At 56.4% G+C, this 230,686-nt stretch carries 199 protein-coding genes, 5 tRNA genes, 3 rRNA genes, 1 other RNA gene and 1 riboswitch (2 of these 209 only partly in view); of the genes, 119 read left to right on the top strand and 89 right to left on the bottom strand.

What is annotated here, in order from left to right:
* From grxC to cysE, 4 genes are all read left to right on the top strand, one after another.
* Positions 1 to 47 carry the final stretch of a glutaredoxin 3 gene (gene grxC, locus C2U54_RS05530; protein WP_103177738.1) on the top strand. Its footprint begins 205 nt before the window's first position, so the window shows 47 of its 252 coding nt (coding positions 206-252); its start codon lies off the left edge, out of view; its stop codon occupies positions 45 to 47.
* A gap of 32 nt (positions 48 to 79) precedes the next feature.
* On the top strand, positions 80 to 547 hold the full coding sequence (gene secB, locus C2U54_RS05535; RefSeq protein WP_032615746.1) for a protein-export chaperone SecB: 468 nt from the start codon (positions 80 to 82) through the stop codon (positions 545 to 547).
* Positions 547 to 1,566 carry an NAD(P)H-dependent glycerol-3-phosphate dehydrogenase gene (gene gpsA, locus C2U54_RS05540; RefSeq protein ID WP_103177739.1) on the top strand — a complete coding sequence of 340 codons (1,020 nt, stop codon included), beginning with the start codon at positions 547 to 549 and terminating at the stop codon, positions 1,564 to 1,566. Before secB ends, gpsA begins: the two co-directional genes overlap by 1 nt.
* Before the next feature lie 79 nt (positions 1,567 to 1,645).
* Positions 1,646 to 2,467 (top strand): serine O-acetyltransferase, encoded by an 822-nt coding sequence (gene cysE, locus C2U54_RS05545; RefSeq protein WP_103177740.1) that lies wholly within the window; start codon positions 1,646 to 1,648, stop codon positions 2,465 to 2,467.
* 39 nt (positions 2,468 to 2,506) lie between these two features.
* Here cysE and trmL read toward each other — a convergent pair whose 3' ends face one another.
* The 8 genes from trmL to C2U54_RS05585 all read right to left on the bottom strand — a co-directional run bounded on the left by trmL (position 2,507) and on the right by C2U54_RS05585 (position 11,124).
* Positions 2,507 to 2,980 (bottom strand): tRNA (uridine(34)/cytosine(34)/5-carboxymethylaminomethyluridine(34)-2'-O)-methyltransferase TrmL, encoded by a 474-nt coding sequence (trmL, locus tag C2U54_RS05550; protein WP_103177741.1) that lies wholly within the window; start codon positions 2,978 to 2,980, stop codon positions 2,507 to 2,509.
* 87 nt (positions 2,981 to 3,067) lie between these two features.
* Positions 3,068 to 4,255 carry an FMN-dependent L-lactate dehydrogenase LldD gene (lldD, locus tag C2U54_RS05555; RefSeq protein WP_103177742.1) on the bottom strand — a complete coding sequence of 396 codons (1,188 nt, stop codon included), beginning with the start codon at positions 4,253 to 4,255 and terminating at the stop codon, positions 3,068 to 3,070.
* Positions 4,255 to 5,025: a transcriptional regulator LldR gene (lldR, locus tag C2U54_RS05560; protein WP_103177743.1), complete on the bottom strand. Its 771-nt coding sequence runs from the start codon at positions 5,023 to 5,025 to the stop codon at positions 4,255 to 4,257. Before lldR ends, lldD begins: the two co-directional genes overlap by 1 nt.
* Positions 5,022 to 6,677 (bottom strand): L-lactate permease, encoded by a 1,656-nt coding sequence (gene lldP, locus C2U54_RS05565; RefSeq protein ID WP_103177744.1) that lies wholly within the window; start codon positions 6,675 to 6,677, stop codon positions 5,022 to 5,024. The genes lldR and lldP overlap by 4 nt, the downstream gene beginning before the upstream one ends.
* A gap of 271 nt (positions 6,678 to 6,948) precedes the next feature.
* Entirely contained in the window at positions 6,949 to 7,311 is a 363-nt protein-coding gene (locus tag C2U54_RS05570; protein WP_103177745.1) for a YibL family ribosome-associated protein, read from the bottom strand.
* 59 nt (positions 7,312 to 7,370) lie between these two features.
* The gene (mtlR, locus tag C2U54_RS05575; protein ID WP_103177746.1) at positions 7,371 to 7,961 is read right to left on the bottom strand and encodes a mannitol operon repressor MtlR; all 591 of its coding nucleotides are present in this window, start codon (positions 7,959 to 7,961) and stop codon (positions 7,371 to 7,373) included.
* Positions 7,958 to 9,106, bottom strand: a complete 1,149-nt coding sequence (gene mtlD, locus C2U54_RS05580) for a mannitol-1-phosphate 5-dehydrogenase (protein WP_103177747.1) — start codon at positions 9,104 to 9,106, stop codon at positions 7,958 to 7,960. The genes mtlR and mtlD overlap by 4 nt, the downstream gene beginning before the upstream one ends.
* A 110-nt stretch (positions 9,107 to 9,216) precedes the next feature.
* On the bottom strand, positions 9,217 to 11,124 hold the full coding sequence (locus C2U54_RS05585; protein ID WP_103177748.1) for a PTS mannitol transporter subunit IICBA: 1,908 nt from the start codon (positions 11,122 to 11,124) through the stop codon (positions 9,217 to 9,219).
* Between the two features lie 657 nt (positions 11,125 to 11,781).
* Here C2U54_RS05585 and C2U54_RS05590 point away from each other — a divergent pair.
* From C2U54_RS05590 to selB, 5 genes are all read left to right on the top strand, one after another.
* Positions 11,782 to 12,138, top strand: coding sequence for a DUF3302 domain-containing protein (locus tag C2U54_RS05590; protein ID WP_103177749.1), 357 nt, complete (start codon positions 11,782 to 11,784; stop codon positions 12,136 to 12,138).
* Positions 12,139 to 12,140: 2 nt separating this feature from the next.
* Positions 12,141 to 13,277, top strand: coding sequence for an HlyD family secretion protein (locus C2U54_RS05595; protein ID WP_103177750.1), 1,137 nt, complete (start codon positions 12,141 to 12,143; stop codon positions 13,275 to 13,277).
* Between the two features lie 93 nt (positions 13,278 to 13,370).
* A complete protein-coding gene (locus C2U54_RS05600) occupies positions 13,371 to 13,979 on the top strand; it encodes a glutathione S-transferase (RefSeq protein WP_103177751.1) in 609 nt (202 codons plus the stop codon).
* A 103-nt stretch (positions 13,980 to 14,082) separates the two neighbouring features.
* On the top strand, positions 14,083 to 15,468 hold the full coding sequence (gene selA, locus C2U54_RS05605; RefSeq protein ID WP_103177752.1) for an L-seryl-tRNA(Sec) selenium transferase: 1,386 nt from the start codon (positions 14,083 to 14,085) through the stop codon (positions 15,466 to 15,468).
* Positions 15,465 to 17,321: a selenocysteine-specific translation elongation factor gene (selB, locus tag C2U54_RS05610; protein WP_103177753.1), complete on the top strand. Its 1,857-nt coding sequence runs from the start codon at positions 15,465 to 15,467 to the stop codon at positions 17,319 to 17,321. Before selA ends, selB begins: the two co-directional genes overlap by 4 nt.
* Here the strand turns inward: selB and C2U54_RS05615 are convergent.
* Complete coding sequence (locus C2U54_RS05615; protein WP_103177754.1) at positions 17,318 to 18,205, bottom strand: ROK family protein; 888 nt, start codon at positions 18,203 to 18,205, stop codon at positions 17,318 to 17,320. The genes selB and C2U54_RS05615 overlap by 4 nt on opposite strands.
* A 166-nt stretch (positions 18,206 to 18,371) precedes the next feature.
* Between C2U54_RS05615 and aldB the strand changes: the two genes are divergently transcribed.
* Positions 18,372 to 19,910, top strand: coding sequence for an aldehyde dehydrogenase AldB (aldB, locus tag C2U54_RS05620; RefSeq protein ID WP_103177755.1), 1,539 nt, complete (start codon positions 18,372 to 18,374; stop codon positions 19,908 to 19,910).
* Here aldB and C2U54_RS05625 read toward each other — a convergent pair.
* Positions 19,880 to 20,869 carry a LysR family transcriptional regulator gene (locus C2U54_RS05625; protein WP_103177756.1) on the bottom strand — a complete coding sequence of 330 codons (990 nt, stop codon included), beginning with the start codon at positions 20,867 to 20,869 and terminating at the stop codon, positions 19,880 to 19,882. The genes aldB and C2U54_RS05625 overlap by 31 nt on opposite strands.
* Positions 20,870 to 20,988: 119 nt before the next feature.
* On the opposite strand from C2U54_RS05625, the gene C2U54_RS05630 reads away from it, so the two are divergent.
* Positions 20,989 to 21,729, top strand: coding sequence for a MipA/OmpV family protein (locus C2U54_RS05630; RefSeq protein ID WP_103177757.1), 741 nt, complete (start codon positions 20,989 to 20,991; stop codon positions 21,727 to 21,729).
* A 50-nt stretch (positions 21,730 to 21,779) separates the two neighbouring features.
* Here the strand turns inward: C2U54_RS05630 and C2U54_RS05635 are convergent, their stop codons facing one another.
* Entirely contained in the window at positions 21,780 to 23,747 is a 1,968-nt protein-coding gene (locus C2U54_RS05635; RefSeq protein WP_103177758.1) for a glycoside hydrolase family 127 protein, read from the bottom strand.
* Positions 23,748 to 23,757: 10 nt separating this feature from the next.
* The gene (locus tag C2U54_RS05640) at positions 23,758 to 25,158 is read right to left on the bottom strand and encodes an MFS transporter (protein WP_103177759.1); all 1,401 of its coding nucleotides are present in this window, start codon (positions 25,156 to 25,158) and stop codon (positions 23,758 to 23,760) included.
* A gap of 226 nt (positions 25,159 to 25,384) precedes the next feature.
* Here C2U54_RS05640 and C2U54_RS05645 point away from each other — a divergent pair, with 226 nt between their 5' ends.
* Together C2U54_RS05645 and C2U54_RS05650 are read left to right on the top strand one after the other, a co-directional pair.
* Entirely contained in the window at positions 25,385 to 26,203 is an 819-nt protein-coding gene (locus tag C2U54_RS05645; RefSeq protein WP_103177760.1) for an AraC family transcriptional regulator, read from the top strand.
* A 125-nt stretch (positions 26,204 to 26,328) separates the two neighbouring features.
* Positions 26,329 to 26,799, top strand: coding sequence for a 4Fe-4S dicluster domain-containing protein (locus tag C2U54_RS05650; protein WP_103177761.1), 471 nt, complete (start codon positions 26,329 to 26,331; stop codon positions 26,797 to 26,799).
* Between the two features lie 4 nt (positions 26,800 to 26,803).
* Here C2U54_RS05650 and avtA read toward each other — a convergent pair whose 3' ends face one another.
* Positions 26,804 to 28,060, bottom strand: coding sequence for a valine--pyruvate transaminase (gene avtA, locus C2U54_RS05655; RefSeq protein ID WP_103177762.1), 1,257 nt, complete (start codon positions 28,058 to 28,060; stop codon positions 26,804 to 26,806).
* 172 nt (positions 28,061 to 28,232) lie between these two features.
* Positions 28,233 to 30,263: an alpha-amylase gene (locus C2U54_RS05660; RefSeq protein ID WP_103177763.1), complete on the bottom strand. Its 2,031-nt coding sequence runs from the start codon at positions 30,261 to 30,263 to the stop codon at positions 28,233 to 28,235.
* Positions 30,264 to 30,576: 313 nt separating this feature from the next.
* Here C2U54_RS05660 and C2U54_RS05670 point away from each other — a divergent pair, with 313 nt between their 5' ends.
* The gene (locus tag C2U54_RS05670) at positions 30,577 to 31,404 is read left to right on the top strand and encodes a protein bax (RefSeq protein WP_103177764.1); all 828 of its coding nucleotides are present in this window, start codon (positions 30,577 to 30,579) and stop codon (positions 31,402 to 31,404) included.
* 39 nt (positions 31,405 to 31,443) lie between these two features.
* Here C2U54_RS05670 and xylR read toward each other — a convergent pair whose 3' ends face one another.
* The 4 genes from xylR to xylF form a co-directional block, all read right to left on the bottom strand.
* Positions 31,444 to 32,622, bottom strand: coding sequence for a D-xylose utilization transcriptional activator XylR (gene xylR / locus C2U54_RS05675; protein WP_103177765.1), 1,179 nt, complete (start codon positions 32,620 to 32,622; stop codon positions 31,444 to 31,446).
* A 42-nt stretch (positions 32,623 to 32,664) separates the two neighbouring features.
* Positions 32,665 to 33,846: a xylose ABC transporter permease XylH gene (xylH, locus tag C2U54_RS05680; protein ID WP_103177766.1), complete on the bottom strand. Its 1,182-nt coding sequence runs from the start codon at positions 33,844 to 33,846 to the stop codon at positions 32,665 to 32,667.
* Positions 33,824 to 35,365, bottom strand: coding sequence for a xylose ABC transporter ATP-binding protein (locus C2U54_RS05685; protein ID WP_103177767.1), 1,542 nt, complete (start codon positions 35,363 to 35,365; stop codon positions 33,824 to 33,826). The genes xylH and C2U54_RS05685 overlap by 23 nt, the downstream gene beginning before the upstream one ends.
* Positions 35,366 to 35,436: 71 nt before the next feature.
* Positions 35,437 to 36,429, bottom strand: a complete 993-nt coding sequence (gene xylF, locus C2U54_RS05690) for a D-xylose ABC transporter substrate-binding protein (RefSeq protein ID WP_103177768.1) — start codon at positions 36,427 to 36,429, stop codon at positions 35,437 to 35,439.
* 370 nt (positions 36,430 to 36,799) lie between these two features.
* Between xylF and xylA the strand changes: the two genes are divergently transcribed.
* The 3 genes from xylA (at position 36,800) to yiaA (ending at position 40,303) form a co-directional block, all read left to right on the top strand.
* Positions 36,800 to 38,122 carry a xylose isomerase gene (gene xylA / locus C2U54_RS05700; RefSeq protein ID WP_103177769.1) on the top strand — a complete coding sequence of 441 codons (1,323 nt, stop codon included), beginning with the start codon at positions 36,800 to 36,802 and terminating at the stop codon, positions 38,120 to 38,122.
* A 101-nt stretch (positions 38,123 to 38,223) separates the two neighbouring features.
* Positions 38,224 to 39,678 carry a xylulokinase gene (gene xylB / locus C2U54_RS05705; RefSeq protein ID WP_103177770.1) on the top strand — a complete coding sequence of 485 codons (1,455 nt, stop codon included), beginning with the start codon at positions 38,224 to 38,226 and terminating at the stop codon, positions 39,676 to 39,678.
* Positions 39,679 to 39,880: 202 nt separating this feature from the next.
* Positions 39,881 to 40,303 carry an inner membrane protein YiaA gene (gene yiaA, locus C2U54_RS05710; protein ID WP_371816480.1) on the top strand — a complete coding sequence of 141 codons (423 nt, stop codon included), beginning with the start codon at positions 39,881 to 39,883 and terminating at the stop codon, positions 40,301 to 40,303.
* Between the two features lie 80 nt (positions 40,304 to 40,383).
* Here yiaA and C2U54_RS05715 read toward each other — a convergent pair whose 3' ends face one another.
* Positions 40,384 to 41,379: an acyltransferase gene (locus C2U54_RS05715; protein ID WP_103177772.1), complete on the bottom strand. Its 996-nt coding sequence runs from the start codon at positions 41,377 to 41,379 to the stop codon at positions 40,384 to 40,386.
* A gap of 183 nt (positions 41,380 to 41,562) precedes the next feature.
* Between C2U54_RS05715 and C2U54_RS05720 the strand changes: the two genes are divergently transcribed.
* From C2U54_RS05720 to C2U54_RS05735, 4 genes are all read left to right on the top strand, one after another.
* Positions 41,563 to 41,865 (top strand): YsaB family lipoprotein, encoded by a 303-nt coding sequence (locus C2U54_RS05720; protein WP_103177773.1) that lies wholly within the window; start codon positions 41,563 to 41,565, stop codon positions 41,863 to 41,865.
* A 159-nt stretch (positions 41,866 to 42,024) separates the two neighbouring features.
* Positions 42,025 to 42,936, top strand: coding sequence for a glycine--tRNA ligase subunit alpha (gene glyQ, locus C2U54_RS05725; protein ID WP_103177774.1), 912 nt, complete (start codon positions 42,025 to 42,027; stop codon positions 42,934 to 42,936).
* A gap of 9 nt (positions 42,937 to 42,945) precedes the next feature.
* Complete coding sequence (glyS, locus tag C2U54_RS05730; protein ID WP_103177775.1) at positions 42,946 to 45,015, top strand: glycine--tRNA ligase subunit beta; 2,070 nt, start codon at positions 42,946 to 42,948, stop codon at positions 45,013 to 45,015.
* 239 nt (positions 45,016 to 45,254) lie between these two features.
* A complete protein-coding gene (locus tag C2U54_RS05735) occupies positions 45,255 to 46,874 on the top strand; it encodes an ABC-F family ATP-binding cassette domain-containing protein (protein WP_103177776.1) in 1,620 nt (539 codons plus the stop codon).
* A 41-nt stretch (positions 46,875 to 46,915) separates the two neighbouring features.
* Here the strand turns inward: C2U54_RS05735 and C2U54_RS05740 are convergent, their stop codons facing one another.
* The gene (locus tag C2U54_RS05740; protein ID WP_103177777.1) at positions 46,916 to 47,206 is read right to left on the bottom strand and encodes an HTH-type transcriptional regulator; all 291 of its coding nucleotides are present in this window, start codon (positions 47,204 to 47,206) and stop codon (positions 46,916 to 46,918) included.
* 332 nt (positions 47,207 to 47,538) lie between these two features.
* Between C2U54_RS05740 and C2U54_RS05745 the strand changes: the two genes are divergently transcribed.
* Positions 47,539 to 48,249, top strand: coding sequence for a DUF3053 domain-containing protein (locus tag C2U54_RS05745; RefSeq protein WP_103177778.1), 711 nt, complete (start codon positions 47,539 to 47,541; stop codon positions 48,247 to 48,249).
* Between the two features lie 348 nt (positions 48,250 to 48,597).
* A complete protein-coding gene (gene cspE / locus C2U54_RS05750; RefSeq protein WP_032615822.1) occupies positions 48,598 to 48,810 on the top strand; it encodes a transcription antiterminator/RNA stability regulator CspE in 213 nt (70 codons plus the stop codon).
* A 54-nt stretch (positions 48,811 to 48,864) separates the two neighbouring features.
* Here cspE and ghrB read toward each other — a convergent pair whose 3' ends face one another.
* The 6 genes from ghrB to C2U54_RS05780 form a co-directional block, all read right to left on the bottom strand.
* On the bottom strand, positions 48,865 to 49,839 hold the full coding sequence (ghrB, locus tag C2U54_RS05755; RefSeq protein ID WP_103177779.1) for a glyoxylate/hydroxypyruvate reductase GhrB: 975 nt from the start codon (positions 49,837 to 49,839) through the stop codon (positions 48,865 to 48,867).
* Between the two features lie 27 nt (positions 49,840 to 49,866).
* Complete coding sequence (locus C2U54_RS05760) at positions 49,867 to 51,147, bottom strand: MFS transporter (RefSeq protein ID WP_103177780.1); 1,281 nt, start codon at positions 51,145 to 51,147, stop codon at positions 49,867 to 49,869.
* Positions 51,148 to 51,243: 96 nt separating this feature from the next.
* Positions 51,244 to 52,182, bottom strand: coding sequence for a sugar kinase (locus C2U54_RS05765; RefSeq protein WP_103177781.1), 939 nt, complete (start codon positions 52,180 to 52,182; stop codon positions 51,244 to 51,246).
* Positions 52,183 to 52,185: 3 nt separating this feature from the next.
* Positions 52,186 to 52,935 (bottom strand): sugar phosphate isomerase/epimerase family protein, encoded by a 750-nt coding sequence (locus tag C2U54_RS05770; RefSeq protein ID WP_103177782.1) that lies wholly within the window; start codon positions 52,933 to 52,935, stop codon positions 52,186 to 52,188.
* 102 nt (positions 52,936 to 53,037) lie between these two features.
* A complete protein-coding gene (locus C2U54_RS05775) occupies positions 53,038 to 54,054 on the bottom strand; it encodes a LacI family DNA-binding transcriptional regulator (RefSeq protein WP_103177783.1) in 1,017 nt (338 codons plus the stop codon).
* A 110-nt stretch (positions 54,055 to 54,164) separates the two neighbouring features.
* Entirely contained in the window at positions 54,165 to 54,827 is a 663-nt protein-coding gene (locus tag C2U54_RS05780; protein ID WP_103177784.1) for an OmpA family lipoprotein, read from the bottom strand.
* A gap of 216 nt (positions 54,828 to 55,043) precedes the next feature.
* On the opposite strand from C2U54_RS05780, the gene C2U54_RS05785 reads away from it, so the two are divergent.
* Positions 55,044 to 57,323, top strand: coding sequence for a molybdopterin guanine dinucleotide-containing S/N-oxide reductase (locus C2U54_RS05785; RefSeq protein ID WP_233210496.1), 2,280 nt, complete (start codon positions 55,044 to 55,046; stop codon positions 57,321 to 57,323).
* Here C2U54_RS05785 and C2U54_RS05790 read toward each other — a convergent pair.
* Complete coding sequence (locus tag C2U54_RS05790; protein ID WP_103177786.1) at positions 57,286 to 57,732, bottom strand: N-acetyltransferase; 447 nt, start codon at positions 57,730 to 57,732, stop codon at positions 57,286 to 57,288. The genes C2U54_RS05785 and C2U54_RS05790 overlap by 38 nt on opposite strands.
* Complete coding sequence (gene tag, locus C2U54_RS05795; RefSeq protein WP_103177787.1) at positions 57,710 to 58,291, bottom strand: DNA-3-methyladenine glycosylase I; 582 nt, start codon at positions 58,289 to 58,291, stop codon at positions 57,710 to 57,712. The genes C2U54_RS05790 and tag overlap by 23 nt, the downstream gene beginning before the upstream one ends.
* A 179-nt stretch (positions 58,292 to 58,470) precedes the next feature.
* Between tag and C2U54_RS05800 the strand changes: the two genes are divergently transcribed.
* The 10 genes from C2U54_RS05800 to dppF all read left to right on the top strand — a co-directional run bounded on the left by C2U54_RS05800 (position 58,471) and on the right by dppF (position 69,215).
* Complete coding sequence (locus C2U54_RS05800) at positions 58,471 to 59,175, top strand: autotransporter domain-containing protein (RefSeq protein ID WP_103177788.1); 705 nt, start codon at positions 58,471 to 58,473, stop codon at positions 59,173 to 59,175.
* A 205-nt stretch (positions 59,176 to 59,380) separates the two neighbouring features.
* Positions 59,381 to 60,583, top strand: a complete 1,203-nt coding sequence (locus C2U54_RS05805; protein WP_103177789.1) for an L-lactate MFS transporter — start codon at positions 59,381 to 59,383, stop codon at positions 60,581 to 60,583.
* A 266-nt stretch (positions 60,584 to 60,849) separates the two neighbouring features.
* A complete protein-coding gene (gene eptB / locus C2U54_RS05810; RefSeq protein WP_103177790.1) occupies positions 60,850 to 62,541 on the top strand; it encodes a kdo(2)-lipid A phosphoethanolamine 7''-transferase in 1,692 nt (563 codons plus the stop codon).
* 91 nt (positions 62,542 to 62,632) lie between these two features.
* Positions 62,633 to 62,709 (top strand) — tRNA-Pro (locus C2U54_RS05815).
* A gap of 33 nt (positions 62,710 to 62,742) precedes the next feature.
* A non-coding RNA gene (locus tag C2U54_RS05820) (RtT sRNA) lies at positions 62,743 to 62,874 on the top strand.
* Positions 62,875 to 63,516: 642 nt separating this feature from the next.
* On the top strand, positions 63,517 to 65,124 hold the full coding sequence (gene dppA / locus C2U54_RS05830; RefSeq protein ID WP_103177792.1) for a dipeptide ABC transporter periplasmic-binding protein DppA: 1,608 nt from the start codon (positions 63,517 to 63,519) through the stop codon (positions 65,122 to 65,124).
* 162 nt (positions 65,125 to 65,286) lie between these two features.
* Positions 65,287 to 66,306: a dipeptide ABC transporter permease DppB gene (dppB, locus tag C2U54_RS05835; RefSeq protein ID WP_103177793.1), complete on the top strand. Its 1,020-nt coding sequence runs from the start codon at positions 65,287 to 65,289 to the stop codon at positions 66,304 to 66,306.
* Positions 66,307 to 66,315: 9 nt separating this feature from the next.
* A complete protein-coding gene (gene dppC / locus C2U54_RS05840) occupies positions 66,316 to 67,212 on the top strand; it encodes a dipeptide ABC transporter permease DppC (protein WP_103177794.1) in 897 nt (298 codons plus the stop codon).
* 10 nt (positions 67,213 to 67,222) lie between these two features.
* Positions 67,223 to 68,215 carry a dipeptide ABC transporter ATP-binding protein gene (gene dppD, locus C2U54_RS05845; protein WP_103177795.1) on the top strand — a complete coding sequence of 331 codons (993 nt, stop codon included), beginning with the start codon at positions 67,223 to 67,225 and terminating at the stop codon, positions 68,213 to 68,215.
* On the top strand, positions 68,202 to 69,215 hold the full coding sequence (gene dppF, locus C2U54_RS05850; RefSeq protein WP_103177796.1) for a dipeptide ABC transporter ATP-binding subunit DppF: 1,014 nt from the start codon (positions 68,202 to 68,204) through the stop codon (positions 69,213 to 69,215). The genes dppD and dppF overlap by 14 nt, the downstream gene beginning before the upstream one ends.
* 50 nt (positions 69,216 to 69,265) lie before the next feature.
* Here dppF and coaA read toward each other — a convergent pair whose 3' ends face one another.
* Positions 69,266 to 70,216, bottom strand: a complete 951-nt coding sequence (gene coaA, locus C2U54_RS05855) for a type I pantothenate kinase (RefSeq protein WP_103177797.1) — start codon at positions 70,214 to 70,216, stop codon at positions 69,266 to 69,268.
* Between the two features lie 336 nt (positions 70,217 to 70,552).
* Here coaA and C2U54_RS05860 point away from each other — a divergent pair.
* From C2U54_RS05860 to rpoC, 13 genes are all read left to right on the top strand, one after another.
* Positions 70,553 to 70,628, top strand: a tRNA-Thr gene (locus tag C2U54_RS05860).
* Positions 70,629 to 70,636: 8 nt separating this feature from the next.
* Positions 70,637 to 70,721, top strand: a tRNA-Tyr gene (locus C2U54_RS05865).
* A 117-nt stretch (positions 70,722 to 70,838) separates the two neighbouring features.
* A tRNA-Gly gene (locus C2U54_RS05870) sits at positions 70,839 to 70,913 on the top strand.
* Between the two features lie 6 nt (positions 70,914 to 70,919).
* A tRNA-Thr gene (locus C2U54_RS05875) sits at positions 70,920 to 70,995 on the top strand.
* Between the two features lie 118 nt (positions 70,996 to 71,113).
* A complete protein-coding gene (gene tuf / locus C2U54_RS05880; RefSeq protein ID WP_059307073.1) occupies positions 71,114 to 72,298 on the top strand; it encodes an elongation factor Tu in 1,185 nt (394 codons plus the stop codon).
* Between the two features lie 229 nt (positions 72,299 to 72,527).
* Positions 72,528 to 72,911 (top strand): preprotein translocase subunit SecE, encoded by a 384-nt coding sequence (gene secE / locus C2U54_RS05885; RefSeq protein ID WP_003862342.1) that lies wholly within the window; start codon positions 72,528 to 72,530, stop codon positions 72,909 to 72,911.
* 1 nt (position 72,912) lies between these two features.
* Positions 72,913 to 73,458: a transcription termination/antitermination protein NusG gene (nusG, locus tag C2U54_RS05890; RefSeq protein WP_003862341.1), complete on the top strand. Its 546-nt coding sequence runs from the start codon at positions 72,913 to 72,915 to the stop codon at positions 73,456 to 73,458.
* Between the two features lie 154 nt (positions 73,459 to 73,612).
* Entirely contained in the window at positions 73,613 to 74,041 is a 429-nt protein-coding gene (rplK, locus tag C2U54_RS05895) for a 50S ribosomal protein L11 (protein WP_004097640.1), read from the top strand.
* Between the two features lie 3 nt (positions 74,042 to 74,044).
* Positions 74,045 to 74,749 (top strand): 50S ribosomal protein L1, encoded by a 705-nt coding sequence (gene rplA, locus C2U54_RS05900; protein WP_103177798.1) that lies wholly within the window; start codon positions 74,045 to 74,047, stop codon positions 74,747 to 74,749.
* 289 nt (positions 74,750 to 75,038) lie between these two features.
* Entirely contained in the window at positions 75,039 to 75,536 is a 498-nt protein-coding gene (gene rplJ, locus C2U54_RS05910; RefSeq protein WP_004097644.1) for a 50S ribosomal protein L10, read from the top strand.
* 66 nt (positions 75,537 to 75,602) lie between these two features.
* A complete protein-coding gene (gene rplL, locus C2U54_RS05915; RefSeq protein ID WP_103177800.1) occupies positions 75,603 to 75,968 on the top strand; it encodes a 50S ribosomal protein L7/L12 in 366 nt (121 codons plus the stop codon).
* A 318-nt stretch (positions 75,969 to 76,286) separates the two neighbouring features.
* Positions 76,287 to 80,315: a DNA-directed RNA polymerase subunit beta gene (rpoB, locus tag C2U54_RS05920; RefSeq protein ID WP_103177801.1), complete on the top strand. Its 4,029-nt coding sequence runs from the start codon at positions 76,287 to 76,289 to the stop codon at positions 80,313 to 80,315.
* Between the two features lie 76 nt (positions 80,316 to 80,391).
* Positions 80,392 to 84,615 carry a DNA-directed RNA polymerase subunit beta' gene (gene rpoC, locus C2U54_RS05925; RefSeq protein ID WP_103177802.1) on the top strand — a complete coding sequence of 1,408 codons (4,224 nt, stop codon included), beginning with the start codon at positions 80,392 to 80,394 and terminating at the stop codon, positions 84,613 to 84,615.
* Between the two features lie 117 nt (positions 84,616 to 84,732).
* Here the strand turns inward: rpoC and C2U54_RS05930 are convergent, their stop codons facing one another.
* From C2U54_RS05930 to rsd, 9 genes are all read right to left on the bottom strand, one after another.
* A complete protein-coding gene (locus C2U54_RS05930) occupies positions 84,733 to 85,050 on the bottom strand; it encodes a PTS lactose/cellobiose transporter subunit IIA (RefSeq protein ID WP_039028884.1) in 318 nt (105 codons plus the stop codon).
* A gap of 3 nt (positions 85,051 to 85,053) precedes the next feature.
* Entirely contained in the window at positions 85,054 to 85,359 is a 306-nt protein-coding gene (locus C2U54_RS05935; RefSeq protein WP_103177803.1) for a PTS sugar transporter subunit IIB, read from the bottom strand.
* Between the two features lie 290 nt (positions 85,360 to 85,649).
* Positions 85,650 to 86,783, bottom strand: coding sequence for a 2-iminoacetate synthase ThiH (thiH, locus tag C2U54_RS05940; RefSeq protein ID WP_103177804.1), 1,134 nt, complete (start codon positions 86,781 to 86,783; stop codon positions 85,650 to 85,652).
* Entirely contained in the window at positions 86,780 to 87,550 is a 771-nt protein-coding gene (gene thiG / locus C2U54_RS05945) for a thiazole synthase (protein ID WP_103177805.1), read from the bottom strand. The genes thiH and thiG overlap by 4 nt, the downstream gene beginning before the upstream one ends.
* Before the next feature lies 1 nt (position 87,551).
* Positions 87,552 to 87,752, bottom strand: coding sequence for a sulfur carrier protein ThiS (gene thiS, locus C2U54_RS05950; protein WP_103177806.1), 201 nt, complete (start codon positions 87,750 to 87,752; stop codon positions 87,552 to 87,554).
* Complete coding sequence (locus C2U54_RS05955; RefSeq protein ID WP_103177807.1) at positions 87,736 to 88,491, bottom strand: HesA/MoeB/ThiF family protein; 756 nt, start codon at positions 88,489 to 88,491, stop codon at positions 87,736 to 87,738. The genes thiS and C2U54_RS05955 overlap by 17 nt, the downstream gene beginning before the upstream one ends.
* Positions 88,484 to 89,119, bottom strand: coding sequence for a thiamine phosphate synthase (thiE, locus tag C2U54_RS05960; protein ID WP_103177808.1), 636 nt, complete (start codon positions 89,117 to 89,119; stop codon positions 88,484 to 88,486). Before thiE ends, C2U54_RS05955 begins: the two co-directional genes overlap by 8 nt.
* Positions 89,119 to 91,014 carry a phosphomethylpyrimidine synthase ThiC gene (gene thiC / locus C2U54_RS05965; protein WP_103177809.1) on the bottom strand — a complete coding sequence of 632 codons (1,896 nt, stop codon included), beginning with the start codon at positions 91,012 to 91,014 and terminating at the stop codon, positions 89,119 to 89,121. The genes thiE and thiC overlap by 1 nt, the downstream gene beginning before the upstream one ends.
* Positions 91,015 to 91,092: 78 nt before the next feature.
* A riboswitch (TPP riboswitch) is annotated at positions 91,093 to 91,201 on the bottom strand.
* Positions 91,202 to 91,254: 53 nt separating this feature from the next.
* On the bottom strand, positions 91,255 to 91,752 hold the full coding sequence (rsd, locus tag C2U54_RS05970) for a sigma D regulator (RefSeq protein ID WP_103177810.1): 498 nt from the start codon (positions 91,750 to 91,752) through the stop codon (positions 91,255 to 91,257).
* 95 nt (positions 91,753 to 91,847) lie between these two features.
* Between rsd and nudC the strand changes: the two genes are divergently transcribed.
* The 6 genes from nudC (at position 91,848) to C2U54_RS06000 (ending at position 96,202) form a co-directional block, all read left to right on the top strand.
* The gene (gene nudC / locus C2U54_RS05975; protein ID WP_103177811.1) at positions 91,848 to 92,621 is read left to right on the top strand and encodes an NAD(+) diphosphatase; all 774 of its coding nucleotides are present in this window, start codon (positions 91,848 to 91,850) and stop codon (positions 92,619 to 92,621) included.
* A gap of 40 nt (positions 92,622 to 92,661) precedes the next feature.
* Positions 92,662 to 93,726 (top strand): uroporphyrinogen decarboxylase, encoded by a 1,065-nt coding sequence (hemE, locus tag C2U54_RS05980; protein ID WP_103177812.1) that lies wholly within the window; start codon positions 92,662 to 92,664, stop codon positions 93,724 to 93,726.
* 9 nt (positions 93,727 to 93,735) lie between these two features.
* Entirely contained in the window at positions 93,736 to 94,407 is a 672-nt protein-coding gene (gene nfi / locus C2U54_RS05985) for a deoxyribonuclease V (RefSeq protein ID WP_103177813.1), read from the top strand.
* A 41-nt stretch (positions 94,408 to 94,448) separates the two neighbouring features.
* Complete coding sequence (locus C2U54_RS05990; protein ID WP_103177814.1) at positions 94,449 to 95,039, top strand: YjaG family protein; 591 nt, start codon at positions 94,449 to 94,451, stop codon at positions 95,037 to 95,039.
* 186 nt (positions 95,040 to 95,225) lie between these two features.
* The gene (gene hupA / locus C2U54_RS05995) at positions 95,226 to 95,498 is read left to right on the top strand and encodes a nucleoid-associated protein HU-alpha (RefSeq protein WP_032615913.1); all 273 of its coding nucleotides are present in this window, start codon (positions 95,226 to 95,228) and stop codon (positions 95,496 to 95,498) included.
* A gap of 11 nt (positions 95,499 to 95,509) precedes the next feature.
* Entirely contained in the window at positions 95,510 to 96,202 is a 693-nt protein-coding gene (locus C2U54_RS06000) for a DUF1481 domain-containing protein (protein ID WP_103177815.1), read from the top strand.
* Between the two features lie 43 nt (positions 96,203 to 96,245).
* Here the strand turns inward: C2U54_RS06000 and purD are convergent, their stop codons facing one another.
* Both purD and purH read right to left on the bottom strand, forming a co-directional pair.
* Complete coding sequence (gene purD / locus C2U54_RS06005; protein WP_103177816.1) at positions 96,246 to 97,538, bottom strand: phosphoribosylamine--glycine ligase; 1,293 nt, start codon at positions 97,536 to 97,538, stop codon at positions 96,246 to 96,248.
* A gap of 15 nt (positions 97,539 to 97,553) precedes the next feature.
* Entirely contained in the window at positions 97,554 to 99,143 is a 1,590-nt protein-coding gene (purH, locus tag C2U54_RS06010; protein WP_103177817.1) for a bifunctional phosphoribosylaminoimidazolecarboxamide formyltransferase/IMP cyclohydrolase, read from the bottom strand.
* 556 nt (positions 99,144 to 99,699) lie between these two features.
* Between purH and C2U54_RS06015 the strand changes: the two genes are divergently transcribed.
* From C2U54_RS06015 to aceK, 7 genes are all read left to right on the top strand, one after another.
* Positions 99,700 to 101,239 (top strand): 16S ribosomal RNA (locus C2U54_RS06015).
* A gap of 224 nt (positions 101,240 to 101,463) precedes the next feature.
* Positions 101,464 to 104,368: ribosomal RNA gene (locus C2U54_RS06020) — 23S ribosomal RNA — on the top strand.
* Between the two features lie 196 nt (positions 104,369 to 104,564).
* Positions 104,565 to 104,680: ribosomal RNA gene (gene rrf, locus C2U54_RS06025) — 5S ribosomal RNA — on the top strand.
* Together the 16S, 23S and 5S rRNA genes form the textbook arrangement of a ribosomal RNA operon.
* A 216-nt stretch (positions 104,681 to 104,896) precedes the next feature.
* Positions 104,897 to 105,826, top strand: a complete 930-nt coding sequence (gene metA / locus C2U54_RS06030) for a homoserine O-acetyltransferase MetA (RefSeq protein ID WP_103177818.1) — start codon at positions 104,897 to 104,899, stop codon at positions 105,824 to 105,826.
* Positions 105,827 to 106,096: 270 nt separating this feature from the next.
* Positions 106,097 to 107,698 (top strand): malate synthase A, encoded by a 1,602-nt coding sequence (gene aceB, locus C2U54_RS06035; protein WP_103177819.1) that lies wholly within the window; start codon positions 106,097 to 106,099, stop codon positions 107,696 to 107,698.
* Between the two features lie 32 nt (positions 107,699 to 107,730).
* Entirely contained in the window at positions 107,731 to 109,035 is a 1,305-nt protein-coding gene (gene aceA / locus C2U54_RS06040) for an isocitrate lyase (RefSeq protein ID WP_103177820.1), read from the top strand.
* A gap of 69 nt (positions 109,036 to 109,104) precedes the next feature.
* Entirely contained in the window at positions 109,105 to 110,832 is a 1,728-nt protein-coding gene (gene aceK / locus C2U54_RS06045) for a bifunctional isocitrate dehydrogenase kinase/phosphatase (protein WP_103177821.1), read from the top strand.
* Positions 110,833 to 110,913: 81 nt separating this feature from the next.
* On the opposite strand, the gene iclR is transcribed toward aceK, so the two are convergent.
* Positions 110,914 to 111,738 (bottom strand): glyoxylate bypass operon transcriptional repressor IclR, encoded by an 825-nt coding sequence (gene iclR, locus C2U54_RS06050; RefSeq protein ID WP_103177822.1) that lies wholly within the window; start codon positions 111,736 to 111,738, stop codon positions 110,914 to 110,916.
* Positions 111,739 to 111,933: 195 nt separating this feature from the next.
* On the opposite strand from iclR, the gene metH reads away from it, so the two are divergent.
* The 5 genes from metH to rluF all read left to right on the top strand — a co-directional run bounded on the left by metH (position 111,934) and on the right by rluF (position 119,204).
* On the top strand, positions 111,934 to 115,617 hold the full coding sequence (gene metH / locus C2U54_RS06055) for a methionine synthase (protein ID WP_103177823.1): 3,684 nt from the start codon (positions 111,934 to 111,936) through the stop codon (positions 115,615 to 115,617).
* Positions 115,618 to 115,845: 228 nt separating this feature from the next.
* Entirely contained in the window at positions 115,846 to 117,477 is a 1,632-nt protein-coding gene (locus C2U54_RS06060; protein WP_103177824.1) for a Na/Pi cotransporter family protein, read from the top strand.
* A gap of 108 nt (positions 117,478 to 117,585) precedes the next feature.
* Positions 117,586 to 117,942 carry a type II toxin-antitoxin system RelE/ParE family toxin gene (locus C2U54_RS06065; RefSeq protein ID WP_103177825.1) on the top strand — a complete coding sequence of 119 codons (357 nt, stop codon included), beginning with the start codon at positions 117,586 to 117,588 and terminating at the stop codon, positions 117,940 to 117,942.
* Entirely contained in the window at positions 117,939 to 118,277 is a 339-nt protein-coding gene (locus C2U54_RS06070; RefSeq protein WP_103177826.1) for a helix-turn-helix domain-containing protein, read from the top strand. Before C2U54_RS06065 ends, C2U54_RS06070 begins: the two co-directional genes overlap by 4 nt.
* A gap of 51 nt (positions 118,278 to 118,328) precedes the next feature.
* Positions 118,329 to 119,204 (top strand): 23S rRNA pseudouridine(2604) synthase RluF, encoded by an 876-nt coding sequence (gene rluF / locus C2U54_RS06075; protein ID WP_103177827.1) that lies wholly within the window; start codon positions 118,329 to 118,331, stop codon positions 119,202 to 119,204.
* On the opposite strand, the gene C2U54_RS06080 is transcribed toward rluF, so the two are convergent.
* The 3 genes from C2U54_RS06080 to rtcR form a co-directional block, all read right to left on the bottom strand.
* Positions 119,205 to 119,477, bottom strand: coding sequence for a DUF3811 domain-containing protein (locus tag C2U54_RS06080; RefSeq protein ID WP_103177828.1), 273 nt, complete (start codon positions 119,475 to 119,477; stop codon positions 119,205 to 119,207).
* A gap of 62 nt (positions 119,478 to 119,539) precedes the next feature.
* Positions 119,540 to 120,484 carry a ketopantoate/pantoate/pantothenate transporter PanS gene (gene panS / locus C2U54_RS06085; RefSeq protein ID WP_103177829.1) on the bottom strand — a complete coding sequence of 315 codons (945 nt, stop codon included), beginning with the start codon at positions 120,482 to 120,484 and terminating at the stop codon, positions 119,540 to 119,542.
* Positions 120,485 to 120,595: 111 nt separating this feature from the next.
* Complete coding sequence (gene rtcR / locus C2U54_RS06090; protein ID WP_103177830.1) at positions 120,596 to 122,176, bottom strand: RNA repair transcriptional activator RtcR; 1,581 nt, start codon at positions 122,174 to 122,176, stop codon at positions 120,596 to 120,598.
* Positions 122,177 to 122,397: 221 nt separating this feature from the next.
* Here rtcR and C2U54_RS06095 point away from each other — a divergent pair, with 221 nt between their 5' ends.
* Both C2U54_RS06095 and C2U54_RS06100 read left to right on the top strand, forming a co-directional pair.
* The gene (locus tag C2U54_RS06095; protein WP_103177831.1) at positions 122,398 to 123,624 is read left to right on the top strand and encodes an RtcB family protein; all 1,227 of its coding nucleotides are present in this window, start codon (positions 122,398 to 122,400) and stop codon (positions 123,622 to 123,624) included.
* A 5-nt stretch (positions 123,625 to 123,629) separates the two neighbouring features.
* A complete protein-coding gene (locus C2U54_RS06100; protein WP_103177832.1) occupies positions 123,630 to 124,418 on the top strand; it encodes a nucleotidyltransferase domain-containing protein in 789 nt (262 codons plus the stop codon).
* Between the two features lie 32 nt (positions 124,419 to 124,450).
* Here C2U54_RS06100 and lysC read toward each other — a convergent pair whose 3' ends face one another.
* Positions 124,451 to 125,800 carry a lysine-sensitive aspartokinase 3 gene (gene lysC, locus C2U54_RS06105; RefSeq protein ID WP_103177833.1) on the bottom strand — a complete coding sequence of 450 codons (1,350 nt, stop codon included), beginning with the start codon at positions 125,798 to 125,800 and terminating at the stop codon, positions 124,451 to 124,453.
* 304 nt (positions 125,801 to 126,104) lie between these two features.
* On the opposite strand from lysC, the gene pgi reads away from it, so the two are divergent.
* A complete protein-coding gene (pgi, locus tag C2U54_RS06110) occupies positions 126,105 to 127,754 on the top strand; it encodes a glucose-6-phosphate isomerase (RefSeq protein ID WP_103177834.1) in 1,650 nt (549 codons plus the stop codon).
* Between the two features lie 176 nt (positions 127,755 to 127,930).
* Positions 127,931 to 128,341, top strand: coding sequence for a phosphate-starvation-inducible protein PsiE (gene psiE / locus C2U54_RS06115; protein WP_103177835.1), 411 nt, complete (start codon positions 127,931 to 127,933; stop codon positions 128,339 to 128,341).
* Positions 128,342 to 128,435: 94 nt separating this feature from the next.
* Here psiE and malG read toward each other — a convergent pair whose 3' ends face one another.
* From malG to malE, 3 genes are all read right to left on the bottom strand, one after another.
* Positions 128,436 to 129,326: a maltose ABC transporter permease MalG gene (gene malG / locus C2U54_RS06120; RefSeq protein WP_032615951.1), complete on the bottom strand. Its 891-nt coding sequence runs from the start codon at positions 129,324 to 129,326 to the stop codon at positions 128,436 to 128,438.
* Positions 129,327 to 129,340: 14 nt separating this feature from the next.
* Complete coding sequence (gene malF / locus C2U54_RS06125; RefSeq protein ID WP_103177836.1) at positions 129,341 to 130,885, bottom strand: maltose ABC transporter permease MalF; 1,545 nt, start codon at positions 130,883 to 130,885, stop codon at positions 129,341 to 129,343.
* A gap of 117 nt (positions 130,886 to 131,002) precedes the next feature.
* Positions 131,003 to 132,193, bottom strand: coding sequence for a maltose/maltodextrin ABC transporter substrate-binding protein MalE (gene malE / locus C2U54_RS06130; protein ID WP_139156313.1), 1,191 nt, complete (start codon positions 132,191 to 132,193; stop codon positions 131,003 to 131,005).
* A gap of 370 nt (positions 132,194 to 132,563) precedes the next feature.
* On the opposite strand from malE, the gene malK reads away from it, so the two are divergent.
* The 5 genes from malK to ubiA all read left to right on the top strand — a co-directional run bounded on the left by malK (position 132,564) and on the right by ubiA (position 137,690).
* Complete coding sequence (malK, locus tag C2U54_RS06140; protein WP_103177838.1) at positions 132,564 to 133,673, top strand: maltose/maltodextrin ABC transporter ATP-binding protein MalK; 1,110 nt, start codon at positions 132,564 to 132,566, stop codon at positions 133,671 to 133,673.
* A 71-nt stretch (positions 133,674 to 133,744) separates the two neighbouring features.
* Positions 133,745 to 135,052, top strand: a complete 1,308-nt coding sequence (locus tag C2U54_RS06145) for a maltoporin (protein ID WP_103181013.1) — start codon at positions 133,745 to 133,747, stop codon at positions 135,050 to 135,052.
* A gap of 113 nt (positions 135,053 to 135,165) precedes the next feature.
* Entirely contained in the window at positions 135,166 to 136,128 is a 963-nt protein-coding gene (gene malM, locus C2U54_RS06150; protein ID WP_103177839.1) for a maltose operon protein MalM, read from the top strand.
* A 182-nt stretch (positions 136,129 to 136,310) separates the two neighbouring features.
* A complete protein-coding gene (gene ubiC / locus C2U54_RS06155) occupies positions 136,311 to 136,808 on the top strand; it encodes a chorismate lyase (protein ID WP_103177840.1) in 498 nt (165 codons plus the stop codon).
* Between the two features lie 12 nt (positions 136,809 to 136,820).
* On the top strand, positions 136,821 to 137,690 hold the full coding sequence (gene ubiA / locus C2U54_RS06160) for a 4-hydroxybenzoate octaprenyltransferase (protein ID WP_103177841.1): 870 nt from the start codon (positions 136,821 to 136,823) through the stop codon (positions 137,688 to 137,690).
* Between the two features lie 87 nt (positions 137,691 to 137,777).
* Here the strand turns inward: ubiA and plsB are convergent, their stop codons facing one another.
* Positions 137,778 to 140,198, bottom strand: coding sequence for a glycerol-3-phosphate 1-O-acyltransferase PlsB (gene plsB / locus C2U54_RS06165; protein WP_103177842.1), 2,421 nt, complete (start codon positions 140,196 to 140,198; stop codon positions 137,778 to 137,780).
* A gap of 155 nt (positions 140,199 to 140,353) precedes the next feature.
* Here plsB and C2U54_RS06170 point away from each other — a divergent pair, with 155 nt between their 5' ends.
* From C2U54_RS06170 to C2U54_RS06185, 4 genes are all read left to right on the top strand, one after another.
* The gene (locus C2U54_RS06170; protein WP_103177843.1) at positions 140,354 to 140,722 is read left to right on the top strand and encodes a diacylglycerol kinase; all 369 of its coding nucleotides are present in this window, start codon (positions 140,354 to 140,356) and stop codon (positions 140,720 to 140,722) included.
* 109 nt (positions 140,723 to 140,831) lie between these two features.
* On the top strand, positions 140,832 to 141,440 hold the full coding sequence (gene lexA, locus C2U54_RS06175; RefSeq protein ID WP_103177844.1) for a transcriptional repressor LexA: 609 nt from the start codon (positions 140,832 to 140,834) through the stop codon (positions 141,438 to 141,440).
* 63 nt (positions 141,441 to 141,503) lie between these two features.
* Entirely contained in the window at positions 141,504 to 142,823 is a 1,320-nt protein-coding gene (gene dinF, locus C2U54_RS06180; protein ID WP_103177845.1) for an MATE family efflux transporter DinF, read from the top strand.
* A gap of 141 nt (positions 142,824 to 142,964) precedes the next feature.
* On the top strand, positions 142,965 to 143,174 hold the full coding sequence (locus C2U54_RS06185) for a CsbD family protein (RefSeq protein ID WP_103177846.1): 210 nt from the start codon (positions 142,965 to 142,967) through the stop codon (positions 143,172 to 143,174).
* 68 nt (positions 143,175 to 143,242) lie between these two features.
* Here C2U54_RS06185 and zur read toward each other — a convergent pair whose 3' ends face one another.
* Positions 143,243 to 143,758, bottom strand: coding sequence for a zinc uptake transcriptional repressor Zur (gene zur / locus C2U54_RS06190; RefSeq protein ID WP_039031935.1), 516 nt, complete (start codon positions 143,756 to 143,758; stop codon positions 143,243 to 143,245).
* Positions 143,759 to 143,870: 112 nt separating this feature from the next.
* Between zur and C2U54_RS06195 the strand changes: the two genes are divergently transcribed.
* From C2U54_RS06195 to pspG, 4 genes are all read left to right on the top strand, one after another.
* Positions 143,871 to 144,359 carry a cupin domain-containing protein gene (locus tag C2U54_RS06195; protein ID WP_103177847.1) on the top strand — a complete coding sequence of 163 codons (489 nt, stop codon included), beginning with the start codon at positions 143,871 to 143,873 and terminating at the stop codon, positions 144,357 to 144,359.
* A 164-nt stretch (positions 144,360 to 144,523) separates the two neighbouring features.
* Complete coding sequence (locus C2U54_RS06200) at positions 144,524 to 145,834, top strand: conjugal transfer protein TraF (protein ID WP_103177848.1); 1,311 nt, start codon at positions 144,524 to 144,526, stop codon at positions 145,832 to 145,834.
* Between the two features lie 80 nt (positions 145,835 to 145,914).
* Positions 145,915 to 146,910: a tRNA dihydrouridine(20/20a) synthase DusA gene (gene dusA / locus C2U54_RS06205; protein ID WP_103177849.1), complete on the top strand. Its 996-nt coding sequence runs from the start codon at positions 145,915 to 145,917 to the stop codon at positions 146,908 to 146,910.
* Between the two features lie 141 nt (positions 146,911 to 147,051).
* The gene (gene pspG / locus C2U54_RS06210; RefSeq protein WP_039031939.1) at positions 147,052 to 147,294 is read left to right on the top strand and encodes an envelope stress response protein PspG; all 243 of its coding nucleotides are present in this window, start codon (positions 147,052 to 147,054) and stop codon (positions 147,292 to 147,294) included.
* A 187-nt stretch (positions 147,295 to 147,481) separates the two neighbouring features.
* Here pspG and C2U54_RS06215 read toward each other — a convergent pair whose 3' ends face one another.
* Positions 147,482 to 148,465, bottom strand: coding sequence for a quinone oxidoreductase (locus tag C2U54_RS06215; RefSeq protein WP_103177850.1), 984 nt, complete (start codon positions 148,463 to 148,465; stop codon positions 147,482 to 147,484).
* A 71-nt stretch (positions 148,466 to 148,536) separates the two neighbouring features.
* On the opposite strand from C2U54_RS06215, the gene dnaB reads away from it, so the two are divergent.
* The 6 genes from dnaB (at position 148,537) to C2U54_RS06245 (ending at position 154,374) form a co-directional block, all read left to right on the top strand.
* Positions 148,537 to 149,949: a replicative DNA helicase gene (gene dnaB, locus C2U54_RS06220; RefSeq protein ID WP_103177851.1), complete on the top strand. Its 1,413-nt coding sequence runs from the start codon at positions 148,537 to 148,539 to the stop codon at positions 149,947 to 149,949.
* 31 nt (positions 149,950 to 149,980) lie between these two features.
* Complete coding sequence (alr, locus tag C2U54_RS06225; protein ID WP_103177852.1) at positions 149,981 to 151,060, top strand: alanine racemase; 1,080 nt, start codon at positions 149,981 to 149,983, stop codon at positions 151,058 to 151,060.
* 328 nt (positions 151,061 to 151,388) lie between these two features.
* A complete protein-coding gene (gene tyrB / locus C2U54_RS06230) occupies positions 151,389 to 152,582 on the top strand; it encodes an aromatic amino acid transaminase (protein ID WP_103177853.1) in 1,194 nt (397 codons plus the stop codon).
* Between the two features lie 194 nt (positions 152,583 to 152,776).
* The gene (gene aphA, locus C2U54_RS06235; protein WP_103177854.1) at positions 152,777 to 153,487 is read left to right on the top strand and encodes an acid phosphatase AphA; all 711 of its coding nucleotides are present in this window, start codon (positions 152,777 to 152,779) and stop codon (positions 153,485 to 153,487) included.
* Positions 153,488 to 153,601: 114 nt separating this feature from the next.
* On the top strand, positions 153,602 to 154,018 hold the full coding sequence (locus C2U54_RS06240; RefSeq protein WP_103177855.1) for a secondary thiamine-phosphate synthase enzyme YjbQ: 417 nt from the start codon (positions 153,602 to 153,604) through the stop codon (positions 154,016 to 154,018).
* Positions 154,019 to 154,020: 2 nt separating this feature from the next.
* A complete protein-coding gene (locus C2U54_RS06245; protein WP_103177856.1) occupies positions 154,021 to 154,374 on the top strand; it encodes an MmcQ/YjbR family DNA-binding protein in 354 nt (117 codons plus the stop codon).
* Here C2U54_RS06245 and uvrA read toward each other — a convergent pair whose 3' ends face one another.
* The gene (uvrA, locus tag C2U54_RS06250; protein WP_103177857.1) at positions 154,375 to 157,200 is read right to left on the bottom strand and encodes an excinuclease ABC subunit UvrA; all 2,826 of its coding nucleotides are present in this window, start codon (positions 157,198 to 157,200) and stop codon (positions 154,375 to 154,377) included.
* A 251-nt stretch (positions 157,201 to 157,451) separates the two neighbouring features.
* Between uvrA and ssb1 the strand changes: the two genes are divergently transcribed.
* Positions 157,452 to 157,979, top strand: a complete 528-nt coding sequence (gene ssb1 / locus C2U54_RS06260; RefSeq protein ID WP_103177858.1) for a single-stranded DNA-binding protein SSB1 — start codon at positions 157,452 to 157,454, stop codon at positions 157,977 to 157,979.
* A 71-nt stretch (positions 157,980 to 158,050) separates the two neighbouring features.
* Here the strand turns inward: ssb1 and C2U54_RS06265 are convergent, their stop codons facing one another.
* Positions 158,051 to 158,944 carry a LysR family transcriptional regulator gene (locus tag C2U54_RS06265; RefSeq protein WP_103177859.1) on the bottom strand — a complete coding sequence of 298 codons (894 nt, stop codon included), beginning with the start codon at positions 158,942 to 158,944 and terminating at the stop codon, positions 158,051 to 158,053.
* 98 nt (positions 158,945 to 159,042) lie between these two features.
* On the opposite strand from C2U54_RS06265, the gene C2U54_RS06270 reads away from it, so the two are divergent.
* The gene (locus C2U54_RS06270) at positions 159,043 to 159,765 is read left to right on the top strand and encodes an SDR family oxidoreductase (protein ID WP_103177860.1); all 723 of its coding nucleotides are present in this window, start codon (positions 159,043 to 159,045) and stop codon (positions 159,763 to 159,765) included.
* Positions 159,766 to 159,975: 210 nt separating this feature from the next.
* Positions 159,976 to 160,185 carry a YdgH/BhsA/McbA-like domain containing protein gene (locus C2U54_RS06275; protein WP_103177861.1) on the top strand — a complete coding sequence of 70 codons (210 nt, stop codon included), beginning with the start codon at positions 159,976 to 159,978 and terminating at the stop codon, positions 160,183 to 160,185.
* Positions 160,186 to 160,240: 55 nt separating this feature from the next.
* Here the strand turns inward: C2U54_RS06275 and C2U54_RS06280 are convergent, their stop codons facing one another.
* The 3 genes from C2U54_RS06280 to C2U54_RS06290 all read right to left on the bottom strand — a co-directional run bounded on the left by C2U54_RS06280 (position 160,241) and on the right by C2U54_RS06290 (position 162,585).
* Positions 160,241 to 160,987: an SDR family oxidoreductase gene (locus C2U54_RS06280; protein WP_103177862.1), complete on the bottom strand. Its 747-nt coding sequence runs from the start codon at positions 160,985 to 160,987 to the stop codon at positions 160,241 to 160,243.
* A 101-nt stretch (positions 160,988 to 161,088) separates the two neighbouring features.
* Positions 161,089 to 161,970, bottom strand: coding sequence for a helix-turn-helix domain-containing protein (locus C2U54_RS06285; RefSeq protein ID WP_103177863.1), 882 nt, complete (start codon positions 161,968 to 161,970; stop codon positions 161,089 to 161,091).
* A gap of 9 nt (positions 161,971 to 161,979) precedes the next feature.
* The gene (locus C2U54_RS06290; protein ID WP_103177864.1) at positions 161,980 to 162,585 is read right to left on the bottom strand and encodes an NADPH-dependent F420 reductase; all 606 of its coding nucleotides are present in this window, start codon (positions 162,583 to 162,585) and stop codon (positions 161,980 to 161,982) included.
* Between the two features lie 108 nt (positions 162,586 to 162,693).
* Here C2U54_RS06290 and C2U54_RS06295 point away from each other — a divergent pair, with 108 nt between their 5' ends.
* Positions 162,694 to 163,593 carry a LysR family transcriptional regulator gene (locus C2U54_RS06295; RefSeq protein WP_103177865.1) on the top strand — a complete coding sequence of 300 codons (900 nt, stop codon included), beginning with the start codon at positions 162,694 to 162,696 and terminating at the stop codon, positions 163,591 to 163,593.
* Between the two features lie 78 nt (positions 163,594 to 163,671).
* Here C2U54_RS06295 and C2U54_RS06300 read toward each other — a convergent pair whose 3' ends face one another.
* Complete coding sequence (locus tag C2U54_RS06300) at positions 163,672 to 163,953, bottom strand: YjcB family protein (protein ID WP_103177866.1); 282 nt, start codon at positions 163,951 to 163,953, stop codon at positions 163,672 to 163,674.
* A gap of 549 nt (positions 163,954 to 164,502) precedes the next feature.
* Here C2U54_RS06300 and C2U54_RS06305 point away from each other — a divergent pair.
* Together C2U54_RS06305 and C2U54_RS06310 are read left to right on the top strand one after the other, a co-directional pair.
* Positions 164,503 to 165,906 carry a sensor domain-containing diguanylate cyclase gene (locus C2U54_RS06305; protein ID WP_103177867.1) on the top strand — a complete coding sequence of 468 codons (1,404 nt, stop codon included), beginning with the start codon at positions 164,503 to 164,505 and terminating at the stop codon, positions 165,904 to 165,906.
* A gap of 339 nt (positions 165,907 to 166,245) precedes the next feature.
* The gene (locus tag C2U54_RS06310) at positions 166,246 to 167,832 is read left to right on the top strand and encodes an EAL domain-containing protein (protein ID WP_103177868.1); all 1,587 of its coding nucleotides are present in this window, start codon (positions 166,246 to 166,248) and stop codon (positions 167,830 to 167,832) included.
* Here C2U54_RS06310 and soxS read toward each other — a convergent pair.
* Positions 167,829 to 168,155: a superoxide response transcriptional regulator SoxS gene (soxS, locus tag C2U54_RS06315; RefSeq protein WP_103177869.1), complete on the bottom strand. Its 327-nt coding sequence runs from the start codon at positions 168,153 to 168,155 to the stop codon at positions 167,829 to 167,831. The two genes, C2U54_RS06310 and soxS, sit on opposite strands and share 4 nt — an antisense overlap.
* Positions 168,156 to 168,253: 98 nt before the next feature.
* Between soxS and soxR the strand changes: the two genes are divergently transcribed.
* The 4 genes from soxR to C2U54_RS06335 all read left to right on the top strand — a co-directional run bounded on the left by soxR (position 168,254) and on the right by C2U54_RS06335 (position 173,104).
* Positions 168,254 to 168,712, top strand: coding sequence for a redox-sensitive transcriptional activator SoxR (soxR, locus tag C2U54_RS06320; protein ID WP_103177870.1), 459 nt, complete (start codon positions 168,254 to 168,256; stop codon positions 168,710 to 168,712).
* Positions 168,713 to 168,986: 274 nt separating this feature from the next.
* On the top strand, positions 168,987 to 169,658 hold the full coding sequence (locus tag C2U54_RS06325; protein ID WP_103177871.1) for a glutathione S-transferase family protein: 672 nt from the start codon (positions 168,987 to 168,989) through the stop codon (positions 169,656 to 169,658).
* Positions 169,659 to 169,956: 298 nt separating this feature from the next.
* On the top strand, positions 169,957 to 171,306 hold the full coding sequence (ghxP, locus tag C2U54_RS06330; protein WP_103177872.1) for a guanine/hypoxanthine transporter GhxP: 1,350 nt from the start codon (positions 169,957 to 169,959) through the stop codon (positions 171,304 to 171,306).
* 151 nt (positions 171,307 to 171,457) lie between these two features.
* Positions 171,458 to 173,104 carry a Na+/H+ antiporter gene (locus C2U54_RS06335; RefSeq protein WP_103177873.1) on the top strand — a complete coding sequence of 549 codons (1,647 nt, stop codon included), beginning with the start codon at positions 171,458 to 171,460 and terminating at the stop codon, positions 173,102 to 173,104.
* 78 nt (positions 173,105 to 173,182) lie between these two features.
* Here the strand turns inward: C2U54_RS06335 and C2U54_RS06340 are convergent, their stop codons facing one another.
* Positions 173,183 to 174,067 (bottom strand): LysR family transcriptional regulator, encoded by an 885-nt coding sequence (locus tag C2U54_RS06340; protein WP_103177874.1) that lies wholly within the window; start codon positions 174,065 to 174,067, stop codon positions 173,183 to 173,185.
* A gap of 101 nt (positions 174,068 to 174,168) precedes the next feature.
* Between C2U54_RS06340 and C2U54_RS06345 the strand changes: the two genes are divergently transcribed.
* Positions 174,169 to 174,579 (top strand): CidA/LrgA family protein, encoded by a 411-nt coding sequence (locus C2U54_RS06345; RefSeq protein WP_103177875.1) that lies wholly within the window; start codon positions 174,169 to 174,171, stop codon positions 174,577 to 174,579.
* A complete protein-coding gene (locus tag C2U54_RS06350) occupies positions 174,572 to 175,261 on the top strand; it encodes an LrgB family protein (RefSeq protein ID WP_103177876.1) in 690 nt (229 codons plus the stop codon). Before C2U54_RS06345 ends, C2U54_RS06350 begins: the two co-directional genes overlap by 8 nt.
* Positions 175,262 to 175,313: 52 nt before the next feature.
* Here C2U54_RS06350 and C2U54_RS06355 read toward each other — a convergent pair whose 3' ends face one another.
* Both C2U54_RS06355 and C2U54_RS06360 read right to left on the bottom strand, forming a co-directional pair.
* Complete coding sequence (locus C2U54_RS06355; protein WP_103177877.1) at positions 175,314 to 176,591, bottom strand: ABC transporter substrate-binding protein; 1,278 nt, start codon at positions 176,589 to 176,591, stop codon at positions 175,314 to 175,316.
* A gap of 107 nt (positions 176,592 to 176,698) precedes the next feature.
* Entirely contained in the window at positions 176,699 to 177,994 is a 1,296-nt protein-coding gene (locus C2U54_RS06360; protein WP_103177878.1) for a Gfo/Idh/MocA family protein, read from the bottom strand.
* Between the two features lie 45 nt (positions 177,995 to 178,039).
* On the opposite strand from C2U54_RS06360, the gene C2U54_RS06365 reads away from it, so the two are divergent.
* Complete coding sequence (locus C2U54_RS06365; RefSeq protein ID WP_103177879.1) at positions 178,040 to 179,617, top strand: hypothetical protein; 1,578 nt, start codon at positions 178,040 to 178,042, stop codon at positions 179,615 to 179,617.
* A 210-nt stretch (positions 179,618 to 179,827) separates the two neighbouring features.
* Here C2U54_RS06365 and actP read toward each other — a convergent pair whose 3' ends face one another.
* The 3 genes from actP to acs all read right to left on the bottom strand — a co-directional run bounded on the left by actP (position 179,828) and on the right by acs (position 183,879).
* The gene (actP, locus tag C2U54_RS06370) at positions 179,828 to 181,477 is read right to left on the bottom strand and encodes a cation/acetate symporter ActP (protein ID WP_103177880.1); all 1,650 of its coding nucleotides are present in this window, start codon (positions 181,475 to 181,477) and stop codon (positions 179,828 to 179,830) included.
* Entirely contained in the window at positions 181,474 to 181,788 is a 315-nt protein-coding gene (locus C2U54_RS06375) for a DUF485 domain-containing protein (protein ID WP_103177881.1), read from the bottom strand. The genes actP and C2U54_RS06375 overlap by 4 nt, the downstream gene beginning before the upstream one ends.
* 132 nt (positions 181,789 to 181,920) lie before the next feature.
* On the bottom strand, positions 181,921 to 183,879 hold the full coding sequence (gene acs, locus C2U54_RS06380) for an acetate--CoA ligase (protein WP_103177882.1): 1,959 nt from the start codon (positions 183,877 to 183,879) through the stop codon (positions 181,921 to 181,923).
* Positions 183,880 to 184,299: 420 nt separating this feature from the next.
* Here acs and gltP point away from each other — a divergent pair, with 420 nt between their 5' ends.
* Positions 184,300 to 185,613: a glutamate/aspartate:proton symporter GltP gene (gene gltP, locus C2U54_RS06385; protein WP_103177883.1), complete on the top strand. Its 1,314-nt coding sequence runs from the start codon at positions 184,300 to 184,302 to the stop codon at positions 185,611 to 185,613.
* A gap of 76 nt (positions 185,614 to 185,689) precedes the next feature.
* Here gltP and C2U54_RS06390 read toward each other — a convergent pair whose 3' ends face one another.
* The 3 genes from C2U54_RS06390 to fdhF form a co-directional block, all read right to left on the bottom strand.
* Positions 185,690 to 186,364: a tetratricopeptide repeat protein gene (locus C2U54_RS06390; RefSeq protein ID WP_103177884.1), complete on the bottom strand. Its 675-nt coding sequence runs from the start codon at positions 186,362 to 186,364 to the stop codon at positions 185,690 to 185,692.
* 117 nt (positions 186,365 to 186,481) lie between these two features.
* A complete protein-coding gene (locus C2U54_RS06395) occupies positions 186,482 to 186,634 on the bottom strand; it encodes a Hok/Gef family protein (RefSeq protein WP_103177885.1) in 153 nt (50 codons plus the stop codon).
* A 323-nt stretch (positions 186,635 to 186,957) separates the two neighbouring features.
* Positions 186,958 to 189,105, bottom strand: a complete 2,148-nt coding sequence (fdhF, locus tag C2U54_RS06400; RefSeq protein ID WP_103177886.1) for a formate dehydrogenase subunit alpha — start codon at positions 189,103 to 189,105, stop codon at positions 186,958 to 186,960.
* Positions 189,106 to 189,371: 266 nt separating this feature from the next.
* Between fdhF and C2U54_RS06405 the strand changes: the two genes are divergently transcribed.
* Positions 189,372 to 190,106 (top strand): response regulator, encoded by a 735-nt coding sequence (locus C2U54_RS06405; protein ID WP_103177887.1) that lies wholly within the window; start codon positions 189,372 to 189,374, stop codon positions 190,104 to 190,106.
* On the opposite strand, the gene C2U54_RS06410 is transcribed toward C2U54_RS06405, so the two are convergent.
* From C2U54_RS06410 to C2U54_RS06435, 6 genes are read right to left on the bottom strand one after another with little or no spacing between them, the layout of a single operon-like run.
* A complete protein-coding gene (locus tag C2U54_RS06410) occupies positions 190,103 to 191,116 on the bottom strand; it encodes a carbohydrate kinase family protein (protein WP_103177888.1) in 1,014 nt (337 codons plus the stop codon). The two genes, C2U54_RS06405 and C2U54_RS06410, sit on opposite strands and share 4 nt — an antisense overlap.
* On the bottom strand, positions 191,113 to 191,973 hold the full coding sequence (locus C2U54_RS06415) for a ketose 1,6-bisphosphate aldolase (protein WP_103177889.1): 861 nt from the start codon (positions 191,971 to 191,973) through the stop codon (positions 191,113 to 191,115). Before C2U54_RS06415 ends, C2U54_RS06410 begins: the two co-directional genes overlap by 4 nt.
* Positions 191,974 to 191,982: 9 nt before the next feature.
* Entirely contained in the window at positions 191,983 to 192,669 is a 687-nt protein-coding gene (locus tag C2U54_RS06420) for a D-lyxose/D-mannose isomerase (protein WP_103177890.1), read from the bottom strand.
* 54 nt (positions 192,670 to 192,723) lie between these two features.
* A complete protein-coding gene (locus tag C2U54_RS06425; RefSeq protein WP_103177891.1) occupies positions 192,724 to 193,665 on the bottom strand; it encodes an ABC transporter substrate-binding protein in 942 nt (313 codons plus the stop codon).
* 32 nt (positions 193,666 to 193,697) lie between these two features.
* Positions 193,698 to 194,693 (bottom strand): ABC transporter permease subunit, encoded by a 996-nt coding sequence (locus C2U54_RS06430; RefSeq protein ID WP_103177892.1) that lies wholly within the window; start codon positions 194,691 to 194,693, stop codon positions 193,698 to 193,700.
* Positions 194,690 to 196,210: a sugar ABC transporter ATP-binding protein gene (locus tag C2U54_RS06435; RefSeq protein ID WP_103177893.1), complete on the bottom strand. Its 1,521-nt coding sequence runs from the start codon at positions 196,208 to 196,210 to the stop codon at positions 194,690 to 194,692. Before C2U54_RS06435 ends, C2U54_RS06430 begins: the two co-directional genes overlap by 4 nt.
* 130 nt (positions 196,211 to 196,340) lie before the next feature.
* On the opposite strand from C2U54_RS06435, the gene C2U54_RS06440 reads away from it, so the two are divergent.
* The 3 genes from C2U54_RS06440 to yjdP all read left to right on the top strand — a co-directional run bounded on the left by C2U54_RS06440 (position 196,341) and on the right by yjdP (position 199,758).
* Positions 196,341 to 198,632 (top strand): hybrid sensor histidine kinase/response regulator, encoded by a 2,292-nt coding sequence (locus C2U54_RS06440; protein WP_103177894.1) that lies wholly within the window; start codon positions 196,341 to 196,343, stop codon positions 198,630 to 198,632.
* A 100-nt stretch (positions 198,633 to 198,732) separates the two neighbouring features.
* Complete coding sequence (locus tag C2U54_RS06445) at positions 198,733 to 199,365, top strand: N-acetyltransferase (protein WP_103177895.1); 633 nt, start codon at positions 198,733 to 198,735, stop codon at positions 199,363 to 199,365.
* A 69-nt stretch (positions 199,366 to 199,434) separates the two neighbouring features.
* Positions 199,435 to 199,758, top strand: a complete 324-nt coding sequence (gene yjdP, locus C2U54_RS06450; RefSeq protein ID WP_103177896.1) for a DDRRRQL repeat protein YjdP — start codon at positions 199,435 to 199,437, stop codon at positions 199,756 to 199,758.
* 87 nt (positions 199,759 to 199,845) lie between these two features.
* On the opposite strand, the gene phnP is transcribed toward yjdP, so the two are convergent.
* The 15 genes from phnP to C2U54_RS06525 all read right to left on the bottom strand — a co-directional run bounded on the left by phnP (position 199,846) and on the right by C2U54_RS06525 (position 211,200).
* The gene (gene phnP / locus C2U54_RS06455) at positions 199,846 to 200,604 is read right to left on the bottom strand and encodes a phosphonate metabolism protein PhnP (RefSeq protein WP_103177897.1); all 759 of its coding nucleotides are present in this window, start codon (positions 200,602 to 200,604) and stop codon (positions 199,846 to 199,848) included.
* Positions 200,605 to 200,613: 9 nt separating this feature from the next.
* Complete coding sequence (phnO, locus tag C2U54_RS06460) at positions 200,614 to 201,048, bottom strand: aminoalkylphosphonate N-acetyltransferase (RefSeq protein WP_103177898.1); 435 nt, start codon at positions 201,046 to 201,048, stop codon at positions 200,614 to 200,616.
* Positions 201,035 to 201,592, bottom strand: a complete 558-nt coding sequence (gene phnN / locus C2U54_RS06465; RefSeq protein WP_103177899.1) for a ribose 1,5-bisphosphokinase — start codon at positions 201,590 to 201,592, stop codon at positions 201,035 to 201,037. Before phnN ends, phnO begins: the two co-directional genes overlap by 14 nt.
* Positions 201,589 to 202,725, bottom strand: a complete 1,137-nt coding sequence (gene phnM / locus C2U54_RS06470; protein WP_103177900.1) for an alpha-D-ribose 1-methylphosphonate 5-triphosphate diphosphatase — start codon at positions 202,723 to 202,725, stop codon at positions 201,589 to 201,591. Before phnM ends, phnN begins: the two co-directional genes overlap by 4 nt.
* A complete protein-coding gene (gene phnL / locus C2U54_RS06475; RefSeq protein ID WP_103177901.1) occupies positions 202,722 to 203,402 on the bottom strand; it encodes a phosphonate C-P lyase system protein PhnL in 681 nt (226 codons plus the stop codon). Before phnL ends, phnM begins: the two co-directional genes overlap by 4 nt.
* Before the next feature lie 155 nt (positions 203,403 to 203,557).
* A complete protein-coding gene (gene phnK, locus C2U54_RS06480) occupies positions 203,558 to 204,313 on the bottom strand; it encodes a phosphonate C-P lyase system protein PhnK (protein WP_103177902.1) in 756 nt (251 codons plus the stop codon).
* On the bottom strand, positions 204,310 to 205,155 hold the full coding sequence (phnJ, locus tag C2U54_RS06485) for an alpha-D-ribose 1-methylphosphonate 5-phosphate C-P-lyase PhnJ (protein WP_103177903.1): 846 nt from the start codon (positions 205,153 to 205,155) through the stop codon (positions 204,310 to 204,312). The genes phnK and phnJ overlap by 4 nt, the downstream gene beginning before the upstream one ends.
* Entirely contained in the window at positions 205,148 to 206,212 is a 1,065-nt protein-coding gene (locus C2U54_RS06490; protein WP_103177904.1) for a carbon-phosphorus lyase complex subunit PhnI, read from the bottom strand. The genes phnJ and C2U54_RS06490 overlap by 8 nt, the downstream gene beginning before the upstream one ends.
* Positions 206,212 to 206,796, bottom strand: a complete 585-nt coding sequence (gene phnH, locus C2U54_RS06495; RefSeq protein WP_103177905.1) for a phosphonate C-P lyase system protein PhnH — start codon at positions 206,794 to 206,796, stop codon at positions 206,212 to 206,214. Before phnH ends, C2U54_RS06490 begins: the two co-directional genes overlap by 1 nt.
* Positions 206,793 to 207,245, bottom strand: coding sequence for a phosphonate C-P lyase system protein PhnG (gene phnG / locus C2U54_RS06500; RefSeq protein ID WP_103177906.1), 453 nt, complete (start codon positions 207,243 to 207,245; stop codon positions 206,793 to 206,795). Before phnG ends, phnH begins: the two co-directional genes overlap by 4 nt.
* Positions 207,246 to 207,971 (bottom strand): phosphonate metabolism transcriptional regulator PhnF, encoded by a 726-nt coding sequence (gene phnF / locus C2U54_RS06505; RefSeq protein ID WP_103177907.1) that lies wholly within the window; start codon positions 207,969 to 207,971, stop codon positions 207,246 to 207,248.
* A 20-nt stretch (positions 207,972 to 207,991) separates the two neighbouring features.
* Positions 207,992 to 208,771 (bottom strand): phosphonate ABC transporter, permease protein PhnE, encoded by a 780-nt coding sequence (phnE, locus tag C2U54_RS06510; protein ID WP_103177908.1) that lies wholly within the window; start codon positions 208,769 to 208,771, stop codon positions 207,992 to 207,994.
* Positions 208,772 to 208,821: 50 nt separating this feature from the next.
* Positions 208,822 to 209,838, bottom strand: coding sequence for a phosphonate ABC transporter substrate-binding protein (gene phnD / locus C2U54_RS06515; RefSeq protein ID WP_103177909.1), 1,017 nt, complete (start codon positions 209,836 to 209,838; stop codon positions 208,822 to 208,824).
* 23 nt (positions 209,839 to 209,861) lie between these two features.
* Positions 209,862 to 210,650 carry a phosphonate ABC transporter ATP-binding protein gene (gene phnC, locus C2U54_RS06520; protein ID WP_103177910.1) on the bottom strand — a complete coding sequence of 263 codons (789 nt, stop codon included), beginning with the start codon at positions 210,648 to 210,650 and terminating at the stop codon, positions 209,862 to 209,864.
* A 214-nt stretch (positions 210,651 to 210,864) separates the two neighbouring features.
* Positions 210,865 to 211,200 (bottom strand): zinc ribbon domain-containing protein YjdM, encoded by a 336-nt coding sequence (locus C2U54_RS06525; protein WP_103177911.1) that lies wholly within the window; start codon positions 211,198 to 211,200, stop codon positions 210,865 to 210,867.
* 591 nt (positions 211,201 to 211,791) lie between these two features.
* Between C2U54_RS06525 and crfC the strand changes: the two genes are divergently transcribed.
* Both crfC and C2U54_RS06535 read left to right on the top strand, forming a co-directional pair.
* Positions 211,792 to 214,149: a clamp-binding protein CrfC gene (gene crfC / locus C2U54_RS06530; protein ID WP_103177912.1), complete on the top strand. Its 2,358-nt coding sequence runs from the start codon at positions 211,792 to 211,794 to the stop codon at positions 214,147 to 214,149.
* Positions 214,146 to 215,024: a diguanylate cyclase regulator RdcB family protein gene (locus C2U54_RS06535; RefSeq protein WP_103177913.1), complete on the top strand. Its 879-nt coding sequence runs from the start codon at positions 214,146 to 214,148 to the stop codon at positions 215,022 to 215,024. Before crfC ends, C2U54_RS06535 begins: the two co-directional genes overlap by 4 nt.
* A gap of 433 nt (positions 215,025 to 215,457) precedes the next feature.
* Here C2U54_RS06535 and kdgT read toward each other — a convergent pair whose 3' ends face one another.
* Entirely contained in the window at positions 215,458 to 216,453 is a 996-nt protein-coding gene (gene kdgT, locus C2U54_RS06540) for a 2-keto-3-deoxygluconate transporter (protein ID WP_103177914.1), read from the bottom strand.
* 657 nt (positions 216,454 to 217,110) lie between these two features.
* Between kdgT and proP the strand changes: the two genes are divergently transcribed.
* The 11 genes from proP to C2U54_RS06595 form a co-directional block, all read left to right on the top strand.
* Positions 217,111 to 218,613, top strand: a complete 1,503-nt coding sequence (proP, locus tag C2U54_RS06545) for a glycine betaine/L-proline transporter ProP (protein WP_103177915.1) — start codon at positions 217,111 to 217,113, stop codon at positions 218,611 to 218,613.
* A gap of 404 nt (positions 218,614 to 219,017) precedes the next feature.
* Positions 219,018 to 220,433 (top strand): undecaprenyl-phosphate glucose phosphotransferase, encoded by a 1,416-nt coding sequence (locus C2U54_RS06550; protein WP_103177916.1) that lies wholly within the window; start codon positions 219,018 to 219,020, stop codon positions 220,431 to 220,433.
* Entirely contained in the window at positions 220,423 to 221,709 is a 1,287-nt protein-coding gene (locus C2U54_RS06555) for an outer membrane beta-barrel protein (protein ID WP_103177917.1), read from the top strand. The genes C2U54_RS06550 and C2U54_RS06555 overlap by 11 nt, the downstream gene beginning before the upstream one ends.
* A gap of 1 nt (position 221,710) precedes the next feature.
* Positions 221,711 to 222,268: a polysaccharide biosynthesis/export family protein gene (locus C2U54_RS06560; RefSeq protein WP_103177918.1), complete on the top strand. Its 558-nt coding sequence runs from the start codon at positions 221,711 to 221,713 to the stop codon at positions 222,266 to 222,268.
* Between the two features lie 2 nt (positions 222,269 to 222,270).
* Entirely contained in the window at positions 222,271 to 224,397 is a 2,127-nt protein-coding gene (locus tag C2U54_RS06565) for a GumC family protein (protein ID WP_103177919.1), read from the top strand.
* Entirely contained in the window at positions 224,394 to 225,605 is a 1,212-nt protein-coding gene (locus tag C2U54_RS06570) for a lipopolysaccharide biosynthesis protein (RefSeq protein ID WP_103177920.1), read from the top strand. The genes C2U54_RS06565 and C2U54_RS06570 overlap by 4 nt, the downstream gene beginning before the upstream one ends.
* Positions 225,602 to 226,978 carry a capsular biosynthesis protein gene (locus C2U54_RS06575; protein ID WP_103177921.1) on the top strand — a complete coding sequence of 459 codons (1,377 nt, stop codon included), beginning with the start codon at positions 225,602 to 225,604 and terminating at the stop codon, positions 226,976 to 226,978. Before C2U54_RS06570 ends, C2U54_RS06575 begins: the two co-directional genes overlap by 4 nt.
* Complete coding sequence (locus C2U54_RS06580; protein WP_103177922.1) at positions 226,975 to 227,973, top strand: glycosyltransferase; 999 nt, start codon at positions 226,975 to 226,977, stop codon at positions 227,971 to 227,973. The genes C2U54_RS06575 and C2U54_RS06580 overlap by 4 nt, the downstream gene beginning before the upstream one ends.
* Entirely contained in the window at positions 227,973 to 229,184 is a 1,212-nt protein-coding gene (locus tag C2U54_RS06585) for a glycosyltransferase family 4 protein (RefSeq protein WP_103177923.1), read from the top strand. The genes C2U54_RS06580 and C2U54_RS06585 overlap by 1 nt, the downstream gene beginning before the upstream one ends.
* Position 229,185: 1 nt before the next feature.
* Positions 229,186 to 230,298: a glycosyltransferase family 4 protein gene (locus tag C2U54_RS06590; protein ID WP_103177924.1), complete on the top strand. Its 1,113-nt coding sequence runs from the start codon at positions 229,186 to 229,188 to the stop codon at positions 230,296 to 230,298.
* 2 nt (positions 230,299 to 230,300) lie between these two features.
* Positions 230,301 to 230,686 carry the 5' portion of a hypothetical protein gene (locus C2U54_RS06595; protein ID WP_103177925.1) on the top strand. 22 nt of this gene lie beyond the right edge of the window, so only the first 386 of its 408 coding nucleotides appear in the window; its start codon is at positions 230,301 to 230,303; its stop codon lies beyond the right edge, outside the window.

Below are 230,686 nucleotides of genomic sequence, written 5' to 3' on the forward strand. Positions count from 1 at the left end.
TGTATGCGCTTGACGCGCGTGGTGGACTCGATCCGCTGCTGCGCTAAGGCGTTTTAGGACAATTAAAAAGGGCTTTTCCATGTCAGAACAAAATAATACCGAGATGACTTTCCAGATCCAGCGCATCTACACCAAAGATGTCTCCTACGAAGCACCTAATGCGCCGCACGTTTTCCAGAAAGACTGGCAGCCAGAGGTTAAACTTGATCTGGATACCGCTTCCACCCAGCTGGCGGAAGATGTGTATGAAGTCGTGCTGCGTGTTACCGTAACCGCCTCTCTGGGCGAAGAGACTGCATTCCTGTGTGAAGTACAGCAGGGCGGCATCTTCTCTATCGGCGGCATCGAAGGTAATCAGATGGCGCATTGCCTGGGCGCATACTGCCCGAACATTCTGTTCCCGTATGCCCGCGAATGCATCACCAGCCTGGTTTCCCGTGGTACGTTCCCGCAACTGAACCTTGCGCCAGTGAACTTCGATGCGCTGTTCATGAACTATCTGCAGCAGCAAGCTGGCGAAGGTACTGAACAACATCAGGATGCCTGATGAGTACTGTCAATGCGTCAATGACTGTGATCGGTGCCGGCTCTTACGGCACCGCTCTTGCCATCACCCTGGCAAGAAATGGACACGAAGTGGTTCTCTGGGGCCACGATCCCAAACATATCGCGACGTTACAAGCCGATCGCTGCAACGTCGCGTTCCTCCCCGATGTGCCTTTCCCTGACTCACTGCATCTTGAAAGCGATCTTGCGACGGCGCTTGCCGCCAGCCGCAATATTCTGATCGTGGTGCCAAGCCACGTGTTTGGCCAGGTGCTGCGACAGATTAAACCGCTGATGCGTGACGATGCGCGTGTGGTATGGGCGACTAAAGGGCTGGAAGCCGAAACCGGACGCCTGTTACAGGATGTCGCCCGCGAAGCGCTGGGCGATGCCATTCCGCTGGCGGTGATCTCCGGCCCGACCTTTGCGAAAGAGCTGGCGGCAGGGCTGCCGACGGCCATTTCACTTGCCTCGACCGATGAGACCTTCGCTGACGATCTGCAGCAGCTGCTGCACTGCGGTAAGAGCTTTCGCGTTTACAGCAACCCCGATTTTATCGGCGTACAGCTGGGCGGCGCGGTGAAGAACGTTATCGCTATCGGCGCGGGCATGTCCGACGGCATCGGCTTTGGCGCCAACGCACGTACCGCTCTGATCACCCGTGGTTTAACTGAAATGTCCCGTCTTGGCGCGGCGCTCGGTGCCGATCCGGCCACCTTTATGGGGATGGCAGGGTTAGGCGATCTGGTGCTGACCTGTACCGACAACCAGTCCCGTAACCGTCGTTTTGGCATGATGCTCGGCCAGGGCATGGATGTGATCGGCGCGCAGGAGAAGATCGGCCAGGTGGTGGAAGGCTACCGCAATACCAAAGAAGTCCGCGAGCTGGCACACCGCTTTGGTGTCGAAATGCCAATAACCGAGGAAATTTATCAGGTATTGTATTGCGGAAAAAATGCGCGCGAGGCAGCATTGACCTTATTAGGTCGTGCACGCAAGGACGAGCGTAGCAGCCGTTAACCGCAGGAAAGCGTTGTCCCCTGAATGACCCGGCTGGCAAAGAACTGGCCGGTCATTATTATTACGTCTGGAGTAAGCAATGCCGTGTGAAGAACTGGATATCGTCTGGAACAATATTAAAGCCGAAGCCCGGGCTCTGGCTGACTGTGAGCCCATGCTGGCCAGCTTCTACCACGCGACGCTACTCAAGCACGAAAATCTCGGCAGCGCCCTGAGCTATATGCTCGCCAATAAACTGGCTTCACCGATCATGCCGGCAATCGCCATCCGTGAAGTGGTGGAAGAGGCCTATGCGGCTGACCCGGAGATGATCGCCTCCGCCGCCTGCGATATTCAGGCGGTACGCAACCGCGACCCGGCGGTGGACAAATACTCCACGCCATTACTCTATCTGAAAGGTTTCCACGCCCTGCAGTCCTACCGTATCGGCCACTGGCTGTGGAACGAAGGTCGCCGCGCGCTGGCCATCTTCTTGCAGAATCAGGTCTCGGTGAGCTTCCAGGTGGATATTCACCCGGCGGCGAAGATTGGCCGCGGCATCATGCTCGACCACGCAACGGGTATTGTGGTGGGTGAAACGGCGGTGATTGAAAACGACGTCTCAATCCTGCAGTCCGTTACCCTGGGCGGGACCGGGAAAACCAGCGGTGACCGTCACCCGAAAATCCGTGAAGGGGTGATGATTGGCGCAGGCGCGAAGATCCTCGGCAACATCGAAGTCGGGCGCGGCGCGAAGATTGGCGCCGGTTCGGTGGTGCTGCAACCTGTCCCGCCGCATACCACCGCCGCAGGCGTCCCGGCACGTATCGTCGGCAAGCCAGACAGCGACAAGCCAGCGATGGATATGGATCAGTTCTTCAACGGCATCCACCATACCTTTGAGTATGGCGACGGGATTTAACCTGTAGGCCGGGTAAGCGAAGCGCCACCCGGCAAGAAATCAGCTACGTAATATCGCGCCAGGGTATCCCAGCTGGCGCCAGGCCTCATACACCACCACCGACACCGCGTTCGACAGGTTCATACTGCGGCTGTCCGGCATCATCGGAATACGAATTTTTTGTTCAGCAGGCAGGGCATCAAGAATGGTGGCTGGCAGGCCGCGCGTTTCCGGGCCAAACAGCAGATAGTCCCCCGGCTGATAGTTTACCGCGCTGTGAGCAGGTGTGCCTTTCGTCGTCAGGGCAAAGATCCGCTCCGGCTTTTCCGCGTCCATAAAGGCAGCCAGATCCTGATGGCGCACCACGGCGGTGAATTCGTGGTAATCCAGCCCGGCGCGGCGCAGGCGCTTGTCGTCCCACGTAAAGCCCATTGGCTCGATGATATGCAGACGGAACCCGGTATTGGCGCACAGGCGGATGATGTTGCCGGTATTAGGTGGAATTTCTGGTTCGAATAGAACGATGTTAAGCATGCTGCCCCCTTAAATAGCGCGGGCAGAATATCATCCCCTCTCCCCTTTGGGGAGAGGGTCAGGGTGAGGGGATCAGACCGCACTCATCTAAGCCGCGTTCCCCTGCGCCAGCGGCGCCAGCCCGGCAGGGAGTTTACTCAACTCCTGCACCAGCATCTCCTTGCTGATTTCCGGGATGGTTTTCGCGCCGGTCAGCGTCATCGCCACCTTCATCTCCTTCTCGATCAGGTTGAGCAGATTGGCAACGCCTGCCTGGCCGTGGGTCGCCAGCGCGTACAGATAGGCGCGGCCCAGCAGGACGGTGTCGGCGCCGAGGGCAATCATACGCACCACGTCCAGGCCGTTGCGGATGCCTGAGTCCGCCAGAATCGCGATATCGCCCTTAACCGCATCGGCAATGGCGGGCAGGGCGCGGGCCGAGGAGAGCACGCCGTCGAGCTGGCGGCCGCCGTGGTTCGACACCACAATCCCGTCGGCGCCGAAACGGACCGCATCGCGGGCATCTTCCGGATCGAGGATCCCTTTGATCACCATCGGGCCATCCCAGAACTCGCGGATCCACTCCAGGTCTTTCCACGAGATGGACGGATCGAAGTTATTCGCCAGCCAGCCAATGTAATCTTCCAGTCCTGTCGGTTTACCCAGATAGGTGGAGATATTCCCCAGATCGTGCGGGCGGCCGTTGAGCCCCACATCCCATGCCCATTGCGGATGCGTTACCGCCTGCCAGTAGCGGCGCATCGCGGCATTCGCGCCGCTCATCCCGGAATGGGCATCGCGATAGCGTGCGCCGGGGGTCGGCATATCCACGGTAAAGACCAGGGTGGAACAGCCTGCCGCCTTCGCCCGCTCCAGCGCATTGCGCATAAAGCCGCGGTCGCGCAGGACGTACAGCTGGAACCACATCGGGCGCTTAATGGTGGGAGCCACCTCTTCAATCGGGCAGACGGAAACGGTTGAAAGCGTAAACGGAATGCCTTTCGCATCCGCGGCGGCGGCGGCCTGCACTTCACCCCGGCGGGCATACATGCCGCACAGCCCGACCGGGGCGAGGGCGACCGGCATGGAGAGCGTTTCATTGAACAGCTTCGTCTCAAGACTCAGGTCGGACATATTCTTCAGCACGCGCTGGCGCAGGGCCACTTCCGACAGGTCTTCCACGTTGCGACGCAGGGTGTACTCGGAATAGGCCCCTCCATCGATATAGTGAAACAGGAACGGTGGCAGGATGCGCTGGGCGGCGGCGCGATAGTCACTGGCTGCGGAAATGATCATCAGTTCTTCTCCCTGGAAATAACAGTATCGCCCGGTAGGCGGGTAATACGCGCCTGCCGGGCCTGATCTTCATCAAATTGTTTAATGGTGGTGTGGACGAAGCCCAGATGCGCCATCATCGCGGCGCGTGCGGCTTCGGCATCACCTGCCAGAATGGCGTTGAGGACCGCTTCGTGCTGCTCGGTCAGCCGGGCAAAAACCGGCGGCACCAGATACATGCGCTGGCGACTCTGCTTTACGGACGATTGCAGCAGGTCGAAGAAGCCGCGCATGGTCTGGAGCAACACGACATTGTGTGAGGCCTCGGCAATGGCCAGATGAAACCGGACGTCCGCCTGCGAGGCGATATCCGGATCGCTGCTTTGGGTGGCCTCGAAGCAGGCTTTGAGCTTCTCTTTATCCGCTTCGGTTGCCCGCATAGCCGCATGCCAGGCGGTGCTGGTTTCTATGGCGTGACGGGCTTCGAGGATGTCAAAGCTGTAGTCCGGGTCGTTCTCCAACAGAGTTTTCAATGGCTGAACAATGTTCTGCCCGGACCAGTCATCGTCCTGCCAGCGCACAAAGGTGCCGCCACCGCGACGGCTCACCAGCACCCCTTCGCTGACCAGGGTCGCCAGGGCTTCGCGCAACGAGTTACGCGATACGCCAAGCCGGGCGGCAAGCTGGCGTTCGGCGGGCAACTTCATGCCCGCTTCCAGCTGCATCTCTTCAATCAGCGCCCGCACGCGAGTAGCAATCTCGTCGGACAGGCGTCTGGGCATCACTATCATGGGATCATCCAGGTTAAGACATAGGCCTGCAGGGTGGTGATGACCCCGACCATGCAGGTAAATATCAGGCTGTGTTTAACGGTAAAGCGGAACAGGTCGGACTCTTTCCCCACCAGGCCTACCGCCGCACAGGCAATGGCGATGGACTGCGGGGAGATCATCTTGCCGGTGACGCCCCCGGTGGTGTTGGCCGCCACCAGCAGAACATCCGACACGCCAATCTGCTGCGCGGCTGTCGCCTGCAGGGCCGCGAACAGGGCGTTCGATGAAGTATCTGACCCGGTCAGGAAGACCCCCAGCCAGCCGAGGAACGGCGAGAAGAAGGTGAAGGCTGAACCGGTATGGGCCAGCGCCAGGGCCAGCGTTGACGACAGGCCGGAGTAGTTCGAGATAAACGCGAACGCCAGCACCATGCCGATGGAGTAGATCGGCAGCATCAGCTCTTTAAGGGTCGCGGCAAAGGTCTGCACCGCGGCAACAGGCTTCATGCGCAGCCACATCACGGAAAGGAGGGCGGCAAACAGAATGGCGGTACCGGTGGCCGAGAACCAGTCGAACTTGAACACCGCCGCGTACGGCGTGGCGTCATGTACCACCGGCGGCATACGGGCAACCATCTTGTCGAGGAACGGCACGGAGATATTGACCACCATGTCATACAGCGCGCCGTTCGGAGCGAACAGGGCTTTAAACGGCGGGATACTCCACAGCGTCACGGTCGCGGTCAGGAACAGGAACGGCGACCAGGCGCGGACGATTTGTCCTGCGGTATAGCCCGTGCGGGCCAGAGTCTGATCCACGTGCGAGGCGCCCATATCGGCAAAGCGGAAGATACGCACCGGCTGCCAGCGTTTCAGGAACAGCGTCAGGCAGACCAGCGAGACCAGGGAAGAGATAATGTCCGGCAGTTCCGGGCCAAGGAAGTTAGAGCTCAGGTACTGGGCGATGGCGAACGAGCCACCCGCGACCATTACCGCAGGCCAGGTCTCTTTAATGCCGCGCCAGCCGTCCATAATCGCCATGATCCAGAACAGCACGATAATGGTCAGGAACGGCAGCTGGCGGCCCACCATCTGGCCGATCTCGAAACTGTCCAGGCCGGTTACCTGCCCGGCCACCAGAATCGGAATGCCCATCGCACCAAACGCCACCGGCGCGGTGTTGACGATCAGGCACAGACCCGCGGCATAGAGCGGATTGAAGCCAAGACCGACCAGCAGGGCGGCGGTGATCGCCACCGGGGCACCAAATCCGGCAGCTCCTTCCAGGAACGCGCCGAAGGAGAAGCCGACAATCAGCATCTGCAGGCGCTGGTCCGGGGTGATGGAGAGGATCGACGAGCGGATAATGTCGAACTGCCCGGTCTTCACCGAGATTTTATAGACAAAGACCGCCGCAATGATGATCCAGGCGATGGGCCACAGGCCGTAGAAGAAGCCATACACCACCGAGGCCAGGGCGCGATCCACCGGCATTTTGTAGAAGAACAGCGCTACCAGCAGGGCGATGGCAACGGTGTACGTCGCCGCAAGGTAGCCCTTCAGCTTGAGCTTAATCAGCGCGAAGAAGAAGAACAGAATAGGTAGCGAGGCGATCAGGCTCGATAGCCAGATATTTCCTGCCGGATCGTAGTTTTGTTGCCAGAGGCTCATTGCAGGTCTCCCGAGGACCACACCTTCTGCGAGGCGGTGAGTCTGTGCTCATCTCTGCGTCACATTATGTGTAAAAGTGGTCCTGCCAATAGTGTGATGTAGGGTTAATGACAACAAATGGTTAACCAAATGTTATTGGTCGGCAATGTGTTTGTGAGCAAAGATTATAGAAATGTGAACCAGGGAAGGGTTGTTCAGTGAATTGGTAGGGCCAATGTGGAGAGGGAAGAAAGCGGTAGGCCGGGTCAGCATCGTGCCACCCGGAAAAAAATCAGAACTCGGTCTTGCTGAAGCCGGTCATCTCTTTCAGACCCATTTCACGACCCAGTTCGGTCATCGGATGGACAACCACCAGGCCGCGCACGCTTTTCTTCAGCTTGCCCATATCTGCCTGTTCTTTCTTGGTGATCGCACGGCGGAACGGCAGCTTAGTGAGCTTTTGCGCCTCTTTGCTCAGCTTCTGGCTGTGCACGCTGCGCAGACGTTCGATCTCGGTTTCCAGCGTCGCTTTCTCTTTTTCCAGTTCGGCGTACTTCTCTGCGGCATCAACCAGAGAGAGGCTGGCCTGCTGGTGGCGGATCAGATCCAGACGATCGCTCAGACGTTTAATTTCACTCTTTTCGACTTCTTTCATAACAAATGGCTCTAAAAACAGGGGGAATTACCACAAAGGATACACGAATGTGCGCAGGCTTACTTCTGAAACGCTTTTTTTAAGCTGATTCGGGAAATCAGCTCGGTCAGGGAGAGTACCATGGTGGAGCGAACAATCTGCTGATAACGCTGTTTCTGCATGGCGTAAAGCTCAGGATCGCTGGTATCAAAATGCGGCGCCGGGGGCAGGGCGGTAACGCAATGCAGCTCGCCCAGCGGACCGAGGATCTCGTCGTCGGTAAACGAATAGTCGTTGCCGTCGTGATTGAGCTCCTCGCGCAACGCCATCAGCAGTTCCGCATCTTCATACTCGTGACGGCTGATGACGCCCAGGCCATAGATCAGTTTCAGACGTACAGATAAATCGCCCAAGGGGCCGTCACCGTCGAGCAACGGTTCAACTGCGTATTTCACTGCGTAGTCGTCTTTGCGAAACACCTGAAGCACCAGGATATTCACCGCCTCGGTTAATAACTCGACGGCGGATATCAGGAAACTTCGAACGGTTTTGCCAGCATTCAGACGCTCCAGCACACGGTTTTCAAAGGCCTGGGTTTGTTCCATTATTGCCTGCATATCTGACAATCTATCTTCCGGGCGCAGGATGACCTGCGCCAGTTCCTGCATCATTTGGTTGCGTTATAGTCGTTCACCGCCTCCACGACCACGTCGCTGTTGGCATCCAGACCGGATACCTGCGCCAGCGCGGCCTGTGGACCTTTCTCAGCAATTAACTGCGCCAGCTCCTGCGCCTGCGGATCTTCTTCGCTGCGGTAGTGCATCGCGGCGGCAATGCCTTTGACCAGGTTGGCGTGCGGCAGACCATATTCCAGGGTGCCGAGCAGCGGCTTAATCAGGCGATCGCCCGCACTCAGTTTGCGCAGCGGCTGACGGCCAACGCGCTCAACGTCATCTTTCAGATACGGGTTTTCAAAACGACCGAGGATTTTCTGAATGTATGCCGCGTGCTTATCGGCATCAAAACCGTAGCGTTTAATCAATACCGCGCCGCTCTCATCCATTGCACCTTTTACCACGGCGCGGACCTTCTCATCGAGAATGGCGTCACGAATGGTCTGATGACCGGCTAATTTACCGAGGTAGGCGGTTATAGCATGCCCGGTGTTCAGCGTGAAGAGCTTACGTTCGACAAATGCCATCAGGTTATCAGTTAATTCCATGCCAGCAATGTCAGGCAGTGGGCCTTTAAACTGGGTTTTGTCGACAATCCATTCGCTGAAGGTCTCGACGGTCACTTCCAGCGGATCGTGCGTGGCAGAGGCGGACGGTGGCACAATACGGTCTACGGCGGAATCAACAAAGCCAACGTGCTCTTCAACCCAGGCTTTATCTTCATCGGCTACCGCGGCCATCACGTGGCCTTTCAGCTGGCTGGTTCCACGCACCATGTTTTCACAGGCGATGATATTCAGCGGGGCGTCGTTACCCTGGGCCTTACGTTTGGCCAGACCTTTCGCCACCGCTGGCGCGATGCGCTCCAGCACCACCGGACCGACGGCGGTCGTCACCAGGTCAACCCCGGCAATCAGATCGATAACGTCGTCGCCAATGCTGCTGACCGCGTTGACGCCGGTCACGGTTTCAACCTGCTCGTTTTCGCCAACCACATGCACCTGATAGCTATGACGTGCATTCAGGGCATCAAGTACCGTCTGGTTGACATCAGCGAATGTCAGCGTAATGCCCGCGTCTGCCAGCAGTTTACCGATAAAGCCACGACCGATGTTACCTGCGCCAAAATGTAATGCTTTCATAGTATTAACCTTCATCAATGTTTTTACCCGAGAGGGCTGGGGTGAGGAACCACGCGAATTTCCCCTCACCCTAGCCCTCTCCCCAACGAGGAGAGGGAGGTTTGCTTAACTTACTTGTTCAGCAGCGCCAGAACTTCTTCTACGCTGGTGGTGTTAGCCAGACGTTCGATAACACTCTCATCGTCCAGGGCATTGGTCAGGCTGGTAATCACCTGAATGTGCTCGTTGTTACGGGCCGCGATACCAATTACCAGACGGGCGATGTCATCTTCTTCTTCACCGAAGCGCACGCCTGCCGGGTACTGACAGAACACCACGCCGGTTTTCAGAACGCGATCTTTCGCTTCAACCGTACCGTGCGGTACCGCAATGGATTCGCCCAGGTAGGTCGGGGTCAGTTTTTCACGTTCCAGCATCGCTTCAACATATTCTGGCTGAACGTAGCCGCCTTTCACCAGCTGCTCACCGGCAAAGCGAATCGCTTCTTCTTTATTGCTCGCGGTACGGCCAAGGAAGATGTTCTCTGCACCCAGACGGAACAGGTGGCTGTTGCTCTCGTCAAAGCTGTCCTGCAGGCTGGTACGCACTTTCACTTCGTTTTCTTCGTGACGCTGTGCCGCCACCAGGCGTTCGGTCAGGCTGGTATACAGGCCGCTGTCGAGGAAGTTGGTCAGCGAAATGTGCTGCGCCTGCGGTACCTGGCGCATCGCACGCTCGGTGAGGTCGCGGTGGGTGATGACCAGGTCAACATCCGGCGGCAGGCTGTTAATGGCGCTGTTGGTAACGGAGATCTGAGACAGACCGGCATCCGCCACTTTCTTACGCAGTACGCCTGCACCCATGGCGCTGGAGCCCATACCGGCGTCGCAGGCGACGATGATTTTACGAACATGGCTCAGGTCGTTAGAGACATCGCCCGCAGCCAGCGGCGTTGCGCCTTTAGACTGGGCTTTCATGTCCTGCATACGACGGGTTGCCGCTTCGATATCGTCTTCTTCTTTCACTTTGCTGGTTTTCAGCAGGATAGATGCCACGATGAAGGAGACTGCCATAGCTGCAAAGATTGCCGCGAGGTTAGCGAAGTAAGCACCTTTCGGGGTCATCGCCAGTACTGCCAGGATAGAACCCGGAGAAGCCGGAGAAACCAGACCGCCACCCAGCACGCTCAGGGTGAACACACCGGTCATACCGCCGAGGATAACGGCGAGGATCAGACGTGGGTTCATCAGCACGTACGGGAAGTAAATTTCGTGGATACCACCCAGGAAGTGGATGATTGCCGCACCGCCCGCAGACTGTTTCGCACTGCCACGACCGAAGAAGATGTACGCCAGCAGGATACCCATACCTGGACCCGGGTTCGCTTCAATCAGGAAGAAGATAGACTTGCCGAGATCGTGAGACTGCTGAATACCCAGCGGTGAGAAGATACCGTGGTTGATGGCGTTGTTAAGGAACAGGATTTTCGCCGGTTCAACAAAGATGGACGCCAGCGGCAGCATGTCGTGGGCAACCATGAAGTTAACGCCCGCCGCCAGCAGTTTGGAAAGCACTTCAACTGCCGGGCCAATGCCGAGGAACGCCAGAATCGCCAGGATCATACCGATGATGCCGGCAGAGAAGTTGTTCACCAGCATTTCGAAGCCGGATTTGATCTTGCCATCAACCCAGACGTCAAATTTCTTAATTGCCCAGCCGCCCAGTGGACCGGCAATCATTGCGCCGAGGAACATCGGCATATCCGCACCGACAATAACACCCATGGTGGTGATAGCACCGACCACGCCGCCACGGTCACCGCCTACCAGACGACCACCGGTATAACCGATGAGCAGCGGCAGCAGATAGGTGATCATTGGGCCTACAAGTTTTGCCAGCGTTTCGTTAGGCAACCACCCTGTCGGAATAAATAACGCGGTGATGATACCCCACGCGATAAACGCGCCGATATTTGGCATCACCATGTTGCTGAGGAAACGACCAAAGCTTTGAACTTTGATCTTGAAATCGGATGACATAAAACACCCCTTCTTTTTGTTTACGCAGGCCTTCGGCCCGAGGTTTGTTGTGAATGCGGTGGCAGAGGTAGCCTGCACTGTTCTGATGTCGTGAAATCTGGCACTTAATTGTTTCACTGTCCAGATGGGCAAAATTTATGTGATATGAGTCACGTAAATGTGGGGGGTGTGGTGAGGAATGTCGTGATGAATATCACAAAATTGATGTGTAAAAAAATACAATGGACGTGAAAGCGGCAATATAGCCCCTTAAATGTGAAGTAAATCACATTTAGAAGTCGCGAGTTTGTTTCTGGAGTGTGATCAAAACCACAAAAAATTTTTATGCGGATTTCTCTGGATGTGATCGCAGACAACTTCTGCTTTGGCGAACAGCGCCAGGATGTAAGTCAACAACACTTATCGCCAAAATTAAATGTCTGTGATGTGGTGTGGCAAAAAGTTATAAGCTAAAGTAATCCATATTGTAAATTTAAGTCTATTATTATTCAGGATATATTTTGTCACGCTTATAAACTTGCATGGAGATATAACGAAAAACCATACTCCCCGGCTCTGAAATATTAATATCACGATCGTGTACTTACCAGTGAATTAATATGCTTGCTTACCATTTAATTACTTAAATGAGTTGTTGATTTATTTAGCGAGGCAAATATGTTTCTCAACTATTTTGCGCTGGGTGTGTTGATTTTTGTTTTCCTGGTTCTTTTCTATGGAATCATCGCTATCCATGACATTCCTTATAATATGGCCAAAAAGCGCAACCATCCTCATGCCGATGCGATCCATACGGCGGGATGGATAAGCCTGTTTACGCTCCATGCCATCTGGCCATTTTTGTGGATTTGGGCCACGCTCTACCAGCCAGAGCGCGGCTGGGGAATGCAGAACCACATTCAGCCCCCGGACCGTAGCCCCGACGTAGATGCGCTGGCGAAGCGCGTAGCCGAGCTGGAACAAAAACTGGCCGCCGTGCCGCCCGTTGCTGACAAGAATACGCCGGAGCGATAATCATGGATCTGTTGATCATATTGACCTATGTCGCGTTTGCATGGGCCATCTTTAAAATATTCCGTATCCCGGTAAACCAGTGGACGCTGGCGACCGCAACGTTAGGCGGCGTATTTATCGTGGCCGGCCTTATTTTATTAATGAACTATAACCACCCCTATACGTTTACAGCGCAGAAAGCGGTTATCTCAATTCCGATTACGCCGCAGGTTACAGGGGTAGTAACCGAAGTGACCGATAAAAATAACCAGCTCATTAAAAAGGGCGAAGTGTTATTTAAAATCGACCCGGGCAGGTATAAAGCGCGCGTCGATCGGCTCCAGGCCGACCTGGTGACGGCGACACACAATATTGATGTTCTGAAAGCCCAGCTTACGGAAGCACAATCGAATACCACCCGCGTCTCCGCCGAGCGTGACCGTCTGTTCAAAGACTATCAGCGTTATGTGAAAGGCAGCCGGGCGAAGGTGAATCCGTTCTCTGAAAGCGACATCGATAACGCGCGGCAAAACTACCTGGCGCAGGACGCCATGGTGAAGGCGTCGGTGGCGGAACAGGTGCAGATCCAGAGCCAGTTAGAAAGCATGTCTAACGGCGAACAGTCGCAAATCGCCTCTCTGCGCGCCCAGCTGGCCGAAGCCACCTACAACCTGGACCAGACCATCATCCGGGCGCCGAGCAACGGCTACATCACCCAGGTGCTGATTCGTCCGGGGACCTATGCGGCTTCACTGCCGCTGCGTCCGGTGATGGTGTTCATTCCTGAGCAGAAACGGCAGATTGTGGCGCAGTTCCGCCAGAACTCGTTGCTGCGTCTGAAACCGGGCGATGAAGCTGAAGTGGTATTCAACGCCCTGCCGGGCCAGGTGTTCTCTGGCAAGCTCACCAGCATTCTGCCGGTGGTGCCGGGCGGTTCTTACCAGGCGCAGTGCTCGCTGCAGTCCCTGACGGTAGTGCCGGGTACCGACGGCGTGCTGGGCACCATTGAACTGGAGCCGAACGCCGACGTGGACGCTCTGCCTGACGGTATCTATGCCCAGGTGGCGGTTTACTCCGATCACTTCTCGCATGTTTCCGTGATGCGTAAGGTCCTGTTGCGTATGACCAGCTGGATGCACTACCTCTATCTCGACCATTAATCCTCTGAAAGGCAGGCATGCGCGATGCATCGCCTGCCTTTTTTCTTTGCCTGAGCCATACTTATGCTTTTGTTGGCGGATAAGGAGCAGGCAATGAAACTCATCGGCAGTTATACCAGTCCCTTTGTACGTAAAATCTCCATTCTCCTGCTGGAGAAAGGCATCACTTTTGAATTTGTTAATGAACAGCCCTATCAGGCTGAAAGCGGTGTCGCGCAGTACAATCCCCTGGGCAAAGTCCCGGCGCTGGTAACCGATGACGGTGAACACTGGTTCGATTCCCCCATCATTGCCAGCTATATCGAACTGCTGGATATCGCCCCGGCGATGATCCCCCGTGAACCGAAAGCGGCGCTGGCTATCCGGCAAATCGAGGCGCTGGCGGATGGGATCATGGATGCGGCGTTAGCCTCCGTGCGTGAACAGGCCCGCCCGGCGGCGCAGCAATCCGAGACCGAGCTGCTGCGCCAGCGCGAGAAAATCGCTCGCAGTCTCGATCATTGTGAGCAGCTGATCCGCGACGGGAAAATTGCCACCGACAGCGTCAATCTGGCGACCATCGCCATCGCCTGCGCCATCGGCTACCTCAATTTCCGCCGGGTTTCACCGGGCTGGTGCGTCGATCGTCCGCAGCTGGTTAAGCTGGCGGAAACCCTCTTCCAGCGCGAAAGTTTCGCCCGTACCGAACCGCCAAAGGCTTGATGTCGTCGATAACACTTCCTTGCCGGACGCGGTACAATCGCTCCTGACATTGACTCCCTCTCCCGTCGGGAGGGGGGAAAATACCTAACCGTCAGGCATATTCATGACTACTCAGCACGCTCTCTACAGCCAACTCCCCGCGACCGATCGTCTGCTTCGCGATGCCCGTCTTACTGCCATTATTGCCCGGTTTGGTCACAGCCGAACGGTGGAGACCTTGCGTCTGTTACAGGACGAAGCCCGCGCCGGGATCCGCGCCGACAACCGCCTGCCAGCGTGGTGCGACGACTGGCCCCAGGAGACCGAAAAGCGGCTGGCGCAGGATGACGCCACGGGCCTGCGCCCGGTCATCAACCTGACGGGTACCGTGCTGCATACCAATCTGGGGCGCGCGCTGCTGGCAGAGGAGGCGGTTGCCGCGGTCACCCAGGCGATGCAGGTGCCAGTGACCCTGGAGTACGATCTCGACGGTGCCGGACGCGGCCACCGCGACCGCGCGCTGGCGGCGCTGCTGTGCCAGCTCACCGGGGCGGAAGATGCCTGCATTGTGAATAACAATGCTGCGGCGGTGCTGCTGATGCTGGCCGCGACGGCAAGCGGTAAAGAGGTGGTGGTCTCCCGCGGTGAGCTGGTGGAGATTGGCGGCGCGTTTCGCATCCCGGATGTGATGACCCAGGCCGGGTGCCAGCTTCGCGAGGTGGGCACCACCAACCGTACCCACGACCGGGATTACGCCGCAGCTATCAATGAAAACACCGCTCTGCTGATGAAGGTGCATACCAGTAACTACCACATCGAAGGCTTTACTCATGCCGTCGACGAAGCCGAGCTGGTGCGCATCGGACAGGAGAAAGAGGTGCCGGTGGTCGTCGATCTGGGTAGCGGTTCGCTGGTGGATCTCAGCCGCTATGGCCTGCCGAAAGAGCCGATGCCCCAGGCGCTGATTGCCGCCGGTGTCAGCCTGGTGAGCTTCTCGGGGGATAAGCTGTTAGGCGGTCCGCAGGCGGGGATTATTGTCGGTAAGCGCGAGCTGATTGCCAGATTGCAACAGCATCCACTGAAACGCGCCCTGCGGGCGGATAAAATGACCCTCGCCGCGCTGGAGGCGACCTTGCGCCTCTATCTTCATCCGGAGACGCTGGCCGAACGGCTGCCGACGCTGCGCCTGTTGAGCCGCGATGCCGCCTCCATTCACCGTCAGGGGGAGCGGCTGCTGACAGACATTGCTGCACACTACCCTGACTTCGAGGTGCGGGTGGAAGATTGCCTGTCGCAGCCGGGCAGCGGGTCGCTGCCGGTGGATCGTCTGCCCGGCGCGGCACTGACCTTTACCCCGCGCGACGGGCGCGGCGGCCAGCTGGATGCGCTGGCATTGCGCTGGCGCTCGCTGCCCGTGCCGGTGCTCGGACGGATCAAGGACGGGCGCCTGTGGCTGGATTTACGTTGCCTGGAAGATGAAGCACTGTTTCTGGAGATGTTGTTGAAATGATTATTGCCACTGCCGGTCATGTTGACCATGGCAAAACGACGTTGTTGCAGGCGATCACCGGCGTCAACGCCGACCGACTGCCGGAAGAGAAAAAGCGCGGTATGACCATCGATCTGGGTTATGCCTACTGGCCGCAGCCGGATGGCCGGGTGCTGGGGTTTATTGACGTGCCGGGGCACGAAAAGTTTTTATCCAACATGCTGGCGGGGGTGGGCGGTATCGATCACGCCCTGCTGGTGGTGGCCTGTGATGACGGGGTGATGGCGCAGACGCGCGAGCATCTGCAGATCCTCAGTCTGACCGGCAACCCGCAGCTGACGGTGGCGCTGACCAAAGCCGATCGCGTCGATGAGGAGCGGGTGGAGGCGGTGCGCGAGGAGGTGCTGGCGACCCTGCTCGATTATGGCTTCGCGGATGCCACGCTGTTTGTCACCGTCGCCACCGAAGGGCGGGGGATCGATGCCCTGCGCGATCATCTGCAACAGCTCCCTGAGCGCGCCCATGCTGACCATCACCGTTTTCGGCTGGCTATCGACCGTGCCTTTACCGTGAAAGGGGCGGGGCTGGTGGTGACCGGCACGGCGCTGTCTGGCGAGGTGCGGGTGGGTGACAGCCTGTGGCTGACCGGGGTTAACAAGCCGGTACGTATTCGCGGGTTGCACGCGCAGAATCAGCCTGTCGAACAGGCGCACGCCGGACAGCGTATTGCCCTGAACCTGGTGGGTGATACGGAAAAAGCTGAGCTGAACCGCGGCGACTGGCTGCTGGCCGGGACGCCGCCGGAGCCGGCCACGCGGGTGATTGTCTCCCTGCAGAGCGATGTACCGCTCGCGCAGTGGCAGCCGCTGCATATTCACCATGCCGCCAGCCACGTGACGGGACGTGTCTCGCTGCTGGAGGGGGCGCTGGCGGAGCTGGTCTTTGACACCCCTCTGTGGCTGGCCGACAACGATCGGCTGGTGCTGCGCGATATTTCTGCCCGCGTCACCCTGGCCGGGGCGCGGGTCGTGACGCTTAATCCCCCGCGTCGCGGAAAGCGTAAGCCGGAGTACCTGAACTGGCTGGCGACGCTTGAGACGGCGACGGATGACCGCAGCGCCCTGCTGGCGCACCTGGAGCGTGGGGCGATGAATCTGGATGACTTTGGCTGGGCACGCCAGCTCAGCGGAGAAGGACTGCGTCAGCTGACGCAGCAGCCGACGTTCATCCAGGCCGGAAACAGTCTGTTAAACACCCCGGTTGCCGCACGCTGGCAGCGTAAAATTCTCGATGTGCTGGCAATCTATCATCAGCAGCATCAGGATGAACCTGGCCCCGGGCGCGAGCGCCTGCGTCGCATGGCGCTGCCGATGGAGGATGAAGCCCTGGTGCTGCTGCTGATCGAGCGGATGCGCGAGAGCGGGGAGCTACACAGCTACCACGGCTGGCTGCATCTGCCGGATCATAAAGCGGGCTTTACCCCGGAGCAGCAGGCCGTCTGGCAAAAAGCGCAGGCGCTGTTCCGCGACGACCCCTGGTGGGTACGCGACCTGGCGCGTGAAACCGCCACTGACGAACAGACCATGCGTCAGGTGCTGAAGCATGCGGCGCAGCAGGGGCTGATCACCGCGATCGTCAAAGACCGTTACTATCGCCACGATCGCATCGTCACCTTTGCGAATCTGATCCGGGCGCTGGATAGCGAGCGCGGCTCCACCTGCGCGGCGGATTTCCGCGATCGGCTGAACGTCGGGCGTAAACTGGCGATCCAGATCCTGGAGTATTTCAACCGCATTGGCTTTACCCGCCGTCGCGGTAACGATCATCTCCTGCGTGACGCGCAGCTCTTTACCGGCGAGTCGCCGCAGCCTTAAGTCTCGCTTCTGGCAAGTTTCTGTTTTGCCAGCCATACGGCTCCCAGCCTGCCCGCCTGGTTACCCAACTGGCAGGGCAGGATGGGCACCTGCAGCGCCTCCCACTCTTCAAAGGTCTGCAGGTGTCTGTCGAGCAGCTTATAAATTTTCTCCTGCTCGCTGATGCCGCCGCCAATCAGCACCACCTGCGGATCAAACATGGAGATGACGCTGTAGACTCCGCGGGCCAGAAACAGGGCCCACTCTTCGACGGCTTCGCGCAGATGCAGGTCGTTCTCCATACGCTCGAACAGCTCTTCGCCTTTCGGCATCTCCTCTTCGGAGACGGCCAGCGCCCGGCGGCAGGTCTCCATCAGCCCTTTGGCCGAGGCGACGATATGCATCCCTTCGCCGTTCTTGCCGACCGGGATCACCCCGAATTCCCCGGCGCGGTGGTGCGAGCCGCGCCAGAGATCGCCCTCCACCACAATGCCGCCGCCGATCCCGGTACCGAGCGTAATGCAGACAAAGTTTTCATATTCACGCCCCGCGCCGCGCCAGCGTTCGCCCAGCGCAGCGCAGTTGGCGTCATTCTCGGCGATAACCGGCAGGTCCGTCAGCTCTGAGAAAAGTGCATACAGGTTGACGTTGTCCAGATAGTCGAGCGCGCCCGCCTTTGCGGCTTCGCCGGTATGGGTATTGATGTGGCCAGGAAAACTCACGCCGATAGCCGCGATCTCGTGTTCATTCTGGTAAGCCTCGACCACCTCGCGCCACTGTTGCTTAAAGCTCTCCTCATCCTCTGGGGTATCAAACTGATCGGTGGCGATTTCGTTGCCGTTCTCGTCGATCACGCCGTGTTTAATGTGGGTTCCGCCCACGTCAAAGCCGATAAAAAGCCGCATTTATCCTTACCTCCGCCCGGGTTGTGCGCTTTAAGTATGGCTCAGCGCCGAAAACCAAACGTAAAGTAAGGTAATGCGTGAAGGGGCTCGCAAAGCAGGCGACGACTGGCGATGTTTTCACCGCCGCGGTCTACCTTTGAAAGACACTACACACAAGGAGACAGTCATGACGAATAACCCTCCATCAGCACGTATCCTGCCTGGCGAATATGGTTTTCCTCTCAAACTTAAAGCCCGTTATGACAACTTTATCGGCGGCGACTGGGTTCCTCCGGCCGACGGCGACTATTATCAGAACCTCACCCCGGTGACCGGCCAGCCGCTGTGCGAGATCGCCAGCTCCGGGAAACGCGATATCGACCTGGCGCTGGATGCCGCCCATAAAGCGAAAGAGAAGTGGGCGCACACCTCGGTACAGGATCGCGCGGCGATCCTGTTCAAAATCGCCGATCGTATGGAGCAGAATCTGGAGCTTTTAGCCACGGCGGAAACCTGGGACAACGGTAAACCGATCCGCGAAACCATGGCCGCCGACGTGCCGCTGGCTATCGACCATTTCCGCTACTTCGCCTCCTGTATTCGTGCGCAGGAAGGGGGGATCAGCGAGGTGGACAAAGATACCGTGGCCTATCACTTCCATGAGCCGCTGGGTGTGGTCGGACAGATCATTCCGTGGAACTTCCCGCTGTTGATGGCCGCCTGGAAAATGGCGCCCGCGCTGGCGGCAGGCAACTGTGTGGTACTGAAACCGGCGCGCTTAACCCCGCTGTCGATCCTGCTGCTGATGGAAGTGGTGGGCGACCTGCTCCCGCCGGGTGTCGTGAACGTGGTCAACGGCGCGGGCGGGGAGATTGGTGAATATCTGGCGACCTCCAAACGGATCGCCAAGGTGGCCTTTACCGGCTCCACCGAAGTGGGCCAGCAGATCATGCAGTACGCCACCCAGAACATCATCCCGGTCACGCTGGAGCTGGGCGGAAAATCCCCGAACATCTTCTTCGCCGATGTGATGGATGAAGAGGATGCCTTCTTTGACAAGGCGCTGGAAGGATTTGCGCTTTTTGCCTTCAACCAGGGTGAAGTCTGTACCTGTCCAAGCCGGGCGCTGGTGCAGGAGTCCATTTACGAACGCTTTATGGAGCGCGCCATCCGCCGCGTGGAGTCGATCCGCAGCGGTAACCCGCTGGACAACGGTACCCAGATGGGGGCCCAGGTCTCGCACGGACAGCTGGAGACGATCCTCAACTACATTGATATCGGGAAGAAAGAGGGGGCGGACATCTTAACCGGCGGGCGGCGCAAGATGCTGGACGGGGAGCTGAAAGAGGGTTACTACCTGGAGCCGACCATCCTGTCCGGTAAAAATAACATGCGCGTCTTCCAGGAGGAGATCTTTGGCCCGGTGCTGGCGGTGACCACCTTCAAAACCATGGAGGAGGCGCTGGAGCTGGCCAACGATACACAGTATGGCCTGGGCGCAGGCGTCTGGAGCCGCAACGGCAATCTGGCCTATCAGATGGGACGCGGGATCCAGGCAGGACGCGTATGGACCAACTGCTATCACGCTTATCCGGCCCATGCCGCGTTTGGCGGATATAAACAGTCAGGTATTGGCCGCGAAACGCACAAGATGATGCTGGAACATTACCAGCAGACCAAGTGCCTACTGGTGAGCTACTCCGACAAGCCGCTCGGGCTGTTCTGACCCTTCAGCGCAGGTCGCCGCTGGGTGGCCTGCGCTATCTGCTTACGCAGGGTATTCAGCACGCCGTCGAGTACATACTGCACCCGCCACGGTTGATAGTCACGTTTACGGAAGATAGCCACCAGATCCAGCCACCACTCCTCCTGATGCGCGAAGCAGGGCACCAGAACACCCTGTTCGATCTCTTTCTGCAGGCTCTGTTTGGGCGCAAAAACGATCCCCAGATGATTGCGCGCCAGCTCCAGCGCCGTCTGGGTGTTGTCGCAAATATAGTTCCCGGTGACTTTATAGTCATGTATCTGATTGCTGTGATTCGCGCGGAAACGCCAGATGTTGGCATCGTCGATAACCATTGAATCAATAAGAATGCAGGAGTGGTTAATTAAATCCTCAGGATAACTAATAGGATGCTTTTTAATATATTCCGGGGTGGCGAAAGCGGTAACCGAATATTTGGTTAAGGTCGTGGCGACCAGACTTTCATCTTTGGGTTGGGCATAGGTAATTAAAATATCACAATCGTCGGGGAACACGACGCCTTCGAGAAACTCGCTGCCATTCAGGTTATAGGTTTTCAGGCTAATGCGAATATCGCCAATATTGTCGATCTCATGAATCACATGGCGGGCCAGCCAGGTAATGATACCCGTTGGCCCGTAAATAGTCACTTTACCGCGTTTTTCATGCTTATAATCTGCAATAAAATTAACCAGTTGTTCGTTCTTTTCCAGCGAAGCGTTGATAAAGGGCAGCAGCGACTGGCCAAACTGGGTCAGCGCCAGGTGACGGGTGGTGCGCTCGAAAATCTTCAGCCCGACGCGAGTTTCGAAATCCGAGAGATATTTACTGACGTTGGCCTGGGCCATACCCAACAACGCGGCAGCATCTCCAATGCTGTGAGTGGCGGCAATGACGGAAATAATTTTTAATTCGCGCGGTTTGATTTGCAGCTTGTGCATTGCCTGATGCTCATCTATATGAATTTATATATAATATTATACAAATATCAAAATTGCATTGCGATTTTTGTAACCATTATTATGCGCCGGGTCGCAGGAAATTTAATGGATTACAAACAATGACGTTTAAAAAGAGTTTACTCATCGCCACGGTTTTATTTGCGGCTGCTCCCGCAATGGCGGATGAATTTTCAGTTGGCGCGGGCGCCGTTTTTAATGAGTCACCGTATAAAGGTTATAACGAGAATGTTTTCGCTGTTCCATTAATGCACTACGAAGGGGAACATTTTTACGTGCGTCAGGCTACCGGCGGCTGGATTGTCTGGAAAGATGCCAAAAACGAACTCAGCCTGACCGCCTCCTGGATGCCGCTGCACTTTGATCCGGACGATAACGACGACTCTGCGATGAAGCAGCTGGACGAGCGCAAAGCCTCCGCGATGCTGGGCGGCGCCTATTATCACCATGAAAGCTGGGGTAGCCTGAAGTTGGCGATTGCCGCCGATGCGATGGATGAGAGCGGCGGCGTGATGGGCGAAATCTCTTATTTCCGCCCGTTCCGCATGGCGCGCCTGACCCTGACGCCATCGGTGGGGGTCTTTTACTACGATGAAAGCTTCAACGATTACTACTACGGCGTCTCGCAGAAAGAGTCCCGTCGCAGCGGTTTAAAGCAGTACAACGCAGGCGAAACCGTGACCCCTTATGTGGGTGTGGCAGCTAAATACCCGCTGACACAGAATCTCTCTCTGAATGCCAGCGCCGTCTATACCGTGCTGCCTGACGATGTGAAAAACAGCCCGATGATCGACCGTGACGACAGCTTCGCGCTGATGACCGGTCTCTCCTGGACGTTTTAAGGTAGTAAAAATCAGCCCTCTGAGATGAGGGCTGATTCTGTTTTCCGGCTTTAGCGTGCGGCGTTCGCCTCATCCACCCAGATCCGCATCTCCCCTTCGCCCCGGTTAGCCCAGCTAAACCACGGAATAAAGGTCAGCGTCTGCGCCTGTTGCGTGGCGGAGGCACGATCGTACTGCCACAGCGGTTGGTGTTCAGCGTCCGCGGCGTGGCGGGCATACCCTTGCGTCTGGATCAGCATCTTATGGGCAAAAATCCCTTTGCCTTCAACGAGTCTGAATTCGCTGTCGGCTGGCAGGGTAAGGTTGTGCAGCCCCGCGCCGTTATCCGCCTCTTCAAGACAGTAGACCAGTGGCCCGCGCTGCAAAGCCACTTTTCCGGCCTGCTGGCGCACCTGCGGATTACCGTAAACCCGGCGGACCGGCATCGGCAGGGTTAACACCAGCTTATCGCCTTCCTGCCAGCGGCGGGTCAGGTAGATATAGCCCTGACGCATCTCACCCGTGATGGGTTTGCCATTCAGCGTGAGCTGTGGATTGTCGCACCAGTCCGGCGCACGTAAGGCCAGGGTATAGTCGACGTCCACCGAGGAGGCGATTTCGATGACGACCTGCTCCTGCCACGGGTAGTTGCCGCTGATCCGCAGCTGCAACTCCTGCTCACCCACCGGGAAAGCCATGCTGTTGCCGATGTAGAGGTTGATAAACAGGGCATCGTCGCGAACGGTATAGATGTAGTGACCAATCGAGGCCAGAACGCGGGCGATGTTTGGCGGGCAGCAGGCGCAGCCGAACCAGCGCTGGCGAACCGGCTTCACGTGATCGTAGACATGGTTAAATTTCAGCGTCTTCGGATGCACTTCCAGCGGGTTGACGTAGAAGAAGTGTTTCCCGTCCAGCGCCATGCCGCCAAGCACGGTGTTGTACAGCGCCCGCTCCATAACGTCGGCGTACTGGCTGTTGGCTTCCATTTCCAGCATGCGACGGGCAAACATCATCAGGCCGATGGAGGCGCAGCTTTCAGCATAGACGGTGTCGTTCGGCAGATCGTAATCGCTGCTGAAGGCTTCGCCGCTGCTCTGGGAACCAATCCCGCCGGTGATATAGAGCTGGCGCTGGGCCATGTTATTCCACAGGCGCAGGCAGTCCTGGCGTTTACTCTCATCCTGACTTAAACGGGCCAGGTGCGCGACGCCGGTCATCAGATAGACGAAACGCACCGCATGACCAATCGCCGTTTGCTGTTCCGCCAGCGGCTGATGCGCCTGGCTGTAGGCTTTATCCTGTACCATCCACGCCGGGCCGTAGGTGTTCCAGTACGAGGTTTTGCCCCGCTTTTCATATTCGATGTCGTAGAAGTGCGGCTGGGTGCCACGCGCTTCAACGAAATATTTCGCCAGCGCCAGGTAGCGCGGCTCCTGGGTGACATCAAACAGGCGCATCAGCGCCAGCTCGATCTCCGGGTGGCCGGGATAGCCGTGTAGCTGCTGCTCGCCCGGACCAAAAACGCTGTCGATATGGTCGGCCAGCTTACAGACCACCTCCAGCAGACGGCGTTTGCCGGTGCCCTGGAACCAGGCTACGCCCGCTTCAATCATATGCCCGGCGCAGTAAAGCTCGTGGCACTCCGCCAGGTTTGTCCAGCGCTCCTCCGGCGCTTTTACCGTAAACCAGGTATTGAGATAGCCATCGTCGCACTGCGCGGCGGCTACCAGCTCAATCACCTCATCGGCGGTTTTTTCCAGCTCCGCGTCGGGCTTCTGGCACAGCGACCAGGCGACCGCCTCCAGCCATTTCGCCACGTCGCTGTCCTGAAAGACCATCCCGTAGAATTCACCATTTTGCTGACCCGCCGCGATGCGAAAGTTGCTGATGGCATGGCTCGGTTCCGCCTCCTCAATGCGATCGTTCAGGGCATCCCACTGGTAGGGGATGACCACATCGCGCACCAGCTGTTGATACTGACCCAGAAACGGGTCGCTGATTTTCAGTTTATGCAGGTCGGGTTCCATTATGGACATCATGTTCTCCTCAGGCGTGAGCGTGACGCTGGCGCAGGTCGGTGGCAATGCGCGTCATCATCGGGTTATTGAGTCGGCACTTGCGGATCGCCAGCGCCAGCAGCAGATGGAAAAGGGCGGGCAGCAGAGTCTCCATGGCGGTAATGCCCTGTAATGAGGCGGGCGTCTGGTTGCCTGCGCCCGGCTGGTAGGCGACGAAAATAAACACCAGGCTGATGATCCCGGCGCTGGAAGCCCAGGCCAGCTTGATGAAAAAGAGGTTAAAGGCGAAGTTCATGCCGGAGGAGCGTACGCGGGTTTTCCACTCGCCGTAGTCGTCAGCAAAGGCCATCAGTGCGAAGTGCAGCGGCAGGGTAAAGCCGAGGATCACGCCGTTCGCCAGAATGACCACCAGCCACAGAGTCTGGTAAGCCGGGCCGCCGGGCAGGAACCACATCCCCACCGCCAGGGCTGCCAGCACCAGGTTGGTGTAGTAGTAGAGTTTGACGGTGTCGCTGCGACGTGACAGCAGGTTAACGATCACCGCGCCCAGAATAGAGGCAAAGGTCACCATCGTGAAGAAGAGCGAGGTGTAGGCGGTGCTCCCTTCCAGCACGTAAGTGATGAAATACATGTAGCCGCCGCCACGAATGTTGAAGACGTTAATCAGCAGGAAAGACATCACCAGCATCAGCAGCAGCTGGTCGTTGTTACGCAGACCGGCGAGGTGCTCCTTAAGGGTAAATTTTCCCATCATCGCCAGCGGTACGCGCTCGCGAACCCAGAAGAAGCAGCACAGGAACATCACCACCGCAATGGCGCACAGCACACCCACGCCGAACTGATATCCCTGCGCCACGTTGCCCTGACCGAGAAGTTCAACCAGCCACGGCAGGCCAACGGAGACCAGAAAACCGGCCACGCCGCACAATACAAAACGCCATGACTGGCAGGAGATCACTTCGCTGTGGCGGGTGGTCATGGTGTTGATCAGCGCGCAATAGGGCACGTTGATGGCGGTATAGCCCACCGAGAGCAGCAGATAGGTGCCGAAGGCCCAGGCGATTTTAACTCCCATGCCCGCCTCCGGCACGGTGAAGGTCAGCACGCCGATAATGCCAATCGGCAGGGCGACCCACAGCTGCCAGGGGCAAAAGCGTCCCCAGCGGCTCTGGGTACGGTCGGCGATGATCCCCATCACCGGGTCGGATATCGCGTCGAAGATGCGCAGGGCGATAAACAGCGTGCCGACCAGCGCCGGGGTTAAACCAAAGACATCGGTATAGAAAAAAGTGAGAAAGTTCATGATCAAACAGGTGATCACCGTGCCGCCAGCATCACCCAGGCCGTAGCCTATTTTTTCTCGCACCGTCAGGCGATCGTTGATGGCCTGCTGAGCGATCTCTGTCTGTGTAATCGGGGTGGAAGTCATGAGGTAACTCCTCGGGTTATTGAATTTTTTATGTTGTTTTGCAGAGTACCTGACTAATTTTGCACTGTTCCCTGGGGGCAACAAGGGAAGGGAAAAGTATAAAAAGGTGAGGATTCCGACCTTGTGCGTAAAATGTGATTTTGATCGGGACGAATGGCAAATAGCTGTTAATAATCAGGGATAAAGAGAGAAAATTGGCTCATAAATAGCGAGAAATTGAATAACCATGCTCGAATTATCCATAGCGCTTCCGATCAGGGTGCAGAATGGCGGCTATTTTATCTCCCGGGGCGTCGGGCGACATCCGGCGCGCAGGCTCGACTCCTGGGAGGTCATCTTTGTGGAAAAGGGGACATTAACGATCCAGGAGGATACGACGCTGTTTGAGGTCCATGCTGGAGAAAGTCTGCTCCTGTGGCCCCACCGCCGACACAAGGGGATTGAAGATTTTCCTGCCGATTTACGCTTTTACTGGCTGCATTTTGAAGTTCACGAGCAGGCCGCGCCGTCATCCCTGAGTACGCTGCTGTCGGTGCAGCAGCACGGCAAAACCGGCGATCCGCAGGCGATGATTGCCCTGTTCCGGCAATTTCTGACCGAACAGGAGAAGCTCCAGCGCAGCCCGGCGCTGGAATTTATTCTGCTGCTGATCCTGCAACAGCTCTCAGTCATGCCCGGGCAGGAGCTCGCCCCGGACGAAGCGGGCGTCAGCCTGGCGTGGAAGGCGCGGCAGCTGATCAGCACGCAGTTTCACCGGCCGCTCTCCACGTCGCAGCTTGCCCGGGAGCTGCACTGCAACGCCGATTATCTGGGGCGGGTGTTTCGTCGGGTCTTTCATCTGACGCTCACCGAGGCTATCCACCGTCAGCGCGTCAGGGCCGCGGAGAAGTTACTGCTTAATGATGCCGTGTCGCTCAAGGAGGTGGCGGTGCGCTGCGGGTTTAACGACACCGGATATTTCCGGCAAATTTTTCGTAAGCATACCGGGTTAACGCCCGGCGTCTGGAAGCGCCGCTACTGCAAGGAGCACATCAATTCCGCCTGAGCGCTGTGGCAAATGGCCAGTATTCGCGGCAGGACGCACAAAAGTGACTTTTTGCCCCGTCTGATCAAAGCGCGTGCCCTGAACACTCTGGCAACCTGACTTTTTCAACAAGGATGGAGCAGGCGATGAACTCGTTTATTGTTGCGGACCCGGCGAAATGTATTGGCTGTCGCACCTGCGAAGTGGCCTGCGTGGTATCGCACCAGGAGAACCAGAATTGTGCCGCTGTGACGGCAAAGACCTTTACCTCCCGCATCCGGGTGGTGAAAGGCGGGACGTTCACTACGGCGGTCACCTGCCACCAGTGTGAAGATGCCCCCTGCGCCAACGTCTGCCCGATGCAGGCGATCCAGCGTGAGCAGGGGGTATGGCGGGTAGAGCAACAGCGCTGTATCGGCTGTAAAAGCTGCATGATTGCCTGCCCGTTCGGGGCGATGCAGGTGACGGGAGAGGCAGAAGCGGTGCAGGCGCTGAAGTGCGACCGTTGCGCGCACCGCGAAGGTGGACCCGCCTGCGTGGAGGCCTGTCCAACCCGCGCGTTAAGTTGCGTCGATCCTGCCAGATTACGTGCCGAACGGCTGCGTTATCTGGCATAAATCATTACTGACCGTTTTCCCGCCAGGCGAGGTCGATCTCCTCGGCGAGGATCTTCACACCCGCTTCGATTTTTTCTGGGTCCGGGACATAGTTCATGCGCATGCACTGGTGGGTGTGCGGCCATGGCTTGTCCAGCCCCGGGAAGAAATAATCCCCCGGCACCATCAATACACCGCGCTTTTTCAGACGCTGATAGAGCAGTTCGGTGGTGATCGGCAGATCCTTAAACCACAGCCAGAGGAAAATTGCCCCTTCGGGTTTGTGGATCAGACAGCGCTCTTCCGGGAGATAGCGGCGGATAGTCGCAATGGTCTCCTGGACGCGCTGATAGTAGAAGGGCTTAATCACCTCGTTGGACAGGCGCAGCAGATCGTTGCGCTTAATCATCTCGCACATCATTGCCGGGCCGATCCCGCCAGGGGAGAGGCTGATGATGCCGTTCATGTTGGTAATGGCGGTGATAATTTTCTCATTGGCGATGATAATCCCGCAGCGGCTACCCGGCAGACCCAGCTTGGAGAGGCTCATGCACAGCACAATGTTCGGGTTCCACAGCGGACGCGCTTCGCTGAAGATAATGCCCGGGAAGGGGACCCCGTAGGCGTTATCGATCACCAGCGGAATATCATGCTGGTTCGCCAGCGCATCCAGCTTAATCAGCTCTTCATCGGTGATGACGTTGCCGGTCGGGTTGGTGGGGCGCGAGACGCAGATCATCCCGGTCTCTTCGCCAATATGCAGATGCTCAAAATCGACGTGATATTTGAACTGGCCTTCCGGCAGTAGCTCGATGTTCGGGCGCGCGGCGACGAAAAGATCGTCCTCAAGGCCGGAGTCGGCATAACCGATGTACTCCGGCGTCAGCGGGAAGAGCACTTTTTTGGTGGTGCCGTCGGCACGTCGTCCCGCGAAGAGGTTAAATAAGTAGAAAAACGCGCTCTGGCTGCCATTTGTCAGAGCAATGTTCTGTGGATCAATCTCCCAGCCGAGGGTGTCGCGCAGCATCTCAGCCAGGGCAGCAAGCAGCTCGGTTTTGCCCTGTGGGCCGTCGTAATTGCACAGCGCATCTCTGGCTTTGCCATTTTCCAGCATGTCCGCGAGGAGCGTCTGAAAATAGGCGTTCATCTCAGGGATTTGTGCCGGGTTACCGCCGCCGAGCATGATGGCGCCCGGTGTGCGCAGCCCGTCGTTGAGATCCTCCATCAGGCGGGTAATGCCTGAATGGCGGGTGAATTTGTCGCCGAAAAGTGAAAAAGTCATAGCAGGTGATCTGTCGAGCGTGTTCTAAGTGTGGCTCACCATAACGCTACAACTGCGCAGGTGCAAATCAGCGTCGAAACGAAGATGTGTGACTTTATGTTGTTAGTTTGCTATCAGGTAGCAATTTATCCTGCACCCCTCTCCCGTAGGAGAGGGATTTTGCCCCAGCCGATCAGCGATTACCCGCCCACACCACCATCACCTTGTCGCCCTGATGCTCGCGGACAAAGCCGTAGCCCTGAGGCATCGTCAGCGTGGTTTGTCTGCCTTCACCGATCGCCGGATGGCGGGCGCGGAACTGCCCGAGCCGCTGCCAGTGGGCGACGTTTGCAGCCTGCGAGCCGTTGATATCCTGCCAGTTCATGTCCGATCGCGTGCCCTGTAAGGGATCGGAGCCCGTCGGGCCGAACGGTCTTGCAGATTCATCGCCATAAAAGATCTGTACGCTGCCCGGCGCCAGCAACAGCAGCTCTGCCGCACGCTGGTCACCCTCGCGGAACAGACGGGTATCGTGAGAGGAGAGATAGCTCAGGACGTTAAAGCTCTGCAGCTTTTCCGCCATCTGCTGCCAGGTCAGGTCAATGTCCGCCAGACAATCTACCGCTTTGGCCGCCTGCTCCTGGTAATCAAAATTGATCATCGCATCGAAGCCGTGACGGTAGTAATCGCTCTGCATTACCCCGTGCCCCCAGGATTCACCGGTCATCCAGAACGGGGCATCGTCGAGTTTTTTCTCCGGGTTGGCCGCTTTCCATGCTTTAAGGGCATCGCTGGCCTGGTCTTTCAGCTGCTGCCAGCCCGCCAGCTCAACATGCTTGGCGGTATCAACGCGGAAACCGTCGATGCCGTATTCACGCACCCACTGACTCAGCCAGTGGGTGAGGTAATCCCGGGGCGTGTAACCGTCAATGGCCTTCGCCCGGGTGTCGGGCTTGTGGCGATAAAAATTCGGTAAGCCTGATGGGGTGGTCGATTCCGTCTTCAGGTCCGGCAGGAAGGCCAGCGACATGGTCAGATCGTCGAAGCCGGGGTTGTCATAATCGCCGATATCGGTGCGTACCCACTTCTTGCCCCACCAGTTTTCCCAGCCCGCTTTATCGCTGAAGTTGATGTAGTCATTAAAGCTGTGCCAGCTCTGTCCGATGCCCGGTTTCCAGTCAGTCCAGCGTTCGCCCAGGGTTTTCTTCAGCTCTTCGCCCTGCAGATAGAGCGATCCGAACTGGTACGCCTGCATGTCCGCCAGCGTCGCGTAACCGGTGTGGTTCATCACCACGTCAAACAGGATGCGGATCCCCCGGCGGTGAGCTTCATCCACCAGCTGACGTAAATCATCCTCCGTACCCATGTTGGCATCGAGCCGGGTCCAGTCCTGGGTGTAATAGCCGTGATAGGCGTAATGGGGGAAATCGCCTTTCGTTCCGCCCCCGACCCAGCCGTGGATCTGCTCCAGCGGGGAGCTGATCCACAGGGCGTTAACGCCAAGCTGTTGCAGATAATCCAGTTTGCTGGTGAGTCCTTTCAGGTCGCCGCCGTGGAAGGTGCCGATCTCCTGCATGCCATCTTTATGGCGCCCGTAGCTGTTGTCATTGGCCGGATCGCCATTCTCAAACCGGTCGGTGAGAACAAAATAGACGGTGGCGTTTTGCCAACTGAACGGGGCGGGCTTGTCCTTTTCTGCCCGCTCAAGTAACAGCAGGCCGTTGCTCCCCGGTGCGGGTTGCAGGGTAATTTTACCCTGCTGCACCGTCGCGGTCTGTTTGCTGTAAAAATCACGCACCACGCTCCCTTCCGGGAAGGTATTGCTGACATCGAGCGTCAACGGTTTGCCGTCCCATTTGGGACACTGGCGCACTACCGATGCCACCGCCTGTTCGTTGGCGCTGGCAACGGTCAACATCAGCGTTGGCGTGCCGGAGCGGGTATCAATTCGTGCCTGATAATCCCCGTCGCGGAAGATGCGCCACTGCGCCGGATCGCCTTCGCACGGCTTCAGTGACATCATCTCGTTGAGTTTTATGGCGTTGGTGGGTTGCCAGCACGCCTTGTCAAAACTCAACGTCAGCGGGCGGGTACCCTTCGTCAGCTTTGCCTGTGCCGTGAAGACGCCCGTTCCTTCAGCGGTAAAGGCTGGAAAGCCGGGGGCGGACCAGTCGGCGCTGGCCAGTGCAGGCAAGAACAGAAGAGCGAGAGCAGAACGTTTCATACCATTTTCCTGTCACAGCATTTTGCTCAGTTTGCCATCTATTCTAGTGGGCAAACTCATCCCCTGGCGCTATCGCGCAGGGAGGAGCAACGAGGGTGAGTGATCTCACGCTAAGTACGCTATTTAACTGCGATATTGAGCACGTTTTCGCGAGAATGATGCTGAAACGCGCAGATTCCAGGTGACAGGGTTTCAGATTTGGACTATTTCTAATGGTGCTCTTCTCGTCTATTTTTGCTAGGATTTGAGATTCGCCTCTCAATTTTGGAAAAAAATAAGGTGTTGGAATGTTTCTATCCGACCAGGAGACCTAATGATATCGACTCCCATTCGACGATATGGGGCTGCGATACTCATGTTACTCACCACGGCATTTTCTGGTGGGGTGCTTGCAAAGACGCACACGGATACAACGAGTAAGAAAGCCCACGTCATAAAGACGACAGCAAGTAGTAAGGTTAGCAGTAAACAAGAGTATTCTCGCAATAGTGCAAAGAGTAGTTCACTTCCTGATTTGCGAAAATACCCTTCCGGAACACCAAGGAAAAAAGCGTTTCTCCGGACGGTAATGCCTTACATTACAAGTCAAAATGCCGCGATTACGGCGGATCGTAACTGGCTTATTTCCAAGCAGTACGACAGCCGCTGGTCGCCGTCCGAGCGTGCGCGCCTGAAAGAGATAGCCAAAAACTATAAAGTGAGCTGGAACGGGAACACACGTCGTGTACCGTGGAACACCTTGCTTGAGCGTGTGGATATCATCCCAGGCAGCATGGTCGCAACGATGGCAGCAGCCGAAAGTGGCTGGGGTACCTCTAAGCTGGCTCGTAGCAATAACAACCTGTTTGGCATGAAATGTGCGAAAGGTCGTTGTAACAATGCGCCGGGCAAAGTGAAAGGTTACTCGCAGTTTGAATCGGTAAAAGATTCCGTGAATGCGTATGTTGTTAACCTGAACACGCATCCGGCCTATAAATCCTTCCGTAAGTCGCGTGCGCAGCTGCGTAAAGCAGATCAGGAAGTGACGGCGAGCACGATGATCCACAAGCTGAAAGGTTACTCAACCCAGGGCCAACGCTATAACAACTATCTGTTTGCGATGTACCAGGATAACCAGCGCTTAATTGCCGCTCATATGTAATCTTAAAAAAAGGCCTTCCATCCGGAAGGCCTTTTTTATTTATATCAGTACTTCACTGTAGCGATCGCGATACTCTTTCGGCGTGGTGTCATACTCTTTTTTAAAGACCGAATAGAAATACTGCAACGACGGATAACCGCACATCTGGGAAATCTCATTAATGGAGAGCGAGGTCGAAATCAGCAGGCTGCGGGCTTTCTCCAGTTTCTCTGCATGGATAACCGCATGGATCGTCTCGCCCACCTCTTCTTTAAAGCGCTTCTCCAGATTTGAACGCGAAATCCCTACCGCATCCAGCACCTGATCCACTTTGATGCCTTTGCAGGCGTGGTTACGAATGTAGTGCATGGCCTGAATGACGGCAGGGTCGTTCAGCGAGCGGTAATCCGTTGAGCGTCGCTCCACCACACGAACCGGTGGCACCAGCAGACGTTGCAGGGGAAGATTTTCGTTATCCAGCAGCCGGTGCAGCAGCTTGGCCGCCTGATAGCCCATCTGACGTGTTCCCTGCGCCACGGACGACAGCGCCACGCGTGACAGGTAGCGGGTGAGCTCTTCATTATCGATCCCGATGACGCACAGCTTCTCCGGCACCGGAATATGCAGATGTTCGCACACCTGCAGCACGTGCCGGGCGCGGGCATCGGTCACGGCGATAATGCCGGTCTGCGGCGGCAGGGTTTGCAGCCAGTCGGCGAGACGGTTCTGCGCGTGCTGCCAGTTTTCCGGGGCCGTTTCCAGCCCCTGATAAACCACGCCGCGATACTTCTCCTTTGCGACCAGCTGACAGAAAGCATATTCCCGTTCCGCCGCCCAGCGTTTTCCGCTGGAGGTGGGCAAACCATAAAAGGCGAAGCGGTGAACCCCTTTTTCTTTGAGATGTAGAAACGCGCTCTCTACCAGGGCGTGGTTGTCGGTGGCGATATAGTGAACGGCAGGGTAGTGTTCCGGCTGGTGGTAAGAGCCGCCGACGCCGACGATGGGGACGTCGACATCGACCAGCAGTTGCTGGATAACGGCGTCGTCAAAATCCGCGATGACGCCGTCGCCCAGCCAGTCTTTGATATTTTCGATTCGCGTGCGGAAATCTTCTTCGATGAAAATATCCCACTCGGATTGCGACGCCTGCAAATATTCCCCAACGCCCTCGACGACCTGACGGTCATAAGCTTTGTTGGCATTGAATAACAACGTAATGCGGTGACGCTTCTCAAACATGGCGCTATTTTTCCAGTATCAGTGACAGATGAAAAGGCATCCTCAGGCGCGCCGTTTGGTAGCGGAATCCATCCATACCGCCAGCAACAAAATGGCACCCTTGACGATATACTGCCAGAATGTCGGGACGTCCATCATACTCATTCCGTTATCCAGCGACGCCATAATAAATGCCCCCATAACTGCCCCTGCGACGCTACCGACACCTCCGGCAAGACTGGTTCCGCCGATGACACAGGCGGCGATGGCATCGAGTTCGGCAATATTCCCGGCAGACGGCGAGCCCGCACCCAGACGCGAGCTTAAGATCAGGCCCGCTACGGCAACCATCAGGCCATTAATGGCAAAGACGGCAAGTTTGGTGCGTTCAACATTAATACCTGACAGACGTGCGGCTTCAAGGTTGCCGCCGATGGCATAAATACGCCGGCCAAAGGCGGTGCGGGTCGCCATAAACATGCCTGCCAGTAATAACAGAACCAGTATCAGCACCGGCGTTGGCACGCCACGATAGTCGTTCAGCAGCCAGATTGCCCCCAGCACGATCACCGCCGTCAGCGCCTGACGCCCAACGACAGAGGTGGAAGGCGTTGTGGCTAACCCTAACGCCTGCCGGCGCATTCTGCCGCGCCATTGCCAGGCGACAAACGCCATCAGGCCAATCGCGCCGAGGGTAAAACCGACTCCGCCGGAGAGATAGCTCTGCCCAATCTGCGACATGGAGGCGCTGGTGGGGGAGACGGTGGTGCCGTTGGTGATACCAATCAGAATGCCGCGGAAGGCCAGCATTCCCGCCAGCGTGACGATAAACGACGGTACTTTGCGGTAGGCCACCCACCAGCCGTTCCAGGTGCCGAGCAGTAGACCGAGTAACAAGGTGACGACCACGGTGAGCGGCAGCGGCCAGCCCAGCCAGACGTCGAAAATCGCCGCCACGCCCCCCAGCAGGCCCATCATTGAGCCCACGGAGAGGTCGATTTCCGCGGAGATAATCACAAACACCATCCCCACCGCCAGAATGCCGGTAATGGCGGTCTGGCGCAGCAGGTTGGAGACGTTACGCGCGCTGAGATAGGAGCCGTCGGTCATCCAGGTGAAGAACAGCATGATCGCCACGATAGCGGCAATCATGACAAACACCTGCAGATTGAGCGCTTTTAGCCCGGAAAACAGACCCGGTGCGGGTGCCGTGACTTTTAACTCAGAGGGGTTGCTTTTCGACATGGCGTTCGCTCCTTAGTGCGGCTTCCATCACCTGTTCCTGCGTCAGGTTCTGGTTTATCAGGTTGGCTTTCAGTTTTCCTTCGTGCATCACCAGTACCCGGTCACTCAGACCCAGCACTTCGGGAAGCTCCGAGGAGATCACAATCACGGCGATACCCTGCTGGACCAGCTGGTTGATCAGCTTGTAGATTTCGTATTTCGCACCGATATCAATCCCGCGGGTCGGTTCATCGAGGATCAGAATGCGCGGGTTGAGCAACAGGCAGCGGGCGAGGATCGCCTTCTGCTGATTGCCCCCGCTCAGGCGGCCAATCGCCAGCTCCGGGGAGGAAGTTTTGACTTTCAGCTGCTGTAAAGAGTGAAGAATGCAGTGCTGTTCCGCGGCATCATCCAGACTGCTCAGCGTGCCGCTGAACTGATCTAATGCGGCAAGGGTGATGTTTTTGCCCACCGCCATCACCGGTACGATGCCATCTTTTTTGCGATCTTCCGGCACCATCGCGATACCCTGGGCGATGGCCTGCTGACAGTTTTTGATCTCTACCTGCTGCCCATCAATAAAGATGCTGCCCTCCCAGCGGCCAGGCCAGACGCCGAACAGACACTGCACAGCCTCGGTGCGCCCGGCGCCAACCAGCCCGGCCACCCCCAGGATCTCACCGCGATGCAGCGAGAAAGAGACATCATTGACCCGTTTAATATGGCGATTCACCGGATGCCAGGCGGTAAGATGCTCCACGCGCAGCACCTCTTCCCCCAGGGTGTGGGGTTCGTTCGGGTAGAGCGCGGTCAGCTCACGGCCCACCATCATGGTAATAATGTCGTCCTCGCTCATCCCCTGCGCTTCCCGGGTGCCGATATGCTGCCCGTCGCGAATTACGCATACCGTGTCCGAAATCGCTTTCACTTCGTTGAGCTTGTGGGAGATATAAATGCAGGCAATCCCGTGGTTTTGCAGGTCACGAATGATGTCCAGCAATACCGCGGTTTCCTGTTCCGTCAGCGATGCTGTTGGTTCATCGAGGATCAGCAGACGCACCTGTTTGTTCAGGGCCTTGGCGATCTCCACGAGTTGCTGCTGTCCCAGACCTAAATCGCCCACCCGGGTGTCGGGGGAGATCGTCAGACTGACCTGCGCCAGCAGCTTCTCGCAGCGCAAGGTCATGGTGTCGTAATCCAGGACGCCGTGGCGGGTTACCTCGGCACCGAGGAAGATATTTTCCAGCACGGTCAGATGCTTCACCAGCGCCAGCTCCTGGTGAATGATGGCGATCCCTTTGCGCTCGGTGTCGCGGATATGCGTGGCCTGCAGCGTTTCGCCGGAAAAGACAATTTCACCCTCGTAGCTGCCGTGAGGATAGATGCCACACAAAACCTTCATTAAGGTGGATTTGCCCGAGCCATTTTCGCCGCATAACGACATGATCTCGCCGGGGTTTAAGCGCAGGCTGACGTTGTCGACGGCCTTCACCGCGCCAAACGCTTTGGTGATACTTTTCATTTCAAGTAAATAAGACATAACTGCTCCACATGACCCGAAGGAAAACAGTACAAGTCGATGTGCCCCCGCAAGCCGGGGGCGATGATGGATTACAGTTCGCTCTTTTTATGGAAACCGTCTTTCACAACGGTAGCGTCAATGTTCTCTTTATTGACTTCGATAGGGGTAAGCAGTCGGGAAGGCACATCTTTCAGGCCGTTGTTTAAGCTGGCGTCCGCTTTAGGCTGTTGGCCATTGCCAAGCTCAACGGCAATTTCTGCGGCGGTAGTGGCAAGCTCGGTGATCGGCTTATACACCGTCATGGTCTGGGTACCTGCCACAATACGTTTCACCCCGGCGAGGTCCGCATCCTGTCCGGAGATCGCCACTTTTCCGGCCAGCCCCTGGGCGCTGAGTGCCTGAATAGCGCCGCCTGCGGTCGCATCGTTAGAGGCCACCACGGCATCGATTTTGTTATTATTGGCGGTGAGGGCGTTTTCCATAATTTTTAACGCGTTTTCAGGTAACCAGCCGTCCGCCCACTGATCGCCAACGATCTTGATTTTGCCTTCATCAATATAGGGCTTCAGCACCTTCATCTGTCCGGCGCGGAAGAGTTTGGCATTGTTGTCCACCGGGGAGCCGCCCATCAGGAAGTAATTGCCCTGTGGAACTTTGGCGACCAGGCTTTGCGCCTGTAATTCGCCGACCTTTTCATTGTCGAAGGAAATATAATAATCAATGTCCGCATTATTAATCATGCGGTCGTAGGCCAGCACTTTAATCCCTTCGCGCTTGGCTTCTTTTACCACGTTACTTAAAACCTGACCGTTATAAGGAATAATAACCAGCACATCGACGCCGCGGTTTATCATATTTTCGATTTGCGACATTTGCGTTTCTTCATTGCCATTGGCAGACTGGACGAAAACTTTCGCGCCTAATGCTTCTGCCTTATTGACAAAAATATCGCGATCTTTTTGCCAGCGCTCCAGACGGAGGTCATCTATCGCCATGCCGATTTTAACTTCTTTTGCATGACTCGCCGTACTCGCCAGCAGCAGCGATGCACAAAGAGTGAGGCACAGGTTCTTTATCTTCATAATTGTATTGCCTTTTGTAGGGTTAGGTTGCTGAGATAAAAGAAACAATCATTGCAAGAGACGTAGCAAATTCTTAACGGGGAATGGCAGGCTGGCAATTACAGATTTTTATCTTCTCGTTATGATATTTGGTTTATTTTCGAATTTATGACCGCGATCGAATTTTAAATTACATAAGCTCTTAGTTACACGTGATTATGGAATTTGTGCAGTGAAATTTGTTTGTCTGCAAATTGATTTTGCGAGCCAGCGCACGTTTGTGCATTCTCTCAATAGCAGTGTGAAATAACGTAATTGAGCAACCTGCGATCCCTATTCAGTATTACTCCAGTATCAACTCTTTGCTGTATCCCTGATTATGGAGCTCACTATGCAAGCTTATTTCGATCAACTCGATCGCGTTCGTTATGAAGGTCCGAAATCCTCAAATCCTTTAGCGTTTCGTCATTACAACCCGGACGAGCTGGTGCTGGGTAAGCGCATGGAAGATCACCTGCGTTTCGCTGCCTGCTACTGGCACACCTTCTGCTGGAACGGTGCCGATATGTTTGGCGTGGGCTCATTCGATCGTCCGTGGCAGCAGCCAGGTGAAGCGCTGGAGCTGGCAAAACGCAAAGCGGATGTCGCCTTTGAGTTCTTCCACAAGCTGAATGTCCCTTATTACTGCTTCCACGATGTGGACGTTTCACCGGAAGGCGCTTCGCTGAAAGAGTATCTGAATAACTTTGCGCAGATGGTCGATGTGCTGGCCGAAAAACAGCAGCAGAGCGGCGTGAAGCTGCTGTGGGGCACCGCCAACTGCTTTACCCATCCACGCTATGGCGCAGGCGCTGCCACCAACCCGGACCCGGAAGTCTTCAGCTGGGCGGCCACGCAGGTGGTGACGGCGATGAATGCCACCCATAAGCTGGGCGGGGAAAACTATGTGCTGTGGGGCGGACGTGAAGGCTACGAAACGCTGCTCAATACTGACTTACGTCAGGAGCGCGAGCAAATTGGCCGCTTCATGCAGATGGTGGTCGAGCATAAACACAAAATCGGCTTCCAGGGTACGCTGCTGATTGAGCCAAAACCGCAGGAGCCGACCAAGCACCAGTATGACTACGACGTGGCGACGGTGTATGGCTTCCTGAAGCAGTTCGGGCTGGAAAAAGAGATCAAGGTGAATATCGAAGCCAACCACGCGACGCTGGCGGGTCACTCGTTCCATCACGAGATCGCCTCCGCTATCGCGCTGGGCATTTTCGGCTCCGTAGATGCCAACCGCTGCGATCCGCAGCTCGGCTGGGATACCGACCAGTTCCCGGTCAGCGTGGAAGAAAACGCGCTGGTGATGTACGAAATTATCAAAGCGGGTGGCTTCACCACCGGCGGCCTGAACTTTGACGCCAAAGTGCGCCGTCAGAGCACCGATAAATACGATCTCTTCTATGGTCATATCGGGGCGATGGATACCATGGCGCTGTCGTTGAAAGTGGCTGCCCGCATGATTGAAGATGGCGAGCTGGATAAGCGCGTGGCGAAACGCTACGGCGGCTGGAACAGTGAGCTGGGTCAGCAAATTTTGAAAGGCCAGTTATCACTGACCGAACTGGCGAAGTACGCTGAACAGCATAACCTTGCGCCGCAGCACCAGAGCGGTCATCAGGAACTGCTGGAAAATCTGGTGAATCATTATCTGTTTGATAAGTAACCGGGTATTGCCGGGCAGCGCGACGCTTGTCCGGCTTACGGTTAGCCCAGGCCCGGAACCGCTGCAAGCGTCCGGGCATTTCTGTTAAAGGAGTCACCGCAATGTATATCGGGATCGATCTTGGCACATCGGGTGTGAAAGCCATTCTGTTAAATGAACAGGGCGACGTGCTGGCAACGCAAACAGAAAAACTGCACGTTTCACGGCCACACCCGCTCTGGTCTGAACAGGATCCTGAAGCCTGGTGGCTGGCCACGGATCGCGCCCTGAAAGCGCTTGGCGAGCAACACTCTCTGCGCGAGGTAAAAGCGCTGGGCATTGCCGGACAGATGCATGGCGCCACGCTGCTGGATAAGGATAACCGCGTTTTGCGCCCGGCGATTTTATGGAACGATGGCCGCTGCGGTGAAGAGTGCGCCCTGCTGGAAGAACGTGTCCCGGCCTCGCGGGAGATCACCGGCAACCTGATGATGCCGGGCTTTACCGCCCCGAAACTGCTGTGGGTGCAGCGCCATGAACCCGAAATTTTTAGCCAGGTAGCGAAGGTACTGCTGCCGAAAGATTATCTGCGGTTGCGCATGACCGGAGAGTACGCCAGCGATATGTCCGATGCCGCTGGCACCATGTGGCTCGACGTGGCAAAGCGTGACTGGAGCGAGACGATGCTCGACGCCTGCCATCTCACCCGCGACCATATGCCAGCGCTGTTTGAAGGCTGTGAGCAGACGGGCACCCTGCTGCCGTCGGTGGCGCAGCAGTGGAATATGCCGGCCGTTCCGGTCGTGGCGGGGGGCGGGGATAACGCCGCCGGTGCGGTTGGCGTGGGCATGGCCGATGCCGGGCAGGCGATGCTGTCGCTGGGCACCTCCGGCGTTTATTTCGCCGTGAGCGACGGCTACCGCAGTAACCCTGACAGCGCGGTGCACAGTTTCTGCCATGCGCTGCCGGGCAAATGGCATCTGATGTCGGTGATGCTCAGTGCGGCGTCATGCCTGGACTGGGCGGCGAAACTGACCGGATTAGAGAGCGTGCCGGCCCTGCTCGATGCCGCGCAGCAGGCAAATGAAAACGCCGATACCGTCTGGTTCCTGCCCTATCTGTCCGGCGAGCGCACGCCGCATAACAACCCCCAGGCGAAAGGGGTGTTCTTTGGCTTAACCCATCAACACGGCCCGGCTGAGCTGGCGCGAGCGGTGCTGGAAGGGGTGGGCTATGCGCTGGCCGATGGGATGGATGTGGTGCATGAGTGCGGGTTACAACCATCCAGCATTACGCTGATTGGCGGGGGAGCGCGTAGCCCTTACTGGCGCCAGATGCTGGCGGATATCAGCGGGCAACAGCTCGATTACCGTACCGGTGGGGATGTCGGGCCTGCGCTGGGTGCGGCGCGGCTGGCGCAAATTGCAATGAATCCGGACAAGCCGCTGGCGTCGCTGTTGCCACAGCTGGCGCTTGAACAGCAGCACACCCCGGACCCCGATCGTCATGCCCGCTATGCCGGGCGTCGCGACGTGTTCCGCAAAATCTATCAGCAGCTTCTGCCACTGATGTCGTGATACAGCGCCGGGTAGCGGCTTCGCCTAACCCGGCCTATCCATCTCTATATTTTAAATAATTGATTCTAAATAATTATTTATTTGTATGGTTTTTTTCCGAATTCATACTTCTCCGTGTCCTTCATTGCAGTGGATCGCAAGACTTCATCCATAATGCCTTGTTCAGTTCCCTGGTGAGGTTTACGTGAAAATGGAAAGAGACGTGACAAATAGCTCCCCTGCTTTTAATGCCGTATCCTGGCTTGCGCTTCTTGGTGGGATCATTAGTTATCTGGTTGGTTTATGGAATGCAGATATGCAGCTCAATGAGAAAGGGTATTACTTTGCGGTCATTATCCTTGGCTTGTTTTCTGCAGCCTCTTATCAGAAAACCGTTCGTGACAAATATGAAGGGATCCCGACGACGTCGCTCTACTATATGACGTGCCTTACGGCATTCATTATCGCCGTCGCGCTTTTAGTGGTGGGTTTGTGGAATGCCACTCTGTTGCTAAGCGAGAAGGGCTTTTATGGTCTTGCGTTCTTCTTAAGCTTATTTGGTGCGGTGGCCGTGCAAAAAAACGTGCGGGACAGTGCGGTGCAGACTTCGTCTGATACGATCGCAGAAGAGAAAGAGATCGCCTGATACAGCGCCCGGTGGCGCTTCGTTTGCACAGCCTTGCTTGCCCGGCAAGCGAAGCGCCGCCGGGCAAACAAGCCGCACACTCAGCTCACAAACCTGCGCGTATCAATGCGCTGTAGCAGCATCGACAGCAACAGGCTGACCGCCACCGTTATGGAGAAGATCCAGACGATATCCAGAAGCGGCCAGCTTTTTAACTCCACGCCACGGGTGCGCAGAGCGTGGATCACCAGCGCGTGAAAACCGTAGATCCCAAGCGAGTTCCGTGAAATTAACCCCAGCAGCGGCAGGGGGCGCGCATTGAGCGTGTTTTTCACCAGGGTAAATAACGAAACCGCGCAGATAAAGACCATCGGGCCGCAGTAGAGATACCAGGTATCGGCGAAGGTGCCACGCCACTGCAGTTCATGCAGCGTACCGCGGGAGATTATCGCCACCGCGGCAATAAACAGGGCGGCGCACAGGGCATTCAGCCAGCGTTTGCGGGTATCCATCATACCCAGGGCGCGGCCCAGCATGCCGTACAGCACGTAATAGAAGGTGTCGCCGTTGATATAGAGATTGATGGGCAGCCATTCAAACCCGCCCATTTTTTGCGAGACCGTATTGGGGTTCGCCAAGATGCCAATCACGACCATCAGCGCCAGCAGCATTTTGCCGCTCGTGCTTTTCACCTGCACCAGCGGGGAGAGCAGATAAATCACGATAATGGCAAAGAAAAACCACAGGTGATAGAAGACCGGCTTTTGCAGCAGGTATTTCAGCGACAGCTCGCTGTTGATCGAGGTAAAGAGCACGATATAAAGGAACGCCACGGTGCTGTAAAACAGCAGGCACAGACCGATGCGTAAAAAGTGGCGCGGTTGCGCGCTGCGTTCGCCAAAAAAGAGATAGCCGGAGATCATAAAAAAGAGCGGCACGCTCACCCGCGAGGCGGAGTTGAGCACGTTGGCGATATCCCAGTTTATAAGACTGACGGCGGGGGCGTTGGTGATATACCAGGTGGTGGTATGGATCATCACCACCATCAAACAGGCGATTCCCCGCAAATTATCAATCCAGTTAATTTTTTCCTGCATCCATCCCTCTGTTTACACATTAAAAAGAGTCTGACTGTGATAATGATTCAGACGCTCGTTGGAAAATTCTGAGTTTGCATCGTCCTGCTTGTGCCGGGGCGGTGAGATTCGCAGAATGCCGGGCCATAATCTATAAAGTTTAGAGTTTAAAAATAACAGCCACAGCAGAGGGCGGTAATATAAATGATGATGCGTGCGATATGGCTTTTGCTACCCGCGCTACTGGCCAGCTGTGCGGCTCAGGAGACCACCCCGGCGCAAAAAGCGCAAACCCAAAAAGTCAGCCCGGAGCGTTCCCTGGATATGGAACAGCTGTGTAAGGATCGGGCGGCCCAGCGCTACAATACCGGCGCGCAAAAAATCGACGTCACCGCCTTTGAGCAGTTTCAGGGCAGCTATGAGATGCAGGGCTTCACTGCTCGCAATGAGAGTTTCATCTGTTCTTTTGACGCAGATGGCCATTTTTTACACCTTTCGATGCGTTGAGATAGTCGCTTAATGTGGTGGCTGCGTCAGCAGGGCGCTGTCAGCTATGCTTATTTCCCAATTTTCCCTAAACAACCCCGTTTCGTACTGTATATCTTGCACTCAGCGGGTATACTGAACCCTTCCATTTAAAACCACACGTATCCAGCACGAAATACTATGCAAAAGTTTGATACTAAGACCTTCCAGGGCCTGATCCTGACCTTACAGGATTACTGGGCTCGCCAGGGCTGCACCATTGTTCAACCTTTGGACATGGAAGTGGGCGCCGGCACTTCACACCCGATGACCAGCCTGCGTGCACTGGGGCCAGAGCCGATGGCTACCGCCTATGTACAGCCATCCCGCCGTCCGACCGATGGTCGCTACGGTGAAAACCCGAACCGTTTACAGCATTACTATCAGTTCCAGGTGGTGATTAAGCCATCGCCAGACAACATTCAGGAACTGTATCTCGGGTCGCTGAAAGAGCTGGGTATTGATCCGACCATTCATGACATTCGTTTCGTGGAAGATAACTGGGAAAACCCGACGCTGGGTGCCTGGGGTCTGGGTTGGGAAGTGTGGCTGAACGGAATGGAAGTGACGCAGTTCACCTACTTCCAGCAGGTTGGCGGTCTGGAATGTAAACCGATTACGGGTGAAATCACCTACGGTCTGGAACGTCTGGCCATGTATATTCAGGGCGTAGACAGCGTTTACGACCTGGTCTGGAGCGACGGCCCGCTGGGTAAAACCACCTACGGCGACGTGTTCCATCAGAACGAAGTGGAACAATCCACCTATAACTTTGAATACGCGGACGTGGACTTCCTGTTCACCTGCTTCGAGCAGTATGAGAAAGAAGCCCAGCAGCTGCTGGCGCTGGAGACTCCGCTGCCGCTGCCTGCCTACGAGCGTATTCTGAAGGCCGCCCACAGCTTCAACCTGCTGGACGCCCGTAAAGCGATCTCCGTGACTGAACGTCAGCGCTACATTCTGCGCATTCGTACCCTGACCAAAGCCGTTGCAGAAGCTTACTATGCGTCCCGTGAAGCCCTTGGCTTCCCGATGTGCAACCGAAACAAATAAGAGGCGGCCATGTCTGAGAAAACTTTCCTGGTGGAAATCGGCACCGAAGAGCTGCCACCAAAAGCCCTGCGCAGCCTGGCTGAATCTTTCGCTGCGAACGTGACTGCCGAGCTGGATAACGCTGGCCTGGCACACGGTAAAATTGAGTGGTTTGCTGCCCCGCGTCGTCTGGCGCTGAAAGTGGCTAACCTGGCGGCGTCTCAGCCCGATCGCGAAGTTGAAAAGCGCGGCCCGGCGATTGCCCAGGCGTTCGACGCTGAAGGTAAACCAAGCAAAGCGGCAGAAGGCTGGGCGCGTGGTTGCGGGATTACCGTTGACCAGGCCGAGCGTCTGACCACCGACAAAGGCGAATGGCTGCTCTATCGCGCCCATGTGAAAGGCGAGAGCGCAGAAGCGCTGCTGCCGAACATGATTGCCACCTCGCTGGCGAAGCTGCCGATTCCAAAACTGATGCGCTGGGGAGCAAGTGACGTGCACTTCGTGCGTCCGGTTCACACCGTGACTCTGCTGCTGGGCGATACCGTTATTCCTGCCACCATTCTGGGCGTCGCGTCCGATCGCGTGATCCGCGGCCACCGCTTTATGGGCGAGCCGGAGTTCACCATCGACAACGCCGATCAGTACCCGGAAATCCTGCTGGAACGCGGTAAAGTCATTGCTGACTACGAACAGCGTAAAGCCAAAATTAAAGCCGATGCGGAAGAAGCGGCCCGCCAGATTGGCGGTAAAGCCGATCTGAGCGACAGCCTGCTGGAAGAAGTGACCTCCCTGGTGGAATGGCCGGTTGTGCTGACCGCGAAGTTCGAAGAGAAGTTCCTCGCGGTTCCGGCGGAAGCGCTGGTTCACACCATGAAAGGTGACCAGAAGTACTTCCCGGTCTATGCCAACGACGGCAAGCTGCTGCCGAACTTCATCTTCGTGGCGAACATCGAATCGAAAGATCCGGTGCAGATCATCTCCGGTAACGAGAAAGTGGTTCGTCCACGTCTGGCGGATGCGGAGTTTTTCTTCAATACCGACCGTAAAAAGCGTCTGGAAGATCACCTCCCACGCCTGCAAACCGTGCTGTTCCAGCAGCAGCTGGGTACGCTACGCGACAAGACCGACCGTATTGCAGAGCTGGCCGGCTGGATCGCCCGTGAAATCGGTGCCGACGTTAACCACGCTACCCGCGCCGGTCTGCTCTCCAAGTGCGACCTGATGACCAACATGGTGTTTGAATTTACTGACACCCAGGGCGTGATGGGCATGCACTACGCGCGTCACGATGGCGAAGCGGAAGATGTGGCCGTGGCCCTGAACGAGCAGTATCAGCCGCGCTTTGCCGGTGACGATCTGCCGTCCAACCCGGTTGCCTGTGCTGTGGCGATCGCCGACAAGATGGACACCCTGGCGGGTATCTTCGGTATCGGGCAGCATCCGAAAGGGGATAAAGACCCGTTTGCGCTGCGTCGTGCTGCGCTGGGCGTGCTGCGTATCATCGTTGAGAAGAACCTGAACCTCGATCTGCAGACCCTGACGGAAGAAGCGGTGCGTCTGTACGGCGACAAGCTGACCAACACCAACGTAGTGGATGAGGTTATCGACTTTATGCTCGGTCGCTTCCGCGCCTGGTATCAGGACGAAGGCTATAGCGTGGACACCATTCAGGCGGTGCTGGCGCGTCGTCCGACCCGTCCGGCCGATTTCGATGCCCGTATGAAGGCGGTCTCCCACTTCCGTACCCTGGAAGCGGCATCTGCCCTGGCTGCGGCCAACAAGCGTGTCTCCAATATCCTGGCGAAGTCCGATGAAAAGCTGAACGAGCGAGTGAACGCCGCGACGCTGAAAGAGCCGGAAGAGATCGCTCTGGCGATGCAGGTTGTGGTGCTGCGCGACAAGCTGGAGCCAGTCTTCGCAGAAGGTCGCTACCAGGAAGCGCTGGTGGAACTGGCCGAACTGCGTGATGTTATCGACGCCTTCTTCGAGAAAGTGATGGTCAACGTAGAGGATAAAGATCTGCGTATTAACCGTCTCTCTATGCTCGAAAAACTGCGCGAGCTGTTCCTGCGCGTGGCGGATATCTCGCTGCTGCAGTAACGGGCTTTTGCCCGGCGGCGCTACGCTTGCTAAAAAACCCGCTTCGGCGGGTTTTTTTATGGCGTGCCGTTGAAAATTTAACCTTGAAACCCTGAACAAAAACCCGCTATCCTGTCCCCGGTTACTTTTTTCCCTCTGGAGCGCCCCCCAAAAATGAACAAACACGACTGATGAATTTCGATCCTTGCTAAACGCGACCGCGTCGGCAGGGGATGTTTTGATTTCATTCAGGAGTGCTTATGGCTCATTTTGCGCAATCCCCTTCTTTTATTTTGCATCAGGTCACCTGCCAGTTTTCGACAGGCGATACCCTTTTTGGTCCGCTGAATCTCTCGCTGGAGCCGTCACTGTGCGCGCTGGTTGGCCGTAACGGCAGCGGCAAGACCCGTCTTCTGCGCCTGCTGGCCGGGCTGGACGTGCCTGCCAGTGGCCATATCGAACGTTTCGGCACGCACCGCTATGTGGCGCAACAGCACGATATTTCCCCCCACACCACGCTGGCTCAGCTGCTTGGCTATGAAGGCCTTTTCGCGGCCCGCAGGCGTATCGACAGTGGTGCTTATCTGCCTGAGGATCTGGAGCGCCTCGACGGTTATTGGGATTTAACGGAACGACTGAGCGAGGCGTTTATCGGCGCCGGGCTTGCGCCGTTTGATCCCGACAGGCTGGCCGCTGAACTGAGCGGCGGCGAGCGGGTTCGCGCTCTGCTGTGCGGCGCGTTTACGGCGAATGCGGACTCTCTGCTACTGGACGAACCCACCAACCACCTCGACAGGCAGGGGCGGGCGTGGTTTTACGAGCAACTTGCCCGGCATGCCGGTTGCGTGCTGGTCGCTTCACACGATCGTGAGCTGCTGGCACAGGTGCCGCGCATACTGGAACTCAGCGCGTCGGGGTTACACAGCTACGGTGGCAATTACGCAGACTATCAGCGCCAGCGGAATGCGGAGCAGCAGGCCGCCCGCGCGGCACTTGAGCATGCAACCACCGAGCGCAAACGCACCCGCGCCCGTCTGCAAAAGGAGCATGATGACAGCCTGCGCCGGTCGGCGAAAACCCTGCGCACGGTGGATAGTCTTAATATCGCCTCGTTTGAGCGCGTTAAGTATAAAGGGGCAGCAAAGGAGCGTCCGGGCGCGTGGCGCAAACAGCACCAGGAGCAACAGGGTGCGATGAACGCGGCGGTCACTCAGGCGCGGGAGCGGGTGGAAGAGGAAAATCCGGTGATGTTTACCCTGCCAGGCAGCCAGATTGCGGAGGGGAAACAGGTGCTGGTGCTGGAGGATCTGGTGCTGCCGCACATCACGATGGCGCCGCTTAACTGGCGCATGGATGGGCCGATGCGGGTGGCGTTGCGGGGGCCGAATGGCTGCGGGAAATCCACCTTGCTGAAAGCCATCCTCGGCCAGTGCCAGCCTGTTTCGGGACATTGCCGGACGTCGGTCACGGTGGCATATCTCGATCAGCACTTATCGCAGCTGGATTTGTCGCAATCCGTTATCTCCCACCTCAATTTGCATAACACGCCGCTGGAGGAGGGGGTACTGCGCAGCCGTCTGGCCCAGCTGCAGCTGGGCGCCGATCGGGTGATGCTCCCGCTTTCAGCGCTCAGCGGCGGCGAACGCTTAAAAGCGGCGCTGGCCTGCGTGCTGTGGCGGGAAGAGGCGACGCAGCTCTTGCTGCTCGATGAACCGACTAACCATCTGGATCTGGCTTCGACACGTGCTATCGAGGCGGCGCTGGCTGGCTTTACAGGCGCACTGCTGGTGGTATCGCATGACGACGTTTTTCTGGATGGGCTGAAGCTGACCCATGAACTGGCGTGGCTGAACGGAGAGTGGCGTGGTAAAAGGCGGTGATAGAAACAGAAACCCCCGCAAATGCGGGGGCTAAAATATAACTATTCAGTCAACTGCTTGCGGAGTGCCGGGTTAGCCTGAATCAGGCTCATCAGCTTCAGCTCGGTCATGGAGGGCTTCACTCTTTTTGATTCCCACTCTTGAACCATCGCTACGCTGACACCCATTGCTCGTGCGAAATCATCGGTTTTCATCCCTGTCCCTTTGCGTAAGCGCTCAAATTCCGTAAAGGGGTTGGACTTTTGCGAACGGGTAACCGTCTGCGGTGCATCCTTAAAAACAATCTGTTCCAGACTGCTTAGCAGATCAAACATAGGATCTTTTAATTCCATTGAGAACTCCTCATAAATCACACTGCGGGATCGTGAACATTAGAGAGCAATTTAAGAATAGTCGCTAAAACTGAGAACAGATCGTAACGTGCGTGATTAATTGTTAGAGATACGTTTCGCTGGCTCGCTTTGCGAACCGACTGAGTATGCTAATGACTTGATTATTCTGTAGCGCCATAGCATCAGGTATTTTTTTGTAAATGGTAAGAATTTATATGGCAATAGGCGTTTTACATGAAAAGGGTATCTTGCGGGCCTGACCTGGACTATTCTGTCACCGTTGGGCACGCGTGTGCCGGTGTGCGCTTTTTTGGGTGAAAGGAGTAATAACAATGGCGACAGGAAAGCCCTGCTCTCGCTGGTTTGCGCCGCTTGCGGCGTTGTTAATGATAGTTAGCCTGAGTGGGTGTTTCGATAAGGAAGGGGATCAGCGCAAAGCGTTTATCGACTTCCTGCAAAATACTGCGATGCGTAGTGGCGAGCGTTTGCCAACGCTGACTGCGGATCAGAAAAAACAGTTTGGTCCCTTCGTTTCTGACTATGCCATTTTGTATGGTTATTCACAGCAGGTGAACCAGGCGATGGACGCCGGACTGCGTCCGGTGGTGGATAGCGTGAATGCAATTCGCGTACCGCAGGATTACGTGACCCAGCGCGAACCGCTGAGCCAGTCAAACGGCGCACTGGGTGTGCTGGGCCAGCAGCTGCAGAACGCCAAAATGCAGGCCGATGGCGCGCGCTCTGCGCTGAAGCAGGGCGAAGATCTGAAGCCTGTGTTCGACAAAGTATATGAAAAAGTGGTGACCAAACCTGCCGAAGCTCTGCAGCCGCTTATTCCAGCAGCCCAGATCTTTACACAGCAGCTGGTGCAGGTAGCAGATTATATTTCCCAGCAGGGCACCCAGGTGAGCTTTGTCTCCAACGGCATTCAGTTCCCGACCTCGCAGCAGGCCAGCCAGTACAATGCGCTGATTGGGCCGCTGGCCGCGCAGCATCAGGCGTTCAGCCAGGCGTGGAGCGCGGCGATGGCCGCAACGGAATAACGTCTGAAAGCGTACTCGCATTTTGCCAGGCCATGCTGCGTTTAGCTGGCCTACAAATCTGTAGGCCCGTGCAAGCGAAGCGCCGCCGGGCGCATTCCAGAATAAAAAACCCCGCTGCAAAGCGGGGTTTTTTATCTTCTCTGAAAATAAAGCTTGTCTTTGATCCGCGAACTATGTCTTAATACACCTCGTCGGTTTGTTACACAGACCTAGAGCAGTTTAGTTAAGCAGTCCAGATGCGTTATCTTAGATACCCTTCGTAGTGACCCTTCCTTCATCGCTTAAAAATCTGTAACACATTCCATCATCGCGCCGGAAGGCAAAACAAATTTTTAAAAGGTAATATCTATGTCTGGTAAAATGACTGGTCTGGTAAAATGGTTCAACGCTGATAAAGGTTTCGGCTTCATCACTCCTGACGATGGCTCTAAAGACGTGTTCGTACACTTCTCTGCTATCCAGAACGATGGCTACAAATCTCTGGACGAAGGTCAGAAAGTTTCCTTCACCATCGAAAGCGGCGCTAAAGGCCCAGCAGCTGGTAACGTTGTAAGCCTGTAAGCTTACAACTCAGCGAAAGAATTTAAAAACCCGCCTCTGGCGGGTTTTTTTCGTTTAAGGCTTAACTTGTGGATTGACGCAGTTTTTATCCACCTTGCCCTGCAGGGCGTCGATCAGGTTTTCCACCGCACAGGCCGCCATGTTATAGCGCGTTTCGTGGGTGGCGGAGCCAATATGCGGCAGCGCGACCACGTTTGGCATTTTCAGCAGTTCCGAGCTGACCGGTAGCGGCTCCTGCTCAAATACGTCCAGCCCCGCGGCGTGGATCTCACCGTTTTTCAACGCTGCAATCAGCGCCTGTTCATCCACCACCGGTCCGCGTCCTGCATTAATAAAGATGGCGGATTTCTTCATCTTCTCAAACTGCGCTTTGCCAAACATATGGTGAGTTTCATCGGTCAGTGGCAGGATCAGGCAGACGAAATCCGCTTCCTGCAACAGGGTATCCAAGTCACAGGGGCGGGCGTTAAAGCGTTCTTCAGCCTCTTTATGCTGGCGGCGCGCGTTATACAGAATCGGCATGTTGAAACCGAAGTGGGCGCGCTGGGCCAGCGCCATGCCGATGCGGCCCATCCCGACAATACCCAGCGTTTTGCCATGCACATCGACACCAAACCAGTCCGGACCGATGCTTTTGGTCCACTCGCCGGCTTTAACGCGCTCGGCCACTTCCACCACGCGACGCGCGCTGCTGAGCACCAGCGCCATCAGCGTATCCGCCACGGTTTCGGTGAGTACGGTTGGCGTGTGCATCAGCAGGATGTTGCGGGCATTCAGCGCATCGACGTCAAAGTTGTCATAGCCTACCGAGATGGTCGAGGTTGCACGCAGCGCAGGCATTTTTTCCAGCAGCGCGGCATCCACCTTTTCGCTGGAGCCCAGCAGCCCGACGGCACCCGCGAACGCCTCAGCATGCTGCTGTACCGTCTCCGGGCTCAGGTTGTTAACCCGGGTAACGGTGAAATGCTCTTCAAGGCGCTGCTGCAGGGCATCAGGCAGGGCTTTATACAAAATGATGGACGGCTTCATGCTAATCTCCGTTGATTTTAAAAGGATTCAGGCGTGGCGTGCGCCGACGGGAATATTTTGATTATTAGCAGGCTTAACAATTAAAGTAAGCCACACCGAGGCAAAAAGCGCCACCCCCATAAAGATGTACGAGGCTGACGGGCCGCCGGTCACACCGTTCAGATAGCCCACGAACCATGAACCAAAGAACGAGCCCAGCGCACCCATGCTGTTGATGAGCGCCATCGCGCCGCCCGCCACGTTACGCGGCAGCATTTCCGGGATGATGGCAAAGAATGGACCATACGGGGCATACATCGCCGCACCGGCGATCACCAGCAGCGTATAGGAAACCCAGAAGTGGTTCGCGCCCACCGCCCACGAACCGATAAAGGCACAGGCGGCAATCAACAGCAGCGGCCAGACGAACAGCTTGCGGTTTTGCAGTTTGTCCGACGCCCAGGAGACCACAATCATGGCGATGGTTGCAGCCAGATAAGGCACGGAGGAGAGCCAGCCCACTTCAACCATGCCGAGGTTATCGCCCGCGCTACGGATGATAGACGGCAGCCACAGAACAAAACCGTAAACGCCGATACTCCAGGTGAAATATTGCATGCACAGCAGTACCACGTTGCGGGAGCGGAAGGCTTCGCCGTAGTTACGCACCGCTTTCAGTCCCTGCTGCTCTTTATCCAGCTGCGCCTGCAGGGCCGCTTTTTCATCTTCAGAGAGCCATTTGGCCTGGGCCGGTTTGTCTTTCACCAGCACCCACCAGCAGAAGGCCCAGATAATGGCCGGCACACCTTCAATAATGAACATCTCACGCCAGCCGAAGGACTGGATCAGATATCCGGAGACCACCGACATCCACAGTACCGTGACCGGGTTGCCGAGAATAAGGAAGGTATTGGCGCGCGAGCGTTCGGATTTGGTAAACCAGTTGCTGATGTAGATCAGCATCGCGGGCATGACCGCCGCCTCCACTACGCCAAGAATAAAACGAATGGCCGCCAGCGCCGGGATGTTATTCACCACCCCGGTGAGGGAGGCGCAGGCACCCCAGAGGATCAGGCAGATGAAGATCAATTTGCGGACGCTGCGGCGTTCGGCATAGATGGCGCCAGGGATCTGGAAAAAGAAGTAACCGAGGAAGAAGAGGGCCCCCAGCAGCGAGGAGACGCCTTTGGTGATCCCCAGGTCTTCCGTAATGCCTGCGGCAGACGCGAAGCTAAAGTTCGCACGATCAAGGTACGCCAGGCTGTACGTGATAAACACGACAGGCATGATGTACCACCAGCGTTTTACTGCGTTTGTTGCATTGTTCATAGGCTTGCCTCTGTCGTTGAGGGGGTTACCGCCGTTGTCTGTAGGGTACACGGTGGTTTAATCGTTAGCCCACTCTCCCCTGTAGGGAGAGGGAAGTTATGCGTCCAGTTGCGCCCGGGTGGGTAATCCTTCGCTGTCGCCCTGAACCTGGATCGCCAGCGAGCCGATAACATTGCCGCGCGTGACGGCCTGATGCAGCGTTTTGCCTTCCAGCAGGGCGCTGACCACACCAACAGCAAAGCCGTCTCCCGCGCCGACGGTATCGACGACGTTCTCGACCTTCACTGCCGCCACGGCACCCTGCTCGCCATCGGCGGTTTTATACCAGGCGCCGTCGGCACCGGTTTTCAGGATCACGGCCTTCACGCCCCGGTTCAGGTAAAAATCGGCGATCCCTTCCGGGGTGTTTTCCCCGGTCAGGATGAGGCCCTCTTTCAGGCCGGGTAGCACCCAGTCGGCCTGGAAGGCGAGGTGGTTCAGCTTCTCCACCATCTCCGCTTCGCTTTTCCACAGCACCGGGCGCAGATTGGGATCGAACGAAAGGGTTTTCCCCGCGGCTTTCATGGCGCCCGCCGCGTGATCGAGCAGGGCGTAAGAGCTGGCGGACAATGCGGCCGCCACGCCGCTCAGGTGCAGATGCCTGGCTGCGGTAAACCCGATCGGATTGAAATCTTCAACGGAGAGATGGCTGGCTGCCGAGCCTTTGCGGAAATACTCCACAATGGGATCGGTTCCATCGGTGACTTTTGATTTAAGCTGGAAGCCCGTCGGATAACGGTCGTCTATGGTCACGCCTGCGGTCTCGATCCCCTCTTTTTTCAGGGTGTCGAGCACAAACTGGCCGAAGCTGTCATTGCCGACGCGGCTCACCCAGCTCACCTTCAGGCCCAGGCGCGCCAGGCCGGTGGCGACGTTCAGCTCGGCACCCGCGACGCGCTTCATAAAGCGATCGACTTCGCTTAAGTCGCCGGTGTGGGTAGCCACAAACATGGCCATCGCTTCACCAATGGTGATGACATCCAGACTATTCGGCATCGCTTACGCCTCCCGCAGCAAATTGACGTAATGACGGGTGACCGCCGTCAGATCTGGCCCTTCAAGCGGAAACTCGATCCCGCGTGGGACATCGCCGGGCAGTTGCTCCAGCAGGGCCTGCCAGCGGGTGCTGTCCTGGTCGGGCGGCACGGCGCGATACTGCTGCTGATGAGGAACGGCGGCCTTAACGTGGATATAACTCACCGCGGGCGCCAGATGCTTCGCGGCTTCTTCCGGTGATTCACCCACCCACAGCCAGTTGCCCATATCGAATGTCAGCGTGACCGGCAGGCTCATTACCCGGCAGGCCGCCTTGAAGCGCTGCATCGGCGCCAGCTGGCCGCAACGCGTCTGGTCGTTTTCCACCACCAGCGTCATGCCGGTGTCATCGAGCAGGGCGCGCAGCGCATCGAGCTGCTGCTTATCGCTGAAGTTGCCGAGGGAAACTTTCAGCCACAGGGCGTTGAGCGTCGCGGCCTCGGCAAGGTAGCGGGGCAGCAGTGGGTTGAGGGTGCCATCCGAGCTAAACAGTGCATCGGGGGCGGAGTAGCAGGCCAACAGGCCGAGCAGTTCAATGGACTCGGCAAGGGTGGGTAAGGTTGCCAGTTCGGCATCGCTGAATAACTCCCGGCGGATCTCGACGCCATCGGCACCTGCCCCGGCGATAACCGGCAGCATGGCGCGCTGCCCACCCGCTTGCCGTACCTGGTCAGCGCCATACGCGGCGGTGACAACAATAATTTTTCTGCCCATCGGCGGACTCCATCACGTAGCTGATACTCTTTACGCTAGATGGAACCGGTTCCAAAGAAAAGTTCAGGATGCCGGATTTATGATCGCCATCACGATGGGGGATTAACGCGCCGTGGAACCGCGCACGATCAGCTCCCCGGAGAAGACCTGCTCCCGGACCGCTTCATCGGCGCCGTTGATCCGGCGAATCACCTGCTCGACGGCGGCGAAGCCAATCTGCCAGGTGGGCTGTTTGAGGGTGGTGATGCCGACACCGGCCAGCTCGGCCCACTCCAGCTCGTCAAAGCCCAGCAGACCGATATCGCTGCCCCAGTGCAGGCCGATGCGCTTAAGCGATCGGGCGACCTGTAGCGTTAAGGCGCCGTTAGCGGAGATGACTGCCTTGCGCATGCCGCGATAACGGGTATGGAACTGGCGCAGGGCACTGTCCATCTGTCCGGCTTCATGGAGGGGGATTTCGACGTTCTCAGCGATCACGCCAGTATAACGGGCGAGGGTCGCGCGAAACGCGCTGAGGCGCTCGCGACGGGTGTTGACCATCCCCAGCGGTTCGCTCAGGAACAGAATCGCTTCAAAGCCTTGTTCTATCAGGTGTTCCGTGGCGGTGGTGGCGGCCTGGGTGTTGTCCAGCCCTACCACATCACAGGCGAAATCCGGGATTTTGCGGTCAATCAGCACCATCGGCAGGGCGGACTGTTGCAGGCGGTTCAGTCCCTCTTCACGCATTCCCACGGCGTTAACCACAATGCCCTCTACCTGATAGCTGCGCAGAAGATCGAGGTAGTGCAGCTCCTGGTCAAGTTCGTTGTTAGTGTTACACACCAGCGGGGTGAAGCCTTTTTCCCGGCAGGCGGCTTCGATGCCGCTGAGGACGTTAACAGAGTAGGGGTTGGTAATATCGGCGAGGATAAGCCCGATCAGGCGGGTTCGCCCGCGCTTCAGTCCCCGGGCCATCAGGCTGGGACGATAGTCGAGATCGGCAATGGCCTGTTCAATGCGGGCTAACAGCGCGTCGGACAGCAGGTGTTTTTCGCCGTTGAGGTAACGGGAGATGCTGGTCTTACCGGTTTTTGCGGCTTTCGCCACATCGCTGATGGTGGGCCGTGTTGATTTGCTCATCGCTGGTTTCCTTGCCTTGGGTGAGCATACCTTAGCGCGAAAATGCCCGGTGGCGCTACGCTTACCGGGACGACTGGCCGGGCAGGCGATGCCGCCACCCGGCACAACACTTACTGAATCGGGCTTAAGGTGATCTCAACGCGACGGTTCTGCGCTTTGCCTTCCGCCGTGCTGTTGCTGGCGATCGGATTCGCCGGGCCCATACCGCTGGTGCGAATACGGGTCGCCGCTACGCCCTGGGTGATCAGCGAGCTGGCCACCGCGTCAGCACGTTGCTGGGAGAGACGCATGTTCAGATCCTGGCTGCCGGTGCTGTCGGTATAGCCCAGCACGTTCACCGCGGTTTTTTCGTACTCCTTGAGCACCATCGCCACGCCGGTCAGGGTATTGGCCCCCGCCGGTTTCAGCGTTGAGCTGTTGCTGTCGAAGGTGACGTTGTTTGGCATGTTCAGAATGATGTTATCGCCGCTGCGGGTTACGCTCACGCCGGTGCCCTGCATTTTGTCGCGCAGCTTCGCTTCCTGCACGTCCATGTAATAACCGACGCCGCCGCCCAGGGCTGCGCCTGCTGCGGCGCCAATCAGCGCCCCTTTGCCGCGATCTTTTTTCGAGGAGGAGAGTGCGCCAACACCTGCGCCGACCAGGGAGCCGAGGCCTGCGCCAATGCCTGATTTACCCGCTTCGCGTTCGCCGGTGTAAGGGTTCGTTGTGCAGCCTGAAACAACCAGTGCGCCGCTCACCACGGCGGCAATCATAAGTGCGCTTTTTTTCATCTTCTTTCCTTAAGCTTTTTTATTCTTTGCCACGATGGGCGTGGCGGTTGATTATGACGTCCAGTTACGGAGAAAATTCCGGGGATAACTCTTAAATTTGTGTCTAATCATAAACAGCCTCAATGAAGGCTGAGAAAACCTGCAACCGGCAATCCAGGAGCACACGCTGTGACCACTTCAACGAAAACCATTCTGACTGCAGCCCACTGGGGGCCCATGCTGGTCGAGACCGACGGCGAGACGGTGCTGTCATCCCGCGGCGCGTTGCCGACAACCTATCCCAACTCCCTGCAGACCGCGGTGCGCGACCAGGTGCACAGCAAAACCCGCGTGCGCTGGCCGATGGTGCGTAAGGGGTTTCTCGCCTCGCCGGATAATCCGCAGGGGGTGCGTGGGCAGGATGAGTTTGTGCGCGTCAGCTGGGATGAGGCGCTGACGCTTATCGATGCGCAGCATAAACGCATTCGCCAGAGCTATGGCCCATCGTCCATTTTCGCCGGTTCGTACGGCTGGCGTTCCAATGGCGTGCTGCACAAAGCCGCAACCCTGCTTCAGCGCTATATGAGCCTGGCGGGCGGCTATACCGGCCATCTGGGGGACTACTCCACCGGTGCGGCGCAGGCCATCATGCCGTATGTGGTGGGCGGCAACGAAGTGTATCAGCAGCAGACCAGCTGGCCGCTGGTGCTGGAGCACAGCGAGGTGGTGGTGCTCTGGAGCGCCAACCCGCTCAACACCCTTAAGATCGCCTGGAACGCCAGCGACGAGCAGGGCATCCCCTATTTCGACGCGCTGCGTAAAAGCGGCAAGCGCCTGATCTGCATCGATCCGATGCGCTCCGAAACCATGGATTTCTTTGGCGAGCGCGCCGAGTGGATCGCCCCGCATATGGGCACCGATGTGGCGATGATGCTCGGCATCGCCCATACGCTGGTTGAGAATGGCTGGCAGGATGAGGCGTTTCTTGCCCGCTGTACCTCCGGGTATGAAAAATTTGCTGACTACCTGCTTGGAACGACGGACGGTATCGCCAAAACCGCCGAGTGGGCCGCCGACATTTGTGGCGTTCCGGCAGATAAAATTCGTGAACTGGCGGCGTTATTCCACAATAACACCACCATGCTGATGGCGGGGTGGGGGATGCAGCGCCAGCAGTTTGGTGAGCAAAAACACTGGATGCTGGTCACCCTCGCGGCGATGCTCGGCCAGATTGGTACGCCGGGTGGCGGCTTTGGCCTGTCGTATCACTTTGCTAATGGCGGTAACCCGACGCGTCGGGCGGCGGTGCTGGCCTCGATGCAGGGTTCGGTCAAGGGCGGTACCGACGCGGTGGATAAGATCCCGGTCGCCCGCATTGTGGAAGCCCTGGAAAATCCCGGCGGTTTTTATCAGCACAACGGCCTGGATCGCCACTTCCCGGATATCCGCTTTGTCTGGTGGGCAGGCGGGGCTAACTTTACCCATCATCAGGATACCAACCGCCTGATCCGCGCCTGGCAAAAACCGGAGCTGGTGGTAATCTCCGAATGTTTCTGGACGGCGGCGGCGAAGCATGCCGATATCGTGCTGCCGGCGACCACCTCGTTTGAACGCAACGACATGACCATGACCGGCGACTACAGCAACCAGCATATGGTGCCGATGAAGCGGGTTGTGGCGCCGCGCGATGAAGCGCGTGACGATCTTGATGTGTTTGCCGAGCTGAGCGAGCGCTGGGAGCCGGGCGGCGGCGAGCGTTTCACCGAAGGTAAAACCGATCTGGAGTGGCTGGAGACGTTCTATGAGATTGCCGGGCAGCGCGGCGCGGCACAGGGAGTGACCTTAGCACCCTTCGCCGAGTTCTGGGAAGCCAATGATATCGTCGAAATGCCGGAATCTGAGGTGAACGCCAGATTCGTGCGCTTCGCGGATTTCCGTCGCGATCCCGAGGGCCATCCGCTTAAAACCGAGAGCGGCAAAATCGTGATTTACTCCGAGCGGATCGCCAGCTTCCAGTATGCCGACTGTCCGCCGCACCCGATGTGGCTGGCGCCGGACGAGTGGCATGGCAATGCTGAGCCGGGGCAGTTACAAATTCTCTCTGCCCATCCGGCGCATCGTCTGCACAGCCAGTTGAACTACTCCTCACTGCGCGAGCAGTATGCGGTGGCCGGACGCGAGCCGGTGACGCTCCACCCGGATGACGCCAGCGCGCGCGGTATTGCCGATGGCGACGTGGTCCGCGTCTGGAACCATCGCGGGCAGGTCCTGGCAGGCGCGGTGGTCAGCGAGGGCATCAAGCCGGGGGTGATCTGCATTCATCAGGGGGCATGGCCGGATCTGGATCCTGATAACGACGGGATTTGTAAGAACGGGGCGGTCAACGTGCTGACCAAAGATCTCCCCAGCTCGAAGCTGGGGAATGGCTGCGCGGGAAATACTGCGCTGGCGTGGCTGGAAAAATATCAGGGGCCGGCGCTTACGCTGACGGCGTTTGATCCGCCTGCCAGCTCATAAGCCAGGTCGGGTGTTGGGTATCTTCCTGCCAGGCGCTGTCTTCAATGCGAAAGCCCTGAGCGTGGTAGAAATTCACCGCCCGATTGTTCTTCTGGTAGACCTCGAGACTTAAAGAGGGGTAGCGCTGCTGAACATGTTTTATCAGCGCATGCCCGATCCCTTTGCCCGCAAAGGCCGGATCGACAAACAGCGCGCCGATAAACCGGGATTCCATCACGCTGATAAACCCGCGAAGCTGGCCTTTCTCTTCCCATACCCATGTCTCGGCCGACGGCAGGTAAACCTCTCGCACCACCGCTTTGCTCTCCAGCCAGTATTGCGCATCGATAAAGGGATGGGCGACGGTGGTGCTCTCCAGCCAGAGTGTCAGCAGGGGCTCGACATCGTCATTGAGCCATTTGCGGATCATGTTGACCTCCGGGGTGACAGTGGCAGGCGGTGACGTGATCGTTGACCAGCCCGCAGGCCTGCATAAAGGAGTAACAGATGGTGGTGCCCACGAATTTAAAGCCGCGCTTTTTCAGCGCCTTCGACAGGGCATCTGAGGCTGGCGTAGAGGTGGGGATCTCTGCAAGCGTCGCCGCCTGGGTCACCTGCGGGATGTTATCGACAAAAGACCAGACGAAATCGGAAAAGCGCTCGCCGTTCTCTTCCATCGCCAGATAGGCCCGGGCGTTGCCGATAATGGCTTCGATTTTGCCGCGATGGCGGATAATCCCCGCGTCCAGCACTAACCTGTCGACATCGGCAGAGGTCATCCCGGCGACAAGGACCGGATCAAACTGGTGAAAGGCCTGACGATAGTTTTCCCGTTTTTTAAGCACGGTGATCCAGGATAAACCGGCCTGCTGACCTTCGAGACAGATCATCTCGAATAAATGCTTTCCGTCAGTTTCCGGTACGCCCCACTCTTGATCGTGATAGGCGATATAAAGCGGATCCTGGCTAACCCAGCCACAACGTTGCATCGTTTCTCTCCCTATTTGCTCCTGAAATTACAAAAATTTCAATCGACCCGGCTTGACGTGTCACCTAAAGAGACAATAGTTAATACAGGTTGATACGCAACATCCCTCATGTTGCAACCTGGCCTCAATTAAACAAACACAAATATCGCCGAACTCGGCTCTTCTCTGGAGTCGCTTTGATGATGATAAAAAATATCAGTGGCCGCCATGCCGTGACAGGTATGGCGAGCTTGTTGGCCTGTCTGATTTCAGGCAACACAGCAAACGCCTGGCAACAGGAATATATCGTTTCGGATACAAAAAGTAATACCACCGAGCGTTATACATGGGACGACGATCACCAACCGCGGTATGAGGACATTCTCAAAGAGCGGATCCTCTCCTCGCAGAATACGCCCGGTTTAGCGCTGAATTTACCTGATTCCTCTCCTGTGGAGGCTACCAGCTCAATGAGTGTGGGCTGGAGTATTCCCGTGGCCCGCCGTTTCACGACCGGACCGGTTGCCGCCTGGCACTATGACGGCTCCACGCCCAATATGTACAACGAGTTTGGCGATAGCGTGAACACGCAGTCGCTGATCGACCCGCTGTGGCACGCCAGCGTAAGTACGCTCGGCTGGCGCGTGGATACGCGCGTGGGCGATGTGCGACCGTGGGCGCAAATCAGTTATAACCAGCAGTTCGGTGATAATCAGTGGAAAATGCAGTCCGGCCTGGGACGCCTGGTGCCGTCCACCCAATACGGTAACTGGATGGATGTCACCGTCGGGGCCGATATGCTGATCAATCCTCATATGGCGGCCTATGCCTCGATGTCGCAGGCTGAAAATATGACCACCGGCGAGGATTACCTTTATACCCTCGGCGTCAGCGCCAGGTTCTGAATTAGGCACGTAAATCGCCTGTGCAGCGCCGGAAGCGAGCCTTCTCCGGTGCGGTTCAGACGGTTGTCCAGGCCATTCATTCCTGATTTTCGGCATTTCATTCCACGCCCTCTGCATTTCATGCCGTTTTACCCCTGGTAAGGTAAGGTTTTGGATATCGTTGTCAGCAGTGAATTTCCCTTTTTTCTGCTGCAGGACAACTGCCATGAACACTTCAACTTACAACCGCACCCGCTGGCTGACCCTCTTCGGTACTATCGTGACCCAGTTCGCTCTGGGGTCGGTCTATACCTGGAGCCTGTTTAACAGCGCTCTTTCCGACAAACTCAATGCCCCGATAAGCCAGGTGGCTTTCTCCTTTGGTTTGCTGAGCCTGGGCCTGGCGCTCTCTTCGTCCATCGCCGGTAAATTACAGGAACGCTTCGGCGTGAAGCGCGTCACGATGGCTTCCGGTGTGTTGCTGGGGCTGGGCTTCTTCCTGACCGCCTATTCCAACAATCTGATGATGCTGTGGCTGAGCGCCGGGGTGCTGGTCGGGCTGGCGGATGGTGCAGGCTATCTCTTAACCCTGTCGAACTGTGTGAAATGGTTCCCGGAGCGTAAAGGGCTGATCTCCGCCTTTGCCATCGGTTCTTATGGCCTTGGCAGCCTGGGCTTCAAATTTATCGACAGCCAGTTACTCGCCACCGTCGGCCTTGAAAAGACCTTTATGATCTGGGGCGCAATCGTGCTGGTGATGATCCTGTTTGGCGCTACCCTGATGAAAGATGCGCCGCAGCAGGAGGTGCAGACGGTCAATGGCGTTGTCGAGAATGACTTTACGCTGGCCCAGTCGATGCGTAAGCCGCAGTACTGGATGCTGGCTGTGATGTTCCTGACGGCCTGCATGAGCGGTCTGTATGTGATTGGCGTAGCGAAAGATATCGCCCAGGGGATGGTAAAACTGGATGCGGCAACAGCGGCCAACGCGGTAACCATTATCTCTATCGCCAACCTCTCTGGTCGCCTGGTGCTGGGGATCCTCTCCGATAAAATTGCCCGTATCCGTGTCATTACCCTCGGCCAGGTGGTTTCCCTGGTGGGAATGGCGGCTCTGCTTTTCGCCCCGCTCAACGAAGTGACCTTCTTTGCGGCTATCGCCTGCGTCGCGTTTAACTTCGGCGGCACCATCACCGTCTTCCCGTCGCTGGTCAGTGAGTTCTTCGGCCTGAATAATCTGGCGAAAAACTATGGCGTTATTTATTTAGGTTTTGGTATCGGCAGTATTTGCGGTTCGCTTATTGCTTCGCTGTTCGGCGGTTTTTATGTGACTTTCTGCGTAATATTCGCCTTACTTATCCTGTCTCTGGCCCTGTCTACCACTATTCGCCAGCCGCAGCGTGAAGTGTTGCAACAAGCGCATGCTTGATTAAAACTACCTCTAAGGGCCGGATATTCCGGCCCTTTTTGTTTTTATAAACTGTAAAGAACAGGCCGGTTGTAGGCCATCGGACTTGTTTTTTTGTAAATATTTGCAGGGATCACATTCTCTGCTGCCACTTTTTCTTTTCCCTGTGGTCTACTTACCGCGCTTAAAGACGTTTCTTATAACGTACTCCCAGGCAATGAAATAACCTGTTCACTTTTTGACCAAGAGTGAAGCGGCTCTACTTTACCTTTTTCCAGGTTGCATTAATGAAATATATCAAAGCGATGACGCAACAAAAGCTCAGCTTTTTACTTGCGTTGTACATCGGTCTGTTTATGAATGGCGCGGTTTTTTTCCGTCGGTTTGACGGTTACGCGCAAGACTTTACCGCCTGGAAAGGAATCGCTGCGGTCGTTGAATTGGTTGCTACTGTACTGGTTACCTTCTTTTTACTGCGTTTGCTGTCGCTGTTTGGCCGCCGTGTCTGGCGGGTACTCGCCACGCTGGTGGTGCTGTGCTCGGCAGGTGCCAGCTATTACATGACCTTTATGAACGTGGTGATCGGCTACGGCATTATTGCTTCGGTGATGACCACAGATATCGACCTCTCGAAAGAGGTGGTCGGTTTACACTTTATTCTCTGGCTGGTTTGCGTCAGCATCCTGCCGCTACTGCTTATCTGGAACAACCGCTGCCGCTATACGTTGTTGCGCCAGCTGCGTACCCCCGGACAGCGCACCAGAAGCGCTGCGGTGGTGGTGCTGGCAGGCTTAATGGTCTGGGGACCTATCCGCCTGCTGGATTTACAGCAGAAGAATGTCGAGCGTACCTCCGGCGTGGATATGCCGAGCTATGGCGGCGTGGTGGCGAACTCCTATCTGCCTTCAAACTGGATCTCCGCGCTGGGGTTATACGCCTGGGCGCAGGTGGATGAATCTTCCGACAATAAATCGCTGTTGAATCCGGCGAAGAAATTCACCTATCAGGCGCCTTCGGATCTGGATGACACCTACGTTGTCTTCATTATCGGTGAAACCACGCGCTGGGATCACATGGGCATTCTGGGCTATGAGCGGGATACCACACCGAAACTGGCGCAGGAGAAAAACCTTGTCGCCTTCCGCGGTTACTCCTGCGATACCGCGACCAAACTCTCGTTGCGCTGCATGTTCGTGCGTGAGGGCGGGGCGAGCGATAACCCACAGCGAACGCTGAAAGAGCAGAACGTTTTCTCAGTGCTGCGTCAGTTGGGCTTTACCTCCGACCTCTATGCGATGCAGAGCGAGATGTGGTTCTACAGCAATACCATGGCCAACAACATTGCCTACCGTGAACAGATTGGCGCTGAGCCGCGTAACCGCGGTAAAAGCGTGGACGACATGCTGCTGATCGACGAGATGCAACGCTCGCTGGAGAGCAACCCGAACGGTAAACATCTGATTATCCTGCATACCAAAGGGTCGCACTTTAACTATACCCAGCGTTATCCGCGTAGCTTTGCGAAATGGACGCCGGAGTGTAAAGGCGTGGATAAAGACTGCAGTAAACAGCAGCTGATCAACTCTTACGACAACTCGGTGACCTATGTGGATCACTTTATCGACAGCGTGATTGACCAGCTGCGCGATAAGAAAGCCATTGTTTTCTATGCCGCCGACCACGGTGAGTCGATTAACGAGAAAGAGCACCTGCATGGTACGCCGCGCAAGATGGCCCCGCCGGAGCAGTTCCGCGTACCGATGATGGTGTGGATGTCTGATAAGTATCTGGAGAACCCGGAGAAAGCCAAAATGTTTGCGCATCTTAAAGCGCAGGCGGATATGAAGGTGGCTCGTCGTCATGTGGAACTGTACGACACCATTCTCGGTTGCCTCGGTTACACCTCGCCGGACGGCGGGATTAACGAGAATAACAACTGGTGTAAAGTGCCGGACAGCGCCGCGAAAGCCGCAAAGTAACGGGCCTGGCGACTTTATAGCCGATCGAAAGGCTTTTGCAAAATAAGGGATTGACGGAGGCAGAGCGTAGCAGTAAGATGCGCTCCGCATTCGGCGAGTAGCGCAGCTTGGTAGCGCAACTGGTTTGGGACCAGTGGGTCGGAGGTTCGAATCCTCTCTCGCCGACCACATTCGAAACCCCGCTCTTTGAGCGGGGTTTTTTGCATCTGAAGGTTATGAGGATGAGAACCTCCGGGGCAGGAGGTTCGACTCGAGCGAAGCGAGAGAACGTTGCTTCAGCAACGGCCCGCAGGGCGAGTCACGGAGTGACGAGTTATCCTCTCTCGCCGACCACATTCGAAACCCCGCTCTTTGAGCGGGGTTTTTTGCTTTTATGGGTTACAGTAATACACCCCATCAGAACGTTATTATTCAAAAGTAATTAAAATAGCGGTTACCGCGCTTTCCCCCTGCCTGTTAACGATTATGTGACATATTCCATTGTATTTTTTTATATATGGAATGATCTTTTTTCGCGTTGCTTATACATAACCTCAGCATTTTCCCCTGTGCGTTTTAACGTTCACGGCATTTAGTGCGCAGATAATCGCCATTCCGTAAGAAAATTTACCCCGGTTGAATAAATGTTAATCACTGGTTGTAGCAGAATGCATAGAGAGTTGTGCTGCATCATGGCGGGTAGCATAAATTTCCCTGCTGAAAATAGGTCCCGGTGGTTTTTTTAATCTTTGTTTGCCAATTCTCACACTTAGCGTAAATCCCCGTCACCTGTATTGACGTTTTCACATTCTGTTGACAGATTGTAGGGCACGAGGGGCATTTCAGGGAGGATCTGCGCTGCAACTCAGTCGCTCTTCTGAAAGGAATCTCCATCCCTTATCACGCCTTAGGGCAACACCGACCAGACCGGGTAAAAAAAAATTAAAGGTCAGGCGGAGTAACACAACAAAAACATCACATTGGAGCAGAATAACAATGAGTATTTCCTTGAAGAAGTCAGGGATGCTGAAGCTTGGTCTGAGCCTGGTAGCCATGACTGTCGCAGCAAGCGTACAGGCAAAAACCCTGGTCTACTGTTCTGAAGGCTCGCCGGAAGGCTTTAACCCACAGCTCTTTACCTCTGGTACAACGTACGACGCAAGCTCTGTACCTATCTATAACCGTCTGGTTGAATTCAAAACCGGTACTACGGAAGTTATTCCGGGTCTGGCAGAGAAGTGGGACATCAGCGAAGACGGCAAGACCTACACCTTCCACCTGCGCCCGGGCGTGAAGTGGCAGGACAGCAAAGAATTTAAACCTACGCGCGACTTTAACGCCGACGACGTGGTGTTCTCCTTTGACCGTCAGAAAAATGCCCAGAACCCGTACCACAAAGTATCCGGCGGCAGCTATGAATACTTTGAAGGGATGGGTCTGCCGGATCTGATCAGCGAAATCAAAAAAGTGGACGACAACACCGTTCAGTTCGTGCTGACCCGTCCGGAAGCGCCATTCCTGGCTGACCTGGCCATGGACTTCGCCTCTATTCTCTCTAAAGAGTATGCGGACAACATGCTGAAAGCTGGCACCCCGGAGAAAGTTGACCTGAACCCAATCGGTACCGGTCCGTTCCAGCTGCTGCAGTATCAGAAAGACTCCCGCATTCTTTACAAAGCGTTTGAAGGTTACTGGGGCACCAAGCCGCAGATCGACCGTCTGGTCTTCTCCATCACGCCTGACGCCTCCGTGCGTTACGCCAAGCTGCAGAAGAACGAGTGCCAGGTTATGCCGTACCCGAACCCGGCTGACATCGCGCGCATGAAGCAGGATAAAAACATCAACCTGATGGAGCAGGCGGGTCTGAACGTCGGCTATCTCTCCTTCAACACCGAGAAGAAACCGTTTGATGACGTGAAAGTACGTCAGGCGCTGACCTACGCGGTGAACAAAGAAGCGATCATCAAGGCCGTTTATCAGGGCGCTGGCGTTGCCGCGAAGAACCTGATCCCACCAACCATGTGGGGCTACAACGACGACGTTAAGGATTACACCTATGACGTTGAGAAAGCGAAAGCGCTGCTGAAAGAAGCGGGCCAGGATAAAGGCTTTACCGTTGAGCTGTGGGCGATGCCAGTACAGCGTCCTTACAACCCGAACGCGCGCCGTATGGCAGAAATGGTTCAGGCTGACTGGGCGAAAATCGGCGTTCAGGCCAAGATCGTGACCTACGAGTGGGGCGAGTACCTCAAGCGTGCTAAAGCGGGTGAGCACCAGGCTGTGATGATGGGCTGGACCGGTGACAACGGGGATCCGGATAACTTCTTCGCGACCCTGTTCAGCTGCGCCGCGGCGAAAGATGGTTCTAACTACTCTCGCTGGTGCTACAAGCCGTTTGAAGATCTGATTCAGCCGGCGCGTGCCGCAGAAGATCACAACAAGCGTATCGAACTGTACAAACAGGCTCAGGTTGTCATGCATGAGCAGGCGCCAGCGCTGATCGTGGCTCACTCAACCGTGTACGAACCAGTGCGTAAAGAAGTTAAAGGCTATGTGGTTGATCCACTGGGCAAACACCACTTCGAAAACGTCTCTGTTGAATAATTAAAAGCGTAAGGGGTGCGACAGCACCCCATGCCCGGCGGCGCTGCGCTTGCGCGGGCCTACAAATGTAGGCCGGGTAAGCGCAGCGCCACCCGGCAGTAGTTTTGTGAGCAATACAGACGTCGCGCCTCCAGGCGTACGTCATTAGAGAGAATCCGGGTTATGTTGCAGTTCATCCTCCGACGTCTGGGACTTGTTATCCCTACGTTTATCGGTATCACCCTTCTCACCTTCGCTTTCGTCCATATGATCCCCGGTGACCCGGTAATGATTATGGCGGGCGAGCGTGGCATTTCTCCTGAACGTCATGCACAGCTGTTGGCCGAACTGGGGCTGGATAAGCCGATGTGGCAGCAGTACCTCCACTATATCTGGGGTGTGATGCATGGTGATTTGGGCATTTCGCTGAAAAGCCGTCTTCCGGTGTGGGAAGAGTTCGTACCACGTTTTAAAGCGACGCTGGAGCTCGGTGTCTGCGCCATGATTTTTGCCGTCGCCGTTGGTATTCCGGTGGGCGTGCTGGCTGCGGTAAAACGTGGCTCCATCTTTGATCATACTGCCGTTGGCCTGGCGCTGACCGGCTACTCCATGCCTATCTTCTGGTGGGGCATGATGCTGATTATGCTGGTTTCGGTGCAGCTGAACCTGACGCCTGTCTCAGGACGCGTCAGCGATATGGTCTTCCTCGATGACACCAATCCGCTGACCGGCTTTATGCTGATCGACACGGCTATCTGGGGTGAAGAGGGCAACTTTATTGATGCGCTGGCACACATGATCCTGCCTGCGATGGTGCTCGGGACAATCCCGCTGGCGGTCATCGTGCGTATGACCCGTTCGTCGATGCTGGAAGTGCTGGGCGAGGACTACATCCGTACTGCCCGCGCCAAAGGGCTGACCCGTATGCGGGTGATCATCATTCATGCACTGCGCAACGCCATGCTGCCGGTGGTCACGGTTATCGGTCTGCAGGTGGGGACGCTGCTGGCAGGGGCGATTCTGACCGAAACCATCTTCTCCTGGCCGGGCCTGGGCCGCTGGTTGATTGACGCGCTGCAGCGCCGTGACTATCCGGTGGTTCAGGGCGGTGTGTTGCTGGTGGCGACGATGATTATCCTCGTCAACCTGCTGGTCGATTTGCTGTACGGCGTGGTGAACCCGCGTATTCGTCATAAGAAGTAAGGGGCCATCATGTCACAAGTTACTGTAAATAAAGCTGCACCGGTGCCAATGACGCCGATGCAGGAGTTCTGGCACTACTTCAAACGCAACAAAGGCGCGGTGGTAGGGCTGGTATACGTTTCCATCATGATCCTGATCGCCGTGTTTGCGAACGTGCTCGCGCCGCATAACCCGGCGGAGCAGTTCCGTGATGCGCTGCTTGCACCCCCGGTATGGCAGGACGGCGGCACCCTGACGCATCTGCTGGGTACCGATGACGTGGGCCGTGATGTGCTTTCCCGTCTGATGTACGGCGCACGTCTGTCGCTGCTGGTTGGCTGTCTGGTGGTGGTGCTGTCGCTGATCCTCGGCGTGGTGCTGGGCCTGATCGCTGGTTACTTTGGCGGCCTGATTGATAACACCATCATGCGTATCGTCGACATCATGCTGGCTCTGCCAAGCCTGCTGCTGGCGCTGGTGCTGGTGGCGATCTTCGGCCCGTCAATCGGCAACGCCGCGCTGGCCCTGACCTTTGTTGCCCTTCCTCACTACGTGCGATTAACCCGTGCGGCGGTGCTGGTGGAAGTGAACCGTGACTACGTTACCGCCTCTCGCGTGGCGGGCGCTGGCGCGATGCGTCAGATGTTCATCAACATTCTTCCAAACTGCCTTGCGCCGCTGATTGTTCAGGCGTCGCTCGGCTTCTCTAACGCCATTCTCGATATGGCCGCCCTTGGCTTCCTTGGCATGGGTGCGCAGCCGCCAACACCGGAGTGGGGCACCATGCTCTCCGACGTGTTGCAGTTCGCGCAAAGCGCCTGGTGGGTCGTGACCTTCCCGGGTCTGGCGATCCTGCTGACGGTGCTGGCATTTAACCTGATGGGTGATGGTCTGCGTGATGCACTTGATCCCAAACTGAAGCAGTAAGAGGCACGAGATGGCGTTATTAAATGTAGATAAATTATCGGTGCACTTCGGTGACGTAGGCTCCGAGTTTCGCGCCGTAGATCGGGTCAGCTACAGCGTAAATCAGGGTGAAGTGGTCGGCATTGTGGGCGAGTCCGGTTCCGGTAAATCGGTAAGCTCCCTGGCAATCATGGGACTGATTGATTTTCCAGGCCGCGTGATGGCGGAAAACCTGGAATTTAACGGGCAGGATCTGAAGCGCATTTCCGAAAAAGAGCGCCGCAACCTGGTCGGTGCCGAAGTGGCGATGATCTTCCAGGATCCGATGACCAGCCTTAACCCGTGCTACACCGTGGGCTTCCAGATTATGGAAGCCATTAAGGTGCACCAGGGCGGAAACAAGAAAACCCGCCGCCAGCGGGCAATCGATCTGTTGACCCAGGTGGGTATTCCGGACCCGGCCTCGCGTCTGGATGTCTATCCGCACCAGCTCTCCGGCGGGATGAGCCAGCGCGTGATGATCGCCATGGCGATTGCCTGTCGGCCAAAACTGCTGATTGCCGATGAACCGACAACCGCGCTGGACGTGACCATTCAGGCACAGATCATCGAGCTGTTGCTGGAGTTACAGCAGAAAGAGAACATGGCGCTGATCCTGATCACCCATGACCTGGCGTTAGTGGCCGAAGCGGCGCATAAAATCATCGTGATGTATGCCGGGCAGGTTGTGGAAACCGGCAGCTCGCACGATATCTTCCGCGCGCCGCGTCACCCCTATACCCAGGCGCTGCTGCGCGCACTGCCGGAGTTTGCCCAGGATAAGGCGCGCCTGAAGTCACTGCCGGGCGTGGTACCGGGTAAATATGACCGCCCGACCGGCTGTCTGCTGAACCCGCGCTGCCCGTATGCTACGGACAAATGTCGCGTTGACGAGCCGGCGCTGAACACCGTGGACGGCGGTCGCCAGTCTAAATGTCACTACCCACTTGATGACGCCGGGAGGCCGAACTATGAGTACGCATGAGGCCACCATGCAACAGCCCCTGTTGCAGGCTATCGATCTGAAAAAACACTACCCGGTGAAGAAGGGGCTGTTTGCCCCTGAGCGCCTGGTGAAAGCGCTGGACGGCGTCTCCTTTACCCTCGAGCGCGGCAAAACGCTGGCGGTAGTAGGCGAGTCTGGCTGCGGGAAATCCACACTGGGTCGCCTGCTGACCATGATTGAAACCCCGACCGGGGGCGAGCTGTACTATCAAGGGCAGGATCTGCTGAAGCACGATCCCGACGCGCAGAAGCTGCGTCGCCAGAAAATCCAGATTGTCTTCCAGAACCCCTATGGTTCGCTGAACCCGCGTAAAAAAGTGGGGCAGATTCTGGAGGAGCCGCTGCAGATCAACTCCACGCTGAGTAAAGAGCAGCGTCGCGAAAAGGCGCTGGCGATGATGGCGAAAGTGGGGCTTAAGACCGAGCACTACGATCGCTATCCACATATGTTCTCTGGCGGCCAGCGTCAGCGTATCGCTATTGCCCGTGGTCTGATGCTCGATCCGGATGTGGTGATCGCCGATGAACCGGTCTCCGCGCTGGACGTTTCCGTCCGTGCGCAGGTGCTGAACCTGATGATGGATCTGCAGCAGGATTTAGGCCTGTCGTATGTCTTCATCTCGCACGACCTCTCAGTGGTAGAGCATATCGCGGATGAAGTGATGGTGATGTATCTGGGCCGTTGCGTCGAGAAGGGCACCAAGGATCAGATCTTTAATAACCCGCGCCATCCGTATACCCAGGCGTTGCTCTCTGCGACCCCGCGTCTGAACCCGGATGACCGCCGGGAGCGTATTAAGCTGACCGGTGAGCTGCCAAGCCCACTCAATCCGCCGCCGGGGTGTGCATTCAACGCCCGCTGCCGCCGTCGTTTTGGACCATGTACCCAACTGCAACCGCAGTTGAAAGACTACGGCGGACAACTGGTGGCCTGCTTTGCGGTGGACCAGGACGAAAATGGCGAGAAGCCCCACGCGTAAGTGAAAAAAAACCGGCGAATTCGCCGGTTTTTTTATTGGTTTGCGGGACGCTATTTCCGTAAACGGATTTGATCGACAGCGTGTTTTTCGCTCTTGGTGAGGATCAGGCTGGCCCGCTCGCGCGTTGGCAGAATGTTCTCTTTCAGGTTCACATAGTTGATCTCATTCCACAGTGCGGTCGCCACATTCACCGCCTCCTCTTTCGAGAGCTGGGCGTAGTTGTGGAAGTAGGAGTCAGGATCGGTGAATGCCCCTTCGCGGAACTTCAGGAAGCGGTTGATGTACCAGCTTTGCAGTAAATCTTCCGGGGCATCGACATAAATAGAGAAGTCGACAAAGTCGGAGACAAAGACATGATGCGGGTCATGAGGATAGTCCATCCCGCTTTGCAGAACGTTTAACCCTTCCAGAATCAAAATGTCCGGCTGGACCACGGTTTTGTCCCCGTCAGGGATACGGTCATAAATCAGGTGCGAATAGACCGGGGCCGTAACGTTCGGCACGCCGGATTTCAGATCCGACACGAATTTCACCAGACGGTGCATATCATAAGAGAGCGGGAAGCCTTTCTTCTTCATCAGACCGCGCTCCTTTAACACCTCGTTAGGGTGCAGGAAGCCGTCGGTGGTGATCAGCTCAACGCTGCGATGCTCTGGCCAGCGGCTCAGCAGCGCCTGCAGTACGCGCGCAGTGGTACTTTTACCCACGGCCACGCTGCCGGCAATACTGATGATATAAGGGATGCGCTGTCCGTTAGTCCCGAGGAACTGTTCCAGCACGGCCTGTCGACGAAGGTTGGAACTGATATAGAAATTCAGCAAACGTGACAGAGGCAAATAAATTTCAGCCACTTCTTCAAGCGACAGGTCTTCGTTTATCCCTTTTAACCGTGCGATTTCGCCTTCCGTTAAGGTCATCGGGACGGAGTCACGCAGAGCAGCCCACTGGCTGCGGCTAAACTGGAGATAAGGCGTCATTAACGTTTGCTCTTTTTTGCTCATAAGCATGCTTGAATGAGCCATCGCATCCCACAACAGAGGCTGGGTAGGGGGGAGTGGCACATCATTGATTAGTTAATTTTGGACAATGGGCAGGAGGTTAACACCAGATGAGCCGAATAATAAGAAAAAAAGTGGCCCCGTGTTGCGTTAAGCGGGAATCGTCACAGACCGGGTTTGAGCCTATTACGGGACAGCATATGGTGAATATTTGCGCGCGTCTGCCTGAAAATACAGCGTTATTCACTCTTCCAGCACAAAATGTGAGCGAAAGAACAATTTATGCAAATTTTTAGTTGCATGACTGCCCATGTCTCCATAGAATGCGCGCTACTTGATGCCGACTTAGCTCAGTAGGTAGAGCAACTGACTTGTAATCAGTAGGTCACCAGTTCGATTCCGGTAGTCGGCACCATCAAGTCCGGTGGGGTTCCCGAGCGGCCAAAGGGAGCAGACTGTAAATCTGCCGTCACAGACTTCGAAGGTTCGAATCCTTCCCCCACCACCACTTTCTGGCAGCGTTAACGCCGCCGGAGTTGGTTGAAAAAATTAACCAGCTCGAACTTAAAAAGAGAGAAATCTCTTTTTTTGTTACAGAAAGAACTGGGTAGCCGAGTTTCAGGATGCGGGCATCGTATAATGGCTATTACCTCAGCCTTCCAAGCTGATGATGCGGGTTCGATTCCCGCTGCCCGCTCCAATACGTGCTGATATGGCTCAGTTGGTAGAGCGCACCCTTGGTAAGGGTGAGGTCCCCAGTTCGACTCTGGGTATCAGCACCACTTCACTTCTCCCTCCCATTTCTCTCTGTTTCAATTTAAATGTATTCAACAGTTCAGGCATTTCGCCTGGTTGATGTGGTGATATCACCGATTTATCCGTGTCTTAGAGGGACAATCGATGTCTAAAGAAAAGTTTGAACGTACAAAACCGCACGTTAACGTCGGTACTATCGGCCACGTTGACCATGGTAAAACAACGCTGACCGCTGCAATCACTACCGTTCTGGCAAAAACCTACGGTGGTTCTGCTCGTGCATTCGACCAGATCGATAACGCACCAGAAGAAAAAGCTCGTGGTATCACCATCAACACTTCTCACGTTGAATACGACACCCCGACTCGCCACTACGCACACGTAGACTGCCCAGGCCACGCCGACTATGTTAAAAACATGATCACCGGTGCTGCGCAGATGGACGGCGCGATCCTGGTTGTTGCTGCGACTGACGGCCCAATGCCTCAGACCCGTGAGCACATCCTGCTGGGTCGTCAGGTAGGCGTTCCTTTCATCATCGTGTTCCTGAACAAATGCGACATGGTTGATGACGAAGAGCTGCTGGAACTGGTAGAGATGGAAGTTCGTGAACTGCTGTCTCAGTACGATTTCCCAGGCGACGATACCCCAATCGTTCGTGGTTCTGCTCTGAAAGCGCTGGAAGGCGAAGCTGAGTGGGAAGAGAAAATCATCGAACTGGCTGGCTACCTGGATTCTTACATCCCAGAACCAGAGCGTGCTATCGACAAGCCGTTCCTGCTGCCAATCGAAGACGTATTCTCCATCTCCGGTCGTGGTACCGTTGTTACCGGTCGTGTAGAGCGCGGTATCATCAAAGTTGGTGAAGAAGTTGAAATCGTTGGTATCAAAGATACTGCGAAATCTACCTGTACTGGCGTTGAAATGTTCCGCAAACTGCTGGACGAAGGCCGTGCTGGTGAGAACGTTGGTGTTCTGCTGCGTGGTATCAAGCGTGAAGAAATCGAACGTGGTCAGGTTCTGGCGAAGCCAGGCTCAATCAAGCCACACACCAAGTTCGAATCTGAAGTGTACATCCTGTCCAAAGACGAAGGCGGCCGTCATACTCCGTTCTTCAAAGGCTACCGTCCACAGTTCTACTTCCGTACTACTGACGTGACCGGTACCATCGAACTGCCAGAAGGCGTTGAGATGGTAATGCCAGGCGACAACATCAAAATGGTTGTTACCCTGATCCACCCAATCGCAATGGACGATGGTCTGCGTTTCGCAATCCGCGAAGGCGGCCGTACCGTTGGCGCGGGCGTGGTTGCTAAAGTTCTCGGCTAATTGCTGATAACATTTGACGCAATGCGCATGAAAAGGGCATCATTTGATGCCCTTTTTGCACGCTTTCACATCAGAACCTGGCTCATCAGTGATTATTTTTGTCATAATCATTGCTGAGACAGGCTCTGCAGAGAGCGTATAATCCGAAAAGCGAATTAGCATTTCGATTTGGTTTGCCTCGCGCTCGCGGGGTGAAAATGTTTGTAGAATACTTCTGACAGGTTGGTTTATGAGTGCGAATACCGAAGCTCAAGGGAGCGGGCGCGGCCTGGAAGCGATGAAATGGGTAGTAGTAGCCGTATTGTTGATCGTAGCAATCGTGGGCAACTACCTTTATCGTGACATGATGCTGCCGCTACGCGCGCTGGCAGTGGTAATTCTGATTGCTGCAGCGGGTGGTGTCGCGCTGTTGACGACCAAAGGTAAAGCGACCGTCGCTTTTGCCCGCGAAGCGAGAACGGAAGTCCGTAAGGTCATTTGGCCGACTCGCCAGGAAACATTGCACACCACGCTGATTGTAGCTGCGGTTACCGCTGTAATGTCACTGATCCTGTGGGGACTGGATGGTATTCTGGTTCGCCTGGTATCCTTTATCACTGGCCTGAGGTTCTGAGATGTCTGAAGCCCCTAAAAAGCGCTGGTACGTCGTTCAGGCGTTTTCCGGTTTTGAAGGCCGCGTAGCAACGTCGCTGCGTGAGCATATCAAATTACACAACATGGAAGAGTTGTTTGGTGAAGTTATGGTTCCGACCGAAGAAGTGGTCGAGATCCGTGGCGGCCAGCGTCGCAAAAGCGAGCGCAAATTCTTCCCGGGTTACGTGCTCGTTCAGATGGTGATGAACGACGCAAGCTGGCACTTAGTGCGCAGCGTACCGCGCGTAATGGGCTTTATCGGCGGCACGTCTGACCGTCCGGCGCCAATCAGCGATAAAGAAGTTGATGCGATTATGAACCGCCTGCAGCAGGTGGGTGATAAGCCGCGTCCGAAAACGCTGTTTGAACCGGGTGAAATGGTACGTGTTAATGACGGTCCGTTTGCTGACTTTAACGGTGTGGTTGAAGAAGTGGACTACGAGAAGTCCCGCCTGAAAGTTTCTGTTTCTATCTTCGGTCGTGCGACCCCGGTAGAGCTGGACTTCGCTCAGGTAGAAAAAGCCTAAGCAGCGATCAAAAAAGCGACGATTTAAACGTTGCACAGGGCGCGAGATTGGAATACAATTTCGCGCCTTTTGTTTTTATGGATGCAATCCGTAAAACGAATTTTATCACGGGGAGCCTCCTTGAGGCGCTATAACCCAATCAGAGGATTTTAGAATGGCTAAGAAAGTACAAGCCTACGTCAAGCTGCAGGTTGCAGCTGGTATGGCGAACCCAAGTCCACCAGTTGGTCCAGCTCTGGGTCAGCAGGGTGTGAACATCATGGAATTCTGTAAAGCGTTCAACGCAAAAACCGAATCCCTGGAAAAAGGTCTGCCAATCCCAGTCGTAATCACTGTTTACGCTGACCGTTCTTTCACTTTCGTTACCAAGACCCCGCCGGCAGCAGTTCTGCTGAAAAAAGCGGCTGGTATCAAGTCTGGTTCCGGCAAGCCGAACAAAGACAAAGTAGGTAAAATTTCCCGCGCTCAGCTGCAGGAAATCGCGCAGACCAAAGCTGCCGACATGACTGGTTCCGACATTGAAGCGATGACTCGCTCCATCGAAGGTACTGCACGTTCCATGGGCCTGGTAGTGGAGGACTAAGAAATGGCTAAACTGACCAAGCGCATGTCCGTGATCCGTGACAAAGTTGATGCGACCAAACAGTACGAAATCAACGAAGCTATCGCTCTGCTGAAAGAACTGGCTACCGCTAAGTTCGTTGAAAGCGTTGACGTTGCTGTAAACCTCGGTATCGACGCTCGTAAATCTGATCAGAACGTACGTGGTGCAACTGTACTGCCACACGGTACTGGCCGTTCCGTTCGCGTAGCCGTATTTGCCCAGGGCGCAAACGCTGAAGCTGCTAAAGCTGCAGGCGCTGAGCTGGTAGGTATGGAAGATCTGGCTGACCAGATCAAGAAAGGCGAAATGAACTTTGACGTTGTTATCGCATCTCCAGATGCAATGCGCGTTGTTGGCCAGCTGGGCCAGGTTCTGGGTCCACGCGGCCTGATGCCAAACCCGAAAGTGGGTACTGTAACTCCTAACGTTGCTGAAGCGGTTAAGAACGCTAAAGCAGGTCAGGTTCGTTATCGTAACGACAAAAACGGCATCATCCACACCACCATCGGTAAAGTGGACTTCGACGCTGACAAACTGAAAGAAAACCTGGAAGCTCTGCTGGTTGCGCTGAAAAAAGCAAAACCAACTCAGGCGAAAGGCGTGTACATCAAGAAAGTTAGCATCTCCACCACCATGGGTGCAGGTGTTGCAGTTGACCAGGCTGGCCTGAGCGCTGCTGCAAACTAATACCTTTACGTGGGCGGCGAATTTGTCTACAATCTTCGCCCACGTTTGCTAACTCAGGTTAGCGGGTAACCGAATTGTTCGTTGGAGCCTGGCCTATCCAGGCCTCCGTCGAAGACCGCAGGTGTCTCGCAAGAGGCTTAATCCCCTGCGTAGACGGTGACAGAACGCTAAGATTATTTTTTGATACTCTGGCTTGTTTCTGCTCACCGTATTTAGACGCTCTTCCCGTTGGGAAGAGTGAAGTGAGTTCCAGGGCATGAGCCCTGGCAAACATCCAGGAGCAAAGCTAATGGCTTTAAATCTTCAAGACAAACAAGCGATTGTTGCTGAAGTCAGCGAAGTAGCCAAAGGCGCGCTGTCTGCAGTAGTTGCGGATTCCCGTGGCGTTACTGTAGATAAAATGACTGAACTGCGTAAAGCAGGTCGTGAAGCTGGCGTTTACATGCGTGTTGTTCGTAACACCCTGCTGCGCCGCGTAGTTGAAGGTACTCCTTTCGAGTGCCTGAAAGACACGTTTGTTGGTCCAACCTTGATTGCATACTCTATGGAACACCCGGGCGCTGCTGCTCGTCTGTTCAAAGAGTTCGCGAAAGCGAATGCAAAATTCGAGGTTAAAGCTGCAGCCTTTGAAGGTGAGTTGATCCCGGCATCGCAAATCGATCGCCTGGCAACCCTGCCGACCTACGAAGAAGCAATTGCACGCCTGATGGCAACCATGAAAGAAGCTTCGGCTGGCAAACTGGTTCGCACTCTGGCTGCTGTTCGCGATGCGAAAGAAGCTGCTTAATTGCAGTCCTCTTTATCAAGTATTCGCTTACGTATAAACTTATTCTGATTTTCAGGAACAATTTAAATGTCTATCACTAAAGATCAAATCATTGAAGCAGTATCCGCTATGTCCGTAATGGACGTTGTAGAACTGATCTCTGCAATGGAAGAAAAATTCGGTGTTTCCGCTGCTGCTGCTGTAGCTGTAGCTGCTGGCCCGGTTGAAGCTGCTGAAGAAAAAACTGAATTCGACGTAGTTCTGAAAGCTGCTGGCGCGAACAAAGTTGCTGTAATCAAAGCAGTACGTGCTGCAACTGGCCTGGGTCTGAAAGAAGCTAAAGACCTGGTAGAATCTGCTCCAGCTGCGCTGAAAGAAGGCGTGAGCAAAGACGACGCAGAAGCACTGAAAAAATCTCTGGAAGAAGCTGGCGCTGAAGTTGAAGTTAAATAAGCCAACCCTTCCGGTTGCAGCCTGAGAAATTAGGCTGATGGCTGGTGACTTTTTGGTCACCAGCCTTTTTGCGCTGTAAGGCGCCAGTAGCGTTTCACACTGTTTGACTGCTGGTTGTCCTGACAATGCTTGTTTCTATCGACGACTTAATATACTGCGACAGGGTGCTCGCTCTGGGTAAATCGCAATGAAATGGTTTAAGCGTGATAGCAACAGGCATTGCGGAAAGTGTTCGATTTTCCGATCAACAAAATGGTGTTGCACAAACTGTCCGCCAATGGACAGATGGGTCGACTTGTCAGCGAGCTGAGGAACCCTATGGTTTACTCCTATACCGAGAAAAAACGTATTCGTAAGGATTTTGGTAAACGTCCACAAGTTCTGGACATTCCATATCTCCTTTCTATCCAGCTTGACTCGTTCCAGAAGTTTATCGAGCAAGATCCTGAAGGGCAGTACGGCCTGGAAGCAGCCTTCCGTTCCGTATTCCCGATTAAGAGCTACAGCGGTAACTCCGAGCTGCAATACGTCAGCTACCGCCTTGGCGAACCGGTATTTGACGTTCAGGAATGTCAAATCCGTGGCGTGACCTACTCGGCACCGCTGCGCGTTAAACTGCGTCTGGTGATCTACGAGCGCGAAGCGCCGGAAGGCACCGTTAAAGACATCAAAGAACAAGAAGTCTACATGGGCGAAATTCCGCTCATGACCGACAACGGTACTTTCGTTATCAACGGTACTGAGCGTGTTATCGTTTCCCAGCTGCACCGTAGCCCGGGCGTCTTCTTCGACAGCGATAAAGGTAAAACGCACTCTTCCGGTAAAGTACTGTATAACGCGCGTATCATTCCTTACCGTGGTTCCTGGCTGGACTTCGAGTTCGATCCGAAAGACAACCTGTTTGTCCGTATCGACCGTCGTCGTAAACTGCCTGCGACCATCATTCTGCGTGCGCTGAACTACACCACTGAGCAGATTCTTGATCTGTTCTTTGAGAAAGTTGTCTTTGAAATTCGCGACAACAAGCTGCAAATGGAACTGGTGCCAGAGCGTCTGCGTGGTGATACCGCGTCGTTCGACATCGAAGCCAACGGCAAAGTGTATGTGGAAAAAGGCCGCCGTATTACTGCGCGCCACATCCGTCAGCTGGAAAAAGATGAAATCAAACACATCGAAGTTCCGGTTGAGTACATTGCTGGCAAAGTTGCAGCAAAAGACTACGTTGATGCATCTACTGGCGAGCTGATCTGCCCAGCGAACATGGAGCTGAGCCTGGATCTGCTGGCTAAGCTGAGCCAGTCTGGCCACAAGCGTATCGAAACGCTGTTCACCAACGATCTGGACCACGGTCCGTACATGTCCGAAACCGTACGTGTCGACCCAACCACCGATCGTCTGAGCGCGCTGGTAGAAATCTACCGCATGATGCGCCCTGGTGAGCCACCAACTCGCGAAGCGGCTGAAAGCCTGTTCGAGAACCTGTTCTTCTCCGAAGACCGCTACGATCTCTCCGCGGTTGGTCGTATGAAGTTCAACCGTTCTCTGCTGCGTGACACGATCGAAGGTTCCGGTATCCTGAGCAAAGAAGACATCATCGAAGTGATGAAGAAGCTCATCGATATCCGTAACGGTAAAGGCGAAGTGGACGATATCGACCACCTCGGCAACCGTCGTATCCGTTCCGTAGGCGAAATGGCGGAAAACCAGTTCCGCGTTGGCCTGGTACGTGTAGAGCGTGCGGTGAAAGAGCGTCTGTCTCTGGGCGATCTGGATACCCTGATGCCTCAGGATATGATCAACGCCAAGCCGATCTCCGCAGCAGTGAAAGAGTTCTTTGGTTCCAGCCAGCTGTCTCAGTTTATGGACCAGAACAACCCGCTGTCTGAGATCACGCACAAGCGTCGTATCTCTGCACTCGGCCCAGGCGGTCTGACCCGTGAGCGCGCAGGCTTCGAAGTTCGAGACGTACACCCGACCCACTACGGTCGCGTATGTCCAATCGAAACGCCTGAAGGTCCAAACATCGGTCTGATCAACTCCCTGTCCGTGTACGCACAGACGAACGAATACGGCTTCCTCGAGACCCCGTACCGTAAAGTGACTGACGGTGTTGTAACCGACGAAATTCACTACCTGTCTGCTATCGAAGAAGGTAACTACGTTATCGCCCAGGCGAACACCAACCTGGACGAAGAAGGTCGCTTTGTTGATGACCTCGTTACCTGCCGTAGCAAAGGTGAATCCAGCTTGTTCAGCAACGACCAGGTTGACTACATGGACGTTTCCACCCAGCAGGTGGTTTCCGTCGGTGCGTCCCTGATCCCGTTCCTGGAACACGATGACGCCAACCGTGCATTGATGGGTGCGAACATGCAACGTCAGGCGGTTCCGACTCTGCGCGCTGATAAGCCGCTGGTTGGTACCGGTATGGAACGTGCTGTTGCCGTTGACTCCGGTGTAACTGCAGTTGCTAAACGTGGCGGTACCGTTCAGTACGTGGATGCATCCCGTATCGTTATCAAAGTTAACGAAGACGAGATGTACCCAGGCGAAGCGGGTATCGACATCTACAACCTGACCAAATACACCCGTTCTAACCAGAACACCTGTATCAACCAGATGCCTTGCGTATCTCTGGGTGAGCCAGTTGAGCGCGGCGACGTGCTGGCAGACGGTCCGTCCACCGACCTCGGTGAACTGGCGCTCGGTCAGAACATGCGCGTAGCGTTCATGCCGTGGAACGGTTACAACTTCGAAGACTCCATCCTCGTCTCCGAGCGTGTGGTTCAGGAAGATCGTTTCACCACTATTCACATCCAGGAACTGGCCTGTGTCTCCCGTGACACCAAGCTGGGGCCAGAAGAGATCACCGCTGACATCCCTAACGTGGGTGAAGCTGCGCTCTCCAAACTGGATGAATCCGGTATCGTTTACATCGGTGCGGAAGTGACCGGCGGCGACATTCTGGTTGGTAAGGTAACGCCGAAAGGTGAAACCCAGCTGACGCCAGAAGAGAAACTGCTGCGCGCGATCTTCGGTGAGAAAGCGTCTGACGTTAAAGACTCTTCTCTGCGCGTACCGAACGGTGTTTCCGGTACGGTTATCGACGTACAGGTCTTTACTCGCGATGGCGTAGAAAAAGACAAACGTGCGCTGGAAATCGAAGAGATGCAGCTGAAGCAGGCTAAGAAAGACCTGTCTGAAGAGCTGCAGATCCTTGAAGCTGGCCTGTTTGGTCGTATCTACGCGGTGCTGGTTTCCGGTGGTGTTGAAGCTGAGAAGCTCGACAAGCTGCCGCGTGACCGCTGGCTGGAACTGGGCCTGGCCGACGAAGAGAAACAAAATCAGCTGGAACAGCTGGCTGAGCAGTATGACGAACTGAAACACGAGTTCGAGAAGAAACTCGAAGCGAAACGCCGCAAAATCACTCAGGGCGACGATCTGGCACCGGGCGTGCTGAAGATTGTTAAGGTTTATCTGGCCGTTAAACGTCAGATCCAGCCTGGTGATAAGATGGCGGGTCGTCACGGTAACAAGGGTGTTATCTCTAAGATCAACCCGATCGAAGATATGCCTTACGATGAAAACGGCACGCCGGTAGACATCGTACTGAACCCACTGGGCGTACCGTCTCGTATGAACATCGGTCAGATCCTTGAAACCCACCTGGGTATGGCTGCGAAAGGTATCGGCGACAAGATTAACGCCATGCTGAAACAGCAGCAGGAAGTCGCGAAACTGCGCGAATTCATCCAGCGTGCGTACGATCTGGGTACCGACGTTTGCCAGAAAGTCGACCTGAACACCTTCAGCGATGAAGAAGTGATGCGTCTGGCTGAAAACCTGCGTAAGGGTATGCCAATCGCAACGCCTGTCTTCGATGGTGCGAAAGAGTCTGAAATCAAGGAACTGTTACAGCTGGGTGGCCTGCCAAGTTCTGGCCAGATCACTCTGTTCGACGGTCGTACCGGTGAGCAGTTCGAGCGCCAGGTAACCGTTGGCTACATGTACATGCTGAAACTGAACCACCTGGTTGATGACAAGATGCACGCGCGTTCTACCGGTTCTTACAGCCTGGTTACTCAGCAGCCGCTGGGTGGTAAGGCGCAGTTCGGTGGTCAGCGCTTCGGGGAGATGGAAGTGTGGGCGCTTGAAGCATATGGCGCAGCATACACCCTACAGGAAATGCTCACCGTTAAGTCTGATGACGTGAACGGTCGTACCAAGATGTATAAAAACATCGTGGACGGCAACCATCAGATGGAGCCGGGCATGCCAGAGTCCTTCAACGTACTGTTGAAAGAGATTCGTTCGCTGGGTATCAACATCGAACTGGAAGACGAGTAACTCTCGCTCAAACAGGTCACTGGTGTCGGGGTAACTCCCGACACCAGATTGTGCTAACTCCGACGGGAGCAAATCCGTGAAAGACTTATTAAAGTTTCTGAAAGCGCAAACTAAAACCGAAGAGTTTGATGCGATCAAAATTGCTCTGGCCTCGCCAGACATGATCCGTTCATGGTCTTTCGGTGAAGTTAAAAAGCCGGAAACCATCAACTACCGTACGTTCAAACCTGAGCGTGACGGCCTTTTCTGTGCGCGTATTTTCGGGCCAGTAAAAGATTACGAGTGCCTGTGCGGTAAGTACAAGCGCCTGAAACACCGTGGTGTGATCTGTGAGAAGTGCGGCGTTGAAGTGACCCAGACTAAAGTGCGTCGTGAGCGCATGGGCCACATCGAGCTGGCGTCTCCGACTGCCCACATCTGGTTCCTGAAATCTCTGCCGTCCCGTATCGGCCTGCTGCTCGATATGCCACTGCGCGATATCGAACGTGTTCTTTACTTCGAATCCTATGTGGTTATCGAAGGCGGCATGACCAATCTGGAACGTAACCAGATCCTGACCGAAGAGCAGTATCTGGACGCGCTGGAAGAGTTCGGTGACGAATTCGACGCGAAGATGGGTGCGGAAGCGATCCAGGCCCTGCTGAAGAGCATGGATCTGGAGCAAGAGTGCGAGCAGCTGCGTGAAGAGCTGAACGAAACCAACTCCGAAACCAAGCGTAAAAAGCTGACCAAGCGTATCAAACTGCTGGAAGCGTTCGTTCAGTCTGGTAACAAACCAGAGTGGATGATCCTGACCGTTCTGCCGGTTCTGCCGCCAGATCTGCGTCCGCTGGTTCCGCTGGATGGTGGTCGTTTCGCGACGTCTGACCTGAACGATCTCTATCGTCGCGTCATTAACCGTAACAACCGTCTGAAACGTCTGCTGGATCTGGCTGCGCCAGATATCATCGTACGCAACGAAAAACGTATGCTGCAGGAAGCGGTAGATGCCCTGCTGGATAACGGTCGTCGCGGTCGTGCGATCACCGGTTCTAACAAACGTCCTCTGAAATCTTTGGCCGACATGATCAAAGGTAAGCAGGGTCGTTTCCGTCAGAACCTGCTCGGTAAGCGTGTTGACTACTCCGGTCGTTCTGTAATCACCGTAGGTCCATACCTGCGTCTGCATCAGTGCGGTCTGCCGAAGAAAATGGCGCTGGAGCTGTTCAAACCGTTCATCTACGGCAAGCTGGAACTGCGTGGCCTCGCCACCACCATCAAAGCCGCTAAGAAAATGGTTGAGCGTGAAGAAGCTGTCGTTTGGGATATCCTGGACGAAGTGATCCGCGAACACCCGGTACTGCTGAACCGTGCACCAACCCTGCACCGTCTGGGTATCCAGGCATTTGAGCCAGTACTGATCGAAGGTAAAGCTATCCAGCTGCACCCGCTGGTTTGTGCGGCCTATAACGCCGACTTCGATGGTGACCAGATGGCTGTTCACGTACCGCTGACGCTGGAAGCCCAGCTCGAAGCGCGTGCGCTGATGATGTCTACTAACAACATCCTGTCTCCAGCGAACGGTGAACCAATCATCGTTCCTTCTCAGGACGTTGTACTGGGTCTGTACTACATGACCCGTGACTGTGTTAACGCCAAAGGCGAAGGCATGGTGCTGACTGGCCCGAAAGAAGCTGAGCGTATCTATCGCGCTGGCCTGGCCTCTCTGCATGCGCGCGTTAAAGTGCGTATCACCGAATATGAAAAAGATGAAAACGGCGAATTCGTTGCGAAAACCAGTCTGAAAGACACGACCATTGGCCGTGCCATTCTGTGGATGATCGTACCGAAAGGTCTGCCTTTCTCCATCGTCAACCAGGCGCTGGGTAAGAAAGCGATCTCCAAAATGCTGAACACCTGTTACCGCATTCTGGGTCTGAAGCCGACCGTTATCTTCGCTGACCAGACAATGTACACCGGCTTTGCTTATGCAGCGCGTTCAGGTGCATCTGTTGGTATTGATGACATGGTCATCCCAGAGAAGAAACACGAGATCATCTCTGAAGCGGAAGCTGAAGTTGCTGAGATCCAGGAGCAGTTCCAGTCTGGTCTGGTAACCGCAGGCGAACGCTATAACAAAGTTATCGATATCTGGGCAGCGGCGAACGATCGTGTATCCAAAGCGATGATGGACAACCTGCAGACTGAAACGGTAATCAACCGTGAAGGTAAAGAAGAGCAGCAGGTCTCCTTCAACAGCATCTACATGATGGCCGACTCCGGTGCGCGTGGTTCTGCAGCACAGATTCGTCAGCTGGCAGGTATGCGTGGTCTGATGGCGAAGCCAGATGGCTCCATCATCGAAACGCCAATCACCGCGAACTTCCGTGAAGGTCTGAACGTACTCCAGTACTTCATCTCCACGCACGGTGCGCGTAAAGGTCTGGCGGATACCGCACTGAAAACAGCTAACTCCGGTTATCTGACGCGTCGTCTGGTAGACGTTGCGCAGGACCTGGTTGTTACCGAAGACGATTGTGGCACCCTCGAAGGTATCACCATGACCCCGGTTATCGAGGGTGGTGATGTTAAAGAGCCGCTGCGCGATCGCGTACTGGGTCGTGTGACCGCGGAAGACGTTCTGAAGCCGGGCACTGCAGACATTCTGGTTCCACGTAACACCCTGCTGAACGAGCAGTGGTGTGATCTGCTGGAAGTGAACTCTGTTGACTCCGTGAAAGTACGTTCCGTTGTATCCTGTGACACCGACTTTGGTGTATGTGCGCACTGCTATGGTCGTGACCTGGCGCGTGGCCACATCATCAACAAAGGTGAAGCAATCGGTGTTATCGCGGCACAGTCCATCGGTGAACCGGGTACACAGCTGACGATGCGTACGTTCCACATCGGTGGTGCGGCATCTCGTGCGGCTGCTGAATCCAGCATCCAGGTGAAAAACAAAGGTAGCATCAAGCTCAGCAACGCGAAGTCGGTTGTGAACTCCAGCGGTAAACTGGTTATCACGTCCCGTAACACCGAGCTGAAACTGATCGACGAATTCGGTCGTACCAAAGAGAGCTATAAAGTGCCTTACGGTGCGGTAATGGCGAAAGGCGACGGCGAGCAGGTTGCAGGCGGCGAAACCGTAGCAAACTGGGATCCGCACACCATGCCGGTTATCACCGAAGTGGCGGGCTTCATTCGCTTTACCGATATGATCGACGGCCAGACGATTACTCGTCAGACCGACGAACTGACCGGTCTCTCTTCCCTGGTGGTTCTGGACTCTGCAGAACGTACCGCGGGTGGTAAAGATCTGCGTCCAGCACTGAAAATCGTTGATGCTAACGGCAACGACGTTCTGATCCCAGGCACCGATATGCCGGCTCAGTACTTCCTGCCAGGTAAAGCGATTGTCCAGCTGGAAGACGGTATTCAGATCGGCGCGGGTGATGCTCTGGCGCGTATTCCTCAGGAATCCAGCGGTACCAAAGATATCACCGGTGGTCTGCCGCGCGTTGCGGACCTGTTCGAAGCACGTCGTCCGAAAGAGCCGGCAATCCTGGCTGAAATCAGCGGTATTATTTCCTTCGGTAAAGAGACCAAAGGGAAGCGCCGTCTGGTGATCACGCCGCTGGATGGCAGCGATCCGTACGAAGAGATGATTCCAAAATGGCGTCAGCTCAACGTGTTTGAAGGTGAACGTGTAGAACGTGGTGACGTGGTTTCCGACGGTCCGGAAGCACCGCACGACATTCTGCGTCTTCGTGGCGTACACGCGGTAACGCGTTACATCACCAACGAAGTACAGGACGTTTACCGTCTGCAAGGCGTTAAGATCAACGATAAGCACATCGAAGTTATCGTTCGTCAGATGCTGCGTAAAGCCACCATCGTGAATGCCGGTAGCTCCGACTTCCTCGAAGGTGAGCAGGTTGAATACTCTCGCGTTAAGATTGCTAACCGCGATCTGGAAGCGAACGGCAAACTCAGTGCGACCTACGCACGCGATCTGCTGGGTATCACCAAAGCGTCTCTGGCAACCGAGTCCTTCATCTCCGCGGCATCGTTCCAGGAGACCACTCGTGTGCTTACCGAAGCAGCCGTTGCGGGCAAACGCGACGAACTGCGCGGTCTGAAAGAGAACGTTATCGTGGGTCGTCTGATCCCGGCGGGTACCGGTTATGCCTACCACCAGGATCGTATGCGCCGTCGCGCAGCGGGCGAAATCCCTGCTGCACCGCAGGTAACTGCTGAAGATGCCTCTGCCAGCCTGGCAGAGCTGCTGAACGCAGGCCTGGGCGGTTCTGACAACGAGTAATCGTTAAGTCAGCCCATTAAAAAACCCGCTTCGGCGGGTTTTTTTTTGTCTGATGTACGGCAGTCTGGTGCGGTTGTTGCCGGGTGGCGCTACGCTTACCCGGCCTACGGTTCGGTGTTAGTTCACCAGCGGCAAACGGCGATACAGCTCGATCATATCCCCGGCCAGATCCTGAATTACCATCGCGTTCATCAGGTGATCCTGCGAGTGAACGGTGATCAGATTTACCGGCAGCTTGCCGGTGCCTTCATCAAGACCAATCAATTTAGTCTGGATGGAATGCGCCTGTTTGACGAACTCCCGTGACTCTTCCATCGCTTTTTCAGCCTCGGCAAAATCACCTTTTCGCGCCATCTGCAGCGCGGTTAATGCTGAGCTACGGGCTGCACCGGCATTCACCAGCAGTTCCATAATAATCGTTTCTAAATCTTCCATGGCTCACTCCAGCAGTTTAAGGGCTTTTTCCAGTACGGCATCACCTTTCATCATGCCGTAATCCATCATGTCGATAACCGCGACCTTCTTACCCAGCGGTTCCGCCTGGGCCTGAAGATTATTCAGTTCATATTTGACCTGCGGGCCAAGCAACACAATGTCGGCTGCGGCGATTTCATCTTTAAACTCAGCAACCGGTACGGCTTTAATGGTTACGTCGACCCCTTTTTTCTGTGCGGCGTCTTTCATGCGTTGAACCAGCATGCTGGTGGACATTCCCGCTGCACAGCATAAAACGATGTTCTTCATAGTCAGCCCCAATGTACATGTGTTTATTGATAATTATCCCGCACTGTCCGTTACGACAACCGCATTACCGCGATTGTGTGTGAAGCATCACAAAGAAACCTGCATTTTCTGAAACCGGTTACAACTGTTACAGAATGGGGAAGGCAGGGCGAAACGAGGAAGAAGCTTTCCGCCCTGGTCAGCATCCTCTGCTGACGAAACAAGCGTAAAAATCCGGGCGCGTTACAGCAACGGCCCGTTGATGAGGTTACGTGACGCCTCGTAATAACTTCACCGGATTACCGTTTTTTTCAGCCTGATTGCGAGGCGCGTCCCAGCCAGCTGTCCCAGTCTTTCCAGACCGGCTGCAATCCCTGCAGACTGAGCGCCTCGGCGACAGCCTCCGGGCGACGGTTGTCGTGCGGCGCAAACTGCTCCAGCTCGGGATGATCATCGGCATAGCCGCCGGGCTGGGTTTTTGAAAAGGCGCTGACGTTATTAATCGCCAGAGGAATGACGCGATCGCGAAACGCGGGGGATTCCCGGGTGGAGAGCGACAGCTCCACCTCCGGTGCCAGCAGACGAAACGCGCAGATAGTCTGCACCAGCTGGCGTTCATCCATGATCGACGCGGGCTGGATCCCGCCGGCGCAGGGGCGCAGCCGGGGAAAAGAGATTGAATACCGGCTCTGCCAGTAGTGCTGCTGCAGCCACAGCAGATGTTCCGCCACCATAAAGTTATCGACGCGCCAGCTGTCGGAAAGCCCGGTTAGCGCCCCGAGGCCGATCTTGTCGATCCCGGCGCGTCCCAGCCGATCCGGGGTCTCCAGCCGCCAGAAGAAATCCTGCTTTTTACCTTTCAGATGGTGCTGGGCGTATACCGTTTCATGGTAGGTCTCCTGATAGACCAGTACGCCGTCCAGCCCCAGCGTTTTCAGTTCGCCATATTCTGCTTCTGACAGCGGTTGTACTTCCATCTGCAACGAGGCGAACTGGCGGCGAATCGCCGGGATATGGCGGCGAAAATAGTCCATTCCGACCTTGGTCTGGTGCTCACCGGTGACCAGCAGCAGGTGCTCAAACCCCATCTCGCGGATCGCAGCGCACTCCCGGGCAATTTCGTTTTCATCCAGCGTTTTGCGCTTGATGTGGTTGCTCATGGAGAAGCCGCAGTAGGTGCAGTCGTTCGCGCAGAGGTTGGAGAGATAGAGCGGAACATAAAAGCTCACCGTGTTACCAAAGCGCTGGCGGGTCAGCCGCTGGGCTCGCTGCGCCATCGGCTCCAGATAGCCACTGGCGGCGGGGGAGAGCAGGGCCATCATATCTTCGCGGGTAAGCTGGCGGGCGTTTAACGCGCGCTCCACATCCGCAGGAGTTTTACTGTTGATGCGCAGGCGAATATCGTCCCAGTCGAGCTGGCGCCAGCGATCGGTAAAGGTTTTCATGATAACGCCTCCAGAAAGCCGGTTAACGGGCTGGTGGCATGGGCTTCAACGCTCCGGGCGCCGGGGCCAGACTGCCGTGCCAGCACGCCAGCCTCCACCGCCAGACGAAACGCCCGCGCCATCATCACCGGATCGTCCGCGACCGCAATGGCAGTGTTGACCAGTACGGCGTCGGCACCCATCTCCAGCGCCTGCGCGGCGTGGCTGGGTACGCCGATCCCGGCATCGACGATCACCGGCACGGTCGCCTGCTGAATAATGATCTCCAGCATCGCGCGGGTTTCCAGCCCCTGATTGGAGCCTATCGGTGCCCCGAGCGGCATCACTGCCGCACAGCCTGCCTCTTCGAGCCGTTTGCACAGCACCGGATCGGCGCCGCAGTAGGGCAGCACGGTGAATCCCTCTTTCACCAGCATCTCTGCCCCCTTTAGCGTCTCGATGGGATCGGGCAGCAGCCAGCGGGCGTCGGGATGAATCTCCAGTTTGAGCCAGTGCGTTCCCAGCGCCTCGCGCGCCAGTCGGGCCGCGAATAGCGCCTCTTCCGCGGTTTTGGCGCCGGAGGTATTGGGCAGCAGGCTGACGCCCGCCTCCAGCAGCGGCGCCAGAATGGCGTCGTTGTGATTACGCAGATCGACCCGCTTCATGGCCAGCGTCACCAGCTGGCTGCCGCTCTCCCGGATCGCGTCCACCATCAGCTGCGGCGAGGCGAATTTTCCCGTGCCGGTAAACAGATGTGAATCAAAGGTTTTATCAGCAATACGTAACATCTTAGCCTCCGGCAATCACCTGAAAGAGCAGGATCTGATCGCCTTCGCGCACCTGCTGTTTTTCCCACTGCTCGCGCGGCAGGATCTGTTGATTCAGGGCCAGCGCGACCCCGGGTTTTAACTGGCATAGCTGGGAGAGCAGGGTGGCGACGGTCAATCCCTCCACGCACTGCATCGGTTCGTCGTTAAACAGGATCCGCATGCCGCCCTCCACACACCTGGCATCCGCTGGCGTGCTGCAAAGCCAGCTGCCGCCAGCTTCCCGCCCGGGCGTCGAACAGGCGTAGCGTATTGCGCGTGGCCTCGATGCCGCTGAGCAGCTTGATCGCCTCCAGCGCCTGCAGGGTGCCCATCACGCCAACCACCGGCCCGACAATACCCGCGGTGCGGCAGTTACGCTGCGGCTCTTCATCATCCGGCCACAGGCAGCGGTAGCAGCCCTGGGTCCAGGGGGGCGTGAGCACCATCATCTGTCCGCCAAAGCCCACGGCGCTGGCGGTGATAAGTGGCGTATTGAGCATCACACAGGCGGCATTGATCGCCTGACGGGTAGCCATGTTATCGGTGCAGTCCAGCACCACGTCGGCGCGAGCAATCTCCTCCTGCAGCGCGCTGCCTGCCAGGCGGGTCTGCAGGGCGATCAGCCGGATGTCGGGATTAAGCTGCTGCAGGCGACGCTCTGTCACCTGCGCTTTTGGCTGGGCGATATCGTCGGTGGTAAAGAGGATCTGGCGCTGCAAATTACTCAGATGCACCTCATCATTGTCGGCCAGCACCAGGGTGCCGATCCCGGCGCCGGCCAGGTAGAGCGCCGCCGGGGCGCCTAACCCGCCCAGGCCGACCACCAGCACCCGGCTGGCGAGCAGCTTTTGCTGCCCGTCGATGGCGATATCTTCCAGCAGGATCTGGCGGCTGTAGCGCATAAAGTCACGGTCATTCATCGCCCGCCCCCGCCAGTTGCAATAGCTGTGTTGTCGCCGCCTGCCAGTCGTCGGCCTGAGTAATGGCGCTCACCACCGCGATGCTCCCTACACCGGTCGCCAGAACCGCGGGCGCACGTTCGAGACTGATACCGCCGATGGCGACGGTGGGGTAATCCCCGAGCCGGTCGATATGGCGGGCCAGCTGTTCCAGCCCCTGCGGGGCCGATGGCATCTGCTTGGTTTGGGTCGGGAAAACGTGCCCCAGCGCGATGTAGGAGGGACGCGCCGCCAGCGCCACGTCGATCTCCATATCGTCGTGGGTCGACACGCCGAGACGCAACCCGGCAGCCCGAATGGCCTCAAGCTCGGTGGTCTCCAGATCCTCCTGGCCCAGATGGACACCGTAAGCCTGGTGCTTGATCGCCAGGCGCCAGTAGTCATTGATAAACAGGCGGGCGTCGTAGCGACGCCCCAGAGCAATGGCCGTGATGACGTCGGCTTCTACCTCATCGTCCTGTTTATCTTTAATGCGCAGCTGGATCGTCTTTACGCCCGCAGCGAGCAGGCGTTCGATCCACGCCACGCTGTCGACCACCGGATAGAGCCCCAGATGAAAGGGCACCGGCGGAAAGTTGGGTTGATACATTACGCCTCCTCTTTTTTGAGGTAGATTTCGCCGCCCCGGGCGCGGAAGGTTTCCGACATATCGGCCATGCCCACTTCGATGGTCTGCGCGGCGGCGTAGTCACGTACCTCCTGGCTGATTTTCATCGAGCAGAATTTTGGCCCGCACATGGAGCAGAAGTGCGCCACTTTGCCGGACTCCTGCGGCAGGGTTTCGTCGTGGTAGGCGCGGGCGGTGAACGGGTCGAGGGCGAGGTTGAACTGATCTTCCCAGCGGAACTCGAAGCGCGCTTTTGACATGGCGTTATCGCGGATCTGCGCCCCCGGATGGCCCTTCGCCAGATCGGCAGCGTGGGCGGCAATTTTGTAGGTGATCAGCCCCTGCTTTACATCCTCTTTGTTTGGCAGGCCGAGGTGCTCTTTCGGCGTGACGTAGCAGAGCATGGCGCAGCCGAACCAGCCGATCATCGCCGCGCCAATCCCCGAGGTGAAGTGGTCATAACCCGGTGCGATATCGGTGGTCAACGGCCCCAGGGTATAGAACGGCGCTTCGTGGCAGTGCTCCAGCTCTTCGGTCATGTTGCGGCGGATCATCTGCATCGGCACGTGGCCCGGGCCTTCGATCATCACCTGCACGTCATACTCCCAGGCGATTTTGGTCAGCTCGCCCAGGGTGTGCAGCTCGGCAAACTGCGCCTCGTCGTTGGCATCGCGAATGGAGCCCGGACGCAGGCCATCGCCCAGCGACAGCGACACGTCGTACGCGGCGCAGATCTCGCAGATTTCGCGGAAGTGTTCATAGAGGAAGTTTTCCCGATGGTGGGAGAGGCACCATTTCGCCATGATTGAACCGCCGCGGGAGACGATACCGGTCAGGCGCTTAGCCGTCATCGGCACGTAGCGCAGCAGCACGCCGGCGTGGATGGTGAAGTAGTCGACGCCTTGCTCGGCCTGCTCCAGCAGGGTATCCCGGAAGGCCTCCCAGGTGAGATCTTCGGCGATGCCGTTCACTTTCTCCAGCGCCTGGTAGATGGGCACCGTACCAATGGGCACCGGGCTGTTACGCAGGATCCACTCGCGGGTTTCGTGAATATAGCGCCCGGTAGAGAGGTCCATCACCGTGTCCGCGCCCCAGCGGGTCGACCAGACCAGTTTCTCCACCTCCTCTTCGATAGACGAGGTGACCGCTGAGTTACCGATGTTGGCATTCACTTTCACCAGGAAGTTACGGCCGATAATCATCGGCTCCGACTCCGGGTGGTTAATGTTGGCCGGGATAATGGCGCGCCCGGCAGCGACTTCGTCACGGACAAACTCCGGGGTGATGTTCTCCGGCAGGCGGGCACCAAACCCTTCGCCCGGATGCTGGTGGCGCAGCACGTCGGTACGGATGCGCTCGCGGCCCATGTTTTCGCGAATGGCGATAAACTCCATCTCCGGGGTTACGATCCCCTGACGGGCGTAGTGCAGCTGGGTGACGCATTTGCCCGCTCTGGCACGTTTCGGCGTAAGAAGGCCGGTGAAGCGCAGCTCGTCCAGACCATCATCGGCCAGGCGCTCCCGGGTGTAAGCTGAGCTTTGTTCGGTTAGCGCTTCGCAATCGTTACGTGCGTCAATCCAGGGTTGGCGCAGTTTCGCCAGCCCCTGCTGCACGTTGATGGTTATCGCCGGATCGCCGTACGGGCCGGACGTGTCGTAGACCGGCACTGCTTCGTTCTCTTCAAACTGGGGAGCCTCTTTGCTGCCGCCGACGAGCGTCGGACTGAGCTGGATCTCGCGCATGGGCACGCGAATATCCTCCCGGGAACCGGTCAGATAGATGCGTTTTGAGTTAGGGAAAGCGGTGCCTTCCAGGGTGTCGATAAAGTGTTGGGCTTGTGCGCGCTGTTCGCGGCGGGTCAATTTTGTGGCAGACATAGCTCGTTCCAGAAAGTGAGGAAGTGGCTTGTCAGACGACGGATGAAGCAAGAGAGGATCGCCCGGCGGCGATACATGAACAGATTGACTCTTGTTCCCTTCGCAGGTTTTAACCTGATCAGGTTCCGCGGATCCCGAATTAACGGTCTCAGCCCGGCTTTCGCACTGGGCACTCCGACAAGAATGTGCTCCCCTACAGCGGGAGCAGTAAATGTAAATTACGCGTTAACGATAAATAACTCAAGCCGGTCGGGTGACGTTATCTTCGTTACTCGCTTTCAAATTGTGATCCAGCGCAAGGGCGATCAGGTTGTCTTCCAGCGTAAACCGCTGCTCCAGCGCCTCGCCGATATCAGAGAGGGCCTGCTGAAATTCCAGATAATTATCCTGATCGATGGCATTCTCGAGCGTGGAGTCGTAATAATCCATGATTTGCTGGGTATTGGCTTCCAGCAGAGGATAGAGTTTGGTGGCCGCTAAAAACGGGCTGTTACCTTCCATTTCACCGATAATACGCTCATAAATATTGAAATGGCCGTTAGAAAGGTAATCGACCAGGCTCTGACAGAAATCGTCCAGCGCTTTTTCGTTCAGGCGCATATAGGACTCTTTGCCCGGTTTAATGCCAACAAGGTTGTAGTAGGCAACAAGCAGATGTTTCCGCACGTGCAGCCAGCGATCGACCAGGTTGTTACATCCGCCAACGCGTTCTGTCAGGTTTTCTAGCTGGTTTAGCATGTTTGACTCCGCAAGGTTAAGATTAAATTCTGCCCGCCCAAAATGTAATAGTATTGTTACCAACATGCCTGTGAAGCAAAGGTAGTGCAATAGATATGGATCGTATAATTGAAAAATCGGATCGCGGCTGGTGGTTAGTCAGCCATGAACAAAAATTATGGTTGCCCGGTGGTGAATTACCACATGGCGAGGCCGGAAATTTCGATCTTGCGGGTCAACCCGCACTTAATATCGGGGAGTGGCAGGGCGATCCTGTGTGGTTGATCCAACAAAATCGCCGTCACGATATGGGATCGGTACGCCAGGTGCTCGATCTTGATGTGGGTCTGTTCCAGCTGGCCGGACGTGCTGTGCAGTTGGCCGAGTTTTATCGCTCGCATAAATACTGCGGCTACTGTGGTCACACCATGCACCCAAGCAAAACCGAGTGGGCCATGCTCTGCGGCCACTGCCGCGAACGTTACTACCCGCAAATCGCGCCGTGCATCATCGTCGCCATTCGTCGTGAAGAGACTATCCTGCTGGCGCAACACACGCGTCATCGTAACGGGGTGCATACCGTGCTGGCCGGGTTTGTCGAAGTGGGCGAAACGCTGGAGCAGGCTGTCGCCCGGGAAGTGATGGAAGAGAGCGGCATCAAGGTGAAGAACCTGCGCTATGTCACCTCCCAGCCGTGGCCGTTCCCGCAGTCGTTGATGACCGCTTTTATGGCCGAATATGACAGCGGCGAGATCGTCATCGACCCGAAAGAGCTGCTGTCAGCCGACTGGTATCGCTACGACGATTTACCGCTGCTCCCGCCGCCAGGCACCGTGGCGCGTCGCCTGATAGAAGATACCGTGGCAATGTGTCGGGCCGACTATGAATGACGTGATACACTGGGGACAAGACGCTTAAGGAACTGCAAAAATGACCGAACTGAAGAACGATCGTTATCTGCGTGCGCTGCTGCGCCAACCCGTTGATGTCACCCCGGTATGGATGATGCGCCAGGCGGGTCGCTATCTACCGGAATATAAAGCCACCCGGGCGCAGGCAGGCGATTTCATGTCCCTGTGCAAAAACGCGGAGCTGGCCTGTGAGGTAACGCTTCAGCCGCTGCGCCGCTACCCGCTGGACGCGGCGATCCTCTTCTCCGACATCCTGACCATCCCGGACGCGATGGGGCTTGGCCTGTACTTCGAAACCGGCGAAGGCCCGCGCTTTAGCTCGCCGATTAAGAGCAAAGCGGAGATCGACAACCTGCCTGTCCCGGACCCGGAGCAGGAACTCGGTTATGTGATGAACGCGGTGCGCACCATTCGCCGCGAGCTGAAAGGCGACGTGCCGCTGATTGGGTTCTCCGGCAGCCCGTGGACCCTGGCGACCTACATGGTCGAAGGGGGCAGCAGCAAAGCCTTTACCGTGATCAAGAAGATGATGTACGCCGATCCGCTGGCGCTCCATGCTCTGCTCGACAAGCTGGCGAAAAGCGTCACCCTCTATCTGAATGCCCAGATCAAAGCGGGCGCTCAGTCGGTGATGATCTTCGACACCTGGGGTGGGGTACTGACGGGTCGCGACTATCAGCAGTTCTCGCTCTACTACATGCATAAAATCGTTGATGGCCTGCTGCGTGAAAACGAAGGCCGTCGCGTGCCGGTAACGCTGTTCACCAAAGGCGGCGGCCAGTGGCTGGAGGCGATGGCAGAAACCGGCTGTGATGCGCTGGGCCTCGACTGGACCACCGATATTGCCGATGCCCGCCGCCGCGTGGGTGACAAAGTCGCCCTGCAAGGCAACATGGATCCGTCTATGCTGTATGCTCCGGCCGCCCGAATTGAAGAAGAAGTCGCGACCATTTTGGCGGGCTTCGGTCAGGGCGAGGGCCATGTCTTTAACCTGGGGCACGGTATTCATCAGGATGTACCGCCAGAGCATGCAGGCGTGTTTGTGGAGGCGGTGCACCGACTTTCTGCCCAGTACCACCCGTAAGGAGTCGTTATGGATCTTGCGTCACTTCGCGCTCAACAACTTAAACTCGCTGCGTCTGTATCCCGTGAGGATCGTCTGGATAAAGACCCACCCTCGCTGATTGCGGGGGCCGATGTGGGGTTTGAGCAGGGGGGAGAGGTGACGCGGGCGGCGATAGTGCTGCTGACGTACCCCGACCTGGAACTGGTTGAGTATCAGGTGGCGCGGATCGCCACTACCATGCCGTATATCCCCGGCTTCCTCTCTTTTCGTGAATATCCCGCGCTGCTGGCGGCGTGGGATCAGCTCTCGCAAAGACCCGATCTGCTGTTCGTTGACGGGCATGGCATCTCCCACCCGCGCCGTCTCGGCGTCGCCAGCCATTTTGGGCTGCTGGTGGATGTCCCGACCATCGGCGTGGCGAAAAAACGCCTCTGCGGTAAGTTTGATCCCCTGTCGCCCGAACCCGGCGCGCTGGCACCGTTAATGGATAAAGGCGAACAGCTGGCGTGGGTCTGGCGCAGCAAAGCCCGGTGTAATCCACTGTTCGTCGCCACCGGCCATCGCGTCAGTACCGACACCGCGCTGGCGTGGGTGCAGCGCTGTATGCGGGGCTACCGGCTACCGGAGCCGACCCGCTGGGCCGATGCGGTAGCGTCCGGGCGTCCGGCGTTTGTTCGTTGGCAGGAAATTCAGCGCTGAATCAGGTAAACTGCGGCCAATTTTCGATTCGAGACATCATCATGTTACAAAACCCGATTCACCTGCGCCTTGAGAAGCTGGAAAGCTGGCAGCACGTCACATTTATGGCCTGTCTGTGCGAACGTATGTATCCGAACTATGCCATGTTCTGCAAGCAGACCGAATTTGGTGATGGTCAACTCTATCGTCGTATTCTCGATCTGGTGTGGGAAACGCTGACGGTTAAAGATGCGAAGGTAAACTTCGACTCCCAGCTCGATAAGCTGGAAGAGGCGATCCCGGTTGCCGATGACTATGATGTCTATGGCGTCTATCCGGCAATTGATGCCTGTGTAGCGCTAAGTGAACTGATTCACTCGCGTCTGAGTGGTGAAACGCTGGAACATGCCATCGAAGTCAGTAAGGCCTCTATTACTACCGTAGCGATGCTGGAGATGACCCAGGAAGGGCGTGAAATGACCGATGAAGAGCTCCGTCTGAACCCGGCCATTGAGCAGGAATGGGACATCCAGTGGGAAATTTTCCGTTTGCTGGCGGAGTGCGAAGAACGCGATATCGAACTGATTAAAGGTCTACGCGCAGACTTGCGTGAGGCAGGCGAGAGTAACATTGGTATAAATCTTAACCAGTGAGACAACAAAACGTGATTTAACGCCTGTTTTGTCATGCCTCTACTCTTCCCTTCTGCCCCCCGTCTGGTCTACATTTGGGGGGCGAAAAAAAGTGGCTATCGGTGCGTGTATGCAGGAGAGTGCTTTTTTGGCATTTTCGTCGCACTCGATGCTTAGCAAGCGATAAACACATTGAAAGGATAACTTATGAACAAGACTCAACTGATTGATGTAATTGCGGACAAAGCTGACCTGTCTAAAGTACAGGCTAAAGCTGCTCTGGAATCCACCCTGGCTGCAATTACTGAGTCTCTGAAAGAAGGCGATGCTGTACAACTGGTAGGTTTCGGTACCTTCAAAGTGAACCACCGCGCTGAGCGTACTGGCCGCAACCCGCAGACCGGTAACGAAATCAAAATCGCTGCAGCTAACGTGCCAGCATTTGTTTCTGGCAAAGCACTGAAAGACGCAGTTAAGTAAGCCGCGTAGCAGTGAACAGTTTTATCGAGGGGGCGGTTTCGCCCCTTTTGTCTGTCTGGCGCCAGGTGACGGTGCTGGCAGGCATATTTGTATTAACCGCCTGTAGCCATGACTCCTCCCTGCCGCCTTTTACCGCCAGCGGCTACGCTGACGATCAGGGCGCGGTACGCGTCTGGCGTAAAGATTCAGATGACGAAGTGCATCTCCTCTCCGCGTTTAGCCCCTGGCACAGCGGCAGTACCACCACCAGTGAATATCGCTGGCAGGGCGATACGCTCGTCTGGATCGACGTAAACATCTACAGCAAAGTCCCCGAGCATGTGCGGGTACGCTTTGACGACCACGGTGAGCTGAGCTTTATGCAGCACGAAACCGGTGGCCTTAAACAGCAACTCTCTACCGATCAAATCGAGCTTTACCGCTACCGCGCCGCGCAGATTCGCCAGACCAGCGACGCGCTGCGACAGGGAAGGGTCGTGCTACATCAGGGGCGCTGGCATGTTGACGGCTCCGTGACAACGTGTGAAGGCCAGACCCTGAAGCCGGATCTCGATAGCTGGGCAACGGAACATATTGCACGCCGGCAGAGTCACTCCTCCATGGCAGTGAGCGTGGCGTGGCTGGAAGCGCCTGAAGGATCACAGCTGCTGCTGGTGGCGAACGAAGATTTTTGTACCTGGCAGCCGACAGAGAAGAGTTTCTGAAAATCCCCCTCCCTTGCGGGAGAGGGACTGGTGAAGGGGGGAGTTACTTCCCTTGCTCGCGCGCAATGGCGCGGTAACCAATATCGTTACGGCTGAAGCTACCGTTCCAGTGAATATCCGCCATCAGGGCATAGGCGCGTTGCTGCGCTTCTGCGACGGTGTTGCCCAGCGCCGTGGCGCACAGGACGCGGCCACCGTTAGTCAGCACGCGTTCGTCATCGGAGAGCTTAGTCCCCGCATGGAATACCTTCGCGCCTTCGATGGCTTCCAGCGGCAGGCCGTGGATCTCATCGCCGGTGTTGTAGTTGCCCGGATAACCGCCCGCCGCAATTACCACGCCCAGAGAAGCACGCTCATCCCACTCCGAGCGCTTTTCGTCCAGCTTGCCTTCGCAGGCCGCCAGGCACAGCTCCACCAGATCGGATTTCATGCGCAGCATGATTGGCTGCGTTTCTGGGTCGCCAAAGCGGCAGTTGAACTCGATAACCTTCGGGTTGCCCTGTTTGTCGATCATCAGGCCAGCATAGAGGAAACCAGTGTAGGTATTGCCTTCCGCCGCCATTCCTTTAACGGTAGGCCAGATGATGCGGTCCATGGTGCGCTGGTGAACTTCATCCGTCACCACAGGAGCAGGGGAGTAAGCCCCCATCCCGCCGGTATTCGGGCCGGTATCGGCATCGCCAACGCGCTTATGATCCTGGCTGGTGGCCATCGGCAGCACATGCTCGCCGTCGACCATGACGATAAAGCTCGCCTCTTCGCCATCAAGAAACTCTTCGATAACGATACGGTGGCCTGCATCACCAAAAGCGTTACCTGCCAGCATATCCTGAACGGCAGCTTCTGCTTCTTCGAGCGTCATCGCCACGATAACGCCTTTACCCGCTGCCAGACCGTCGGCTTTGATCACAATCGGCGCGCCTTTTTCACGTAAGTAGGCCAGCGCGGGCTCCACTTCGGTGAAGTTCTGATATTCCGCGGTCGGAATGTTGTGACGCGCGAGGAAATCTTTGGTGAAGGCTTTGGAGCCTTCGAGCTGCGCGGCGCCTTCGGTCGGGCCGAAGATGGTCAGGCCCGCGGCACGGAATGCGTCTACCACGCCAATGACCAGCGGCGCTTCCGGACCCACAATGGTCAGATCGATTTTTTCACTCTGGGCAAAGCTCAGCAGCGCCGGGATATCGGTTACGCCGATAGCGACGTTCTGCAGGGTAGGCTCCAGGGCGGTACCGGCGTTACCCGGTGCCACAAAGACGGTTTCAACCTGCGCAGACTGCGCCGCTTTCCACGCCAGGGCGTGCTCGCGCCCGCCGTTACCAATCACTAATACTTTCATTCTCTGCTCCGGGAATTAATGGCGGAAATGACGCATGTCGGTGAAGATCATCGCGATGCCATGTTCATCGGCGGCGGCAATGACTTCGTCGTCGCGGATTGAGCCGCCAGGCTGGATCACGCAGGTGATGCCCACTGCCGCAGCTGCATCGATACCGTCACGGAACGGGAAGAACGCGTCGGACGCCATGGCGGAGCCTTTAACTTCCAGACCTTCGTCGCCCGCTTTAATCCCGGCGATTTTCGCAGAGTAAACGCGGCTCATCTGGCCCGCGCCTATACCGATGGTCATGTTCTCTTTCGCATAGACGATGGCGTTGGATTTCACGAACTTCGCCACTTTCCAGCAGAACAGCGCGTCACGCAGCTCCTGCTCCGTAGGCTGACGTTTGGTGACGACACGCAGATCTTTCTCGCTGACCATGCCCAGGTCACGATCCTGAACCAGCAGGCCACCGTTCACACGCTTGAAGTCGAGACCCGGAACGCGTTCCGCCCACTGACCGCAGACCAGCACGCGCACGTTCTGTTTTGTCGCGGTGATTTTCAGGGCGTCTTCGGTGGCCGAAGGGGCAATAATCACTTCAACAAACTGACGGGAGATGATCGCCTGAGCGGTTTCGGCATCCAGCTCGCGGTTAAACGCGATAATGCCGCCAAACGCTGAGGTCGGGTCAGTTTTGTACGCACGATCGTAAGCATCCAGAATAGAGGTGCTTACCGCGACGCCGCATGGGTTCGCATGCTTCACGATAACGCAGGCGGGCTCGCTGAACTCTTTCACGCACTCCAGTGCCGCGTCGGTATCCGCAATGTTGTTATAGGAGAGTGCTTTACCCTGCACCTGCTGCGCAGTGGCAACGGAGGCTTCTTTTACCTCTTCTTCTATATAGAAGGCAGCCTGCTGGTGGCTGTTCTCGCCGTAGCGCATATCCTGCTTCTTAATGAAGTTGAGGTTTAAGGTGCGGGAGAAGCGACCAGAGGGATCTTTGCTTTCGCCATGGTAGGCAGGGACCAGACTACCGAAGTAGTTGGCGATCATGCTGTCGTAAGCGGCGGTATGTTCAAAGGCCTTAATGGCGAGGTCGAAACGGGTCTCGAGATTCAGTGAGCCTTCGTTGGCATCCATCTCTTTAATAATGGCGTCGTAGTCGCTGCTCTTTACGACGATGGCCACATCCTTATGGTTCTTGGCGGCGGAGCGCACCATGGTCGGCCCACCGATATCGATATTCTCTACCGCATCCTCCAGAGAGCAGCCTTCACGGGCAACGGTCTGGGCGAATGGATAAAGGTTAACAATCACCATGTCGATTGGCGCAATCCCGTGCTGATCCATAATGCCGTCATCCTGACCGCGACGTCCCAGAATGCCGCCGTGGACTTTCGGGTGCAGGGTTTTGACGCGTCCATCCATCATTTCCGGGAAGCCGGTGTAATCAGACACTTCGGTTACCGGCAGGCCTTTATCTGCTAACAGGCGAGCAGTACCGCCTGTGGACAGCAGCTCTACGCCACGTGCAGAAAGTGCCTGAGCGAATTCAACGATACCGGCTTTATCAGAAACACTGAGCAGAGCGCGGCGGATTGGACGACGTTGTTGCATGGTAAATCCCCTGGATTTGACGATTACAGAGAGCGTTAGGTGAATTTTCCCGATAAAAACTCAACTAACACACCTGGCGGGGCGCTTTATTTAGCGCGAGCATTTTAACGAAAACGTTTGCGCAACGCTCGCACATTTTCACTTTTTCGTCACGTTGTGGATAAGTCTGTGTGTAATCAGGTATAAGGCGGGCTTTTGCTGGGGAATGCAGCAGTCAGTCATTTTTATGACATTTAAGGGTTGCGGGCGGCGGAGAACTCCCTATAATGCGCCTCCATCGACACGGCAGATGTGAATCACTTCACACAAACAGCCGGGCCGGTTGAGGAGAAAAGCGAAAATAATCGCTTGACTCTGAAAGAGGAAAGCGTAATATACGCCACCTCGCAACGGTGAGCGAAAGCCGCGTTGCACTGCTCTTTAACAATTTATCAGACAATCTGTGTGGGCACTCAAAGTGACATGGATTCTTAACGTCCTCGGACGAAAAATGAATACCAAGTCTCTGAGTGAACACGTAATTCATTACGAAGTTTAATTCACGAGCATCAAACTTAAATTGAAGAGTTTGATCATGGCTCAGATTGAACGCTGGCGGCAGGCCTAACACATGCAAGTCGAACGGTAGCACAGAGAGCTTGCTCTCGGGTGACGAGTGGCGGACGGGTGAGTAATGTCTGGGAAACTGCCTGATGGAGGGGGATAACTACTGGAAACGGTAGCTAATACCGCATAACGTCGCAAGACCAAAGAGGGGGACCTTCGGGCCTCTTGCCATCGGATGTGCCCAGATGGGATTAGCTAGTAGGTGGGGTAATGGCTCACCTAGGCGACGATCCCTAGCTGGTCTGAGAGGATGACCAGCCACACTGGAACTGAGACACGGTCCAGACTCCTACGGGAGGCAGCAGTGGGGAATATTGCACAATGGGCGCAAGCCTGATGCAGCCATGCCGCGTGTATGAAGAAGGCCTTCGGGTTGTAAAGTACTTTCAGCGAGGAGGAAGGCATTGTGGTTAATAACCACAGTGATTGACGTTACTCGCAGAAGAAGCACCGGCTAACTCCGTGCCAGCAGCCGCGGTAATACGGAGGGTGCAAGCGTTAATCGGAATTACTGGGCGTAAAGCGCACGCAGGCGGTCTGTTAAGTCAGATGTGAAATCCCCGGGCTCAACCTGGGAACTGCATTTGAAACTGGCAGGCTTGAGTCTTGTAGAGGGGGGTAGAATTCCAGGTGTAGCGGTGAAATGCGTAGAGATCTGGAGGAATACCGGTGGCGAAGGCGGCCCCCTGGACAAAGACTGACGCTCAGGTGCGAAAGCGTGGGGAGCAAACAGGATTAGATACCCTGGTAGTCCACGCCGTAAACGATGTCGACTTGGAGGTTGTGCCCTTGAGGCGTGGCTTCCGGAGCTAACGCGTTAAGTCGACCGCCTGGGGAGTACGGCCGCAAGGTTAAAACTCAAATGAATTGACGGGGGCCCGCACAAGCGGTGGAGCATGTGGTTTAATTCGATGCAACGCGAAGAACCTTACCTACTCTTGACATCCAGAGAACTTGCCAGAGATGGCTTGGTGCCTTCGGGAACTCTGAGACAGGTGCTGCATGGCTGTCGTCAGCTCGTGTTGTGAAATGTTGGGTTAAGTCCCGCAACGAGCGCAACCCTTATCCTTTGTTGCCAGCGGCTAGGCCGGGAACTCAAAGGAGACTGCCAGTGATAAACTGGAGGAAGGTGGGGATGACGTCAAGTCATCATGGCCCTTACGAGTAGGGCTACACACGTGCTACAATGGCGCATACAAAGAGAAGCGACCTCGCGAGAGCAAGCGGACCTCATAAAGTGCGTCGTAGTCCGGATTGGAGTCTGCAACTCGACTCCATGAAGTCGGAATCGCTAGTAATCGTAGATCAGAATGCTACGGTGAATACGTTCCCGGGCCTTGTACACACCGCCCGTCACACCATGGGAGTGGGTTGCAAAAGAAGTAGGTAGCTTAACCTTCGGGAGGGCGCTTACCACTTTGTGATTCATGACTGGGGTGAAGTCGTAACAAGGTAACCGTAGGGGAACCTGCGGTTGGATCACCTCCTTACCTTAAAGAACCTGCCTTTGTAGTGCTCACACAGATTGTCTGATGAATGATGAACTTCTGAATGTACTTTTGAGTGCATTAAGAAGTTTTGCTCTTTAAAAATCTGGATCAAGCTGAAAATTGAAACGACACACTGTGTCTGTTCTCCGTAATAAGAACAGATAAAGGTGTGTTCGAGTCTCTCAAATTTTCACAACACGAAGTGAAACAGCTTCGGGTTGTGAGGTTAAGCGACTAAGCGTACACGGTGGATGCCCTGGCAGTCAGAGGCGATGAAGGACGTGCTAATCTGCGAAAAGCGCCGGCGAGGTGATATGAACCCTTGACCCGGCGATGTCCGAATGGGGAAACCCAGTGTGATTCGTCACACTATCGTTAGCTGAATACATAGGCTAACGAGGCGAACCGGGGGAACTGAAACATCTAAGTACCCCGAGGAAAAGAAATCAACCGAGATTCCCCCAGTAGCGGCGAGCGAACGGGGAGCAGCCCGGAGTCTGAATCAGCTTGTGTGTTAGTGGAAGCGTCTGGAAAGTCGCAGGGTACAGGGTGATACTCCCGTACACGAAAGCACACTTGCTGTGAACTCGAAGAGTAGGGCGGGACACGTGGTATCCTGTCTGAATATGGGGGGACCATCCTCCAAGGCTAAATACTCCTGACTGACCGATAGTGAACCAGTACCGTGAGGGAAAGGCGAAAAGAACCCCGGCGAGGGGAGTGAAAAAGAACCTGAAACCGTGTACGTACAAGCAGTGGGAGCACCTTCGGGTGTGACTGCGTACCTTTTGTATAATGGGTCAGCGACTTATATTCTGTAGCAAGGTTAACCGTATAGGGGAGCCGAAGGGAAACCGAGTCTTAACTGGGCGTTAAGTTGCAGGGTATAGACCCGAAACCCGGTGATCTAGCCATGGGCAGGTTGAAGGTTGGGTAACACTAACTGGAGGACCGAACCGACTAATGTTGAAAAATTAGCGGATGACCTGTGGCTGGGGGTGAAAGGCCAATCAAACCGGGAGATAGCTGGTTCTCCCCGAAAGCTATTTAGGTAGCGCCTCGTGAACTCATCCTCGGGGGTAGAGCACTGTTTCGGCTAGGGGGCCATCCCGGCTTACCAACCCGATGCAAACTGCGAATACCGGGGAATGTTATCACGGGAGACACACGGCGGGTGCTAACGTCCGTCGTGAAGAGGGAAACAACCCAGACCGCCAGCTAAGGTCCCAAAGTCATGGTTAAGTGGGAAACGATGTGGGAAGGCACAGACAGCCAGGATGTTGGCTTAGAAGCAGCCATCATTTAAAGAAAGCGTAATAGCTCACTGGTCGAGTCGGCCTGCGCGGAAGATGTAACGGGGCTAAACCATGCACCGAAGCTGCGGCAGCGACACTTATGTGTTGTTGGGTAGGGGAGCGTTCTGTAAGCCTGCGAAGGTGTGCTGTGAGGCATGCTGGAGGTATCAGAAGTGCGAATGCTGACATAAGTAACGATAAAGCGGGTGAAAAGCCCGCTCGCCGGAAGACCAAGGGTTCCTGTCCAACGTTAATCGGGGCAGGGTGAGTCGACCCCTAAGGCGAGGCCGAAAGGCGTAGTCGATGGGAAACAGGTTAATATTCCTGTACTCGGTGTTACTGCGAAGGGGGGACGGAGAAGGCTATGTTGGCCGGGCGACGGTTGTCCCGGTTTAAGCATGTAGGCGGAGGTTCCAGGTAAATCCGGTACCTTTTTAACGCTGAGGTGTGATGACGAGGCACTACGGTGCTGAAGCAACAAATGCCCTGCTTCCAGGAAAAGCCTCTAAGCATCAGGTAACACCAAATCGTACCCCAAACCGACACAGGTGGTCAGGTAGAGAATACCAAGGCGCTTGAGAGAACTCGGGTGAAGGAACTAGGCAAAATGGTGCCGTAACTTCGGGAGAAGGCACGCTGATATGTAGGTGAAGCCCCTGCGGGTGGAGCTGAAATCAGTCGAAGATACCAGCTGGCTGCAACTGTTTATTAAAAACACAGCACTGTGCAAACACGAAAGTGGACGTATACGGTGTGACGCCTGCCCGGTGCCGGAAGGTTAATTGATGGGGTTAGCGGCAACGCGAAGCTCTTGATCGAAGCCCCGGTAAACGGCGGCCGTAACTATAACGGTCCTAAGGTAGCGAAATTCCTTGTCGGGTAAGTTCCGACCTGCACGAATGGCGTAATGATGGCCAGGCTGTCTCCACCCGAGACTCAGTGAAATTGAAATCGCTGTGAAGATGCAGTGTACCCGCGGCAAGACGGAAAGACCCCGTGAACCTTTACTATAGCTTGACACTGAACACTGGTCCTTGATGTGTAGGATAGGTGGGAGGCTTTGAAGCGTGGACGCCAGTCTGCGTGGAGCCGTCCTTGAAATACCACCCTTTAATGGCTGGTGTTCTAACGTAGACCCGTAATCCGGGTTGCGGACAGTGTCTGGTGGGTAGTTTGACTGGGGCGGTCTCCTCCTAAAGAGTAACGGAGGAGCACGAAGGTCAGCTAATCCTGGTCGGACATCAGGAGGTTAGTGCAATGGCATAAGCTGGCTTGACTGCGAGAGTGACGGCTCGAGCAGGTGCGAAAGCAGGTCATAGTGATCCGGTGGTTCTGTATGGAAGGGCCATCGCTCAACGGATAAAAGGTACTCCGGGGATAACAGGCTGATACCGCCCAAGAGTTCATATCGACGGCGGTGTTTGGCACCTCGATGTCGGCTCATCACATCCTGGGGCTGAAGTAGGTCCCAAGGGTATGGCTGTTCGCCATTTAAAGTGGTACGCGAGCTGGGTTTAGAACGTCGTGAGACAGTTCGGTCCCTATCTGCCGTGGGCGCTGGAGAATTGAGGGGGGCTGCTCCTAGTACGAGAGGACCGGAGTGGACGCATCACTGGTGTTCGGGTTGTCATGCCAATGGCACTGCCCGGTAGCTAAATGCGGAAGAGATAAGTGCTGAAAGCATCTAAGCACGAAACTTGCCCCGAGATGAGTTCTCCCTGACCCTTTGAGGGTCCTGAAGGAACGTTGAAGACGACGACGTTGATAGGCCGGGTGTGTAAGCGCAGCGATGCGTTGAGCTAACCGGTACTAATGAACCGTGAGGCTTAACCTTACAACGCCGAAGCTGTTTCGGTGGGTTTGAGAAAATTTTCAGCATTGATTCAGAGTTAAGTACACAATAGTTTGCGCAGCAGCAAGGCGGCAAGCGAAGGAAAGGAAGGAGCATACTGAAGTATGTGACTGACTTTACGAGCGCGGCCAACGCGGCTGATGCGATAAAGTATTGCGTACAGAGCACCAAGAATTTGCCTGGCGGCTGTAGCGCGGTGGTCCCACCTGACCCCATGCCGAACTCAGAAGTGAAACGCCGTAGCGCCGATGGTAGTGTGGGGTCTCCCCATGCGAGAGTAGGGAACTGCCAGGCATCAATTAAAGCCGAAAGCCCATCCTCACGGATGGGCTTTTTGCGTTGGGCGTTAAAAAAGCCGGGTGGCGGCTTCGCCTTACCCGGCCTACGGCTATCCCTTTCTTGAAACTTTCTCACCTTTCACATGCAGACTCGACATTTGCCCGATTCCTGGTTATTGTCAGCTATCTGGATGTCTAAACGTTTATACGTATGCTGTGAGGATGTAAGGTTATGCCGATTCGGGTGCAGGACGAGCTACCAGCCGTCAATTTCTTGCGTGAAGAAAATGTCTTTGTCATGACGGCTTCGCGCGCTACAGGTCAGGAAATTCGCCCTTTGAAGGTGCTTATCCTGAACCTGATGCCAAAGAAGATTGAGACGGAAAATCAGTTCCTCCGCTTGCTCTCAAACTCCCCGCTGCAGGTCGATATTCAGCTGCTGCGTATTGATGCGCGCGAGTCCCGTAATACGCCTTCTGAGCATCTCAATAACTTCTACTGCAACTTTGAAGATATCCGTAACGAGAACTTTGATGGCTTGATCGTTACCGGTGCGCCGCTTGGCCTGGTTGAATTCAACGACGTGGCCTACTGGCCGCAAATCAAGCAGGTGCTGGAGTGGGCCAAAGATCATGTCACTTCAACCCTGTTCGTCTGCTGGGCGGTCCAGGCGGCGCTCAACATTCTGTACGGCATCCCTAAACAAACCCGTACCGAAAAGCTCTCTGGTGTCTATGAGCATCATATTCTGCATCCTCATGCGCTGCTGACTCGCGGGTTTGATGACTCCTTCCTGGCGCCGCATTCGCGCTATGCCGATTTCCCGGCTGCATTGATTCGTGACTACACCGATCTTGAGATCCTCGCGGAAACCGAAGAGGGCGATGCCTATCTGTTTGCCAGCAAAGACAAGCGTATTGCCTTTGTCACCGGTCATCCGGAATACGATCCCGATACCCTGGCGAGCGAATATTTCCGCGATGTGGAAGCGGGTTTAAATCCGGACGTACCGTACAACTATTTCCCCCAAAACGATCCGCAAAACAAACCGCGTGCCACCTGGCGCAGCCACGGCAATCTGCTGTTTACCAACTGGCTTAACTACTACGTCTATCAGATCACGCCGTACGATCTGCGCCACATGAATCCGACCCTGGATTAATCTTCTGACGATCCTCATCCTGTAGCGTTTCAGCTCTCCAGTTAAGGCACCTTTGGGTGCCTTTTTTATTTCCGAAATTAACTCCGTCTGTAGATATATTTTTAAACCCATCTTTATCAGTAAGTTACATAGCATTTTAATTAAAAATGGAAATTGTTTTTGATTTTATCGTAGAGCGAGATAGTCTTAACTCTGCTGAACGAAAACTACACAAGGATCTTTCGTTCGCGTGGGGGAAATAAATTCGGATCAATGACGAGGAGCAGCGCAATGAATCAACAGGCAACCATTATCGATGAACTGTCCTTTACTCAACCGCATGGTGAGCAGGAGAAGCAGATCCTGACCGCCGATGCCGTAGAGTTCCTCACCGAGCTGGTGACCCGCTTCACGCCAAAACGCAATAAATTACTGGCGGCACGCATTCAGCAGCAGCAAGACATTGATAACGGCAAGCTGCCTGACTTTATTTCGGAAACCGCTTCCATTCGAGAAGGAAACTGGACGATCCGCGGTATCCCGCAGGATCTACAGGACCGACGCGTTGAAATCACCGGCCCGGTAGAACGCAAGATGGTGATCAACGCGCTGAACGCCAATGTGAAGGTCTTTATGGCCGATTTTGAAGATTCACTGGCACCCGACTGGAATAAAGTGATTGATGGGCAGATCAACCTGCGTGATGCGGTTGATGGCACCATCAGCCACACCAACGAAGCGGGCAAAATCTACCAGCTTAAGCCCAACCCGGCGGTACTGGTTTGCCGCGTACGTGGCCTGCATTTACCGGAAAAGCATGTCACCTGGAACAATGAGGCGATCCCCGGCAGCCTGTTCGATTTTGCGCTCTACTTCTTCCATAACCATAAAAACCTGCTGGCAAAAGGCAGCGGACCTTACTTCTATCTGCCAAAAACCCAGTCATGGCAGGAAGCGGCCTGGTGGAGTGAGGTCTTTAGTTACACTGAGGACCGTTTTGAACTGCCGCGCGGCACCATCAAGGCCACGCTGCTGATTGAAACGTTGCCTGCGGTCTTCCAGATGGATGAGATTCTGCATGCCCTGCGTGACCACATTGTTGGCCTGAACTGTGGCCGCTGGGATTACATCTTCAGCTACATCAAGACCCTGAAGAACCACCCGGATCGCGTTCTGCCCGATCGTCAGGTGGTGACGATGGATAAATCTTTCCTCAATGCCTATTCGCGTCTGCTGATCAAAACCTGCCACAAACGCGGCGCCTTCGCGATGGGCGGAATGGCAGCGTTTATTCCCAGCAAAGACAGCGAACGTAACACCCAGGTGCTGAATAAAGTGAAGGCCGATAAAGAGCTGGAAGCCAGCAACGGCCATGACGGCACGTGGGTGGCGCACCCCGGCCTGGCAGATACCGCCATGGAGGTGTTCAACCGCATCCTGGGCGATAACAAAAACCAGCTGCACGTAACCCGCGAAGATGATGCGCCCGTTACCGCTGCACAGCTCCTCGAGCCGTGCGAGGGCGAGCGCACCGAAGAGGGGATGCGCGCCAACATCCGCGTGGCCGTCCAGTACATCGAAGCGTGGATCTCCGGTAACGGCTGTGTACCGATTTACGGTCTGATGGAGGATGCCGCCACCGCCGAGATCTCCCGCACCTCTATCTGGCAGTGGATCCATCATCAGAAAACGCTCAGCAACGGCAAGCCCGTCACCAAAGCCCTGTTCCGCCAGATGCTGTCGGAAGAGATGCTGAACATTCAGGAAGAGCTGGGCGAGCACCGCTTCAGCAGCGGCCGCTTCGACGCCGCCGCGCGCCTGATGGAACAGATCACCACCTCAGATGACTTAATCGACTTCCTGACGCTGCCGGGCTACCGCCTGCTGGCCTGATTTCACCACATAACAATATGGAGCATCTGCACATGAAAACCCGTACCCAACAGATCGAAGCATTACAGAACGAGTGGACTCAGCCGCGCTGGGAAGGCATTGAACGCCCTTATAGCGCTGAGGATGTGGTGAAGTTGCGCGGCTCGGTAAACCCGGAATGCACCCTGGCGCAGCTGGGTGCCGCCAAAATGTGGCGTCTGCTGCACGGCGAGTCGAAGAAAGGCTACATCAACAGCCTCGGCGCGCTGACCGGTGGCCAGGCGTTGCAGCAGGCGAAAGCGGGCATTGAAGCGGTCTATCTGTCAGGCTGGCAGGTGGCGGCAGATGCCAACCTCGCGTCCAGCATGTACCCGGATCAGTCCCTCTATCCGGCGAATTCCGTCCCGGCCGTGGTGGAGCGAATCAACAATACCTTCCGTCGTGCGGATCAGATCCAGTGGGCATCCGGTATTGAGCCAAACGATCCGCGCTTCGTAGATTACTTCCTGCCGATTGTGGCCGACGCCGAGGCGGGCTTTGGTGGGGTTCTGAATGCCTTTGAGCTGATGAAATCGATGATTGAAGCCGGTGCAGCGGCTGTCCATTTCGAAGATCAGCTGGCGTCCGTGAAGAAGTGTGGACACATGGGCGGCAAAGTGCTGGTTCCGACTCAGGAGGCGATCCAGAAACTGGTAGCTGCCCGTCTGGCCGCTGACGTCATGGGCGTCCCGACGCTGGTGATTGCCCGTACCGATGCCGATGCCGCAGATCTGATCACCTCCGACTGCGACCCTTACGACAGTCAGTTTATTACCGGCGAACGCACCAGCGAAGGGTTCTACCGTACCCATGCCGGCATTGAGCAGGCGATCAGCCGCGGTCTGGCGTATGCTCCCTATGCTGACCTGGTGTGGTGCGAAACCTCCACCCCGGATCTGGCGCTGGCGAAACGCTTTGCCGATGCCATCCATGCGAAATACCCGGGCAAGCTGCTGGCCTACAACTGCTCGCCCTCCTTTAACTGGCAGAAAAACCTGGACGATAAAACGATCGCCAGCTTCCAGCAGGAACTGTCGGAGATGGGCTACAAATACCAGTTCATCACCCTGGCCGGCATTCACAGCATGTGGTTCAACATGTTCGACCTGGCGCACGCCTACGCGCAGGGCGAGGGCATGAAGCACTACGTCGAGAAGGTCCAGCAGCCGGAGTTCGCGGCAAGCCAAAAGGGCTATACCTTCGTCTCGCACCAGCAGGAGGTGGGAACAGGCTACTTCGACAGAGTGACCACCATCATTCAGGGCGGCGCCTCCTCCGTCACCGCCCTGACCGGGTCGACCGAAGAAGCGCAGTTCTGATAACGGAAACGCCCGGTGGCGCTGCGCTTACCGGGCCTACGGTTCTGTTTCCTGGGGTGAGGGACATCTATGTCGCGTGGCCTGGAATTGCTGATTGCGCAGACCATTTTGCAGGGCTTTGATGCTCAGTATGGCCGTTTTCTGGAAGTGACGGGCGGGGCGCAGCAGCGCTTCGAGCAGGCAGACTGGCACGCCGTGCAGCAGGCCATGAAACAGCGTATTCATCTCTACGATCATCATGTGGGTCTGGTGGTAGAGCAGCTGCGCTGCATCACCGGCAGCATCGATATCAATGCCGCTTTTTTGCTGCGGGTGAAAAGCCATTACACCCAGCTTCTGCCGGACTATCCGCGCTATGAGATTGCAGAAAGCTTTTTTAACTCCGTCTACTGTCGGCTGTTTGATCACCGCTCACTGTCACCGGAGCGGCTTTTTATTTTCAGCTCTCAGCCGGGGCAACGTTTCCGCACCCTGCCGCGGCCGTTGGCAAAAGATTTCTATCCTGAACAGGGATGGGAGGCGTTGTTAACCAAAGTGTTAGCCGACCTTCCCCTGCGCCTGCCGTGGCAAAATCGCCCACGTGATGTCGGGTATATCATTGCCCATCTGTCGGACACACTCGGCGCGGACACGCTGCCAAACTCTCATTTACAGGTGGCGAATGAACTGTTCTACCGCAACAAAGCCGCCTGGCTGGTGGGGAAACTGATTACCCCGGACGCCACGCTGCCGTTTTTACTGCCCATTCACCGCAGCGATGAAGGTGAACTGGTGGTGGATACCTGCCTGACTACCAGCGCCGAAGCGAGTATTGTTTTCGGCTTCGCCCGTTCCTACTTTATGGTTTACGCCCCCCTGCCAGGCGCGCTGGTGGAGTGGCTGCGTGAGATCCTGCCCGGTAAAACCACCGCTGAGTTGTATATGGCGATAGGGTGCCAGAAACATGCGAAAACCGAGAGCTACCGGGAATACCTGCACTATATCACCCATGCGGATGAGCAGTTTATCGAGGCGCCAGGCATTCGCGGCATGGTGATGCTGGTCTTTACCCTGCCGGGTTTTGACCGGGTGTTTAAGGTGATAAAGGATAAATTCGCCCCGCAGAAAGAGATGTCTGCCGCCCATGTGCGCGCCTGCTACCAGCTGGTTAAGGAGCACGATCGCGTCGGGCGCATGGCGGATACCCAGGAGTTTGAGAATTTTGTTCTCGATAAGCGACAGATTGCGCCGCAGCTGATGGCGCTGTTGCTCCAGGAAGCGCCAGAAAAAATCAGCGATCTGGGGGATAAAATCGTCATCAGCCATCTCTACATTGAACGGCGGATGGTGCCGCTCAATATCTGGCTGGAGCAGTCAGAGGGGCAGGCGCTGCACGATGCGATTGAAGAGTACGGCAATGCCATCCGGCAGCTGGCGGCAGCCAATATCTTCCCGGGCGACATGCTGTTTAAAAACTTTGGCGTCACCCGTCACGGGCGGGTCGTATTCTATGACTACGACGAAATCTGCTACATGACGGAAGTGAATTTTCGTGAAATCCCGCCGCCGCGCTACCCGGAAGATGAGCTCGCCAGCGAGCCGTGGTACAGCGTCTCGCCGGGGGATGTCTTCCCGGAGGAGTTTCGCCACTGGTTATGCGCTGACCCGCGTATCGGAGCGCTGTTTGAAGAGATGCATGCCGATCTGTTTCGCGCCGATTACTGGCGTGGCCTGCAGACCCGCATTAAGAACGGGCATGTGGAAGATGTTTATGCTTACCGGCGTAAGCAGCGGTTTAGCGTGAAGTATGCGGCTTAACGCCGGGTGGCGGCTGCGCCTTATCCGGCCTACAGAGTTTTGTAGGCCCGTGCAAGCGTAGCGCCGCCGGGCATTGAAGACTTAACGAATCCCACCATACGCCAGCGTCACCTCTTTCGCCGCCTTAATCACCAGCGCTCCCAGCTCTGTCACCCGGTCGTCGGTCATGCGTGAGATAGGCCCGGAGATGGAGATAGCGGCAAACGGCTCGCGGTGCTCATCATAAATGCAGGCGGCAATACAGCGCAGGCCGAGAGCATGCTCTTCATCATCGAAGGAGTAGCCACGCTTGCGCGTCAGGGCTAAATCTTCTTTCAGATGGACCGGTGATACCAGCGTGGCATGGGTATAGGCGTGTAAACCTTTGCGGTGCAGCAGACCCGTTACCTGCTCTTCGCTGAGCTGGGATAAAAACGCTTTTCCCGCCCCGGAGGCGTGCATCGGCAGCTTGCCGCCAATCGGGGCTGACATGCGCATCAGTTGGGTACACTGCACCTGGTCGATAATAATCGCCTGGTGATCGCTCTGATCGAGCACCGCCAGGTTGACCGTCTCGCCGGAGTCTTCCATCAGCTTGCGCAGGATCGGATGGACAATGGCGAGCAGGTTACGGCTCTGCAAAAAGCTGCTGCCGACAATAAACGCGTGGGCACCCACGGACCAGTGCCCGAGCTCGCCCACCTGACGAACAAAGCCCAACTGCTGCATAGTGGTCAGCAGGCGATGGGTGGTGGAGTTTGGCAGACCTGCCTGCTGGGCCAGCTCCGTTAGCGCCACGCTGCTGTGCGACTCGGCTATCCATTCAAGGAGCTTTAACCCCCGTGTCAGGGACTGGACTTGACCGCCCGCCTGGGCGGTCGCGGCGGCGGGTTTTCTGCCGCGTTTAGCGGGAACGGTGGCGACCATGGCAGGTTCCTTTTTTCTGTATCGTGGAAATCATTTTCGTTTTATTTGGATGTTTTGCAACCGTTATCCTGACTGATCGGATGAGTCATGCTGAACATGTCTCATGTTACCGCGGTGTGACTTTTCCCCTTAGCAAGATTATGCCAGTATGGACTGCTGGCCTTTTGGCCTGGTTGAGCGTTGTCGGGAGCAAGTGTGAGCAGCAAAGTAGATCAACTGCGTGCGCAGTTAAATGAACGCATTCTGGTACTGGATGGCGGTATGGGCACCATGATCCAGAGCTATCGTCTGAGTGAAGACGACTTTCGCGGCGACCGTTTCGCCGACTGGCCCTGCGATCTGAAAGGTAACAATGACCTGCTGGTACTCAGCAAGCCAGAGATTATCGCCGCCATTCACTACGCCTATTTCGAGGCGGGTGCGGATATCGTTGAAACCAACACCTTTAACTCGACAACCATCGCCATGGCGGATTACGAGATGGAATCCCTGTCGGCGGAGATCAACTACGAGGCAGCGAAGCTGGCCCGCGCCTGCGCCGATGAGTGGACGGCCCGCACGCCAGAGAAACCGCGCTATGTGGCGGGCGTACTTGGCCCGACCAACCGCACCGCCTCTATCTCGCCGGATGTGAACGATCCGGCTTTTCGTAATATCACCTTTGACCAGCTGGTGACCGCGTACCGCGAGTCCACCAAAGCGCTGGTGGAAGGCGGTGTCGATCTGATCATGATTGAAACGGTCTTCGATACGCTCAACGCCAAAGCCGCCATCTACGCGGTGAAAGAGGAGTTCGAAGCCCTGGGTGTCGACCTGCCGATTATGATCTCCGGCACCATCACCGATGCCTCTGGCCGTACCCTTTCCGGGCAGACGACCGAAGCCTTTTATAACTCCCTGCGCCACGCCGATGCGCTGACCTTTGGTCTGAACTGTGCGCTGGGGCCGGACGAACTGCGCCAGTATGTGCGGGAGCTGTCGCGCATCGCGGAGTGCTACGTCACTGCCCACCCGAATGCCGGTCTGCCAAACGCATTTGGTGAGTACGATCTCGATGCCGCCACCATGGCGGCGCAGATCCGCGAGTGGGCTGAATCCGGGTTCCTGAATATCGTCGGCGGCTGCTGCGGCACCACGCCAGAGCACATTGCTGCCATGAGCAACGCGGTGGCGGGCCTGGCACCACGTAAGCTCCCCGACCTGCCGGTGGCCTGTCGACTGTCTGGTCTTGAGCCGCTGAACATTGGCGATGAGAGCCTGTTTGTGAACGTTGGCGAACGTACCAACGTGACCGGCTCCGCGAAGTTCAAACGCCTGATCAAAGAAGAGAAGTACAGCGAAGCGCTGGACGTTGCCCGCCAGCAGGTTGAGAGCGGGGCGCAGATTATTGATATCAACATGGATGAGGGGATGCTCGACGCCGAAGCGGCGATGGTGCGTTTCCTCAACCTGATCGCCGGTGAGCCGGACATTGCCCGCGTGCCGATTATGATCGACTCCTCGAAGTGGGAAGTGATCGAAAAAGGGCTGAAGTGCATTCAGGGTAAGGGGATTGTTAACTCCATCTCCATGAAAGAGGGGGTTGAGCCCTTTATCCATCACGCGAAGATGGTGCGCCGCTACGGTGCCGCCGTGGTGGTGATGGCCTTTGACGAAGTGGGCCAGGCGGATACCCGCGAGCGCAAAATTGAGATTTGCCGCCGCGCATACCAGATTTTGACCGAAGAGGTCGGCTTCCCACCGGAAGACATTATCTTTGACCCGAACATCTTTGCCGTCGCCACCGGGATCGAAGAGCACAACAACTACGCCCAGGACTTTATTGGCGCGTGTGAAGACATCAAGCGCGAGCTGCCGCATGCCCTGATCTCCGGCGGCGTCTCCAACGTCTCGTTCTCGTTCCGCGGTAACGACCCGGTGCGTGAGGCGATCCACGCGGTGTTCCTCTATTACGCCATCCGTAACGGGATGGATATGGGGATCGTCAACGCTGGCCAGCTGGCGATTTATGACGACCTGCCACTGGAGCTGCGCGACGCGGTTGAGGATGTGATCCTGAATCGCCGCGACGACGCCACCGAGCGCATGCTGGAGCTGGCCGAAAAGTATCGCGGCAGCAAAGCCGACGACAGCGCCAACGTTCAGCAGGCGGAGTGGCGTACCTGGGATGTGAAAAAACGCCTCGAATATTCGCTGGTAAAAGGGATCACCGAGTTTATCGAGCAGGATACCGAAGAGGCCCGCCAGCAGGCCACGCGCCCGATTGAAGTGATCGAAGGGCCGCTGATGGACGGCATGAACGTGGTTGGCGATCTGTTCGGCGAGGGCAAAATGTTCCTGCCGCAGGTGGTGAAGTCCGCCCGCGTAATGAAGCAGGCTGTAGCGTATCTGGAGCCGTTTATCGAAGCCAGCAAAGAGAAGGGCTCCAGTAACGGCAAGATGGTCATCGCCACCGTAAAAGGCGACGTGCATGATATCGGCAAAAACATCGTCGGCGTGGTGCTGCAGTGTAATAACTACGAGATTATCGATCTGGGCGTGATGGTGCCGGCGGAGAAAATCCTCAAAACCGCACGCGAAGTGAATGCCGATCTGATTGGCCTTTCCGGACTGATCACCCCGTCGCTGGATGAGATGGTCAACGTGGCAAAAGAGATGGAGCGCCAGGGCTTTACCCTTCCGCTGCTCATTGGCGGGGCGACCACCTCAAAAGCGCATACCGCGGTGAAGATTGAGCAGAACTACAGCGGGCCGACGGTATACGTGCAGAACGCCTCGCGCACGGTTGGCGTGGTTTCGGCGCTGCTGTCCGAAACCCAGCGCGACGACTTTGTTGCCAGAACCCGCAAAGAGTATGAAACGGTGCGCATTCAGCACGGGCGTAAAAAGCCGCGTACCCCGCCGGTAACGCTGGCTGCGGCGCGGGATAACGACCTGGCCTTTGACTGGTCGAGCTATACGCCGCCGGTCGCCCATCGCCTGGGCGTGCAGGAGGTGACGGCCAGCATCGAGACCCTGCGTAACTATATCGACTGGACGCCGTTCTTTATGACCTGGTCGCTGGCCGGGAAGTACCCGCGTATTCTGGAAGATGAGGTGGTAGGCGAGGAGGCGAAGCGCCTGTTTAAAGACGCCAACGACCTGCTCGACAAGCTCAGCGCCGAGAAAACCCTCAACCCGCGCGGCGTGGTGGGGCTGTTCCCGGCGAACCGCGTGGGCGACGACATCGAAATTTATCGCGATGAGACGCGTACTCATGTGCTGACCGTAAGCCATCATCTGCGTCAGCAGACCGAGAAGGTCGGGTTTGCCAACTACTGCCTGGCCGATTTCGTCGCGCCGAAGCTGAGCGGTAAAGCGGACTACATCGGTGCCTTCGCCGTGACCGGCGGGCTGGAGGAGGACGCGCTGGCGGATGCCTACGAAGCGCAGCATGATGATTACAACAAAATCATGATCAAAGCGATTGCCGACCGTCTGGCAGAGGCTTTTGCGGAATACCTGCACGAGCGGGTGCGTAAGGTGCACTGGGGTTACGCGCCTACTGAGAATCTCAGCAATGAGGATCTGATCCGCGAGAACTACCAGGGGATCCGTCCGGCGCCAGGCTACCCGGCCTGCCCGGAGCATACCGAGAAAGGCACTATCTGGCAGCTTCTGGATGTCGAAACCCATACCGGCATGAAGCTCACCGAGTCCTTCGCCATGTGGCCGGGTGCATCGGTTTCCGGCTGGTACTTCAGTCACCCTGACAGCAAATACTTCGCCGTGGCGCAGATCCAGCGTGACCAGGTGGAAGATTATGCCCTGCGTAAAGGGATGAGCGTGGCGGAGGTGGAGCGCTGGTTAGCGCCAAACCTCGGCTACGACGCCGACTGACCTGACTGCGCCGCCGACGGTCAGGGCCCGGCTCACGTCACGTTTCCTTACAACAAACAGGGCACCCAATGGGTGCCCTGTCTCTTTCTTACATTTAAGCCCTTATACTGGAAGAAGGCTCAGCGATCCGCGCCACAACGTAGGCCGGATAAGGCGTAGCCGCCATCCGGCAATACCGCGCGCAATGAGCCTCAGGACAACGCATAACGAAAAGGAGAACCTGTATCCGTGCTGACTCTGCTACATCTGCTTTCTGCCGTGGCGTTGCTGGTCTGGGGCACCCATATTGTCCGTACCGGCGTAATGCGCGTTTTTGGCGCCCGCTTACGTACCGTTCTCAGCCGCAGCGTTGAGAAAAAGCCGCTCGCGTTCTGCGCAGGCATTGGCGTCACCGCGCTGGTGCAAAGCAGTAATGCCACCACCATGCTGGTCACCTCGTTTGTGGCCCAGGATCTGGTGGCGCTGACGCCTGCGCTGGTGATTGTTCTCGGTGCCGATGTAGGGACCGCGCTGATGGCGCGGGTATTGACCTTTGATCTCTCCTGGCTGTCGCCGCTGCTGATCTTTATCGGCGTGATATTTTTCCTTGGCCGTAAGCAGACCCGGGCCGGACAGCTGGGGCGCGTGGGGATCGGCCTTGGGCTGATTCTGCTGGCCCTGGAGCTGATCGTTCAGGCCGTCACCCCCATTACGCAGGCGAGCGGCGTCCAGGTTATCTTCGCTTCGCTGACCGGCGACATCATGCTGGATGCGTTGATTGGTGCGGTGTTTGCGCTTATCAGCTACTCCAGCCTGGCGGCGGTACTGTTAACCGCGACCCTGACCGCGGCGGGGATCATCTCCTTCCCGGTCGCCCTCTGTCTGGTGATTGGTGCGAACCTTGGCTCCGGCCTGCTGGCGGTACTAAACAACAGCGCCGCCAATGCCGCAGCGCGCCGCGTAGCGCTTGGCAGCCTGCTGTTTAAGCTGGTGGGAAGCCTGATTATTCTGCCGTTCGTTAAGCCGCTGGCGGACCTGATGGATAACCTGTCGCTGCCGGAATCGGAGATGGTCATCTACTTCCACGTCTTCTATAACCTGGTGCGCTGCGTGGCGATGGTGCCCTTTGCTGGGCCAATGGCGCGCTTCTGTGAACGCATCATCCGTGATGAACCGGAGCTTGATACCCGTCTGAAACCGAAACATCTCGATACCACCGCGCTGGATACCCCGGCGCTGGCACTGGCCAATGCCGCCCGCGAAACGCTGCGCATGGGCGATGCAATGGAGTTAATGCTGGAGGGGCTGAAAAAGGTGGTGCATGGCGAGCCGCGGGAAGAGAAAGCGCTGCGTAAACTCGCCGACGATATCAACGTGCTCTATACCGCCATCAAACTCTATCTGGCGCGGATGCCGAAAGATGAGCTGGCGGAAGAGGAGTCCCGCCGCTGGGCGGAGATCATCGAAATGTCGCTCAACCTGGAGCAGGCCTCCGATATCGTCGAGCGCATGGGGAGCGAAATCGCCGACAAATCGCTGGCGGCCCGCCGGGCATTCTCCCTGGAAGGGGTTAAAGAGCTGGATGCACTGCACGATCAGCTGCTCGCTAACCTTAAGCTGGCGATGTCGGTCTTTTTCTCCGGCGACGTACCCAGCGCCCGCCGTCTGCGCCGTAATAAACACCGGTTCCGTATTCTCAACCGTCGCTATTCCCACGCGCACGTTGACCGTCTGCACCAGCAGAACGTGCAAAGCATTGAGACCAGCTCCCTGCACCTGGGGCTGCTTGGCGACATGAAGCGCCTTAACTCCCTGTTCTGCGCGGTGGCTTACAGCGTCATGGAGCAGCCGGATGAGGACGATGATCGGGATGAGTATTGATCTGGAAAGCGCCTCGCAGAACGGAGCGGCGAGGCGTGAGTAAACACATCGCCTGGTTTAATGTTATGCCATGGATGATATGTATAAAATTTTATACAGGGATGTGTTATGCTGCCAGAAAGACCGACCCTGCGCCCGATAGCCTGGGTAGGGAGTGCGTTCGATGATTTGCTCTGTTTTCCCGAAGAGGTCCGCCGGGAGGCTGGCTATCAGTTGCACCGCCTGCAGGCAGGGTTAGAGGCGGCAGACTGGAAGCCAATGACAGAGATTGGCAGAGGCGTGGAAGAAGTCAGATTGCGCAGTAGTTCAGGGGCTTACCGTATCCTCTACCTGGCCCGTTTTGAAGAGGCTGTTTATATCCTGCACTGTTTTATAAAAAAAAGCCGACGTACATCCGAGCACGATAAGCGTATCGCGAAAGCGCGTTTTCAGAGCGTAATGGAGGAGCTAAGGAGTGGAAAATGAGTCAGGCCATTGATTGTAAAATTCGCCATATCACCCCTACAGAGGCAAATATTTTTGCCGAACTCGGCTTTAACGAGCATGAATCTAAACATCTGCAGGAGGATGCCCAGAAAGAAGTCGAACAACTGTTGCTGCTTAAACGACAGCTGATGCAAGAAATTTCAGCATGGATTGCTGAGCATAACCTTCGTCAGGCGGACGCCGCGGAGAAGCTCAATGTCTCACGACCGCGTGTGTCAGATGTCGTGAATCTTAAAACCAGCAAGTTTACTCTTGATACCCTGGTGATGATGCTCAGCAAACTTGGGAAACCTGTCTCAGTGACGGTAGGCTGATCTTTTTACCAGCCGAAACCTAAGGTATATTTCGCCTCTACAGGAGAAATTATGCTGCCAACTCAATCCACCCGATTAAACAAATACATTAGCGAGAGCGGGATCTGCTCGCGCCGCGAGGCTGATCGTTACATCGAACAGGGCAACGTGTTTATCAACGGTAAACGCGCCACCATTGGCGATCAGGTCGTTCCTGGCGATGTGGTCAAAGTGAATGGTCAAACGATCGAGCCCCGTAACGCAGAAGACCTGGTGTTTATCGCGCTGAATAAACCGGTTGGCATTGTCAGTACCACGGAAGATGGCGAGCGTGACAACATCGTGGATTTCGTCAACCACAGCAGCCGTATCTTCCCGATTGGCCGCCTGGACAAAGACTCCCAGGGGTTGATTTTCCTCACCAACCACGGCGATCTGGTGAACAAGATCCTGCGTGCCGGTAACGACCACGAAAAAGAGTACATCGTCACGGTTAACAAACCGGTGACGGACGACTTTATCCGCGGCATGGGGGCAGGCGTTCCGATCCTCGGCACGGTGACGAAAAAGTGCAAGGTGAAGAAAGAGGCGCCGTTCGCGTTCCGCATTACCCTGGTTCAGGGGTTAAACCGGCAGATCCGCCGCATGTGCGAATATTTCGGTTACGACGTGACGAAGCTGGAACGTACGCGCATCATGAACGTCAGCCTCTCCGGCATCCCGCTGGGCGAGTGGCGCGATCTGACCGATGATGAACTGATTGAGCTCTTTAAGCTGATTGAGAATTCATCCTCGGAAGCAAAACCCAAAGCCAAAGCCAAACCGAAAACCCAGGGCATCAAACGCCCGGTGGTTAAGGCTCCGCAATCGGAAGAGAAAAGCCGGGCGAAGCCTGCCGGAAACGGAAAGCGCTTTACGTCGCCAGGCCGTAAAAAGAAAGGGCGCTAATCAGCGCCTTCCACGGGTTGGGGTATTCGCCGACCAGGAAAACGTCGCCTCTTTATCTACTTTATAAGCCTGCTCTTTTCGAAGTTTGCGGGCTTTTTTGGCATCCAGCTCACGCTGCGCCATCAGTTTGTCGATGTACTCTTTTTTGAGGTGATTGGTTTCGGCGTTGGTCAGCAGACGGCCATGGGCGATACGCGCGCGGTCGAGCAGAGTTTTCAGTTCGCGCTGCTCGCTTTCCGTCATCTCTTTCTGGGTCAATCTTGGTGTGGACATACCTGAAGCCTCCTGTGAAAGAGGCTTCAGTGTAAAGCATGCCTTCGCTGCGGCGAAGTGAATTAACCTTCCTTCACCACATCGCTTTTCTTTTGTCCGTCGAGCGGCTTACCCGACCAGTAACCCGCCAGCAGCGAGCCGGAAAGGTTATGCCATACCGAGAAGAGCGCGCCCGGCAGCGCTGCCAGCGGCGAGAAGTAAATTTTGCCGAGGGCCGCGGCGAGCCCGGAGTTCTGCATCCCCACTTCAATCGCCAGCGTGCGGCAGGTGGATTCGTCAAAGCCGAACAGCTTCCCGCCCCAGTAGCCGCCCATCAGGCCAATAATGTTGTGCAGCACCACGGCGATAATCACCACAAAACCGACAGAGGCAATATGCGCCGCAGAACCGGCGACCACGGCGCTGATGATCGCCAGAATGCAGACCATGGAAAACGCCGGCAGGTACGGCTCAACGGCTTTCACCAGCCGTGGGAACAGGTGATGAATCACCAGCCCCAGCGCAATCGGGATCACCACGATTTGCAGAATGCTCAGGAGCATTCCCATCACATCCACCTGAATGTGGGCATCCACATACAGACGCGTCAGCAGTGGAGTGGCGACCACGCCAACCAGGGTGGAGACGGAGGAGATAGTCACCGACAGCGCCACATCTCCTTTCGCCAGATAGATCATCACGTTGGAGGCGGTACCGCTGGCCACGCTGCCCACCAGCACCATCCCGGCGGAGAGGTCTGGCGGCATCTTAAAGGCGATAGCGAGCGCCCATGCTGCCAGGGGCATCACCAGATAGTGCAGAAAGATCCCCGCCGCGACCGGGGCGGGACGTGACAGGACGCGTTTAAAATCGTCGATTTTCAGGTGCACGCCCATGCCGAACATGATCAGCATCAGCAACGTAGTGACCCACGGGCCGACAGGGGTAAACGTGGTGGGCGTATAATAGGCTATAACAGAGAGCAGCAGCGCCCATAGCGGGAACAGCCGGGTGATGGCGGATAACATACAGATTCCTTGCGATTTGTTGTGTTGTGTCGTTATTAAAAAAGCCGGGATCGAGCCCGGCTTAGAGGTATTGTTTATCGTGCTAAGTAATTTTGTTCAATCAAATAATATTCATGATCGCTGACGTACGCTCTCCCAGCTCAGGCCAAAGCGGGCCAGATATTTGCGGAGCCTGTCGGCATCGTTAGGATTCGCTTTTTTCAAACGCGAGACGGCAAAAAGTTCGCGTCCGGCCTCAGACAAGGAGGCACTGCGGCGACATACCTCCAGCACGGTTTCCAGTTGACGCAAATCGAAAAGGTCGATCGCCATTTCTGCCGTAGCCGGTAGCGAAACAGCCTGCCAGTCACTAAGCAGACGGGCAATTTCCTCCTCAACCAATGCCAGCGTGATGCGACCCTGCTCGGCAAGCGTGGCCATTCGCGCCACAGAAGAGCCCAGTTCACGAAAGTTACCGCGCCATAACGCCTGCGGAGAGTCAGCAAAACGCAGATAGCGCTCGCGCGCCTCTTTGTCGAAGCGAACCTGAGATTGTGCTTCGGTCGCAAAGCGTTGCAGTTCGTACTCCACGTTGGGGGCGATATCTTCCCGGCGCTGCGCCAGGCCGGGCAGGGCAAAACTCCACATATTGATACGGGCGTAGAGATCTTCGCGAAAACGACCTTCCGCCACCCACTGGCGCATATCCCGGTGCGTGCCGGCAATCAGCTGAAAATCGCTCCTGACCTCTTTATCGGAGCCAAACGGGAAGAAGGTTTTTTCTTCGATAGCTTTTAACAGCATGGCCTGTTCATCGAGACCCAGTTCGGCAATCTCATCTAAGAACAGCACGCCGCCGTCGGCCTCACGCAGCAGCCCGGCGCGGGCGGCGACTGCCCCGGTAAATGCCCCTTTAACATGGCCAAAAAGAGTCGACATGGCGTTGTCGCCCCGCAGCGTAGCGCAGTTTACCGCCACCAGCCTGCCGGAAAGCTGATGACGGGATTGCTTAAGCTGGTAAATGCGATTGGCGAGAAACGATTTTCCGGCCCCCGTTGGGCCAGTCAGCAGGAGAGGAGCGGTTGAGCGCAGCGCCACACGCTCAATCTGATCGATCAGGGCGTTGAAGGTGGCATTGCGGGTATCAATCCCGGCTTTCAGGAACGAAACGGATTCCTGCTGTTCACGCTGAAAGCGGCTGGTCAATGTGGCATAACGGCTTAAATCCAGGTCGATGATCGAATAACGTCCGACGGGGACGGCCTCTTCTGGCGCCTCCCTGCTGGCAGGGCCGGTCTGGATCAGGCTGGCGGGGAGATACCGCGCTTCGGTCAGCAAAAACCAGCAAATCTGCGCCACGTGCGTGCCGGTGGTGATATGGACCAGGTACTCTTCATGTTCGGTGTCAAACTGATAGTGTGTGGCGAAGTCGAGGAAGGCGGCGTAGACCTCTTCAAAATCCCAGGGATCGGCTATGGTGACGGGACATGCGCGCACGGTGGTATGGGGGGAAAGCTGGCTGATATCTTCCGTTATCTGTTCCGCCATCCCCCGGTCCTGCGGCTGGTGGAGTAGTTCAAGCCTGTCGACGGGGAGATCGGGCTGCAGACAAAGTGCGACCGTTGGGCGCCATTTACGTAAGCGGTTAGCCCGCTTGCCGCGCTTATCCATCACCGTACCCAGTACCCCAATAACCACTCGCCGCTTTTTCATGTTTATCCTGAAAGATAAAAACTGATATTGAAAGATAAAAATATTCTGTGGATTAAGCAATGTCCGTGAAGGGCTTCTAAGTTAATTTCAGTTTAATCAATGAGATATATTTAATCGGTGCTGGCTGTACCTTTTGGCACGCTTCTGGCAATACCTGTTACTAACAGACAAAGTAAATGGGTTGGCCGTGAAAGTTTCAGGCGACCCTGAGGGTGAGTACCATGAAACAGACTGATTTTGATGTTTTAAGCGCGCAGCACAGCGCACCGGTAAAAATGTGGACGCATGGGGTGCCCGTTGAGCCAGAGGCGCGCGAACAGTTGCTCAATACCGCAAAGATGCCGTTTATTTTTAAGCATCTGGCGGTGATGCCGGATGTGCATCTCGGAAAAGGCTCCACCATTGGCAGCGTAATCCCCACTAAAGGGGCGATCATTCCCGCGGCGGTGGGGGTGGATATTGGTTGCGGGATGATTGCCGTGCGGACATCTCTGCTGGCAGGCGATCTGCCGGATAACCTTCACGGGCTGCGCAGCGCCATTGAACAGGCGGTGCCGCACGGGCGGACCAACACCCGCTCCCGTCGCGACAAGGGAGCATGGGCAAAGACGCCGGATGAGGTGGATAACCACTGGGCCCGGCTGGCGCCGCGCTTCAAACGGCTGACGGATAAATATCCGCAACTGCTGAAAACCAATAACCATCAGCATCTGGGGACGCTGGGCACCGGGAACCACTTTATCGAGATCTGCCTGGATGAGCAGCAACGCGTGTGGGTCATGCTGCACAGCGGTTCGCGTGGCGTGGGCAATGCCATCGGCAACGTGTTTATCACGCTGGCGCAGAAGGATATGCAGCAGCATATTGCCAACCTGCCTGACAGAAACCTGGCCTATTTCCAGGAGGGGAGCCGGCACTATAACGACTACATCGAAGCCGTGGAATGGGCACAGGATTTTGCGCGCCATAACCGCGAGGTGATGATGTCCCGCGTGCTGGCCGCGCTCTCGCGCATTGTGCCAAAGCCTTTCCTCACGCAGCAGGAGGCGGTGAATTGCCATCACAACTATGTCCAGAAAGAGCGTCATTTTGGTGAAGAGGTTCTGGTGACGCGCAAAGGGGCCGTGTCGGCGCAGAAGGGCGAGATGGGGATCATCCCCGGGTCGATGGGGGCGAAAAGCTTTATCGTGCGCGGCCTGGGCAATGAAGAGAGCTTCTGCTCCTGCAGTCATGGGGCAGGGCGGGTGATGAGCCGCACGGCGGCCAAAAAACGCTTCACCGTTGCCGATCAGGTTCGTGCCACGGCCCACGTCGAGTGCAGAAAAGACAGCGAGGTCATCGATGAGATCCCGATGGCCTATAAAGATATCGATGCCGTCATGGCGGCGCAGGCGTCGCTGGTCGAAATCGTCCATACCTTGCGCCAGGTGGTCTGTGTAAAAGGATAAAAGAGATGGCTGATAACGGTGTAGATGCCGTCATGCGCGAGCGCGTGCGGCAGCAACTTAACGAGATAGAGCAACGGTTCAATGTGTCCGTGCTGTACGCCTGTGAGTCGGGCAGCCGGGGCTGGGGCTTTGCGTCGCCGGACAGCGATTATGACGTGCGCTTCCTGTATGTGCATAAACCTGACTGGTATTTGCGCGTCGAACCGCAGCGGGATGTGATCGAGCTGCCCATAGACGACGAACTGGACATAAGCGGCTGGGAGTGGCGCAAGGCGCTGGGTTTGCTGAAAGCGGCCAACCCCACGCTTATCGAGTGGCTGGATTCGCCGGTGGTCTATCAGCAGAGCGATACGGTAATCACGGAGCTGCGCGCGCAGGTACCCGCCTGGTTTTCACCCGTGCGTGCGCGCTGGCACTACTACTCTATGGCGCGTAAAAACTTCCGCGGTTATTTACAGGGCGAAGAGGTGCGGCTGAAGAAGTACTTTTACGTCCTGCGTCCGCTGCTGGCAGTGCGGTGGGTGGAGGCCGGAAAAGGGATGCCGCCGATGCGTTTTGCTGAACTGCTGGCGGGAAGCGAGCTTGATGCGCCATTACGTCAGGAAATCGATGCCCTGCTGGCAATAAAACAGCGTGCCGGGGAAGCGCAATATGGTCCCAGACGCCCTTTGCTGCACGCTTTCATCACCCAGGAGCTGGCGCGGGGCGAAAACCCGCCCACGCTGCCGGACAGCCGTCATGGCAAGGTAGCCTCGCTGGATGCGCTGCTGATGAGAACGGTGCTGGCAGGATAAAAAAAGGGCCCGGTTGTCCGGGCCCTTTTTTGTTATTCAAACAAGTTATGATGCAGTTTCTGCACGACCTGCTCGGCTTCATGGCCTGGTACCAAGAAGCAGAGGTTGTAGCTGGATGCGCCATAGCAAATCATGCGGATGTTAAACGGATCCAGCACGCCAAACACCTCTTTGCCCACGCCGCTGGCGCGGGACAGCTCGTTACCGATGATCGCCACCAGGGCGAGATCTTCTTCCACCTCGACGCGGCACAGCTCAGAGAGCTCCATCAGCAGAGATTGCGTCAGTAGGGTATCGCCGGTGGAGGTTGAGCCGGTGGTGTCCAGCGTCAGGGCGATGTTCACCTCTGAGGTGGTGACCAGATCAACCGAGATGCTGTGGCGCGCCAGAATGCTGAATACCTCGGCCAGGAAGCCGCGGGAGTGCAGCATGCTCAGGCTGTGCAGGGTCAGCAGGGTCTGCTTGCGACGCAGGGCGATGGCGCGGAACAGCGGTGGGTTTTCGGTGGTGTTGCACACCATGGTGCCGCCCGCTTTTGGATCCTTGCTGGAGCCGACGAACACAGGAATGTCGCTGCGCACTGCCGGCAGTAATGTCGCCGGGTGCAGCACTTTCGCGCCGAAGGTCGCCATCTCGGCGGCCTCTTCAAAGGCGATCTCGTCAATACGTTTTGCCGCCGGCACCACGCGCGGGTCGGTGGTGTAAATACCCGGCACGTCCGTCCAGATATCCACGCGGGAGGCGCGCAGCGCCTCGCCCAGCAGGGCTGCGGTGTAGTCGCTGCCGCCACGGCCCAGCGTGGTGGTGCGGCCTTTGGCTTCGCTACCGATAAAGCCCTGGGTGATGACAATCCCTTCCGCCAGACGCGGCGCCAGCTGTTGGGTGGTCAGCTCGGCAATGGCCTCAATATCCGGCTCGGCACGACCGAAACGGTCGCTGGTGCGCAGCACTTTACGCACGTCAAACCACTGCGACTGAACGTTACGCTCGCGCAGCACTTCGACAAACAGCAGGGTCGACATCAGCTCACCGTGGCTGACCAGCTCGTCGGTCAGGGCGGTGGAGGTGGCCAGAGAGGCGGCTTCGGCCAGGGTGATGATATTTTCCAGCAGGCGCTCAATCTCTTCGCTGATGACGCTCGGATCGCGCAGACGGCTAAGGATATCGAACTGAATTTTGTGCAGCGCTTCCAGCTTCGCCTGGCGCTCGCTCGCTTCCAGCCCTTCTGCCAGGGCTACCAGCATATTAGTGACGCCCGCCGAAGCGGACAACACCACCAGCCGGGTATTCGGATCGGCCAGCACCACATCGGCGCTGCGGTTCATGGCATCAAAATCGGCCACGCTGGTACCGCCAAACTTGGCGACAACAAAACTCGTCATAACAACCTCGTGTCAGGGAAGGAAAAAAGCGACCATGGCACAAGGACAAAATAGTTTTATCGGTGCAGGCGCAAATACCGTGTGTATAAATAAAATGTGCAGGGGATCCTGTCAACGCTGGGATTATGCGGATTTTTCATGCTGCATTCCATATGAGAAACAGGACTTATAACAGCTATACTTTTGGAGCTTTTGCACTGCACTTGATGCAAGCCAGGCCAATGGCATAAAAACCATCACAATTTTTAGCGGCAGAGGCTACAATCGACCGAGGTCACAATTCTCAATTCAGAAGAGTATTGCTATGAAAAATATCAACCCAACGCAGACTGCAGCCTGGCAGGCATTACAGAAACACTTTGATGAGATGAAAGACGTTACTATCGCGGAGCTGTTCGCGAAAGACGGCGATCGTTTCAATAAGTTCTCCGCGACGTTTGACGATCAGATGCTGGTCGATTTTTCCAAAAACCGCATCACTGAAGAGACGCTGGCAAAACTGCAGGATCTGGCGAAAGAGACCGATCTGAGCGGTGCCATCAAGTCCATGTTCTCTGGCGAGAAGATCAACCGTACTGAAGATCGCGCCGTACTGCATGTTGCACTGCGTAACCGTAGCAATACTCCAATCATCGTTGACGGCAAAGATGTGATGCCTGAAGTGAACGCCGTGCTGGAAAAGATGAAAACCTTCTCGGAAGCAATCATCTCAGGTCAGTGGAAAGGCTACACCGGCAAACCGATCACCGATGTGGTGAATATTGGTATCGGCGGCTCCGACCTTGGCCCATTCATGGTGACCGAAGCGCTGCGTCCGTACAAAAACCACCTCAACATGCACTTTGTCTCTAACGTCGATGGCACTCACATCGCCGAAGTGCTGAAAAAAGTGAACCCGGAAAGCACCCTGTTCCTGGTGGCGTCCAAAACCTTCACCACCCAGGAAACCATGACCAACGCCCACAGCGCGCGCGACTGGTTCCTGAAAACTGCCGGTGACGAGCAGCACGTGGCGAAACACTTCGCGGCGCTCTCCACCAACGCTAAAGCGGTCGGCGAGTTCGGCATCGACACTGCCAACATGTTCGAGTTCTGGGACTGGGTTGGCGGTCGTTACTCCCTGTGGTCCGCGATCGGTCTGTCTATCATACTCTCCGTGGGCTACGACAACTTTGTTGAGCTGCTCTCCGGCGCGCATGCGATGGATAAACATTTCTCTACCACGCCGGCAGAGAAAAACCTGCCGGTACTGCTGGCGCTGATCGGTATCTGGTACAACAACTTCTTTGGTGCAGAAACCGAAGCGATCCTGCCGTACGACCAGTACATGCACCGTTTCGCAGCCTACTTCCAGCAGGGCAACATGGAATCCAACGGTAAATACGTTGACCGTAACGGCAACGCCGTGGATTACCAGACCGGCCCAATCATCTGGGGTGAGCCAGGCACCAACGGCCAGCACGCGTTCTACCAGCTGATCCACCAGGGCACCAAAATGGTACCGTGCGATTTCATCGCCCCGGCTATCACTCATAACCCGCTGTCTGACCACCATCCGAAGCTGCTGTCGAACTTCTTCGCGCAGACCGAAGCGCTGGCGTTCGGTAAAGCGCGTGACGTGGTTGAGCAGGAGTATCGCGATCAGGGTAAAGATCCGGCGACCCTGGATCACGTGGTGCCGTTCAAAGTGTTCGAAGGCAATCGTCCAACTAACTCCATCCTGCTGCGTGAGATCACCCCGTTCAGCCTGGGCGCGCTGATTGCCTTGTATGAGCACAAAATCTTCACCCAGGGCGCGATCCTGAACATCTTCACCTTTGACCAGTGGGGCGTTGAGCTGGGCAAACAGCTGGCTAACCGCATCCTGCCTGAGCTGGGTGATAACCAGGATATTAGCAGCCACGACAGCTCCACCAACGGCCTGATTAACCGTTATAAAGCCTGGCGCGCATAATTCTGCTGCGGTCTGTCTGCCCGGTGGCGCTACGCTTACCGGGCCTACAAAACCCCCGTAGGCCGGGCAAACGGAGTGCCGCCCGGCAGATCTGCACAAAATATAAACAAAAAATATAGATCCCCGTCACATTTTTGCGTTATACAGGAATCTCGTCCCGGAGAATGAGGTGCTGTATGACATCCCTGACTCGCCCGCGTGTTGAGTTTATCTCAACCATTCTGCAGACCGTGCTGAACCTGGGTCTGCTGAGCCTTGGCCTGATCCTGGTCGTCTTCCTCGGTAAAGAGACGGTGCATCTGGCTGATGTGCTTTTCGCCCCTGAGCAAACCAGCAAATACGAGCTGGTTGAAGGGCTGGTGGTTTACTTTCTCTACTTCGAATTTATCGCCCTGATCGTCAAGTACTTTCAGTCTAGCTTTCACTTCCCGCTGCGCTACTTTGTCTACATTGGTATCACCGCGATTGTGCGACTGATCATCGTCGATCATAAATCGCCCCTCGACGTGCTGCTCTACTCGGCGGCTATCCTGCTGCTGGTGGTTACCCTCTGGCTGTGCAACTCGAAGCGACTGAAACGGGAATAAAAAAAGGGCGGCCCGAGGGCCGCCGAAAACAGTCACAAGTTTGGATCAAGACATCAAGGCAAAGTTGAGGGTTGCAGTGGAATAACAATGAAACTTAACCTTTCACGCCTCCCGCGGTCAGGCCGTTCACCAGCCAGCGCTGGGCCAGCAGGAAGACGACGGTGATCGGGATAGCGGAGAGGACAGCGGCTGCGGCAAAGTCGCCCCACAGATAGTTTTGCGGGTTGAGGTATTGCTGCATCCCTACCGCCAGGGTGTAGCTGTTCACATCACGCAGCAGCAGTGAGGCGACCGGCACTTCGGTGATGGCGGCGATAAACGACAGAATAAAGACCACCGCCAGAATCGGCACGGAGAGTGGCAGCAGCACCAGACGGAACGCCTGCCACGGGGTGGCGCCATCCAGCGACGCGGCCTCTTCCAGCGAGTTGTCGATGGTTTCGAAATAGCCTTTGATGGTCCAGACGTGCAGCGCGATCCCGCCGAGGTAGGCGAAAATCACCCCACCGTGGGTGTTCAGACCGATAAACGGCACATACTGGCCGAGGCGGTCAAACAAGGCGTACAGCGCCACCAGGGACAGGACCGCCGGGAACATCTGGAAAATCAGCATCCCTTTCAGCAGCGTCGCTTTCCCTTTGAAGCGCATACGGGCAAAGGCGTAGGCGCAGGTGGTGGAGAGCGTCACGATACCGATCGCGGTGATGGTGGCGACTTTCACCGAGTTCCACAGCCACAGCAGCACCGGGAACGGCGGCGGGGTGACGCGGCCATCAGCATGTTCCACGCTGAAGCCCAACGCTAACTTCCAGTGCTCCCAGGAGATTTGCTCCGGGATCAGGCTACCGGTGGCGAAGTTACCCGAACGCAGGGAGATGGCGATAACCATCAGCAGCGGGAACATGATTGCCGCGATAAAAATCAGCAGACCCAGGTGGGTGATCAGTAAACGTAATTTCTGCGATTTGGGTTGGACCATAGCCATTTTCAGTACCCTCCTTAGTCAAACTTCATGCGGGTTGCTTTCAGGTTCACGATTGCCAGCGCGCCCACCAGCAGGAAGATCAGGGTGGCAATCGCTGCCGCCAGACCGAAGTCCTGACCACCGCCGCCTTCGAAGGCGATGCGGTAGGTGTAGCTCACGAGCAGGTCGGTATAACCGGCTGGCGTAGTGGTGCCGAGACGGTCCGGGCCACCGTTGGTCAACAGCTGAATCAACACGAAGTTGTTAAAGTTAAAGGCGAAGCTGGCAATCATCAGCGGCGTCAGCGGCTTGATCAGCAGCGGGAGCGTAATCTTAAAGAAGTTCTGGAACGGGGTGGCTCCGTCCATGGCCGACGCTTCATACAGGTCATCCGGGATCGCCTTCAGCAGCCCCATGCACAGGATCATCATGTACGGATAGCCGAGCCAGGTGTTGACGATGATGATCATGCTGCGGGCGGTAGTCGGGTCGCTGAACCACGCCGGTTTGATACCAAACAGGCTGCTCAGCATCATGTTGATTTCACCAAAGCTCTGGTTGAACAGCCCTTTGAAAATCAGAATCGAAATGAACGACGGTACGGCGTAGGGCAGGATCAGCAGGACGCGGTAAATCGCTTTGCCTTTCAGGGCTTCCCACTGAACCAGGCAGGCCAGCACCATGCCAACGGCCACGGTCAGGATCACGGTCAGTATCGAGAAGACCACGGTCCAGACAAAGATGGCGAAGAACGGTTTCTGAATGCCTTCGTCGGTAAAGACGCGGGTAAAGTTATCCCAGCCGATGGTGACGGTATAGCCCGGGCTGAGCTTATCGTCGCCCCAGGTGCCGTCAGCATTCACGGACTGGTAGAAGCCGACGTCGTTATTCGGGCGGTACTTCACGCCGGTCTGGTTGTTGGTGAGCGTGCTGTCATCGCCCAGCGTGTACAGCGGGCGGGTGCCGGAGAACTGGCGCAGCGAGCTCATAATGACTTTGCTTTCGTCCGGCAGTTCAGCGGTAATCTGGGTCAGCGCCTGACGGTTCTGGGTGATGACGCGCAGGTTGGCGCGTTCCCCTTCCGGCAGGGCATCAGCTTCTTTCAGGGCCAGTTTCTGCTCGCCGCCAAATTTAAAGGCGTCGGAGACGTAATATTTGCCTGCGGCATCGTCGGTCAGCGCCAGCTTCCATTCGTCACCTGCGGGATAGAGACCAAAGTTAAAGGTCTTACCGGCCTGATAGGAACGATCCATCAGTACCTGCTGGGCGCGCTCCTGGGCGAGCTGGTTGGTGCTGCTGTAGTTGGTGAAAGCGATGGCGATGGTGCAAATAAGCGGGAACAGGACAAACAGCCCCATCCCGGCAACGCCTGGATAGACATAGCGCCAGGCGTAGGCTTTGCGGTTAGCAAAAATATAGAGGCCGACCGAGCTTAAAATCAGCGTCATGGCGGCAAACAGGTACTCCCCCTGGGCGTACATCAAAACAATAAGGTAACCCACCAGCAAACCCAGCAGACCAATCACTGACCATTTCAGCGTGTCGCTTTGCCACCAGTGTTTCTTTTTAACGACATCCATGGGGTTCTTCCTCTACAACTGTGAAAACTTATTGTCAGGTGGCGCTCCGCTTACCTGACCTACGGCTCGAACCGTAGTTGTAGGGCGGGTAAGCGAAGCGCCACCCGCCGCTTTTACTTACTTAGTGATACGACCCTGAGCATCTTTCAGCGCAGCATCCACAGTCTGACGACCGCTGGCGGCGTTGATCACCGCGGTACGGGTGGCGTACCAGAAGGCAGCCATCTGCGGGATGTTAGGCATGATTTCGCCCTTCTCGGCGTTGCTCATGGTGGCGGCGATACGTGGATCTTTCGCCAACTGCTCCTGGAAGGATTTCAGCGCGACGGCGCCCAGCGGTTTGTCCTTGTTCACTTCGTCCAGACCCTGATCGGTCAGCAGGTAGTTTTCGAGGAACTCTTTCGCCAGCTCTTTGTTCGGGCTGGCGGCGTTGATACCGGCACTCAGCACGCCAACGAACGGTTTAGACGGCTTGCCTTTGAAGGTTGGCAGCACCGCGACGCCGTAGTTGATTTTGCTCTTGTCGATGTTGGACCACGCCCACGGACCGTTGATGGTCATCGCGGTTTCGCCCTTGTTGAAGGCCGCTTCTGCGATGGAGTAGTCGGTATCCGCATTCATCTGTTTGTTCTTGATCAGGTCAACCAGGAAGGTCAGACCCGCTTTCGCGCCCGCGTTGTCCACGCCGACGTCTTTCACGTCGTATTTGCCGTTTTCAAACTTGAACGCATAACCGCCGTCGGCTGCAATCAGCGGCCAGGTGAAGTACGGCTCTTGCAGGTTGAACATCAGCGCGCTCTTACCTTTCGCCTTCAGCTCTTTATCCAGCGCCGGGATCTCTTCCCAGGTTTTTGGCGGGTTCGGTACGAGGTCTTTGTTGTAGATCAGGGAGAGCGATTCAACCGCAACCGGGTAAGCGATCAGCTTGCCGTTGTAGCGCACGGCGTCCCAGGTGAACGGGAACAGCTTGTCCTGGAAGGCTTTATCCGGGGAGATCTCGGCCAGCAGGCCAGACTGAGCATAGCCGCCGAAACGGTCATGGGCCCAGAAGATAATGTCAGGGCCGTCGCCGGTTGCAGCAACCTGTGGGAATTTCTCTTCCAGCTTGTCCGGGTGTTCAACGGTGACTTTAATGCCGGTATCTTTCTCGAATTTTTTACCCACTTCAGCCAGGCCGTTATAGCCTTTGTCGCCGTTAATCCAGATTACCAGCTTACCTTCTTCAATTTTGGCGAGCGCAGGTGCGGAAATCATCATTGCTGCAAGGGCGGACAATGCGAAAACGCGTGCGCCAGTCTTGATATTCATATCTGCCATCCTTTTTGGTGATGTGCTGTGGATACATTGAGGTGGTTCAACGTCGCTCAGTCTCCTTATTTGACATCCTCTTTCCATCCTCCTGGCCCCTACGCCCCACCCCCTCTTTATGTGATCTGCGTTGCATAAATTTCAGTTATGTGTCCTGGCGCACACAAAAGAGCGATGAATTTTGCCGGTGACATCACGAATTTTGCCTCCGCCCCCGGGGGGCGCTGGCGGAGTCCACTCTCTCATCCTCCCGCCTCCTCCCCCATAAAAAAGGCTGGGGGTGGAGGATTCGCGAAACGCCCCGATACCGCATAGTCAGCCCATATTGAATGTTTCTGTTGATGACAGGCTGTAACGAAGGGAGTAGGGCATGGCGAGCGTAGAACTGCGTAACGTAACGAAAGCCTGGGGTGACGTGGTGGTATCGAAAGATATCAATCTCGATATCCAGGAAGGTGAATTCGTGGTTTTTGTTGGCCCGTCAGGCTGCGGTAAATCCACGCTGCTGCGTATGATTGCCGGTCTGGAAACCATCACCAGCGGCGATCTGATGATTGGCGATACCCGCATGAACGATATTCCGCCTGCGGAGCGTGGCGTCGGGATGGTCTTCCAGTCCTATGCGCTTTATCCCCACCTCTCCGTTGCCGAGAACATGTCGTTCGGCCTCAAGCTGGCGGGCGCCAAAAAAGAGACCATCAACCAGCGCGTGACCCAGGTTGCTGAAGTGTTGCAGCTGGCGCATCTGCTGGAGCGTAAGCCGAAGGCCCTGTCCGGTGGGCAGCGCCAGCGCGTGGCGATTGGCCGTACGCTGGTGGCAGAGCCGCGCGTGTTCCTGCTCGATGAGCCGCTGTCGAACCTCGACGCCGCGCTGCGCGTGCAGATGCGTATTGAGATTTCCCGTCTGCACAAGCGTCTTGGCCGCACCATGATTTACGTCACCCACGATCAGGTCGAAGCGATGACTCTCGCCGACAAGATTGTGGTGCTGGATGCCGGTCGCGTGGCGCAGGTGGGTAAACCGCTGGAGCTCTATCACTACCCGGCAGACCGCTTTGTTGCGGGCTTTATTGGCTCGCCAAAGATGAACTTCTTGCCGGTAAAAGTCACCGCCACTGCCATCGATCAGGTTCAGGTTGAGCTGCCGAACCGCCAGCAGGTGTGGCTGCCGGTAGACAGCGTAAACGTCAACGTGGGGGCCAACATGTCCCTCGGGATCCGTCCTGAACATCTGCTGCCAAGCCACATCGCTGATGTGACCCTGGAGGGCGAGGTTCAGGTGGTTGAGCAGTTAGGTCACGAAACACAGATTCATATCCAGATCCCAGCCATTCGTCAGAACCTGGTCTACCGCCAGAACGACGTGGTGTTGGTAAAAGAGGGTGCCACATTCGCTATCGGCTTGCCGCCAGAGCGCTGCCATCTGTTCCGTGAGGATGGCACCGCATGTCGTCGGCTGCATCAAGAGCCCGGCGTTTAAGCAATCCCAATAATAAGCACGAAACCATCAGGTGAAGTGTTCAAAGAAAAGCAATGATCTCAGGAGATAGAATAATGATTACTCTGCGCAAAGTCCCTCTGGCACTCGCCATTGCGGCAGGCATCCTGTCTGCCCAGGCCGGCGCTGTAGACTTCAAAGGTTATGCTCGTTCTGGCATTGGCTGGACCGGGAGTGGTGGCGAACAACAGTGTTTCCAGGCAACAGGTGCACAGAGCAAATACCGTCTTGGTAACGAATGTGAAACCTATGCCGAACTGAAACTGGGTCAGGAAGTGTGGAAAGAGGGCGACAAGAGCTTCTACTTCGACACCAACGTAGCCTACTCTGTTTCTCAGCAGAACGACTGGGAATCAACCAGCCCGGCCTTCCGCGAAGCTAACGTGCAGGGTAAAAACCTGATTGAATGGCTGCCAGGTTCCACTATCTGGGCCGGTAAGCGCTTCTATCAGCGTCATGACGTTCACATGATCGACTTCTACTACTGGGATATCTCCGGTCCTGGTGCAGGTATCGAAAACATCGATCTGGGCTTCGGTAAACTCTCTCTGGCAGCGACCCGTTCTTCTGAGTCCGGCGGCTCTTCTGCATTTGCCGACTTCGATGCAAATGGCGACCGTATTTACGACAATATCGTACCAAACGATGTCTTTGACGTTCGTTTAGCCGGTATGGAAATCAACCCAGGCGGTACGCTGGAGCTGGGCGTTGACTACGGTCACACCAACATTCCTGACGACTACTACCTGCAGCCTGGCGCCTCTAAAGATGGCTGGATGTTCACCGCTGAACACACCCAGAGCATGCTGAAAGGCTTTAACAAGTTTGTTGTTCAGTACGCAACAGACTCCATGACTTCTAACGGTAAAGGTATTCCGCAGGGTGCGAGCCTGAACAACGACGGCTCCATGATCCGCGTTCTTGACCACGGTGCTGTCACCCTGGCTGACCAGTGGGATCTGATGTACGTCGGTATGTACCAGAACATCGACCTGGACAACAACAACGGTACCGAGTGGTGGACCGTCGGTGTTCGTCCGATGTTCAAATGGACGCCAATCATGTCCACCTTGCTGGAAGTGGGCTACGACAACGTCAAATCTCAGAAAACTGACGACACCAACAGCCAGTACAAAATCACCCTGGCCCAACAGTGGCAGGCTGGCGACAGCATCTGGTCCCGTCCGGCTATCCGCGTCTTCGCAACCTACGCCAAGTGGGATGAGAAATGGGGTTACGCGAACAATGGCGATGCAGGCTACACCTCTGGCGTAGCGTACAACGACACCTCCGCGAAAACCTTCAGCCGTGGCGACAACGATGAGTGGACCTTCGGTGCCCAGATGGAGATCTGGTGGTAAGTCGTAACACCTGATGTATTGACCTAAAAGAGGGGCGCAAGCCCCTCTCTTCATAGGGTGCTGCGCGCTATTGCCTGGCCACCGCAGTGCTAACGCAATCTGAGGTAAACATAATGAAAATGAAAAAAAGTCTCGTCGCGCTGTGCCTCTCCGCAGGTCTGCTGGCAGGAGCTCCTGCCATCACGCTTGCGAACGTCAATTTCGTCCCACAAAACACCAGCGCTGCGCCTGCGGTTCCGGCAGCCGCGCTGCAACAGCTGGTCTGGACGCCTGTCGATCAGTCCAAAACCCAGACCACCCAACTTTCTACCGGCGGCCAGACCTTAAACGTGGCGGGGATCGCCGGCCCGGTGGCGGCGTACAGTGTGCCGGCTAATATCGGCGAAATCACCCTGACGCTGACAAGCGTGGTGGAGAAACAGACCAGCGTATTTGCACCGAACGTGCTGATTCTGGATCAGAACCTGACGCCGTCTGCCTACTTCCCAAGCGAATACTTCACCTACCAGGAGCCGGGCGTAATGAGCGCCGATCGTCTGGAAGGGGTCATGCGCCTGACGCCAGCCCTGGGTCAGCAGAAACTGTACGTCCTGGTCTTTACCACCGACAAAGATCTGCAGCAAACCACCAAACTGATCGATCCGGCGAAAGCCTATGCCAAAGGCACCGGCAACGCCGTACCGGATATTCCGGACCCGATTGCCCGTCATGTGACGGATGGCCAGCTGAAGCTGAAAGTCTCCACTAACAGCACCTCCAGCGTGCTGGTCGGTCCGCTGTTTGGCTCCTCCGGTCCTGGCCCGGTCACCGTAGGCAATACCGCGGCACCGGTCTATGCTGCGCCAGCGGTTGCACCTGCTGCGGCTCCGGCTGCCGCGCCAGTCGTTGCCCCGGCCCCGGCGAAGAAGAGCGAGCCGGTACTGACCGATACCGAAGCCTACTTTAATCAGTCCATTAAGCAGGCAGTCGCAAAAGGTGATGTCGATAAAGCGCTGAAACTGCTGGATGAAGCAGAGCGTTTAGGCTCGACCACTGCCCGTTCCACCTTTATCAGCAGTGTAAAAGGCAAGGGGTGACCGTCTCCCCACAATGCTGATTTTGTCAGTAGTTTGGTGCGCCCCTATGGGCGCACTTTTTTTTGTGATTTACACCGCTGTTGCATCTCTGTTGCGATAATGTTCGCTAACTCACGTTTGCCCGCCCCCATTAGGCGTTTCTGCGATACAATAGCTTTACGTTATGTATTGGAGAGACTGGCATGTCACACCCCGCGCTTTTGCTCCTGCGTGCGCTGCGTTATTTTGACGAAATCCCTGCGCTGGAACCGGAGCAGCTCGACTGGCTGCTGCTGGAAGATTCCATGACTAAACGTTTTGAGCAGCAGGGCAAGAACGTCACCGTTACCCTCATTCAGGAGGGATTCGTCACGCCTGACGCGGTGGTGGATGAGCTGCCATTATTGCCGAAAGAGGCGCGCTACTGGCTGCGGGAGATCCTGCTCTGTGCCGACGGCGAGCCGTGGCTGGCCGGGCGCACGGTGGTGCCAGAATCCACTCTTACCGGGCCGGAGATGGCGCTGCAGCAGATGGGCAAAACCCCGCTGGGACGCTATCTGTTCACCTCCTCCGAGCTGACCCGCGATTTTATTGAAATTGGACGCGATGCCGGATTATGGGGACGCCGTTCCCGCTTGCGCTTAAGTGGTAAACCCTTAATGCTGACCGAGCTGTTTTTACCGGCGTCACCGTTGTACTAAGAGGAAGAGAAAATGGAGTGGAGTCTGACGCAGAACAAGCTGCTGGCGTACCACCGCCTGATGCGAACGGATAAGCCGATCGGTGCGCTACTGCTGCTGTGGCCGACCCTGTGGGCGCTGTGGGTAGCAACCCCCGGGCTGCCGCCGCTGTGGATCCTGGCGGTATTTGTGGCGGGTGTCTGGTTGATGCGAGCCGCGGGCTGTGTGGTTAACGATTATGCCGATCGCAAATTTGACGGCCACGTGAAACGCACCGCGAATCGTCCGCTGCCGAGCGGTGATGTCACGGAGAAAGAGGCGCGGACGCTGTTTGTGGTGCTGGTCCTGCTCTCCTTCCTGCTGGTGCTGACCCTCAACACCATGACCATCCTGCTCTCCGTGGCAGCGCTGGCCCTGGCCTGGGTCTACCCGTTTATGAAGCGCTATACCCATCTGCCCCAGGTGGTGCTGGGCGCCGCCTTTGGCTGGTCGATCCCCATGGCCTTTGCCGCCGTCAGCGAAAGTGTGCCGCTGAGCTGCTGGCTGATGTTCCTGGCCAATATCCTCTGGGCGGTGGCCTACGATACCCAGTACGCGATGGTTGACCGCGACGATGATCTGAAGATTGGCATTAAATCGACGGCCATTCTGTTTGGTCGTCAGGACAAGCTGATCATTGGGATTTTGCAGGTCGCGGTGTTGGCACTGATGATGGCAATTGGTTACCTGAACCAGCTGAACGGGGCATTTTACGGGGCGGTTGCGGCGGCGGGTGTGCTCTTTATCTACCAGCAAAAGCTCATTGCCAACCGCGAACGCGAGGCCTGTTTTAAAGCCTTTCTCAATAACAACTATGTCGGGCTGGTATTGTTCCTCGGCCTGGCGGTGAGTTACTGGGCATAAAAAAGCCGGGTGGCGGCTTCGCCTTATCCGGCCTACAATCTGGCAAACCCTGTAGGCCCGGTAAGCGTTAGCGCCACCGGGCGTTTTTTATTCGCCCTGCGTCGCGCTCTCAATCGTTAAGCGCACGTCAGAGGTGATCAGCTCTGCCAGCATCTGGTAAACCTTCATCGTCTCTTCCGGCTCGGCATCACCGCTGTCACTGATATAACCCTCATCACGTAGCGTCAATACCAGCGAACTGAAGACCGCTTTGTCGAAGAACTCCGGCGCGTTGATACCGTGCAGCATCGACAGACGCTGGGCCAGAGTACGGCTCTCTTTCTCCAGCGTACCGCGGTTGATCGACGGGTTGGCGCTCAGCAGCCAGAAGGTGATGGCGTAGCGCTGCACAGTCTCGCGCGCACCCGCCGCCAGCAGCTGTAGCGTGCGTGAGCGGGACGGGTTGATCACCAGAACGTCCTCTTTCTGCGTCATCAGCCCCTGGCGGACCAGCTCTTCAGTATGCTTATCCAGCACCTCTGCCAGCTCGTCGCTGTTCCAGCGCAGGAACAACTCGGCTTTCAGCATCGGGTAGAGAGCGGTGACATGCTCCAGCAGCGCCTGACGGCTGATCTGGCGATGCTGGGTCACGATGGCGGCCATCAGCGAAGGCAGCATCAGCATATGCGCGATGTTATTGCGGTAGTAGGTCATCAGCACCGCCTGCTCGCGCGGCAGAATGATGATATCGCCGATCGTGTCTTTCTCGACCTCGAACTTGTTCATCTGCAATGCGTGATCGATGAGCTCGCTGGCGCTGGCCGTCGGCACCGTGGCATCGGCGGCGTAGGGCACGTTGCGCATCAGGTTCAGGTAGCAGTCGATCTGCTCGGTCAACTGCTCGCGGGTAAGCGAGCGCTGGCGTGAGGCAAGCAGGGCGGTACAGCACAGGTTCATAGCGTTCGCCGCCCCGGCGTTGTTAATGCGTACCATCAGATCGGCAGCAATGGCGTTCACCGTCGGCGTCAGCCAGGCCGGACGCACCGCTTCGATCGGATCGATGGACTCACGCCACTCCGGTACACGGTGGTTGAGGTAGGTCATCAGCGGCATCGGCTCGCCGAAGTTAACATACCCCTGGCCGAGGTTACGCAGCTTGCTCAAACCACGCAGCATCTGCAGCAGGCTCTCTTTCTCTTTGGTGGCGCCGCGCAGCTCTTTGGCGTAGGTGCCCACTTCCATCACGTGCTCGTAACCGATGTAGATTGGCACCAGGGTGATAGGACGCGTACCGCCGCGCAGCATCGCCTGGATAGTCATCGACAGGGTGCCGGTCTTCGGATCGAGCAAACGCCCGGTACGGGAACGGCCACCCTCCACAAAGTACTCAACGGAATAGCCGCGGCTGAACAGCTCGCCGAGATACTCGCGGAAGACGGTGGAGTAGAGCTTGTTACCTTTAAAGGTACGGCGAATAAAGAACGCACCCAGACGGCGGAAGATCGGCCCTGCCGGCCAGAAGTTGAGGTTAATGCCCGCCGCAATGTGCGGTGGCACCAGCCCCTGGTGATAGAGCACGTACGAGAGCAGCAGGTAGTCCATGTGGCTGCGGTGGCAGGGGACGTAGACAATTTCATGGCCGTCATGGGCCAGCTGGCGCACACGCTCGGCGTTGTGCACGTTAATCCCCTGATAGAGACGGTTCCAGGTAAAGCTCAGGATACGGTCGCTGAGGCGGATCATCTCGTAGGAGAAGTTGGCGGCAATCTCTTCCATCAGGGCGATGGCGTTTTGCTGCGCCTTCTCATGGGAGATCTTTTTGCTGCGCGCTTCGTCTTCGACGGCACGGGCAATGGCTTTCGACGCCAGCAGCTTATTGAACAGATCCTGGCGAGCAGGCAGGCGCGGGCCTACCGCGGCAAGACGCTGGCGGGCAAAGTGCATACGCGCCACGCGGGCCAGCTTCTGGGCGATGGTTTTATCCGTGCCGTGCTCATCGGCCATGCGGCGCAGGGAGACGGAAGGTGAAAAACGGACAAAGCTGTCGCGGCCCAGCCAGTTGACGGCGAAAAACTTCTGCACCCCGTTGAGCATGCGCAACGGCGGATTCTCTTCGCCTTTATCGCGCCCCGGACGACGGCCAAACATCACCGATACCGGCACCATCTGCACATCCAGCAGCGGGTTGCTGCGGTGCAGGTCGAGGTAATCATGGAACAGCTTAATGGACTCTTCTTTCGGCGTGTACCAGGTGAATACGCGAGGTCCGCCGTGGATAAAGATGTAGCGTGGCAGTTGGGTGCCGTCGATCTCCAGCGGCTCCAGCGGATCCGGGAGATCGTGCGCCAGGCATTGGGCGCGGAGCGTCAGCAAGTCGGCCTTCGAGTTGTAAGGCAAAACGTACATAATAGGACGCGAGGTATCGAGTCCCAATTCCAGCGTGGGAACCGCCGGAATAGACTTGCTTTTTACCAGGACGCTTAATGGTAAATTAAGTAATTTGTAGTAAATTCGTGGCCAGCCAGACATAAACGATGTAAAGCCTCTGGTTAAAAATGCAATTGCGGCGCAAGGATAACAGAAAGCGCGCAAAATTTCTGTTGTTACCCGTCATACTTCCGGCGGCAGCGCAGCGCGCTTAAGCCACCGTTTCTGACGCTATTTTCGAAGAAAGGTTTCTTTTAATGGCCAACAATACCACTGGGTTAACCCGAATCATTAAAGCTGCCGGCTATTCCTGGAAAGGCATTCGTGCTGCCTGGATCAATGAAGCCGCTTTTCGCCAGGAGGGGGTAGCAGTCATCGCGGCGATTATTATTGCCTGCTGGCTGGATGTTGATCCCATCACCCGCGTACTCCTGATTGGATCGGTAATGTTGGTGATGATAGTCGAAATTCTGAACAGTGCGATCGAGGCGGTGGTCGACCGCATTGGCAGCGACTTCCATGAGCTTTCGGGCCGGGCGAAAGATATGGGCTCTGCCGCTGTGCTGATGGCGATTATCGTTGCTCTGTTTACCTGGGTCACGCTGCTTTGGGGGCATTTGCGATAAGCCTTCAGAAACCGAACAAGTCTCTGGTTTTTTATGCGGTTTGTGGTTCCAAAATCGCCTTTAGCTGTATATACTCACAGCATAACTGTATATACACCCAGGGGGCGGAATGAAAGCGTTAACGACCAGGCAGCAAGAGGTGTTTGATCTCATTCGGGATCATATCGGCCAGACGGGTATGCCGCCGACGCGTGCAGAAATCGCGCAGCGTCTGGGCTTCCGTTCTCCAAACGCCGCTGAAGAGCACCTTAAAGCCCTGGCGCGTAAGGGTGTGCTTGAGATTGTCTCCGGCGCGTCTCGTGGTATTCGTCTGCTCGTTGAAGCAGAAGAGGGCCTTCCGCTTGTCGGTCGTGTCGCCGCCGGGGAACCGCTGCTGGCGCAACAGCATATTGAAGGCCACTATCAGGTCGATCCGGGCATGTTCAAACCGAGCGCGGACTTCTTGCTGCGCGTCAGCGGGATGTCCATGAAGGATATCGGCATTCTCGACGGCGATCTGCTGGCGGTACATAAAACGAAGGATGTGCGCAACGGCCAGGTCGTTGTGGCGCGCATAGATGATGAAGTGACCGTTAAGCGTCTGAAAAAACAGGGCAACACGGTACAGCTGCTGCCGGAAAACAGCGAGTTTTCCCCGATTGTTGTCGATCTGCGTGAACATAACTTTTCCATCGAAGGGCTGGCGGTAGGCGTCATCCGCAACGGTGAATGGTTATAACCTCTTTCTGACAGACTGCGGCAACCCCGCAGTCTGCTTTTCTTTTTTCTCCCGGTCATACACATGTCTCTGCTGACTGCTTCAGACAAGGCGTTGTGGCGTCTTGCCCTCCCGATGATCGTCTCCAATATCAGCGTCCCGCTGCTGGGGCTGGTGGATACCGCCGTTATCGGCCATCTCGACTCTCCGGTCTATCTGGGCGGTGTCGCCATCGGCGCCACGGCAACCAGTTTCCTGTTTATGCTGCTGCTCTTTTTGCGTATGAGCACCACCGGTCTCACCGCTCAGGCCTATGGCGCGAAAGATCCGCTGCGTCTGGCCCGGGCGCTGGTGCAGCCGCTGATCCTCGCGCTCGGCGCCGGTCTGCTGATTGTGCTGCTGCGCACACCGCTTATCGATCTGGCGCTACATATCGTGGGTGGCAGCGAGGATGTCCTGCATCAGGCGCGGCGCTTCCTTGAGATCCGCTGGCTCAGCGCCCCGGCATCGCTGGCTAATCTGGTGCTGCTCGGCTGGCTGCTGGGGGTGCAGTATGCCCGGGCACCGGTGATCCTGCTGGTGGTGGGTAATCTGCTCAATATCGTGCTGGATCTATGGCTGGTGATCGGGCTGAAAATGAACGTGCAGGGGGCCGCCCTGGCGACCGCTGTCGCCGAATATGCCACCCTGTTGCTTGGCTTGTGGATGGTCTGGCGGGTGCTGGCTCTGCGCGGCATTTCCCTGGCGCTGCTGAAAGCGAGCTGGCGCGGCAATATCCGCAAGCTGCTGGCCCTGAACCGGGACATTATGCTGCGCTCGCTGCTGCTGCAACTCTGTTTCGGCGCGCTGACGGTGCTGGGCGCGCGTTTGGGGCCGGAGATTATCGCCGTTAACGCCGTGCTGATGACGCTACTCACCTTTACCGCCTACGCGCTGGATGGTTTTGCCTATGCGGTTGAAGCGCACTCCGGGCAGGCCTATGGCGCCCGGGAAAGCGGCCAGCTGCGCGAAGTATGGCGGGCAGCCTGCCGTCAGTCTGGCATGGTGGCGCTGGCCTTCGCGCTTGTCTATGCCCTGGCGGGTAACCCGATCGTGGCGCTGCTGACTTCGCTGCCAGAGCTGCGCGCGCTGGCGAGCCATTATCTTGTCTGGCAGGTGATTTTGCCGGTGGTGGGGGTCTGGTGCTATTTGCTCGACGGCATGTTTATCGGCGCAACCCGTGGCGCAGAGATGCGCAACAGTATGGCCGTCGCGGCCGCCGGGTTTGGTCTGACGCTGTTCACCTTGCCCTGGCTGGGTAATCACGGCCTGTGGCTGGCCCTGAGCGTTTTCCTGGCGCTGCGGGGGCTCTCTCTGGGCTGGATCTGGCGCCGGCACTGGCGCAACGGCACCTGGTTTCAATAACGGCTTCACCTTACTGAATGGTAAAAGATTCCGAATAACAAACCCAACGCCGCACGCTTATCTATAATTATTATCACGTCCAGCACGAAATCTATTTCAGGACGAACTTATCCTTAACGACCGAGCGAAGAGGAATCGATGATGAATAAAGACCAAGTCGGCGGTAACTGGAAGCAGATCAAAGGTAAAGTAAAAGAACAGTGGGGCGACCTGACTGACGATGACATGACCGTTATCGAAGGTAAACGTGACCAGCTGGTGGGGAAAATTCAGGAACGCTATGGTTATGAGAAAGACCAGGCGGAGAAAGAAGTTGGTGACTGGGAAACCCGTAACAACTATCGCTGGTAATTCAGCTCTACCCGCAGGTACACGGATGTACGCCCAGGGCGACCTTCAGGTCGCCCCTTTTTTTATGCTCAGCGCGGCTTCTTTTTCAGCTGGATAGAGTGGTCATGCTGGCAATTTTCCTGATGGCGGCAGGCCTCGACTTCTACGCAGTTGCGGCACAGACCGTGCGCTTCAATCACGTTGTGACGCAGGGCAAATCCCATCTTCGCCGCCAGAGTATGCATGATGTCTTCCACCCCTTCCGCGCCTTCTTCCTTCACGCTGCCGCAGCGATCGCAAATAAACATCGCTGAGGTGTGGGTAGGCTGATCGAAAAGGTGGCACAGCACATAGCTGTTGGTCGATTCCACTTTATGCACAAAACCCTGCTCAAGCAGAAAATCGAGCGCCCGGTATACGGTAGGGGGCTTCGCCTGCGGCTCGCTTTCGCGCAGCAGATCGAGCAGGTCGTAAGCGCTGATGGCCCCGTTTTGCAGGCTCAGCAGGCGCAACACTTCAAGGCGCTGCGGAGTCAGGCGCACATTGCGTTGCGCACAGAGCTTTTCGGCTTGCGCTAACAGTGCCTGCATTGTGGTCGTTTCCATTTTGCACCTCGAATAACGTGGAATAACAAACCGCCAGTTTACCATGTTCTGGCCTAAACGCCGAGATCCAGCAGGTGTGCTACCCTGACGAAAAACCACGGGGGACCAAAAGATGAAAAGACCGGACTGTATTCGACACTGGCGTGAGGTAGAAGGGGCCGACAATTCAACCTATCCCGATAGCACAGAGCGTTTCTCCATTGGCGCGCCCCTGGCTCGAGCGCTTGGCTTAGGCCGCCTCGGTATTCACCATGAACGTCTGCCGCCTGGGCGTCGTACCTCCTATCCACATGCCGAAAGCGATGAAGAGGAGTTTATCTTTGTGCTGGAGGGTTATCCCGAAGCCTGGATCAACGGGTATTTATGGAAGCTGGAGCCGGGGGACAGCGTAGGATTTCCGGCCGGGACGGGGGTTTGCCACACCTTTATTAATAACACCACTGAAGAAGTGCGGTTATTAGTGGTGGGCGAAGCCAATAAAAAATATAACCGAATTTATTATCCGCTAAATGCAGTATATGCCGCCACCCGTGAAGATCTCTGGATCGATCACCCGCCACAATTTTTTGGTCCGCATGATGGAAAACCCGGGCGAAAATAAATTCTTGTTCTATACCTATTTAAAGCAATAAGGAAATCAATAGCTTATCTAATACTAAAGTTTAAGACATATTTAGCTTCTAATACTTTTTTCACAGAGGACGTATTTCCCTGCGCGGCGTATAGCCGCCGGGGTTAATTTACCCAAAATAAGTCAGGTGTCCTGTGAAAATAAAACTCAAACTTTCTGTGGCGGGAATTGCCATCGGTATTCTTTTGTCTCATCAGGCTGGAGCCACAAATACCTGGACGGAAGCACGCGGCGATGCAATGGGCGGAACAGGCGTTGCATCGGCCCATTATGGCAGCGGGGTGTTAATTAACCCGGCGCTGTTGGCAAAATCAAAAGAGGAAGATGATGTCACCGTCATTTTCCCCTCCGTGGGAGCGCAAATTAGCGATAAAGACAATTTGCAGGATAAGATCGATGAAATCAGCGATGAGATCACCGACGATCGGCAGATGATCGACGATCTGACCGTGGCGCAGATCGCCGCCGATCCGCAAGGCACGCTTAGTGAGCTGCAGAGAGCCGCCGGCAGCCTTGCCGATCAGCTGGAATTTCTTGATGGCAAAACGGCGCATGCCAACGCCGGCGGCGGGATAGCCGTGAGCATCCCGGGTTCCGGCCTGTCGCTGGCGTTTGTCGCCAAAGCTAATGCCCATGCCCGCGTCAGCTCAGAAATCGATCCTCAGGACATCGATTTTTTACGCCGATTGCAGGGTAGCCCGGGAATGACCAACCAGATGGCGCTGAGCGCGGCGCGCAACGGCAGCGACGTGATTACCCGCAATCTTAACTCTGTTGCCATGGGCAGAGGGGCCATCGTCTCCGATTATGGCGTGGCGATTGCCCGTCAGTTTACGGTAAGCGACCTGCCGGTTTCGGTGGGCGTCACGCCGAAACTGCAGCAAACCTGGCTCTATAACTACACCACCTCCATTTATACCTACGACAGCGGCGACTTTAACAGCAGCCGCTACCGTAACGACGATACCAGTTTTAACGTCGATGTCGGCGTGGCGGTGGACTTTGGTGAGAACTGGACGGTGGGCCTGAGCGGGCAGAACCTCTTATCACGTGATATTGATACCAATGACATCCGCATTCTCAACGGGCGTACCGGGCAGGTGGTGAGCTATCAGGACACATACCAGATCCGCCCCCTGGTAACGGCGGGTGTCGCCTGGCATACCGGCCTGCTTACCCTCAGCGCCGATGGCGATCTGACCGAAACCCGCGGCTTTAAGAGTGAAGAAAACGCGCAGTATGTCGGCGTGGGGGCAGAAGTGACCCCGCTGAGCTGGCTGGCGGTACGCGCAGGCTTTCGCGGTGACGTGAGGGGCACCGACAGCAACGTCTTCACGGGCGGGTTAGGCTTTGCGCCGTTTAATACCGTGCATATCGATTTGACCGGTATTTACGGGGAAGATGAAACCTGGGGGGCCGGGGCCCAGTTGAGCCTGACCTTCTGAAGGCATCCGGAGGCGCTCGGCCTCCGGCGAATATGTGCTATAGTAGCGCCCCATTTTCACCAGATGCTTAAAACTTCGCCATGTCGTCAGAAAACTCGTCCCGCTATCCTGCCCACCGTTTTTCCATCGCGCCGATGCTCGACTGGACAGACAGACATTGCCGCTACTTCCTGCGTCTGCTGTCGCGCCACACCCTGCTCTATACCGAGATGGTGACCACCGGGGCGATCATTCACGGCAAGGGTGACTATCTCGCCTACAGCGAAGAGGAGCATCCGGTGGCGTTGCAGCTGGGCGGCAGCGATCCGGCGGCGCTGGCGCACTGCGCGAAGCTGGCTGAGGCGCGTGGCTACGACGAGATTAACCTCAACGTCGGCTGCCCTTCCGATCGCGTGCAGAACGGCATGTTTGGCGCCTGCCTGATGGGTAATGCGCAGCTGGTGGCCGACTGCGTGAAAGCGATGCGCGACGTGGTCTCCATTCCGGTGACGGTAAAAACCCGCATCGGCATCGACGATCAGGATAGCTACGAATTTCTCTGTGATTTCATCGGTACGGTGGCTGGCAAGGGGGAGTGCGAGATGTTTATCATCCATGCCCGCAAAGCCTGGCTCTCTGGCCTGAGCCCGAAAGAGAACCGTGAGATCCCGCCGCTGGATTACCCGCGCGTGTATCAGCTAAAGCGCGATTTCCCTCAGCTGACCATGTCCATTAACGGCGGCATCAAGTCCCTTGAAGAGGCGAAAGGGCATCTGCAGCATATGGACGGCGTTATGGTGGGCCGTGAGGCGTACCAGAACCCGGGCGTGCTGGCGGCGGTAGATCGCGAAATCTTTGGTGTGGACGTTGCCGATCGTGACCCGGTGGCGGTGGTGCGGGCGATGTACCCTTACATTGAGCGCGAGCTGAGCAACGGCACCTATCTGGGCCACATCACCCGTCATATGCTGGGGCTGTTCCAGGGTATTCCGGGGGCGCGCCAGTGGCGCCGTTACCTGAGTGAAAACGCCCATAAAGCGGGTGCCGATATCGAGGTGCTGGAGCAGGCGCTGCGTCTGGTGGCAGACAAACGATAATTTTCACCAATACTTCGTCAAATTCACCACGCCCGGCACCGCATTGCCGGGCGTTTGGTTTCATTATCAAGAGGTTATTTGTGGCACGGATCTTGTAACTATCACATCAGCGTATCGTTGTGATGCATTTGGGAGAGAGCCATGCTGGAACTACTTTTTGTGATTGGATTTTTTGTCATGCTGCTGGCAACCGGCGTCTCGTTGCTGGGGATCATCGCCGCACTGGTGGTTGCGACAGTGGTGATGTTTATCGGGGGACTGTTTGCCCTGATGTTGAAACTGTTGCCGTGGTTGCTGTTAGCCGTGGCGGTGGTGTGGGCAATACGGGCGATTAAATCGCCAAAACTTCCACGCTATCAGCGCAATAACCGTTTTCGTTACTAAGGTATTGAGCGGTTCGTCACATCCTTGCAACTTTTACGGCATCATCACTTAGAACAGAATAGGATTTAGTTATCGAATCTGTCACTATGACCGCCGTTAAAGAATTCATCGCGCTGTACCCTACATACAGCCGAACTAAAAAAAAGCAAAGCAAGAAAGGGCTTCCCAAGGGAAGCCCAATTTTTTATCAAGGGATAAGCAAACTCGATCCCTGCGTCGCCCGGCTCTCCAGCGCTTCATGCGCGCGTTGCGCATCACTCAGCGGATACTTCTGCGCCTCGGCCACATCCACCTTAATGACCCCGCTGGCAATCAACGAGAACAGCTCGTTGCTGGCCTCGACCAGTTCGTCATGGTTGGTGATATAGCCCTGCAGCGAAGGACGGGTGGCAAACAGCGACCCCTTCTGGTTAAGAATGCCGAGGTTAACGCCGGTCACCGGGCCGGAAGCATTGCCGAAGCTGACCATCAAGCCGCGACGTTGCAGGCAGTCCAGCGAGGCTTCCCAGGTGTCTTTCCCCACCGAGTCATACACCACACGCACCTTCTTGCCGCCGGTGATCTCTTTCACCCGCTCAACAATGCTCTCTTCACGGTAGTTAATCACCTGCCAGGCACCCGCCTGTAGCGCGCGCTGCGCCTTTTGCGCATTACCCACCGTGCCGATGAGTTTAGCCCCCAGCGCTTTTGCCCACTGGCAGGCGATCAGGCCCACACCGCCGGCGGCAGCGTGGAACAGAAACTGTTCGTCAGGTTTGATTTCGTAGGTTTTGCGCAACAGGTAGAAGACCGTCAGCCCCTTCAGGAAGGAGGCGGCTGCCTGCTCATAGGAGATGGCGCCGGGCAGAATCGCTGCTTTATCTGCCGGGACGTTATGGACCGAGCTGTAGGCGCCGAGAGCCGATTGCGCATACACCACGCGATCGCCCTCTTTAATATGTTTTACCGCACTACCGACTTTCACCACCACGCCCGCCGCCTCGGTACCCAGACCGCTCGGCAGAGCAGGGGGCGGATAGAGCCCGCTGCGGATGTAGGTGTCGATGTAGTTAATACCAATGGCTTTGTTTTCGACCTGGACTTCGTTCTCCCCAGGCGCGGTGGGAGTGAACTCTACCGCCCTGAGAACGTCCGGGCCGCCGTGTTTATGAAATTCAATACGCGTTGCCATGCTCCCTCCATTAGAATTAGAAAATATGGTAATCTTTCGACCCACTCTCTATCTCGGTAACTCCATTCACTATGGCAGGAAACAAACCCTTCAACAAACAGACTGAACCCCGGGAACGCGATCCCCAGTTAGCCGGATTAAAGGTCCCGCCTCACTCGATCGAAGCGGAACAGTCGGTGTTGGGCGGTTTAATGCTGGATAACGAACGCTGGGACGATGTCGCCGAGCGCGTGGTCACTGACGATTTCTACACCCGCCCGCACCGCCATATCTTTACCGAAATGGCGCGGTTGCAGGAGTCAGGCAGCCCTATCGACCTGATCACGCTCGCGGAATCGCTGGAGCGTCAGGGGCAGTTGGAGTCGGTAGGCGGCTTCGCTTATCTGGCTGAACTGTCAAAAAACACCCCAAGCGCGGCGAACATCAGCGCCTATGCGGACATCGTGCGTGAACGTGCGGTGGTACGCGACATGATTTCCGTTGCCAACGAAATCGCCGAAGCTGGTTTCGATCCGCAGGGGCGTAACAGTGATGAACTGCTCGACCTGGCCGAATCCCGGGTCTTTAAAATTGCCGAAAGCCGGGCCAATAAAGACGAAGGGCCGAAGAACATCGCCGACGTGCTTGATGCCACCGTGTCGCGTATTGAGCAGCTGTTCCAGCAGCCGCACGATGGGGTGACGGGCGTTAACACGGGCTATGACGATCTGAATAAAAAGACCGCCGGTTTGCAGCCGTCGGATCTGATTATCGTCGCCGCCCGTCCGTCGATGGGTAAGACGACCTTTGCGATGAACCTCGTCGAAAACGCGGCGATGTTGCAGGATAAACCGGTGTTAATCTTCAGTCTGGAGATGCCCTCCGAGCAGATCATGATGCGTTCTCTGGCCTCGCTGTCCCGCGTGGACCAGACCCGGATTCGTACCGGGCAACTGGACGATGAGGACTGGGCGCGGATCTCCGGCACCATGGGTATTCTGCTGGAAAAACGTAATATCTATATTGATGACTCCTCCGGCCTGACGCCAACGGAAGTGCGCTCCCGTGCGCGCCGTATCGCCCGCGAGCACGGCGGCATTGGCCTGATCATGATCGACTACCTCCAGCTGATGCGCGTCCCGTCGCTCTCTGATAACCGAACGCTTGAGATCGCCGAAATCTCCCGCTCGCTGAAAGCGCTGGCGAAAGAGTTGCAGGTGCCAGTGGTTGCGCTGTCGCAGCTTAACCGCTCCCTGGAGCAGCGTGCCGACAAACGTCCTGTTAACTCCGACCTGCGTGAATCCGGCTCTATCGAGCAGGATGCTGACTTAATCATGTTCATCTATCGTGACGAGGTTTATCACGAGAACAGCGACCTGAAAGGGATCGCGGAAATTATTATCGGTAAGCAGCGTAACGGCCCCATCGGTACGGTGCGGCTTACCTTTAACGGCCAGTGGTCGCGTTTCGACAACTATGCTGGCCCGCAATACGATGACGAATAACTCTCCGACCTTCTTTTAACAAGGATTTGCAATGCAAGCGGCAACAGTTGTCATTAACCGCCGCGCTCTGCGACACAACCTGCAACGCCTGCGTGAACTGGCGCCCGCCAGCAAGCTCGTTGCAGTCGTGAAAGCGAACGCTTACGGACACGGTCTTATTGAGACCGCGCGAACGCTCCCTGATGCCGACGCCTTTGGCGTCGCCCGTCTCGAAGAAGCCCTGCGTCTGCGCGAAGGGGGGATCACCCAGCCGATTCTGCTGCTCGAAGGCTTCTTTAACGCCGCCGATCTCCCGACTATCGCCACGCAACGGCTGCATACCGCCGTACACAATCTTGAGCAGCTCGAAGCGCTGGAAAACACGGTGCTCAGCGAGCCCGTCACCGTTTGGATGAAGCTCGACACCGGCATGCACCGTCTGGGCGTGCGCCCGGAGCAGGCGGAGGCGTTTTACCAGCGCTTAAGCCAGTGCAGGAATGTACGTCAGCCGGTCAATATCGTCAGCCATTTTGCCCGCGCCGATGAGCCTGACTGTGGTGCCACCGAGCAGCAGCTCGATATCTTCAACACCTTCTGCGAAGGCAAGCCGGGCATGCGCTCGATTGCGGCATCCGGCGGTATTTTGCTCTGGCCGCAGTCTCATTTCGACTGGGCACGTCCAGGCATAATCCTGTACGGCGTCTCGCCGCTGGAGGGTAAGCCCTGGGGGCCGGACCTCGGTTTTCAGCCAGTAATGTCGCTCACCTCCAGCCTGATTGCGGTGCGCGAGCACAAAGCCGGGGAGCCGGTGGGCTACGGCGGGACCTGGATCAGCGAGCGCGACACCCGTTTAGGCGTGGTGGCGATGGGCTACGGCGACGGCTATCCGCGCGCGGCGCCATCCGGGACGCCAGTGCTGGTGAATGGCCGGGAAGTGACCATCGCTGGCCGCGTGGCGATGGATATGATCTGCGTCGACCTCGGGCCAGAGGCCCTGGAGAAAGCGGGCGATCCGGTGACGCTGTGGGGTGAAGGTTTGCCCGTGGAACGGATCGCGGAAATCACGAAAGTAAGTGCTTACGAACTTATCACGCGACTGACGTCGCGCCTGGCGATGCGGTACCTGGATTGAGCGTGACTTTGCTTGTAGGGATGAGAGAGCGCCAGTAATTTTCTTGCCGGTAGCCCAGGTCGCCAGGGTGGTGGCGATTGAGCCACCCTGGCACGTTCACCGGTTCAGATGTATCAGAGAAGCAAGGAACGTAAGGTGAACGGAACCACCACCTGAGTCGCAGGTTCCCCCTCATCCTCAGGTTGAAGAAGCCGACTGTGCCTGTTTTTTATGAAGTGCCACGCAACGTGTCGACCATACCCCATCTTCATTAACATCCTCTCGATCTTCTTCCACTTCCGGTTTATTGTTGAATTCCCTGCCTCATTATTATCCGGAGAACCATCGCGTGTTCCAGAAAGTCGACGCCTATGCTGGCGACCCTATCCTCTCCTTAATGGAGCGTTTCAAAGACGATCCGCGTGGCGATAAAGTTAACCTCAGTATCGGTCTTTACTACAACGAAGCGGGCATCATCCCGCAGCTGCAGGCCGTTGCCAAAGCCGAAGCGCGTCTGAACGCCACGCCACACGGTGCGTCGCTCTATCTGCCGATGGAAGGACTCAACAGCTACCGTCACACCATCGCCCCACTGCTGTTTGGCGCAGACCATCCGGTGCTGGCACAGAAGCGTGTTGCAACCATCCAGACGCTGGGCGGGTCAGGCGCGCTGAAGGTCGGCGCCGACTTCCTGCACAAATATTTTCCGGAGTCGGGTGTCTGGGTGAGCGATCCGACCTGGGAAAATCATGTCGCCATCTTTGAAGGCGCGGGCTTCACGGTGAATACCTATCCGTGGTTCGACGACCAGACTAACGGCGTACGCGTTGGCGCCTTGCTGGAAAAACTGAGCACCCTGCCGGAACGCAGCATCGTGCTGCTGCATCCGTGCTGCCATAACCCGACCGGTGCCGATCTGACGAATGCGCAGTGGGATGCGGTTATCGAGGTGCTGAAAGCCCGCAACCTGATCCCGTTCCTCGACATCGCCTACCAGGGCTTTGGCGCCGGGATGGAAGAGGATGCTTACGCCATCCGCGCCATTGCCAGCGCAGGTCTGCCGGCGCTGGTCAGCAACTCCTTCTCCAAAATCTTCTCGCTGTATGGCGAACGTGTCGGCGGTCTGTCTGTGGTCTGCGAAGATCAGGACGCCGCCGGGCGCGTGCTGGGCCAGCTGAAGGCGACCGTGCGTCGTATCTACTCCAGCCCACCAAACTTCGGGGCGCAGGTGGTGGCGACCGTGCTCGGCGATGACGAACTCAAAGCCGAGTGGCTGGCAGAGGTGGAAGCGATGCGTACCCGCATTCTCGCCATGCGTCAGACGCTGGTGGATGTGCTGAAGGATGCCGTTCCGGGGCACAACTTCGACTACCTGCTACAGCAGCGCGGCATGTTCAGCTATACCGGCTTTAGCGCACAGCAGGTGGACCGCCTGCGCGACGAGTTCGGCGTCTATCTGATTGCCAGTGGACGCATGTGCGTTGCAGGCCTGAATAGCGGCAACGTTCAGCGTGTGGCGAAGGCCTTTGCCGCTGTAATGTAAGCACTTACTCACGACTTCCTTCTTTAGCGAAGGGGGTCGTTAAGAAGTACAGCCGCGCTTTGTGATATCCCTCTTTCTATTGCGACAGAGAGAGAAATTCTCCTTTCCTTCCCCTCCCGCTGCGGTTATTTTCGATGGGGCTTTTGACCATCCGCTCAAAAATAAAACAACAATCTGAATATTCTGGGTAAAAAATGCGCAAGATCATACTGGCGCTCAGCGCTTCCTGCTTATTGCTCTCGCTCAGCAACCCAGCCGTGGCTCGCCCCTCTTCACCTCCACCGTTATATCCGGGCACAACCGCCGCCAGATTGGCTGAGCAGGCGCCCGTTCACTGGGTTTCCGTCGCACAAATTGAAAAAAGTCTGCTCGGGCGTCCACCCATGTCGGTGGGGTTTGATATTGATGACACCGTCCTGTTTTCCAGCCCTGGCTTCTGGCGGGGTAAAAAAACCTGGTCTCCGGAGAGCGATGAGTACCTGAAAAATCCGGCATTCTGGGAGCAGATGAATAACGGCTGGGATGCGTTCAGCATTCCCAAAGAGGTGGCGCGGGCGCTGATCGCCATGCACCTGAAGCGCGGCGACAACATCTGGTTTATTACCGGGCGTCATTTCACTAAAACCGAAACGGTCACGAAAACCTTGCAGGACGCCTTTCTGATACCCGCCGTATCTATGAATCCGGTGATTTTTATTGGCGGAAAGGGGGAGAGGACCAAAACGCCGTGGATTGCCCAGAAACAGATTAAGATTTACTACGGCGACGCGGATAGCGACATCAACGCGGCGCGTGAAGCGGGTGCCAGGGGGATTCGGGTTTTGCGGGCGTCGAACTCCACCCAAAAACCGCTGCCTCAGGCGGGAGACTTTGGGGAAGAGGTGATCGTTAACTCAGAATATTGAGTCTCTTTTGGCGCAGGAAAGAACACTTTTTAAGCAGATTTACCTGCTGCGGGTTTTACCTTTCGTCGTATTGCTGCACACTTAGAGGGATCAACCTGTAAAACGGAGCAGCACATGTGGTATCAGCAAACCCTGACCCTGCGCGCCAGGTCTCGCGGTTTTCACCTGGTGACGGATGAGGTCATCGGTCAGATTCGCGATCTTCCCCGCATCAACGTGGGTTTACTTCATCTGTTGCTGCAACACACGTCAGCCTCTCTCACTCTTAACGAGAACTGCGATCCCACCGTCCGTTCCGATATGGAGCAGCATTTTCTCAAATCCATTCCCGATAATGCCCGCTGGGAACACGATGACGAGGGGCCAGACGACATGCCTTCCCATATTAAATCCTCCACGCTAGGCGTCTCTTTGCTGCTGCCGGTCAATCATGGCCGTCTGCAGCTGGGCACCTGGCAGGGGATCTGGCTGGGAGAACATCGTATCCACGGCGGTTCGCGCAAAATCATCGCCACGCTACAAGGGGAATAAAGATGACAATTTCGGAGATACTTCAGTACTGCATGAATAAGCCGGGTGCGGAGCAAAGCGTGCACAGCGACTGGAAGGCAACCCAGATCAAAGTCGCCGACGTGCTGTTTGCGATGGTGAAAGATGTGGAGGGGCGTCCGGCGGCCTCGTTAAAAACCAGCCCTGAACTGGCAGAACTGTTGCGCCAGCAGCACAGCGACGTGCGTCCCAGCAAGCACCTGAATAAAGCGCACTGGAGCACGGTCTATCTGGACGGGTCGATTCCCGATTCGCAGATTTATTACCTGGTGGATGCCTCTTACACGCAGGCGGTGGAACTGCTGCCGGAGATGACCCGGCAGCAGCTGTCAGTGTAACTACTTCAGAAGCGGTTTAAGGAAGCGGGCGGTGTGCGAGGCTTCGCACTCCGCGACGGTTTCCGGGGTGCCGGAAACGAAAATTTCACCGCCGCCGCTGCCGCCTTCCGGACCGAGATCGACAATCCAGTCCGCGGTTTTAATCACGTCCAGGTTGTGCTCAATCACCACGATGGTGTTGCCCTGATCTCTGAGCTGGTGCAGCACGTCGAGAAGCTGCTGGATATCGGCAAAGTGCAGACCGGTGGTCGGCTCATCCAGAATGTAGAGCGTCTGTCCGGTGCCGCGTTTGGAGAGTTCACGCGCCAGCTTCACGCGCTGCGCCTCCCCGCCCGAGAGGGTAGTTGCTGACTGGCCCAGACGAATGTAGGTCAGACCAACATCCATCAGGGTCTGGAGCTTACGCGCCAGCGCCGGAACGGCATCAAAGAACTCGCGCGCCTCTTCGATGGTCATATCCAGCACTTCGTGGATGGTCTTGCCTTTATATTTGATCTCCAGCGTTTCGCGGTTATAGCGTTTGCCTTTGCACTGGTCGCACGGCACGTAGATATCCGGCAGGAAGTGCATCTCAACTTTGATCACCCCATCGCCCTGACAGGCTTCGCAGCGCCCGCCGCGCACGTTAAAGCTGAAGCGGCCCGGCGTGTAGCCGCGTGAGCGCGATTCCGGCACGCCGGCAAAGAGTTCACGTACCGGCGTGAAGACACCGGTATAGGTCGCCGGGTTAGAGCGCGGGGTACGACCAATCGGGCTCTGGTCGATATCGATCACCTTGTCGAAGTGCTCAAGCCCGGTGATGTCACGGTACGGCGCAGGCTCTGCCAGCGTTGCACCGTTCAGCTGAGTCTGCGCAATCGGGAACAGGGTGTCGTTAATCAGCGTCGATTTACCGGAACCCGACACCCCGGTAATGCAGGTGAACAGGCCGACCGGCAGGGTGAGCGTCACATCTTTCAGGTTGTTGCCGCGGGCGCCGGTGAGTTTCAGCACTTTTTCCGGGTTGGCAGGCACGCGCTGTTTTGGCACCTCAATCTTGCGTTGACCGCTCATGTACTGGCCGGTCAGGGACTCCGGCACCGCCATGATGGCGTCCAGCGGCCCTTCCGCCACTACCTGGCCGCCGTGGACACCCGCGCCCGGCCCGATGTCGATCACGTGGTCGGCGGCGCGGATGGCATCTTCATCGTGCTCGACCACAATCACCGTGTTGCCGAGGTTACGCAGGTGAATCAGGGTGCCAAGCAGACGTTCGTTGTCACGCTGATGCAGGCCGATAGAGGGCTCATCCAGCACGTACATGACGCCCACTAAGCCCGCACCAATCTGGCTCGCCAGACGGATACGCTGGGCCTCGCCGCCGGAGAGCGTCTCTGCGGAGCGGGAAAGCGTCAGGTAGTTGAGGCCAACGTTCACCAGGAATTTCAGACGATCGCCAATCTCTTTCAGCACTTTCTCGGCGATTTTCGCCCGCTGGCCGGAGAGCTTCAGGTTAGTGAAGAAATCCATCGCATGACCGATGCTCATGTCTGAGATGGCCGGCAGCGGCGTGTTTTCCACATACACATGGCGCGCTTCACGACGCAGACGAGTACCGTCACAGGTGGCGCAGGAGCGGTTGCTGATGAACTTCGCCAGCTCTTCACGCACGGCGCTGGATTCGGTCTCTTTGTAGCGGCGCTCCATATTGTGCAGCACGCCTTCAAACGGATGGCGACGTACCGAGGTATCGCCGCGATCGTTCATGTATTTGAACTCGATGTTCTCTTTGCCGGAACCGAACAGGATCACTTTGTGCACGTTCGGGCTCAGGCTGCCCCACGGCGCTTCAACGTCAAATTTATAGTGCTCTGCCAGCGACTTCAGCATCTGGAAATAGTAGAAGTTACGCTTATCCCAGCCGCGGATGGCGCCGCCAGCCAGCGACAGTTCAGGATTCTGGATCACCCGATCGGGATCGAAGTACTGCTGTACGCCCAGGCCATCACAGGTCGGGCAGGCGCCCGCCGGGTTGTTGAACGAGAACAGACGCGGTTCCAGCTCGCGCATGCTATAGCCGCACACCGGGCAGGCGAAATTGGCGGAGAAGAGCAGCTCCTCCGCTTTCGGGTCGTCCATATCGGCAACTACCGCCGTACCGCCGGAGAGATCCAGTGCGGTCTCGAACGACTCCGCCAGGCGCTGGGTCATGTCGTCACGCACCTTAAAGCGGTCAATCACCACCTCTATGGTGTGTTTCTTTTGCAGTTCCAGCTTCGGTGGATCGGAGAGATCGCACACTTCCCCGTCGATACGGGCGCGGATATAGCCCTGGCTTGCCAGGTTTTCCAGCGTTTTGGTGTGTTCGCCCTTACGCTCTTTAATGATTGGCGCAAGCAGCATCAGGCGTCTGCCTTCCGGCTGCGCCAGCACGTTGTCCACCATCTGGCTGACGGTCTGCGCCGCCAGCGGGACATCGTGATCCGGACAGCGCGGCTCGCCTACGCGGGCATAGAGCAGACGCAGGTAGTCATGGATTTCGGTGATGGTCCCGACGGTGGAACGCGGGTTGTGGGAGGTCGACTTCTGCTCAATGGAGATGGCAGGCGACAACCCTTCAATATGGTCGACGTCCGGTTTTTCCATCAGCGACAGGAACTGGCGCGCATAGGCAGAGAGCGACTCAACGTAACGACGCTGACCTTCGGCATACAGGGTGTCGAAAGCCAGAGAGGATTTGCCTGAGCCTGAAAGCCCGGTGACGACAATCAGCTTGTCGCGAGGGATGACGAGGTTGATATTCTTGAGATTGTGGGTGCGGGCGCCCCGAACTTCGATCTTATCCATTCACCTTTCCCGGTAGGTAGATACACGGAATGCCTGGTTTGTTTGAAGGACAACCGGCATAAACGATTAATTATGACACAAATTGACCTGGCTGGATATACAGTATTGAGATGCAAATTCAGATTCGTTGTGCAAAAATAGACCACGAAAAGAGTTGGGTGGAATCCGCCTCGCAGCTATGAACATGCGGCATGGAAATGGTACACTCGCGCGTTTACACTATTTAGAAATTGTTTTCAGGAGACACGATCATGGCCAGCAGAGGCGTAAACAAGGTGATTCTCGTCGGTAATCTGGGCCAGGACCCGGAAGTACGCTATATGCCGAGTGGTGGTGCAGTGGCCAACATTACGCTGGCTACCTCCGAATCCTGGCGTGATAAAGCGACCGGTGAGATGAAAGAGCAGACCGAATGGCACCGCGTCGTGCTGTTTGGCAAACTGGCCGAGGTGGCCGGTGAGTATCTGCGTAAAGGTTCTCAGGTCTATATCGAAGGCCAGCTGCGTACCCGCAAATGGACCGATCAGTCTGGCCAGGAAAAATACACCACTGAAGTGGTGGTGAACGTTGGCGGTACCATGCAGATGCTGGGTGGCCGTCAGGGCGGTGGCGCGCCAGCAGGCGGCGGCCAGCAGCAGCAGGGCGGTTGGGGTCAGCCTCAGCAGCCGCAGGGCGGCAACCAGTTCAGCGGCGGCGCACAGTCCCGTCCGCAGCAGCCATCTGCGCCAGCGCAGTCCAACGAACCGCCAATGGACTTCGATGACGACATCCCGTTCTGATCTCTTGCAGAACGAAATAAAAACCCTGCCTTGCAGGGTTTTTTTATACCTGAGGGTCAGGAAAGGGTGAGTTACGGCTGTCGCCACTGCCTTATATGCTCGATCAAGGCACGCAATTTTGGCGCCATGTTGCGGCGTTGCGGGAAATAAAGATAAAAACCCGGAAAATGAGGGAGATATTCATCCAGTATGGATACAAGCTGCCCACTTTCAATATAGGGCCTGAATGTCTCCTGAGGAGCAAAAGTGATGCCGCCGCCGGCAAGGGCGATGTTCAGCATAAGACGCAGATCGTTAGTGGTGATCTGCGGATCGATGGCCACATCGAAAGGTACGCCTGCCTCCTCAAATTCCCAGCGATAGGGTGCTACATCCGGGGAAGGGCGCCAGCCGATACAGCGATGGCGAACAAGCTCCCGGGGATGCCGGGGGGCGCTGTTGGCTGCCAGCCAGGAGGGTGATGCAACCACCATTTCCCGCTGCGGCCCCGTCAGAGGCACGGCGATCATATCTTTTTCGATAACTTCTCCCAGCCTCACGCCGGCATCATAGCCCGCCGCCACGATATCGAACTCCTCATCCGACACCAGAACATCAATCGTCACGCCAGGGTTCGCAGCCGCAAAGGAGGCGAGCAAGGGGCCAGAAAGAAACTCTTCGGCTATTGATGTTACCGCAATCCGCAGAAGCCCGCGCGGCGCGCTGTCCGAGGCGATCTCTTCAAAGGCCGCTTCGATATTTGCTAAAGGTAAAGATAAGGCGTTACGCAGCCGCTCGCCTGCTTCAGTCAGGTTTACCGAACGCGTTGTGCGCATGACAAGCAGGGTTTCGAAAGTGTCCTCAAGACGCCTTATACCCTGGCTGACTGCCGACCGGGTGACGCCAAGGCGTGCGGCGGCCGCGCTGAAGCTGTGTTCCTCGGCGACCGCGAGAAAAAGAGGCAGGAGATTAAGATCGACCTTCATTGTTTACCGTTGCTAACCAGTGAGTCAAGTAAGTGCAGGATACAAGAAACAATCTCAAGGTTCTATTATCTTCCTGAACTCAACTGAAGGAGCACATCATGAATAAAGTTATCTTAATCACGGGCGCATCCAGCGGTATTGGTGAAGGTATTGCCAGAGAGCTTGGACATGCCGGCGCGAAAGTATTGCTGGGGGCGCGCAGGCTGGATCGCATAGAAGCCATTGCGACAGAAATCCGCAATACGGGCGGCCATGCTGAAGCCCATGAGCTGGATGTCACCAGCCGTCAGTCGATGGCTGACTTCGTCCAGGCGGCGGTTGAAAAGTGGGGGCGCGTTGACGTTTTAATCAACAACGCAGGCATTATGCCGCTTTCACCCCTTGCGGCAGGGAAACAGGATGAATGGGAACGCATGGTTGACGTTAATATCAAAGGCGTTCTCTGGGGAATTGGGGCGGTACTTCCCATTATGGAGGCGCAGGGCAGCGGTCAGATTATCAATATTGGCTCTATCGGTGCCCTTTCCGTTGTGCCAACGGCCGCCGTCTATTGCGCCACAAAATTTGCAGTACGGGCAATTTCGGATGGTTTACGCCAGGAAAGCTCGAATATCCGCGTAACCTGCGTTAATCCCGGCGTGGTAGAAAGCGAACTGGCTTCGACCATCACCCACAAAGAAACCATGGCGGCGATGGACGCCTATCGTGCCATTTCGCTCAAACCCGCTGATATTGCCCGCGCCGTGCGGCAGGTTATTGAGGCACCCGAAAATGTTGATACCACCGAAATAACTATCAGGCCTACTGCGTCAGCAAATTAAAGCTGAATATTGTACGCGTTTCGCTATTAACAGGGCCTGATAAATAAGCGTGATGAAAAAATAACGCTGGTCTTGAGTAAATTCGTCCCATTTGTTTACGGCAGATTTAATTCTGTTAAAAAACGTTCGCTGAAATCAGGTGGGGATAGTATTTCCGTTCCGCCGGTAATATATCCCGCCGTATACCGATCCGATTAAAGGAGATCTGACATGAAAATTATGACGAGCTTAATGACAGGTATTATTTTATCTGTGATGTCATTCTGTAGCGTGGCACAGACAGTAAGCGCAGTTGACTCCACTCTTGATGGCGCGGAAGCAAAAATCGCCGCCCAGGCGCAAAAGGCCGGTGCGTCATATAAAATCATCAGTGCGCGCTTTAATAATAAGGCTTACGTAACGGCTGAATTGACCAAATAAATAAGTGCACATGGTTACTGCAAAAAAAGCTGCCCGGCGGGCAGCTTTTTTCGTTTTACCACGGTTGTTCGGTAGGCATAATAAATAGCTCAGCCACGTCCACATGGTCCGGCGCCTGTAAGGCGTAGAGAATAGCGTCAGCGATATCGGCAGACTTCAGAAATGTCATCTGCTCTTTTAACTGCTCCATCCGGGCGCGGTAATTCTCGTCACTGATATGCTCAAATAACTCGCTTTCAACCGCGCCAGGCTGTAGCGAGGTAACACGGATATTGAATTCAGGCGATATCTCCATGCGCAAAATATCGCTGAAGGCCGCTACCGCGTGTTTGGTCGCATAGTAGACACCCAGTCCCGGAAAAGTTTTACGCCCGGCGATCGAGGAGGTATTGATAATATGTCCTGATTTCTGGGCCTGCATAACAGGGAGTACCGCTGCGACGGTATTAAACAGGCCCTTAATGTTGACGTCTACCATTCGATGCCATTCTTCAAGTTTAAGGCTGGCGATGTCCGAAATGGGCATCAGCCCGGCATTGTTAAAGGCGATATCAATGCGGCCATAGGTTTTGTGCAACGTCGCCACGCCTGCAGATACGGAGGCCTGGTCTGTCACATCCATTTCCAGCGCGATGGCTTTACCGCCAGCAGCCTCAATTTCGCTGACCAGAGCCTGCAGGCGATCCAGGCGGCGCGCGGCGAGGCCAACTTTAACGCCATGTGCGGCTAATTTTTTGGCGGTAGCAGCACCGATGCCGCTTGATGCCCCGGTCACGATGGCGGTTTTACCGTTGAGTTCCATAATTGATCCTCTTGTGAATGGATTTCAGCGCTTCAGAAAGAACCTCTGAAGTACGGAACAATCATGTCTCTTTCACCCGGTCTCTTCGCGCGGCGGATTGCTCAAACTGTCGTGATTTTGCTACGACGATAATCGCTGCGATATTTTGAAGGCGATATGCCGGTTACCCGGCGAAATGCTGAGGCAAAATGGCTGGGGCTGTTGTAACCCACGGTCAGGGAGATACTGATAATGGAATCATCTGTTTCGGAAAGCAGGCGACGCGCTTCTTCCATCCGCAGCCGGATAAAATAGTGGGAAGGCGAAAGCCCGGTAGACTGCTTAAAGACGCGGCTGAAGTGGAATTCGCTCAGTCCGGTCAGACAGGCCAACCGCGCCAGGTCAAAGGGCTGAGCCAGATCGTCACGCATCGCCTTAAAGACCCGGTGTAATTTAAACGCCTGCAGGCCGCCGCGATGCCGCTTCGCATCGGTCCGGTAAGTACGTGCCAGATGGACCGCCAGCGCCTGGGCGATACCCTGAATAAACGGGCCGCTGGGTTGATTTTGCTGGTAAAGCTCCGCGCGTATATGTTCCAGCAAAGCGGACAGCGTTTCGTCCCGCTCTCCGGAGACTTCGCGCAATTCAACGCCCTGCATCATGGCTACGCCAATATAGACGTGCATTACGATGAACGGCGCGCCTGGCTCGGCTCGCCATCTCATTTCGGTGGGTGAATCTGCCGTAGTGAGAAAAAAATCCCCTGCGACAACGGGGTTTGCTATCCACCCTTCTCCCGGGGAGCGTTCTTCAACCAGGGCACAGCCTGAAAGTATCCACACAATGAAGGGCTCCGGCACGGCGGGAATAATAATCTTTTCCTGGACCTGGCGACGCGTCAGGATTTGGACAAATACATCCCGGGAGGAGAGCGCCCGGTGTTCCTTCTGCAACTCCCCGGGAATGTATTCTTCGAATGTCTCTGCGGAAGTACGCTGGGTCATGTTAATCGACTAGGCCAGTTTTACCAGGTTCAGGGCTGGCAGAGGACCGCCAGGGAACTGTTGCAGATGACCACCCGTTTCAAGGCTGCCTAAATCTATAGTGGCGAAGCCCATTCGCGCGGCCAATGCTTCCACTTCGGATTTCGCCCCGGCATCGTCTCCAGAGATAAACACGACGCGGCGTCCGCCCGCCTGGGCCGGATCCTGCGCCAGCACGCTGGCCAGAAGCGTGTTGAAGGCTTTGACGACGCGGGCGCCGGGTGCCCACTGCGTCATCACCTGGCTGGAATTTTTTCCACCGAGTTCGGCCAGGGTAAAGCCGGGTAAAATCACCGGATTGGTGGCATCAATCAGGATACGCCCACTCCAGTTTAGACCGCTTAGCGCGGCTTCGGTGCTGCTCCAGTTGGTGCTTACAAAAACTATCCCGGCTTCAGCCGCTTGCTGCACGGTACCCGCGCGAGCCCTGTCGCCTAACGCGTTCACCACTTCCGCCAGGCTGTCGGGGCCACGGCTATTGCTCAGAATAACGTTCAGCCCGGCATTGACAAGCTGTCTGGCAAAAGCCTGCCCGATGGCGCCAGCGCCAATAATACCCACGGTTTCTGTTTTCATCGCTTGTTTCCTTAAATGTATGGTTGAGAAGCTGACCAAATAGTAATCATCGCCATTCCATCTGTGTAGCCTATATAATTAGATGGATCCCATCTAACGGAGCGATACATGCTTGACGGTATGTCTATTGATCAACTGCGTACGTTTATTGCCGCAGTTGATGAGGGCAGTTTCTCGGCCGCTGGGCGCAAATTACGGCGGGCGCAGTCGGTCGTCAGCGCGACGCTGGCGAACCTTGAGTCTCAGGTTGGCTTTCCGTTGTTTGAGCGAACGGGGCGCTATCCCAGACTGACGGAGGCGGGGCTTGCCCTGCTGGAGTCAGCGCGTATTGCAACGGCGGGAATGGACGCGTTCAAGGCTAAGGCCCGCACCCTGGCTGAAGGGCTGGAGCCTGAACTTGTGGTATCCGTGGATGTGATGTTTCCTGTTGAAAAATTGACTGCCGCGGTGCAAGCCTTTCAGCAGGCCTTTCCTGCTACGCCCTTGCGTCTGTACGTGGAGGCGTTGGGTGGGGTACTTCAGCCTTTACTGGCCGGTAGCTGCCGGGTGGCGGTAATCGGCTCGCTACCCGATTTACCTGCGGGTTGTGCAGCTGAGTATCTTCTCAGCGTAGGCGCCGTAGCCGTGGTATCGCCAGATCATCCGCTGGCTAGAATAGCCAGCCCTCTCCTTCGTTCGGTTGTGCAGGAGCAGGTGCAACTGGTGTTGGCCGATCGTTCCACGCTCACTGCGGGGCGCAACTTCGGCGTTATGTCGGGCAAGACATGGCGTATAGGGGACATGGGAGCGAAGCATGCATTCTTACGCGCGGGGCTGGGTTGGGGCTATATGCCTTTGCCAATGGTTGAGGAAGATCTTGCCAGCGGTCGGCTGGTCGCTTTGAATTTACAGATGCAGCCTGACGTTGGCGCGGGATTTTCAATGTACGCCGTACATTTGAGGGAATACCCTCCAGGCCCGGCCGGACGCTGGTTTATCAATAAGCTCAAAGCGCATGCAAATGAATAAGGTGAATTAGCGATCTGACAATCAGGCCGGCGATGGTCATAAAAAAACCAGACCCTGGTCTGGTTTTTATCGCTGGAACTAGGTGTACATCATTGGCCAGTCCGGCGGCGTATGGCTCATTGCCTCAACCATGATCGTTTTAACGTTATTCCAGACCGCGGCCATATCCAGCAGGGTGATGCCCAGCAGGCCGGTGGCAAACCAGCATGCCGCCGCCAGACCCAGACAGGTGCTGATCACCGCCAGTACTGCGTAATCCGACTTTTTAAACTGAACGTTCAGGGTGCTGGCCAGAAACATCAGCACCGCGCTCAACAATTCCCAGCGTGCAAAGACAACACCGGTGGTAATAGCTGCCATAAGACCGATCCTCAAAGATATCCGCCGCCGGGTATAGCGCGACGTTGCCCGGACGTGGCAAACTGGCTATCGGCAAGCTCAGACTGACAAAATGAAACCATGTTTTGCGTTACGTCATATGTGTGAACTATATCACATTTGTTCTTTTATTCGCCAGTGGGCAAATGCATGAAAATGGCCTTTTTTAACCCTTTATTTAATATGGTTATAGGGCCGCAGGAATATATCTTTAATCAGCTAATTGCTCGGGTTGCGGTAACTTTATCGATAATTCATTGAGATAAGAAAACGTGTACAGGTAACCTGTGGTTGTACAATATTTACAGCCTCAGACCTATGGATTATGCTTCATCCGGTTACGTAATTAGCCCGTAATAAATAAATCAGGCTTTTACTGGTTATTATTTGCTGTACTTTTAATTTTACACACACATCTTTTTTCGACAGGGTCAGACAGCCGTAATAATAGATGCTGGCTGCGTATCCTTTCACTCCTGATTTATTCGTTGCGACATTTTTTATCTCGTTAAATGAGCGACGAATAAAACGATGAAGCAAGCAAATCGAGAGAATATAAATGACAGTACGCGGGCTCTGCACGCATTAGCTAAATTAATGCCAAAATTATCGTCGCAGCAAACCTTAACGGATCTTCTGCAGACGATTAATCATACCTTTGGCGCCCAGACCAGCTGGGTAATGGTGGAGGACGATGCGGGTCAGCAGCAGGTAGTCAGCGTCGGTGAATTAACCTGCCATTCCTCAGAAATTAAAGCCTTTCTTTCCAGCACGTTATTGCAGCGTCACCACCGCGCATGGCGGGTCATCTGTTGGAAAGAGAAGACCGGTACGCTTTTATTTCCTGCCATGCATCCGGGACACAGGCAACTACAGTGTGGCGTGCTGTATAAATTGTCGCTGCAACAGGATCGCTGCAACGGCTACTTCTTCCTCGGCTTTGCGCAACCGCAAAGCAGCATCACCGTGCTGAAACAGGTGGTGGTGATCCTGGTCGAAAAACTGAAGGACTATTTGACCGGTCTCGTTGCCCGTGAGCGCACGGCAAAAGAGATGCAGCGGGTGATCACCCAGTACAAAACCCTGTTTGAGCGGGCGCCGGTACTGATGAACTCCTTTGACCGCCATAGCCGCTGCGTATTGTGGAATGCCGAGTGCGAAAAGGTGTTTGGCTGGACGATGGTGGAGATCAACGCCCATGCCGATCCGCTGGCGCTCTTTTATCCAGACCCGGAGGAGCGCCGCCGGGTGCACGAGTCGGTGAATACCACCCCGCTGAACGATATGTACGAATGGCATCCGCTACGTCGGGACGGGGTTCAGCTGACCATCCTGTGGTCAAACATCTCTCTGCCGGACGGCTCAATCCTCAATATCGGGCTCGATATTACCGCGCGTAAAAAAGCGGAGCAGCAGCTGGAGATGAAGGCGACCACCGACGATCTGACACGCTGTCTGAATCGCTCTGCCATCCTGCAGCAGATTGGCGCTGCGCTGGAGGCCTGCCAGCGCGAAGAGGCGGATAGCCACTTCTCTGTCATGATGCTCGACCTGGATTTCTTTAAACAGATTAATGATAAGTGGGGGCATCTGGTGGGCGATGCTGCGCTGATGCATTTTTGCGACTGCCTGCGGAGGGTGATCCCCTCGGGGGCAGCGCTGGGCCGGGTAGGGGGAGAGGAGTTTTTACTGCTGCTGCCAAAAACCCGCAGTGACGCGGCGGTGCAGCTCTCCATGGTGCTCCGTCAGGCGCTCTCTCTCACGCCGCTCAAGGTCGGCAGCCGCACCTTAACACTCTCTTTCAGTGCGGGCGTGGTGGAGGTGAATGGAAAACCACGCGATACCTCATCGCTACTCATTAGCGCAGATAAGGCACTTTACGATGCCAAGCGCGGCGGAAGAGGTAAAACAATCGTCGCGGTTGATTATTTATAAATCACTTCAATCATCCTGACGGGTTAAATAGCACAAAATTTCATGATGAAGTTGCGCTTTTTTCATTCTGTAGGTAGTTTGGCTTAATCGACGATTTTCTGTTGAGTTATCCGGGAGCCTGGCTTCCTGGAACGGTAATTATTTAACTTAATAAACACGAAACGAATACTTTCAGTTTGGCTTACGGACAAATATTATCGGCATAACTCAATATTAGGTTATTGACGTTAAAAGTCAGTTGCTAACTTCGCATGATTCATGCAACGTAATCACCTGTTTAGCAAAGCATCCGGCCTTCATGACTACAGGCACATAAAAAGCAGGGATAATAGGGCGGAAATGAATCGTAACGCACGGGACAAGGTGCTGAGGATAGTCGGGGTTATCATGGTAGTTTTGCTACCTGTGATGCTTGCGCTATGGTTTGCTCAGCAACGCGCGGTCAACGAAACAAGCAGTCAACTTCGCTCATTTGCCGCACTCGCTTTAGACAAAACCGAACTGGTTATTCAGCAGGTTGAACTGGCACGTCAGGCGGCTGAAAAATACTCGGGTGATATTTGTACACCGGAACACCGACAATATATGTTAAATATTGTCCGGGGCCGACTCTACATTGCCGACCTGCTGTACGCCGAAGGTAAAGAGTTTCTCTGCTCAACAACCAGCACGCCTGAAAACCCCTATTTAATTTCTGCTGCCAATTACCAACGCGCGCCTGACGTCTCTATCTATTATTACCGCGATACGCCATTTTATGCGGGATATAAAATGACCTATATGCAGGTCGGTAATTATGTGGTGGTGGTTAATCCTCTGACCTATAGCGAAGTCATGTCATCCGACCGCTCCCTGGCGTGGGGGGTATTTGATACGGTGAACAACGACTTTTTCTCCATTAGCGAACAGGCAAAAGAAAATGCCTTAAAAAAGCTGATTGGCGATAACGAAGCTATATTCCAGAAAGAAGGTCGTTTTTACACTATTGTTCGCTCCGAGAAACGCCCGATTGCCGCGATTGTTTCGACCACCAATCAGCGTTTTTATGAAGTTCTCTATTATCAGGCAACGTTAACCCTGCCGCTGGGCATGATCAGCAGTATTATCATTTTACTGATGTGGTCGCGGACGCGACGCGAATTTAATTCACCAGGCCGCTTATTGCACCGGGCATTAAATAAAAGACAACTATGCCTGCATTACCAGCCGATTATCGACATAAAAACAAATGCGTGTGTCGGCGCAGAAGCGCTGTTGCGTTGGCCTGGTTTTAACGGTCCGGTAATGAGCCCGGTAGAGTTTATCCCGCTGGCAGAAAAAGAGGGGATGAGCGAACGCATCACCGATTATGTGGTAGAAGAAGTCTTCAGCGATCTGGGCCATTTCCTGGCCTGTAACCCGCATCTCTATATCTCCATTAACCTCTCGGCAACGGACTTCCACTCTTCACGCCTGATTGCGATGATCACCGATAAAGCCCGACACTATAATGTGCGGGCCCAGCAGATCAAAATTGAAGTGACGGAGCGCGGTTTCATTGATGTCCCCAGGACCACGCCGGTGATCCAGGCATTCCGCCAGGCGGGATATGAAGTGGCGATTGACGATTTTGGTACCGGCTATTCCAACCTGCACAACCTCTACTCGCTGAACGTGGATATCCTCAAAATCGACAAGACCTTCATCGATACGTTGACCACCAACAGCACCAGCCATCTTATCGTTGAGCACATTATCGAAATGGCCCAAAGCCTGCGCCTGAAAACCATCGCGGAAGGGGTAGAAACCGTGGAGCAGGTGATGTGGTTGAACAAGCGCGGCGTTCAGTATTGCCAGGGCTGGCACTTTGCCAAGGCGATGTCACCGCAGGATTTCATGACCTGGCAACATCAGCCCGTCGCGGCAGCCCTTGCTCATAGCCACTAGTTAAGCTGATGGCGATAGTCGCTGGGGGTGCGATCAAATTCGCGGCGGAAGACGCGGGAGAACGTCTGCTGGGAGACATATCCCAGATCCATGGCGATATCAAAAATGGGCCGCTGGGTGGTGCGTAACGCCTGGGCAGCCAGCAATAATCTGCGTTGACGAATGTATTCGCCCAGCGTCTGGTGCGTGACGGCGCGGAACATTCTCTGTAAGTACCACTTCGAGTAACCCGACTTCTTCGCCACCACATCAATACTCAAAGGTTGATCGATATGGTCATCCATCCATTCAATAAGTGTCTGAATAATTTGTTGATGTGACATAGAGCAGCCTCTCTCTGGATACACCTGTATCGGTTGATTCGTCGTTTTGTCTGCGGGCGAGTATAATTCCTCAAGTTAACTTGAGGTAAAGAGGTTTTATGGAAAAGAAATTACCGCGGATTAAACCGCTGCTGTCGCCGGGCGAGGTGGCAAGGCGTAGCGGTGTGGCGGTCTCTGCACTGCACTTCTATGAAAGCAAAGGGTTAATTAAAAGCATCCGCAACGCCGGCAACCAGCGCCGCTATACCCGTGACGTGCTGCGCTATGTGGCGATCATTAAGATTGCCCAGCGTATTGGCATCCCGCTGGCCACCATTGGCGAGGCGTTTGGCATCCTGCCGGAAGGGCATACCCTGAGCGCAAAGGAGTGGAAGGCTCTCTCTTCCCAGTGGCGCGATGAGCTGGACCGGCGCATTCACACTCTGGTGGCCCTGCGCGATGAGCTGGATGGATGTATTGGTTGCGGATGCCTGTCGCGCAGCGACTGCCCGCTGCGTAACCCTGGCGATAAGCTGGGCGAACAGGGTACCGGCGCGCGGCTGCTGGAAGAGGATTAGCCGGACATATAAAAAACTAAAGCGCCACAACAGGGCGCTTTAGTTATTCCCGGTCTTTGTCTTTCTCTCTATCCCGCTGGTTCACAGGAGGGTTTCCCCCGACATCAACACCCCTCAGTCGAGCATCTGGTGGAGGTTCCGGCTTGTGCTGACACTTTAAGTCTAGGCCGCAGCCTTAGCTTTGCCAGCCTCATCGCGCAAAAACTCGGCAAAATTTTTTCGCCAGGTTGTGCAATTTTCTATAGTTAGTGGATACGCCTGACTGGAGATAACAATGATAACGGTCCACCACCTCAATCAGTCCCGATCGCAGCGCGTGCTCTGGGCGCTGGAAGAGCTCTCGCTGCCTTACCAGATCGTTCTTTATCAGCGGGATAAGACCATGATGGCCCCCGCCACGCTGCGTAAAATCCACCCGCTGGAAAAATCTCCGGTGCTGGAGGACAACGGCCTGATCCTGGCGGAATCGGGCGCTATCCTCGAATATTTGCAGGAAACTTACGATCCCGGGGGACAGATGAAGCCGCAGGAGCGTGAGCTAAAACTGCAATACCGTTTCTGGCTCCATTACGCAGAAGGCTCGTTAATGCCGCTGCTGCTGATGAAGCTGGTCTTCGCCAGCCTCGGTAAACCGCCCGTCCCGTTTGGCCTGCGAACGCTCGGCAAGGTGCTGGGGCAGGGGGTAGAGAAGGCCTATCTTAACCGCCAGCTGGAAACGCATGCCCGCTTTCTGGAGTCCTCGCTGGAGAAGCATCGTTGGTTCGCCGGGGATCATCTCAGCATGGCGGACGTGCAGATGAGCTTTCCGGTCTTCGCCCTGCTGGAACGCGGCGGCATAGATAATCTTCCCCGCCTGCAAAACTGGAAGAAAAATGTCGAAATGCGTCCGGCCTGGCAGCGGGCGATCCAGCAGGGCGGGCCGTTCGAGATCCCTGGCGGGTCCTGAAATTGTTATCAAATTGCGCATTCACGATAACGTTTGCGCATACTCTGTTCACTTCTTCACCGCCTCGCACGCATTTTAGCGAAAAACGTCAAAGTTAAGTTGAAAATGCCCGCATTGAGGACGGATAATCGTTTGCCTTCATTTCGACACCCGTTTTGTCAGCGCAAAGCTAAACGTTTGCTTTTTTTATGACTCCCCTTTTTGTCATAAACGCAGCACAAGGATATGACGTTTAGCGGGTCGTGGAGTGTCCGTCACGCTGACAGACGACAATTATAATTTTCAGGGGATGTTTTCTATGTCTACGCCATCTGCGCGTACCGGCGGTTCACTCGACGCCTTTTTTAAAATTTCTGCCCGCGGCAGCACCGCGCGTCAGGAGATCGTTGCCGGTCTGACGACTTTCCTGGCGATGGTCTACTCGGTGATCGTGGTGCCGGGCATGCTGGGTAAAGCTGGTTTCCCACCGGCGGCGGTCTTTGTCGCCACCTGTCTGGTTGCCGGTGTCGGCTCCATCGTGATGGGCCTGTGGGCTAACCTGCCGCTGGCGATCGGCTGTGCCATCTCGCTGACCGCTTTTACCGCGTTCAGCCTGGTGCTGGGTCAGCAGATCAGCGTGCCGGTTGCGCTGGGCGCCGTGTTCCTGATGGGTGTGCTGTTTACCATTATCTCTGCCACCGGTATCCGTAGCTGGATCCTGCGCAACCTGCCGCAGGGCATCGCCCACGGGACGGGGATTGGTATCGGTCTGTTCCTGCTGCTGATTGCCGCCAACGGCGTGGGTCTGGTTATCAAAAACCCGCTGGACGGTCTGCCGGTTGCGCTGGGTAATTTCGCCAGCTTCCCGGTGATCATGTCGCTGATTGGCCTGGCGGTGATCATTGGTCTGGAAAAACTGAAAGTGCCGGGCGGCATCCTGCTGACCATCATCGGCGTCTCCATTGTCGGCCTGATTTTCGATCCTGCCGTACACTTCTCCGGCGTATTCGCCATGCCATCCCTGAGTGACGAAAATGGCAACTCGTTGATTGGCAGCCTGGATATCGTAGGGGCGCTCAACCCGGTCGTGCTGCCAAGCGTGCTGGCGCTGGTGATGACCGCGGTCTTCGATGCCACCGGTACCATCCGCGCGGTAGCCGGTCAGGCTAACCTGCTGGATAAAGATGGCCAGATTATCGACGGCGGCAAAGCGCTGACCACCGACTCCCTGAGCAGCGTCTTCTCGGGTCTGGTCGGGGCGGCACCTGCTGCGGTGTATATCGAATCGGCGGCGGGTACGGCGGCAGGCGGTAAAACCGGTCTGACGGCGATCACCATCGGCGTGCTGTTCCTGCTGATCCTGTTCCTCGCGCCGCTCTCGTATCTGGTGCCGGCTTACGCCACCGCCCCTGCGCTGATGTATGTGGGTCTGCTGATGCTGAGCAACGTGGCGAAGATTGATTTTGCCGATTTCGTCGACGCAATGTCCGGCCTTATCACCGCGGTATTTATCGTGCTGACCTGTAACATTGTTACCGGCATCATGATTGGTTTTGCCTCGCTGGTGATTGGCCGTATCGTCTCAGGCGAATGGCGTAAACTGAACATCGGTACGGTGGTGATTGCCGTCGCGCTGGTGGTCTTCTACGCGGGCGGCTGGGCTATCTAAGCCATATGCGGCGTAAAAAGACGGGTGGCTCAGGCCGCCCGTTTTTATTTTCAGGACACATCTCGTTGTCTTATGCGTTACTCTGGGAAAGGTACATTAAGGCACGATGCCAGTGGCCTAAACGAACAGAATTATCGCAAACAGGGAACGCATGGAAATTTTCTTCACAATACTCATCATGACCCTTGTGGTCTCACTTTCCGGGGTAGTTACCCGCGTACTGCCCTTTCAGCTACCGCTGCCGCTCATGCAGATTGCCATCGGTGCTCTGCTGGCCTGGCCGACGTTCGGATTGCATGTCGAGTTTGATCCGGAACTGTTTCTGGTGCTGTTTATTCCTCCTTTGCTTTTTGCCGACGGCTGGAAAACGCCCACGCGCGAGTTTCTTGAGCACGGGCGCGAGATCCTGGGTCTGGCGCTGGCGCTGGTGGTTATCACCGTCATGGGGATCGGTTTTCTCATCTACTGGGTGGTGCCGGGGATCCCGCTGATACCAGCCTTTGCACTGGCGGCGGTGCTGTCGCCAACGGATGCCGTGGCGCTCTCCGGCATCGTCGGTGAAGGGCGCATGCCGAAAAAAATCATGGGCATCCTGCAGGGTGAGGCGCTAATGAACGACGCCTCCGGTCTGGTGGCCCTGAAGTTTGCCGTTGCCGTGGCGATGGGCACCATGATTTTTACCGTCGGCGGCGCCACCGTAGAGTTCTTGAAAGTGGCGATTGGCGGTATCCTCGCCGGGTTTGTGGTGAGCTGGCTGTATGGCCGTTCGCTGCGCTTCCTCAGCCGCTGGGGCGGTGATGAACCCGCCACGCAGATCGTACTGCTGTTCCTGCTGCCATTCGCCTCTTATCTGATTGCCGAGCACATTGGCGTGTCGGGCATTCTGGCGGCGGTGGCCGCGGGGATGACCATCACCCGTTCCGGCGTGATGCGTACCGCGCCGCTGGCGATGCGCCTGCGTGCCAACAGCACCTGGTCGATGCTGGAGTTTGTCTTTAACGGCATGGTCTTCCTGCTGTTGGGCCTGCAGCTGCCGGGCATTCTTGAGTCTTCGCTGGTGGCGGCAGAGGCTGACCCGAACGTCGACACCTGGATGCTCTTTACCGATATCGTGCTGATTTATTCCGCGCTGATGCTGGTGCGTTTCGGCTGGCTGTGGACGATGAAAAAATTCAGCGTCCGCTTCCTGAAAAATAAACCGATGGAGTTTGGCTCCTGGACGACCCGTGAACTGCTGATTTCCACCTTTGCGGGCGTGCGCGGGGCGATCACCCTGGCCGGTGTGCTCTCCATTCCGCTGCTGTTGCCGACCGGCGATGTCTTCCCGGCCCGCTACGAGCTGGTGTTCCTGGCCGCCGGGGTGATCTTGTTCTCGCTGTTTGTCGGCGTGGTGATGCTGCCCATCCTGCTGCAACATATGGAGGTGGGCGATCACGTCCAGCAGCATAAAGAGGCGCGTATCGCCCGGGCGGCCACCGCGGAAGTGGCGATTGTCACCATCCAGAAGATGGAAGAGCGCCTGGCGGCCGATACCGAAGAGAACCTCGATACGCAGCTGCTGAAAGAGGTGAGCTCGCGGGTCATTGGTAACCTGCGCCGCCGTGCGGATGGCCGAAATGACGTAGAGAGCTCGCTGCAGGAAGAGAACCTGGAGCGTCGCTTCCGCCTGGCCGCGCTGCGCGCCGAACGTGCGGAGCTTTATCATCTGCGCGCCACCCGGGAGATCAGCAACGAGACGCTGCAAAAACTGCTGCACGATCTCGATCTGATGGAAGCCCTGTTGGTTGAGAAGCCGTAATGGTTGATTGCCCGGTGGCGCTGCGCTTACCGGGCCTGGTAAACCGTAGGCCGGGTAAGGCGACGCCGCCACCCGGCGCTATTCTCCCACCCAAAACCCTTCACAACATTTCAACCACGCCTGAGCGCTGTGCGACAGATAGACCCCTTCCCGCCAGATCATCCCCAGCTGCCAGTGCAGATCGCTCTGGAGCGGGATCCAGCGCAGGGTCTTTTTATCCAGCCGTTCGCAGATGGGCTGCGGCAGGATGGCAATTCCCACCCCCGCCTGCACCATGGCGGCCAGAAAGTCCCACTGCCCGCTGCGCACCGCGATACGCGGCTTAACGCCGTGCTGGTTGAACAGCTGCATCAGCTGGCGGCTGAGGGCAAAATCTTCGTTGTAGATCAGCAGCGGATGCTCGGCGAGGAGTTCAGGGTTGATGGCGTCGAGCGACAGCCAGCTGCCGGAGCGCGGCACCAGCACACAGAGCGGATGGCTGAACAGCGGCAGCGCCGTCAGACCGCTATCCTCTTCCACCGGCAGGGCGGTCATGGCCAGATCCAGCTCGCCGTTGATCACCGCCTGCTGGACGGTTAAGCCGCCAAATTCAGAAATTTTTAGCTCCACGCCGGGATAACGCTGGCGAAACAGGCCGATAGGGCCCGCCATCATCATTCCTACCATTGGCGGGATACCGAGGCGCAGTATGCCCTTGTTCAGGTGGTTGATGTCGCCAAGCTCGGCCTCCAGCTGGCGAAACTCCGCCAGGATCGCCAGCCCGCGCTCAAACACCACGCGGCCTGTGTCGGTCAGCAGCAGCTTGCGCCCGTCGCGGATCAGCAGGGTACAGTTGAGTTCATCTTCGAGGTTTTTCAGCATTTTGCTGATGGTGGGCTGGGTAACAAAGAGCTTCTCCGCGGCGCGGGTAAAACTCTGCTGGCGGACCACTTCGACAAAGTAACGCAGCGTGCGTATGTCCATGACTATTCCTCGAAACTATACCTTTGATGATTTTAATTCATTTCAGTCAATTACGGGCGCTGACTATACTGGCGCTCCGTCTCATTTTGAGGAAATCCCCCATGACCGTGGCGTTAGGTCGCGTTACGCCTGCCGTCGTGCAACGACTCCAGGTACCGGTTCAGGTCCTGCTCTATGCCGCTCTTTTTGTCTTCGCTGAATACCTTGTTCGCTGGCTCCATCTGCCGCTGCCGGCCAATCTGGTCGGCATGGTGCTGATGTTCAGCCTGATCCTCTGTCGCGTTATTCCTCTCAGCTGGGTGCGGGCGGGGTCGCGCTGGCTGCTGGCGGAGATGCTGCTCTTTTTCGTTCCGGCAGTGGTGGCGGTAGTCAATTACGTCCAACTGCTGATGGTGGACGGCTGGCGTATCTTTGCGGTGATCGCCCTGAGCACGCTGATGGTGCTGGGCGCGACCGCGTGGGTGGTGGATAAAGTCTACCGCTTTGAAATCAGCAGGCAGAAACATGACTAACTTTCAGGTCAGCGTCCTCTGCCTGGTGGTGACGCTGATTATCTATTTTGCCAACAAGCGCCTCTACCGCCGCTTCCGTAAACTGCCCCTGATGCCGCTGGTTTTCACCCCGATCCTGCTGGTGATGATGCTGGTGTGGGGGCATATCTCGTGGCAGAACTATATTGGCGAAGCGCACTGGCTGCTGTGGCTGCTGGGTCCGGCGACCATCGCCTTTGCGGTGCCGGTCTACGACAACCTCGCGGTGATAAAACGCCACTGGATGTCGCTCTCTGCCGGGGTGATCACCGCCACGGTGGTGGCCGTCACCAGCTCGGTCTGGCTGGCGCGGTTGTTTACCCTGTCGGACGAGATCCAACGCAGCCTGGCGGTACGCTCCGTCACCACGCCTTTTGCCCTGGCGGCGGCAAAACCGCTCGGCGGACAGCCGGATCTGGTGGCGCTGTTCGTGGTGGTCACCGGGGTGTTTGGTATGGCGGTAGGGGACATGCTTTTTCTGCGCCTCTCCATTCGTGAAGGGATGGCGAAAGGGGCCGGGTTTGGCGCGGCCTCCCACGGGGCGGGCACCGCGCGCTCCTACGAGCTCGGCCAGCAGGAGGGCGTGGTGGCAAGCCTGGTGATGATGCTCTCCGGCGTGGTGATGGTGCTGGTGGCCCCGCTGGTGGCGTGGGTGATGTTCTGATAAATGCCGGGTGGCGCTGCGCTTACCCGGCCTACCGGTTCTGAATGCGGCGCTAACGGTTCAACCGCCGCACAATCCGCTCCACCTTCTGGCGGAAATCCGCCGCGACCTGAGCGGGTGCCTGGCCCTGCTCCAGTTTTTCCCGCGCCGAGGTGAACTGGTCGATCACCTGTAAATCCTCGATATAGGGCGTGGCGACAACTGTGGTGTGCAGCGACTGCGCCTGGCGTAGCCCGGCAATCACCGGATCCTGCGGGTCAATCACCCCTTTCTCCGTCAGCTGCGCCTCCGCCGCCTTGTTGAGCGGAATGCCGCGCTCCAGCCCAAGAGCCTCCACCGACTGCGGATCGTTAAGCAGGTAATTCACCAGAATCGCCGCCTCTTTCGGATGCTTCGTCGATTTTGCCACCGACAGCATCTGTGCCGTTTTGAAGTAGACCCCGGACTCCTCTGTGCCGGGCTGCATCACGTAATCGCCCAGCACCAGTTTCGCCGGTGGCGTCATGTTGTTGGCAAACATGCGAATGGTGATGTTCCAGGTGAAGAGCCCGCCCCACTCACCGTTAATCCACGGCTTCATCTCATAGAGGTTGCCCTTGCCGTAGGAAGAGAGGGTTTTGGGCGACGGCAGAACGTGGTCGTCGCTCAGACGTTTCACAAAATCGAAGGCCTCGACCCACTGCGCGTCGTTCCAGGCGAAGGTGCCATCACTGTTGAACATCGACTTCTGGTGGGTCTGCATCATGTACGCATTGAGCAGCAAAATGACATCCTGATCGACCATGGCGTAGGGGTAGTAGTTGTTGCCCAGCGTCTGCTGGAACACTTTCCCGGCGGCAAAAAAGTCGTCCCAGGTTTTCGGATACGCCAGCCCGGCTTTCTGCCAGGTGACGTCGTTGTAGTAAAAGACCGGGGCGTTGACCGAAATCGGCAGGCCATTGAGCTTGCCTTTCACCGTGGTCGATTGCAGATCCTGCGCCTGGTACTGGCTTAAATCGAGCTCCGCTTTCAGCTTATTCAGGTCGTAATACCCTTCGCCGTTTTTGGAAAAGAGGATCAGCCAGGGCCAGTTGGTCTGCATTACGTCCGGCTCGGTGCCGCTCGCCATCTGGGTGGTCAGGCGCGAAAGATGCCCGTCCCAGCCGGTGTATTCGGGCTTCACCTTAATCTCCGGATGCGCTTTTTCGAAGGCTTCCAGCGCCTTGAGTGTGGCCTGGTGGCGGCTGTTGCCACCCCACCACGACATGCGTAGTTCAACGGGCGATTGTGCCCAGACAGAGGTACAGGAAAATAACAGCGATGCGATAACACCTGAAACGAGTTTTTTCATTATTGTCTCCGGAACAGAGGCATAAATATTGTTATTAAACAGGTGAGTAACTGCACAATACTACCGGCGGTTCCGGCGCGGCAGCGGGCCGCGCCGGCGTGAGACGCTTAGCGTTTCGTCAGACGGGATACCAGCTCAAACTCCTTAAAGTTGACCGGACGCTGCTGCTGCATGGAGATATTGCCCGCAATGCCGGTGAGGATAGACATGGCCCCGGCACGGTGGTCGGCTGCGCGCTGCAGCGGATCGTGGCGTGGCGCGCCGAACAGGTCGGCCAGCATCGCGTTGTCGCCGCCGCCGTGCCCCCCTTCACCGAGGCTGAATTCCGCTTTCCAGGGTTCGGCAAACATCGGGAAGACGGTGAGGTCGCACTGCTCCAGGCTGCCCTCATTTTCCCGCTCTCCCCCGGCATTGACGTAGGACTTCTCGACAATCTTCATCTCCAGACGCCCTTCGGTGCCGTTAAAGACCACATTCAGCCCTTCCCACGGCAGGTAGGCATTGAGGGAGTAGGTGAGCTGGACCTGGTTCTGGTATTTCACCAGCACCGACATCGTATCTTCGATGGTGATCCCGTCGCTGAAGACGCTCTGGTCGCGGAAGTAGCGATCTTCGTGTTCGGCGTCCAGATAGAGCGCCTTAAGTTGCGCATTCTCTTCCATATGCAGCGCAAACGGGTCGTCTTTCGCGTCGGCAAAGCCGTGGGCGCGCGGGTAGAACCGGGTCACGCCGCGTTTCTCCGCATTCTCCCTGCCGTAGAACTGCAGGCTGCCTTCGGCGTAAACCCGTTCCGGGTAGCTGCCCAGCCAGAAATTCATCAGATCGAAGTGGTGGGTGGATTTATGCACCAGCAGGCCGCCGCTATTGCGCTTTTCCCGATGCCAGCGGCGGAAGTAGTCCGCGCCGTGTTCGGTGTTAAGCAGCCACTCGAAATGGACCGAGGTGACCTTGCCGATCGTCCCCTGCATCAGCAGTTCGCGCACTTTACTGTGGTGCGGCGCGTAGCGGTAGTTGAAGGCCACGCGCACGCTACGGCCCGTCTCTTCAATGGCATCGAGTATGCGCAGGGCGCGCTGTTCGTCGATGGTCATCGGCTTTTCGGTGATCACATCGCAGCCGGCGTGCAGGGCGCGAACGATGTAGTCGTCATGGGTGCGGTCCATGGTGGTGACAATGACGACATCGGGCTGCGTCTCGCGGATCATCTCTTCAAACTGCGCCGCCTGCCAGGTGGAAACCGGATCCGCCCCTTCGTTTTTTAATAACTGATTGGCGTACTGCATGCGCGTCTTGTTAGTATCACAGAACGCGACCAGTCTGGCATTTTCCCGCCAGGCGCCACCGATGGCGGAAATATATAAACCCGCGCGACCGCCAGTCCCGACCAGAGCATATTTTTTCATGGCATCCTCGATTAAATAACAGAATTAATATCAGCAGGTGACGCAATGAAACGTATTCCCCATCAACTGATGGAGCTGAACAGCACGTTTATCTGGCACTGGCCCTGGTTTATTCAGGGGGTAAAAAGCGCGAAACAGCACGGTTTCACTGGCATCATCCTGCACCAACAGGAACTGCTTTCAATACTTGCGACGCCCTCGCCGTTAAGCCAGAAACTCAACGTCGAGAACCTTATTCATCAGCAAAATTACGCCCTGCACTATTTAAAACGCGTCGACCGTTACCTGGCGGAAAATAATTTATCGTTCTGGCTTCAGGGTGAGGCCGCGCCCAATGACGACATTATTAAGCGTAAATTTCCGGAACTGACGTTCGACGAAAAGCACGCGCCCGATTTCTGGCACCCTTTTTATGCCGCGATACTGCATCCGCTTTTACAGGCGCTGCCCCATCTCGGCGGGCTTATTCTCAGCCTGACGACGCCAGACTTTCAGACCAGCCGCTGGCAGCAAAGCCTGCATGATGTCTGGAGCCTGCTGCGCGCCCAGGGAAAAAAGCTCATCCTGCGCGACTTCATTGACAACAGCTGGCCGCGACAGCAGCTCTCCGGCATTCTGGCGACGCTCCCGGACGACGTGCGCGCCTCGGTAAAAGCCACCGAGCTGGATTACCACCCCGGTTTTGCCAACCATCCCAACATCGCCACCCTGCCGGGGCATAAAAAGTGGATCGAGTACGATCTCTTCGGTATCGGCTACGGCTGGAGCGCACTGCCGTGCTATCTGGCCGATGAGATTGGTGGCCGCTTAAGCTGGGCGCTCAGCGCCACAGAAAACGAAATCGAAGCGATTACCTCCCGCGTGAGCTGGCAGTGGTTACCCGACAGCCGGGTGATGGACTCCGTCAACGCCATCAACCTGTTTGGCCTCTCTGCCGCCAACCATGCCGCCGATGCCGCGCTGCCCGCTACCTTCGAGCGCTGGGCGGAACACCACCAGTTCGGCTTTCGCGCTTTGGCGGACAAACATCAGCTTTCGGCCATCCTCCACGCCAGCTACGACTGGCTGTGCAAAACGCCAAACTTCCTCGGACGGCGGTTGCACTACCAGAGCCAGATCCCGGAGAGCATTGCCCAGGCGCAGCAATTGCTCCATACGGACACCCGCAGCGCTAACTGGCTGCACGCCTGGCAGCCGCTGATGCCCGCCGACGATCCCACCCTTGGCAAAGAGCAGCGTGAGCGGGTAGCGCTGGAAAAAGAGGCCGCCTGCTTCCTGGCATCACGTACGCTGCACAACCTGCGTGAGCTGATGCCGCGTATGACCTGCCCGGACGACACCCTGGCGATCCTGCTGGCCGCCTGGCGCAGCGCGGAGATCTACAGCCAGATGTTCTCTCACGTCGCCGCCGCCGTGACCGACGTCGTGTGGCTGGATCACTACGGTCCGCAAAGTCTGCCTGCCGACATCCTGAAGCAGCATCAGCAGCGGCTGCTGCACTTCAGCGACACCCTGGATCGCTGGCTGACAGATCCGCCCGCCAGCAGCCCGCTCTTCCTGCCGCTGTTGCTGAGCCCGGCGCGGCTGGAGCGCTTTGCCAGAAGCCTCGGCGAGTCGCTGTAACTAAAGAATAAAAACTGCGGTCGGGGTTGTCTGTATACCGCGGGTAGGGAAAGCGGGGGATCGGCGTGGAATAGGGAAAAGTGTGATGGACGTTGCGGATTGCAGATAAAGCCTGTGATCCGCATCGGCTTTTTCTGTTCTGGCGACGTGATAAACGTCACCAGAAGGGGAAAAAAATGTGATCCCCGACCAGTGGCCGGGGAGGGGGTTTTAGTGCGCGCGGCCCTGTTCGACACCCAGGCCGGTTTGGGAGCGGATAAACTGGGCGCGGAACTTCTCGCGCTCCAGGTTGCCTTCCGGCGAGTTATCGGTTGCCGAGAAGACCCAGATGCCGATAAAGGCCACGGCGATGGAGAAGAGCGCCGGGTACTCATACGGGAAGATGGCGCTTTCGTGGCCGAGGATCTGCACCCAGATGGTCGGACCGAGGATCATCAGGATCACCGCCGTCAGCAGGCCGAGCCAGCCGCCAATCATCGCTCCGCGGGTGGTCAGCTTCGACCAGTACATAGAGAGCAGAATGATCGGGAAGTTGCAGCTTGCCGCAATGGAGAAGGCCAGCCCCACCATAAAGGCGATGTTCTGATTTTCGAACAGGATCCCCAACAGAATGGCGACGACCCCCAGGACCAGAACGGTGATTTTGGAGACCTTCAGTTCGTCGCGTTCAGAGGCGCCTTTACGCCAGACGTTGGCATAGAGGTCGTGGGAGACCGCAGAAGCACCCGCCAGGGTCAGGCCAGCCACCACCGCTAGAATTGTGGCGAAGGCCACGGCGGAGATAAAGCCGAGGAACAGGTTGCCGCCCACCGCGTCAGCCAGATGGACTGCCGCCATGTTGTTGCCGCCAATCAGCGCGCCCGCCGCATCCTTGAAGGCCGGGTTTGCACCCACCAGCATGATGGCGCCGAAGCCGATGATAAAGGTCAGGATGTAGAAGTAACCCATAAATCCGGTGGCGTAGAAGACGCTTTTCCGCGCTTCGCGCGCATCTGACACCGTGAAGAAACGCATCAGAATGTGCGGCAGGCCCGCGGTACCAAACATCAGGCCCAGCCCTAACGACAGCGCCGAGATCGGATCTTTCACCAGCCCGCCGGGGCTCATGATCGCTTCCCCTTTCGGGTGTACCGCCATCGCTTCGGTAAAGAGGTTATTAAAGCTGAAGCCGACATGCTTCATCACCATAAAGGCCATAAAGCTGGCGCCGAACAGCAGCAGTACCGCTTTGATGATCTGCACCCAGGTGGTGGCGAGCATGCCGCCAAACAGGACATACATCACCATCAGCACCCCCACCAGCACCACCGCGACATGGTAGTTCAGGCCGAACAGCAGCTGGATCAGCTTGCCGGCCCCCACCATCTGGGCAATCAGGTAGAGGGCTACCACCACCAGCGAGCCGCAGGCGGAAAGGGTACGAATCGGCCCCTGTTTCAGGCGATAGGATGCCACGTCGGCAAAGGTATAACGCCCCAGGTTACGCAGGCGTTCGGCGATCAGGAACAGGATGATCGGCCAGCCGACGAGGAAGCCCAGAGAGTAGATCAGCCCGTCGTAGCCGGAGGTATAGACCAGCGCGGAGATGCCGAGGAAAGAGGCCGCCGACATAAAGTCACCGGCGATGGCCAGCCCGTTCTGGAAACCGGTAATGTTGCCGCCCGCGGTGTAGTAATCGTTACGGGAACGCACGCGTTTCGACGCCCAGTAGGTGATGTACAGCGTCAGCACCACGAAGATCAGGAACATCACAATCGCCTGCCAGTTGGTCGGCTGGCGTTCAACCGCGCCGCCAATGGCATCGGCGGCATTTGCCGCGAGGGGGAGGGCGGCGGCAAGCGCCGTCAGGACTCTCTTCATGATGCTTTCACCTCGCGCAGTACCGCTTTGTTCAGACGGTCGAACTCACCGTTAGCGCGCCAGACGTAGACGCCGGTCAGCACAAACGAAACGACGATCACACCGATGCCGATAGGGATGCCGCGCGTGACGTTGGTGCCCGCATGCAGCGGCGTGCCCAGCCAGTGCGGCGCAAAAGCGATCAGCAGGATAAAGCCCACGTAGATGATCAGCATGATAATAGAGAGAATGAAGGCAAACCGTTGCCGTTTATCCACCAGCTCCCTGTAGTGCGCACTGTTCTCTATCTGCTGACAAATATTGTCATTCATCACAGAATCTCCAGAGGTATCCCCCTTCGGTTTTCACGCAGCCTGAGCAGTCACGTGCCTGCAACGCGAAATCCTATGGGGTGGTTTTTATATTCCCCTCTCCCTTGAAGGGAGAGGGCTAAGGTGAGGGTGTTACGATGGCATTGCGATGGCCTGCTTCTCTTCGAGCAGTTTGTCCACCACGCCAGGATCGGCGAGCGTAGAGGTGTCGCCTAAATTGCTGGTATCCCCCGCCGCAATCTTGCGCAGAATACGGCGCATGATTTTGCCGGAGCGGGTTTTCGGCAGCGAGTCGGTCCAGTGCAGCACGTCCGGGGTGGCAAGCGGGCCAATCTCTTTCCGCACCCAGTTACGCACTTCGGTATAGAGCTCGGGTGACGGCTCTTCGCCATGGTTTAAGGTGACGTAGGCATAGATCGCCTGGCCTTTGATGTTGTGTGGAATACCGACCACCGCCGCTTCGGCGATTTTCGGATGCGACACGAGGGCTGATTCGATCTCGGCGGTCCCCAGACGGTGGCCGGAGACGTTCAGCACGTCGTCCACGCGGCCGGTGATCCAGTAGTAGCCATCTTCATCACGACGCGCGCCGTCGCCGCTGAAGTACATATTTTTGAAGGTGGAGAAGTAGGTCTGCTCAAAGCGATCGTGATCGCCAAACAGGGTGCGCGCCTGACCCGGCCAGGAGTCGGTGATGACCAGGTTGCCTTCGGTGGCCCCTTCCAGCGGCGTGCCTTCGTTATCCACCAGCGCAGGCTGAACGCCAAAGAACGGACGGGTCGCGGAACCGGCTTTCAGCTGAGTGGCGCCCGGCAGCGGGGTGATCATGAACCCGCCGGTTTCGGTCTGCCACCAGGTATCGACCACCGGACATTTCTCGTTGCCGATCTTCTTCCAGTACCACTCCCAGGCTTCCGGGTTGATCGGCTCACCCACGGAACCGAGGATACGCAGGGAGGAGCGGTCGGTGCCTTCAATCGCCTTATCGCCTTCCGCCATCAGGGCGCGGATTGCGGTCGGGGCGGTGTAGAGAATATTGACCTGGTGTTTGTCCACCACCTGGCTCATGCGCGCCGGCGTCGGCCAGTTTGGCACCCCTTCAAACATCAGGGTGGTGGCGCCGCAGGCCAGCGGGCCGTACAGCAGGTAGCTGTGGCCGGTGACCCAGCCCACATCGGCGGTGCACCAGTAGATATCACCCTGATGATAATCAAAGACATACTTAAAGGTGGTGGCCGCATAGACCAGATAGCCGCCGGTGGTGTGCAGGACGCCCTTCGGCTTGCCGGTGGAGCCGGAGGTATAGAGGATAAACAGCGGATCTTCCGCATTCATCGCTTCCGGCTGGTGCTGGTCGCTGGCCTGCTCAATCAGGTCGCTCCACCAGAGGTCGCGCCCCTCATGCCATTCAATGGCGTTGCCGGTGCGCTTGAGCACAATCACACTGTTGACGCTGTTTACATTGGGGTTTTTCAGCGCGTCATCGACGTTCTTTTTCAGCGGAACGGCACGGCCAGCACGCACGCCTTCGTCGGCGGTGATCACCAGTTTGGAGCTGGAGTCGATAATGCGCCCGGCCACCGCTTCCGGCGAGAAGCCGCCAAAGATCACGGAGTGCACGGCGCCGATGCGGGCGCAGGCCAGCATCGCCACGGCCGCTTCCGGTACCATCGGCATATAGATGGCAACCACGTCGCCTTTCTTGATGCCCTGCGCCAGCAGCACGTTAGCAAAGCGGCAGACATCGCGGTGCAGTTCACGGTAGGTAATATTTTTGCTCTGGGTGGCGTCGTCGCCCTCCCAGATGATCGCCGTCTGGTCACCGCGCTCGGCGAGGTGACGATCCAGACAGTTGGCGGCCAGGTTCAGCGTACCGTCTTCATACCATTTAATAGAGACGTTACCTGGGGCAAAAGAGGTGTTCTTGACCGTCTGATAGGGCGTGATCCAGTCAAGGATTTTACCCTGCTCGCCCCAGAAGGCGTCAGGGTTGGTGATGGAGTGTTGATACTTCTCCTGGTACTGCTCAGGGTTAATCAGGCAGCGGTCCGCAATATTTGCGGGAATGTCGTGTTTATGGACTTGGCTCATGGTTTTTGTTCTCCTTGTAGGATGTTAATAATATGTCGCAAAAACGTTAATTGTAGGGGCTTTGGCAGCTTTGTTTACTATTTGGGCGACAGATCACGCAAATGTTAAAGAGAACAAAAAACGCGCAAATGACACTTTGAAGGAAAATAATTTCTCTTGAGGATTATTTGCTTTTATGGATAAAAAAGCGTTTTCATTACAAAAGGTTATTTATCATCATCGATACAAATTAGCGTAACCACCTCTTTTGTCAGTCAAATGCCTCGTTCTTAAAGGCTTGCGCAGCATGCCGTGCAAATGGTACTGATACCGCGCGTTAAAAAACCCCATAAATGAACGCAACACAATTCATACCCTTTCAGTATGTGTCGTCCCCTTCGTTTTACGAGTACGAACACTTCGTTGAGGAAGTCTCTTGTTATGAAAAATTTGAAAGTCAGCCTGGCCTGGCAAATTTTGCTGGCCCTTGTGCTGGGTATCTTGCTGGGTAGTTATCTGCATTATCACAGCGACAGCCGCGAATGGCTGATCGCCAATTTACTGTCGCCGGCCGGCGATATCTTTATTCATCTGATCAAGATGATTGTGGTGCCGATTGTTATCTCGACGCTGGTGGTGGGGATTGCCGGGGTGGGTGACGCGAAGCAACTGGGCCGCATCGGCGCGAAAACTATCCTTTATTTCGAAGTGATCACTACGGTGGCCATTGTTCTCGGCATCACGCTGGCGAATCTGTTCCAGCCGGGGGCGGGCATTGATATGTCGCAGCTGGCGACGGTGGATATTTCGAAATACCAGAGCACAACCGCCGATGTGCAGAGCCACTCTCATGGCCTGATGGGGACGATCCTGTCGCTGGTGCCAACGAATATCGTGGCGTCGATGGCGAAGGGCGAAATGCTGCCGATTATCTTCTTCTCGGTGCTGTTTGGTCTGGGGCTGGCGTCGCTGCCCTCCGCCCACCGCGAGCCGCTGGTGACCGTGTTCCGCTCCATCTCTGAAACCATGTTTAAAGTGACCCACATGGTGATGCGCTATGCGCCGGTAGGGGTGTTTGCGCTGATCTCGGTGACGGTGGCGAACTTCGGTTTTGCCTCCCTGTGGCCGCTGGCGAAGCTGGTGCTGCTGGTGCATTTCGCCATCATCTTCTTCGCACTGGTGGTGCTGGGCTTAGTGGCGCGCATGTGCGGGCTGAGCATCTGGATCCTGATCCGCATCCTGAAGGACGAGCTAATTCTGGCGTACTCCACCGCCAGCTCTGAAAGCGTGCTGCCGCGCATCATCCAGAAGATGGAGGCTTACGGCGCGCCGGCGTCGATCACCAGCTTCGTGGTGCCGACCGGCTACTCCTTTAACCTTGATGGCTCCACGCTGTACCAGAGTATCGCCGCGATCTTTATTGCCCAGCTGTACGGCATTGACCTCTCCCTGTGGCAGGAGATCGTTCTGGTGCTGACGCTGATGGTGACCTCGAAAGGCATTGCCGGCGTGCCGGGCGTGTCGTTTGTGGTGCTGCTTGCGACCCTGGGCAGTGTGGGTATTCCGCTGGAAGGACTGGCGTTTATCGCCGGTGTTGACCGTATCCTCGACATGGCGCGTACCGCGCTGAACGTGGTGGGTAACGCGCTGGCGGTGCTGGTGATTGCCAAGTGGGAACATAAGTTCGACCGTAAAAAAGCGCTGGCCTATGAGCGCGAGGTGCTGGGGCGGTTTGATAAGACGGCTGACCAGTAAAGTGAAAAGCCGGGTGACGCTTCGCTTACCCGGCCTACATGACCTTAGGCCCGGCAAACATAGTGCCGCCGGGCATTTACTCCCCGCTTAACGCATCAAACTCCTCACATCCGGTATCAAACCCTTCGCTACAGCTCAGATTCAACCAGTAGAGCGCCTTCTGTTTATTGGGGGTGATAAATCCCTCCTCGCCCTGCTTAAAGATCTGGCCCGCCCAGTACTCCGCATAGCCTGTGCGTGACAGCGTGGAGCTTTGCTTAAACCACCGCGCGGCCTGCACATCATCCTGCGCCACTTCCACGCCGTTGGCGTAGATCAGCCCCAGCAACTGCTGGGCATCAACGGCGGCGTCGTCTTCGGTATTCTCAGCGACCTTGTGCAGTAAGCTCAGCGCCTGCGGATAGTCGGTCTTCCCGGCCCGGGTGTTTACCAGCAAACGCGCCAGCATCACCGCGCCCGGCGAGCTGCCCGCCACCGTGGCCTGCTGCGCCAGCCCTTTGGCCTGAGCGAAATCGCCGTGCTTTAACTTGATTTGGGACAGCAGGGCCATGGCATCGATATCGCCGTTTTTCGCTGCTTTTTCGGCCCAGGTTTCGGCCTGCTTATCATCACCCGAGCTGTAATATGTTTCGGCAAGGTAATACTGGGCACGGCTGTCGCCCGCCTCAGCCTGCTTCAGGTACTGGCCGCCAATCTCCTCGGCGCTCGCCAGAGAAGTAAAAAGGATCAACAACAGATAAAGAGGTTTCATGCGTTATTTTCGTAGGAGTAGATACCGGGCAGTATAAGCGGGCGATGTGAAGAAAAAAATGGGTGCGTTAAGACCTCCACTACCTACAAGCCGGGCGGGTCTCCCCGCCCGCTGAAGTTAGCCTGCTGCGCAGGCTAATTTAGCCGCCACTTCGTGTTGTTCACTCTTTATTGTGAGTTCGCATAACTTACCGCGATTAATAAAGGCGAATATCACGATAGTCAGACAAATAATAACTATTATGCCTGCGACATATTTTAATGGCGTCATGCCCTTTACTCCTTGCTAACAAAAGAAGAAGGGGCTATCCTCAACTTGTTGGGTAGTTGAGGGATAGCCCCGGTTAATGGAAACATTTCCGGGGTTTTTCACTTTCTGTCCCTCAATACGGCTTAAGACAGAAAGCCTTAAGCACCCGCCGATAATCTTATCCCTCTGAAGTAAAAAGAAAAGATGTAATTTTTTTTGTGCGAAATTACATTTCTCTGGAATACTGCTCGCAAAATAATATTCGGTTTTTAAATTTATATTTCATAAATAAAAGAGGGGTGAATAATTCATCCCTCTTTATTCGCTGTTCCGTTAATTACAGGTTATCCCATTGCGGTTTCCCGTAAACGCTTTTTCAACGCATTATATTCATCGATAACATAGCGCTCGGCGGCAGCCTGATCCGCTATCGGTTCAAGGCGCACGGCACAATATTTATATTCCGGCGTTTTGGTTATCGGGCTCAGGTTTTCCGTTACCAGCTCGTTGCAGGCGCCAATCCACCACTGGTAGGTCATGTATACCGCACCTTTGTTTGGCCGATCGCTCACCTGGGCCCGGGTGATGACCCGGCCTTTACGTGAGGTGATCCACACCAGGGCGTCATCCTCAATGCCCAGCTGTTTGGCATCCCCGGTGTTGATTTGTACATAGCCGGGCTCATCCGCCAGCGCCGACAGCGCCGCACAGTTGCCGGTCATGGAGCGGCAGGAGTAGTGACCCACTTCGCGCACGGTGGAGAGCACCATCGGATACTCTGGCGACAGCGTATCCATCGGCGCCATCCAGTCGCAGGTGAAGAACTGCGCCAGCCCGTTCGGGGTATCGAATTTCTCGGCGAACAGGTACGAGGTGCCCCGATCTTCCGGCGACTCGTCCCGGCAGGGCCACTGGATATAGCCCAGCTCGCCCATCTTCTCGTAGGTTGCCCCCTTAAAGGCCGGGCAGAGCTGGCGCAGCTCGTCCCAGATTTGCTGGGTGTTGTCGTAGTGCATCGGATAACCCATCCGGGTGGCAATCTCGCTGATAATCTGCCAGTCGGTTTTCAGCTCCCACTTTGGCTCCACGGCTTTGAAGAAGCGCTGGAAGCCGCGATCGGCTGCGGTGTAGACCCCTTCATGCTCGCCCCAGGAGGTGGAGGGCAGGATCACGTCCGCCGCCGCCGCGGTTTTGGTCATAAAGATATCCTGGACAATCACCAGCTCCAGATCGTCAAAAGCTTTGCGCACCGCCGAGAGCTCAGCATCGGTTTGCAGCGGGTCTTCGCCCATGATGTACGCCGCCCGCACCTCGCCGTGGGCCGCGCGGTGCGGCAGCTCGCTGATACGGTAGCCGGGGTTCGCCGGCAGGCTCTCCACGCCCCAGGCTTTGGCAAATTTCTCGCGGTTTTCCGGAAACTTAACGTACTGGTAGCCCGGATAGGTATCCGGCAGTGCCCCCATGTCGCATGCCCCCTGCACGTTATTCTGGCCACGCACCGGGTTGACCCCCGCATGGGCTTTGCCGAGATTGCCGGTCAGCATGGCAAGGCTGGTGAGCGCGCGCACGGTTTCCACCCCCTGCCAGAACTGGGTCACCCCCATGCCCCACAGCAGGGTAGCGGTGTTGGCCCTGGCATACAGACGTGCCGCCTGACGGATCTCTCCCGCACTTACGCCGGTAATGCTCTCCACCGACTCCGGCGTATAGCGTTCAACGATCTCACGGTACTCATCAAAGCCCTCCGTGCGGCGGGCAACGAAGGCCCGATCGTAGAGCTGCTCGGCAATAATCACGTGGCCGATGGCGTTGAGCAGGGCGATGTTCGAGCCGTTTCGCAATGCGATATGCATATCGGCAATGCGGGCGGTTTCGATGCGCCGCGGATCGCAGACGATGATTTTTGCCCCGTTCTGTTTCGCGCGCAGAATATGGTTGGCGACAATCGGGTGCGAATCCGCCGGGTTATAGCCAAAAATAAAGACTAACGCAGTGTTATCAATCTCGTTGATGGCATTGCTCATGGCGCCATTGCCGACCGACTGGTGCAGACCTGCAACCGAGGGGCCGTGTCAGACGCGGGCGCAGCAGTCGACGTTATTGGTGCCGATAACGGCGCGCGCAAACTTCTGCATCAGATAGTTGGTTTCATTCCCGGTGCCGCGTGACGAGCCGGTGGTCTGGATCGCATCCGGGCCGTGCTTTTTCTTGATGGCGGTGAGGCGACTGGCCACATAATCCAGCGCCTCTTCCCACGAAACGGGCGTCAGCTTGCCGCCGCGCGTTCTGCGGATCATCGGGCTTTTCAGCCGCGGGGTGAGGATTTGGGTATCGTTAATAAAATCCCAGCCGAAGTAGCCCTTCAGGCACAGCGTGCCCTGGTTGGTTTTGCCGTTGGCCGCCTCCGCCCGGACGATTACGCCGTTATCGACCACCAGGTTGATCTTGCAACCTGATGCGCAATAGGGGCAAACCGTGATGACGTTTTTCATCGATCTCGCTCCAGTTTCATATGATGCTGATATGTCGGTTGAGTATGCCGCCTCTAAGCCGCATTCTTGTTGTGGTTTTCCCCTGACTTTACGGGTGAATCCTGGGCAATACCCTGACGAAAAACAGGCCTGCGGCAAAAATTGCGGCGGCGGAAGTGACGGGGGATGTGACGGCGGTTGAAGATTCGTGATGGAAAAGGCGTTTGGGCTGGAGCCTTGCACAGAATGGGCCAGACTGATCTTTATCTTCTCTATGGGGTCCCGTAATGAAACCAGCAATTCTGGTGGTCGATGACGACACCGCGGTCTGCGAACTGTTGCAGGACGTTCTCAACGAGCACGTCTTTACCGTCCATGTCTGCCACAACGGGCAGGATGCGCTGCGTCTGGCCAGCCAGATGCCGGATATTGCACTGGTTTTGCTCGATATGATGCTGCCGGATATCAACGGCCTGCAGGTGTTACAGCAGCTGCAAAAACAGCGTCCTGAGCTGCCGGTCATTATGCTCACGGGTCTTGGTAGCGAGTCGGATGTGGTGGTGGGGCTGGAGATGGGGGCGGACGATTATATCGGCAAACCCTTTAACCCCCGGGTGGTGGTGGCGCGCGTTAAAGCTGTGCTCCGCCGCACCGGCGCGCTGGCGGCAGAGCCTGCGGCGGTCCCGCGGGCGGGCGGGATCGGCTTCAACGGCTGGACGCTGGACACCGCACGCTGTGAGCTCATTGACGCAGCGCGCAACGTGGTCTCCCTGACCCAGGGCGAATACGGTCTGCTGCTGGCGCTCACCCAGAATGCCCGGCGGGTGCTGAGCCGGGAACAGCTGCTGGAGCTGACTCACAGCGAAAGTGCCGAGGTGTTCGATCGCACCATCGACGTGCTGATCATGCGCCTGCGCCGCAAAATCGAAATCAATCCCCATCAGCCGCTGCTGATTAAAACCATCCGCGGGCTGGGCTATGTCTTTGCCGCCGACGTGCAGCATGGCGACAGGGCGGCCTAGACCAGGGGGTTCTCCTCAATAAACAGCTGTAGCTCCTGCAACGTTTTTGCCCCGTCGATGGCGTTGGCGGCCAGCAGGCTGGCCCGGGCGCAGGCGTGCGCCATCTGAATACTCTCCGTCAGCGACAGCGATTCGTGGCAGCCATACAAAAATCCGGCGCAGAAGGCATCCCCTGCGCCGACGCTGCCAACAATCTCCTCCCGGCTCAGCCGCCACGAGGGGATCCAGCCTCCCGCCTGACCCGGCTCCTGTCCCCAGGCCCCCTCCGGGCAGTGGATCACCACCCGTGACTTCACCCCCGCCGCCAGCAGATCTGCCGCCGCCGCGGCAATATTAGCGATCACCGGCGCGTCCTGGTCATCGCGCATCGGCAGGCCGCTGAACTCGCCCGCCTCCAGCTCGTTGATCACCAGATAGTCGAGATGGCGCAGGGCAGGGAGCACCAGCGGCTGATAGCGCGGATCGCCCTTACGCGACACCAGATCGAGGGACGTTTTAAACCCCAGATCGCGCATCTGCGCCAGCAGCCGCGCGCTGCGGGTGCCATATTCTTCGTCCGGCATATCCAGGCTGTCGAGCAGCAGCAGATAGCCCAGATGGAAGATCTTCATGCTGTAATCGAGCCGGTCAAAGGCGGGCAGATCCAGCAGGCGGTTCGCCCCCGGTGAGTGGAAAAAGGTGCGCTGGCCGCTGGGGTCGGTCATTACCTGCGACATGGAGGTGGGGGCAAAGGTGGTGCGCTGTACCCGCTGGCGGTTGACGTGATACTGGTCGAGCATGGCGAGAATGTAATCCCCGTCGTTATCCTCCCCCACCAGCCCGACCGCCTGTAGCGGGATCCCGGTATGCATTTTTGCCACGGTTAACAGCACGTTGAGCGGTGCGCCGCCGGTGGCGCGCTCGCTGTGGGTGATCTCCGCCAGCCAGCCGCGCTCCGGCCACTGCACAATCTGGTGGACATGATCCACCAGCATATTACCCGCCGCGATAATGCCCCGGCGTTCCATTATGCTTGCCCCGCGCTGCCGAAGATGCGCATCTGCGCGGCGACGGTGTCGGTAATCGCCTCTTCGATGCCCAGCAGCAGCTCAGCAAACTCGTCATACAGCGGCTGCCGGTTGGCCATGCGCTGCTCCACGGCCCCCAGCGCCGCCTGGGACATGCCGGTATAGAAGTTAATTTTGTGGATCCCAAGCTCAATGGCGCGGCGAAAATCGGCGTCACTGATCCCGGAGCCGCCGTGCAGCACCAGCGGCAGGCCGGTTTGCTGGCGGATGGCGTCAAGACGGGCAAAATCGAGCTTCGGCTCCCCCTTGTACTTGCCGTGGGCATTGCCGATGGCCACCGCCAGGGCATCAATGCCGGTCTGGTCGACAAATTCCCGCGCCAGGGCTGGATCGGTGAAAAAGGCTTCGTCGGCGTGACCGTACAGGGCGCCGCCCTCATCGCCCCCCACCGCGCCCAGCTCCGCCTCCACCGACACGCCCACCGCGTGGCACATCTTCACCACTTCCCGCGTCTGGCGGATGTTCTCCTCGTAGCTCAGCGTGGAACCATCGAACATCACCGAGCTGAACCCCAGACGCAGCGCCCGCACCACCGCCTCGAAATGCAGACCGTGATCGAGGTTCAGCACCACCGGGATGTCATGCCGGGCGGCTTCAAACTTCACCGCCTCCACCAGGGAATCGAGCGACACGTACTTAAAGTGCACTTCGGCAATGTTGATGATAAAGGGCGAGTTCTCCTGGCGGGCCGCGGCAAAGAGCGCCCGCAGGAAGTGAGAGTCGAGGACGTTAAACGCCCCCAGCGCGTAACGCTGTTCCCGGGCGTGCGCCAGCCCGTCGGCGAGAGAGATAAGCGGCATGTTCACTCCTTACAGACGAAACAGGCTGTACTCGTTACACAGCACCAGCACGGCCGGTTCGTCTTCATCAATGTTGTTATAGCGGGCGGTGGGGTGCAGGAAGTGGTTGTCGGTGTCGTCATCATTCACCGAGGAGACCTCGCCCACCAGCACATCCCCAAAACCCGCCTCACTCCAGAAGCTGTGGTACAAACCGGGCGGCAGACAGATGCTCTCTCCCGGCGCGAGACGGATATGGCTGCCTGCCGCGTGGGTCTGCTGGCACCCGTCGATGGAGACCGTAATATCGCCATCCTCTTTCTGCTCATTTTCATCGGCGTTCCACAGCTCCAGAATCAGATTGCCGCCGCCGCGGTTAATGATGTCCTCGCGTTTGCGCCAGTGGAAATGCAGCGGCGTGACCTGCCCGTCGCGCACGTGCATGATCTTTTCCGCATAGCATCTGGCCCACGGCTTGCCGCCGGGCGAGCCGTTGCGCAGGGTAAAAAGGGTCAGCCCCTGGGCGGCGAAGTTATCGCCGCCGAAGGCGGTCACGTCCCAGCCGAGGCGAAGATCGAACACCTCGCGCCAGGCCTGTGCGTCGAGCTGCTGCCAGCGGGCAGGGGGAAAGCTGGCAAAGGGGGGCAAATGCACATCGTGCATGGAGAAAAACTGCCGCGTGTGGCCGAGGATTTCGTTAATTTCGGAGCGTTTCATGGTAACTCCTTACGTGATATGCAGAGCCCCTGATAAAGAGGCTCTGCACCGATCTCACTTAACCGTCCAGCCCTTATAGGTGCCGACGTTGTTCTTATCGATCATCGTCACCGGGATCAGCACCGGCTCTTTCGGCGCCGGTTTACCCTGCAGAATGCCATAGCCAATCTCCACCGCTTTCGCCGCCATCACCTGCGGGTCCTGCGCCGGGGTGGCGATAAAGAGGGAGTTTTCGCGCTTCAGCGCCTCTTCCGCATCCGGGGAACCATCCACGCCAACGATAAAGAACTCGTTACGTTGCGCCTGTTTCGCCGCCAGATCGGCCCCGATCGCCGTCGGATCGTTGATGGCGAACACGCCGTCGATCTTCGGATTGGCGGCCAGCAGCGAGGTCATCACCTCCAGTCCGCCTTCACGGCTGCCCTTGGCGTTCTGGTTATCCGAGAGCACCTTGATATCCGGATGTTTTTTAAATTCGGTCTGGCACCCTTCCACGCGGTTCTGTACCGCAGAGACCGGCGGCCCGTTGATGATGACCACGTTGCCTTTGCCTTTCAGACGGTCGGTAATCAACTTACAGGCCATCTCGCCCGCCTGGGTGTTGTTGGAGGTGATGGTCGCATCGGCACCCTCTGCCGCCACGTCAACCGCCACCACCACGATCCCGGCATCTTTCGCGCGCTTCACCGCCGGGCCGATCCCCTTCGAGTCTGCGGCGTTAAGAATGATCATATCGACCTTAGCGGCGATGAAGTTATCAATCTGCGACACCTGCTGGCCGAGATCGTAACCGCTGGAGACCAGCGTCACTTTCACGTTATCTCCCGCCAGTTTGCGTGCTTCCAGCTCCGCCCCTTTGGTGATCTGCACAAAGAACGGGTTGGCCAGATCACCCACCGTCACGCCGATGGACTTCAGCTCTTTGGCCTGGACAAATGGGGTTGCTGCAAGCAGTGCGCCAGCACAGAGCGCGGTAACAAGAGGTTTTAAACGCATATTTTTCGTCCTCGTTATGTAGGGTATTGTTGTTATGCACTTTGATGGTGTCGGGTACGGTATTTGTCGATCAGTACCGCAATGATGATCACCGCCCCTTTGATCACCAGTTGCCAGAAGTAGGAAACGCCCATCAGCGTCATGCCGTTGTTAAGGGTGGCAATAATCAGCGCCCCCACCAGCGTGCCGGTGATGGTGCCGATGCCGCCGACAAAGCTGGTGCCGCCGAGGATCACCGCCGCAATCGCATCCAGCTCATAGCCGGTGCCGAGGTTGCCGTTGGCGCTGTAGAGTCGCGAGGCGCTCATCACTCCGCCCAGACCCGAGAGCAGGCCGCTCATGCCGTAGACAAACAGCAGTACCATCCAGACCTTGATGCCCGTTAAGCGCGCCGCCTGCATGTTGCCGCCCACCGCATAAATGTGTACCCCGAGGGTGGTGCGGCGCAGGATGAACCAGCAGATGACGATGACCGCGAGGGCGATCACCACCAGCCATGGCACCGGCCCGAGGTAGTTATTGCCGATCCACTCAAAGCTGATGCTGGAGTTAATCACCGTGGTGCCGTCCGCCAGCAGATAGGCCGCCCCGCGCAGCGCCGTGTAGGTGCCGAGCGTGACGATAAAGGGGGGCAATCCGGCAAAGGCCACCAGCGCCCCGTTGATGGTGCCCAGCACCAGCCCGAGCATCAGGGCCGCCGGGACCGAGAGCATGGAGAGCTCCGGCATCAGCGAGACCACCATCGCCGCCACTGCGGTGGTGCCCAGAATCGAGCCTACCGAGAGGTCGATGCCGCCGGTCAGAATGATGAAGGTCATCCCCGCCGCCAGCACGATATTGATGGAGGCCTGACGGGTGATGTTCAGCAGGTTGCTTTCGGTAAAGAAGTTCGGGGCGATAAAGCCAAAGACGGCGACAATCAGGATCAATATCGGCAGGATCCCGATGGTTTGCATCAGATCGCCCATCAGCATTTTTTTGGCGGAGGCCGCTTTGGCCACCTGTTGCGGACTATTTTGTTGGCTCATGATTTTACCGCCTGGTGATGAGAGTCGTTAACGCCGGTTGCCAGCGTCATAATGTTTTCTTGTGTGATATCGGCCCGATGCAGCTCGCCGGCGATGCTCCCTTCGCGCATCACATAGACGCGATCGCTCATGCCTACCACTTCCGGCAGTTCGCTGGAGATCATCAGGATCGCCACCCCTTTGCGCGCCATCTGGTTCATGATCCGGTAGATCTCGCTTTTGGCCCCGACATCCACGCCGCGGGTCGGCTCGTCGAGGATCAGAATGCGCGGGCCAATCGCCACCCAGCGGGAGATGAGTAGCTTCTGCTGATTGCCACCGGAGAGGCCGCCCGCCCGCACCTGGGAATGCGGCACGCGAATGTTAAGCAGGGCGATGGCATCATCGGAGATCGACTGCGCTTTTTTGCGGTTAAGCATGCCGAAGGTGGCGTCGCGCTCCAGCGTCGCCATGGTGATGTTCTCCTGCGCCGCCAGCTCAAGGAACAGCCCCTGCTCCTTGCGGTTCTCGGTTAAAAAACCGATGCCGTGCTCAATGGCGGCACGCGGGGAGTGGATCACCACCGGATCGCCATCCACCTCAATCATGCCGCCGGTGGCCTTGCGCACGCCAAAAATCAGCTGGGCCAGCTCTGAGCGTCCGGCCCCCACCAGCCCGGCGAGCCCGACGATTTCACCGGAGCGCACCAGCAGACTGCACGGCTGCACCTTGCCGCCGTCGGTCAGATGGTGGACATTCAGGCGCGGGCTGCCGAGAGGGATATCGCGCTCTTTATTGAACAGATCGCTCAACGGACGCCCGACCATCATCCGCACCAGTTCAGCGGCGTTGAGCTTGTCGCGGGTCAGGCTGCCGACGTACTGGCCGTCACGCAGTACGCTGACGCGATCCGACAGCTCATATACCTCCGCCATGCGGTGGCTGATGTAGATGATCGCCATCCCTTCATCGCGCAGGCGCAAAATCAGTTCAAACAGACGATGGGTCTCGCGAGAGGAGAGGGCGGCGGTGGGTTCATCCATCACCAGAATGCGACTGTTGCGGTGCAGCGCGCGGGCAATCTCCACCTGCTGCTGCTCGGCGATGGTCAGCTTCATCACCAGATCGGTGGCCTTAAACTGGGCGCCAAGCCGGTCAATTACCGCCTGGGCCTGGGCCGCCATCTCTTTACGCTGCACCAGCCCGCCGCGCGACAGCTCGCTGCCGAGGAAGATGTTTTCGGCCACGGTAAGGTTTGGTGCCAGCTGCATCTCCTGATAAATCAGGGTGATGCCTGCCGCCAGGGCATCTTTTGGGCCTTTGATGTGAAACGGCTTGCCGTCGATCAGGATCTCGCCGCTGGTGGCGATGTAAGCCCCGGCGAGAATTTTCATCAGCGTACTTTTTCCGGCGCCGTTTTCACCCATTAGCGCGTGGATCTCACCGGGGAAGACCGTCAGATCCACACCCTTCAGCGCGTGAAAGCTGCCAAAGGTTTTGGCAATGCTGCGCATCTCTAAAACCGGGGTCCTGCTCATGGCGGATCTCCTGTGACGTTCGATATCCGCACTTCATCACAGCCCGGTAAATGCAAAATGTCAGAAGTCGTTCATATTTGTCATAGTTATGAATAGTTAATGTGGATCACAGTTACGCCACGGAGCCAACATGCCTTCACGCCGTCCTCCCTTTTTCGCCAGCGCCCGTGGCCGCCTGCTGATCTTCAATCTGCTGGTGGTGGCGGTGACGTTAATGGTCAGCGGCGTGGCGGTGCTGGGCTTTCGCCACGCCAGCCATATCCAGGAGCAGGTGCAGCGCCAGACGCTGGACGACATGACCGGCAGCATGAATTTGTCGCGGGAAACCGCCAACGTGGCGACGGCGGCGGTACGTTTGTCGCAGGTGGTGGGGGCGCTGGAATATAAAGACGAAGCCAACCGGCTGAAACAGACCCAGACGGCGCTGGGCCATTCACTGGCGCAGCTTGCCGATGCGCCGCTGGCGCAGCAGGAGCCGGCGCTGGTGGCGCGGATCATCCGGCGCAGCAACGAGCTGCAACAAAGCGTGACCGGGATGCTGGAACGCGGACAACGACGCCACCTGGAGCGTAATGCCCTGCTCAGCGCGCTCTACCAGAGCCAGAGCTATCTCCGCCATCTCCAGGAGATCAACCGCCGCTACGCCAGTAACGTGCCCGATGCCCGCCTGCTCAGCGAGATGGACCGGCTGATCGTCGCCGCCATCGAAACTCCTTCGCCGCGGGCGACCATCCAGCAGCTTGATACGGTGACGGCGATGCTGCCCCCTGGGGCCACTCAGCCGGTGGTGGGCTTTGTGCTGCCCGATTTTAACGCCGAGCTGAACAAGCTCGGCCCGCTCTCCCGGCAGCTGGAAGAGAGCGATCTATCGATCAGCTGGTATATGTTTCACATCAAAGCGCTGGTGGCGATCCTCAACAGCGATATCAATCAGTATGTGGAGCAGGTGGCGCAGGCATCCCAGCTGCGTACCGCCCAGAGCCATCAGGAGCTGCGCTCCATCAGCGTCTTTATCACCCTTTCCGCCGTGCTGGCGCTGATCATTACCGCCTTTGCCTGCTGGTACATCTACCGCAACCTGGGCACCAACCTGACCGCCATCTCCCGGGCGATGTCGCGGCTGGCCCACGGGGAACAGGATGTCTCGGTGCCTGCGCTGCAACGGCGGGATGAGCTGGGCGAGCTGGCGCGGGCATTTAACGTCTTTGCCCGCAATACCGCTTCGCTGGAGCACACCACCCGGCTGCTGAAAGAGAAAACCTCCCAGATGGAGGTGGATCGCATTGAACGTCAGGGGCTGGAGGAGGCGCTGCTCCACAGCCAGAAGATGAAGGCGGTGGGTCAGCTGACGGGCGGGCTGGCGCATGATTTCAATAACCTGCTGGCGGTGATCATCGGCAGCCTGGAGCTGGCCGACCCCCATTCACCGGATGCGCCGCGCATCAGCCGCGCGCTGAAGGCCGCCGAGCGCGGGGCGCTGTTGACCCAGCGCCTGCTGGCCTTCTCCCGCAAACAGTCCCTGAACCCGCACGCGGTGGAGATGAAACCCCTGCTGGAAAACCTGGCCGAGCTGATGCGCCACTCCCTGCCCGCCACCCTTTCACTGGAGATCGAAGCGCAGACCCCGGCCTGGCCGGCGTGGATTGACATCAGCCAGCTGGAAAACGCCATTATCAACCTGGTGATGAACGCCCGGGATGCGATGGAGGGGCAAAGTGGAGTGATAAAAATCCGCACCTGGAACCAGCGCGTCACCCGCAGCGACGGACGCAGGCAGGATATGGTGGCGCTGGAGGTGATCGACCACGGCTGCGGGATGTCGCAGGCCATTAAATCCCGGGTCTTCGAACCCTTCTTCACCACCAAGCAGACCGGCAGCGGCAGCGGGCTGGGGCTGTCGATGGTGTATGGCTTTGTGCGCCAGTCCGGCGGGCGGGTGGAGATCGAAAGCGCGCCCGGGCAAGGCACCACCGTGCGGCTGCATCTGCCCCGCGCCACCCAGCAGGCACTTCCCCAGCCAGAGACGCTGGCGGCGGCCGCAGCGGTACAAAGCGACCGGCTGGTACTGGTGCTGGACGACCAGAGCGATGTCCGCCAGACCCTGTGCGAACAGCTGCACCAGCTGGGCTACCTGACGCTGGAGGCGGAAACCGGCGAGCAGGCGCTGCAGATGCTGAACGCATCGTCGGATATCGAGATGTTTATCAGCGACTTAATGCTTCCCGGTACCCTGAGCGGCGCGGAGGTGATCCAGCAGGTTCGCCAGCAGTTCCCGCATCTCCCCGTGCTATTGATGAGCGGCCAGGATCTGCGCCCGGCACATAACCCACAGCTGCCGGACGTGGAGCTGCTGCGCAAGCCTTTTACCCGTGCGCAGCTGGCGCAGGCGCTGCAAAAAATCGGTGCCATGTTTAAGAATTAATCAATCGTGTCCGCTGCATGGGTGATGTTAATCTGCGCAAAAATGAGCGGATTAGGATATAAAAGGACTTATGCCGGTACTGACGAGAGGGGACTCACATATGATCGTGATGCCTACAACCTATAGCCCGATGACAGTCGCACGCGCCTTTACGCGGGTGGAAGAGATTGAACTCTCAGGGCGATTGCTGCATGTCATCTATGATCCCCAGACGCCTCGCGCGGCAATCATTGAAGCGGATATCGAAATCTTTGAAGGCATACCGCGACATCGGGTTGTGGCAGCGCTGGATTTACAGCGCAAACCTGCACTCGGTAAAGATATCGTTGCTGTTGAACGCTGCTGGGAAGATGCCCACATCCTTCAGGTTGAAGGCGTCTGTGTTGATCCTGGCGAGCGGGATAAAGGGCTGGCAACCCGACTTTATGAGGCATTAATCCTCCAGTGCGGAATTACGCTAATAAGCGATTTTGAACAGTACGAAGGCGGTAAAATGCTTTGGCAAAAGATTGCCCGTGAATCGGATCAAATCGCTGTGTTCGTACTGGATACCGAGCAAGGCGCATTTTGGCCTTATGATGGCAGTAAAGTGATTTACGATGGCGGCTGTATTCCTGAGGAGCGTATCTGGAGTGTTTCGCCTGACCAAAAATGCCATCGCGTTGTTTTAGTGGCCGAGAACAGGCAACGTGCGAATCACCTTATGGAAGAAACTTCCCCTTACAGAATTTGAGATTCCTCCGCTACTCGCTCCACCCGCTGTTTATTACCGTAAAGCCAGCTCACCTGCGAGACTGGCTTTATGAAACATTACTCTACCGCCCTGTTATTGGGTCTGCTCTCATTAACCAGCCATCTGGCTCACGCTGATATTGTTGACGACACCATCGGCAATATTCAGCAGGCGATTAACGACGCCTACAACCCCAACAGCGACCGCAGTAACGATGACGATGACCGTTACGATCGGCGTCGCAGCAGCGATAACCGACAGTATGAAGAGCGCCAGCGCCAGCTGGACGATCGCCGTCGTCGCCTGGATGAACGTCAGCGCCAGCTGGATGAAGACCGGCGTCGTTTAGAAGATGACGAGCGCAGGCTGGAAGAGGATTACGATCGGCGGTAATGCCAATGCCCGGCGGCGCGCCGCTTGCACGGGCCTACGGTTTCCCAGGCCGGGTAAGGCGAAGCCGCCACCCGGCATTGCGATACCTCAGTCCAGCGCCAGTACCATCCCGTCATACCCCGCTTCAAACCCCACAGGGAGCGGGTTGTCCATCATCCACACGTCAAACTCATGGCTGATATGGGTCAGGATCACCTGCGGGCAGACAATTACCTTATTGAGCGCAATAACCGTATTTAAATCGCAGTGGTTGCGCGGGGGCTCGTCCTGCGGCGCATGGCTACAGTCAATCACGATCGCCTGCGGCTGGTTGTTGAGCAGAAACTTCACCGTTTTCTCCGGCAGTCCGGCGGTATCGGAGAGCCAGGCCACGCGGCTGTGGGCGCTCTCCAGCAGATAGCCAAAAGTCAGCTTCGAATGGTTGAGCGGCAGCGGCGTCACCCGCAGGCCCTGGAGTTCAAAGACCACAAACGGCTCGAGAGTATGGCTAAAGTCGAGAAGGCCGGGATGTTTAAAGAGATCGTCGCACCCGGCTTCATCTGGCGGGCCGTAGACCGGAATGGTCGCCCCCACGCCCCAGCGCAGCGGAAACAGCCCCTGGACATGATCCATGTGGTAATGGGTGAGTAAAATCTGCTGAAAACTGCCCGCAGGCCAGTCGTCCATCAGGTGCGGGATCCCGGCATCCAGCAGCGTCACCGCATCATTGAATTTGACCACCGCGCTACAGGGGCGACGGCGATAATCTTCCTGCAAACGCGCCCGGCGGCAGGCCGGACAGTCGCAGCCAAAAGCGGGCACCAGCTGGGCGCCACCGGTTCCCGTTAACGTAATGGTCAGACTCATGGCGCCTCCTTACAGAGGTTTAGTGAAGCGGAAGTGGCTCTGGGTATACCCTTCACGAAGATAAAAGCGGTGCGCATCGAGACGCTTTACGCTGGTGGAGAGCTCGGTCATCTCCGCCCCGGCGTGACGGGCCTCTTCTTCCGCCCAGGCCAGCAGCCGGCTGCCGACCTTCAGACCGCGCGCCTGCGGCATCACCACCAGCTCCTGGATCTCCCCGATCCAGTTGGCGTGATGCAGGTGAAACTGCATGTGCAGGCCGATCATCCCGATGATATGTCCATCCTGTTCCGCCAGCTGGTAACGCATATTGTGATCCTGCAGATTGGCCGCGAACCCCGCATGGAACGCCGAACGGTCAAGCTCCGCCTGTTTTAACTCACAGATCAGGCCATAGACCGCGTCAACGTCCTCCGCGGTGGCGGGGCGCAACTCACACTCGGGCATGGTTTTTCTCCTTCTGGCTAATGAGTGAAAGGAAGTTGTCGACAGACTGATGCAAACTGCCGTCATTGTTAAGGATCGGGCAGTCGGACGGCGTATAACGGGCGGCGCGCGCCAGCCGCTGGTCGATCTCTTTAGCGCTCTCCCGCCCACGCGCCTGCAGTCGGCTACGCAGGATCTCCGGCGACACCTGCAGGCAGATCGGCAGCAATGCCCCGGCGTAACGCGCCTGCGCCTGGGGCAGATGGGCGCGCGAGCCGTTTACCACCACGTCGAACCCGGCGTGCAGCCAGAGATCGATCTCCAGACCCACCCCATAATAATAGCCATTAGCGTGCCAGCTCAGGGCAAACAGATGCTGCCCGGCGCGGGTAAAAAACTCCGGCTCGCTGAGGGCGATGTGGTTTTCGCTCCCGGCAGTAGCGGCGCGCGTGATATAGCGGTGCGCCACCAGCAGTTGTGGATGAGGCTGCTCGCGCAACGCCGCCAGCAGGCTATCTTTTCCGGAGCCGGAAGGCCCCATTAACCAGATTAGTCTTCCCATCAGAACACCCGTTTTCCCTGACGCCAGACGTGGTCGATATGAATGTGCTCGCCTTTACGGTGCGCCAGCACCAGGTCCGCCCGCTTGCCTTCGCCAATCACCCCGCGATCGTCCAGGTTGAGCGCCTGCGCCGGGTTGCGGGTCACCAGGCGGATCGCCTGCGGCAGGGTAAAACGATTCTCCTCGTCGCCCGCTACCCGGAACGCCGCATCCAGCAGGCTGGCGGGGTAGTAATCGGAGGAGAGGATATCCAGCAGGCCGAGGGAAGCGAGCTGGCTTGCCGCTACGTTGCCGGAGTGCGAGCCGCCGCGCACGATATTCGGGGCGCCCATCAGCACGTTCATTCCGTGCTGGCGGGAGGCCTCTGCGGCTTCGAACGTGGTAGGAAATTCGGCGATCACGCTGCCAAGCTGCCGGGATTCAAGCACATGATCCGCGGTTGCGTCGTCATGGCTGGCGAGGGCGATATTGCGCGCCCGGCACAGCGCAGCAATGGCCTGGCGGTTGGGCTGCGACCAGCGGGCGGCAAGCTGAAGCTGCTCCTCTTCGTAGCGCGCCATCTGCGCGTCGTTGAGGGCATATTTACCCTGATAATATTCACGATACTTTTCGATATTAGCGAACTGGCGCTGGCCCGGAGAGTGATCCATCAGCGACACCAGAGTGACCGGCTCACGGTCCACCAGCTTCTCGAACAGCGGCAGGGTGGTGTGATGGGGTAGCTCGCAGCGCAGGTGCAGGCGGTGCTCGGCGCGGTTGAGGCCGCGCTTCTGCGTCTCTTCCACGGCGTTGATCATCTTCTCCAGATTCTCCAGACGATCGCCGCCGTCGCGCACGTCGCCAATCGCCACCGCATCCAGCACCGTGGTGATGCCGCTGGCGACCATCATCCCGTCGTGGCTGCTCATTGCCGAATGGGCGGGCCAGTCCACTTTGGGCCGCGGGGTGAAGAACTTATCCATGTTGTCGGTGTGCAGCTCAATCAGCCCTGGCAGCAGCCAGCCGCCTTCACCGTCCATCGCTTCCGGCAGGCGGCTTTGGGTTTCGGCAAAGGCGCGAATGATGCCGTCCTGAATGTCGATGGAGCCGTCAACGACCTCGTTTTCCAGCACCAGTTTTACGTTATTGACGATCATGCGGTGATCCCCATCGGGTGCAGACGATCCGCCACGCGATCCCGCACCGCGTCGTCGTGGAAGATCCCGACGATCGCTGCGCCGCGCGCTTTGGCCTCTTCGATCAGTTCAATAACCGCTGCGCTGTTTTTGGCATCCAGCGAGGCGGTCGGTTCATCGAGCAGTAAAATCGGGTAATCGACGATAAAGCCGCGGGCTATATTCACCCGCTGCTGCTCGCCGCCGGAGAAGGTGGAGGGGGCGAGATGCCACAGGCGCTCCGGCACGTTAAGGCGCGTCAGCAGGCTGGCGGCTTTGGCGGCGCAGATGTCGCGCGGTACGCCCAGATCCAGCAGCGGCTGCATCACCACCTCCAGCGCTGGAACGCGCGGGATCACCCGTAAAAACTGGCTGACCCAGCCAATGGTGGTGCGCCTGACGTCCCGCACCTTAAGCGCCGGGGCCTGCACCAGATCGACCCATTCGTCGCCGTGGCGCACATGGATATGGCCTTCGTCCGGCAGGTAGTTGGCATACAGCGAGCGCAGCAGGGTCGATTTGCCGCTGCCGGAGTGGCCGTGCAGCACCACGCATTCGCCATTTTTTACCTCAAGGGAGGCGTTTTGCAGCACCGGCAGGCGCACGCCGTTTTGCTGGTGGAGTACAAAGGTCTTACTTACGTTTTGTACGTGGATCATTTTGGCCTCGTGGCGTTTTCTTGCCGGGTGGCGCTGCGCTTACCCGGCCTACAAGGTGCTGGATTCATTGCCGGGTGGCGCTTCGCTTACCCGGCCTACAAAGAGCGCGGTCCGTAGGCCGGGTCAGGCGAAGCCGCCACCCGGCAACAGCAACCTCAATTCTGCAATACGGACGACACCAGCAACTGGGTGTAGGGATGGTGGGGATCGTCGAGTACCCGGTCGGTCAGCCCACTTTCCACCACTTCGCCGCTCTTCATCACCAGCAGACGGTCCGCCAGCAGGCGGGCAACGCCCAGGTCGTGGGTGACAATCACCACCGCCAGGTTCAGCTCCACCACCAGACCGCGGAGCAGATCCAGCAGGCGGGCCTGCACCGACACGTCCAGCCCACCGGTAGGTTCATCCATAAAGACCAGCTTCGGATGGGTAACCAGGTTGCGGGCGATCTGCAGGCGCTGCTGCATCCCGCCGGAGAAGGTGGTGGGCAGGTCGTCGATGCGCGACGCCGGGATCTCCACCTCCTCCAGCCACTGTTTCGCCGTCGCGCGGATGTCGCCGTAGTGGCGCGCGCCGGTGGCCATCAGCCGTTCGCCGATGTTGCCCCCCGCCGAGACCTGGCGGCGCAGGCCATCCATCGGATGCTGATGCACCACGCCCCACTCGGTGCGCAGCAGGCGACGTCGCTCGGCCTCGCTCATGCCATACAGCGAGTGGCCGTCATAGAGAATGTCGCCGTTCTGCGGCGTCAGGCGCGCCGAGAGGGATTTCAGCAGGGTGGTTTTGCCGGAGCCGGACTCGCCGACAATCCCCAGCACTTCCCCCGGCCACAGGTCAAACGACACGTCGCTGAAGCCTTTGCACGGCGCATAAAGGTGGGTCAGGTTAGTGACCGAAAGCAGCGGTTTCATTGGCTGTTGGCCTCGCTCTGTTGGCGGCAAAAATCGGTATCGGAGCAGACAAACATCCGTTTGCCGGTGTCATCCAGCACCACTTCGTCGAGATAGCTGTGCTTCGACCCACAGATGGCGCACGGCTCATCCCACTCCTGCACCGTAAACGGGTGATCGTCAAAGTCGAGGCTCTCAACCCGCGTGTAGGGCGGCACGGCGTAGATGCGTTTTTCGCGCCCGGCGCCAAAGAGTTGCAGGGCGGGCATCATGTCCATCTTCGGGTTATCGAACTTCGGGATTGGCGACGGGTCCATCACGTAGCGCCCGTTGACCTTCACCGGGTAGGCGTAGGTGGTGGCGATATGGCCGAAGCGGGCGATATCCTCATACAGCTTCACCTGCATTACGCCGTACTCTTCCAGGGCGTGCATGGTGCGGGTTTCGGTTTCGCGCGGCTCGATAAAGCGCAGCGGTTCGGGGATCGGCACCTGGAAAATCAAAATCTGATCTTCAACGAGCGGGGTCTCCGGGATGCGGTGGCGGGTCTGGATCAGCGTGGCGTCTTCGGTGCGCTCGGTGGTGTTCACCCCCGTCACGCGCGTAAAGAACTGGCGGATCGAGACGGCGTTGGTAGTGTCGTCCGCCCCCTGGTCAATCACCTTCAGCACATCCGCTTCGCCAATCACGCTGGCGGTGATCTGAATCCCGCCGGTGCCCCAGCCGTAGGGCATGGGCATTTCACGGCCACCGAACGGCACCTGATAGCCGGGGATGGCGACCGCTTTTAAAATGGCGCGGCGGATCATGCGTTTGGTTTGCTCATCCAGATAAGCAAAGTTGTAGCCGCTGAGGTTAGCCATTGTCGCGCTCCTGTTGCAGACGTTTAAGCAGCTCCAGTTCAGCCTGGAAATCGACGTAGTGCGGCAGCTTGAGGTGCGAGACAAAGCCTGCGGCCTCGACGTTATCCGCGTGGGCCAGCACAAACTCCTCGTCCTGCGCCGGGCCTGTAATGTTCTCGTTGTAGTCGGGAGCCTGAAGGGCGCGGTCAACCAGCGCCATCGCCATCGCCTTGCGCTCGCCCATGCCGAACACCAGGCCGTAGCCGCGGGTGAAGTGCGGCGCGTCGTTATCCGGGGTGACGAAGCCGTTCACCATTTCGCATTCGGTCATCAGCATTTCACCGACGTTCACCGCAAATCCCAGCTCTTCCGGCACAATATTGATGTCGATATAGCCGCTGCGGATCTCCCCCGCGAAGGGGTGGTTACGACCGTAGCCACGCTGGGTGGAGTAGGCCAGCGCCAGCAGGTAGCCCTCGTCGCCGCGCATCAGCTGCTGCAGGCGCGATGAGCGTGAACAGGGGTAAACCGGCGGCGTGCGGGTGATATCGTCTGGCTCATCGCCGCAATCCTCTTCCGCTTTCGCCAGCCCCTGGTTGGCCAGCAGGCTAAAAACGTGCGGCGCGGCGTCCTGCTCGGTGTTTGAGGGGGTAAGGCGAGGGGCTTCGCCGTTTGCCAGCAGGGTAAAATCGAGCAGGCGATGGGTGTAATCGTAGGTCGGGCCAAGCAGCTGGCCGCCGGGAATGTCTTTATAGACCGCCGAAATACGGCGCTCAAGGCGCATCTCTGCGGTGTTGATGGGCTCGCTCACCGCCAGCTTCGCCAGCGTAGTGCGGTAGGCGCGCAGCAGGAAGATGGCCTCGACGTTATCACCGCTGGCCTGTTTCAGCGCCAGGGCCGCCAGCTCGCGATCGGCGATGCCGCCTTCGGTCATCACCCGGTCAACGGCCAGGTTCAACTGCTGTTCAATCTGGGCGACGCTCAGCTCGGGGATCAGCTCATCGCCCCGGCGTCTGTGCTCCTGCAACGCGTGGGCGGCGGCGATCGCCTTCTCGCCCCCTTTGACGGCAACGTACATCAGCACACCTCCACGTGGGTGGTTCGCGGGATTGCCAGCAGGCGCTCGCCACAGGTCAGCAGCAGGTCGATCCCCAGCGGGAACGGGTGCGGGCGCTCGGTCAGCTCGTGAATGATGCACTCCGGCAGCTGCGGGGCGACCATCCGCTCCTCGGCGATGCCGGCCCCGGTCAGGCGCAGCATGCGTCCGCCACTCAGGCTGGAGACCTGCAAAATCAGGGTGGCGCTGGTCTCCGGCGCCACGGCGGTGCCCTCGCTCAGGGCGTTGAGCTGCTCGTGGCCGATCTGCTCGTCGGCGACGGCGAACACCGCCTGCTGCGGCTGCTCCACCAGCGGGGCGCTGGTATGAAAACGCAGGTTGCTGCTGACGATATCGTTGCTGACGGAGCCCGACAGCCAGACCGGGGTGTCGTTATCGGCCAGGGTCAGCAGCACGCTGGTGGTGGCGAGGTTCAGCGGCTGCCAGCCATGCTTAAGCTGATGCAGCGAGACGATGACGCCCGGCTCGCTCATCGCTTTCAGCAGACGACGAAAACTGTGCTGGGCATCCTGCACGGCAAGGGTAAAAGCGGGGTGAAGTGTCATGCGTTGTCTCCGCGAACGAGCGTAAAGAAGTCGACCCGGCTGGTGTTCACTTCGGCCTGACGGGCGGCAAGGCGTGCGGCGCGGTCGGCTTCCAGCGGGGCAATAACGGTTTCCATCAGGGCCTGAAAATGGGGGGCTTCCTGCAGCAGGGCGTCCACAACGGCGCACTGCTCGGCGTGGGGTTTGTTACGCCCGAGCAGGTAGCTGTAGCCGAGGGTGCCGCTGGCAAGCCGCACTACGGCGCGGGTCAGGGTGGCATCGCCAGCAAAGTAACGTGCCCCGGTGCCGCCCATCCGCGCCTGGATCTGCACCAGTCCGGTTTCAGGCGCGCGGATCAGTTCATAAGCGGGCGACAGGCTCAGCGCCGACATCCGCGCGGCAAGCGCCGCAGGCTGGCTGTGGGCGAGCACCGCCATCCAGTGCTGGCGGGTGGAGGTATCGAAATGCATTCAGTGCTCCATGGTGAATTCAATCATGTCGGCGCGGGTCAGGCTGACGGAGTACTCCGTCGCGTTCACCTCGCCGTCACGGTGGTTAAGGGTGCGCACGCAGAGCAGGGGCGCCATGTTGGGGATCTCCAGCACCTTGCTCTCTTTGGCCTGGGCGCGGCGGGCGCTGATGCGCGTCTGGGTGCGTTTGAGCGCAACCCCCGTAGCATCCTGCAGAAAGTCATGCAGCGAGCCGCTGGTGAAATGTTGCAGCACCGGCCAGAGGGCCAGGTCCGCGAAGTAGTGATCGATCTGGCACACCGCCACGCCATTGACCCGGCGCAGGGTACGCAGGTGGATGACGTTGTCCCCCTCCTGGATCCCCAGCGCATCCGCCACGTGGCTGGAGGCCGGACGCAGCACCGAGAGCAGTTTTTCGCTGGTGGGGTGGCTGCCCTGATCCAGCAGGTTCTGGCTGAAACGCGCCTGGGCGTTGAGCGGGTAGTCGAACGGGCGCATCAGCACCAGCACGCCGACGCCCTGGCGGCGCTGTACCCAGCCGCGCTCCACCAGCTGGTCAATGGCCCGCCGCAGGGTGTGACGGTTGACTTCATAGCGATCGGCAAGCTGCTGTTCCGCAGGTAGATAGTCCCCGCAGCGGTAGTGCGTGCGCAGCTCTACTTCGAGCTTCGCCGCAATCTCTTGCCAGCGGGTAGGGTAACTGGTCGGATGTCTGGATAAGTGCATAGAAATCAAAGCCTCGCTTCTCAGATGAAGTGCTTACGCAAACGTTGAGAGAGGAAGTCCAGCAGGCTGACGGTGATGATGATGAGCACCATCAGGGCGCAGGTTTGCTGGAACTGGAAACCGCGAATCGCTTCCCACAGGGTGACGCCAATTCCGCCTGCGCCCACCATGCCAACAACGGTGGCGGAGCGGACGTTGGACTCAAAGCGGTAGAGGGAGTAGGAGATGAGCAGCGGCATCACCTGGGGCAGCACGCCGTAAAGGATCTCTTCAATTTTGTTGGCACCGGTGGCACGAATGCCTTCGACCGGGCCGGGCTCAATGGCTTCTACCGCTTCCGAAAGCAGCTTGGAGAGTACGCCGGTGGTGTGAATAAAAAGCGCCAGCACCCCGGCGAAGGGACCGAGACCGACGGCGACCACGAACAGCATCGCAAAGACCATTTCGTTGATGGCGCGGCAGGCGTCCATCAGGCGGCGCACCGGCTGGTAAATCCACCACGGCACAATGTTGTCGGCGCTCATCAGGCCAAACGGAATGGAGAGCACCACGGCCAGGGCGGTGCCCCAGACGGCGATTTGCAGCGTGACGGCCATCTCGCCGAGGTAATCCTGCCACTGGCTGAAGTCCGGTGGGAAGAAGTCGGCGGCGAAGGTCGCCATGTTGCCCGAGTCCTGGATCAGCGTCAGCGGGGCCATTTCCGCCCCTTTCCAGGAGACGACGAGCACTGCCAGCAGTACGGCCCAGCTGATCAGCGAGAACCAGCTGCGCTTTGGCGGTGGGAGAGTGATGGTTTGCATGTGTGCTCCTTAATCTGTTCTCCCTCTCCCTCAAGGGAGAGGGAACGTAATCACTGCACCGCTTTGGTCACGCTGGTCATTGCGCCCAGCGCGGCGGTCAGGCGGTCGAGATCGTCCAGCTGCGCCTGAATTTCAGACAGCTTGCTGTTCTTCTCTTCCTCTTTCAGCGTCTTGTTGTCCTTCACGCCCTGGATCTGTTTGAACAGCGCCAGCTGGCGAATCGGCACCAGCTGCAGGTCGCTGGAGGCGCGGAACGGCGCCCAGCCCAGGCGCTCCAGCACGGTTTTCTCTTCCGCGGTTTTGCCGTAGTTCATAAAGAAGTCGTACACCTTCTCCTTGGTGCTTTCGGAGAGGTTCTTACGCCACACAATCGGGTCGCCCGGGATCAGCGGGGATTTCCAGATCACCTTCAGTTGTTTCAGCTTGTCTGGCGCGGAGGTCTTCAGCTTGTCGAGGTTTTCGGTGTTGTTGGTGGCAACATCCACCTGTTTGTTGGCGACGGCCAGGGCGTTGGTTTCATGCCCGGCGTTGACCGTGCGTTTGAATTCGCTGGTGGAGACATTGTTTTTGGCAAAGACGTAATAGCCCGGCACCAGGAAGCCCGACGTGGAGTTGGGATCGCCGTTGCCAAAGGTGAGCTCTTTACGTTTGGCGAGCATGTCGTTGAGGTTGTTAATTGGACTGTCTTTATTGACGATCAGCACGCTCCAGTAACCCGGGGAGCCGTCGGCGGCCACGGTTTGCGCAAAGACCTGACCGTTGGCACGATCCACCGCTTCCATCGCCGAGAGGTTGCCGTACCAGGCGATGTCCACTTTATTGAAGCGCATCCCCTGGATGATGCCCGCGTAGTCCGGGGCGAAGAAGGCGTTCACTTTGATCCCCAGTTTGGTTTCCATATCATTCAGGAACGGTTCCCACTGAGGCTTCCGGTTCTGCTGTGATTCCGTCGAAATAATGCCGAAATTCAGCGCTTTTTCCTGCTCCTCAGCAAACGCAGGGCTGAATAGGGTGCTGATGCTGAACATGCTGGTGAAGGCCAGCGCGGCAACCGTCTTATAGCTCATTTCCATTCCTCATTGTGGGGACGTTAAGCAGCCTGCGCGCGCTCTTCGACGCGGTTAATGCTGCGGTAGAGATGATCAAAGCGTTCGTTATCAAACTGATGGCTGGCGCCATCGAAGAAGACGTGCCCCTGACGCAGGGCGACGATGCGCTCGCAGTAGCGCAGGGCGTAATCCACCTGGTGCAGCGTGACCACCACGGTGATGCCGTCCTTGCGGTTAATGTCGCGCAGGGTTTCCATGACGATGCGGGCCGACTCCGGGTCCAGCGAGGCGATCGGCTCATCGGCGAGAATGATTTTGGCTTTCTGCATCAGCGCCCGGGCAATGGCCACGCGCTGCTGCTGACCGCCAGAAAGGGTGGAGACGCGCTGGTGGGCGAAGTGGGCCATGCCGACGCGGGTGAGCGCCTGCAGCGCCTCCTGCTTCTGAGCTGGCGAGAACCAGCGCAGACAGGTGCGCCAGAACGGGGTGCTGCCGAGCGCGCCAATCAGCACGTTCTCCAGCACCGTCAGGCGGTTCACCAGGTTGAACTGCTGGAAGATGTAGCCGGTCTGGGCGCGGCTTTTGCGGATATCACTCGCCAGACGGCCCGCGCGCTGCACGGTATTGCCCAGCAGCTCAACGTGGCTTTCTGAGGTTTTGTCGCAGGTGATGAGGCCGCTTAAGTGGCGCAGAAGAGTGGATTTACCTGAACCGGATGGCCCGAGCAGCGCTACCATTTCGCCCTGCTGGACGGTCAGATCAACGGCATGCAGAGCCTTGTTATGATGGAAGGTCTTGCTGAGTTTCTCGACGCGGATGACAGTGTGCATGGGTAAGGCCTCAATTCAAATGTGGCCTCATGCTGGCGGATCAATGTGACATTTAGGTTAAGTGTTGGTTGCGAGAGTTTGAAGAGTTGAGGTGAAAGCGATGACAGGCGATCAACGAGAAGGGGGAGGTATTTGTAGGCCGGATAAGCGAAGCGCATCCGGCAAAAGTGCCCGGCGGCGCTGCGCTTGCCGGGCCTCAAAAGACAACGACAAATCAGTTCTTCTTCACGAACTCGGATTTGAGCTTCATCGGGCCGAAGCCGTCAATTTTACAGTCGATATTGTGGTCGCCCTCGACCAGACGGATGCCCTTCACTTTGGTGCCGATCTTCAGCATTGAAGAGCTGCCTTTGACCTTCAGATCTTTAATGACGGTGACGTTGTCGCCATCCGCCAGCAGGTTGCCGTTGGCATCTTTAACGATCAGCTCATCGCTCTCGGCTACGGGTTCTGCGTTGTTCCATTCGTGAGCGCATTCCGGGCAGATGAACATACCGTTATCTTCATAGGTGTATTCAGAGTTGCATTTAGGACAGTGTGGAAGCTGCATGGTGTTCTCCTCAAAATAGTGCGAACCGGCGGCAATGAGGCCCGCTAAAAATCGACAGGTTGTCGAAAAAGGCGGCAAGTATAGCGCATGTCCTTACTTTTGTCGGTGATATTATTTTTCGCTTTTGGCTAAAAAAAGCGTTTCTGATGACAGGGTCTGTCAGTGACTCAGGTAATGATAAGTACCCGGCGCGAGAATGAAACGCTTGCGAATGAAAGCAATAATATTTTATTGCGGCAAATTGATACGCCGTGTCATTTCGGATAAGGTTAAGGTGCTAATGATATTCACCGTAAATGTTTTTATAGCCATCCCCGGGCTTGCAGGGATGATTACCCCCTCATTTTTGGTGGGCGATTAAAGATGGTTTATCCTGAAATTTATTAAATTTGAGCTACGCTCTTAGTCTTTCGATTTCCCTGACCGAAGGAGCGCGCTCCGCTGCTTTCAGCGCTTAAAGAATATATTTGATTGTCATCAGGCAATTATTTTGCGTCGAACATATTTGCTACACGGAATCATATAAGCCGATCCTTCATTCTTAAAATAATTCGGTTATATAAAATTTGTGTTAAGGGAAGGCTTTTTACTATGCATACACAAACAATATTTGAGTTAAGCCAGGAAGCTGAAAGACTGCTGCAACTCTCATTGCAGAATCTCGAGTCACTTAGCGCCATGCCTGTTGCGATGCTGGACAATGCAACATCGGCCATTACCGGCGAAACCAGCAACGTTTTACCTCTACATTTTAGTACCCGTGGTTTAGAAGCGCAGCAGTCCATGCTGAATAATGAACTGCGCAAAATTACCCGTCTGGAGATGGTGCTGGCGATTGTGGGCACCATGAAAGCCGGTAAATCGACGACGATTAACGCCATTGTGGGAACGGAGGTGTTGCCCAATCGCAACCGTCCCATGACCGCCTTGCCGACGCTGATCCGTCATACGCCTGGTCAGAAGGAGCCGGTGCTGCATTTTTCTCACGTGGCGCCGATCGATACATTAATAAAACAAATGCAAAAGAAGCTGGCCAATTACGATCGCGGCAAGCTGGCCCAGCAACTTGAAATTGATAAAGATATGAATGCGTTGCTGGGGCGCATTGAAACCGGCGAAGCGTTTGAAAAACATTATTTAGGCGCGCAGCCGATATTTAATTGTTTAAAAAACCTGAATGGTTTAGTGCGACTTTCTCAGGCGCTTGGAACAGATTTTCCCTTCTCCGCCTATGCAGCGATTGAGAATATCCCGGTTATTGAGGTGGAGTTTGTCCATCTGGCCGGGCTGGATGGTCATTTGGGGCAATTAACCCTGCTGGATACCCCCGGGCCGAATGAGGCCGGGCAACCGCATCTGCAAAAAATGCTTACTGAGCAGCTCGCCCGCGCTTCGGCGGTGCTGGCGGTAATGGACTATACGCAACTGAAGTCGATTTCGGACGCCGAAGTGCGGCTGGCTATTTCTGCCGTCAGCAAATCGGTACCGCTCTACGCGCTGGTCAACAAATTCGATCAGAAAGACCGCAACAGCGATGATGAAGAGCAGGTGCGGGCGATGATCTCCGGCACCCTGATGAAAGGCCATATCTCTCCGGGGCAGATCTTCCCGGTCTCCTCGATGTGGGGATACCTGGCGAATCGGGCGCGTCATGAACTGAATCAGCACGGCAAGCTGCCGGATCACCAGGAGCAGCGCTGGGTGCAGGATTTTGCCGAAGCTGCGCTGGGCCGCCGCTGGCGGACTGCCGATCTGGACGATATTGAGCACGTTCGCCACTCCGCCGATCTGCTGTGGGAGGATTCCCTCTTTGAGCAGCCGATCCGTAAGCTGATTTATGCTGCCTACGCCAATGCCTCGCTGTATGCGTTACGCTCGGCGTCGCATAAGCTGTTGAACTATGCCCAGAACGCCCGGGAGTATCTCGATTTCCGCTATCAGGGGCTGACGGTCGCCTTCGACGAGCTGGAGCTGAATATCGCCCGCCTGGAAGAGGATATGGCGCTGTTGCAGTCCCGCCAGGCGTCGGTAAGCAATGAGGTGCGGCATGAAGTTGGACAGGCGCTGGCGGCGACCGACCTGTTTATCAGCACGCAGCAGAACGATATCAAACATGCGGTCGCGCACATCTTCAACCCGGATAATTTGCTCGATCTGGCCGGGTTTAAGCCGCACACGCTCCATGCCGAGGCGTTAGCTACCCCGGGACAACTGGTGCTGGATGATGAAGGTCAGGCGCAAATCCTGCTGAGCAAAATCCGCTCCTCCTGTGAAATGATCCTGCTGGATGCACAGGCAAAAATCGGTCGCGAGCTGTCGCTGCGGTTTGACCAGCTGGAAACCACGCTGGCCCGCTCCCTGAACGACGCCATGCGGCCCATTGAAACGCGGATTAAAGAGGAGCTAAGCCATGCCGGATTCCGCGCGCGGATCAGCTTCCCGGCGTTTCAGGCAAACCAGCTTAACTTCAATACCCGGGGGCTGTTCAGCGATGCTATCGCTCAGGAGAGCCTGCCGGCTGGCCAGGGGCAGGGAACCAGCAGTGCGCTGCGCGACACGGTCTCCCGCTGGTTGAATAATCCGGGCTGGGGCTGGGAAGATTATGTAATGACGCGGACGCGCTATGTTATTAACGTGTCAGAGCTTCATGAAAAATTTAAACAGCATATAGATCACTTTTGTGAACAAATTCGTAAAGCTTTGGCTGCGCAGGTCGATGTCTCTGTTACAGCGGGTATGGCGACATTCTTTGCGGAATTCTCGTTATGCCTTGCAGGGTTACAGGAAAGCTTGCGTGATAGCCTCGCAGTGCGTCAGCAAAATGAGCATGCCACACGGGCGCTCAGCCAGCTGTTGCAGCAATGCATTACGACTGCGACGTGGATTCAGGAAGATACCCGACTGTTACGCGATGATATTCAAACGTTATTCGCGGCAGAGCAACCATGACAAAACAACTACTGGACGGTCCCGGACGGACGCTGGAATGTATCCATCCTAAATTTATGGTCGACCTGGTGCAGGGGGCTGACGCGCAGCGTCACACCTCTGTGGTGTCGCAACAGCAGCACTTTCGTGAACGTTTAACCCAGGAGATCATGGCGCAGTCTCATCTTCGTCAGTGGGCCATGGGGGGAATGTTCAGCGAAAATGCTGTGCTGCGACTCGGGCTGGCAGAGAAGCTGGCGGGCATGTTCGACCCCGGCCATCTGGCGCTGACCCGGATGACGCACATTCTCTCCACGCTGCGCCAGCAGGCCAGCCTGCGTAATCAGCCGCCGATTGGCGTGGTGCATCAATACGAAACCCTCTCCGCCCATTTTCAGCAACGTGCGCAGTTCAAAGAGAAGGCGTTAACCCAGCGCGGATTAACGGTGCAGGCAGGCGTTCACAGCGAGCAGATTTTTACCCGCTGGCGCGCCGGGCACTACGACGGCTGGTCGCTGGCCGGTCGTGGTTATGTGGCGCTGGAGGAGCTGCGCTGGGGGGCGTTCGGTGATGCCTGTCGGCTGGCGAATGCGGACGTCAGCGCCATGTTGAAAGATAACCTGTGCAGCATGGTGGCTAACTATCTGGCGCAGGGGATCAACGCTGCACCTAATACCCGCCATTTTTATCACCAGTGGCTCACCACGCCCAGTACGCCGGGGATTATCGACCATAAAGATATGCTGGGCTGGCTGGGTGACTGGTGTGATGTGGAGAGGCATCCGGTGTGCTGGTCGGTGACGCAAAGCTGGCAGAATGTGGCGCTGGGGATGCCGAGATTGTGTTCGGCGGCGAGGCTGGCGAAAGCGATGGTGGAGGAGGTTTTTGGGGAGTAGGGGATTCCCTCTCCCGTGAGGGGCTGAGGAATCCTCAGTCATTTTCTTATGCTTAACGCAATGAAATAATTAGAGAGTAATAAAAGACTTACAGCGACTCCCTGGTCCGCCTGAAAATCGCTGAGGCGTTGACCGTAGGCCGGGGCGAGGCGCAGGGATGCGCCGAGAGGGCGTGACCTACATGGATGTAGGATCACGCCCGACCCGATAGCCGAAGGGAATAAGCCGAAGGAACCGCGAAGCGGCGATTTTCTTTGCCGGGAGCCGGGGTAGCCAGGGGGGAGGCGGCGAGCCCCCCTGGCACGTTCACCGGTTCAGGTGTGACAGAGAGGCAAAGAACGTAAGGTGAACGGAACCAACAACGGAGTTGCATGTTCCCCCTCACCCTAACCCTCTCTCAAGGGAGAGAATAGTCCGGGCGAGGGCTTGTATCTCAGTGGTGCAGTGATTCAACCGGGCGCTGTTCTTCGGTCGTGGTTGGGACGTTGCCAAAGCGTTTGGCGTACAGCGCGGTAATAATCGGCACCAGAATCGCGGTGACGATGACGCTTGCAGCAACCAGCGCGGTAGCGGAGGCGGCAACCGGTTCGAACGCCGGGTTAATCTGGGCGATAATCACCGGGTTTGCCACCGCAGCGCCTGCTGCGGAAGAGGCGGCGACACCCGCAGTACCATTCCCGCCGCCGATAACGCGGTCGGCAATAATCAGTGGGATACCGGTGATAACGATAACCGCCACACCCAGCACGATACCCAGCAGACCCGTATCGAGGATAACGTTCAGGTTGATGGTGTTACCCAGCGCGAAGCCGAAGAACGGGATCAGAACCGGGGTCGCTTTGCTGAAGAAGTCGCGCAGATCGTGGTCCAGGTTGCCGAGGGCAAAACCGATCAGGAACGGCAGGACGGCGCCGACAAAGTGGTGCGGTTCAAAGGAGGCCAGACCGGCGGAGCCGAGGATCAGCATGGTCATCAGCGGGCCAGATTCCAGAGACATCAGCACGAACGCGCCGGACTCCTCTTTGGTGCCGTACTGGTTCATCAGGCTGGCATACAGGCCACCGTTGGTCATGTCCATTGCAGAAACAATGGCCAGCACCGAGAGGCCTGCGAAGAAGCCGGTCTGAATACCGTTTTCCGGAATAAACATGGCACAAACCATCGCCACAATCCACGCCACGGCAATTTTGGTAATTACCAGCGTACCGGATTTACGTAATACCGTACCCGTTGCACGTAAATTTATGGAAGCGCCAATACAGAAGAACCAGACCGCAAGGATCGGTACTGTGCCGGTAATCATGCCTTTGGTGAATCCACCAAAATAGGCTCCAGTATTAGGCGCTAAGGTATTTAAAATTGCACCCAGAACCAGCGGAACCAGCATCATCCCTCCGGGGATGCGTTCTATCGCGGCTTTAATCTTCATCATCAACCCTCACATCTCATCGCGCATCGCCAGCGGATAAGTGATATTTAATAATCTAATGAATTCAACGAATTGTGACCTAGTGGCGTCAGCGGATTCGTCATTCATACAGCAGATATAACCAGTTTGGTTTTTTTAAGCCTTCACTCAAAGGCCACCAGACTCGTTGTAACGGGCTTATGATGCGATCGTTGGAATTGCGATTCAATCAAAACAAAACAGTGTTTTAGTTATCTTCGTCACATATTTTAAGGAAACAAGATATTTGCCTCTTGATTATTAAAACCGCTGTAAATGCATTGTAAAATAATGTCGTTCTTTTTTAATTTCACAGCAAATAATAACGTTCGAAAGGGTATTTACAGAACCAGACATAAGAAACAACTGATGGGCATGTATTTACAGTTTTGACACTTCTGGTGATAACCATAAAAAAATATGTGAAGTTGATCACACATATAAACGCTGGTAGGGTAAAGGCTGTCATTCACAGCCCAGACAGGCGTCAACAGGTTCGGTTGTACCGGTCCGAAAGGTCAGTGTAAGTAAACCTGCTACGCTTGAGAGACGAGAATGCGCATGAAGCGCTTCCCGGGTTCCATAGAGCGCATTTTTCAGCGCTGTGGTGAGGACTGGGCTTAGTCTATGAGGATAGCAATGCTTAAAAGGAAAAAAGTTAAACCGATCACCCTGCGCGACGTCACCATTATTGACGACGGCAAACTGCGTAAAGCGATCACCGCCGCCTCGCTCGGTAATGCGATGGAATGGTTCGATTTTGGTGTGTATGGCTTCGTGGCCTATGCGCTAGGTAAAGTCTTCTTCCCCGATGCCGATCCCAGCGTGCAGATGATTGCCGCCCTCGGGACCTTCTCTGTTCCTTTCCTTATCCGACCGCTGGGTGGCCTGTTCTTCGGGATGCTGGGGGACAAGTATGGCCGTCAGAAAATCCTCGCCATCACGATTGTGATTATGTCGGTCAGCACCTTCTGTATTGGTCTGATCCCGTCGTACGCCAGTATTGGCATCTGGGCGCCGATCCTGCTGCTGCTTTGTAAGATGGCACAGGGCTTCTCGGTCGGGGGTGAATATACCGGGGCGTCGATCTTCGTCGCCGAATACTCCCCGGACCGTAAGCGCGGCTTTATGGGCAGTTGGCTCGACTTTGGCTCCATTGCCGGGTTCGTGCTGGGCGCGGGCGTAGTGGTGCTGCTCTCCACCGTGGTGGGCGAAGAGAACTTCCTCTCCTGGGGCTGGCGTATTCCGTTCTTCCTGGCGTTGCCGTTGGGCATTATCGGCCTCTACTTGCGTCACGCCTTAGAAGAGACCCCGGCGTTCCAGCAGCATGTTGATAAGCTGGAGCAGGGCGATCGCGAAGGGCTGCAGGATGGACCGAAAGTCTCGTTCAGAGAAATTGCCACCAAACACTGGCGCAGCCTGCTGACCTGTATCGGTATGGTGATCTCCACCAACGTGACCTATTACATGCTGCTGACCTATATGCCGAGCTATCTGTCGCATAACCTGCACTACTCGGAAGATCACGGCGTGTTGATTATCATCGCCATTATGGTGGGCATGCTGTTTGTCCAGCCTATCATGGGTCTGCTGAGCGACCGCTTTGGCCGTCGCCCCTTCATTATTTTTGGTAGTGTCGCGCTGTTCGCGCTGGCTATCCCTGCCTTCATTATGATTAACAGCAATGTGATCGGGCTGATTTTTGCCGGCCTGCTGATGCTGGCGGTGATCCTTAACTGCTTTATCGGCGTGATGGCCTCCACCCTGCCGGCGATGTTCCCGACGCACATTCGTTACAGCGCACTGGCGGCGGCGTTTAATATCTCGGTGCTGATCGCCGGTCTGACCCCTACGCTGGCGGCGTCGCTGGTGGAGAGTACCCAGAACCTGATGATGCCAGCGTACTACCTGATGGTGATTGCGGTCATCGGTCTGGTAACCGGCATTTATATGAAAGAGACGGCGAACCTGCCGCTGAAAGGGGCGACGCCTGCTGCGTCTGACCTTCAGGAAGCGAAAGAGATCCTGCGTGAGCACCACGACAACATTGAGCAGAAGATAGAAGATATCGATGCTGAAATTGCGCAACTGCAGGCGAAGCGTTCCCGACTGGTCGATCAACATCCCCGCATCAATGAGTAAATAACAAAACCCGGCTTCGGCCGGGTTTTGCGTCTTTTGTCACCATAACGTCACAGCATATAAGGTAGATCATATTTTCTATGGTTTTCCTGATTTTGCCTGCGTAATCGTTTTTTTTCATACCGAAAAGGAATACGACTAAAGTTTATTGGCGCTTTGATTGAATAGTGCTTACGCTGTATACAAGCAGATGCCTCTAAAAAATCGACGCTTTGAGCGCTATGAGAGAAGTGTATGCCGGGTTCAACACCAATGTAGTTGTGAATGCAGACAGACCCTGAGATGCTGAATCTTTTCGGTAACGTATCCTTGCGCGAAACAGCATTTTATTATTTTTATTACGCTTACTAGTGCAATTAGCACAAAAAAATAATACCGATGCTTAATTATAAGTAGGTCAGGACATGCTGAGAAATTCGCAGAAGATCATCCATGGAGGTTACTCAGTATTCATTAAATTAATTGATTTCTTCTCAATTAATTTAATTTTGATGCTGAGTGGTTGGTGGTTGAAAATGGAGTCTTTCGACACTGTGATTTTGATCAGCTTGTTGTACTCCATCTCGTTTTTACTGTTTGGTGAGTACACAGAGTGTTATCTGTATCGGCCTAAAAACAACAAATTACGCAACCAGCGGCGTCTTCTTCTGACGGCGTTTCTGGCCATTCTGTTTATCGGCATGGTGCGCCTTTTAGTCGCGAAATTATATTCTTTAGGTTATCTGAGCTTTATTGATGTGCGCAATATCCCGGCAATGCCGCTCTGGTATGCCTCGCCGATCCCTTTTCTTTACGTGAGCCGGCTGATTATCTTTAAGCTCTCGACTAAAAAACGTATCAGAGTGGCGATTATCGGTATCACCGATAACGGCCTGGCGGCGGAAAAGGCCCTGCGGCTGGAATATGCGGACGTGCAGCTGGAGCTGGCCTTCTATGATGAACGTGGCCCGGAGCGGCTGGGTGAACTGGCGAAAAGAATTACCAGTCCTTATAACGGGCCGGTGATCAAGCTGGTAGAGGAGGCGAAGGCGGGCAGAGTGGATGAAATCTACATCGCCCTGCCGATGGTGGCGCTGCAGCGTATACGCCATTTTTTAGCCATGATGTCTGATACCACTGTCAATACCTACATCGTGCCAGACTTTTACGCTTACAGTACCAATACATCGCAGATACGCTCTATCCATAACTTACAAACGATCGGTATTTTCACTTCGCCGCTGGATGGCGGAGGTTCGTTTATTAAACGCGCAGAAGATCTGGTGCTGGGCAGCGCGATTATGGTAATGATTATCTCGTTAATGATCGTCATTGCCATCGGCATCAAGCTCACCTCGCGCGGCCCGGTTTTCTTTAAACAGGATCGTTATGGTCTGAGCGGGCAGAAGATCAAAGTCTGGAAGTTTCGGACCATGAAAGTCATGGAAAATACCGACACGGTGATACAGGCGACACGAGATGACCCCCGGGTCACGCGCTTTGGAGCATTCTTACGTCGGACGTCTCTGGATGAACTGCCGCAGTTCATCAATGTTATTCAAGGAAATATGTCGATTGTCGGCCCGCGGCCTCATGCTGTGGCGCACAACGAGCTTTACCGTAAGCAGGTCGAAAACTACATGATTCGCCATAAAGTAAAGCCTGGGATCACAGGTTTAGCGCAAATTAATGGCTATCGTGGCGAAATTGATGCGCTATATAAAATGGAAAAGCGAGTCCAGTACGACATTGAATATATTCAGAACTGGTCCTTTTGGTTAGATATAAAAATCATCATTAAAACCATTTTTAAGGGATTTGTCGGTAAGAATGCATACTAAAATAATTATTATCGCTGGGATGATAGCGTCTCCGGTCGCGTTAGCAGAATTAACGCCAAAATCACACATCGGCTGGGCGGGCATCGACTTTCAGAGCAACGTCGCTGTGGATTATGGGCATAACGATAACGTGACTTTCCAGCCTCACGACAGCGACGAAAAAGGCTCCGACTTCCAGGGGCTCAAGCCGGTCCTGAGCATGAACGGGGAGCGGGGCCAGGATAAGTACCTGCTGATGTACTCCGGAGATTATCGCCACTACTCGAGCGATTCTGCGGATGATTATGACGATCACTTTTTTCGCTTTAAAGGCGACTGGCGTTTTGGGCTAATGCATGGCCTGACCCTGAATCTGGAAGATTCTCTTGGCCATGAGGAGCGCGGGCGCGGCGTGACGGAAGGCTTCCTGCCCGAACAGTTCCGGCAATTTGGCGTGAGGTCACCGTTAACCACCAATTTGTTCAACAGTGAGCTGCGCTATAGTTACGGTGCGCCAGATGGCCGTGGAAGGGCAGACCTGGCGTTGATGCATCGCAAGTGGACCTTCGGCAATACCGGCCAGGTTGAGAGCAAGAATGAGGATTTCGCACAGTATATCCGCGAACAGGAGTGGGACGAAAATACGCTGATTGCAGAAATTTTCGATCAATACACATCTAAGACGCGTTTTCGCTATAGTTTTATTACCAACCAGTTTCGCTATGGCCATGCGTCAGAAAAAGACAGTAATGAATACTATTTGCGTTATGGCATTCAGTCGCAGCTGACGGGCAAAACGAACGTTGATATGAACGTGTCGTGGCTTTATAAAACCTTTGAAAATAACCCTGGATCGAAGGATTTTAACGGGATTAACTGGGATATTCTGGGTGAATGGCGACCTCTCCAACAGTCGCTTTTTACCTTAAGAACATCCCAAAGTATTAAAGACCCTTCCGAAGCGGGAGGATATAATTTAGTCACGGAGTACGGCGTTTCATACAAACATTTTTGGATGAATAACCGGTTAACGACGTTGCTTGATTACGCATACATTACAGAAGACTACAAACATCAGGACAAGGACCGTCACGATAAGAATGGCGTGTTTTCATTTATTGTAGGTTATGACCTCACACCATCGATTAATTTTGGTGTGGAATATCATCTAGATACGCTTAAGTCTAATAAAGATACCGATACCTTTACCATCGGCCCTAACGACGATCGCGTGGTGACTGAAACGTTGGGCTACGATCAATCTTTGATTATGCTTACAGCTAAGGTTCAGATTTAAAATGAAAATAATGAAACTGTGCGCGTTTTTACTTCTCAGTGTCCTTTTTGCTGGCTGCAAATCACCGCAGCCGACGTTAAAGGACAATAGTGTGGTCGATACAGCAAATTATATACTGGGCTCAGGGGATATCGTCAACATTAACGTTGCCGGTCAACCTGACCTGACCATGAAAGTAGTACTTGATAATAGTGGGGCTATTAATTACCCCTATATTGGCAAGCTGGAATTAAAGGGCAAAACCGCCAGTCAGGTCGATGCAGAGATTACGCAACGCCTGCGTAATGGCTTTGTGCTTAATCCCATGGTGACCGTAAATATCGCCGAATTCCGTAAGTTCTATATCTCTGGTGAAGTTGAGAACCCCAATGGCTATTCCTATGAGCCGGGTATGACCGTGGAAAAAGCCATCGCGCTGGCGGGGGGTTATACCGACCGGGCAGACCGTACGGATCTCAGCATTCGTCAATCATCCTCCGGTGAGTTACTCGAAAATGTTGATGTTACCCACTCCGTTCTCCCGGGCGATCTCGTAATTATTGGCATAGGGTTCTTCTGACCATGAAACTATCAATAGTGGAAAATGGCAAAAAGCGAGAAAGCGCTATCGATATCGCCAGATTTGCCAGAGAAATTAAAAAGAACTCCTGGAAAATCGTTCTCTCCGGCGTGATTGCCGGGGCGATTGCCTGGCCATTAATGAGTTTGATGTCATCGAAGTATGTTTCCACTGCCACGGTACTGATTAAAGCTCAGCCGGACAATGTTTCACCTTTCCAGAAAGTGGAAGGCTATGACTCCACCCGTAACGGGTACTACGAAACGCAAAACGCGCTGATGCAATCGCGCGTGGTGCTTGAGCAAGCCATTCGCACGCTAAAACTCGATCAAAACCCGGCGTTTAACGGTGAGGGGTCTGGCAGTAGCGCAACGCCTGCAAATGAACAGCAGCGGGTTGATCATGCCCTGAAAACGCTGCAGAAGGATCTGACGATCAGCAACGTGCGTACGACCCATTTGTCTACCGTCTCCTATGAATCCACCTCGCCACAGCTGGCGGCGGATATCGCCAATGGCGTGGCGGAGTCGTTTATTAATTACACTCTTGCGCTCAAGCAGCAAAAAACAGCGAAGGCGAGAGAAGATAACCAGCAGAAGCTGCAGGAACTCCAGCAGCAAATGGTGCAGCAAAAGAGTGCGCTGGATAGCTATCTGGCAAAAGAGGGGCTGCTAACCTTCCGTGGCGTTGATGGCTTTGAAACGGAGCAGATGGGCATTATCACCAACCGCCTGGCAAACGCGACCGAGCGCCGGGTAGCGGCGGAGTCTGTTTATAACGAAATCCGCTCCGGTGGCTCGCGGGGGCAGGTCATTTCGCTGCCATCTATCTCAAATCACGCCCAGATCCAGGATTTACGCATTGCCCTGATCCAGGCCAACAGCGAGCTTTCCCAACTGGAGAAATCCTACGGTCCCCAGCATGACAAAGTGATCCAGGCCCGGGCGCGTATCAGTGCCATTCAGGCGCAAACGGCGATGACGCTCAGGGAGCAGGAGGCAGGAATACGCCAGACCTACGAGGCGGCGCTGGCGGACGAAAAAAATTACCAGAAGCAGCTGGAAGAGCAGAAAGCGAACTTCCAGAAGCTCTCCCTGAAGCGTGACGGCTACAACGATCTCAAGCTGGCGCTGGATAAAACGGAAGAGATGTACAAGATGGCCTATCAGCGCACGCAGGAGCTGGCACTACCCGGCTCTTATTCCGATGCGGATGCGGAGATCTACGATCCTGCCGTGCCCGCAGCGCAGCCGGCTAAACCGAACAAGCCGCTGCTGATGCTGATGATTGTGCTGCTGGTGATGCTCTTCTACGTGATGTACATCATGGTGAAAACGGCCACGGACAAGTCGGTGAACAGCCTGAGCCAGATGCAAAAGCGGCTGAATCTGATGCCGCTGGGTGAGATCCGCCGCTTCAAGGGGGTGGGAGGACGCAGCAAAATCCGCGATCTGATGATGAGCGATCCGCTGAATGCGGACGTTATTCACAGTATGCGCACCCAGATCATGCTCAGCAGCCATCCGCTGCAGGTGATTACCGTGACGTCGGCGGAGGGTGGAGAGGGACGGACGCTGCTGGCGAATCTGCTGGCGAGCTCCTTCAGCTTCGACCAGAAAACGCTGCTAATCGATATGGACTTCTTTAACAGCGACGGGCTGTCGGGCGAGCTGGGCTCACTGAAGGCGCCAGGCGTGGCAGAAGTGCTGCGCGGCGACAACGCGACCGACAACGTGCTGGTGAAGATCAACGATAATCTCGATTTCCTGCCGCGCGGCAATACGCCGGTCTCGGCGCTGCTGCTGCTGTCGCCTGAACGGTTAAAACCGCTGATTGATTCTCTGCGTAGCCGCTACCAGCGCATCATTGTCGATGTCGCCGCCGTAAATCAGAGCCAGGAAGTGCAGCTGGTTAACCAGGTAGCGGACGGCCTGATCTTTGTCCTCAAAGCGGGTCTGAACACCGCCGACACCACTGGACCGGCGATTGAGAAAGCGACCCACCACCACAATGTGATTATCGGCGGCGTGCTGAACCAGGTCGTGGATAAAAATCTGGAGAGTAAAGAGGGACTGCGTTCACTTAACTACCATACGCATGAACTGATGAATAACACAGGCCGGGCATGAGTCTTCTCAAGAGCGCCTCCACGATCGCAGGGTCATCAGTTATTTCACAGCTGATTGGTGCCCTGTCGATCTGGCTCATTTCGCATAAGTACGATCTTGGCGAAGTGGGGCTCTACGCGCTCAACTACAGTATTGCCCTGATTGGGGCGCAGGTCTGCACCTTTGCCTCGCAGCTGTTGATCCCCAGACAACAGGATGACGAGCTGGCTCAGAATGTGGTGTTTTGTCTCCTGCAAAGCCTGACCATCGCCATTCCTTATGCGGTGCTGACGGGCTGGCTGTTTCACCAGAATATGCTCTTTCTTTACCTGCTCACGCTCTCGAATACCTGGGTGCTGGTCGCCGAGAACCTGTCGCTGCGTACGGCAAACTTTCGCTTTCTGGTGGTGCAACGCATCTCCGTCTCGGTGGTGGTGGTGGTCTCCGTGCTGCTCACCCACCAGGTGATGGCGTTTTACTGGATGTGGGCGATCCTGATGATGGCGCTGACCAGCGCCTGCATTCTGCGGGCGTTTGATATTCGCACCGTCACCCTGCATCACCTGTGGCCCTCCAGTAACCTGGCGTTCCTGAAAAAAAATATCCACCACATTACCAAAGTGGGCAGTGCCGAAGTGCTGGCGATGGCTAATAACAACCTGCCGATTATGCTCATCAACTTCTGGTTCTCGGCCTTAACGGCGGGCTATTTCTCGGTGGTGAGCCGCTTCTGTCTGGCCCCGGTGGTGATTGTCGGCAATGCGGTGCGGAACACCATTTTCTCGAAATGGTCGATAGATTTCAGAAACAACGTCTTCAACTACGAAGAGTACACGAAGGTCCGTCTGCTGCTGTTGGTGCTGGGGGTGATCTGCACGCTGGGGGTCTTCATCTTCTACCCGATTGTGATGAATCTGGGCTTCAGCGAGGAGTGGATCGCCTCCGTGCCGACCTCGCGCTATATGCTGCCCTACCTCTTCCCGGCGCTGGCGGTCTGTCCGCTGACGGTGATTGAACTGATTTTCGGCTCGCACCGCTACTTCCTGCGGATCCAGCTTGAACAACTGGCGATTGTGGTTATCGCGTTCCTCGTTGTGCCCTATTTTTACAATGACTATGCGACCTCCATCATCTTATTTTCGATTCTGACGTTCATTCGCTACGCCTTCATCTACCTGAAGGTGAATAAGCGCGCCGACATTCTGAAAAACGGGTCAGTGGCATCATGAATCTTAATACCGGACATTACTTACAAACCTTCACCCTGCTGACCCTCATCTTCATCGGGCTGGTGCAGTACTTCACCGGTGAGTTGGCGGTGCTGTGGCTCCCCTTCTTCATGACGATGCTGATGGCCGGTTTCCTCGTGCTGCAAACCCGCCATGAACCCGTGCGGCTGGATGCGCAGGAAGCGATTGTTCTGACGCTTTATCTCTCGTTTATCGTGCTGGCGGGGATTTCGACCCTGTTCCAGGGCGGGGCGCTGATTACCCTTATCGGGTTTAAGAATGAGATTGCGCTCTCGCTGGTGATGCTCTGCCTTCTGCTGGGCTTCTGCCGGGAATCGCAGATCTATCAGGTGACGCGCGGCCTGTACTGGATTTTTTATATCCAGTTCCCGGTTGCGCTCTACCAGCTCCTCTTTGTGGTGCCGCAGCGCGTGGCGTTACACGGCGAAGAGGAAAAATGGGACTCCGTGGTGGGGACGTTCGGTGGTGACCCGATGGGTGGCGGCAACACCGCGGCGATGGGGCTGTTCTGTCTGCTGATCATGCTGCTGAAGGTCTCGGAGTATAAGCATGGGCTGACCAGCTTTAAAAACATGGCGTTGCATATCGCGCTGGGGTTTGTGATGTGCATTATTGGTGAAGTGAAATTCGTGATCCTGCTGTCGCCGTTGCTGCTGGGCTGGGTGTGGCTTATGCCCTCCTGGGTCAAAGAGGCGAGTCGGGTGAATTTAGCCGTGCTGCTCTCCATTCTGGTGGCGATGGTGTTGTTAATCGGGCTGGCCATTGTCATTCTCGCCTACAGCTATACCACCGCTTATGGCATCGATATGTCGGAGAACCCGTTCACGGTTTTCTTTGGTTCACTCAGCTATATTTTCGACCCGAATTTCATCTTGCCAGGCGGGGAGATCGGGCGTTTTACTACTCTGACGTTCTGGCTCCAGCATAACGACCTGTCGGGGCTGCCGGGCACGCTGTTCGGCTACGGGCTGAATGCCACCAACAGCGGTAGCTTCCTCTCGCCAGGTTTCCTGAATCAGGTCTATAACCTGATCCTCGACAGTACCGCCATGAGTATGCTGCTCTGGGAAGTGGGCGTGGTGGGCACGCTTATATTTATTGGGCTATTTGTTTATATACTGAAAGTGGTTCAGCCTGAACCTCTGTTATCCGTTGACCAAATTGATAAACAAGATCTCCAGCTTCTGAGCTTTGCACCGGCATTTAATGTTTTTGCCATCGCCTGTCTGCTTAGTCTGCCCTACAGTCAGATACTGATGATCGTGCCAATGCTGCAATTCTTATTCTATTTATCTTTAGGTTCCAGCTTGATTATCCGCCGGACCGTACGCCGTTATACGGGGCTCTATTGATGTACAAACCGTTTATTACCGTAAGTATTAAAACGTTTAACGAAGCCGAGTGTATTGAGAAAACCATCGACAGTATTCGCAGCCAGATCGTTGAGTATCCGCATAAAATTATCGTTGCCGACAGTCTTTCTACGGATAACACCCAGCAGCTGGCCAGCGATAAAGGGGTGATGGTGGTGTCGTTAACCGAACCGGCAGACCGCTGTTGCGGTGTCGGGCATCAGCTGGGCTACCTTCACAGCGAAGGGGAGTTCATTCTGCTGATGGATGGCGATATGGAGCTGGAGCCGGGCTTTATCGATCGGGCGGTGGCGTTTCTGCAGGAAAATCCTGGCTATGCTGGCGTGGCCGGCACGGTGGAGATGGACGACGCCTCAAACTATGAGTTTACCTCCCGCAAACAGCGCATCAATAAGATCTATCCGCTGGGCGACTGCGACCATTTAGGTGGTGGCGGCCTGTATCGCCTGTCGGCGATTGCCGACATCGGTTATCTGACCAACCGCAGCCTGCACGCCTATGAAGAGGCGGAGCTGGGCATTCGCCTGCTGACCGCGGGCTACAAACTGCATCGCCTGAACGTGCCCTATTTCCGCCATACCTCCTACACCATGCCGACCTTTAAAATGCTGCGCTATCGCTGGAAAAGCGGGTTTCATCAGGCGCCGGGAGAACTGCTGCGCAGCGCATGGGGCAAGCCCTGGTTTCGCGATGCGCTGATGCTGGTGAAAAACGAAGTGATTTTCGCAAGTTACATCTTTATCGTTCTGATTGTGTTCTTCACTTTCGACGTCAGCCTGATCGACATTGCGCTGCTGCCGTTGCTGGCCTTCATCCTGCTGAAAACCATTCGCAACCGCTCATTAAAAAACGGCCTCAACAGCGTGATTAATCTGGCGGTGCTCTCTGCCGGGCTGGTTAAAGGCCTTTTCCACCCCCTTCGCGATCCCAGGGTGCCACCGGGCAATAAAGTTATTCATGAGCAGGTAGAGTAATGAAAGTCTTACTGGTGAATAAGTTCTTCTTTATTAAAGGAGGAGCTGAAACGGTCTATTTTCAGGAACGTAACATGCTGAAAGAGGCCGGGGTGGAGGTAATTGATTTCTCAATGCAGCACGAGAAAAATTTTCCCTCTGACTATGCGGACTACTTCGTCACTAATGTGGATTACCACAAAGAGGGCGGCCTGCTGGCGGGGGCAAAAACCGCCATCAGCTTTATTCACAACCGGGAGGCGTGCAAAAAAATGGTGGCGCTGCTGCAACAGACGCGCCCGGAGATCGTCCATTTCCACAATATTTATCATCAGCTGACGCCTGCGCTGATTAAAGTCGCCCGGGATTTCGGCTGTAAGACGGTGCTAACCGCTCACGACTATAAAATTATGTGTCCCTCCTACTCTATGCTGCGTGACGGCAAGGTGTGTGATGCCTGCGTGACGGGCAGCGTGTTTAATGCGTTTCGCTATCGCTGCCAGGAGGGCTCGGCGGCGAAGAGTTTGCTGCTGTCCTTAGAAGCGACCTGGCAGTACATCGCGCAAAATTATCAGGCGCTGGATGTGATTGTCTCCCCGAGCGAATTTCTGCGTAACGAGCTGAGGCGCTCGCTGCCGGACTCCCGTATCGATGTCATCGTGAACGGTATTGACGATAGTCAGCAGCCGGAAGAGGGCCCGGACGAAGGCTATCTGCTCTACGTTGGCCGCCTGAGCCGTGAAAAAGGGGTGCCGACGCTGACCCAGGCGCATCAGCTTATGCGGAATAAAATGCCGTTAAAGGTGGTCGGCCACGGGCCGCTGTATGACGACATGGTAAAAACCTTCCCCCATGCGGAGTTCCTCGGCTATGTGCAGCAAGGGCTGGAGCTGGATGCGCTGATTAAACATGCCCGGGCGGTGGTGCTGCCTTCTGAATGTTATGAGAACTGCTCCATGGCGGTACTGGAGGCGATGTCGTTCGCCCGCCCGGTGGTGGGGGCCCGAATTGGCGGCATCCCGGAGCAGATACGACACGGTATTGAAGGATTGCTGTTTGAACCTGGCAACGCTCAGGATCTGGCCGATGCGCTGGACGAGATCGCGGAAATCCCGCAGCAGGCCCGGGAGATGGGGCAGAAAGGCCGCGAAAGACTTTGCCAGAAATACTCACTGCGTAAGCACATGGAGACGTTGCAGGCGCTCTACCGCGAGCTGCTCGACGGGCGATAACATGGCAAAAAAAATCACGGTGTTGGGTACCCGCGGCATCCCGGATGTCTTAGGCGGCGTCGAAACCCATTGTCAGAATCTCTACCCGGCTATCCGCCAGCAGTATGAGGTGGAGATTTGCGTCATTGCCCGGTCACCCTACGTACCCTACCGGCGCTCACGCTACAAAAACGTGGAGACCCTGGCGCTGTGGGCGCCCAAAAAACGCAGTTTTGAGGCCATTGTGCACTCTGTTATTGCTGCGTTGAGGACATTCGTCGATCGATCCGATATTGTTCATGTTCACGCCATCGGGCCGGGTCTCGTGGTGCCGCTGTTACGCCTGCTGGGTAAACGCGTAGTCTTTACCCATCACGGGCCGGATTACGATCGCCAGAAGTGGGGCAAGATGGCGAAAAAAATCCTGATGCTCGGCGAGAAAGTGGCGGTGAAGTATGCCCACGAAGTGATTGTGATCTCCGAGGTGATCAACCAGCTGATCCAGCAGAAATACCACCGTTATGATGCACATCTGATCTATAACGGGGTTAACGTGCCGGGCCCGCTGGATAAAGAGACGATCGATAAGATCCTCGGGCGCTACGAGCTGCAGCCCGAGCGCTATATCGTGATGGTCGGGCGCTTTGTGGAAGAGAAGGGGATGCATGATGCCATCGCCGCATACCAACAGTCGGGCCTGACGCTGCCGCTGGTGCTGGTGGGAGATGCGGATCATCCCTCGGAGTACAGTTTGCGTTTGAAACAGCTCGCGTTTGACACGCCTGGCGTGGTGATGACGGGGTTTTTAAAGGGCGAGGCGTTGCAGGTTGTCTTCTCTCAGGCGTCGCTCTTTGTGATGCCATCGTACCATGAGGGTTTACCCATTGCGCTGCTTGAGGCGATGTCCTATTCCCTGCCAGTGGTGGTGAGCGATATCCTGCCGAACCTCGAGGTCGGTTTGCCGGATGAAACCAGTTTTAAGCTGGGAAACGTTGCTGATTTAGCAGCAAAAATGGCAAGCCAGGCGCATTTGCCCCGCGTTGATTACGGCGATTTTCTGAAGCGTTACAACTGGGATGAAATCGCCAGGAAAACCGTCTCCATTTACCACAAATTAGACAAATCAATAGGTTAAAATTGACCAGTAAGCCCAGAAACCCGATCGTTATCGATCGTTTTTACGAAGTGCTTGATAAGAACGTGACCGCTCAGCTGACGCCTGAGCAAAAAGAGGAGATCGAGAGCGCGATCGTCTCGATCACCCTGGCGTCGCGGCACCGGATCGATATCCGTAAAAGTTTCCCTTTCTTCGGCAAACGCCTCTATATGGTGTTTTTACTGGGGCGGGATCTCCGCACGCGGTCGCGCCCGGAGTCAAAGCTGTCGCGTATCGTGGTCACTTTTCTCATTCTGTTTGCCACGCTGTTCCTGCTGTGTTGCGTGCTGCTGACGCTCTATATGATCAAATCAGCCCTGGGGATAGACCTGTTCCAGCACTTTCACGTCGGGATCTGGGACTGGTG

Origin of the sequence: Leclercia sp. LSNIH1 (assembly GCF_002902985.1) — a bacterium.
Taxonomy (GTDB): Bacteria; Pseudomonadota; Gammaproteobacteria; order Enterobacterales; family Enterobacteriaceae; genus Enterobacter.

What these genes read in the sequence shown, in the direction of transcription:
- C2U54_RS06270 (WP_103177860.1), top strand. Translation starts at nt 159,043, where the DNA reads ATGAATAAAGTTATCTTAATCACGGGCGCATCCAGCGGTATTGGTGAA.
- C2U54_RS06575 (WP_103177921.1), top strand. Translation starts at nt 225,602, where the DNA reads ATGAATCTTAATACCGGACATTACTTACAAACCTTCACCCTGCTGACC.
- rplL (WP_103177800.1), top strand. Translation starts at nt 75,603, where the DNA reads ATGTCTATCACTAAAGATCAAATCATTGAAGCAGTATCCGCTATGTCC.
- aceA (WP_103177820.1), top strand. Translation starts at nt 107,731, where the DNA reads ATGAAAACCCGTACCCAACAGATCGAAGCATTACAGAACGAGTGGACT.
- C2U54_RS05765 (WP_103177781.1), bottom strand. Translation starts at nt 52,182, where the DNA reads ATGCCGAATAGTCTGGATGTCATCACCATTGGTGAAGCGATGGCCATG.
- C2U54_RS06560 (WP_103177918.1), top strand. Translation starts at nt 221,711, where the DNA reads ATGAAAATAATGAAACTGTGCGCGTTTTTACTTCTCAGTGTCCTTTTT.
- C2U54_RS06325 (WP_103177871.1), top strand. Translation starts at nt 168,987, where the DNA reads ATGATAACGGTCCACCACCTCAATCAGTCCCGATCGCAGCGCGTGCTC.
- selB (WP_103177753.1), top strand. Translation starts at nt 15,465, where the DNA reads ATGATTATTGCCACTGCCGGTCATGTTGACCATGGCAAAACGACGTTG.
- C2U54_RS06570 (WP_103177920.1), top strand. Translation starts at nt 224,394, where the DNA reads ATGAGTCTTCTCAAGAGCGCCTCCACGATCGCAGGGTCATCAGTTATT.
- hemE (WP_103177812.1), top strand. Translation starts at nt 92,662, where the DNA reads ATGACCGAACTGAAGAACGATCGTTATCTGCGTGCGCTGCTGCGCCAA.
- xylH (WP_103177766.1), bottom strand. Translation starts at nt 33,846, where the DNA reads ATGTCGAAAAGCAACCCCTCTGAGTTAAAAGTCACGGCACCCGCACCG.
- ghrB (WP_103177779.1), bottom strand. Translation starts at nt 49,839, where the DNA reads ATGAAGCCGTCCATCATTTTGTATAAAGCCCTGCCTGATGCCCTGCAG.
- C2U54_RS06295 (WP_103177865.1), top strand. Translation starts at nt 162,694, where the DNA reads ATGCTTGACGGTATGTCTATTGATCAACTGCGTACGTTTATTGCCGCA.
- xylB (WP_103177770.1), top strand. Translation starts at nt 38,224, where the DNA reads ATGTATATCGGGATCGATCTTGGCACATCGGGTGTGAAAGCCATTCTG.
- C2U54_RS06355 (WP_103177877.1), bottom strand. Translation starts at nt 176,591, where the DNA reads ATGAAAAAACTCGTTTCAGGTGTTATCGCATCGCTGTTATTTTCCTGT.
- phnE (WP_103177908.1), bottom strand. Translation starts at nt 208,771, where the DNA reads ATGCAAACCATCACTCTCCCACCGCCAAAGCGCAGCTGGTTCTCGCTG.
- C2U54_RS06365 (WP_103177879.1), top strand. Translation starts at nt 178,040, where the DNA reads ATGAAACGTATTCCCCATCAACTGATGGAGCTGAACAGCACGTTTATC.
- C2U54_RS05625 (WP_103177756.1), bottom strand. Translation starts at nt 20,869, where the DNA reads ATGCACAAGCTGCAAATCAAACCGCGCGAATTAAAAATTATTTCCGTC.
- ubiC (WP_103177840.1), top strand. Translation starts at nt 136,311, where the DNA reads ATGTCACACCCCGCGCTTTTGCTCCTGCGTGCGCTGCGTTATTTTGAC.
- C2U54_RS06245 (WP_103177856.1), top strand. Translation starts at nt 154,021, where the DNA reads ATGACAATTTCGGAGATACTTCAGTACTGCATGAATAAGCCGGGTGCG.
- C2U54_RS05715 (WP_103177772.1), bottom strand. Translation starts at nt 41,379, where the DNA reads ATGCAGGAAAAAATTAACTGGATTGATAATTTGCGGGGAATCGCCTGT.
- gltP (WP_103177883.1), top strand. Translation starts at nt 184,300, where the DNA reads ATGAAAAATTTGAAAGTCAGCCTGGCCTGGCAAATTTTGCTGGCCCTT.
- C2U54_RS05670 (WP_103177764.1), top strand. Translation starts at nt 30,577, where the DNA reads ATGATATCGACTCCCATTCGACGATATGGGGCTGCGATACTCATGTTA.
- C2U54_RS06290 (WP_103177864.1), bottom strand. Translation starts at nt 162,585, where the DNA reads ATGAAAACAGAAACCGTGGGTATTATTGGCGCTGGCGCCATCGGGCAG.
- nusG (WP_003862341.1), top strand. Translation starts at nt 72,913, where the DNA reads ATGTCTGAAGCCCCTAAAAAGCGCTGGTACGTCGTTCAGGCGTTTTCC.
- purD (WP_103177816.1), bottom strand. Translation starts at nt 97,538, where the DNA reads ATGAAAGTATTAGTGATTGGTAACGGCGGGCGCGAGCACGCCCTGGCG.
- C2U54_RS05785 (WP_233210496.1), top strand. Translation starts at nt 55,044, where the DNA reads ATGCTGGTCGAGACCGACGGCGAGACGGTGCTGTCATCCCGCGGCGCG.
- C2U54_RS06280 (WP_103177862.1), bottom strand. Translation starts at nt 160,987, where the DNA reads ATGGAACTCAACGGTAAAACCGCCATCGTGACCGGGGCATCAAGCGGC.
- C2U54_RS05990 (WP_103177814.1), top strand. Translation starts at nt 94,449, where the DNA reads ATGTTACAAAACCCGATTCACCTGCGCCTTGAGAAGCTGGAAAGCTGG.
- xylA (WP_103177769.1), top strand. Translation starts at nt 36,800, where the DNA reads ATGCAAGCTTATTTCGATCAACTCGATCGCGTTCGTTATGAAGGTCCG.
- C2U54_RS06590 (WP_103177924.1), top strand. Translation starts at nt 229,186, where the DNA reads ATGGCAAAAAAAATCACGGTGTTGGGTACCCGCGGCATCCCGGATGTC.
- soxS (WP_103177869.1), bottom strand. Translation starts at nt 168,155, where the DNA reads ATGTCACATCAACAAATTATTCAGACACTTATTGAATGGATGGATGAC.
- mtlD (WP_103177747.1), bottom strand. Translation starts at nt 9,106, where the DNA reads ATGAAAGCATTACATTTTGGCGCAGGTAACATCGGTCGTGGCTTTATC.
- C2U54_RS05930 (WP_039028884.1), bottom strand. Translation starts at nt 85,050, where the DNA reads ATGGAAGATTTAGAAACGATTATTATGGAACTGCTGGTGAATGCCGGT.
- C2U54_RS06405 (WP_103177887.1), top strand. Translation starts at nt 189,372, where the DNA reads ATGAAACCAGCAATTCTGGTGGTCGATGACGACACCGCGGTCTGCGAA.
- tuf (WP_059307073.1), top strand. Translation starts at nt 71,114, where the DNA reads ATGTCTAAAGAAAAGTTTGAACGTACAAAACCGCACGTTAACGTCGGT.
- C2U54_RS05740 (WP_103177777.1), bottom strand. Translation starts at nt 47,206, where the DNA reads ATGGAATTAAAAGATCCTATGTTTGATCTGCTAAGCAGTCTGGAACAG.
- C2U54_RS05635 (WP_103177758.1), bottom strand. Translation starts at nt 23,747, where the DNA reads ATGTCCATAATGGAACCCGACCTGCATAAACTGAAAATCAGCGACCCG.
- C2U54_RS06305 (WP_103177867.1), top strand. Translation starts at nt 164,503, where the DNA reads ATGAAGCAAGCAAATCGAGAGAATATAAATGACAGTACGCGGGCTCTG.
- metA (WP_103177818.1), top strand. Translation starts at nt 104,897, where the DNA reads ATGCCGATTCGGGTGCAGGACGAGCTACCAGCCGTCAATTTCTTGCGT.
- purH (WP_103177817.1), bottom strand. Translation starts at nt 99,143, where the DNA reads ATGCAACAACGTCGTCCAATCCGCCGCGCTCTGCTCAGTGTTTCTGAT.
- nudC (WP_103177811.1), top strand. Translation starts at nt 91,848, where the DNA reads ATGGATCGTATAATTGAAAAATCGGATCGCGGCTGGTGGTTAGTCAGC.
- C2U54_RS06345 (WP_103177875.1), top strand. Translation starts at nt 174,169, where the DNA reads ATGACCGTGGCGTTAGGTCGCGTTACGCCTGCCGTCGTGCAACGACTC.
- C2U54_RS06335 (WP_103177873.1), top strand. Translation starts at nt 171,458, where the DNA reads ATGGAAATTTTCTTCACAATACTCATCATGACCCTTGTGGTCTCACTT.
- selA (WP_103177752.1), top strand. Translation starts at nt 14,083, where the DNA reads ATGACTACTCAGCACGCTCTCTACAGCCAACTCCCCGCGACCGATCGT.
- dusA (WP_103177849.1), top strand. Translation starts at nt 145,915, where the DNA reads ATGTCGTCAGAAAACTCGTCCCGCTATCCTGCCCACCGTTTTTCCATC.
- thiC (WP_103177809.1), bottom strand. Translation starts at nt 91,014, where the DNA reads ATGTCTGCCACAAAATTGACCCGCCGCGAACAGCGCGCACAAGCCCAA.
- malG (WP_032615951.1), bottom strand. Translation starts at nt 129,326, where the DNA reads ATGGCTATGGTCCAACCCAAATCGCAGAAATTACGTTTACTGATCACC.
- C2U54_RS06445 (WP_103177895.1), top strand. Translation starts at nt 198,733, where the DNA reads ATGATCGTGATGCCTACAACCTATAGCCCGATGACAGTCGCACGCGCC.
- C2U54_RS06185 (WP_103177846.1), top strand. Translation starts at nt 142,965, where the DNA reads ATGAATAAAGACCAAGTCGGCGGTAACTGGAAGCAGATCAAAGGTAAA.
- ghxP (WP_103177872.1), top strand. Translation starts at nt 169,957, where the DNA reads ATGTCTACGCCATCTGCGCGTACCGGCGGTTCACTCGACGCCTTTTTT.
- thiH (WP_103177804.1), bottom strand. Translation starts at nt 86,783, where the DNA reads ATGAAAACCTTTACCGATCGCTGGCGCCAGCTCGACTGGGACGATATT.
- C2U54_RS06550 (WP_103177916.1), top strand. Translation starts at nt 219,018, where the DNA reads ATGCTGAGAAATTCGCAGAAGATCATCCATGGAGGTTACTCAGTATTC.
- phnJ (WP_103177903.1), bottom strand. Translation starts at nt 205,155, where the DNA reads ATGGCTAACCTCAGCGGCTACAACTTTGCTTATCTGGATGAGCAAACC.
- aphA (WP_103177854.1), top strand. Translation starts at nt 152,777, where the DNA reads ATGCGCAAGATCATACTGGCGCTCAGCGCTTCCTGCTTATTGCTCTCG.
- mtlR (WP_103177746.1), bottom strand. Translation starts at nt 7,961, where the DNA reads ATGATGCAGGAACTGGCGCAGGTCATCCTGCGCCCGGAAGATAGATTG.
- malK (WP_103177838.1), top strand. Translation starts at nt 132,564, where the DNA reads ATGGCGAGCGTAGAACTGCGTAACGTAACGAAAGCCTGGGGTGACGTG.
- C2U54_RS05780 (WP_103177784.1), bottom strand. Translation starts at nt 54,827, where the DNA reads ATGAAAAAAAGCGCACTTATGATTGCCGCCGTGGTGAGCGGCGCACTG.
- proP (WP_103177915.1), top strand. Translation starts at nt 217,111, where the DNA reads ATGCTTAAAAGGAAAAAAGTTAAACCGATCACCCTGCGCGACGTCACC.
- dppA (WP_103177792.1), top strand. Translation starts at nt 63,517, where the DNA reads ATGAGTATTTCCTTGAAGAAGTCAGGGATGCTGAAGCTTGGTCTGAGC.
- C2U54_RS05570 (WP_103177745.1), bottom strand. Translation starts at nt 7,311, where the DNA reads ATGAAAGAAGTCGAAAAGAGTGAAATTAAACGTCTGAGCGATCGTCTG.
- tag (WP_103177787.1), bottom strand. Translation starts at nt 58,291, where the DNA reads ATGCAACGTTGTGGCTGGGTTAGCCAGGATCCGCTTTATATCGCCTAT.
- phnG (WP_103177906.1), bottom strand. Translation starts at nt 207,245, where the DNA reads ATGCATTTCGATACCTCCACCCGCCAGCACTGGATGGCGGTGCTCGCC.
- C2U54_RS05640 (WP_103177759.1), bottom strand. Translation starts at nt 25,158, where the DNA reads ATGACTTCCACCCCGATTACACAGACAGAGATCGCTCAGCAGGCCATC.
- C2U54_RS06395 (WP_103177885.1), bottom strand. Translation starts at nt 186,634, where the DNA reads ATGACGCCATTAAAATATGTCGCAGGCATAATAGTTATTATTTGTCTG.
- plsB (WP_103177842.1), bottom strand. Translation starts at nt 140,198, where the DNA reads ATGTCTGGCTGGCCACGAATTTACTACAAATTACTTAATTTACCATTA.
- lysC (WP_103177833.1), bottom strand. Translation starts at nt 125,800, where the DNA reads ATGACGAGTTTTGTTGTCGCCAAGTTTGGCGGTACCAGCGTGGCCGAT.
- C2U54_RS06350 (WP_103177876.1), top strand. Translation starts at nt 174,572, where the DNA reads ATGACTAACTTTCAGGTCAGCGTCCTCTGCCTGGTGGTGACGCTGATT.
- zur (WP_039031935.1), bottom strand. Translation starts at nt 143,758, where the DNA reads ATGGAAACGACCACAATGCAGGCACTGTTAGCGCAAGCCGAAAAGCTC.
- C2U54_RS05615 (WP_103177754.1), bottom strand. Translation starts at nt 18,205, where the DNA reads ATGCGGCTTTTTATCGGCTTTGACGTGGGCGGAACCCACATTAAACAC.
- C2U54_RS06585 (WP_103177923.1), top strand. Translation starts at nt 227,973, where the DNA reads ATGAAAGTCTTACTGGTGAATAAGTTCTTCTTTATTAAAGGAGGAGCT.
- thiE (WP_103177808.1), bottom strand. Translation starts at nt 89,119, where the DNA reads ATGTATCAACCCAACTTTCCGCCGGTGCCCTTTCATCTGGGGCTCTAT.
- C2U54_RS06490 (WP_103177904.1), bottom strand. Translation starts at nt 206,212, where the DNA reads ATGTACGTTGCCGTCAAAGGGGGCGAGAAGGCGATCGCCGCCGCCCAC.
- C2U54_RS05775 (WP_103177783.1), bottom strand. Translation starts at nt 54,054, where the DNA reads ATGAGCAAATCAACACGGCCCACCATCAGCGATGTGGCGAAAGCCGCA.
- lexA (WP_103177844.1), top strand. Translation starts at nt 140,832, where the DNA reads ATGAAAGCGTTAACGACCAGGCAGCAAGAGGTGTTTGATCTCATTCGG.
- C2U54_RS05590 (WP_103177749.1), top strand. Translation starts at nt 11,782, where the DNA reads ATGTTTCTCAACTATTTTGCGCTGGGTGTGTTGATTTTTGTTTTCCTG.
- soxR (WP_103177870.1), top strand. Translation starts at nt 168,254, where the DNA reads ATGGAAAAGAAATTACCGCGGATTAAACCGCTGCTGTCGCCGGGCGAG.
- C2U54_RS05760 (WP_103177780.1), bottom strand. Translation starts at nt 51,147, where the DNA reads ATGAACAATGCAACAAACGCAGTAAAACGCTGGTGGTACATCATGCCT.
- rtcR (WP_103177830.1), bottom strand. Translation starts at nt 122,176, where the DNA reads ATGAAAAAGCGGCGAGTGGTTATTGGGGTACTGGGTACGGTGATGGAT.
- gpsA (WP_103177739.1), top strand. Translation starts at nt 547, where the DNA reads ATGAGTACTGTCAATGCGTCAATGACTGTGATCGGTGCCGGCTCTTAC.
- C2U54_RS06195 (WP_103177847.1), top strand. Translation starts at nt 143,871, where the DNA reads ATGAAAAGACCGGACTGTATTCGACACTGGCGTGAGGTAGAAGGGGCC.
- dppD (WP_103177795.1), top strand. Translation starts at nt 67,223, where the DNA reads ATGGCGTTATTAAATGTAGATAAATTATCGGTGCACTTCGGTGACGTA.
- eptB (WP_103177790.1), top strand. Translation starts at nt 60,850, where the DNA reads ATGAAATATATCAAAGCGATGACGCAACAAAAGCTCAGCTTTTTACTT.
- C2U54_RS05720 (WP_103177773.1), top strand. Translation starts at nt 41,563, where the DNA reads ATGATGATGCGTGCGATATGGCTTTTGCTACCCGCGCTACTGGCCAGC.
- C2U54_RS05805 (WP_103177789.1), top strand. Translation starts at nt 59,381, where the DNA reads ATGAACACTTCAACTTACAACCGCACCCGCTGGCTGACCCTCTTCGGT.
- thiG (WP_103177805.1), bottom strand. Translation starts at nt 87,550, where the DNA reads ATGTTACGTATTGCTGATAAAACCTTTGATTCACATCTGTTTACCGGC.
- phnO (WP_103177898.1), bottom strand. Translation starts at nt 201,048, where the DNA reads ATGCCCGAGTGTGAGTTGCGCCCCGCCACCGCGGAGGACGTTGACGCG.
- ubiA (WP_103177841.1), top strand. Translation starts at nt 136,821, where the DNA reads ATGGAGTGGAGTCTGACGCAGAACAAGCTGCTGGCGTACCACCGCCTG.
- C2U54_RS05595 (WP_103177750.1), top strand. Translation starts at nt 12,141, where the DNA reads ATGGATCTGTTGATCATATTGACCTATGTCGCGTTTGCATGGGCCATC.
- aceK (WP_103177821.1), top strand. Translation starts at nt 109,105, where the DNA reads ATGTCGCGTGGCCTGGAATTGCTGATTGCGCAGACCATTTTGCAGGGC.
- C2U54_RS05600 (WP_103177751.1), top strand. Translation starts at nt 13,371, where the DNA reads ATGAAACTCATCGGCAGTTATACCAGTCCCTTTGTACGTAAAATCTCC.
- C2U54_RS06415 (WP_103177889.1), bottom strand. Translation starts at nt 191,973, where the DNA reads ATGCCGCTTATCTCTCTCGCCGACGGGCTGGCGCACGCCCGGGAACAG.
- C2U54_RS06100 (WP_103177832.1), top strand. Translation starts at nt 123,630, where the DNA reads ATGGCTGATAACGGTGTAGATGCCGTCATGCGCGAGCGCGTGCGGCAG.
- iclR (WP_103177822.1), bottom strand. Translation starts at nt 111,738, where the DNA reads ATGGTCGCCACCGTTCCCGCTAAACGCGGCAGAAAACCCGCCGCCGCG.
- aceB (WP_103177819.1), top strand. Translation starts at nt 106,097, where the DNA reads ATGAATCAACAGGCAACCATTATCGATGAACTGTCCTTTACTCAACCG.
- C2U54_RS06375 (WP_103177881.1), bottom strand. Translation starts at nt 181,788, where the DNA reads ATGAATGACAATATTTGTCAGCAGATAGAGAACAGTGCGCACTACAGG.
- trmL (WP_103177741.1), bottom strand. Translation starts at nt 2,980, where the DNA reads ATGCTTAACATCGTTCTATTCGAACCAGAAATTCCACCTAATACCGGC.
- C2U54_RS06525 (WP_103177911.1), bottom strand. Translation starts at nt 211,200, where the DNA reads ATGCAGCTTCCACACTGTCCTAAATGCAACTCTGAATACACCTATGAA.
- rsd (WP_103177810.1), bottom strand. Translation starts at nt 91,752, where the DNA reads ATGCTAAACCAGCTAGAAAACCTGACAGAACGCGTTGGCGGATGTAAC.
- C2U54_RS06535 (WP_103177913.1), top strand. Translation starts at nt 214,146, where the DNA reads ATGACAAAACAACTACTGGACGGTCCCGGACGGACGCTGGAATGTATC.
- uvrA (WP_103177857.1), bottom strand. Translation starts at nt 157,200, where the DNA reads ATGGATAAGATCGAAGTTCGGGGCGCCCGCACCCACAATCTCAAGAAT.
- phnK (WP_103177902.1), bottom strand. Translation starts at nt 204,313, where the DNA reads ATGAAACCGCTGCTTTCGGTCACTAACCTGACCCACCTTTATGCGCCG.
- coaA (WP_103177797.1), bottom strand. Translation starts at nt 70,216, where the DNA reads ATGAGCAAAAAAGAGCAAACGTTAATGACGCCTTATCTCCAGTTTAGC.
- malE (WP_139156313.1), bottom strand. Translation starts at nt 132,193, where the DNA reads ATGAATATCAAGACTGGCGCACGCGTTTTCGCATTGTCCGCCCTTGCA.
- glyQ (WP_103177774.1), top strand. Translation starts at nt 42,025, where the DNA reads ATGCAAAAGTTTGATACTAAGACCTTCCAGGGCCTGATCCTGACCTTA.
- thiS (WP_103177806.1), bottom strand. Translation starts at nt 87,752, where the DNA reads ATGCGGATCCTGTTTAACGACGAACCGATGCAGTGCGTGGAGGGATTG.
- C2U54_RS06430 (WP_103177892.1), bottom strand. Translation starts at nt 194,693, where the DNA reads ATGAGCCAACAAAATAGTCCGCAACAGGTGGCCAAAGCGGCCTCCGCC.
- dnaB (WP_103177851.1), top strand. Translation starts at nt 148,537, where the DNA reads ATGGCAGGAAACAAACCCTTCAACAAACAGACTGAACCCCGGGAACGC.
- C2U54_RS06340 (WP_103177874.1), bottom strand. Translation starts at nt 174,067, where the DNA reads ATGGACATACGCACGCTGCGTTACTTTGTCGAAGTGGTCCGCCAGCAG.
- acs (WP_103177882.1), bottom strand. Translation starts at nt 183,879, where the DNA reads ATGAGCCAAGTCCATAAACACGACATTCCCGCAAATATTGCGGACCGC.
- actP (WP_103177880.1), bottom strand. Translation starts at nt 181,477, where the DNA reads ATGAAGAGAGTCCTGACGGCGCTTGCCGCCGCCCTCCCCCTCGCGGCA.
- C2U54_RS06425 (WP_103177891.1), bottom strand. Translation starts at nt 193,665, where the DNA reads ATGCGTTTAAAACCTCTTGTTACCGCGCTCTGTGCTGGCGCACTGCTT.
- C2U54_RS06070 (WP_103177826.1), top strand. Translation starts at nt 117,939, where the DNA reads ATGAGTCAGGCCATTGATTGTAAAATTCGCCATATCACCCCTACAGAG.
- C2U54_RS06265 (WP_103177859.1), bottom strand. Translation starts at nt 158,944, where the DNA reads ATGAAGGTCGATCTTAATCTCCTGCCTCTTTTTCTCGCGGTCGCCGAG.
- C2U54_RS06565 (WP_103177919.1), top strand. Translation starts at nt 222,271, where the DNA reads ATGAAACTATCAATAGTGGAAAATGGCAAAAAGCGAGAAAGCGCTATC.
- yjdP (WP_103177896.1), top strand. Translation starts at nt 199,435, where the DNA reads ATGAAACATTACTCTACCGCCCTGTTATTGGGTCTGCTCTCATTAACC.
- C2U54_RS06435 (WP_103177893.1), bottom strand. Translation starts at nt 196,210, where the DNA reads ATGAGCAGGACCCCGGTTTTAGAGATGCGCAGCATTGCCAAAACCTTT.
- C2U54_RS06215 (WP_103177850.1), bottom strand. Translation starts at nt 148,465, where the DNA reads ATGGCAACGCGTATTGAATTTCATAAACACGGCGGCCCGGACGTTCTC.
- phnH (WP_103177905.1), bottom strand. Translation starts at nt 206,796, where the DNA reads ATGACACTTCACCCCGCTTTTACCCTTGCCGTGCAGGATGCCCAGCAC.
- C2U54_RS05650 (WP_103177761.1), top strand. Translation starts at nt 26,329, where the DNA reads ATGAACTCGTTTATTGTTGCGGACCCGGCGAAATGTATTGGCTGTCGC.
- rplK (WP_004097640.1), top strand. Translation starts at nt 73,613, where the DNA reads ATGGCTAAGAAAGTACAAGCCTACGTCAAGCTGCAGGTTGCAGCTGGT.
- C2U54_RS05685 (WP_103177767.1), bottom strand. Translation starts at nt 35,365, where the DNA reads ATGTCTTATTTACTTGAAATGAAAAGTATCACCAAAGCGTTTGGCGCG.
- aldB (WP_103177755.1), top strand. Translation starts at nt 18,372, where the DNA reads ATGACGAATAACCCTCCATCAGCACGTATCCTGCCTGGCGAATATGGT.
- rpoB (WP_103177801.1), top strand. Translation starts at nt 76,287, where the DNA reads ATGGTTTACTCCTATACCGAGAAAAAACGTATTCGTAAGGATTTTGGT.
- C2U54_RS06440 (WP_103177894.1), top strand. Translation starts at nt 196,341, where the DNA reads ATGCCTTCACGCCGTCCTCCCTTTTTCGCCAGCGCCCGTGGCCGCCTG.
- C2U54_RS05770 (WP_103177782.1), bottom strand. Translation starts at nt 52,935, where the DNA reads ATGGGCAGAAAAATTATTGTTGTCACCGCCGCGTATGGCGCTGACCAG.
- C2U54_RS05660 (WP_103177763.1), bottom strand. Translation starts at nt 30,263, where the DNA reads ATGAAACGTTCTGCTCTCGCTCTTCTGTTCTTGCCTGCACTGGCCAGC.
- C2U54_RS06555 (WP_103177917.1), top strand. Translation starts at nt 220,423, where the DNA reads ATGCATACTAAAATAATTATTATCGCTGGGATGATAGCGTCTCCGGTC.
- malF (WP_103177836.1), bottom strand. Translation starts at nt 130,885, where the DNA reads ATGGATGTCGTTAAAAAGAAACACTGGTGGCAAAGCGACACGCTGAAA.
- lldR (WP_103177743.1), bottom strand. Translation starts at nt 5,025, where the DNA reads ATGATAGTGATGCCCAGACGCCTGTCCGACGAGATTGCTACTCGCGTG.
- nfi (WP_103177813.1), top strand. Translation starts at nt 93,736, where the DNA reads ATGGATCTTGCGTCACTTCGCGCTCAACAACTTAAACTCGCTGCGTCT.
- phnD (WP_103177909.1), bottom strand. Translation starts at nt 209,838, where the DNA reads ATGAGCTATAAGACGGTTGCCGCGCTGGCCTTCACCAGCATGTTCAGC.
- secB (WP_032615746.1), top strand. Translation starts at nt 80, where the DNA reads ATGTCAGAACAAAATAATACCGAGATGACTTTCCAGATCCAGCGCATC.
- rplA (WP_103177798.1), top strand. Translation starts at nt 74,045, where the DNA reads ATGGCTAAACTGACCAAGCGCATGTCCGTGATCCGTGACAAAGTTGAT.
- lldD (WP_103177742.1), bottom strand. Translation starts at nt 4,255, where the DNA reads ATGATCATTTCCGCAGCCAGTGACTATCGCGCCGCCGCCCAGCGCATC.
- C2U54_RS06240 (WP_103177855.1), top strand. Translation starts at nt 153,602, where the DNA reads ATGTGGTATCAGCAAACCCTGACCCTGCGCGCCAGGTCTCGCGGTTTT.
- dinF (WP_103177845.1), top strand. Translation starts at nt 141,504, where the DNA reads ATGTCTCTGCTGACTGCTTCAGACAAGGCGTTGTGGCGTCTTGCCCTC.
- C2U54_RS05790 (WP_103177786.1), bottom strand. Translation starts at nt 57,732, where the DNA reads ATGATCCGCAAATGGCTCAATGACGATGTCGAGCCCCTGCTGACACTC.
- rluF (WP_103177827.1), top strand. Translation starts at nt 118,329, where the DNA reads ATGCTGCCAACTCAATCCACCCGATTAAACAAATACATTAGCGAGAGC.
- C2U54_RS05745 (WP_103177778.1), top strand. Translation starts at nt 47,539, where the DNA reads ATGGCGACAGGAAAGCCCTGCTCTCGCTGGTTTGCGCCGCTTGCGGCG.
- phnM (WP_103177900.1), bottom strand. Translation starts at nt 202,725, where the DNA reads ATGATCGTCAATAACGTAAAACTGGTGCTGGAAAACGAGGTCGTTGAC.
- C2U54_RS06300 (WP_103177866.1), bottom strand. Translation starts at nt 163,953, where the DNA reads ATGGCAGCTATTACCACCGGTGTTGTCTTTGCACGCTGGGAATTGTTG.
- dppB (WP_103177793.1), top strand. Translation starts at nt 65,287, where the DNA reads ATGTTGCAGTTCATCCTCCGACGTCTGGGACTTGTTATCCCTACGTTT.
- C2U54_RS06390 (WP_103177884.1), bottom strand. Translation starts at nt 186,364, where the DNA reads ATGAAACCTCTTTATCTGTTGTTGATCCTTTTTACTTCTCTGGCGAGC.
- malM (WP_103177839.1), top strand. Translation starts at nt 135,166, where the DNA reads ATGAAAATGAAAAAAAGTCTCGTCGCGCTGTGCCTCTCCGCAGGTCTG.
- C2U54_RS05585 (WP_103177748.1), bottom strand. Translation starts at nt 11,124, where the DNA reads ATGTCATCCGATTTCAAGATCAAAGTTCAAAGCTTTGGTCGTTTCCTC.
- C2U54_RS06360 (WP_103177878.1), bottom strand. Translation starts at nt 177,994, where the DNA reads ATGAAAAAATATGCTCTGGTCGGGACTGGCGGTCGCGCGGGTTTATAT.
- pgi (WP_103177834.1), top strand. Translation starts at nt 126,105, where the DNA reads ATGAAAAATATCAACCCAACGCAGACTGCAGCCTGGCAGGCATTACAG.
- phnP (WP_103177897.1), bottom strand. Translation starts at nt 200,604, where the DNA reads ATGAGTCTGACCATTACGTTAACGGGAACCGGTGGCGCCCAGCTGGTG.
- C2U54_RS05955 (WP_103177807.1), bottom strand. Translation starts at nt 88,491, where the DNA reads ATGAATGACCGTGACTTTATGCGCTACAGCCGCCAGATCCTGCTGGAA.
- rplJ (WP_004097644.1), top strand. Translation starts at nt 75,039, where the DNA reads ATGGCTTTAAATCTTCAAGACAAACAAGCGATTGTTGCTGAAGTCAGC.
- cspE (WP_032615822.1), top strand. Translation starts at nt 48,598, where the DNA reads ATGTCTGGTAAAATGACTGGTCTGGTAAAATGGTTCAACGCTGATAAA.
- phnC (WP_103177910.1), bottom strand. Translation starts at nt 210,650, where the DNA reads ATGCACACTGTCATCCGCGTCGAGAAACTCAGCAAGACCTTCCATCAT.
- C2U54_RS05735 (WP_103177776.1), top strand. Translation starts at nt 45,255, where the DNA reads ATGGCTCATTTTGCGCAATCCCCTTCTTTTATTTTGCATCAGGTCACC.
- C2U54_RS06420 (WP_103177890.1), bottom strand. Translation starts at nt 192,669, where the DNA reads ATGAAACGCTCCGAAATTAACGAAATCCTCGGCCACACGCGGCAGTTT.
- C2U54_RS06310 (WP_103177868.1), top strand. Translation starts at nt 166,246, where the DNA reads ATGAATCGTAACGCACGGGACAAGGTGCTGAGGATAGTCGGGGTTATC.
- C2U54_RS05630 (WP_103177757.1), top strand. Translation starts at nt 20,989, where the DNA reads ATGACGTTTAAAAAGAGTTTACTCATCGCCACGGTTTTATTTGCGGCT.
- pspG (WP_039031939.1), top strand. Translation starts at nt 147,052, where the DNA reads ATGCTGGAACTACTTTTTGTGATTGGATTTTTTGTCATGCTGCTGGCA.
- hupA (WP_032615913.1), top strand. Translation starts at nt 95,226, where the DNA reads ATGAACAAGACTCAACTGATTGATGTAATTGCGGACAAAGCTGACCTG.
- xylF (WP_103177768.1), bottom strand. Translation starts at nt 36,429, where the DNA reads ATGAAGATAAAGAACCTGTGCCTCACTCTTTGTGCATCGCTGCTGCTG.
- dppC (WP_103177794.1), top strand. Translation starts at nt 66,316, where the DNA reads ATGTCACAAGTTACTGTAAATAAAGCTGCACCGGTGCCAATGACGCCG.
- psiE (WP_103177835.1), top strand. Translation starts at nt 127,931, where the DNA reads ATGACATCCCTGACTCGCCCGCGTGTTGAGTTTATCTCAACCATTCTG.
- C2U54_RS06095 (WP_103177831.1), top strand. Translation starts at nt 122,398, where the DNA reads ATGAAACAGACTGATTTTGATGTTTTAAGCGCGCAGCACAGCGCACCG.
- cysE (WP_103177740.1), top strand. Translation starts at nt 1,646, where the DNA reads ATGCCGTGTGAAGAACTGGATATCGTCTGGAACAATATTAAAGCCGAA.
- kdgT (WP_103177914.1), bottom strand. Translation starts at nt 216,453, where the DNA reads ATGAAGATTAAAGCCGCGATAGAACGCATCCCCGGAGGGATGATGCTG.
- C2U54_RS05935 (WP_103177803.1), bottom strand. Translation starts at nt 85,359, where the DNA reads ATGAAGAACATCGTTTTATGCTGTGCAGCGGGAATGTCCACCAGCATG.
- ssb1 (WP_103177858.1), top strand. Translation starts at nt 157,452, where the DNA reads ATGGCCAGCAGAGGCGTAAACAAGGTGATTCTCGTCGGTAATCTGGGC.
- alr (WP_103177852.1), top strand. Translation starts at nt 149,981, where the DNA reads ATGCAAGCGGCAACAGTTGTCATTAACCGCCGCGCTCTGCGACACAAC.
- C2U54_RS06080 (WP_103177828.1), bottom strand. Translation starts at nt 119,477, where the DNA reads ATGTCCACACCAAGATTGACCCAGAAAGAGATGACGGAAAGCGAGCAG.
- panS (WP_103177829.1), bottom strand. Translation starts at nt 120,484, where the DNA reads ATGTTATCCGCCATCACCCGGCTGTTCCCGCTATGGGCGCTGCTGCTC.
- C2U54_RS06170 (WP_103177843.1), top strand. Translation starts at nt 140,354, where the DNA reads ATGGCCAACAATACCACTGGGTTAACCCGAATCATTAAAGCTGCCGGC.
- C2U54_RS05800 (WP_103177788.1), top strand. Translation starts at nt 58,471, where the DNA reads ATGATGATAAAAAATATCAGTGGCCGCCATGCCGTGACAGGTATGGCG.
- C2U54_RS06285 (WP_103177863.1), bottom strand. Translation starts at nt 161,970, where the DNA reads ATGACCCAGCGTACTTCCGCAGAGACATTCGAAGAATACATTCCCGGG.
- xylR (WP_103177765.1), bottom strand. Translation starts at nt 32,622, where the DNA reads ATGTTTGAGAAGCGTCACCGCATTACGTTGTTATTCAATGCCAACAAA.
- lldP (WP_103177744.1), bottom strand. Translation starts at nt 6,677, where the DNA reads ATGAGCCTCTGGCAACAAAACTACGATCCGGCAGGAAATATCTGGCTA.
- dppF (WP_103177796.1), top strand. Translation starts at nt 68,202, where the DNA reads ATGAGTACGCATGAGGCCACCATGCAACAGCCCCTGTTGCAGGCTATC.
- phnF (WP_103177907.1), bottom strand. Translation starts at nt 207,971, where the DNA reads ATGCACTTATCCAGACATCCGACCAGTTACCCTACCCGCTGGCAAGAG.
- secE (WP_003862342.1), top strand. Translation starts at nt 72,528, where the DNA reads ATGAGTGCGAATACCGAAGCTCAAGGGAGCGGGCGCGGCCTGGAAGCG.
- C2U54_RS06275 (WP_103177861.1), top strand. Translation starts at nt 159,976, where the DNA reads ATGAAAATTATGACGAGCTTAATGACAGGTATTATTTTATCTGTGATG.
- avtA (WP_103177762.1), bottom strand. Translation starts at nt 28,060, where the DNA reads ATGACTTTTTCACTTTTCGGCGACAAATTCACCCGCCATTCAGGCATT.
- phnL (WP_103177901.1), bottom strand. Translation starts at nt 203,402, where the DNA reads ATGATCCACGTACAAAACGTAAGTAAGACCTTTGTACTCCACCAGCAA.
- C2U54_RS05645 (WP_103177760.1), top strand. Translation starts at nt 25,385, where the DNA reads ATGCTCGAATTATCCATAGCGCTTCCGATCAGGGTGCAGAATGGCGGC.
- C2U54_RS06065 (WP_103177825.1), top strand. Translation starts at nt 117,586, where the DNA reads ATGCTGCCAGAAAGACCGACCCTGCGCCCGATAGCCTGGGTAGGGAGT.
- glyS (WP_103177775.1), top strand. Translation starts at nt 42,946, where the DNA reads ATGTCTGAGAAAACTTTCCTGGTGGAAATCGGCACCGAAGAGCTGCCA.
- crfC (WP_103177912.1), top strand. Translation starts at nt 211,792, where the DNA reads ATGCATACACAAACAATATTTGAGTTAAGCCAGGAAGCTGAAAGACTG.